Source organism: Paenibacillus sp. FSL K6-1558, assembly GCF_038002565.1.
In the GTDB taxonomy this organism is placed as follows: domain Bacteria; phylum Bacillota; class Bacilli; order Paenibacillales; family Paenibacillaceae; genus Paenibacillus; species Paenibacillus polysaccharolyticus.
This window is the reverse complement of sequence record NZ_JBBOCV010000001.1, coordinates 1,384,118-1,614,803: the sequence shown is the minus strand read 5'-3', so window position 1 is coordinate 1,614,803 and position 230,686 is coordinate 1,384,118. Positions and strand designations below refer to the sequence as shown.

Below are 230,686 nucleotides of genomic sequence, written 5' to 3'. Positions count from 1 at the left end.
GAGTCAGCAGCTTTTGTTGAACTTGATGCTATAGGTGGATTCGAATTAAAAGCATGTGTGGTACTGGAGGATTCAGATGATAGTCGATTTATGAAAAAAATCACAGAAGAACTTAGAACCCGTCTTCCTCTTTACATGGTGCCCGATCGAGTCTTCGTAGTGGAGGAGATTCCCTATACAATGAACGGGAAAGTGGATAAAAAATCCATAGTTGAAATCATTGAGGCTAATAGTCACGTGATAGACACTCCACTTGTGAAGGAGGATACTACTTTAACTGATCCTGTGGAGTCAGAAATATCTGATATGTGGGTCCAATTGCTCGGTATCCCTTCTATTAATGTAAAGGATGATTTTTTTGAATTAGGAGGACACTCTCTTAAAGCTATAATGTTTCTTTCCAGATTAAAAAAGAAGTTTGAAGTTGAGATTAGCTTGGAATCTTTCTTTGCGAATTCAACGGTTGAAAAATTGTCAGATCTGATAGGTAAACAAAAAAAATGGATGATTCCCGAACTAAAGCCTGCTGAAATTAGAGATTATTATCCTTTAACTTCAGCTCAAATGAGATTGTATTTTCTTCAACAACTAAACAACGGTACGGCTTATAACATAGTAGAAGGTTTTATTATTAAGGGTGTGTTGGATAAAGAGAGATTCAAGAATGCTATAAATTACATGATTGAGCGTCATGAGATATTAAGAACGAGCTTCGAATTGCTAGAGGAAGCAGGTGTGGTACAGGTTGTTCATGATCCGAATCAAGTTCAACCTATCCTTAAATGGCATAAATCAGACCAAGATACACTGGACTCATCTCATGTGTTTGATTTGTCAAAAGCTCCCCTATTCAGTTCTCAGGTCATAGAGACGGATCAGCACCAGTTTATGGTTAAATTTGAATTTCACCATATTATTTTTGATGGTATATCCATTCAACCTTTTATTCAGGATTTCGTTGATTTGTATAATGAAGTGAAAGTACTGAAACCATTAGAAATTCAATACAAGGATTATGCTTTGTGGCAGCAGGAATATATGCAGACAGAACCTTATGAGCAACAAGAAAAGTATTGGTTAGAGCGGTTATCCGGAGATTTACCGGTGCTGGCGTTACCAACTGATTTCTCGAGACCTCTTGTCAAAAGCTTTAATGGACAACTGCTTAGATTTGAGGCAAATCCAAAGCTGTCGTCTCGTTTTTTGAAACTGTGTCAAGACACAGGTATTACATTATACATGGGTTTAATTGGTTTATTTGGAATGACTCTTTATCGATATACTCAGCAAAATGACATACTGATTGGTACACCAGTTGCTGGAAGACAGCAAGAGGAATTAGAGGATCTTATTGGGATGTTCGTAAATACAATGGTTCTCCGTATGAAACCTGTAGGTACGACTTCTTTCCGTGATTTAGCCTTAGAAATCAAAAATGATGTTATTAAGATGTTAGAGTATCAGGATGTGCCATTTGAGCAACTGGTTGAAAAACTAAATATTGAGAGAGATACTTCGCGTAATCCTATTTTTGATGTCATGTTTGCTTTACAAAATTATGATGAAGCGAGAGTAGAAACTGAAGATCATGTAGAGATATTGCCCTATAATGTAAAATCGGAGAATTCCAAGTTTGATCTTACATTGTTCGCTTGGGAAGAGAACGAGCACATTTCATTTGCGCTGGAGTATAGCACAGAACTTTTTGAAATGCAGACTATGGATCGATTATCTAAGCATCTATTAAATTTAATGTCCGAGATTACAGCTTATCCAGACCGATCTATAGGGACGTTAAACATGCTCAATGAAGATGAATTAAAGCAAATAAAAACTGAATTTAATTCTAAATCTGATGAAATCGAGCCTAAACCCTTGCACTATTGGTTCGAACAACAAGTTGCTAAAACGCCAGAGGCAATTTCGGTAATACATGGAGAAAACAAGATTAGTTATTTAGAGTTAGATCGACGTGCTAATGCTTTGGCTCATGCACTAGATTCAAAAGGAAGCGTACGTGGCTCTATAGTCGGTGTAATGATGGATCGATCTCCAGAAATGATAATAGGAATTCTAGGGATTCTTAAATCAGGTGCTGCATATTTACCATTAGATCCTGAATATCCTGTTCATCGTTTGCAATATATGTTGGCTGATAGTAAAGTTTCGATTCTGATTGTTGATAATAAAACAGTTGATTTGGAGATCCCGGGCTTCAACGGAGAACGGTTAAACGTTCAATCAATTGACTATAATGAGCCACTTAATAAGTTTACATGTAATGTGGAGATAAATTCTTTGGCGTATATCATATATACCTCAGGGTCAACCGGTAACCCTAAAGGGGTAAAAATAACTCACTCTGCTATTTTTAATACAATACACTGGAGAATTAACTATTACTCCTTTGGACTTGGGGATAACACGCTTCAATTACCATCCTTATCATTTGATAGTTCAGTAGAAGATATTTTCTCTGCTCTATTAGCTGGTGGAACACTTACGTTAATCTCATCCAAAGAACGATTAGACACTAAAGCTTTAAGTAGGATAATAGAGGAACAGAAAATTACACATTTTTTAATAGTACCTAGTTTGTATGCTGCGATTCTGGCGACTAAACCTAATTTTGCGAGTCTTAAATCTGTCACTGTGGCGGGCGAAGAAATGCATGTTCAGCTTGCTCAAGATCATTTTAATTTGTTACCTAATGTAAGATTAATCAATGAATACGGTCCGTCAGAATGTAGTGTATGCACAACTGCTTACGAAGTTAAAGCTGATGATCGAGAAGTGTGTATAGGCAAACCAATAAATAATATGGAGGTTTATATCCTTGATAACAATGGATCTATTCTTCCAATTGGAGTTCCTGGAGAGTTATATATAGCGGGAAAGGGTTTGTCACAGGGTTATCTAAACAACGATGAGAATACTCGCCTACGATTTGTCGATGTTCCAAATATTACAAATAAAATATTCTATCGATCAGGTGACCTGGGGAGATGGCGTTCAGATGGAACGATCGAGTATTTAGGGCGGATAGACAACCAGGTGAAAATTAGGGGGCATCGCGTTGAACTTGAGGAGATTGAACGGTGTGTCTTGAATCTAAGGAATACAGTTCAAGCTTCGGTAGTCAAGAAGAGAGTAAATGACATGGATCGTCTTATGTTATATGTAGTTATAGAAGCAAATGAATCTATTAACGAACAACAATTAAGAAGCGAACTTGCTAAAGTACTTCCCGGATTCATGTTGCCTGACTACATTGTGTTCTTAAGTGAGCTCCCACTTACGTCTAACGGGAAGGTGGATAGATTAAAACTGACTTTGTTAGAAGATACTGAACGTGTTAATGATAGAACACTAGAAAAGGAAGAATTAAACGAAATTGAATGGGCACTGCTCGAAGAATGGAAAAAAGTTATAGGCCAAGTTCATATAAGCAAATATGATAACTTTTTTGAAGTTGGTGGTAATTCGCTACTCTTAATCCAACTCCATGCGAATTTAAATAAGAAATACTCAGGCAAATTGAGCATTACAGACTATTTCTCTTATCCAACAATTTCTGATTTGGCCCATTACCTGGAATCTGACAATAATGTAGAAGGTTATTCAGAGAGCAGACAGAGTAAAATGCGTTTTGGGGAATCTCATCTGGATACAACTCTGTCCGGTGGTGCAGTATTTAAACTTTCCTTGGATTATGACAGGTCTTCAGAATTTAAGAAAGTTGCTAAAAGTATGCGTTCCAAATCCCAGGATGTTGCTATTTCTATATTAATCTATACATTGAATCAGTACACAAAATTAGACAATATACTGATTGACTTAGCGGTTTCCGAAAAAACTTATATGAGTCTAGATGTTAACATGACTAACTTTGAGGATCTTGAACAACTTGTATTCCATATTACTGAGCAACAATCTCAATTAGAGGTATTTAACCATACTCCTTTACTTCCATATCTTGATGGTGAAATCAATATATTGTTTAATCGTCATTCAACGAGTTCATTAGCCAGCAAATATGACATTGTACTGCAGTATCAAGAATCTGAGAATGATGTTCTCATCCAGGTAATTGGTAGCCCCAGAATTAGAGAGCAAACGATAAAAGAGATAACAGAGTTGTATGTAACTATCTTGTTCGCTATGTGCGATCAGTTCACTGCTACATCGTTTTGAGGAGGATTATATATGTTGAATAATTTAAGTGATGATATAAAGAGAATTGTAATAACATCCACCTTTGAAACCGATCCGATTGTATCTTATATCAGTTGGTGGGCCGAAAGGATGCTTCCTTTCAAACTGGAAGTAACTCTTCATAAAGGACGGATGCTGAAAGATCTTTTGTTTCCAAGAAGTCAGTTCATGAATTCATTCGATTATCGTGTCGTTTTTAACCGTTTTGAGGATTGGATTCGTGACGATGATCACTTGTTGGAACCTCACAAATATGAAAAGTTAGAATTCGCTTTGAGCGAAATGTTAAATACTATTGAGACGGCCTCCAAAAGGGAGGCTCTCATGGTAGCCATTTTCCCTATTTCTACAGAAGCTGGACTAAGTAATACATTACTTAGCTATCTACAAGAGTTGAACCAACGCTGGAAGGAAGCGTTACAACAGATACCTACCGTGCACATCATAGATTTCGAGTCTGCACAGAATCTTTATGGTATTGAGAGAACGTTTGATTATGTTAAAGAAAATTTAGCACACATGCCTTTTTCTCAAGAATTTGATGCTGTTATGGGTGCTTATTTAGTAAGGCAAGTACATGCGCTCATTAATCAAACATTTAAAGTTATCGTTTTGGATTGTGACAATACCTTATGGGAAGGCATTTGTGGTGAGGATCAGGCCAGCGTGGTCATAGATAAGCCATTTAAAATCTTGCAACAGATCATGCAAGAAAAAATGGGAGAAGGTTTTCTTCTATCTATTGTTAGTAAAAATAACGAGAGCGATGTATGGAATGTATTTGAAACTTACAAAGACATGGTATTAAATAAAGAGGATTTTGTGAGTTGGAGAATTAATTGGAAAAGTAAAGCAGAAAATATTCGAGAGATAGCACAAGAACTTAATCTGGGATTGGACAGTTTCATTTTTTTGGATGATAGTCCTCATGAATGTTTGGAAGTGATGAATCAATTACCTGAGGTTCTAACGTTAAAGATTCCAAAGGATAAAAAACATATTCCATCATTTCTATCTCACATTTGGGCTTTGGATAAAGCCCTTATAACGGATGAAGATCGAAAGCGAACTTTCATGCAGAAAACTACTACGATCCGTAAAACATTGGAAGCTAAATCACCTGAAGAATATTTGAAAGAATTGCAACTCAGAGTTTTTATTGATAAAGCAACGGTTAACATGCTGCCGAGATTGTCACAATTAACTCAGCGTACTAACCAATTTAACTCCAGCATTATTCGAAGAACAGAAAATGAGCTGAATGAAATATTAAAAAGTGAGAATTATGTTTGCTGGGCCATTGAAGTTGTAGATCGTTTTGGCTCTTATGGCCTGACTGGCCTAATCATTAATCAAATTCTGAATAAAACTTTGGTAGTGGATACATTTTTGCTTAGTTGTCGTGTTCTTGGAAGAGGAGTTGAAGCCTCCGTATTCTCTACATTAAAGAGCTTTTGCGAGATGCAAGGATTGTCTGAAATTAAAGTTATAATCCACAACGGAGAAAAAAATACGGCTATAAAAGAGTTTTTAAGAGAAAATAAATGGATTGAAAATGATACTGAGGTAATGGATCAATCGCTATTCAGTATTTCAATTGCAAATATTCCAAGTGAAGTAGCGCATATCGACCTTTTCTATGGACAAGGTTTGACTGGCGAAGCCATAGAGACAACAGATTCAACAAGATCAAAGAAACAAATTCTTTTGGAGGACAACGGTGGATGGGAGACATTTGTTGAAAATGAGCAAAAATTAATTCATGTCGCGCATTTCACACCACTTCAACATAGTCGCCCGGAAGAGTTGAAGCTGTTGCCGCTCGGTTCTAACGTGACATTAACTTTGATTGATAAGGAATTGTCTAGTATTGAAAATTTAGTAAATGAAGGCATTAGAACTGTATGGGGGAAGCAGGTAACTTCATTAAATGAAGATACATTTGACTGGAGTACTGAACCAATTTGGCTCAAATATGCGTTTGTCTCAGAAATATTTGAGAAAGTCGATATGATTATACCAACTGAAGAGTTGGACCAGTTTACAACTCGTACAAGTATTGTTAATTACCTCGAAGAGTTGCTGAAGGGGATGGACAAAACTTATGTCTAGAACAATGGTACTCTTTCCCGGACAAGGAACACAGTATGTGGGTATGGGGAAAGCATTGTATGAAAACTATCCGATGATTAAGCGAACATTTGATGAAGCTGAAGACATTCTAAATTTCTCAGTTAAAAAGCTGTGCTTTGAAGGCACGTCAGAACATTTGAATCAAACGATTAATGCTCAGGTTGCCATTGTTGTATTGAGTGTCGCTGCTTATCGACAGTTTGCTAATATGCATGAAATAAAACCCGATTTGATGGCAGGACACAGTCTGGGGGAGTATTCCGCACTTGCTTGTGCGGGAGCAGCATCTTTTGAAGATATTTTAAAAACTGTATTTTACCGAGCGCAAATAATGGATGAAATCTCTAAATCCACAAATGGAGCTATGTTAGCTGTATCGTTTCAAGCAGAACATATCGATCTGATTGAAAGAGAATGCATAGAATCACGTTCAAAGGGGGGGCAAATATGGATTGGAGCATATAATGCCAGTGACCAGTTAGTATTGACGGGTGATAAAAGAGATGTGTTGTTGATGGGGGAAAAATTGGTGGGAATAGGCTGCAAAACAGCCCTGCTGCATGTATCTGGCGCATTTCATAGTCCTATTATGGCGGAAGCAGAAGAGAAACTCAAATCAAGGTTAACCTCAATAAAATGGGGTCTTCCCTTTCATAAAATCTTAGCTAATGTAACTGGAAAGGAGTACACAGATAGCAAACTCATTCCTGAATATCTTGCTTCACAAATAACAAAACCCGTCCTTTGGTCTAAATCAATTCAACATGCCTTACAAAGTGATGTAACTCAAATTATTAGCGTGCCACCAAAAAATATTTTTCATAGAATGATACCTCAAAGCGAAAAACACGTACAATTTTTTACTATATCCCGTGTGGAAGATTTCAACAATTATCAGCGTGTTAATCTAAAAGAACTGATCGCGAGATTATTATCCGTAATAGTTAGTACGCGAAACTACAATACTGACATCAATGAATACAATTTAAAGGTGATTCCTGCTTATAGAGAGTTAGAGGAAATGTATCACAATGAGGCGGGTACCGACAATTCAAATTCAGATTATGTTTTTTATGTTCTCGAGCTATTTCTAAATATTCTGAAATTCAAAAGTATACCTTTGGATAATCGAAGAGTAATCCTTCAATCTATTAATCAGGCTTTTAATCTAAATTATGAATGGGACAACTAAACATGTTATCTAGGAAAGGGAAAAAACGATGATGAAATTGAAGGATTTATCTTTAGGGTACAGTAGCAACAAGGCTTCTATCGTTCAGAATGTACAAAAAGTAGATAACAGGGATATTGCCATTATTGGAATGGCAGGTTATTTTCCAGGTAGTGAGACATTAGATGAGTTTTGGACAAACCTCTGCGATGGCAAAGATCTAATTGTGGAATTACCGGAAGATAGAAAAATGGATTTGGATCGTTATCTAGACTTTAAAAACGTCCCAAATCCCGGATATGTTAAAGCAGGATATGTGAAAAATGTCGATACATTCGATTTTCACTTCTTTGGATTATCTCCTGCCGAAGCAAAAGCAATGGATCCAAACCAAAGGCTCTTTTTAGAGGTTGCATGGAAGGCTATTGAAGATGCTGGATACGGGGGCACCAGATTAGTTGGTAGTGAAACTGGAGTATATGTCGGTTTTAGCGGAAACGCTGGTGGGCTGTATCAAAATTATGTTCAAGATATTAGCCCTGAGTTGGAAAATGTAGCAGGGGGGCTAAATGCTATTATAGGAAGCAGAATTTCCTATTTATTAGATTTGAAGGGTCCAAGTATGCTAATTGATTCTTCATGCTCCTCTTCGTTAGTAGCAATACATACAGCTTGTAAAGCTATTCGTAATGGGGATTGCGAGGCAGCCATATGTGGTGGAGTAAATCTCAATCTTTTGCCAACAGAGAGTGGAAACAAGATTGGAATTGAATCTAGTACATCTAAGGTTCGCGCTTTTGCAGAAGGGGCTGATGGAACAGTTAGTGGAGAAGGAGCCGCTGCAATTATGTTGAAATCACTTCATGCGGCTCAGAGTGAGGGAGACCATATTTACGCTATCATCAAAGGTAGTGCAATTAATCAGGATGGTAAATCTGCTGGTATTACTACGCCTAATGTTGCGGCTCAGGAAGAAGTATTGCTTAAAGCCTGGAAAGATGCCAGAATCGAACCGAGTACGATCTCTTATATAGAAGCACATGGAACGGGTACCAAAATAGGAGATCCTATTGAAGTAGAAGCTCTAACCAGAGCAATGAGGAAATTCACAGATCAAAAGCAATTCTGTGGTATCGGATCTTTAAAATCGAATATTGGGCATTTGGATGCAGCAGCAGGAATTGCTGGAGTGATCAAGAGTGTATTGTCACTAAAACACAAAGTAATCCCTCCATCTCTACATTTTGATTGTCCGAATAAACTCATTGATTTTATCAACTCGCCTTTCTATGTCAACCAAGCATTATCTCAATGGAGTGATAATGACGTTGTTAGACGATGTGGGGTGAGTGCGTTTGGTATGAGTGGAACTAATTGCCATCTGGTTTTAGAGGCGTACGATACTAAGACACTACAGACAGCCGATACGAGCCACTTAAACGAAAATTCAATTAATGTATTAGCTATTTCTGCACGAAACTCTGAGGTGCTTTACGTACTTCTCAAAACATATAAATCATTTTTGTCTTTAAATCCAGATGTTGACTTGAAAGGGATGTGCTATACAATTAATACAGGTAGGGGACATTATTCGGAGCGAATATTAGTCTTTTTTACCGATTATGAAGACCTCCTACGCAAATTAGATTTATGTCTTGTAGTTCCGTTTGATCGTTTTGTTCTACCTACTAAATTAGGTCTTTACGAACCTTTCAGAGACTTGTTTAACCAATATCTACAGGGAGAACAAGTTGATTTAAGAGATGTTTATAATGCTCCAGTAAATAAGATTTCACTTCCTTCGTATCCGTTTGAAAGAATTCGTTGTTGGTTGGAGATCGACAAGAATAAATGTGTTGATGAAACTTATTCTAATGGAACATCCATCAAAACAGTTCAGCAGACAGTGAATCAAGTCTGGAAGGAAGTGTTAGGTTACAACGAAATAAATGAAGATGCTAATTTCTATGAATTAGGAGGAGACTCCATTTATGCTCTGAAAATTGTTAATAAGCTACGTGATCATCTTCAGGTTGATCTTGAGATCAGTAAATTATTTGTTCATCCTACGATTTCAGAGTTTACAAACTATGTGGAAACAAAATCAGACCCAATGCGTCAGATAAAATCCTATGATCCGGTGGTAAAAAATAAGGGATTTATACCGCTTACATTTGCACAGAGAGGTATATTTTATGCTCTTCAAAGATCGAAATTAAATACAAGTTACAATATGCCTGGATCTCTAGATATATTTGGAGAGATTGACCTAGAAAGATTAGAAGATTCACTTCATACACTTGTTAAATTACATCAGCATTTGCAAGCGTCATTTCATTTTGTAAAACAAGAGCCCATGCAGAAAATAGAAGAATATGAGTTTGAAATTGAGCATCTTCATCTTGGAAATAATGATATTGAATCACTATATCGGGACTTTGTAAGACCTTTTGATATATCTACTGAAATTTTAATCAGAGTAGGTATAGTTCATTGTAGTAGTGACCATTATTGTGTCTTTTTTGATGTGCATCATCTTGTTTCAGATGGTGTATCTATGAATATTTTAATGGAAGATTTTGTCAGTCTCTATCTTGGAAAAAACCTTGAAGTTGTTAGTCACAGTTATCAAGATTATATATTCTGGCAACAAAGCAAGGAAGGCCTCCAAATTTTTGATGAACAGGAACGATTCTGGCTTGAGCATTTGAAGGGAAAACTTCCTGTTCTAGATATGCCAATGGATTATAGTCGTCCTGACATACGAGAAGGAACGGGAGATGAGGTCGGTATTGATCTAGACTCAGCTCTAACTAGTCAAGTAAGAGAGAAGGCAATGGCAGAAGGAGTAACCACATTCACTTTTCTGTTTGCGGTATATGCGCTGCTCTTGCATAAATTTTCAGGTCAAGAAGACATTATAATAGGTACCCCCACCTCAGGCAGATCACGATCAGAGTGGGAAAGGGTTGTGGGCATGTTTGTAAATACACTTGCATTGCGTGTGAAGCCGAAACAAGATCAAACATTTAAAGAGTTTTTACATTCTGTGCGTGAAATAATCCATAATGCTTTGAATTACCAGAGCTATCCTTTCGAACTGATCGCTCAAAAAGCAGAATATTCTCACGATATAAACAGAAATCCAGTGTTTGATACAATGTTCATTATGCAGAATAACAAATCAAACATTATGAATATTGATAACTTATCTTTCGTCAGTAAGCAGTTTTCTAATGATACAGCAAAATTTGATTTTAAGATGGAAGTCTATGAGTCTCCTGAGAAATTAGGGATTGTTTTAGATTACAGTACTGAACTGTACCGGGAATCAACGATCCAGTTATGGTTAAATAACTATCTTCACTTAATTAAAGAGATATGCTCAAATTCGAATGTAAGATTAAGAGACATCTTCTTAATTGAAAGCTCAAGAAACGATAAAGCTTTTCTTGATTTTAATGATGATTTAAATTGACTGGATACTTAAGTCAGAATATAAATTATTGACTTTTATATGTTAATGACGGTTTCTATCACGTTTTGAATTAAAAATAATTATTAATTCAGCTACCTATTTCGAAACCGTCATTAGCTTACGATGCAGAAGTCGATATTCTTCCGGTTGTACAATACATATAGTTAATTCATTTATTAACTGTGGAGGTAATATGTGCGGAATTTGCGGTGTGTTCAATCTAAAATTGAAAGATAATGTCGTTGCTGTTGCTACATTGGAAAAGATGATTCAATTACTCCACCATAGAGGACCAGACGATCGTTCCCAATATATAACGAAACGATTAGCGTTGGGTTTTACAAGACTTAGTTTACTTGATCTTGAGCATGGTCAGCAGCCTTTTTTTAACGAAGAAGGTACAGTTGTGGCTGTGTGTAATGGAGAGATTTACAACTATGAAAATTTAAAACAAACGCTGCTAACCCATGGACATGTAATTAATACAAATTGTGACATGGAAATTATACCTCATCTGTATGAACAATATGGGATGAACTTTATAAACTATTTGAATGGTCAATTCGCCATTGCGTTATACGATTCAAAACGTGAGGAAATGTTTCTTATACGTGACCAAACGGGAATATGTCCGTTATTCTATACAATTAAAAACGAAGACGTCATATTTGCATCGGAAATCAAGTCAATCTTGCAACACCCCTCAGTTAAAAAAAAGGTGAATCTTATTGCTCTAGATCAACTATTTACATTCCCTAGCATAGTTGCTCCAAACACCTTATTTGAAGATATTTTTAGTCTTGAGAACGGGCATTACTTGAAAATTTCTGGTGGTGTAGCGGAGAAAGTTCAGTACTGGGATCTTATATATCCAAAGCTAAATGAAGTGGGGAAATCAGTAAAACAAGAGCATGATTATTTAGAAGAATTAGAAGATGTTTTTTCAGAAGCTGTAAATATTAGGTTAAATGCTGATTCTCCGGTAGGCTTGTACGTGAGTGGAGGTTTAGACTCCTCTATGATCGCTCTTAAGGCGTCAGAGTTCTCTACAGACTCAAGGAAAACATTCTCTATTACTTTTCGAGACAAAAAATTAAATGAAGCCAAATATCAGAAACTGATCGCAAAAACGATAAACTCCAAACACTATGAATATGAATTTGATATAAACGACATCACAGAACAATTGCGAGATGTGGTGTGGCATTCGGAGACCGCTTTAAAAGAGAGTTACAATACGGCTTCTTATATGCTTTCTAAACTTGTAAATCGTGAAGGAATTAAAGCAATACTTACTGGTGAAGGTGCTGACGAGTTGTTTGCAGGGTATGTGGGTTACCGTTTTGATCAGTTTAATGCTCAAAAAGGTACTAAAGCGGTTGCAAAAGAAGAACTTGCCATTCGAGAAAACTTATGGGGGGATCCCAGTTTTTTTTATGAACAAAATTACAGTGAACTTCAATATTTAAAATTAAAACTCTATAGTGAAAAGATATCAGTTGATTTTTCGTTGATAAATTGTCTAAATCATCCTGTCATTTGTAAGAACAAGATCACAGATATTCATTTATTACATAAACGTTCGTACATTGATTTTAAATTAAGACTTCCTGAACATTTGCTAGCCGGTCATGGCGATCGAATGGCCTACGCGAATTCAGTTGAAGCTCGTTATCCGTTTTTAGATGCGAAGCTAATCGAATTCACTTCGAGAATACTACCACCAAATCTAAAACTGAAAGGTTTTAACGAGAAGTATGCATTAAAAAAAATTGCCGATCAATTCGTTCCTGAAGAAATAATTAAACGTCCCAAATTTGCTTTCGTAGCTCCTGGCAGTCCCGAATTGATTCAAGAGGGGAATGAATATTTACTAAGCCTTCTTTCTTATGAGAGGATAAAAAAACAAGGTTATTTTAACCCTGATTTTGTGCATGAATTATTGGCTCAATATAGTCAAAATGGTTTCAAACTAAATGTTCCCTATGAGAGAGATTTACTAATTATTATTATTACTTTTTGTGTGTTTTTAGATGTCTTTGATATGCCGGACTTATAAATTAAAAAACTGGGGGTATAAAGTGGTGGATGAGAGAACAATCCAGGCAAAAATATCAGAAAGTTTTAGCTTATATCAGAATCAATGTGCAATAGAGTACCAAACTCGGCATATTTCATATTCCGAGTTACAGTCAAAATCTAATCAGATTACCCATTGGCTGAGAAATGAAAATATAGAGACGGGAAGCTTTGTTGGTGTTTCTGTCCATGACCGTTTTATTCTAATCGCAGCGATGATTGGTATTTGGAATGCTGGTTGTGTTTTTGTGCCCCTAGATGCCGATTATCCGAATAAAAGATTAGAATCCATGATAGAAGCAGCGGAACTGAAAGTAATTATCGTGGAGCATATTGAATCGCGGTTTGCCATGATCCAGGAACGCGGCGTTAGGCTGCTTGAGGCAACAAATTCTAATCTAGAAATATTAGCTAACACTGAAATTTTACATTCTCTCGAATATGATGAGGATGATGCGGTGTATATATACTTTTCATCAGGAACTAGTGGACTGCCTAATGCAATAGTCGGTCGAAATAAAGGGTTGCTGCACTACACAGATTGGGAAATCAACGAATTTGATTTAATGGGTGGAAAGAAAGTTAGCCAACTGACTTCTCCAAGTCACGATCCCTTTCTAAGAGATATCCTGGTACCTCTACTATCAGGAGGAACCATTTGCATACCTGAATCCAAGTCTGTTCTCTTATACGCGGAAAAACTAATGACATGGATAGAAGAAAGTGAAGTTCAAGTAATTCACTGTACCCCAAGTTTATTCAAAAATATGAATATGTTTAAACAAGATCGAGAATATTTCAAATCTCTTGAATATATATTTCTAGCTGGAGAAGAGATTAGTCCTAAAAAATTAAAAAATTGGTATGAGACAATGGGTACTCACGTCCAACTAATTAATCTTTATGGACCTACCGAGACTACACTGGCCAAATTATTTTACAAAATAAAACCACAGGATGTACATCGTGCAAGAATGCCCATTGGCCTACCAATGTCCGGAGCACGTGCAGTTATTGTGAACGAAGAATTACAGGTTTGTACTGATGGTACTAAAGGAGAAATCATTATTCGTACTCCTTACCGCAGTCTAGGATATTTTAATAATGAAAATTTAAACCGAATAAGATTCATTCAAAATCCATTCTCTGAACTTGAAGGAGACTGGGTATATAGAACTGGAGATATGGGTAGATTGCTGCCAGATGGAAATATTGAATTTATGGGACGAAAAGACAGACAAGTCAAGATTCGAGGACATCGTGTTGAACTAAATGAAATTGAGCATACTATTATGGCTACGGGACTAGTAAAAGATGTAGCTGTGATCGCAAAGGACATGCCTTCAGGAGATCTAATGATAGTTGCCTATGTCATTCCCAATTTTAGATCACCAGATGAAACTTCGTATTCCTTTGAAAAATATAAAAAAAGTATTGAAAATATTTTGTTGGAGCCAATGATTCCCTCATATTTCTTTGAGCTTTTGGAATTTCCTCTCAATGAAAATGGAAAGATTGAATACTCCGCACTTCCTGCACCTGATTTGGTAGAATATGATCCACCGATTAGTCAATATGAGAAAGAGATTGCCCTAATTTGGGAGGAAATCCTTGAAATTGAATTAGTTGGACGTAATCATGCTTTTTTACAGCTTGGTGGGAACTCTATCAATATAATGAACATGATTGCTAAGATATATGAAAAATATGAGGTGGATTTGACGTTAGAAGTCATATTTGAAAACTCGCAACTCTCTGAAATTGCCCGCTACGTGGAGATAAAATACAATGAGATGAAATTAGAGATGGCGGAACAGGAGGAACTAGATGACAGTAAAAGTTATTCAGGGAATTAAACCATTTAACCATTTTTTTTATAAAAGCTGTTTTTATAATGCCTTGTTTCCCGTATTAGAATGGATGAATAGAAGCATATATCCACATATTACAAATGATATTATTTTATATAATCAAAACATCCAAACGCCTGGCATGTTAGAGATGGTATATCATAACTTCCGTGATCCTGAACAAATTTTCGTTGAAGAAAACTATAAAATCAATACATGCCACAGAAAAGACGACATAGTTAATGAGCTTATTCAGGCCATTAATCTTAACAATCCAGTTATCATTTGGCTAGACTGCTATTTTGAAAATATTCGCTCAGACATGTACCTCAATGAACATTGGGCTCATACGATATTAATCATCGGTTACAATGATGCTACTCAACAGTTTGCTATAATGGAGCATTTGAACAAAGACAGTCTAAACTATGAGTTGAAATGGATTTCGTTTGATAGTCTTAAACAGGCTTACAATGGCTTTTTCGATTTAAAGCATTCTGAAGAAAACCCTATTTCTTATTACGAATTTTTTTATCAATCTGAAGATGAAAATTACAGTTGGGTTGGAAGATTTGAGGATAATATAATTAATCACCAACATTTATATGAAAAAGGTATTATTCAATTAGAACAATATTCAAGATGGCTTAAGGATGTATGTCGGGATCCGGATCATCTGGTTCAATTTATAGAACCCATATTTTCAAGTCTAAATCAAATTGTTACAGCTAAACAGGTTGAATGTGCAAGATATTTTTATTTTGATCAAAACCAAGAACGATTACAACTGATAGGCAATTTATTAGAAGAGTGGAAAAGTATTCGTATTATTTGGGGGAAATACTATTTTTCTTCGGTTTATTCATATGATCGGATTTCTATTTCTATTGATGGAATAAATAGAATACTGGAAATGGAAAAAAAGTTGGTCTGCATTAATGAAAGGAAGCCAATTTTATGAGCAATCAATCCACGCCTGTGTTATTTTGTATTCCCTATGCCGGCGGAAATGCTTCGATATATTATAAATGGAGGAAAAGTTTAGAAGGGGTTGTACATATAATTCCATTGGAAATGAGAGGGCATGGTCGCCGCTTAAATGAGGCATTGTATGATAACTTTGATGATGGTGTTGAAGATTTGCTTCAGCAAATTCAAGATGCCAATATTGAGACGTCCTACAGCATTTTTGGACACAGCTTAGGTGGTATGTTAGCTTACGAAGTATCAAGAAGACTTGAGGGGAAAAAGGAGAATATTCCCCAACATGTTATTATCTCGGGGTGTTTACCTCCTAACTTGTTTGGTACCAGTAGACAAAAGAAAGTACAAGAAATAAATGATTCTAGTCTATCAGAGACCATTAGGAATTTAGGAGGCACACCGGAAATCATTTTACAAGATCAGGAATTGCTGCGTATCTTCTTACCTGTTATTAGAAATGATTTTCGATTAGTCGAAGAGTATGCTTTTCAGGAAACACCTTCAATGGGGCTGCCCTTGTCTATTTATGTTGGGGACGCAGACACACCCTGTGACCTAGATTCAATACGCGGGTGGTATGATTTTACAGAATCAACTCAAAAAAATATAAAAATATTTCATGGTGGTCATTTTTTTATTCATGAGGATGAAGAAAAAGTCATTCAACAAATATTAACCGAAATGAAAATTCAATAAGACAGGAGTACTATAAATATGACTAATGAAATTGAAAAGCAATTTATTGATATGTTGCATAAAGAACTACCTGGGATTGAAATAGAAATTTCAATGGAAACGAATTTAATTCAAGCTGGAGTTAACTCTATTAGCTTTATCAAACTTGTAATTCTAATAGAAAATGAATTTAATATTTCATTTGATGAAGAGAGATTAGACATTAGTTATTTTCCGACGATCAAAGATATTGTAGATTATATCGAATCCGAATTAAACAAAAATAATTCCTTAGAGAAAAAAAATGGATAAGACTGTCTCATATTCAGCTGCTAAAACTTTCTCGAGGCTAATTAAGCATTCTAAATCTTATCTTATATTATATATTTGTTTATTACTAATAATTGTGTGCTTAGCTTTTATAAACTTAGGTTATCTTGAATCGATTCGAAGAATAATTTCGGGTGCTACCTCAAAGTCTCTTCAAGCCGTGTATATTGGTGCTTTTTTAGCAATAGCTACTACTCTAGTTCAAATAGTTCTTGGTCTTTTACAGGACAGAGTTATGATTAAAGTGAAAAATGAATCTATAAGCGGAATGCAACGTGACGTTCTTAACGAGATTTACAGAAAGAAGCAAGAGTCCTTAGAGGACTATCATAGCAGTGATCTATTAGGTAGATTGCTTAGCTCTGTCACCAATGCACAAACAGGAGTCAACGAAAAGTTTCTTGTTTTATTTCAAAATCTACTACAGATACTTTTCAGCTTGGCATATTTCAGCTGGCTAAATTTCCCCTTAACCATCGGATTGATTAGCTTCACATTAGCTTACCCGATGATGACTTACCCTATATCGCGGTTTTTGCGTAATCATTATGACCGTCAAGGGGACGAAGTTGCAAAAAGAGATGTTATACTTCAAGAATCCGTACAAGGTGTTGAGGAAGTAAGAACATTCCAATTGCAAAAACATTTACGATTATTGCTATCGGACAGACTTCATCAGGTTCTACAGCGTACTTTTAAAATCTCTATATTAGAGAGAAGCATCGATTCACTGAATAGGTTTGCTACTTTTGGTGGAATGATTTTCACGCTAGGTTTCGGCGGTTATCAGGTGTTCAATGGAGACTTGGCTGTGGCGAGTTTGGCTACATTTGTTGTTACAAGTGGACAACTTATAAATCCACTGTTATCTATTTCTAGTTTATGGACTGATACGATTCAATCTCTAACACAAGCACAGAGAGTTTTTACAATCATAGATTTACCTGATGAGAAAAACAATGGATTAAAAGGGAGAGTTAGCTCTGATAATGTAAATGCTTACAACCTTACGTTTGAAAACCTAAAGTACAGTTACTCAAATGGAAACAAAGGTTTGAAAAATTTCAATTTAAAAATCAACTCAGGTCAAACGGTTGCGATCGTTGGTCCAAGTGGTTCAGGTAAGTCAACTTTAATGAAATTACTACTTCGATTCTATGACCCTGAGCAAGGTAAAATCCTATACGGTGATGTACCTATTAATGATATCGATATTCATGAATGGAGAAGCTGTATCGGTTATGTTTCTCAGGATGCGGTCATTTTCACTGGTTCCATTAGAGATAATATTTGTTTCGGATTAAATAATGCTTCATCAGAGGAAATAGAATTTGCGGCGAGATTGGCTCATTTACATGACAGGATTGTTGCTCTACCCGAAGGTTATAATACGGTTATTGGAGAGCGTGGTGTTAGTTTGTCTGGAGGAGAGATTCAGCGACTTTCTTTAGCTCGTGTCTATTTGAGAAGACCCGCAATTTTTTTGTTAGACGAACCAACTTCAGCTTTGGACATTGAAAATGAGAAAAAATTCAAAGAGTCGATAGATTACATTGCAAAAGAATGCACAACATTTATTGTTGCTCACAATCTAGAAACGATCAGACATGCAGACATTATTGTTTATCTCAAAGACGGTGTTATTGAAGAAATCGGCAGTCACGAAGAATTGATAAACAAGCAAGGCGAATATTACCGATTGTTACAAAACGAATACATGTAGGAAGGGGATTAGCATAACGTATGGATGAGATTATCAGTACAAAAAAAACATTATCTCTTTTATGGGGTTATTTGAAAAAATATTGGATGATTTTAGCTTTTCTCCCTTTCTTAATGCTAGTAGATGTTTCGTTTGAGATAGGTGTAGCTAAAATTCAGGGATTATTCATTGATACCGCGACCACAGGTACGAAAGAGGAACTTTTCTCCTTAATCAAACTAGTTATTTCTTTACTATTAGCAGGCATTCTATTTTTATCAATACATCGCCATATCATCGTTAAGTTACTCGGTTACGTTCATCGTGATCTGACGTTGAGGTTATTCGATGTACTTAACAATATGCCATATCAAAAAATAAAGATGTTTCACTCTGGAGAACTAGTTTCCAGAGTGAAGGAAGATGTTGAGCATAGTTCAAAAATTATAGAATCGTTAATTGAGTTCGCCACTGTCTTGTTACTTATCATCTTCTCTTTCATTTACTTAATTCGAATAGATGTGGTATTAGCATTGTTAGGTGCTTTTGGATCCCCTGTTCTTTTTATGATTGGTCGTATTTTCGATCGAAAGATACGCAATCAATCAAGCCTTGTACAGGAGAAAGAACTGAAACTACGTGAAACATCACAAGAATTTATTCAAGGCTTGGCGGTTGTTAAAATATATGGGGCCAAGAATCTTTATGTAGATCAATTTGAGAGACAGAGGGGTGAACTAAACCAATCACAAACTAAACTTGCCATGGTCAATTCTATGAGTCGAACTTTTACAGAAGGTAGCTTTCAATTAATCTATATTGTTGCCCTAATTTTCATTGCAATTGCTGCTTCAAGAGATTCATTAACTCCAGGTACAATTGTTACATTTAGTGTGCTTTTTGAGTTGGTTGTTTGGCCAGTTCTTGGAATGTCAAATCAGTATAGTCAGGTGCAAGAAGGGGTAGGGGCTTTCCGGCGAATCAACGAATTTCTAAAAACTAACCGTAATGCGGATAGCGAAACGATAATTTCTAAAGAACAAGGATTATTAGATAAAGATACAGTGCTTTCTTTGGAAAATGTATCGTTTCAGCCAGAAAGTAGTCATGAAGCAATTTTGAAAAATGTGAATTTTAAATTAAAAAAAGATGAGACAGTTATCGTTATAGGAGCAAGTGGTTCTGGCAAATCTTCACTCGCTAAGGTGTGTAGTGGTCTCTATGTACCTACATCTGGAAGAGTAGTCATTAGAGAAGAGACAGATTCTACTCAGAATGCTGTGTATGTAAGTCAATCAGCTTATCTTTTTTCGGGAAGCATACGTGAAAATATGGAGCTGAATTTACAAGGAATTACCGACCACGATATAAGTAAAGCTTCAACTTTAGCGGGGCTAGAAACATACATTGAACAGTTGCCTGAATCTTATAATACTCTTATTAGTGAACAAGGATCCAATTTTTCAGGTGGGCAAAAGCAGAGGTTAGCATTATCTAGAGCGTTTATACGTACTGAGAGTGATTTTATTATTATGGACGAACCTACATCTGCGTTAGACAAAGGAAACGAACAAAAAATAGTGGAATCCATGAAAAACTTCTTAAAAAATAAAGCTGCAATCCTCATTACCCATCGCCTGAGTCTTCTGCCTCTAGCAGATCGAATTATCGTTATGAACGAAGGCGGGATCGCTGAAGTAGGAACACATTCAGAGTTAATGAATAAAAAGGGGTTTTATTGGAAAATTAAAAATGCTGGAATTGAGGAAATTTAAGTGAAACGAATAGAATTAGCTATTAAGCCTTACAATGAGTTATGGATTAATTGTGTTTCCAATAATATGTTAAGCATCCTAAGTGCACACAACGAAGTGTGGACATATCTTCCTTGCTTCTCTCAGGCTTATTATGCAAAGAGATTGTTAATACCAGAAAAATCGGGTCAGGATGTAATTCAAGAGTACTTAAATGAAGGATGGCTCACATTACAGGTACTTTACAATCTACCAGAACTTGATCAATTTTTTCATGTGGAGCACTTATGGCCAAACTCAGAGGACGAGGCTGAAAATTTAATCAAACAAAAATTAAGCGAAGGTTGTTATGTATCACTAGAGTTGGATCGGTTTTACTTTTCTGGTGGTATTGAGTACAAGAAAAAAACTTTAATACATCCTACTCTAATCTATGGATACGATGAAGCCAAGCAGTCTTTTTTGTTATTGGAGGATTGTGTGCAACTGGGGCATCTAGAAGAATACAATCTTTCTTACACAGACTTTAATTTGGCTTTTCAAAATATGAACAATGGTACAAATGAAGAGAACGTTATTTTGCACATTTTAAAATTAAAGCCATTTGAAGAATCAAAAACATTATTCAAGGATCTGAAAAAGTTAACAGTAGATAACCTAAACGTATATTTATCAAATGTTCGTAAAGATTATGACGAAATATATTATGATGAATATGGCATTGGCGCCATCCAATGTTATGCAGAAAATGTTGATGAAATCGTATTTGCGGCGAAGGATAAAGAACATTTATATCATATATGCAAAATGCCATTTAATTTACAAAAAAGGAATTTTCTTTTGGTGGAATTATTATACGAATATAATGTCATTGATCAACAAGAAAAAGATATGTTACAAAAAAAGTATCAAGACCTTAGTAATAGTTGGCAGGCTTACAAAAATAAAGTATTGTATTACGTAGAATCCTCAAGGCCTGTCACTTATAATACTGATTTCAAGGAAAGATTAAATAAATTATATGCTACTGAGCGGGAAACAGCGGAGCTTTTCCTTGCCTGCTTGAAGAAATAGGAATGGTTTGTGAGACACAACTCCACCCAATTATTGAACTTGAAAGAAAAACAGGGTACTAACGTAATATCTAGAAATATTAAAAAAGGTTAAAGAAAGCAGCTCAACTTGAGCTGCTTTCTTTAACCTTGATCTGTATCTTCAAAGTTTGAAAAGTGGAAAGGGATCAATAGACCTATAAGATTTGTTTATTTTAGAGGTGCATATCACATCCAACAATTTCATTTGAACAACACATTTCATAAACACAACCCCCACATAATACATATCAGAAAGTGGATTCGGGCGTCTATTTATGAAGAGAGGTCACAATGGTGTATACTATCGATAGGCATATATTACCTTTCCCATCAACCAACACAACAATCTATGGACGGAGGACTCAAGTTTATGTTGAAACAGCTTAAGCCATATAAGGTATTACAGGAGCGTAGAATCGAAGAACTGAAATCCGATGCGTACCTGCTGGAACATCAAAAATCGGGTGCTCATATCATACTGTTGTCCAATAGTGATGATAACAAGGTGTTCAACATCGGTTTTCGCACACCTCCTGAAGATGATACAGGGGTAGCTCATATTCTGGAACACTCCGTGCTATGTGGCTCGAAAAAGTTCCCGGCTAAAGATTCTTTTGTGGAGCTGCTCAAAGGTTCACTCAATACATTCCTCAACGCGATGACGTATCCTGACAAAACCGTCTACCCCGTTGCGAGTCGCAACGATCATGACTTCCATAACTTGATGGATGTGTATCTGGATGCGGTATTAAATACGAATATTTATGAGAATGAAAAAATATTTTTGCAGGAAGGTTGGAATTACAACCTGACTTCACCAGAAGACGAACTGACATACAACGGCGTAGTGTATAACGAGATGAAGGGTGCCTTTTCTTCGCCAGAACGGTTGGTTCGACGAGAGGTGCTGAATTCTCTTTTCCCGGATACAACATACTCCTGTGAATCTGGGGGCTTCCCGGAGGCGATTCTGGATCTCACTTATGAAGGATTGCTTGATTTCCACAAACGGTACTATCATCCGTCCAACAGTTACATCTATCTATACGGGGATATGGATATGGAAGAAAAGCTGCAGTGGCTGGATGAAAATTACTTAGGCAACTATGATCGGATCGAGATTGACTCCGAGATTAAACTGCAATCTGCTTTCCCGAAACGGGTGGATACGGTGAAGTCCTACTCTGCGGGAAGTACGGAATCCGAAGTAGACAATAGCTTTTTGACCTATAATGCGGTGATTGGCACAAGTTTGGATAAGGAATTGAACATTGCGTTTCAGATTTTGTTATACGCACTGCTCAATGCACCGGGAGCTGTTCTGAAGCAAGCCTTGCTGGATAAAGGCATCGCGAAGGATGTCTACGGCTCTTATGATGATAGCTTGTATCAACCCGTGTTCACGGTGGGACTGAAGAAGAGCAACTTGTCCAGCAAGGACGAATTTCTCGGTACAATCAAGGAAGTGCTGGAGCGCGTTGTAAAAGAAGGCTTTGATCCGAAAGCATTGCTTGCCGGCATTAATTCTTATGAGTTCAACCACCGGGAAGCGGACTTTGGCCGGATGCCGAAAGGACTGATCTACGGACTCTCCTCCCTCCAAAGCTGGCTGTATGATAAGGAAGCGCCTTTCACGTATTTTGAAGCGAATGATGTATTTGCAGAACTTCGGTCCAAAATGAAAGACGGTTATTTTGAACAACTGATTGAGAAGTATTTATTACAAAACACACATACATCATTTGTTGCGCTCACACCGGACAAAGGCTTGAACGCACGCAAGGAAGAGGCACTGAAGGAGCGGTTGAAGTCGGTGCAGGCTGGACTTCGTCCAGAAGAGGTGCAGGATATGATTAAGCGCACCGAGGCGCTTGCCGAGTACCAGAACACCCCTTCCACCAAAGAACAGCAGCAAGTCATCCCGACGTTGTCTATTGAGGACATTGATACGAAGGCGTCTAAACTGTACCAAACGCTGAACAACGTGGATGGCACAACGATTTTGCATCATAACTTGTATACGAACGGTATTGGTTATCTGAGAATGTTGTTTGATATCAAGGAAGTACCGCGCCGCTTGTTGCCTTATGTGGGATTGCTCAAAAACGTCCTTGGTTACGTGGACACTCAAAACTACTTGTTTAACGAGTTATCGAATGAAATTCATATCCATTCTGGAGGCATCAACAGCGGGGTTGGTTCTTATGCGAATGCGCATCAGCTTCATGATTTCAAAGCAACCTATGAGTTCAATGCGAAAGTACTGTATGACAAACTGGGATTTGCTTTTGATATGATCAAGGAGATCGTGTTTACGTCCCGTTTTGACAACTCGAAGCGACTTTTCGAGATTATTTCTCAGGTCAAAGGTAATTTGCAACGCAGTCTGATCAACAGTGGTCATTCCGCAGGAGTTGCCAGATCGTCCTCGAAACATTCAGCCGTTGCTGATTTCCGGGAGGCGGTTAGCGGGATTGCTTATTATCAGTGGCTTGAGGATCTACAGGCGAACTTTGATGCGAAAAAAGAACAGCTGTCTTCCAGCCTGCAAGAGCTGATGGGTTACATTTTCAGACCGGAGAACCTGCTTGTCAGTTACACGGCAGACGATAAAGGATACGAAGGTCTGGAAGAGCAGGTGTCCGCACTGAAAGCCAAGCTGTTCACACATGATGTGGCGAAGGAAGCTTTTACCTTTACGCCTGCAACACATAACGAAGGTTTCCGTTCTCCTTCCGAGGTTCAATATGTCGTTCAAACCGGGAACTATGCTGAAAAGGGCTACGCCTATACGGGCTCATTACGTGTGTTACAGGGTATATTGTCACTGGACTATCTGTGGAACAATATCCGTGCCAAAGGTGGCGCTTACGGCTGTATGTCCGGGTTCAGACGGAATGGTGACAGTTTCCTGGCTTCCTACCGTGATCCGAATCTGGATAAAACCTACAAAGTATACGAGGAGATTCCGCAGTATTTGAACGATTTCCGTGCCGACGAACGGGAGATGACTCGTTATATCATTGGTGCGATCCAGGATCTGGATACGCCAAGAACGCCTTACAGTGAAGGGGCATTCTCGCTGGAATGTTATCTGTCCAATGTGACGGAAGCTGATCTGCAGCAGGAGCGCAATGAGGTGCTTGGTACGAAAGAGAGCGATATTATCGGGTTTGCCGGATTTGTCTCTGCCATTCTGGAGCAACAGCATCGGTGTGTTATTGGAAATGAGCACAAGATTGAAGAGCAGAAGCAACAGTTCGATGAAACGTTGGATCTGATCAAACATTAAGGAGCGGTAACCAGGGTTGCGGCTGTGAAAAGAAAGATTCAATCAATATCTTTAGAAAAAACATCTGTAGATAACAAGAAGAGACACTTGCAAGGGCTGGTAAGTGAAACAGCTTGGGCAAGTGTCTTTTTTATCTTATTCGGGTCCCTGTTTAAGTTACCGCAAGCATGTTGTAAATTTTAAGTGTGCGCAGATCCTCTTTGGAGATTTTCAGTTCATTGTATAGCTCGGGTGTTTCCGGCAACGGTGTTCGGGAGAAAAGCATTTTCAGTGCAATGGGCATAAACGGCCTGAATGAAACACCAGCCATAAGTCCCCATTTTTTCTCCGACTCCTGGAAGGATGCCAAAATATTAATATACAGATTCTCCAGTGGTGTAGCCTGATTTTTCAAAATGAGTGTAGTCAACGTATCATAATGCTCGGTGTGACCCCAGTACATATTTTCACATTCCTGATAATTGTCAAAATCCTTCACATTCATATACATCACCGTACGGTAACGATTGGCGTCCGATTGAGCCATCATGTCGATCACGCAGCGAATGAGACTGTTGTTCCTGCCGTCGTAGAAGTACGAATAGAAGCGGGTGGAGTTTTTGAAAAAGCTGGATTGGACCGTGTTCATCAGCGGAGACGCATGCCTCGGTTCTTGGTAGAGCAACTGCTCAACCTGAATGTTCAGCGCATCTGCAATCTGGTGTAGTGTGACGAGATCCAGCGTAATATCACCGCTCTCATATTTGGAAAGAGTACCTTTGCTCTTGAAAATCTGGTCTGCCAGTTGTTGTACGGTGAGCCCGCGCCATTTGCGGAAGTTTCGTATTTTTTTGCCCACTTCCTGGTTGATATTGTTCATTGGGGTGCTCCTTATCGAGTTGGATGATCAGAAGTGTTTCCTGAGAATAGACAAATAAGCTGAAAGTCTTTCTTAAACGCCAAAGCCTATCAGAAATATATCACTTTTTCAGTGAAAAGCCTATTCTAAAGAAACATCATAATTGATTTGTTTCTTCTAAGTAGATTCCCTTGCATTTGATGCAACTCCCGCGGCATGGAACAATAGGGTTAGAAGTGATGAACCGAAGAACGGATAGATCCAACATCCATAAATGATGAAACGAAAAGACAGAGGAGTTAACCCCATGACCAAGATGAGCAATACGAACAAGATAGACAATTCTTATAATTTTGATGAGATCATTGACCGCACCGGAACCAACGCCATGAATACGGATGGTTTCCGCCAATATATTTTCAACGCAACGAGTGAGATGGAATTTCCGTTTAAGGATGAGGAGTTCATCCGCATGTGGATTGCCGATATGGAGTTTGCCACACCTCCCGAGATTTTGGATGCCGTGAGAGAACGCCTGGATCGCCGCATTATGGGGTATTCGCAAGTTTTTGACCCGAGTTACTACGAAGCGGTAGCAAGCTGGATGAAACGATATTATGACTGGTCTTTCCCGAAGGAGCATCTGGAGACATCGAATGGCATTATTCCCGCGCTCTATGAACTGGTGGAGTATATCTGCCAGCCGGACGAAAAGGTATTGATCCTGACACCGTCCTATGGATTTTTCAAATCGGCAGCAGACCATAACCAGCTTGAGCTGGTGTGCTCGGACATGTTAAATGAAGAAGGGCATTATACAATTGACTTTGACGATTTTGAAGCGAAAGCCAGAGACGAGAAAGTTCGGGTATGCATTTTCTGTAATCCGCATAATCCATCTGGACGCATCTGGGGCACGGAGGAACTGAAGCGAGTAGGCGAAATCTGTTTGAATAATGAGCTATGGATCATATCAGATGAGATTCATTGTGATCTGCTTCGTACGGGAAAAACACATACCCCACTCGCCAAACTGTTCCCGGATACAGACCGAATTATAACTTGTATGTCTCCCAGCAAAACGTTCAACATGGCGGGTCTGATGTTCTCCAACGTTATCATTCCGAACAAGGCACTAAGGGAGATCTGGCAGGCACGTCATTATGGCTTCAAAAATCCGCTAAGCATTGCGGCAACTCAAGCAGCTTATGAACATGGCGATGAATGGCTGAGACAGTTAAAGCTTTACCTGGATGATAACTTTGCGTATGTTGATGACTTTTTAAAAACACATCTGCCGCTTGCCGTTTTTCACATTCCTGAGGCAACGTACCTTGCCTGGATTGATATTACGCCATATGCACCGAAGAATGTCAGCCTGCCTCTGTTCTTTGCGGAGCAAGCAGGCGTATTACTGGAGGATGGGGGAATGTTTGTGGCAAACGGCGAAGGTTGTATCCGGTTGAACCTGGCTTGCCCTCGCTCTGTCCTGAAGGAAGGTTTGGGTCGAATTAGTCGGGTGCTGGTGGACCAACGGACGGAACAAAAACAGGTGAAACAGGTGCCCGTACACGTATAACATCGGTAGGTTTTACGATGAACACGGGTATATACAGATCAATAGGAAAGGGGCGGAGCAGAACGTATTCTGTTTCGTCCCTTTTTGAGTGTTTCTTTTATTTATCTGAACGGTTTCCTTTCTCTTCGTCGTACACTTCTGGTCTGTCGACTACGGTTATGTTAAAATGATGGATAGTCTATGAGTCGCGGGACATGTGACTCTTGCAGGGAAGAGCCCTTCCAAACGGGCTACACGGATATGTATTCATCATGGGAAAGGAGCCTATATATTATGTTTGGAAATGATTGGGACGAGGTGTTGCAGCAGGAGACGGAAGCGGAGTATTTTGACAAGATTCGTTATGCACTTGCTGCTGAATATAAAACACAGACTGTCTACCCGCCCAAGGAAGATTTGTTCTCTGCCTTGAAGTTGACCCCGTATCATCGGGTGAAAGCCGTTATTATTGGTCAAGATCCTTATCACGGGGCAGGGCAGGCGCATGGATTAAGTTTCTCGGTCAGACCGGGGGTGCGCGTACCGCCTTCACTGAAAAATATATATAAGGAACTTCAGGCTGATCTGGGTGTGCCTGTTCCAAAGCATGGTTCACTTATTCACTGGGCAGAGCAGGGTGTATTGCTGCTAAATGCGGTTCTGACAGTTCGGGAGAGTCAGCCCAATTCTCATCAGGCCTTGGGTTGGCAAACGTTCACGGATGCCGTCATTCGTGAGCTTAATGAACGTAATGAGCCTATGGTGTACATGCTTTGGGGAAGTCATGCTCAGAAGAAGGGTGCTTTTATTAATAGAGACAAACATCTGGTGCTGGAATCAACACATCCGAGCCCTTTAGCTGCACATCGCGGCTTTCTTGGCAGTCGGCCTTTTTCCAAAGCCAATGAATTTCTCGTCTCCAAAGGTATTAAACCGATCGATTGGACAATACCTGAAAACTAGATATGTTGAACAAATCATTTACACAAGGAACGGAGAGGACAGAAAAAACCTGAAAAAGCGAAGCGTTCGCCTTTATCACCGGATTTTCCCCTTTGGAAAAGGGAATCAAAAAATCTGGGGATAACAGCGATTGGAAGGTTCTTCTGTCATTGGAGTGTCTGTGTAAATATCTTTGGTTCAACGGATATAGATAGATTGGAGGCGAGCACATTGCGACATTGGATTGGACGAAAAGTAGCAGTATACCGGGCAACAGGAATTCGCGAGCCTCTGAAGGGAACGCTGGTAGAGTGGGATGAAGAAACGGAATGTGTTCGAATTGGACCGAAACGGATTAAAGTATCGTTTGACAATATTGCAATGATCAAACCACTTCCTGACGAAAGCCTGCCTCTGAAGAAAGCACGTTCTGAAGTGCACAAGATCGGATATGTGATGAAAAAAGCAGTGCAGTTTGAAAATGCGATTTATTTCAAGTCACAGATTATGATTTGGCGGCGTGCCAAAATTGTAGCGTTATCCACTAGGATTGTAAGACATGACGAAGATCAGGTCGAGCTTGAAGACGGCCGTCTGCTTCGCAAGGACAAGCACATGTTTGTGGTACGTTCGCGGCGCGGCATACGGTAGTCTGGTTTAAATTTAATATGTATTTCATACTGCGATCATACAGCATTAATGTTTCGATCTTATAGTAGGTAGTAACAACCCCTTCTAAATTAATGTGTATGGATTTGGGAACCCGGCCGGCTGCAAACGGTCGGGTATTTTTTTCTCTTTTTTTAGCGGGAGGCGTATGAAAGCAACATGGAGAAGCAAAGAAATAAACGATTTCAAACTTCATATAACGTTTTGCATGAGTTCTGTTAACGTGCTGTAACATAGCAATGACACTTATACTGTATACTAAGGAGATAGATCTCAAAAAGGAGTGAAACCACTTGAAACGGATATGTGTTTTTGCAGGGTCTAACCCGGGAAATCATCCTGATTATATTAAGCACGCTTCCCTTTTGGGGGAACAGATTGCGGGCAGCGGATATGCCCTGGTCTATGGCGGGTCTTGTATGGGTTTGATGGGGGCAGTCGCGGATGCGGCTCTCGAGGCAGGCGGAGAAGTGATTGGGGTTATGCCTACGGGGTTATTCCGGGGTGAGGTGGTTCACGGCGGGCTTACTCAACTGATTGAAGTGGGTACGATGCATGAACGGAAGTCGACGATGGCACAGTTATCCGATGGATTTATCGCACTTCCGGGTGGGATGGGCACGTTTGAAGAATTGTTCGAGGTACTGTGCTGGGCACAGATCGGCATTCATCGCAAACCTGTTGGCCTTTTGAATGTCAACGGTTATTATGAACCACTTATGAAAATGGTGGAGCACAGTGTGCACGAAGGCTTCTCCAACACATCACATCTCAGTTTGTGGAGTCTTGAGTCTGATCCGGCTGAGCTGCTTGCTCGGATGGCTGCCTACATCCCTAAGGAATTGACTCAGAAATGGTCTGAACTCAGCGGAAAGTAAACACCCAATGAAATGGAGTTGTTAACCTGATGCTTCAAGAGAAAAACTTCCTCATTTGCCCAAGCAAATAACGCTTGCGGACATAGTCTATAGTGTACTTTGATGAAGAGGGGAGTGTCACTCATGAGCGATCTCAAAGGAGCAGGTTACGGCTACTGTGGAGGTTTCGGTGGTGGTGTATGGACATCAACAGGCGCAATCCTGGTGTTGTTTATCCTGCTGGTTATCATCTCCCGCACGTTCGTACTGTAATTCAGACCATTCTTATAACAGATGCATGCTGACTCATGGCATCATTCGAAGAAAATGGCCTTTCCAAAGAGACGCCGGCGGCTACCGGCGTTTCAGGGGAACGGTTTTTTTGCTTGCGCCTAAAAAAAGACCTCCATCCCATCGTAATGAGATAGAGCTATCTATTGAAACTATACGACGATTTCCGTAGTATCGCTGGGCAGAATGAGTGTTTTCCAGGCAATGTATAGTCCAATAGCTGAAGCGATCAGTGCAAGGATGGCCGCAACAAAGGCCAGTTTATCAAGTTTATTTTGTTTGGGTTCGATGACGCCGGACTGATTACTTGTTCTGTCAGGTAAAGAGAGTCCTCGAACAGAAGCTCGCGGAATCGTTTGTCGTGATCCGGGAGGTCTTGACGTGCTGATTTTCGATCCGGGTTCTGATCTATTCTTCGCTGAATGTTGTGATGAGCACTTTTGGGCAGAGCAAGATCTGGAAGAGATCGAGTGCTTCCTTGTTCGTGATTTCAACGGTTTCAAAGGGCAACCTCCTTACAGCGGAGTGCAGTTGTCTACGACTGATATTATATTATGTTGGTTTTTAGATTGAGTTCGCAAAAATGAGTGAATCCCCAGCCCTTTAAATGTTAGACCCGTGCTGAATGAACAAGCCAGTATACAATTATACGCTCTCTTAATACGTGTATGACAAATGGTGTATATAGTGAAAGTTCATAGAATCCACTTTGAACGCAGGAGGGTCTGAATTGAATAACATGGAAATTATTGCCCACCGAGGTGCATCTGCGGTATGCCCGGAAAACACGATGATTGCGTTTGAGCGAGCGCTAGAGCTGGGTGCAACGGGGATTGAGACGGATGTGCAGATGTCAGCCGATGGCCGGTTGGTGTTAATTCATGATGAAACTTTACAACGGACGGCGGGAATCGAGGGCTGGGTTAAAGATTTCACTTATGATACATTGCGCACTCTGGATGCAGGCTCCTGGTTTCATGCGGATTTTGCCGGAGAGCCTATTCCTTCACTGGAAATGTTGTTTAACCTGGTGCAAGGCAAGAGAATTCTGCTTAATGTAGAGTTGAAAAATGGCATCGTGCCATACAAGGGGATGGAAGAGAAGGTCATTCAGGTTATTCGGGAGTGGAACATGGAGCAACAGGTTGTTCTATCCAGCTTTAATCATGCCTCGCTTGTGAAGTGTAAGCGCATCGCGCCGGACATTCGTACTGCGCTTTTATACATGGAGAAGTTGTATCGTCCTTATGATTATGCGGCTAAACTGGAGGCCACGGGTCTTCATCCGTACAAGCTGGCTGTGGCTAAAGAGGAAGTAACTGCTGCTCTTGCGCAAGGTATAGTCACCTATCCGTTTACCGTGAATGATCCCGGCGATATGGAGTTGATGATGGATATGGGAGTACAAGGCATCATCACCGATCTTCCGGATGTACTTGCTTCATTGATGACCGCTCGGACTCGCTCAGCGAATATTGGAATCAAATAAAGGATATGTAAGGTTATCGTATGTAAAGTTATCGTATGAGTGCCACACAGGAGCAATGAAGCTCTGTGTGGCCTTTTTTATGCATATTCATGCGAAAATATTCATATCTGCAAGAAAGTTGTCCTTTTTGTCCATTGCCAGACTGGAAGGATTCCCTTACAATGTTCTATGGGAATGAGAATCAATATCAATAGAAGCGGTATTTTTGGAGAGGTGATTGTTATGTACATAAGATTAATAAGCGTCACTCATAACACAGGTGGACAAGTATGAACTTGAACAGTTCTTCCACGCAATCAAATGAGGAGTCACCTACAGCGAAAATCCATACACGTCCATGGGCAGCCACTCTCATTCTAACAGGCGGTATTCTGCTGCTTGCTCTGGGCATGGCGTTGTCTATTTCATTTGGTGCTGCTGATATTCAACTCGGCGTGGTCTGGCAGGCGGTATTTAACTTTAACCCTGACTTGACACCCCATCAGATCATATGGGAGATTCGGTTGCCTCGTATTCTTGGCGGAGCGATGGTGGGTGCTTGCTTTGCTGTTGCCGGAGCGATTATGCAAGGCATGACCCGGAATCCGCTCGCCGATTCGGGACTGCTTGGTCTGAACGCTGGCGCCGGCTTTGCACTGGCGATCTGTTTTGCCTTTTTCCCGGGCCTGCCGTACATGTACATTATTATGTACTCATTCCTGGGAGCAGGACTTGGTGTACTACTTGTGTATGGTTTCGGTGCAGCATCCAGATCAGGTCTGACGCCGCTGCGTCTCGTGCTGGCTGGAGCCGCGGTATCGGCTATGTTGTCTGCGCTGAGTGAGGGGATTGCGCTCTACTTCAGAATCGGACAAGATTTGGCGTTCTGGACCGCCGGAGGGGTAGCTGGAACGAAGTGGTCTCAGCTTGAAGTGATGTTTCCTTGGGTACTCGCTGCACTGATCGTGGGCATGATCATCTCTCGTTCAATTACGTTACTCAGTCTTGGCGAGGAGATTGCGGTTGGATTGGGACAGCGTACCGGTGTGATCAAGCTGGTCGGTCTGATTGTAGTACTAATCCTGGCGGGTACTGCAGTATCTGTCGTGGGTGCAGTCGGATTTGTCGGTCTGATCATCCCCCACCTTACCCGGAAGCTGGTTGGGGTCGATTATCGCTGGATTATTCCTTGTTCTGCCGTGATGGGCAGTCTGTTGCTTGTATTTTCGGATCTGGCAGCACGTATGATTAACCCGCCTTACGAAACGCCGATTGGCGCATTGGTAGCCCTCATCGGGGTGCCGTTCTTCCTGTATCTGGCGCGGAAAGAAAGGAGGACGCTGTAAGATGGGTTCCTCAACTATGGTTGGTGCAGAGCGCAAAAAGAAAACAAAAGGGATCGTTGTTCTTATTGTGCTTGGTCTTTTGATTATTACAGCTTTTATTATCAGTATGAATACCGGCTTTACCAAGCTTTCACCGCTGGAGGTTTTACGGACGTTGTTTGGCAGCGGTACACCGAAACAGGAGCTGATCCTGTTTGAATTCAGACTGCCTCGTATTGTGATTGCTGTTCTAATCGGGGCGGGTCTGGCGTTGTCGGGCTGTATCCTGCAAGGGGTATCGCGAAACGCACTCGCCGATCCTGGGATTCTAGGTATTAATGCTGGAGCGGGGCTTATGGTCATGCTGTTTGTTTCTTTTTTTCCAACGACGACAGCAGCTCCGATCTTTCTGCTTCCGATCCTTGCGCTGATTGGCGCAAGCTTTGCGGCATTTCTAATCTATATCCTTTCCTACAAAAAAGGGGAGGGCATTTTGCCAACCCGTATGTTGCTCACGGGAATCGGGATCGCAGCCGGTATCAGTTCAGCTATGATCGTGTTAACGTTGCGACTTAGTCCCGAGAAATATCAATTTGTGGCCACTTGGCTCGCAGGAAGCATTTGGGGCTCGAATTGGAAGTTTGTTTGGGCACTGTTGCCATTTATCCTGGTGCTCGTACCGCTGGTACTGGCGAAGGCACGTGTACTGAACGTATTGAATCTTGGGGATCAGACAGCAAGTGGTCTCGGTGCTCCTGTAGAGTGTGAACGTATGATTTTGCTTGCTGCAGCAGCTGTTTTGGCAGGAGCCTGTGTGTCTGTAAGCGGCGGTATCGGTTTTGTTGGCCTAATTGGGCCTCATCTGGCGCGTCGTCTCGTTGGGCCAAAACATCAGTTTTTGCTACCTGCATCTGCACTGGTTGGGTCATTGCTCGTTTTGGTCGCGGATACGCTGGGACGTGTCATTTTGCAACCTTCGGAGATTCCAGCCGGGATTCTCGTTGCAATTCTGGGTGCACCATACTTCCTGTATCTTTTAAGCAGGACGAAATAGAAGGTAATCATCATCATGTTGACGGAGGATTGCCGTAAGGGGGAACTAGGTTTATGCTTCGTCGTTTTTTTGCCTATTATAGGCCGTACAAAAAACTGTTCATTCTGGACTTCACCTGTGCAATTCTGGTTGCGTTGCTGGAGCTGGCTTTTCCGCTAGCTGTGAACCGGGTTGTAGATGATCTGCTGCCAGGTGGACGCTGGGATTGGATTCTATGGGCGTGTCTAGGACTGCTGGGCATTTACTTGCTGAACTCATTCCTGAATTACGTTGTAACCTATTGGGGACATAAGCTGGGGATCAATATCGAGACGGATATGCGTAAAAGTCTGTTCAATCACGTACAGAAGTTATCCTTCCGTTATTTTGATAATACGAAGACCGGACATCTGGTATCCCGCATGACGAATGATTTGATGGATATCGGAGAGATTGCCCACCATGGTCCGGAGGATGTATTTATTGCCGTGATGACATTGGTCGGTGCCTTCAGTATCATGATGAGCATTAACGGGAATCTGGCGATTCTGACGTTTATCATTGTGCCGCTGATTATCTATCTATCTTTGTATTTCGGGAACAAAATGTCCAAAGCCTTCACCCGAATGTTCGGTGATATTGCCGATTTCAATGCACGTGTAGAAAACAACATTACGGGTATTCGCGTGGTTCAGGCTTTTGCCAACGAAGAGTATGAAAAAGCACAATTCGCTGTAAACAACGGTCGTTTCCGTCAAACCAAGCTGGTTGCGTACAAAATTATGGCCTGGAACTCTTCGATCAGTTATGTACTGATGAAGCTGGTATCGTTGTTTGTACTCGTATGCGGAACGTGGTTTGTGATTAACGGCAGTATGACCTATGGTGAGTTTATTGCCTTTATCATGTTATCGAATGTGTTCCTGACACCCATTCAGAAGATCAATTCGGTTATTGAGACTTATCCTAAAGGCATTGCAGGTTTCAAACGGTATACGGACCTGCTTGATATGGAACCAGAGGTCAAAGACCATGCTAATGCCGTTGCGGTATCCCATTTGCGCGGAGATATCCGTTACGAGCAAGTAACTTTTGGTTATTCGGATCAAGAGCCTGTACTTCAAGGTATCGATCTAAGTGTTCGTGCCGGTGAAACGGTCGCTCTGGTTGGTCCGTCGGGTGCGGGGAAAACAACGCTTTGCAGTTTACTGCCACGATTCTATGATGTGCTGGAAGGGCGCATCACGATTGATGGTCAGGACATTCAGCACATGACACTGGATTCCTTGCGCAGTCAGATCGGGATCGTGCAGCAAGATGTGTTCCTCTTCGATGGGACGATTCGGGAAAATATTGCGTACGGCAAACTGGATGCATCAGAAGAGGAAATCTGGATGGCGGCTCGTCGGGCCCAGATGGAATCCTTGATTCTGTCCATGCCGGAAGGGCTGGATACACTGATTGGAGAACGCGGCGTGAAGCTGTCCGGTGGACAGAAGCAGCGTTTGTCTATCGCTCGTATGTTCCTGAAGAATCCACCGATTCTGATTCTGGATGAGGCAACGTCTGCGCTTGATACCGAGACGGAAGCCGCGATTCAGCAATCCCTCGCGGAGCTGTCCGAAGGGCGTACGACACTGGTTATTGCCCACAGGCTGGCGACGATCAAAAACGCAGACCGCATCGTGGTCGTGGCCGAACAAGGCATCACGGAACAGGGACGTCATGAGGAATTGCTTGCTTCGGGCGGCATCTACAGTCGCCTGCACTATGCGCAGTTTGGTGCATAGGCAGAGTCCGTTGCTACTGATCTAAAGTTTAAGCAAAAACGCTAAGAAGTTTCGATTGAAGTGGCGTGGAAGTTTAACTTAATCAGGTTGGTGTTTAGAGTAATGAACAACGTATCGGATCAGGACGGTATACAGGTATAAGAGTTATGTTTGTAACGAAATGTAGGATTTTAACAAGGTGAATATGTAAAATATTGGGAATACGTAGTACACGGGAGTATATAAGTTAACCATCGCCATGACTTGGAAGGAGTCAGGGCGGTGGTCTTTTTTTTAGAGGGGGAAAAGTACGATCACACACCACCGAAATGGGTAATGATAGGCAAAGCTATCGTTGGAGTGTAGGATAGGTTTAACAGGTACATGATTAGGGACTTTCAGGCATAGCATCTGGAGAAAATGGAGCATTGGGAGGCAATTGACATGTCAGATCTGACTAAAATACTACTTACCTGTCTCGGTTTTCTTTTAATTTTATCGTTGTTATTGCTGGGGATTCGTAAACTGATGGGAAATGACAAAGGTACCGCCCCTCGTATCTTGGCTGGCTGGTTTATGGGACTTTTTATCATCGGCGCCGTGCCACTTATGTTTGCATTGTATACCTACATCACCGATGAACGTTTGGATGCCAACATCGGGTTAGGGCTTGCTATGCTGTTTGCCTGGGTATATTGTGCGCTGTTGTTGTGTGGTGTGTTAGGCGTATGGGGAAGGTATTGGTGGCGTGGGAAAAGGAAGTGATGGATAGATTATTATTTCAAGGGTTATCCAACTTAAATGTGCAATGATTTATTGTTAGAAGATAACAAGATGATGCATATATCATATGGGACGATATCAAAATTAGTTTTTTACATCTGAGATGGATGTAATTGTAACTCGTCTAATAACCGATCCTTTACCAGAAATTATCTGTGTAAAGGATATTTTTATTTTGAAACCATTGTCTAAAATAACTCTATTTTATATATAACACATATCATATGAATAATTATTATATGCGTTGCATTAAAATATTGGATTGATAGAAAACCAATCATAATTGGACAATTATACATATATAAGATTTTATATATTAAATCAGGATTTTGTTCGACAAAAATAGACAATAAAATACAAAATAAGCCTATTTATTATTGTAGATGAATAAACGATAATGATAAAGCTATTTGAGAACTATTAAATGAAAAGGAGTAAAGGTGATCGGTGTGTGAAGCGAAGTTAATTCTTAGATAGAGAACTTAAAATAAAACATAAGGGTGAAAAATTAGAAAAATGAAAAGTAGAACATTAACAGTCTTATTAATTTTATTAAGCCTATTCTTTGGGATAATAATCCCTGAAAGAGTTGAGGCAAAAGAAGAAAACGAGAAAAAAGAAGTCGTAAATCAAATTAATCAAATTTATTTCGGGCAGATGAGCTATTATGTTCTAGGAAGAGACGGTTCATTGTGGTCAGGAGGATATAATAGCTTTGGTCGACTGGGATGGGCAGCGGGAAACAATACTGATAATAAAGGTGAGTTAAGGAGAGTACGTTCCGCTAAAAATATAATCGATTTTTCAGCAGATGCCTTTAAAATAAATGGACTAAATAACCAAGGTGAAATATGGGAATGGTTTAAATATGATCCAATAAAAGTGATTAAATATATTAAAAATGTCAGAACCCTTGTCTCAGGGAACCTTTTCGTTGTCGCACTTACTGAAGACGGAAAAGTTTGGACATGGGGGCAAAACACATACGGAGAATTAGGCTTAGGTGATACTTCTAATCGTCTTCAACCAACATTAGTTCCAGGTCTAGATAACGTAGTTGAGATAGCAAGTAATGCTTTATCAAAAACAGTATTAGCACTTAAAAGTGATGGAACCGTGTGGGGCTGGGGGTACACTAATGATTATCAGCTCGGTAAAAGTGGGGAGTATTCAACAATTCCTACACAAATTAATTTACCAGTAAGAGTAAAACACATTTATCAAAGTAGTAGTACTGCCAGACCATATAGTGCAGCAATTGATGAGAATAACTCTGTTTGGTGGTGGGGGAAAGATTATCCTTCTGAAGCTAAGTCTCCTATATATGGTGAACCAGTATTGGACGAAAATATAAGGGATGTAAAACAGCTTGCTTTAGGGGCAAAACATGTTGTTGCTTTAAAAAACGATGGTACGGTACTTGCATGGGGAACGAACTCTGCAGGACAACTTGGAAATGGAACAAAAATTGATAGTTTATCTCCTGTACCAGTTCCTGGATTAAAGGATATTCATAGGGTTAGTGCTGGGGATGATATGAGTGGGGCTGTGAGTAATTCTTCTGATGTTTATATTTGGGGAAGTTTTATTAGTATGGGTCCAATAACTAGCCCTAAACTCATAACTATTGACGATCAGCCTAGTGAAGTGTTACCAGTTGAAAAGCCTCTCAGTCTAAAGCTGAAGGTTATAAGTGTCAATTCAGTACAGTTATCGTGGGAACATGAACGTCAAAATGATTGGGATAGGTATGATATTTATCAGAACAATCAAATGATTCAAACGACAAAAGATAAGACTATAACCATAGGGAATCTAGACCCTAATAAAGAATACAATTTTTATGTCACAACAAAAGGCATATTAGGTCAAGAATCCGATGCAAGTAACACGGTAAAAAAGAGAGGGATTGGAAAATATACTTACGTCTATAATTCTTCAGGCCAGCTTACGAGCATTATCTATGAATCCGGCAAGAGAATAAGTTATGAATACGACAAAAATGGGAATTTGAAAAAAACAACGGTAGTCAATCCTTAGACGATTAGCACATTGTAGCTACTATTTATTGAACGGAGCGAAACTTAGTTGAAACATTCTAAAATGAAGAAGTTTATGAATATTATTCTTATCTTTTCAGTCGTGCTAGGCCTTTTTGGCAACTGGATACCGGCGACTACATACGCGGAGGAAGAACAGAGTCAGACTACGGATCTGGTTCAAGTGATGATCAGCGAATTCGGTACGACGGAAGGTTTTATTCAAGGTTACCTGGACCAGGGATATAACTTGAATCAAATCCTCTCAGCTTTTTTCAAAATGAGAGATAGTAAAATGGGATTTGAAGAAGCACTGAATACCCTTTATCCGAAAGAAATCAATGAATCTCAAAGCGTAACCAGTGATGTCTATGCAGAAGGTTCGCTTAACAACGAATTGTCAATTGTCAGTGTTGAGGCTGACCAGTCCAGTATCATGCAACGATATGATACGTTTGCTGTAACCGAAGAGGTTTATGGAGGCACCGATCCTACTCAAACGAAGACAGAGGATGAGGAGGCCGACAAAGAGAAATCTGAAGCGGTCGAACAGCCTGTAACAAATCCAGAGAGTAGTGCTCCTGAAACAAGCCAGCCTGCTGGGGAGGAACCTGCTCAAGAGAAGGACCAACAGTCAGAATCAACGACAGCCCCGGAATCCGTTACGGGAAATCAAGAGAATAACAATGCACCAGCAGATGAAGCGACACATAGTACAGCTTCAGATGTTATCCAGCCTTTGGCTGCGTCGACCAGTGTGCCTGATCCGGGTAAACATATTTCCGAGAAAGCACCGGTATTTAACAAGAATTCATTTAACGAGGCGCCCTATTCCGTAGGTGAAAATGGAGAAGCTATCTCCAATTTGAGTGGTTCCTTAATCCTGGAGCATGTGGATGCAACGCTGCCAGGACGGGGTGGTATGGGATTCTCCTTACAACGGCAGTATAACTCATCCGAAGCGCAGTTCTATGATAAGGAAGTAGGCTTTAACACATACGAGTATCCTGTCTACAAATATTTTGTGACGTATAGTGCTATTCGCAAAAAGAAAATCCCGAAATACCATGTGAAATATAGCGAAAACATGTGGTATCAGATGGACAACGATGGCGATGGTGTGATCGATCTCGAAACCGAAATTCAGGAGAGAAAAACGAAACTTCTAGGTACGTATGCTACTGAGGCGGAGGCCAAACAAGCGGCCAAGCAGCCCATCGTATACCCCGTACCCGCGGAGTCGCGTACAGAGCAAACAACCCGATATTCAACAAATGCCAGCAGTTTTGCTTCAAGTGTGAGTTACAACAATGGTGTTTTTAGCGGAACACTCAATAAACAGGGGAGCCCTTCTGTGGTTTCGGGAGAGTATAAACCTGCTCGAACGATTACGGCCCCTACTCAAACCTGCGTAAATTCCATTCCTGGTAAATATGATGCCAAAGGAAACTGGGTACAAACCGGGTCAGAGAGCCCATGTCCGCAAACCAAAACAGCTACGGTTCAAGGCCAGACCATTACGCTGACGCGGTCATCTGTAACCAATACGAAAGCTTGTCCATCACCGAATAAATCGGTGGCCAATTTTGTATGTACCAAGTCATGGGAAGCGAAATATGACGGTTCTGTATCCATACCATCGTCAGACACACGCAATTACTCCCAACTTTATTCGGGTACAGTTATCAAACCGGCGACCACGTCAGGCAGAAGGTTTGATTCTTGGGTGCTTCTGGGTGGCGGAGGAAAGCAACGTAAAGCCTACAATGTGAATGAGCTCCCGTGGGTAGAAACCGAGATTACGGAGGGTGCAGCAGAATCAACTACGCAGGCTACAGATGGTACAGACTACTGGTCCGATGCGAGCAGTATCAAGACCGAGATTAACAATCATGCCAATGTACAGTTCCAGAACGGAATCAATGATGGCTATAACTATTATATTGCTTCCCAGCCTAATGCCGAGATTCGGGCATATCAAGTGGGCAATAACACAGATGTCACCTACTATAACAAAACGATTCCCGCCGCTGCGGACAAACGAGCACCACTGGGTAAGGGGTGGTCATGGAAACTGCCTTACACCGAAACGGAGAATAACAAAACGTTTATGGTGCTGGCCGATGGCGGTCGCTACGAAATTGCAGGGAATACGCTAAAAGGGTACGACTGGGAAGGCATCACAATTAGTCCGGATACGACGGTTACTGTAAATGGAGAAACGTCTTCACTGGTGATGACTTCTGCAGATGGATTAATCAAGCAATATTTTTCCGCGAATGGACGTCTGCTCCAGATCTCTGACGGACAGAAAAATACGGTTCAATTTTTCTATGAAAATAATTCGGTGTATAACAGCAAACTGTTAACCCAAGTGAAGGATGCTATAGGTAATACGATTCGTATCAGTTATACATCGTCAGCTGTAACGATTGTGCAGGGGAACCGTACAGTCACATATAATAAACAGACAAAAAACGGTATGGAACTGCTTGATTCGGTCATTGATCCGCTAGGACGAAAAACGACGTATTCTTACAAACTGGCGGATGCCAAGTTTAACTTGCCTGGCTTTAGTCCGGAACGTGCGGCACTCAACCCGTATGCGCTTCTGACATCAGTTCAGCATAATACGGGTGCCAAAACGTTCTATGATTATGAAAACGGGCCGGTTAAGCGTTATCTTGGTGAAGAGTCCTTCAATGATGCCTACCGTGTCTTGTCTCGTAAAGATCAGATTACGTATGAAAATGGATCAACTGAGGATTTCAACCGTCAGACGTATAGCTATACGTCCGATCTGGGAGCTACATTCTCACAGGATACAACGTTTGCTGTCTCGGTGAGTAATGGGTTAACCAATACGCAATACAATTACCGTAAAGATTTTATTACCAATGACACACCAGCCCAGTTTTATCTGGATCGGACTCTGGTTAGTGCAGAGGGAAAAACCCAGACAACAACAAATACCTACGGTAAAACGGTCAAAGGACGTAGTTATGCTGCATCAACACCGACGGTAACAACGGTAACCGATAACCAGGCCAAGGATGTTTTAACGACCACCGTACAGGTGGATGATTACGGCAATATTACGTCGGTAACGGATGCAACGGGACGCACTACGACCAGTACGTATGATGACACTAGACACTGGTTAACGAGTGTCACCGACATGGTAGATGAGACTAACAAGAAATATACAGTTCTTTCAAGGGATAACCTCGGTAACATCAAGCAAATTGTGAATCGTAAAGACAGTGCCGGTGGTGAACTGTTGACACAGGCAGATTACACCTATGATGCCTATGGTAACCTGTTAAACCAGCGCATTTCGGACGGCAAACAAGAACGAAATGCTACACTTGAATATGATGGTCGATATCAAAATGCGTTTCCAACACGTCTGAGCATGATGGTGACCGATGTGGATGGTCAAACAACGCCGGTCAGCACATCGTCTGAATATGACATGACCACCGGTGACTTGATCTCTTCTACAGATGCAGAGCAGCGTACAACCAAGTATCGCATGGATGCGATGGGTCGTACCATTGAGGTAACGCAAACGGATGGAACAAAGCTCCGTGCGGATTACGATGATATCAACAATACGATCAAAGTGACGGACGAGTCGGGGCAGCAACGGATACAGAAATGGAGTTCACTGGGTCAGGCTATCGAGAATGGTTATTTCTCAGGGAACAACTACGTGGTGACTCAGCGTACCGGATATGATCCGTATGGACGAGCTGCCTGGACAGACGATGCCCTAGGCAACCGTACACGTAATACGTACGATAACTGGAACCGTGTGGTATTGACCACCAGAGCCGATGGCACATCGATATCCATGAAATACGATGATGTAGCTCGCACAGCAACAAGTACGGATGCCGAAGGTTACATGCAAATTGCTACTTATGATAAATGGGGCAAAGGCATCAAAACAGAAGAGAAAACGCAGCTGGATCAGGTTCTTCGAGTATTGGAGAAAAACAAATACGATAATATTAGCGGTCAAACGCTGGAGCAAACCGATGGTAATGGCAATGTGAATGCATTCAGTTATGATGTCATGGGCCAGCTCCGCCAAGTGACCAGTGCCAATGGAGAACAGACACAATATAGCTACGACTTGGCAGCTAATCTAACAAAGACAATTGATCCGGCAGGTAACGTGAAAGAAAATACGTATGATCAGCTGAATCGCCGCCTTCAGACGAAAGACAAGTCAGGTAATATCACGAAAAGCTACTATACACCTGGCGGTAACTTGACGAAATATGTGGATCGTAATGGAAATACATTCACATATGAGTATGATCTGCGTGGTAACTTGCTCCGTAAAGTGAGCTCGGACGAAACGATCAGCTATACTGTTGATGCCTTAGGGAAACGTACGAGCATGACAGATCGCACGGGTACGACAGGGTATCAATATGACCCGGCAACCGAGCAATTGACAAAAATGACCTATCCGGATGGACTTACTGCAGAGTTCACCTATGATCTGAACGGTAACCAGACCGAGATGAAAGGACCATTTGGCAACACGGTTTACTACACGTATGACGCGATGGACCGAATGACATCGGTAGGAACAGCGAAGAACGCGCCAGACGCGCAGTACACGCATTATCTGAATGGACTCTTTAAATCGTCCCAATCACTAAATGGTGTAAATGATCGCAAAACGTATAACGGTCTGGATCTGGTGGGGCTTGAGCAAGTGCGAGATCAAGCTACACTTGGTGTGTACAACTACAGTTATGATAACAACAAAAACATAACGAAGCGTGTACAGCAAGGCGTACAGGACGACTTTACGTATGACCAACTCGATCGGATGGTCACGTCAAGTGGCAATAACGAGCAGTACACCTATGATAAACAAGGCAACCGCCTGACCATGCAGTCCGATAAGGAAGTCAACGCTGTAAACAGCGAGTATCAGTACGATGACCGTAATCGTCTGACTCAAGTGACCACAGATACGGCAAAAGTGGGATACCAGTACAACGGTGATAACCTGCTTGTCGAGCGTACAGAGAATGGTGTCACTACGCGTTACTATTATGATGATGGTGCTCAGATTATTGCCGAAGCTGAAGTGCGCAACGGTACGCCAGAACTCAAAGCGAACTATATTCGCGGTGCCAAGCTGGAAGTGATTGTCTATGCAGATGGTAGCAAAGCGTATGTGCAGAGCAATGGGCACGGAGATATTACCGAGCTGCGGGATGTCAATGGCGTATTACTGAACAAGTATCAGTATGACGTGTGGGGTAATCTGGAGTCGAAAGAGGAGAAGGTCCATAATCCGTTCTTGTACTCTGGCGAATTATGGGATGATACGACGCATTTGCAATATTTACGAGCAAGATGGTACGATCCAAATACGGGCAGGTTTATTAATGAAGATACGTTTGATGGTGAGCTGGATGACCCGCTAAGTTTGAATCTGTATGCGTATGTGAAAAATAATCCGTTAAGATATGTTGATCCAAGTGGTCATATGGCAGAGCCTTCCTACGCTACAGAGCTGAGATACCTGCTGAAGGAAGCTAGAATCAATATTTCACTATTTAACCTGCATAAAAATACCATTCGGGATCGTTACGATTTCGATTCATACCTTAGCAGAAATCGATTTAATTACTTGTATGACATGGCATTGGGTAAAAGTTCTTATTCTAAATCTGCGGGTAATATTAGCTGGGCTACTGAACAGTTAGTAGATGAATTGATTAAAGGGAAAGCAGCGGAATATGCTGCGACACTTGCAATGGGCTTTGTTACAAGTAATGTTCCTAAAGGTAGTGGAAAAACTGCAGGTAAAACGAAAGCTCCTGCATCAGGTTGTAATTGCTTTGTTGCTGGGACTAAGGTTCAAACAGACGAAGGGGAGAAGAATATTGAAGACATTCAGGTCGGAGATAAGGTTCTTTCCAAGAATGAAGAGACTGGTGAGGTAGCTTATAAAGGGGTTACGGCTACTTTTAACCATGAAACGGATGAGATTTACAAAATCTATGTAGGCGACCAAGTGATTGAATCGACCTTCAATCATCCGTTCTATGTGAAAGGTAAAGGATGGACGTTTGTCAAAGATCTCAAGGTTGGAGAATTGCTTGTTCAGAGCGATGGGAATACACTCAAGATAGACAGCATCGAACTGGTCCAAAAGTACGTCACGGTTTACAATATGACGGTTTATGATTTCCATACGTACTTTGTTAGTGACCTTGCGATTTGGGTGCATAATACGAATTGTACTTGGGTACCGGGTTTTAAACCTTTAGGTAAAGGTTCAACTGGCAGAACTACTCCTGCGAGTGATACTGAGTTAAAAGCAATGCAAAAGGCCATGTCTGATCCTACGAAAGGTACAGTACTTAAAATGCCTTCGTTAATGCAGGATAGGAGATGGAATCATGCGGATGGTTGGGTTAAGATGAGTAGGAAAATTAATGGAGTAGAAATTCATTGGGTGTATAATGTTAAAACCAGGCAGTATGATGATTTCAAATTTAAGGATAGGTAATTCCTAGAGAGGTACTATATGAAAGTAAAATGTATATCAAATAAAAGTGATTCATTATCCACTAAGGCAGGTTACCCAATAAATTATCAATGTGAGTCATTAATTATTGGGGCAACATTTAATGTGTATTCGATCGGCCATTGGGATAATTACATGTATTACTTATTGAAAGTTGATCATCCGGACCCCGATTTAAATCTTGACCCGGTATGGTTTCCGTATGAATGGTTCGAAGTCATTGATCAAAAAATTCCAAATTCTTGGTACTTCAATTTTATAGGTGAACCAAATAGCGAACAAATTTCAACGATCCTTGGCTATAAAGAAATCGCGTTTAATTTCGACCATCATGTCGGATTAATGGAGAGAGAAAAGTACCACTTAGATTTATTTTACAAAATGAAAGCTGAAATTGATAACTAACGCTAAAACCTTGGGGATTAACACCCTCAAGGTGTTTCTCTCCCCGTTTAGTGCCAAGTAAATCGGCATGGCTAAGGGTTGCTAAGCTTATTCATTCGCGATGGCGTGATGACCGACCCGAACGGCCTTTACTACATGAGGGCGCGCTAGTACAGCCCGGAAATCCGCCGTTTAGTGAACTGTGATGTAGTAACGGGAACGATCAGCGCGGTGCAATCGCTGAACTGTTATGCATACGTAAACGGAAACCCTGTTTCGTACGTCGATCCTTGCGGCCTCAGCCGCGACGGCGATACGTCGTACATGGTGCAAGGCGGCAGCTTCTTGCTCGACATCATTACAATATGTTTGGGATTGACTTAATGTTTTCGAAATTAAGGTCATTAATTTCTGAGATGCAATTAGCAAATAAGTTTAGTAAGGTAGAGATTTCAACATTTGAATTTCTCTATGAATTGGAATTTCAAGATTTTGAAGAAGATGAAAAAATTTAAATGTACAGTATGGGCATTTGAGGCTACTAAAGCGGATGGAGTGATACAAAACTGCCGAGGGGGTTTTAGATTTAATGTTGCATTAAACTCTTTAATTGAATTTACTGATAACCTTGAGCAAGAGTTAAAACACATATTAAAGTAGAAAATTGGAAGAAGACCTTGAGGGGCAATACTTAAGGTCTTTCTTTTATTTCCATTCAGTGCCCAATGAATCTACTGAATTTTTACTATGTGCAAAAATTAATAAAAGTGGGGGTACAATGTTCGATCAAAATGTGATAATAGAGTGGGCTAACTCCCATAATGTAGAGTCTACAGCATTAAGTTATTGCCTAAAGTGTGTAAATAACTACTTGGCGGAGTCCCCAGAAGATATAAAACTGTATTTTGGAGAGTACTACTACCCTGAAAAATTAATGCTAAAACTGGAAAAAGCTTATTTAATGATAAACTGGAATGAACCTGAATATTCTCATATTATTGCCTTAGTCCCAATCGTCTACGATAGTAAGGAAATTGGTAGATATGAGTTGTTTTATAGGATGTCAGGAGAAATTTTTGATGATGTGCTTGTTATTGATGGGCAAGAACAGCTAGTTTATTGATTGACTTTGATCTTAAGGTGACATAAAGTGTACCTCTTAGAATAGACATTGGAATAAACTTTGGTTTATCCGATGAAATTCTAGGGGGCATATGTTTTACTAGAAGTTAAGAGTTAGACGTGAATCTTTACGCAAATTTAAAGGAGCTTATAAACTAGATGATCAATCGGTATTCTTTAGTTGATGATGAGAGTGGTTTGACCATTGGAAAATCCTTAGATCTGGTTGGGTTGACTGGCAACCTTATTGAAACCGTCGGTGATGAGAACTTTCATAAAATAATGTTAATTCATTTTCGATATAACGTTGAGTTTGTAGCGTATTGTAAGGAGAAAAAAATTAATATTAACAATATAGAGATTACTATTCTTGATTACGAAGAGAATTCAATAGGATCATATTATTTTGTACTTAGAGAACCTCTTTCATATAATCGATTTACAGAATTTAATGAAGTATTAACACAGTTTGAACTGGTTGGGGATTTGTCCCAAGTGGCAACAGAAGAGAGTATGCTCATTTGGAATATGCGAAGAAAACCTCTAGCTAAAACGAACGAATGGGTAGGACTATCTCTAGAACAACGAATCGGATGGCTAGAAGTCGCCCGATTATATCGAGGAACCCAGCTTCATTCTCAGGAGCGGCAGAATGGCATATATCACATGGATGCGACTAACATTGAGGACTCCTCTTCTTTTTATTGTGCCTTAGGTGAGGCTATTAACGGCCCAGGAGGATACTATGGATTTAACTTGGATAGTTTGTCCGACTGCTTTTGTGGTGGATTTGGAGCCATAGCACCATTCAGGATTGTTTTTCAAGATGTAGATCATGAAAGGTGTTCAAATGAGGGTTATTTTCAACAGTTAAAAGAAGTGCTAGCGGATGGAAGTGTAACGTTAGTCTTTAGTTGATCTTATAAGAATAAGAATCATGGGTAATCTGATCAATAATAGATAGTACATAAATAGAGAGGTTGTTAATGAATAATTACTATTTCTCATTCCCCATAGATAGAAGCTCGATTCAAAGAGCGATAGAGATTATCCGTGTATTTTATGGGCATGCTTCCCCAATCGGAATTGTTATATACCAGGACTCGTATGAAATTACACAGAAGTTAGGCCGAAAATATGACACTGTGCTTCAGACAAGAATGTTGCCTTTCAAAGAACTTACAACGCGGACGGGACAAGTGGATTGTTTCATCGTTCAAAATGCCCATGAGATTGAATTTTTTGTTCAACATGAAGGTTGTGCTGTTAACGTTATTGTGTTCGATCCTCTCCCAGATGGAGAGCGGGCAATAAAATATGGATTCCGGATATTTGAGAATGTTGAATACTACGAATTTTCTATTGCTGGATTGGAAGAAGCGCAGTTTCAAGAGCTGGCAATGGAATTGAATCGGATTCACGGAGTGGAACAGCTACATGAAGATTAGGAGAGCTTAGTTATGGAGACTTTAACGTGGCTTCAACACTGGTATGAGCAGAACTGTGATGGAGAATGGGAGCATATGTATGGTGTGAAAATTCAAACGATTGATAATCCAGGCTGGTATGTTGAAGTTGACATCGTCGAGACTGATCTTGAACATAAAAGATTTGATAAATTTGAAATTGAAAGACATGAACAAGATTGGTGCCAATGCTTCATCAAAGATGGACAATTTCGGGGTGCGGGTGGAGCGATGAATTTAGAAGAAATACTCTTGCATTTTCAAGAGTGGGCAGTTTCCTGAGGAGGATAAAGCATGCATATCAGAACGATGTTACCCAAAGATAAATTTGATGTCGAATCCGTAGAGAAACTTGCCAAACGGAGTAACGATGAACTGAGAGATATTTTACCCGAACTTATGGAGTGGTTGCAGGATGGGAATTGGCCGATTTCGAAGCCCGTGGAGGATTTGCTGTTAAGATTCGGAGACGAATTGATTCCTCATATTCAATATGTATTTCAAACAAGAGACTGTACTTGGGAGTATTTTATGCTGACTGGGCTAATCTCTCGATTACCTTTAGAATGTCTGCGTATGTTAAAACCTGATTTAGAAAGAATCATAGAATGTCCCACGGATAGCGAGATACTTGAGGAACTGGACGAAGTCATCATACCTATGCTGAACCAGTTATAGCCATGGAAATGGCACGTTTACCTGAAAATTGCGATTTGTTAAGGAGTTAACTACATATACTCAATTTATTTATTTAATTTCTAAAGGCCCTCAGACCTTAACTGCATTTAACAGTAGGGTGAGGGCTTTTCTTCACATAGGTTAACTACAGTTATAGGGGAATCAACCTGCTAAAAAAATAGCATACATTCTGCTAACAACCGTTTCCTTAATCCGCAATATTCCCCGCCATCTTCAGACGACGTGCAATTTCCTTGAAGTCCTCGTGTGAGATCCCTGGCGCAAACTCTTCTTCCACCGCCGGAGCTTCCGGAATTGGGAAGCCTTGAGGGATGCCCTGAATGACTTCCAGAGGTTGTCCATCTTCGGGATGTGTGCCTTTCCAGATCTGGTCGATGGCATTGAAGTCTTTGTCGCTGTAAGTGTACAGCTTGGTGTGAACGCCTTTTTCTTCGTATTTACGAGCCTCGTTAAAGGCTTTGTTATCCAGAGAAGGGATCGGGATCAGTTTGGTGACATTGACACCTGTCGCAATTTCAATCGCTTTAGCATACGCCACCACGTGCACACCGCCGCGTACGAGCAGGAAACCGACAACTTCGCGAGCTGCGGGATGATCGGTCATTTCGTATACTTTCATCTTGTGCGTACGGGCTCCACATTCGAGGAAGAAATTATGCAACAAATCCTCTACCAGATTGCCGCTGTTGAAGACATTGGCACCTGTCCACGGATTGCCCATCGAGTCAAATGGCATTGCGCCTTGTGCGCCTGCCAGAAAATGATACGAAAGCCTTGCATCTTTGACGGAACCGAGTGGTGTCTGATCAGGTTCTTTATATTCGGTTGATCCTCGGAGACAGTGGTTAATCCCATGGGATACCAGTTCAACATGTCCTAATTCTTCGGCCGTAATACTCATGACGAGGTCGTAGAATGGTTTTAGTTTTTCTTTGGAGCGAAAATTAAAGGATTGGTAGAGGTAGTTGTTCAGTGTGGACATTTCTCCAAATTTACCACCAAGCAATTCCTGTATAGCTGCTGCTGCATTGGGATCAGGCTTTTCGACGTTGGGAATTTCAATCAGTATCTCATCCAGACGTTTGAACATACAGATATAACCTCCTCGAATATGGGGTGAAAATGGACTCGGGCGGACGTTGGATTTAGCTTGGTCAGTCAAAGCCCATTACACAGGATATGGATGTTTTAAACAGATAAACTATGAAATGGGTCTAAAGGGGCATTCACAGATTGGTTACAATATTTGAATAAGGTGGTGAAAGGTACACCGTTTGGTATTTCCATTTTCACAATTATTATGTACAATCAGACAAGTTGTTCAGAGTGTTGCGCTGATCTTTGGTCATGGATTCGAAGTAGACAAGGAAGGAATACAGACATATGAGATTTAGATGGATACATATCGTAAGTTCGATAGTGAGTTTAATGATGTTAACTTACATAAACAGTGCACATGTGGCGGCAAGCGGTGTAGGGAATGATGTTAAGGTGGATGAACAGACAAGGCAAATACTTATGGAGAAGTATGGTTTAGAGCCTACAGAAGAGTCCCAGGCAGATCAGCATTTTCTTTCCAGGGATTGGGGGATGAGCTTCAGTAATACTTCCGAGGTAGATCCATTGGTTAAACTGATGCGGGTTGTTCCATTTTGGCTGTTGCCAGCGGTCTGGATTTTTCGAATCTGGGTGTAAAATGTAATCCGAACGGGCACGATATCAGCAAACACATTCTCCCAAGGAGTGAAATGCATGAGAGTGCTTATGATAACGATATTAACACTTGTTCTAGGTTTCGCAGGCATGCCAGCGACCATTTCGGCAGCAAGCAGCAATATTCCGGATTACGCGAAATGGGGCATCATCGCCGTGAAGGAAACCCAAACGAAGTACAATGTCGACATTCTGGATTACAAACATATCGGCCGTTCGTCGCTTAGCGCAAATCAGTCCAGAGAACAGTTCAAGCTGTGGGTTCGAGCCAAAGACGGCAAGCAATTTGCTGTTTATGTTAATGTGGATTTTAATCCGAATACGCAACAGTTAAAAACAGTGCAATTTTCTGAATCAGATCGTCACTAATATTCGATCTTCACCTGAAGAACCAGACTTCCGTCTTGCCCGGAGTACGTCTGGTTTTTTATTTTTTCGAAATTCCTTTTTTTTGTTATTGAATAAAGAACTTATGTTCGCATATAATAATGAATACAAACAAATGTTCTTATTGGAGGGATGATCATGCTAGGGAAGTATGTTGGCCAGATGGTGGAGCTTGTGTACATGGATCGTGCGGGACAGATTACGCAACGGCAGATTCGAATTAACAGCATGCGAGGCGGAGTAATTCGAGCATCTGATGGCATGGAAGGGGTACCCCGGACTTTTCTGGAGCAAAATATTCTGGCATGGCGCCCTGTAACGGATCGGAATCGGAAGGGAGAACTGAAGTATGCTGAACGACTTTGAACGTAAAATACTTCGTATTATTGTCAACTATGCAGGTCAGCAACGTCGAATTCCACGTATGGATGAACTGGAAACCAAGACAGGGCGCAACCCGGCGCACATTCGGGAGTCACTACAGGCGCTTGAAAAGAACGGATATATCTCCTGGCCTCAACCATCTACGCTGGAAAATATACAGATTTTGCAGGCCTGGGAGCAGGAACCCAAGCCCGTACGAAAAACACAGCCTGCCGGCAATGCAGTAAAATATTTTACGGATTACTGATTCGTTTGAGGGGCGAATAGTACGCCTAGGTGTAACAGACTTCAGCAGAAGTTACAGCAAAAACGCCAATCCGTAAGGATTGGCGTTGTATGGTGAATACATTTATCAGAAATTCGGAAGCTGGTCAAGGTTGTTGGTCGGGTCGCCGTCGGCATCGCCGCGAATATACATTTCTCCATCCTTGCCTTTGAATACATTCACACCAGAGATTGCCCCAGCCTTCACTTCGTTCAGAGCTTGCTGATAATCCAGAATACGGCCTGTCGATGTCTGGAAGGCGGTCAAGTCACCGTCACCATTCTTTTGTACTGCTGTGAACGTTTCGCGTGTTGTTTGATCCATCATGTCACACTCTCCTTCTATGACCAAATGGGAATAGGTTTACCCTGTTAGCCTGTCCGAATTGGAGAGAAGTATGCATTCTTTACAACATTCCACATTTCGAGAGAGGTGTGTAATGTATGTAGTGCCTGTGTTGTGAGTTGTTCTGCTGGACTACAGGCTTTTTCTCATACGGACATGTAGGATATCGGCATCGTAAAAAGGTTCTTCCGAAATCACTTCATAACCGAGTTTATCGTAAAATTTCTGCGCCTGGCACTGGGCATCCAGCAGCGAATAGGTTAATCCAAGCTCACGAGCAAGCTCCTCCATCGCTAACAGGAGCACACGTCCATACCCGAACGAACGGTAGGACTCCAGTACAGCGATGCGTTGCATTTTGGCCGTATCTTTGCTGTAATAGATGAGACGACCTGTGGCGACAGCCTGCCCATCGGTATGAAGCAATACATGATGCACGTCAGGACTGATAACATCGTATTCATCTATTTCGAGTTCTTCGGGCACTTGTTGCTCAATGACAAAAACCTGACGGCGAATCCCAAGAGCTTGCTTCAATTCTTCTTCTGTCGTGACATAACTAATTTCTGCTGCCAAATTCGATTCCTTCTTTCTGCTCCATGCGCACAAGTTCAGACTGCATTATACAAAAAAATGCTTTTCCTGTATAGTTAAGTTTGGTACATATTGGGACTTTGGAGGAGGAGGAGAGTCATGGGAATGGCGGCTATTATGACCATTACATTGCTTATGTCGGCGGGAATGATCGCTTTGTTATATTATGTGACCAAGAAGGCATACTCACGCAAATGGGATGAAGAAGAGTGAGTATGTACTTCTGATAAAGGCTCTAGATCTCATTCTGCTATTTAAGGCAAAAACTCACTGTTTCCCTGAGGGGAGTATACCTCTTGATTTACGGATTTGGAGTAGACGTCCATCCAGACAGGCAGCGATTCATTTTGTTGATTCGGTTGGTGCAATTGCTGAAATTGTACCGTATGCTCGTCCCGTTCCAGCCTGCAACCAGTCAAGGTACAGGCGAGAATGAGCAAAACGGCAACATGAGTAGCAGTGAGCTTCCAGTATTTATTCAGTTGTTTATTGTTATGGTGTGGATTAAGCGATTGGTCAGTATTTTTATTCATCATCACTATACATTCTCCTATTGCAGAATATTGTAAGCTTTCCATTATTGTGCTCCAATATGGATGATTTAAAACCAATTTAATGATTGACAATGAACACGTTTACTTGGTATGATACTGTTACTTCATTGAACGAAACCTAATATACATGATCTGTTAGCTCAGCTGGGAGAGCACTATCTTGACAGGGTAGGGGTCAGTGGTTCGAGCCCACTACAGATCATACTTAAGAAGCCTTGCTACGCAAGGCTTTTTTTCTTTTTTCTGAACCAATATGGATGGTTAAATCGGCTTTTGGGGGAGAATTCGGTGCGGGAATGGGGACATGCTATGCTTTTTTAAACAAAATTTAAACCAAACCTAAATTCAATGTAAGGTTGATCTCTTATTGTTGTAGAAAGCAAACAACATAGAACAGAGGAGAGAGAACATGCACGCTTCAAAAACCCAATCTACTAACAAAAACGTGATGAAAAAGGCCATATTAAGCACAATGGTACTGGCGCTCACAACATCCTCATTTATCCACACTACGTATGCCACCTCTTCGAAGGGGGAGAGCTTGGCTGCGAGTTCTGAGACAACGCAGAAAGCGTTCCAGATGCAACAAGCTTTTCGCATGCGCTCACAACAAGCCATGTCTCAAGATCAATCCCCGATTCAGTACCAGATCAAAGCACGTCTGGACGAAAAAGACATGACAATACAGGGTAGCCAGACGGTGACCTACCTGAATACGAGCAAAGATACCCTTCAAGAGTTGGTCATGCATACCTATGCAGATTCGAATCGATCCAAAGCAACACAAACAATTATGTATACAGACCAGAATGAGCAAATAGCCAAAGAACACCCGGAGAAGAAAGCGTCAGATTTTTTGGGCGGGATGGATATTGTGGAAGTGACGCAGCAAGGAGAGAAGCTTCTTTTTGATAAGAAAGATCAGGCATTACATGTACAATTGAAGGCACCTCTACAACCGGGTCAGTCAATTACTTTCCAAGTGGATTATCGGATCGACATTCCTTATGGTATGCAACGAATATCGTATTACAAGGATCAGGTCAACGGAGCACATTGGTTTCCTGTGATGTCTGTGTATGACGAGACTACACATCAATGGAATAAGACACCGTACAGCACTTCATTCGAGAGTGATTACTATACCTCATCCGATTTCGATGTTGAGTTCAATGTGCCTGAGTCATATCAGGTGGTCATGCCTGGTGATATCACTTCCAAAGTCAGTGCTGAACAGGGACGAAAAGTGGTTACAGCGCGCGCAGCGAACACCAGAGAATTTACTTTTTTTGCTGGCGCCAACTTCAAGGTAGAACGTGAGACGCGTAATGGTCTAACCGTGGAATATTTTTACTCGGGTGATGATCCTGCCAAGAAAGCTGCAGTGGATAAATATATCGATTATGCATTTAAAGTCATTGCGTTTTACAGTGAGAAATATGGTAAATACCCGTATCCCGAATTTCGTGTCATCGAGACTTATGTGGATGGCTTTGGCGTAGAATATTCAAGATTAATACAGATGCCGGAGCGTGCTGCGGGGTTATCGCCTGAAGATGATACCACGTTTGTACATGAGATTGCACATCAGTGGTTTCATGCTTTGATAGGGAACAACTCCGAAACGGAATCCTTTCTGGATGAAGGTTTTGCCGAATTCTCCACGGTGTATTTTTTAGAAAAGCAGGGCAATAAGCTGGGAGGTTTCAGATCCATTCAGCTAGATCCTTCACCTATTGATCTGCCAATCGCGTCAACGAATGAACAAGTAGGAGAAATGGCTGATTATGTATTTTACCAAAAGGGTCGTCAGGCCATTTATCAATTATACCGCTCTGTTGGTGAACAAAAATTTGATGCGTTCATGAAGGAGTATTTTAATCGCTTTGTCTATCAAAACGCTACAATCGATGGATTACTTGGTACTATTGAGGATGTTCTTGGTAAAGAACAGCGTCAGGACATGGAAAAAGCTTTAATGGAGCCAGGATTTGAGCTTAAGCAGGAATATCAAATGTCGGAGAAGGAACTTGCAGCATATATGCATGATGCCTATCAGCCGCAGTATGAAGCAGTAGTGAATAACATTCCAAATCTGCCTTACGAAGTAATGATTCGTTTAATGGAAAAGTCCTTTCGAGGGGAGCCATTAACCATTGTACTTGGAGATCAGGTGAGCAAAGAAGCAGCAAAACAACAGGAACAAGCGACCAGCAAGTTAACTCAGATTTTTGATGTATTTGGCATGAAGTACGATGTAGTTCGGGATCGAAAACAGTTGAAGCAGAAGCTGAAACGTGAGATTGGAAGCAGTAACCTCATTCTTGTTGGTGATGCAAAGTCGAATGGTATGGTTCAAGCTTTGAAAAACAACATTAATGTTCGGGCAAAGGGTATCGGTTTGGACTGGAAAGAGGCTATGAACGCATCTGGACACTCCGGAGCATATGTTATTAAACATCCATACAATCAAAATCGTCTTATGATTCATTACTATTGGAACGGCGACCATCTCAGTACCAAGGCATCAGCGTCCTTTATGGAGAAGATTCTGGAATCTCTAACGCTCTCTAATGACATTTACCAATCCTATGAGCTGGATGGCAACGGTAAATTGAAAGACAGCAAAAAAGTCGAATGAAGCATTTAGCCGCCATAAAGTAGAAGCAAAAAAAGAAATGTTTATAAAGAGTCGCCTAGAAGGTGGCTCTTTTTGCTTGTTCAGTTCCATTTAAGGTTTCTCTTTTAAACTTCTCTGTAGCAGGAATATAAAAGGAACTAAAGGTGGGAAATGGCATGATAAATAACAAATGGCGAAATGTTATGACAACTACAGTGATTGCTTCGTTGTTATTAGCGGCTTGTAGCAATGAGAGTGGAGCTCTGCAATCAACAACAACGACTACAACTACAGAGAACCAATCCACAGAAGATCAGACAAAAACGGTGGATTACGCACAAAACTTTAATAAAACGGAAGTGATGTCTTTTTCCATTGATGTAGATGAGGATGCCTGGCAGGAAATGCTGGACACGGCAACAGAGGAAAACTATATCAAGGCCAATGTAACGATCAATGGAACAACCATAGAAAATGTAGGTATACGAGCCAAAGGAAACTCCAGTTTGAGGCAAGTGGCACAGGACGATTCAACCGATCGGTATAGTTTCAAAATCAAGTTTGACAAATACGTCAAAGGTCAGACCTGGAATGGTCTTGATAAAATGGTCGTGAATAATATGATTTCCGACGCCAGTTATATGAAAGAGTATCTCAGCTATGACATCATGAGTTATATCGGAGTTGATGCACCGCTGTTTTCTTTTGCCAACATTAACGTAAACGGAAAGGCGTGGGGCTTATATTTGGCTGTTGAAGACATAGACAGCGGATATCTGGCACGTGCGAAGAATGGTGAAGGAGAGATCTACAAACCCAATAACGATGGCAATATGGGAGCGGGCGGAATGGGAAACCCGATGGGAATGGGGAACCCGCCAGCAGAAGGGGAAGCCTTCGGGATGGGAGACCGTCAGCCTCCTGAAGGCATGGAGCCACCAAGCGATCAAGGTGAAGGAACAGGCGATGCCAAATCTCAGACTGCCAACACTCGCGGAGAGGGTGGTCGGGGGTTCGGCAGAGGCGGTGGAATGAATGGTGGCACGAACGGCGTATCCTTAGTGTACACGGATGATAAAGTGTCCAGTTATTCTGGCATTTTTGATAATGCAAGGACCAAAACGACGGAAGAAGATGAACAACGTGTGATTGAAGCACTCAAAAACTTGAATGCGGGCACCGATCTTGAGAAATATGTAGATGTGGATGCTGTGCTCAAATATTTTGCAGCTCATAATGTGGTGGTTAACATGGATAGTTACACATCCAATATGGGGCATAACTATTATTTATATGAGAATAACGGCAAGATCAGTATGTTGCCTTGGGACTACAATATGGCTTTTGGTGGATTCCAGGCAGGTTCCGTATCCGATGTGGTCAATCTTGCCATTGATACACCGTTATCGGGCGTAACGATGGAAGAACGGCCGATTCTAAGCAAGTTACTGGAGGTTCCTGAGTACAAAGCGAAGTATCATGAATACTTGCAACAAATCGTGGACGGTTATTTTGCCAACGGAAAATTTGAGCAAACGGTAGAGACGTTAAACAATCTGATTACGGATTACGTAAAAAATGATGCGACTGCGTTCGTGACATATGACAAGTATAAAGAAGCTGTTGCTGAATTGACTAAATTAGGAACATTGCGTGCCGAGAGCATTCAAGGACAGCTTGATGGAACGATCCCTTCCACTACAGAAGGGCAAAAAGCGAGTGCGGATAAGCTGATCGATGCATCTTCCGTTGACCTAAACAAATTGGGAGATGGTCTCAAAGGAAACGGCATGAGGGGTGGATTCGGAGGCCCAGGGTTCAATCGTAATTCCGGAAATCAAAATCAACAGAGTGAAAAAACGGAGCAATCTGAAACATCAAAATCGGATACATCCCAATAAACTCAGATGTCATTCCGTTTTCCATTGCTAGGTATTTGAGATTACACGAATGTTTGTGCTTTGGTTTTGCCTTAAAACAATATAGAGAGCTACCTTACAAGGTCGCTCTTTTTTTATTTAAAAAAACTATTTACAAAGCAAATTAAATTGTGTACAATCAATTTGTAAACAAGTTAAAAGAAAACATGTTCAAAACATATAACAAAAACTTAAATCGGAAGAGGAGAATTTTAATATGAAAACTCTATATGAAACGACAGTTATTAATACAGGTGGACGCCAAGGGATCGTACAATCCCCGGATAACGTATTCATGATGGATGTAGCCACACCCCCTGAACTTGGAGGTCAAGTCACAACAGCGACTAACCCGGAGCAATTGTTTGCAGCAGGATACAGTGCATGTTTTAACTCTGCGTTGGAATTTCAATTGAAAAAGCACAATGTAACGATTGAACGCAGCACAGTATCTGCAACTGTTGCTTTGGTAGCGGACCCGGCAGATGGTGGTGTAAAGCTGGATGTGGAGCTTGAAGTAAAAATTCTCGGTCTGGATGAAGAAACGGCTCAAAAATTTGTGAAACTTGCTCATGAATATTGCCCTTATTCCAAAGCGATCAAAGGTAATGTTAATGTTAAAGTAGAGCAGGCGTAAGCAGACGGGTTTCGTAACGTTTCCTTTAGAATAAAATAAATGCAATAGACAAAAACCTCCGAAGACTCGGAGGTTTTTTGCCTTAGCAGCGTCATGAGGAGAAATCACAGCAACTCATCTCTGGTGGAGGAAGAAGTATTTGGTGGGAGATCAGCAATTGGCTGATTCTCGGTGGTATTTTGTTCGTTATCTTTTTAGTATTTAAATACGTTTTCTAAGGAAGGCACACAATTGGGCGTTTCCCCATATGATGCACTATTCATTCAGCATTATGGGAAATGGGGAATCCGTGATGGCAAAGGCAAAAGGAAAGAAAGCTCCCGCGTTAAAAAGTGACAAGATGCGTGTATCCATGAAGCTGGTCACATCCGATGTATGTGAACGCTGCAAGACACCTTGCTTGCGCGGGACGGAATATGCTGCACGAATGAGAGAAGGCGGGGCGGTTGGCAAAGGGGTTCCCTGTATCCTCACTCGCCACGTATCTTCATGATACTTCGTCTAATGACGTAGATATAATATGCGACGCCATAGGTTATCCTGAAAAAAGGATAGCCTTTTTTTGTGTTTACCAGAGCGTGGTAAATATTTTGGATAAAAAATGAAAAATGATGAAAAACAGCGCAACTTTGTGGAGCCGTTCGCAGTATAAATCTACAAACAAGCTAACAGCAAGGGAGGGTATATTGACGGGATGAAATGGAAAAGAGTGCTGCTGTGTGTCATGGTATTCTCCTTGCTGGGCGGGTCTTTATTATTTGCGGACTCTGTGAACGAGAAGATTCGTGTGCTCATTAACGGCAAGGAAGCGTCTGACGGTGGTTATTTGATTGATGGGACGACTTATGTACCTGTTAGAGAGGCTGGAGGCATTACTCGGTGGGACAATAGTAACAAGCGAGTAACGGTGATCAAGCCGAACGTACATATTTTTCTGTTCAAGGGAGACACTGTGTTTGGGAACGTCAATGTGGGCAAATTGAAATTTAATGTGTTCTCACAGGTGGATAGTCTCACAACCGATGTGGCTGCCGTGAAAGTTACCATAACGGACCCGAGCGGTCAGGTTAAGGATATTCAGGCACAAGATCTCGCTACGCAGAAGGACAATTTCTGGTTCCGAACGTATGATTTCACTTATGATTTTAGTCGTGCTGGCAAATATCAAGTCGGTTTTCATATTAAAGAAAATGCAAATAGCAACTATGTTCTGGTCGCCGAAAAAATCATTACAGCCTTGAATGATTAAAGGCGAATAGACGCTATGCTTCTAAATTGACCTAGCTCTGTGAACATGTTACGATATGCAAGGTTACACATTTTCTATTAATGAAGCGAGGTATTACAATGAGCGATCACAAACACGAGCATGGAGATAATTGCGGTTGCGGTCACGACCATGATCACGATCATGAACACGAAGAGATCCTTCTCACATTGACTGATGAGAACGGACAAGACGTGGAAATGGTTTTGGTAGAAACATTTGACGTGCAAGATCACGTTTATGCACTTCTGCTGGAACGCAACAATCCTGAAGCTGACGGCATCATCCTGCGTATGGAAGAAGAAGACGAGGAAATGGTGCTCTACAATATTGAAGATGAAGCAGAGTGGAACCGTGTTGAAGCGGCATACAACGAACTGGTTGCTTCCCAAGAATAGTCAATCTTTTGGAATATAACATGAAGGCTCCTTGAATTTCAGGGGGTCTTTTGTTGTTGCTTTGGATTGTGAGGCTGGTGCGGAGACGGAGAGTCACCAAAAATGAAAATCAAAAAGGACCAGGTGGTAGACCCAGTCCTTTTCTGTTCAAGCCGTCTCAGACCTGAATGCCATTCTAGAAAATGGCGTCAGCTTCCACGATGACTTTGACGTTCGTAACGCTACGGTCTTCGGGTCCTTTAACGGGCAGTCCAACCTCAACATGATCAATGATATAATCGATGTTTTCTTGCGTAATGACCTCGCCCGGAAGCAGGATCGGAATACCTGGCGGGTACACATAAATGAACTCCGAGATAATGCGTCCAGCGGATTCCTTGAAAGGAATGACCTCAGTATCTCCGTAAAAAGCATCACGCGGGGTCAGCATCAGCTGAGGGATGTCTGGAACTTTGACAACCAGTTCATGCGCCGGATTGACCTGATAATAAGTACGGGACAAATCCTGTAGCGCATTAAGCAAGATATTCACGCTGTCATCTGTATCACCTGGCGTGATAAGGCACAGAATATTGTACATGTCGCTAAGCTCTACTTCGATATTATAATGCTCACGCAGCCAGTTCTCGGTTTCGTAGCCTGTAATGCCGAGATGGCGCACATGAATCGTGACTTTTGTTGGGTCATAATTGAAAGTGGCTTCTGTGCCTAACAGCTCTTTTCCGAAACAGTATAAGCCATCAATGTCATTGATTGTACGCCTTGCAAACTCAGCAAGATCAATCGCCTTTTGCGCAATCTCATGACCATGGAGCGCCAGGTTGCGTCTGGAGGTGTCCAGCGATGCAAGCAATACGTATGACGTGGATGTGGATGTCAGCAGGCTGAGAATGGTCTGTACACGTTGTGGGTTGACATACCCGTTCTTGGTATTCAGATTCAGCACAGAGCTCTGTGTCATCGAACCACCAAGCTTGTGCACACTTGTAGCAGCCATATCGGCTCCAGCAGCCATTGCAGACAGTGGCAGATCCTCATGGAAATGAATGAGCACCCCGTGTGCTTCGTCCACCAGAACGGGTACTTGATAGCTGTGAGCCAGCTCTACGATGGACTTCAGGTCCGTACATACACCGTAATAGGTTGGATTAATGACTAACAGAGCTTTGGCATCCGGGTGACGCTCAAGCGCACGACGGATCGATTGAATGGTTACACCGTGATCGATACCAAGGTTAACATCCTGTGCAGGAGAAACAAATACAGGTTTGGCTCCTGAGAAAATAATGGCAGACAGGACAGATTTGTGTACGTTGCGGGGCACGATAATTTTGTCCCCAGGTCCGCATACCGATAGAATCATCGTCATAATCGCACTGCTTGTACCCTGTACACTAAAATAGGTATAATCGGCTCCAAAGGCATCTGCGGCAAGCATCTGTGCTTCCCGAATGACAGCTGTGGGTTGATGCAGGTCATCGAGTGGTGCGATATTGATTAAATCTATGGAGAAGGCGTTATCGCCTATAAATTCACGGAATTCGGTATCCGCTCCCAATCCTTTTTTATGTCCCGGAATATGAAACTGTACGGGATTGAGTGCCGCGTGATCTTTCAAAGCGGTAAACAGCGGCGTACGGTGGTGATTCATCAGTGCTGTCACAACCCTTCCTAAGTAAAATGGTAAACAAAGATGAGTATAGCAAAATAAGCACTGAATGCAAGCGGTATGAACGACAAATTTTTGAATTGGTGAGATTTGCTTGTCATGCCCCCGGTTACACTATGTGTAGAGGAACGGTAAATGAACCTTGAAAGGGGAAAAAGAATGCAAACCGACATCAAACCAGCCAAGATCTTAAGATCGCCTTTTTTTATCGCGATGTGGCTGACACTTTTTCTAGTGGAGATCATCAAGGGGGCACTGCTGGTCGCCGTTCTCCCCGTATATATGGATAATATTCTGGGGTTGTCTGCTGGCGTCATCGGCGTAGCATTTGCTCTTCAATATCTGGGGGATAATCTGTTCAGAGCCCCTTCAGGCTGGGCAGCAGAACGAATCGGTTTCCGCGCCACGATGGTAACGGCTCTGATCTGTACTTTGATTGCCGTGATCATGATTCTTTTTCTCAAAAGTGCAGTTGGACTATCTATGGCTTGTCTCATTCTCGGAATCGGCACGTCCCCCCTGTGGCCCTGCGCAATGACGGGAGTAACTGCAATGTCAGGCCCACAGAATAAAAATGGAACAGCGATGGGTGCGCTGGAAATGGCGGCTTTGGGAGGCACGGGGCTCGGGCCTGTTGGCATGAACTGGCTACTGGAGCGGACCGATCATGATTACCGTACAATCTTCCTCGTTCTGATGGGATGTGCGATTCTGGTCATTCTGGTCGCTATGATTCTTCCGGGCCGCGTTGTGGCTCAGGGGGAACAAGCAACAGGAGCAGGAGATGCTAGAGAAGACCGAATGTCTGCAAATCAGAAATATCCAGCCAAGCCGAATCTTCTTACTCCGTTTATTCGGTTACAACAGAGCGTAAAGCGTACATTACACCGGGTGCGTAGCACACTCAACGTTAATCCGCTGGTCTATCCTGCGCTATTTATGCAGTCGTTTGTGATTGGCCTGCTCAGCCCTGTCATTACGCTGTATACACGAACAGATCTGAATATCTCACCCAATCTGTATAGCCTGCTACTCATTGCAGGAGGAGGGATTACCGTCATCGCACTGCTTCCTGTTGGGAAAATGGTGGACAAGTTCGGCACGAAGCCGTTCCTGAATATCGGTTTTTTGATGGCGGCAGCAAGTCTGTTTGTTTTCTCGACAGTGACAGCCATTCCCGTTGTTTTTGGCATTGTCATGCTTGTTGGCGTAAGTTATGCGATGATCCTTCCGGCTTGGAATGCATTTGTTGCCACACTGATTCCGGAAGGGGAACGCGGAGCAATTTGGGGGTTCTTCCTTACTTTGCAAGGTTCGGGTATGGTTGTTGGTCCGATTGTGTCGGGGTTGTTGTGGGATCACATCAGTCATCCGGCTCCGTTTATCGCGAGCGCTCTTGTAATGGCCGGACTTTTCGTCGTTCACTTTGTCTTGGCACGCAAGCCTTACCGTACCGCACCAGCTGGATAGATGAAGCAGAGAAAAAAGGAGATCCATAACCTGATCAGGGTTGAGGATCTTCTTTTTTTGATGTGTTGTGATTCCCGAGAGTCGTCAATTAGTGCAAATGAAGTGAGTTATGTCGGCTGTACAACATAATGATCATGATTTTGTCACTTGTACGATTGGAGCATAAGAGATTCGAATCTCTTCTGTGCCCCTAGAAAGTCAGTTGTATTTTCTGCCCTTTCGCGTCCGTTATACGGTGAATTTCCGGGGGCTTGCCCCTGTGCACCTGCGGAAAGCTTCAATTCAGATTCGTATTCCGTGAAAAATAGTCAAATAACCAAGTACCCTTACATAAAATGAAGTATAAAATAGGGTAAGCCGATGTAACACAAGCGCTTGAAACATGAGGCCGGAGCAGATCCGGTACAGATGGAGGGAGTGCCGTGAACAAGAGTTATGAAGTTGAATATTGCAATCTGGAGCTGCGGTTCAACCGTCGGCATATCCAAAATCTAATCAAAGACCTAATTCGTGAGGGGTATTCACTATATTGGAGCGAGGACGAATCCTTCTTTATCCTGTCAGTCCGCACCGGACGTAAGCTGGTAAAGCTCCGTTTTCAACAAACACGCAGTGGGAACTATAAAATGACAGGAGATTATCTGATCAAGGATGCCAAGCTCGCAGAGTGGTTGGAGAAACTGATTGGCGATACACGCGGGCATGCTGTGGTGAAACGCTTCAAGGATCAGCAAATGACGGTGGAGAATATTCTGTTTGGTGAAGTCATTCGTCTGGTGGAAGTGTCGGGATTTAAGCAACGGGTTATTTTTCAAAAAGAACCTGCGCCTACGGCGGAAGAGATGGAAGAAATGTTCCTCTCGCGCGAAGGCGAAGAACGGCTGATGCTGCTGCGTATGGAGATCGATGATGAACTGGAGCGCCTGTATAATGCTGTACAGATCGATAATACAGAGAAGGCCAATGCCTGCCGTGAAGCACTGCAGCGATTGTCCGGGCATCTGCTGATGCTGGAAGGATGAGACAAAGCGTGTTTGAGCATCGTTTTTGTTGAAAGGGGCTGTTCCCAAAGGTCATTAACGGACTAGGGGCGGCCCCTTGATATGTAGAGGGAATGTTAGTTTTGGATTCTGAATCTCTGGACTTGTACTTTTCCGCTCGTCTACGGACGCTGAGGATCAATAATGGAATAGTCCGAACTGTCTACATGAGTATCAAATTCCACAATCCCTTGTTCCAGAATTAGATCTGCTTCATCTGGGGTGATCGGAATGACCCACAACAGAGGGACTGTCTCCTGACCAATATGAATAAGTTCGAGAGCTTCGTTTTCTCCCCGCAACTCGTCAATTAGTAAGGCAGTTGCATTCCATTCTGTGGGTGCTAGCGTACTTGATTTCATTACACGCGGGATATCCGAATCTGGAGCATTTTCGATATGATGCGTAATGATATCTGCCAAGTAGGTGTTGACACGTTCTACACCTACACCGCCTAAATCGGAAGGTAGCGCAAGCATCCACTCTGCGGAGACTTGTTCCCCCGAAGGTCGGATAGCTTGAGATAAACCTACAGTAACAAATCGGGAGATCTCTGATTGCGACGTTGCAGGGAAATAATAGATTTCCACATGGACGTTGCGCTCTGTTTTAGAAAGTACGATTCTGCTCTCAGGCATACCCCATTCATTCATATACGTTCCCAAAAGAAAAGTTCTACGGATATCCAGTGAAAACCGTTCTTCGTTTGAAAGCTGCTCATAGCTCATTCACAAGTTCCTCCACTCTGATGGTGATTCATTACTCTTACTATAATAACGTATTTTATGAAAATACGATGAACACCTTTGCTGATTACAGCGATTTCCCGCTATCCTGCTCGGGTGGAGGGTTCACTTTCATACATAAAACCGTTAAAATGGGTGTATTGTTGAGATTTTTTTTCAATAAAATTAATTGGAGTAAAGGATGGAGGACCAGATGACAAAACAACAAATCGGCGTAATCGGCCTGGCAGTCATGGGTAAAAATTTGGCCTTTAATATTGAAAGCAGAGGATTTTCAGTATCGGTATTCAACCGTTCCCCAGAGAAGACACATGACCTGCTGAAAGAAGCCGAGGGTAGAAACCTGACAGGTGCATTCTCCATTGAAGAATTCGTAGCCTCCCTGGAATCCCCGCGCAAAATTCTGATCATGGTACAAGCAGGTAAAGCTACAGATGCTACTATCGAGCAATTGCTTCCTCATTTGGATGAGGGCGACATCATCATCGACGGCGGAAATGCCTATTTCCCTGACACGGTTCGCCGCAGCAAAGAACTGGAAGACAAAGGCATTCGCTTTATCGGTACAGGCGTATCTGGCGGTGAAGAAGGTGCACTGAAAGGACCTTCCATTATGCCAGGCGGACAAGAAAGTGCTTATAAACTGGTGGAACCGATCCTGACGGCGATCTCGGCCAAAGTCGGTGACGACCCATGTTGTACATATATCGGACCTGACGGTGCGGGACACTACGTTAAAATGGTGCATAACGGTATCGAATACGGTGACATGCAGTTGATTGGTGAAGCATACCACTTGCTGAAATCCGTACTTAACGTTTCCGTAGAAGAACTGCACGAAATTTTCACAGAGTGGAACCAAGGCGAACTCGACAGCTACCTGATCGAGATCACTGCGGACATCTTTTCCAAATACGATCCGGAAACGGGCAATCCGATGGTTGATGTCATTTTGGATGCCGCTGGACAAAAAGGAACAGGCAAATGGACAAGCCAAAGCGCGCTGGATCTCGGCGTACCATTGTCCATGATTACGGAATCCGTATTCTCCCGTTTCTTGTCGGCGATGAAAGACGAGCGTATAGCTGCAAGTAAAATCCTGAGCGGACCTAAGGCCGAAGCGTTCTCCGGTGACAAAAAAGCGTTCATCGAGAACGTGCGCAAAGCGCTGTTCGCAAGTAAAATCGTATCCTACGCTCAAGGTTTCGCACAGATGCGAGCCGCATCCGACGAATATGGCTGGGATCTGAAATACGGCAACATCGCGATGATCTTCCGCGGCGGTTGCATTATCCGTTCACAGTTCCTGCAAAACATCAAGGAAGCATACGACAAAGACGCAGCCCTGAAAAACCTGCTGCTTGATCCATACTTCCAAAACATCGTGGATTCCTACCAGGATGCATGGCGTGAAGTGGTAGCCGTTGCGGTGAAACAAGGTATTCCGGTACCAGGCTTCTCCAGCGCGTTGTCTTACTACGACAGCTACCGTACAGAACGTTTGCCGGCAAACTTGCTGCAAGCACAACGTGACTACTTCGGCGCACACACATTCAAACGTGTCGACAAAGAAGGAAGCTTCCATCACAACTGGATGGAGTAGTATTCGAATCATAGCATGTAAAGAGGGACTTGGAGGATCGGTTTAAACCGACAACCACCAGGTTCCTCTTTTTTCATACGGTAAGAGAATCTTCTAAAAGTCTGTTGAGTAACATTAATGAATGAAGATCATTGGGAGAGGAGGGACAGTATGTACGGTCGTGGCTCGAAAGGAAGCTTGGTACAGGCATGGCCTTCCCCCGTTCGCAGGGCTGTGTTATGATAGGACAAAAGTGCTCACGAAATGCTTGAATTAAAGGAGTGTACACCTTGAGCAAGTCTAAAAATATTATTCTCATTGGCATGATGGGAACGGGCAAATCAACTGTTGCTGATATGCTTTCTCATGAGCTGGGATACCGGTTAATCGATGTGGATGCCGCGGTTGAACAGGAGGAAGGCTGTACCATTCCGGAATTGTTTTCGGGCAAGGGAGAAGCGTACTTTCGTGACGTAGAGAACCGGGTGTTGTGCACGGTCCTTAAAAACGAAGGACAGGTCATTGCAACTGGAGGCGGGGTCGTACTTCGTACGGACAACTGTGAATCGATGTCAGCGAATGGCTGGGTTGTTGCCCTAACCGCAGACCCTGAGGTCATTGTGGAACGTGTGAGCGGGTGTGATAACCGTCCACTACTTGCAGGTAATGCCGAGGAACGCATTCGCACGATAATGGAAGAACGCAAAGATGCATATCGTTTTGCGGATTACACGGTGGATACTACTGCGTTGTCTGCGGCCGAAGTGACTCATTTAATTTTAGCGCATTACCGCGTCTAAGCTTGTTATCATCGAAGTTGAACGAGAGAGGAAGATTGAAAAACGGGCCATGTGGGCCCGTTTTGGGAAAAGCAGAGTGTGTGCTCCATTGGAAATTAACACTTTGAAAGGTTCGCCAGCGATAACAATGGCCCTAACTTTTTAATCTTCTTGTTGCCACTCCAGCATACCGCCGACCATATTGGTACAGCCGTCGTATCCAAGCTGTTGCAGATATTCACAAGCTCGTTCACTGCGATAACCGCTACGGCAGATGATCACGATCTCACCGGACTTATCAATCTCCGACAATCGATCTGGAATCTGTCCCAGTGGAATATGTTTGGCACCGGCAATCATGCCTTGCGCGACCTCTTCGTCCTCGCGGACGTCTATCATCTGTAGCTTCTCCCCCGCTTGTAAACGGCGACGTAGCTCGGATGGTTGAATTTCTGCGATTTGTGTCATATTCAGGTCCTCTTTTCTATATGGACTTAACGCCTATAATGATACCCAAGGGAAGCAGGGGATGTCAATTTGGCCTTACAGAGACTCACTAAAACCATTTATGCAGCTTCACCACTACAATCAATAAAAGGAGAATATCATCCATGGACGTTATTGTTAACCCTACCCCTAATTTGAACGGGGAAATCGGAGCTTTGTCCTCCAAAAACTACACCACCCGTTACCTGCTGGCCGCTGCGCTGGCGGAAGGAACAAGCACGATTCATTTTCCGGCACATAGTGAGGACAGCGATGCGATGCGCAGATGTATTCGCGATCTGGGCGCTGTGCTGGAAGAAGACGACAGCAAAATCGTCATTCAAGGTTTCGGAAGCCACCCCCGTGATGTACGTGAATTAAACGTAGGCAATGCCGGGGCAGTACTTCGTTTCCTGATGGGGGTTACCGCACTATGCCCTGAGGTAACTTTTGTGAATACATACCCTGATTCACTGGGTAAACGGCCGCATGATGATTTGATTGATGCACTTGGTCAAATGGGGGTACAGGTAGAGCATCAGCAAGGGCGACTGCCGATTACAATTAAAGGCGGTCAGGCCAAAGGCGGACATATTCGCGTGTCTGGTTCTGTAAGCTCTCAGTATTTGAGCGCCTTGCTGTTTGTTACTCCGTTGCTTGCTGAAGACAGCACAATTGAGGTTCTGAATGATTTGAAATCCAAAGTGGTCATCGGTCAGACGCTGGAGGTTCTTGAACAAGCAGGGATCATCATCCACGCAAGCGATGATTACATGTCCTTCCGTGTACCTGGCGGACAGGCATACAAGCCAACAACGTATACTGTGCAAGGGGATTACCCTGGCTCGGCTGCCGTACTTGCTGCCGCAGCAGTTACACAGTCTGATGTGAAAATTCTCAGGCTGATGGAGCAGAGCAAGCAAGGGGAACGTGCCATCGTCGATGTGTTGCGTATGATGGAAGTGCCGCTCACTCATGAGAATGATGTGGTTCATGTTCAAGGAAATGGCCGATTGAAGGCGGTTGAATTCGACGGAGATGCGGCTACGGACGCCGTATTGGCTATGGTAGCGGCAGCAGTATTTGCGGAAGGGACGTCACGGTTTTATAATGTAGAGAACCTGCGTTACAAGGAATGTGACCGAATTACGGATTATTTAAATGAACTCCGCAAGGCTGGAGCGAACGTCGAAGAGCGTCAGGCTGAGATTATCGTACACGGGCGTCCGGAAGGTGTCGAGGGCGGCGTAGAGATTAATGCTCACTATGACCACCGTGTCATTATGGCGCTTACTGTCGTGGGTCTGCGAGCAAAGCAACCTATCCGTATTCGGGATGCACACCATGTAGCCAAGTCATATCCGCAATATTTTGATCATTTGCAGGCGCTTGGCGCCTCGGTTCAGTGGGTAAAAGAGTAAATTAACACGTTAAGCAGAAAAGGATGGTGCTTGAACATGGAATTTAACAACCCTACTCGAGAAGAAATTGGACACATTTTGCGCAATGCAGGCAACATCGCTGTTGTCGGCTTATCGGACAAATCAGATCGTACCTCGTATATGGTCGCGGAAGCGATGCAGAGCAGAGGATACCGCATTATCCCTGTTAATCCGCAAGCACAGGGAGAGATTCTTGGCGAGAAGGTGTATGCCACACTCGCAGATATCCCCGAGCCTGTAGATATTGTTAATGTTTTTCGGCGTGAGGAGTTCTGCGCGGAAGTCGCTCGTGAAGCTGCTGCGATCAAGGCCAATGTATTATGGCTTCAACTCGGCATTCATAACGATGAGGCTGTCCAGATTGCGGCAGAGAACGGCATGACTGTAGTCACCAATCGTTGTATCAAGGTAGAAGATTCCATCGTTCTGCGCGGCGCTGGCCGCGGCTAAGAGGCCATGCTGTCGTCATGAATTCGTTCTTGGCATCGCATATCCAATTCAGGATTGTAATGAACATCCCGCGTCTTTTCTAAGACACGGGATTTTTCCTGTTAAACATGATGCTTTTGCTTTGACAAAATGCTGTGTAAAGCTTACCATCTAGGATAGAAAGGAGAGGTCGCCATGAATTGGCTCGGATCCTTGCAGCAGCTCGGAAGAGCGGTTATGTTGCCTACAATGGTCCTGCCCGCTGCTGCCATTTTGCTCAGTGTGGGTAGTCTGCCCTGGAACGCCTGGGGAATGGGAGTTGTTGGTGAAGTGTCTACCGTGGCCGGACACGGTATTTTTTATTTTTTGCCGTATTTGTTCGCTGTCGGTGTGGCGCTGGGGCTCTCCAACCAGGCCGGTCAAGCTGGACTTGCAGCGTTGGCTGGTATCGTTATCTATGATCAGGTTACCCGAAATTTCGGGGATGGTACGGTGCAACCTGCATCATTAATTGGAATTATACTCGGTGCATTTGCCGGTGGAATGCATAATCGGTTCAAAAGTATCAAACTGCCCGAAATCTTGCAATTTTTCGGCGGATCAAGGTTTGTTTTGCTTATCGTCGGACTCTGTTCGGCTCTTTTTTCCTGCTTTATGTTATGGCTTGCTCCGGTTCTGCAACATGGTCTGAATTCCATTGCAACATGGGAATACAGTCTTGGCGGTTTCGGATTGTTCATCTATGGTGTGTTATACAGGGTGCTGGTTGCTTTTGGGCTTCATCATCTGCTGAATAACGTATTCTGGTTCCAGCTAGGAACCTATGAAACGCCGAGTGGCAATATTGTGCAAGGGGATTTGCCACGTTTCTTTGCTGGTGATCCGTCAGCTGGATTTTTTATGGCTGGACTTTTCCCGATTATGATGTTTGCTATCCCGGCGATTGCATTTGCCATTATTCAAGAGGCCAGGGAAGATTTAAAACCAAAAATCAGAAAAACGTTTCTGACTTCTGCATTGGTTTGTTTTTTAACAGGGGTGTCCGAGCAGATCGAGTTTGCTTTTCTTTTCGCGGCGCCGTATCTGTTTATCGTACATGCAGTGATGTCCGGGGTGGCCATGTGGCTAAGTTATTGGCTAGATATAAGGCATGGTTTCTCATACTCGGCTGGCGTTATTGATTACATACTCAATTTCCATCTGTCTGAGAATGCTTGGAAGCTCATTCCGATTGGCATACTATATGGGCTGGTCTATTATTTTCTGTTCCGCTGGGCGATTCGTACGTTCAAAATTCCGACACCAGGGCGAGAAGAAGGGTCTATGCTGGAAGATTGGGTTGGAAATATCCCTTATCAAGCTCCGTTGATTCTCGAAGCATTGGGCGGGAAAAGCAACATCGTGCAGGTGGAGGCATGTATTACACGCCTGCGTCTGACGGTTCACGATGATCGGTTGATCGATACGGGAGCAATGAAGAATCTGGGTTCTGCTGGACTGATCAAGCTCGGCGGTGGTAACGTGCAGGTTGTATTCGGCACCTATTCCGAATTGATTCGGGAAGAGATTGCGAAGTTGCTGGAACGGGATTTGCAGCAGGTACTGTTCGCAGCACCTGTGCAGGGGAAAATGCTTCCGATTGAGGAAGTGCCAGATCAGATTTTTGCAGCCAAGCTCGTTGGAGACGGTGTTGCTTTTGTACCGGAGCGAGGAGAACTGGTGTCGCCTGTCTTTGGAACGATCATGCATTTGTATCCGACGATGCATGCCCTAGGCATTTCTACACGAGAGGGACTGGAGGTTCTGCTTCATATCGGGATCGACACCTCACAGCTGAAAGGGCATTTTGAAGCGTTTGTACAAGAAGGGGATACCGTTGAGCCTGGACAACTGCTGATCAAGTTTGATCTAGCCGTATTACGTGAACAAGCTGCGTCACTCACGACTCCGATGGTCATTACGAATCCGGATCGTGTAAAATCGTGGAGTTTTGCTCCATTCAAGCAAGTGAAGAAAGGTCAGGCATCCGTCATGTCCGTGGTGCTCTATGACAGGAACGTTGGAGGGGTAGAATGAAGATACAAGGCATCAATGGAGCTGCAGGCATCGCCATCGGCAAAGCATTTGTCCTGCCCAGCTGGGAATGGGATCTACCCGACCAGAAGATGGATTCGGTGGATCTTGCCCAGGAATTCGAACGGCTGTACGAGGGGATACGGACATCGAAGGATGAGATCGAATATATCAAAAATGAATTTAAAGAAGTTGTAGGACCTGAGGAATCCAGCATCTTTGATGCGCATCTGGCGATTCTGGAAGATCCGGTTTTCATGAATGAAATACGTGGCATTATTGAGCGTCAGTATAAGGCGGCAGAGGTGGCGGTAAAAGAGGCGATAGACCACTTTGTCACCATGTTTGACCTTCTGGAAGATGAATATATGAAGGAGCGGGCGATCGATATCAAGGATGTCGGTAACCGCCTGCTTAAACATCTTCTGGGTGCACCTGAAATTACGTTACCTTCAGATACACAACCTTACATTCTCGTTGCTAAAGAGCTGTCACCGTCTCAATTGGCGCATTTAAATCCAAGCTATGTTTTGGGTATTGTTACGCTTATTGGAGGTAAAACGTCTCACTCGGCCATTATGGCACGTGCACTCGGGATTCCTCTCGTTTCCGGATTGGAAGCGAGTCTTGGCATGCCGGTCGAAACAGGGGACATGCTTGTCGTTGACGGTGATAATGGGTTGGTATTCACAGACCCGGATCGCAAAACCATTGAACGTTACACGATGCTTCGCAACAAGGAGATGCAGAAAAAAGAACAGTTGCAGGTGCTTGCCACCGTAGATGCGGTGACCAAGGATGGATCTGTGCTGAAGCTTGCTTCCAACATCAGCTCCGTGAAGGAGCTTGATCTGGCTTTGAAACACGGAGCCAAAGGTGTAGGTTTGTTCCGCACTGAATTCCTGTATATGGATCGTTCGACCTTCCCTGGAGAGCAGGAACAGTATGAGGTGTACCGGCTTGTTGCCGAGAAAACAGCTGGACAGGCGGTTGTGATTCGCACACTCGACATTGGGGGCGACAAAGAGCTCGATTATTTTGAATTACCAGAAGAAGATAATCCGTTTCTGGGCTATCGAGCCATTCGAATCAGTTTGGATCGTAAGGATCTGTTCAAAACGCAGCTGACGGCCATTCTACGCGCAAGCGCAGCGGGCAATGTGAAAATTATGTATCCCATGATCTCATCGGTTGAGGAGTTGCAACAAGCCAACGAAATCCTTCGGGAAGCGATGGCTGATCTGGATGAACGGGGCTTGGCCTACGATGCAAATATTCAGGTAGGCATCATGATTGAGGTCCCTGCTGCCGTGATGATTGCAGATCTTCTTGCGGAAGAAGCAGATTTCTTCAGTATCGGAACAAATGATCTGGTACAGTATGTGCTAGCAGTAGACCGAATGAATGAACAGATTGCTCATATGTATCATCCGTATCATCCGGCTGTGCTGCGTATGCTACGAGCGACCGTAGACGCAGCACATACGGCTGGGATTGACGTTAGTGTGTGTGGTGAGATGGCAGGGGACGAACGCTCCATTCCGCTATGGCTGGAACTCGGGATTCGTCATCTCAGCATGTCTCCGCAATCCTTGCTGCGCGTGAAGCATAGAGTTTTGAATACTACGGCTGCTGATGCGAAGGAGGAGGCACGCAAGTGTTTTACCCTCAGAACGAGCAGTGAAATTGAACAGCGTTTGCAGATATTTAATGATGCGAGCGGCAGTCCTGACGATCAGAGCGGATCAAACGCATCTTAAAGTAAACTGACTGCACGCATTAGCAGACGAGCAATACCTTTAAATTAATATATTCACTTTTGTACCACTTTTTCCAAAAGATATAAAAACCGCCATGCATAGGATTGCATAGCGGTTTTTTCTTTATTTTTCGTTTTACCTTGCTGTTATTTGGCTATTTTTGCAGCGAGTGCATCACAGAAAGCTTTTCCATAAGGAGGGAGATCCGGTGGACGACGAGCGGAGATGATATGCCCATCCACGACAACGGCTTCATCTTTCCATATCGCACCTGCATTCTCCATGTCGTCCCGAATGCCTGGCGTTGAGGTTACGGTGACTCCGTTCAAAATTTTGGCAGAGATGAGTACCCAGCCTGCATGGCAGATTTGCCCGATCGGCTTGTGGTCTGCATGCATCTCTTTTACAAGCTCCAGCACTTTGGGGTAGCGCCGTAGTTTATCTGGAGCCCATCCTCCCGGCACCAGTATTCCATCATAATCGGAACTGCTGAGCTCATCGAAACTGTATTCAGCGGTAGCAGGAACACCATATTTGCCGACGTATGTTTTTCCTTTTTGCTCGCCAGCCAGATGCACATCGGCACCTTCTTCACGGACGCGGTATACCGGGTACCACAGCTCCAGATCTTCAAATTCTTCATCAACCAGTGCGATGACTTTTTGACCTGATAATCTCATATATGAACTCTCCTTCGATAATGAATTTGGCAGATCGCGTCTTATATTGTACCAGATTTGCTAATTGGCTTCCTAATTTAAGTATGTTTAAGTACAAGTTCTCATCTGGATAGAACGATTTCAAACCAACCCGAGCCTTCATTCGACAACCTTCATCTGGTGACAGTGGTAATTTGTGCAACCTTTAGTTTACAGCAGGATTTAGGCGGAAATAGGTCGAATGGTACATACATAGAGAGTAAAGAACGAATGAGGTGATGGTTGTGCGCAAGTCGTGCAGATGTGGACATGTAATGGAATTGGAATTAAGAACGGTCGTATACGCCAAGAAGGTAGAAATTCGTAATGTACCTGTTTTTGCGTGTGCAGACTGTGTATCATACGAGGTGTTGCAGCCGGTGAAACTGGATTTGACAGAATGTATTAGCAAACTGGGTGAACAGCCCGTGAAGCAGGATGTCTTTTTTGGGGAACAGAATGAACTAGCTGACCTGCTTCACGAGCAGCTTCTGGCCTGGCCGGAGGCCACGGATCAAGAGATGGAATACCGAATGAAAGAGGCGGTAGAGGCACGAATCAATCTATTGCTCGATATTATGAGCTACGCACACAAAGCGGAAGACAAGGCGTGGATTGAGGATACGGAGCGCAGACTGGCACAGTTGTCGGGTTTTGTATGGCAGGCGCATTTCTCAAATGCCGTCTAGTTTTGACGTGTAGAATGTTTGTTTTCATGAAAATTGGATTTTTTGCTCACTTTTTGTTAAGATATCGAAGAGTGAAAACGCTCAACAAGGCGTTATTGCTGATTAAGGGGGATGTATAACGAATGGCTGACATGACTAAAATGACAAGTATTGAACAGCTAAACTCCGCTGTGCAGGCGACGGAGGATCAACCCTTGCTTCTGTTCAAGCATAGTACCCGCTGTCCAATCAGCGCACATGCTTATCAGGAGATGAATGATTATCTGCATAACTCTCCGAATGAAAGCGTGAAATATGGCATCATCTATGTGGTGGAAGATCGTCCGGTATCTAACGAAGCAGCTGAGAGACTGGGTGTTAAGCACGAATCTCCCCAAGTTATTCTGGTCAAAAAGGGAAATCCAGTATGGCATACTTCCCATTCAGAGATTACCAGTAAGATGCTTGCTAACACTTTAAGTGAGTCCTAGAGCCTATTTTAATTGATTAATGCAATAATTTGTCGTAATATAAATCTTAATGAAAATGGAATGAAAATTTACTGGTAATGGAGCGAAGTACTGTGACGGTAACCATTTATGATGTGGCACGTGAAGCTGGAGTGTCTATGGCAACGGTATCACGGGTAGTCAATAATAACCCTAATGTCAAACCGCAAACGCGGAAAAAAGTATACGAAGCAATTGAACGACTCGGATATCGTCCGAATGCGGTAGCACGTGGTCTGGCGAGCAAAAAGACAACGACAGTTGGAGTCGTTATTCCGGACATTTCGAACTCCACCTTTGCGGAGATTGCCCGCGGAATCGAAGATATTGCGAATATGTACCACTACAATATCATTCTGTGTAATGCGGACAAAAAGAAAGAAAAAGAAATTCGTGTTATCAACACCCTGCTGGAGAAACAAGTGGATGGACTGCTCTTCATGGGCGGTACGGTAACGGATGAACACATTCAAGCGTTCCAGTCTGCAGCAGTTCCAATCGTATTGTGCGCAACAAGTGATGAGAAGGGCACATTCCCTTCTGTTGATATTGATCATGAAGCAGCTGCGTTTGATGCTGTCAACACACTCATTCGCCACGGTCACAAAGAGATCGCGATGATCAGTGGAACGTTGCAGGATCCGGCTAACGGGTTTGCACGTTTCCAAGGGTACAAGAAGGCACTGGAAGCAGCGGGTATTGAATATCAAGAGGATCTGGTACGCATCGGTAACTATCGTTATGAATCCGGTGTGGAAGCGATGAAATACTTCCTTGGACTCAAGAAAAAACCGACTGCGATCTTTGCTGCAACAGATGAAATGGCGATTGGTGCAATTCACAGCATTCAAGACGATGGATTGAAAGTACCGGATGACTTCTCCATTATTAGTGTGGATAACATTCGTATGGCTTCCATGGTGCGTCCACAGTTAACAACTGTTGCACAGCCGATGTATGATCTGGGCGCGGTAGCGATGCGTTTGCTGACCAAACTGATGAAGAAAGAAAATGTGGAAAATCCAAGAGTGATTTTGCCGCATGAAACCATTCTTCGTCTGTCTGTAAGTCACGCGGGTTAATTGACTAGTTTATTAAGTAAGCGAAAGGGAGATTCAATTCTCTCTACATAGATATTGATTGTGCAGGAGCTCCGGAAACGGAGCTTTTGTGCTTAAAACGGCTTGGGTAATGACATGATCTCACATACAGAACGGGAACAGGGAGGATACAACAGTGCGTGAAACGATAGGAATTATGGGTGCTATGGATGAGGAAGTGGAACTTCTGCTTCAGGGTATGAAACAACTTGAAACGGTGAAGCAGACAGGGATTACGTATGTCGCCGGTGAGTGGCTTGGCAAGCAGATTGTGGTATGCAAGTCAGGCGTAGGGAAAGTAAATGCGGCGGTAACTACGCAGATTCTGATTGATCGTTTTCAGGTGAATCGAGTGATTTTTACAGGTGTAGCAGGAGCAGTTCATCCCGAATTGAACATTGGCGACATGGTTATTTCTTCAGTGTGTGTGCAGCACGACATGGACGTAACGCCACTAGGATTCGAACGTGGAGTGATACCGTACCAGGAGACATCGGCATTCCCGGCAGAGCCTGCGTTAATCTCGCTTGCTGAAGAAGCGTGCAAGGCGCAGGGCGCTCAATATCGGATTGGCAAGGTGTTGTCGGGTGATCAGTTTATTGCCAGCAAGGAAACCGTAAACATGCTCTATAGAGAGATGGACGGAGCTTGTGCAGAGATGGAAGGGGCTGCGGTGGCTCAAGTATGTCACATGAACCATGTACCCTTCGTTGTGCTACGCAGCATGTCTGACAAGGCAGACGGTTCTGCACATGTGAATTTTGCCGAGTTCACGGTGCAGTCTTCTCAGCGTTCCCATCGTATTGTTGAGCACATGCTTGAACATATGTGATTTGAGAAACGTGACTTACCCGCAATGAGACACGAATAAACCGAAATGAGACACCAATAAACCGCCTCACAGATGCATTTTCCGTTTACGTTGGAGAATGATCTGCAAGGCGGTTCTTTTATGTATTCAATTCGCGATTCGTACCTTTTATCTTTTTCTTTAATACATAAACCGATGACGAAAGCGGACACGGTCAAACTGTTCCTCCGAGGTCATGGGTACTTGACTGCCGATCCGAACCATAAGGCAATTCGCAGGATGGGAGCAGATTTCAGGATCATCTGTCGCGTACCAGGTCATATCAATGTTTTGCATAAGCCGCTCCATCATTTTGCGATAATCCCATACCGATAGTCCGCTGCCTTTCAAGTCCCAGTGCCAGTAATACTCTGTCGTGAAAATAATATAGTTCTCCATATACGTATCTTGCATCGCAGTAAGGAGCATTTCACGGCCTACACCAAGAGAGCGATACTCGTCTGCGACTTCGATGGCTCCAAGCTCGATTAGGTCTGTCATATTGCCCTCGGACCAGCGTTCACACTCATCTGCGTAGTGAAAAGTAACGTATCCGATGATGATATTATTCTCATGGGCAATTATAATTCGCCCTTCGGGTAAGGCGGCAATCTCGGCAATGGCTTCTTGTTGCTCTGTTGGGCGCCGAAAGGCATCCAGATCGGAGTGAAACGTCAATTCCATAATCTGTTCTGCGGGCACGGGCCCCTCAACCGTAATTCGGTGGTTGGACTTGAAAATGGAACGTATATGATGCTTCTTGATATGCTCCATGGTTCATACCCCTCTCTCCCCCTACTTATAGCAAAAAACCAAAAAAATGAAAAGCCGTAGACGATGTTTGATCCAATTTGCTATAATTGCGTTGACAAAAAATGTTCACAATTCAACACCGTTTGAGTGCATCGGTTGGGTCAGGCAAGTACATGACGAGAAGTTCTCTCTACTAATGTAAGCGCTAACTGGAAGTTCAGTCAACACAAAGGCAATACGAATGAACCCTGAAGGGAATCGAAATGTCGAGTTGAAGGAGGCTGGCAAGCATGAGTCAAGCACATAATGAGATGCTGCAAACGGTGGTGTCTGAATCGAATCTGGGTGATTATACGGAAGCAAGAAGCCGGTTCGATTGGGAAACGGTAGAAAGGCACTTTACGTGGCACGCCAGCGGCAAAGTGAATATGGCACATGAGGCGATTGATCGCCATGTCCTGGAAGGCAGAGGTGGGAAGACGGCCTTGCTCTACAGCGATGCTTCTCGTGAGGAAGCTTACACTTTCGCAGATCTGAGCGAGCAGTCGAGTCGTTTTGGTAATGTGTTGCGTAAATATGGCGTAGCTAAAGGAGATCGTGTTTTTATTTTCATGCCACGAAGTCCTGAGCTGTATTTCAGTTTGCTGGGAATTTTGAAAGTGGGCGCTGTAGCGGGTCCTTTATTCGAGGCCTTTATGGAAACGGCGGTGAAGGATCGGTTGGAGGACAGTGGTGCTGTTGCGCTCGTGACCACGCCTGAGCTTCTGGGACGGATCAAACGCTCCGAATTACCAGAGCTGAAACATATTTTTATTGTCGGCGGTGGCCCGCAGTCTGAGGAAGGTCTTATTGATTTTGATGCAGAGATGTCTGCGGCTTCAGATGATATGGAAGTAGAATGGCTGACGCGCGAGGATGGACTGTTGATTCATTACACCTCGGGTTCAACAGGGAAACCGAAGGGTGTGTACCATGTTCAGAATGCGATGATTCAGCATTATTATACGGGTAAAGTTGTACTTGACCTGCGAGAAGATGATATATATTGGTGCACTGCCGATCCAGGTTGGGTAACAGGCACGTCGTATGGCATTTTCGCCCCTTGGCTTAACGGGGTAACAAATGTGATTCGTGGGGGACGTTTTAGTCCGCAGGACTGGTATAGCACAATCGAGAAAAACAAAGTAAGTGTATGGTACAGTGCCCCTACGGCGTTCCGTATGCTTATGGGCGCAGGGGACGAGACGATTGCCCAACATGATTTAAGTAGCTTGCGTCATGTCATGTCGGTAGGGGAACCGCTGAATCCGGAGGTCGTACGTTGGGGCTGGAAAGCGTACGGTCAACGAATTCATGATACATGGTGGATGACCGAGACGGGAGCACAGTTAATCTGTAACTACCCGGGTATGCCGATTAAACCAGGTTCCATGGGACGTCCTTTACCGGGTGTTGAAGCAGCTATTATCGATGATCGTGGACAAGAGCTCCCTCCATACAGTATGGGGAATCTGGCGATCCGCACACCTTGGCCGTCGATGATGGCAAAAATCTGGAATAATCCAGCGAAGTATGAGGAGTACTTCAGACTGACAGGCTGGTATGTATCCGGGGATTCAGCGTACATGGACGAAGACGGATACTTCTGGTTCCAGGGACGCATCGACGATGTCATCAACTCTTCAGGTGAGCGCATTGGACCATTTGAAGTGGAAAGTAAACTGGTAGAGCACCCAGCGGTTGCTGAGGCTGGCGTGATCGGTAAACCGGATGTGACACGCGGAGAGATCATTAAAGCGTTTGTCGCGCTTCGTGAGGGGTATGAGGCGACGCCGGAACTGAAGGAAGAAATCTATCGGTTTGTAAAAGAGGGCCTGTCCGCTCACGCTGCACCGCGTGAGATCGAATTCAAAGAAAGACTGCCGAAGACTCGTTCAGGCAAGATTATGCGCCGTGTGTTGAAGGCATGGGAACTTGATCTGCCAACAGGTGACTTATCCACCATTGAGGACTGAGTATCATGTAGAGTCAAAAAGGACATGAACATAAAAAAAGCCGCATGTCAGTGTATTCACACTGGACATGCGGCTTTTTCATTCGTTTACGATATTGGTTTGTCAACGGGTTTGTCACCCGTATTAAGGCTGATAGTGTATCGCTTCCGAGGATGCGGACTCTCCTACACTGTTGCTGGCAGATACTTTGAACCAGCCCCCCGTTGATGAAGGTACACCATAAACCATACTGGTACCTGAAGTGGTGCCAATTTTGGTGAAGGGTTCTGAACCTGTCTCGCTATAGAAGACAGCGTAGCTCTGCACGCCGTCCGTTTCCGAGTTCGGTGCCCACTGAATACGAAGTCCTTGGGAGAGCGCTGATACGCTCACTTGGCCTGGTGTGCTTGGAGCCGCCGTTGGTGCATTGTTGTTACTGACTGTTTCTCCAGGGGTTACCACCGTACCAGGTACCTCAATAGGCTCTTTGACTTCTGTATCAGGCGCACCAGCGCCTGCACTGCTCACCGTCGCACTTGGAGCAGATTCCTTGCCAGCAACGTCTACGGCAGTAACATAGAATGCGAAGTTGCCACTAGCTGTTGCGTAAGCTGAGAATGATCTGGACTCGCCTGTCAGTACAACCTGGCCTTGATTCTGGAATCCGGCACCACCGACTGAACGATAGAGGCGATACCCAACAACATCACTTTCAGGTGTAGCATTGAATGTGATGGATGCCCGTTCTCCCGAGATGGAGATGCGGACATTGCCAGGTGCATCTGGAGCTTTGCCGTTATCCTTGCGTGGATCAACCTCAGTTGGCAGATCAGCACCGGCATCCTCAGGCAGATAATATGCAAGCGACTCATGACGACTCATCCGTTTAAATGCATTTTGCAATTCTTTGATGAGATCGGAGATCGGTTTCTTACGCTTGACAACCGTTTTTTCCTTCAACATATCCGCAGGTGTTTCATCACGTGGAATGTAATTTACACCGTTGTAGGTAATATATTTCGCTTTAGCGACAGCATCATCACGGTCCTTCGGAATAAATTTGCTATTGAAAATGTCAGTAACAAATTTATCGGTCAGGGATGTTGGTAGCTTGCCACTGTATGCTGAGACCGTTCTGGTTTCAATACCAGAAGGTTTTTTGAATGAATTAGTAACAAACAGATCCTTCTGTGTTTCGACGACTTCATTCATAATTTTGGCCCAAAGCTGCTGAGCACGTTTGCGTTGTGATTTGTTTTCGAGTGTATTAATCGGCTGTTTATAACCAACCCACACACCGAGCGTAACATCTGGTGTATATCCCTCAAACCAGACATCGGCGTAGTTCTGGGTTGAACCTGTTTTACCGACAATAGGCACACTTGATCTGTACTTGTAGTTTTCCCGTACTTTATCGGCTGTACCTTCTGTTATAACGGTACGTAACATGTCCGTCATAAGATAGGCCGTCTGTTCCGAAAATGCCTGTACAGGCTCGCTTTCGTGTTTGTATACAATATTGCCTTTGGAATCCACAATTTTGCTGATCATATAAGAATCGTTGTAGACCCCTTTGTTAGCAATTGCACCGTAGGCATTTGTTAGTTCTTCCACAGTTACACCATATTGAAGTCCGCCGAGAACACCGGTCTGGGCCTGGTAATCCTGCTTCTGGATCGTTGTAATGCCAAGCTTTTTCGCAAAAGTCCAGGCTTTATCGATGCCAACTTCCTCATTAAAAAGCTTCAGAGCCGGAATGTTCAATGAGTAGTTCAATGCTCTACGAGCGGTTACCAAACCTTGGTAACGGTTGTTCGCATTCTTGGCGATATGGTATCCGCTAGGGCCGTCTTTCAAGATAATTGGCGCATCGTCAATGACGGAGGCCGGTTGAATAAGACCTTCCTCCAGAGCTGGCAGATAAGCCGCAATAGGTTTCATCGTAGAACCGGGCTGACGAATCATTTGAGTCGCATAGTTCATCTGTTCATCCTGGAAGCTTCGGCCTTCAATCATACCGAGGATTGCTCCTGTTTTATGATTGATCAGCATCGCTGCAGTCTGCTCTTTTCCCTTAACAGGATCATCTGCTGAGAAGTTGCTGTTATCCTCGGCAATCGTACGCATCGTTTTGTAGATGTTCTTGTTAATTGTTGTATAGATGCGATATCCGCCTGTGCGAAGCTGTGACTGAGCCTCTTCCAGAAGGGCACTGTTTTCCTTTTGCGATGCCTCGGCGTCGGTACTTTTGCCTGTTGCCTTAGTTTTGTCGGCATTCAGCTGCTGCATGATAATCTGTGCTGCTTGACGTTCCGTTTCCATCATAAGGTATGGATAAGTGTTATAGGCTTTAATGGTTTTCGGAGCAAGCGAGCTTTTGATATCAAAGGCAAGTGCATTGTTGTATTCCGATTGCGTGATTTTGCCAAGTTCCAGCATGCGGCGCAGAACCAGTTTTTGACGATTGATGGCGCGATCAAATTTATCCTCTACAAAATCGCCTTTACCGTTAAAGGCGGAGTAGGAAGAGGGAGACTGAGGTAATCCAACCAAATAAGCGGCCTGAGCTATATTTATTTTTTCGAGATCATTGATATTAAACAATCCCTTGGCGGCTGCTTTGATTCCGTAAACGTTGTATCCACTGGAACCATTGCCGAAAGGCACCTTGTTCAGGTAAGCGGTCATAATCTCGTCTTTGGTCAGAAAACGTTCCAGTCGAAGGGAAAGCAAAATTTCCTTTACTTTACGATCTTCCGTACGGTCCAAATTCAGAAATACACGTCTAGCCAATTGCTGCGTAAGCGTACTGCCACCCGTTTGTACTGATTCTTTCAGCACTTTTTGTTTCACGGCACGCAGTGTTCCGCTCATGTCTACACCTTTATGTTCGTAAAAATGATTGTCTTCAATCGAGATCACGGCATCAATAACTTTTTTGGGGATCTGGTCAAAGGTGACCGGACGTCTGTCTTCTTCCGTGCGAAGTTGACCAATCGGACTGCCGTCAGAAAAGTAAGCAAAGCCTGTGATGGAGTTTTCGCTGACTTTTTGTTCAATCAGGGCCCTTGACCGGACAGGTTCGTCTTTGACGATCGAACTGACGTAACCCATTAAAGCACCGCCAACGAATAGTATGCCCATAAATCCAAGGACAACCATCCACATAACGAAGCTACCTAGTTTGCGTGCAAAGCTACGCTTGCGTACAGGCGGATCTTCAGGCTTTTTCTTAGTAACATCAACCATTCAGTGTCTTCCTCCTTTTAACAGCACTAATTATAGCATAAAAAGACCCGTTTGCATGCCTGAGAAATACAAGTAATGGTCGAAATTTGCCAATCTGGAATGGATTATGATATATAGCATGTGATATCGAACAGCATTTCATGAGTTGCAAAAGTAAGGAAAAAGGCTGGAACTGCATGTAAGCAGGCCAGCCTTGAAGTCTATATAGAAAAGAGTGTTTGAAGAAAAATATAGTATCTTATGCTCATTAGGTTCTGAAACGCTGGATAAGTTCCAACAGTTCTTGTGTGAGGTGTGCCAAAGAAGCGGATGCAGCAGTGATTTCCTCCATAGATGCAAGCTGTTTCTCCGAAGCTGAGGCAACCTGGCTTGCGTGCGCTGCTGTTTCAAGACCAATCGTTTTAAGTTGCTCAAGTGATGAATCGACCTGTCGGGACTCATCTGACATCTGTTTGGCAATGGTGGAGACTTGTGCAATTTGTTGATTCACGTCGGCGATCTGTGATGAGATGGATGAGAATAGCTCACCACTCTCGTTCATTACATCGGCAATGTGAGTCACCTCGGTGCTTCCTTTTTCCATATTTTCAACGATAGCCGAAATCTCTTGTTGAACGGATTGGATCAACGCGGCAATGTCAGCAGCCGATTGTCTGGATTGCTCGGCTAAATTGCGAATCTCTGCAGCTACAACGCCAAAGCCACGTCCGTGTTCCCCCGCTCGCGAAGCTTCAATAGAAGCGTTGAGGGCGAGAAGATTCGTTTGTCGGCTTACTTCGGTAATCATACCCGTTATATGACCAATCTCTTCCGAGCGCTTTTTAAATTGCTCCAGTGCAGTCATGGAGGATTGGACAGAAGTGTTTGCACTCTCCACCATATGGATAGCTGCCTGCATTTTGTCTGTTCCGTATGAAGTTCGTTCCGTCACTGATTTTGATGTACTACTTACTTCGGCAGCAGCCTCAGCTATTCTTCCGATGCCCGTGGATATTTCGTTCATCGAGCGGGAGGAATGAAGTAACTCCTGAACTTGCTTCTCCGCTTTGTTTGCAACTTCCATTCCGGTAAGTGCCATCTGTTCGGCGGCTTTGCTTGTATCCTCTGCCCCGGCGGTTAATTGTTGCGAAGTTGAACCGACCGATAAGGCATGTTCAGATATAACAGAGATCGTATGGCGTAATGTATTCATCATGTTATTCATGTGAATGGCCATGACTCCAAATTCATCCTTCGATTTAACAGGCAACTTTTGTGTCAGATCACCATGCGCGAGTTGTCCTGCGACAACATTTACACGGTTCAATTGCTTTACTATGGATATGATGGTGTACGCGACCACACTTGCCAGTAGAAGTACCGCCAATATAGCGATGAGTACAGACCATTTCAAGCTATCGTAAAAAGGCTGGAGTATCACGCTTTTGGGTAATGCAGATACTAGATGCCAGCTAGAATCGGAGCCTTGAAGCTTGGCAGGTTCGGCAATAAATAATTCTGGTTTGCCATTGTCAACCGCAGTGTAGAACCCTGTATCATTCGACTGGATCCGCTGAATAAGTGCTTGGGTACTGGAAGAGAGCTCGGCATTCTCTTTGGTCAGTTCCGGTCTTGAGCCGTGCGCAGCAATGTGCCCTTCACTTGTAATCAGCATGGCATAGCCTTGGTCTGGATTCAGAGATGCAATATTTTGCTGGAAACCTTCAATCGTAAAATCGGCCCCAACGATGCCAAGAAAGGTATTGTTCTCATCAAGTAAAGGCAGAACGATGGATACGAGCAAGGTCTCTTTACCAGCAACTTTGTACGTAGTGGGCTCGGACCAATAGATGGTTTTGGTCGCCTTCGGCTGTTGATAGTATTTACTGGTTTCACTGTTTCCCTCATAAGTAGTGAGCGGTTCAAAATGCAAGGAGCTTCCATCCCGGATAACGTAAGGGATAAAACGGCCTGTTTCATCATCGTATTTATCCTTATTCACATGTTCTGCATCTTTGCCGTCAAAGGCATTGGGCTCCCATCCGGTATAAAAACCAAAAACCTTTTCGTCCTTTTTCAAGTATTCTTCCAAAAGCCTTACGATATCTTGACGGCTCAGCGTCCCATTTTTTGAAGCGTCCAGCAGGGTTGTACTCAAACTGTCGAGCGTATTTTTTACCTGGTTGATGTAAGTCATGAATTCGCTAGTAGCTGCACTTGCTGAGTGTTCGGCTACAGCTTCACCATATTGTATGCTTTTGTCGTATATGGCTTTGGTGTTAAAGGCAATTAATGCGCCGATCGAGCAGAGGAGCACTAATCCGAGCAGTAATCCTAGCTTTACCGCAAGCTTGGTATTTCGAAAAAATGACATGTGTAGCCCCCTAAGTTATCTTTCTATTTTGTGCGTGTTTCGATAAACATATTATCGTTATGTAGAGGCTAGTAATGAAGAGGGTCTGGGGAAGGAGTGAAAAAAAACAACAAAAAAGCAACTGCCGAGGAAATCTCGAACAGTTGCTTTTTTGTTGTGATGCAACGATTAACGGTTGTAGAACTCGACGATTTGTTTTTCATCGATGTCTTGGGACAATTCAGCACGCTCAGGCAAGCGGATGAATTTACCTTCTACAGCTGCTTCGTTGTATTCAACGTATGCTGGAAGATGCGAACGGTTTTCCAAAGCTTCCTTAACGGAAGTCAGACCGCGGCTTCTTTCACGCAAGCCGATTACATCGCCAGTGCTTACTTGGTAAGAAGCGATATCGACTTTTTTGCCGTTTACAGTTACGTGACCGTGTGCTACCAATTGACGCGCTCCAGCGCGGGAGTTAGCAAAGCCAAGACGGTAAACGAGGTTGTCAAGGCGGCACTCAAGCAAGAACATGAAGTTCTCACCGGCAATACCTTGCATTTTTTGCGCTTTGGAGAACAATGTGCGGAATTGTTTTTCACCCAAACCGTACATGTGGCGCAATTTTTGTTTTTCTTGCAACTGCATACCGTAGTTGCTCATTTTTCTGCGTTGGTTAGCTCCGTGCTGACCTGGAGGGAAAGGGCGTTTCAATTCTTTGCCTGTTCCGCTCAGGGAAATGCCGAGGCGACGGCTTAATTTAAATTTAGGACCAGTGTAACGTGCCATGTTTAAAGTAGCTCCTTTTTAGTTAAAGTTCATATAGGGCTCTGTTTGCGCTCCAATTTGTTGATGCGGGCTTGGCCTCGCATAGAACGATCAGGAAAGTTCAGCCGCTGTCCTGAAAGCAACAAAAAGAATGAGGGTGACACAACCGGTAATGCCCAAATTTAAAGACCGTATTAGTAGTCTTCATCAACAATTTATTCTACATTCTGAGAGGAGTAAAGTCAAGCAATACATAAAGCCAGAAAAACGTCTAAATTTGTCGATAGGTCATTAGGCCTAAAATAATGGGACGATTTTCTGAAATATGAGTGCAAAAAAGCTTCAAACAGAGTAAAATAGATGGTATCTTAACTTTAAACAATCTTATGTATCAAGGTTTTCGCTAATATTTTGCAGATTTGCGATAATTGATGCAGATTAATGCATCCCCCAGGATGCAAAAACGGTGCAAAGGAGCGCCTGACATGTTGGAACATCTAAGAAGTTTACCTACCAGTCTGAAGTTGCGAAGCGCGGGCGATTCCACATCGTTTACAGTGCTTCCATCTCATGATGACCATGCGTTGTGGATGCAAAAAATGGATATCACACCTTTTGACTTCTCATATTTAAGCAGTTTGTTAGGACAAGCCTTCAAAGATTGGACAAGCCAGACAGATTCTGTGCCAGGTGGGCCAATTGCTGCATACAGTGTTTGGAATACGGAAGGAGAGTGCATAGGAGAGGACTCCGGTCAGATTACCGATTCGGATATCAATGTACGTTCGATGGTTTTGGAGTGTGCTGAAAAGGAACAGACGTTATCTAGACGCGGAATTAGTAAACATGGGGAGTATCTGCTGATTGCCGAGCCTCTGTTTTCAAGAATCAATAAAGATATATTTGCTGTGTTTGTTGCGCTGGTCTTTGAATCCCACCGATCCGAAACGTCAGAAGCTGTGGTTCGATCTGAGGCATTGCATTACCGCACCTGCTTTTACCGAAGATTTGAATACATATTTATGACGGACTTGTTGCACTCACATGAACAAACCGCTCGGGAGGAACACCGAAGATCCATTCTTTTTCAGATCGTACAGCGTATGCATGACAAAATGGATGTCGGGGCGATATTGGACGAAGTATTTGTCAGTATGGACTACCTCTATCCTTCCACACACATTATGCTCTATATGTCTCAGGACCAGAGAAGCTTTAATCCACGAATTAAACCACTCCTTATTCAGGAGCGTGGAGAAGATATCTGTGTTCGCTCATTTATGGAGGGCAGACTGATTGTCTCCCGGTCCGATGAGTTGGACAAACGAATCATTGAGGTGGGGTTGCCGCTCAAAGGCAAGCAGGGCATATACGGAGTATTTCATATCGAAATGAACGAGGAATTGATGGAAGACTCCGATTTGCAACTGATTGCGATGATGGCGGATACAGCAGGGACAGCGTTCGAAAATGCAAAACTTCATGAGCAATCCCATATGTTGATTCAGGAACTTCGTGTAATCAATGATCTGACGCAGCGTCTTAACAAAAGCTTGCAATTGATGGAAATCTATCAGTTTTCCCAGCAAGAATTTAAAAATATCTTTCAGGCCGACTATTGCTGCATTTTGCAATTGAATGACAGTACGAACAGGTTTGAGGTGATGGCGACCAATGTAAAAGAGATTCGGCAGAGAACGTATCCTATGGATTCTGGTATTGCCGGTTACATGTATCAGACTGAAGAGCCATTAATCATATCTGACTATACGCAGTTTGATAAGGTAACTTCCAGTTTCATGGAATTAACAGGCGCGATGTCTCTGATTGCAGCACCAATTCGCGTGGATGGACAGGTGAAGAGTGCTATTCTGCTTGCCCATGTGCGGGAACATTTTTTCTCCTATGAGAACTACAGGTTACTACAAATGTTATCGATTCATCTGGGCCTTGCTTTAACCAATGCCACCCTGCATGCTGAGGTGCGCCGGTTGGCCAATCTGGACATGTTGACCGGACTGTACGTAAGGCATTACCTGGATAATATTATTCACGAACGTCAGGTTCATGATTACTGCGGCTCATTGGTTGTCGTTGATATCGATCAGTTCAAACAGGTGAATGATACTTTTGGTCACCAGACAGGGGATCAAGTATTAAAACAAGTCAGTGACATTGTTACAAGTTCGGTTCGAGCCGAGGATATTTGCGCAAGGTGGGGCGGTGAAGAACTGGCTATCTACATGCCTCAGATCGGAATTCAACAAGCGCTTGTGTATGCGGAACGAATCCGTACCCGAGTTGAGGCCGAGACGAGGCCGTCTGTCACGGTGTCAAGTGGCATTGCTGAATGGAACTGGATGGATGAAAAAGTAAGTGTAGAGTCCCTGTTTTACCGTGCAGATATGGCGCTGTACAGTGCAAAGAACGGTGGCCGGAATCGAATTGTCATAGAGGAACAGGAAGGTATACGATAAGAGAGAAACATTCCGGTTGCGGAGTCGTTTCTCTCTTTTTTTTGTTTTTTATGGAACCGGTATGTGGATCAAAGTCCATCTGGTTCGTTTGGTCGCATAGTAAGGAAGTATAAGCACATATTGTGAGGGCAATCTATGGAGAAAATGACTGAAAGGTGGAATAGACATGTTGAACCGCCAGTCTACATTTTCTTTATCGCTAATCCTTTGCTTTGTGCTGGCCATTGTCCCGGGGTGTGGGATGCTCCAGCATGATCGGACGCCGGAAGAAATATTTTCTCTGGCATTATCCGGCATAGCGGGGAAAGAGACGTTGACGTTTGAAGGGCAGGCTGGATTGAGACGAGAAAACAGTGGAATGTTTGAAAATCAATTTAAATTTGAAGGTAAGCTGGAAGACCATGACCGGCTGACGTTGCAGACCCGATTGCCAGGTGCCGTGACTGCAGCGGATTCAGGAGTAAGTTTGAATGCGGTGAAAAATAATGGTCAACCGAGCGGATTCAGTGCCTCTTTTCAACGTAAAAAAGGACAATGGAATGCTTTAACAGCGCAGCATGAACCATTACGTGGCTCCTTATCCCGTTTTAACCCCATTGCGCAATTAGAAAAGATCGATAGTATGAAGAAAACGATTCAGTCCGAATATGGTTCGGGGCGCCAAACACGCATATTGCGGATTGAGCTTGCGCCAGAGGACGCCAAAACCTGGGCTACAGACCAACTGACAGATGAGATGAATTCCATTCGGGCAGAGTACATGCACAAAGCGAGTCAAGTGAAAGGTGCGAGTAAGCAGAAACTTGAGCAGGAATTGCAAAAGGTATGGCAGCAGGGTGAGGACACGATGCAGAAGTTGATTCAAAAGGCTGAGGTGCATACGGTCTATCATCTGACGGTTGATCGCAAAACCAGCTTACCAATGCGCCTTTCCTCTGAGAGTCAGGTGAAATACACGGATAACAGTAGCCGAAGCAATGTAGAAGCACTGGTAACCGATGTGAACTTTAAATCATATCAATAAATAAAACCTGTGACTGCCTGCTGACGGGATGTCTGGTGCGTGCTACAATAGTAACGTAATTTACCGTTGTTCAATTCATTGAATGGCAGATGACAGGAGGATTTATCGAATGAAGGACCCTAGAATTCAGAAGCTTGCAGCGAACCTCGTAGGTTATTCTGTTGATGTACAGCCTGGCGAAAATGTATTGGTTGAGATGATTGGATCAGAACGTGATTTGATCAATGCCATTATTGAAGAAGTGGGCAAAAAAGGCGGTAACGTTTTTGTACAGTTGACAGATCGAACCGTTCAGCGTGTGATGTTGCAAAATGCTACGGAAGAGATGATGAAAACGTGGGCAGAGATTGATTTGAACCGTATGAAACAAATGGATTGTTATATCGGTATTCGTGCGGGAGAGAACGTGAATGATCTGTCCGATGTGCCGGAAGAAAAAATGAAACTGTACAACTCCCTGTATTCCCATCCGGTACATAGCGAACAGCGTGTCAAACATACAAAATGGGTGGTGCTTCGTTACCCTAACGCAAGCATGGCGCAACTCGCGAACACCAGCACGGAAGCATTTGAAGATTTCTATTTTGACGTATGTAACCTGGATTATGCAAAAATGGACAAAGCCCAAGACTCACTTGCAAGCCTCATGAAACGTACAGATAAAGTGCGGATTACGGGGCCAGGCACGGATCTGAGCTTCTCCATCAAAGATATCGGTGCAGAGAAGTGTTCCGGACAAAAAAATATTCCGGATGGTGAAGTATACAGCGCACCCGTACGCAACTCCGTTAATGGAACAATTAGTTATAATACACCGACGCTGTATAACGGAATTACGTTTGAGAATATCAAGTTTACATTCAAAGACGGTAAAATCGTAGAAGCATCCAGCAATGATACGAAACGCCTGAATGAAATTCTGGACTCAGATGAAGGTGCGCGTCATATCGGTGAGTTTGCGATTGGTTTCAACCCGCACATTTTGCACCCGATGAAAGATATTTTGTTTGATGAAAAAATTGCAGGTAGCCTGCACTTTACGCCAGGTCAGGCATATGAAGAAACAGATAACGGAAACCGCTCGTCCATTCACTGGGATCTCGTATTGATTCAGCGTCCAGACTACGGCGGTGGCGAAATCTATTTCGATGATGTGCTGATTCGTAAAGATGGCATCTTTGCCATTCCTGAGCTGGAATGTTTGAATCCGGACCAGTTGAAATAGGAACTGTATTTTGCAGTTGCTAGGAAAGCGGATTCACGGTATCATGTAGTGGTAATTAATAGATGATACCAAAAGTGAAAAGACGGAGGGATTCCTATGTCGAGTAATAACGCGGCTGTAGTGGAAATTGCTCAAACAGCAGGCAAGTTTACTTCTTCAATCGTGCTTCATTCAGAGAACAAGTATATTGACGTAAAAAGTATTCTTGGGTTGTTTACAACGCTGATTAGCACGCACAGTTATGAACTGCACGTTCATGGCCCGGATGCAGATGAAGCGAAGGCAGCAATGTCTGAAGTATTTGCAAAGCATGGGCTGAATGTAAACATCGCATCTGAATAACATCATTAAGAACACCTCTGCCTTCGGGTAGGGGTGTTTTTAATCATAGCAGAACACAATGTCCGTTAGAGTGAATTAGACAAAGCGAGAAAAGGCTGTAACAGAGCTCACAACTCGTGCGGTTATTTTGGTCAGGTTCTTGTATTAGCTCTTCATTTCGTCTAATATTAGAGGTAGAACGTCTTTACGCGATTTTGGGACATAGGGGGGAAATGATGCATGACTTCATCTGATCTGCAGGACCAGCTGAACCTGAAAGCAATCAATCTTCTTCAAGAAGATGCAGATAAAATACAGAAGCTTATTGAAGTACAGATGGAGAATCTGGCTACCCGCTACTGCCCTCTCTATGAGGAAGTATTGGATACACAGATGTATGGGTTCTCCAAGGAAGTTGATTTTGCTGTCCGTGCAGGGCTCCTTCCGGAAGGTACAGGTAAGCAGATGGTTAGCGCGCTTGAGCGGAACTTGGCGATTTTATATGAAGCTTTGAACAAAAAGAATGAGCAATAGCCTGCAATTGCGCGGGTCAGAATAGAAGGCATGCACATTCCGTTGCATGCTTTTTTTGTATGTGTTGATGTATATGTCTAGTGTTGCAGTAGGCGTAAAAAGACAGCCGGGGAAGTAGTCCCTCGGCTGTCTCTTGATGTACGCAGGAGTGGTATAACGTTTATCAACAGTTCTGTTATACCAGGAAGAATGAGACACCTAGAATGACATACACAACAAGCAGAAGCAGACCTTCATACCAGTTGGTGGAGCCATCCTGTGTGATCGATTTGGCAATAAAAACAGACACACCGATGGCGACCAGTTCAATGGTGGTAAACACGATATCCATCGTACGACCCGTAAAATAGCTTACAAAGATCAGCACTGGAGCTACAAATAGTGCGATTTGCAAACTGCTGCCTACGGCAATTTCAACAGCGGCACCGATTTTATTTTTCATCGCAAGCATGATGGCCGCACTGTGTTCGGCTGCATTACCGATAATGGCCACGAGGAACGCACCAACGAACAGCTCACTTAGTCCAAACTCTGAAGTAAATACCTCAAGTGTGCCAACCAGCCATTCACTGACAAAGGCGACCATAACGGTAGCGATCACGAGATAGAGGATCGACTTTTTCTTCGACCATGCAGGAGCATGCTCATGAGGCAATTCTTCGTCCTGGTCATCCGTTACATCGGCAAGATAGCTTTTATGCGTGACCATAGAGAAGATAAGCCACGCAATATAAGCCAGGATAAGCAAGCCAGCCACAATGAGACTGAGTGTGTTCGTATCCCGCTGTGTGATAGAGTGGGTGTTCAGGAATACGGCCGGGACGAACAGGGCAATGATGGCAACGATCATCAGGGAGCCGTTGAGGCCCGCAAGCGAAACGTTGTAATTCTGTGTTTTATACTTTAGTCCGCCGGCAAAAATGCTGAGTCCCAGCACGAGTAGCAGGTTACCGATAATGGACCCGGTCAGACTGGCTTTGACCATGTCGAACAAGCCCTCTTTTACGAGGAAAATCGCAATAATGAGTTCGGCTGCATTGCCAAAGGTTGCATTTAGGAATCCTCCTAATCGTTGACCGGCATAGTGGGCTACACTTTCGGTCGCTTTACCTAAAAAACCGGCCACGAAAATAACCGAAATGGCAGATATCACGAACTGCAGAATCGAATCCCATTTCAAGAAGTGGGCGATGGCACTGAGCGCAAAAAATGCAATCAGCAAAAAGGATGAAATCCGGTTTCTCACAAAAAACACCTCGGTTATATACATATTTTGTTTTGAAATTCACGTTATGTAACTATGCGATTAATTTCATATTTCAATATAACCAAAGGGGGGCAGGTTGTAAACGCATCTTTTACAGTTAAATTTGCTTTTTAGGGTGGAAAGGATTTAAAATACGAGTAACGAAGTGAAGGAGGATGTGGCATGGCAGAACAACTTCAAATGGAGAGCGGAAACATCCGGATTGCCGATGACGTGGTTGCGAAAATTGCTGGAATGGCTGCAATGGAAACGCCTGGAATCGCCGCAATGTCTGGAGGTTTGTCAGAGGGCTGGGCGAAGCGTCTCAGTGGTAAAAACGTACAGAAAGGCGTAGGCGTGGAAGTCGGTCAGCTGGAAGCAGCCATTGATCTGCGTATCATCGTCCTGTATGAAACTCCGATTCATGAAGTTTCCCGTATGCTCCAGCAGAATGTAAGAGAAGCGGTAGAAACGATGACCGGACTACGTGTAGTCGAAGTGAATGTGAAGGTTGAAGGTGTCTCTTTCAAAGGCGACGACCTGTAAATCTTTAGACTCCACGTAAGGTATGAACAAATCTATGTTTTGTTCCTTATCTTTATACAAAAAAACACAAAAAAGACTTTGCATCCATCAGATGCAAAGTCTTTTTTCATTCCATTAGCGAACTCGGCGAATCGAATCCCGTGAACGAAGTGCCGGGGAGGTGCGTGTCTGCACCGTTACCGATTTCGTTTTTTGTTCCTTAATTGCTTCTAGGTTATTGGTCCGTGAAATACTTAGCACAATACCCATCGCCACCATCATGACAAAGAGTGAAGTCCCCCCATAACTGATAAACGGAAGTGTAACTCCCGTTACAGGTATCGTTTGAGTTACCCCGCCAATGTTGATGAAGGCCTGGATCGCAATAAGCCCCATGATACCTATACCCACCAGCGTTCCGAAAGGATCAGGACAACGTAGGGAGACGATAATGCCTCTCCAGATAAAGTACAGATAAATGAGCAGGAACAATGCACTCCCGATGAAACCGAGCTCTTCTCCGATGACGGAAAAAATAAAGTCATTATAGGCATTTGGCAAATAATGCAACTTCATGGTGCCTTGTCCAATACCCGAACCTGTAATACCGCCGTCCCCGATGGCAACCAGAGAACGGTAGAGGTTGAGACTTCCGCCATTGATATCAGACTCTGGATTAAGGAAGGCTTGAATACGTCCAATTTTGTAGTTTTGCTCTGCTGTCACTGTTGTTGTGCTGTCCAGCGCAGGAGTGTCCGGAGACATGGAGGAAAAGAGGGCACTGGCTCCAAAGGCAAGTGCACCACCAAGCGCAACTAATAAAATAGAACCCAGGATGTGCTTCATGTTAGCTCCACCAGCGTAAATGACAAGACCGCAGGTAGATACCAGAATGAAACAGGTACCAAAGTCAGGTTGCAACATAATCAATCCTGCAATAAATCCGACGATGAACAGGACAGGGAAATATCCGGTCTTGAAATCACGGAAACGTTCACCTTTTTTGGTGATGAGTGCTGACAAATATAAAATAATTGCAATTTTGGCGAACTCTGCAGGCTGCAAACTGAATCCAAACACGCGAATCCAGCTTCTTGCACCATTTAACACGGCACCGGATACCAAGACAACTAAGAGTAGTGCGGTGGTGAACAGGAAAAACGGTGCATAGAGCTTTTTGTACTTGTTAAAGCGGATATTCATGGCAAAAAACATGCCAACCAGACCGATCATCGCCCACATAAGTTGTTTTTTCGTGAAGTAAAGGGCATCGTTGTTAAAACTTTCGCTTGCGATTGCGATGCTGGAACTGGAGCTAAATACCATCACCAGTCCAAAGCCCACCAACAATAAAGTGAGGATTAGCAGTTGAAAATCCGGCGTGCCTCTCTTCGTTCTCGTCTGGGCCGTTTGTTGTTTCATAATCTGGCCCGCCTAAGCTTCGAGCAGTTCTTTGAGCTGCTGCAATTTTTGGGTGGCCAGCTTCACGACTGGCTGCGGAACGGAAGAGTCGTAATCAAGTCCATGCGGGAAAGTAGCTTTGCCCAGATAAACGGCTTCAACGGCCAGAACCGTATCGGGTTTCTCCAGTTTGCCTTCTACCGCGCGCGTATTAATGCGTACAAAGTATTCTGAGTTGGTTTGTTCATCTTCGATTTTGTAGTCATATGTAGCACGGTAATATTCCCATTGCCACCGGACGAATCCGACTTTCTCGGCGCTCTCATCCAGGTATGCCAAGTCGCTTTTCAAGCCATCCAAGCCTGTATTCTCAAAAATCATAAGCGTTTGATCCTCCTCATAAGCTTCCGAGTATAATTCTCGTGTGTTTCTCTAGTTCATGATAGTATGTTTCCCCTTCCCGTGCAAGCTTTCCGAAGGCCTTTCGTATCGGTTTTCGTTCAATTCTGCTACAATATACTGCAATAGGTTTGAAGAGGAAGGTTTGGGGCTATGAACAAGCCCTGCTGATGATCGAAAGGATGGGGTTACATGACAAATCAAATATGGTGGGAAGATCTGCAGATCCATATGGTGGAATGGCGGCGTCACCTTCATCGCAATCCTGAAGTTTCCTTTCATGAGGAGAAAACATCCTCTTTTGTGGCAGATATGCTGGAGAGCTTTGGCATTGAGGTGAAACGTCATATAGGTGGCCATGGGGTGATTGGAATACTTCGCGGGGACAGGTCAGGGCCTGTAGTCATGCTTCGCGCTGACATGGATGCATTGCCGATGCAGGACGAGAAGGATGTGGAATATGCTTCACAGCAACCTGGAGCGATGCATGCTTGCGGCCACGATGGTCATATTTCAATGCTTCTGGGAACCGCGCTTTATTTCAGTCGTCATAAGCAGGAAGTGCAGGGCGAGATTCGGTTTCTGTTCCAGCCAGCGGAAGAGTTGTTGCCGGGTGGTGCAGTTCAGGTCATTGCAGACGGAGCCCTGGAAGGGGTGGATGTTATCTATGGCATTCATCTATGGACACCGCTTCCCGTTGGCATTGTTGCAAGCACAGCAGGACCGATGATGGCTGCGGCAGATGACTTTTACATTGATATCAAAGGAAAAGGCGGTCACGGCGGCATGCCGCAAGCTACCGTTGATAGTGTCGTTGCGGGCTCTGCGCTTGTGATGCAGCTTCAGACTATCGTTAGCCGGTCCGTTGATCCGTTGCGCCCGGCAGTACTAACGATTGGCACGATGCAGGCGGGATCTGCGCAGAATGTGATTGCGGAGCAGTGCAAGCTCAGCGGCACGGTGCGAACGTTTGATGACGAGACACGGATGAATATGAAAGAGCGTGTGCTATCTATGGTGGCACAAACTGGGGCTGCTTATGGTGCGGAAACACAGGTGAAATACATCATGGGGTATCCGCCGGTGGTTAATGATGCGCAGGAGACTGAACGTTTCTTTAATGAAGCAACGGCGATATTTGGCCCAGACCGGGTGCAGAACTCTCCGATGCTGATGCCTGCAGAGGACTTTGCGTATTATTTGCAAAAGTTGCCGGGGTGCTTCATGTTTGTCGGTGCGGGTAATCCGGAGAAAAATGCAATGTACCCTCATCATCATCCGATGTTTGATTTTGACGAGGACGCCATGCAGACGGGCGTGAAACTGTTTGTGGCAATGGCGAAAGGCTACGCAACCGAATGCTGAGAACTATAGTTGGGCATCCTGAACATACCAAGGGTATGGACAGGGTGCTTTTTTTGTTGTGTATGAAATGAAGTTTTCGGTCGGAGTATACGAGTTAGATCTTTGTTCGAATGATATAGATTAGGAATGGATGTGGGAAAGATGGAGATGTTCAATCCGCAGGGAGCTTGCATTGTACAGCGTGATTTCACGGTATTGCTCGAAGTGGGGCATCCCGAGTTTGAAACAGCCAGAGCCGAGCTCAGTATGTACGCGGAACTCGTAAAGACACCTGCGACGTTTCATACCTACCGGATCACCCCGTTGTCGCTGTGGAATGCGGCAGCACTAGGCTGGAATTCTGAATGGGTGATCAAGAGTCTTGAGAACGTGTCACGCTGGAATGTACCTGCGGCACTCGCTCAGGATGTGTGCAGAATAATGGAGCAATACGGCAAATTAAAGTTACATGCCGAGCCGGACCATGCCAAAATGCGCCTGACTAGTGAAGACGAGCAATTGTTGGATGATTTGAGCGACATCAAATCGATATCTGCTTTCCGTATGGAACGAACGAGCGTGAACGAGCTTGTGTTATCGGGAGAAAAGCGTGGTTTATTGAAAAGGGAACTGACACGTCTTGGTTACCCTGTATTGGATTATGCCGGTTATCGGAAAGGGAGCGAACTTTCATTTGGCTGGCGGCCTAATATTACTGAATCAACGACTAGTATGTCTAGTAGATGCGGTGAGGGAAAAAGAGCTACATTTGCGCTAAGACCTTATCAACAGAAGGCAGTGGATGCTTTTCAAGACGGTGAAGGTATCGGGGGGAGCGGACTTCTCGTACTGCCCTGCGGAGCAGGCAAAACGATTATTGGCATGGCTGTGCTGGAACGGTTGCAATGTGAATGTCTTATTCTAACGTCCAATACAACGTCTGTCCGGCAGTGGATACAGGAAATTCAGGATAAAACAACGATAAATGCGGAACAGATCGGAGAGTATTCGGGGCAGAAAAAGCAGGTGAAACCGGTGACGGTGGCAACGTATCAAATTTTGACGCATCGAAAATCTAAAGCTGCCGATTTCACTCACATTCATCTTTTACAAGAGAGAAAGTGGGGGCTGATCATCTATGATGAAGTGCATTTGTTGCCTGCTCCGGTGTTTCGGGCTACTGCGGACATTCAGGCCACTCGTCGTCTGGGTTTGACCGCCACGCTTGTTCGTGAAGATGGATGTGAACAGGATGTATTCTCGTTGATCGGCCCCAAATTATATGATATGCCATGGAAAGAGCTGGAGCAGCAAGGTTGGATTGCAGAAGTGAAGTGTCAGGAAGTGAGGGTACCCTTGTCCCCTGAATTAAGATCAACTTATGTGCAGGCCGAGGGTAAGCATCAATTTCGTCTGGCAGCTGAAAATCCGGCAAAATTAAAGGTTGTAAAGCGTTTACTGGAACGACATCAAAATCTACCGACACTTGTCATTGGGCAGTACCTTGATCAGCTTGAGATGATTGCCCGGGAAATTGATGCACCTCTAATCTCTGGATCGATGTCACAACAGGAACGGATTCACTGGTTTTCTGCTTTTAGAAAGGGGGAAATTCGTACGATTGTTGTATCCAAGGTTGCCAATTTTGCGGTTGACTTGCCGGATGCTGCCGTAGCCCTCGAAATCTCTGGTAGCTTTGGTTCCAGGCAGGAAGAAGCCCAGCGGCTTGGACGGATTTTACGCCCCAAAGCAGGTGAGAACAAAGCTTATTTCTATGCACTGGTTTCCGAAAATAGCAAGGAACAGGAATTTGCGTTAAATCGCCAGATGTTTTTGGTAGAGCAGGGTTACGAATATGCGATTGTGCATGAGCAGGACAAGGTTCATTAACATGTTGCAGAAGGGAAGGGAAATGCTGATGTCTGATCTGGAATTTGAAGTGGAGAAATCGATGCAATCGAGAAAGTTGGCTGATCTGGCACAGTGGTCTGCACTTACGTCAGCGGAGCAACGGGTGCTTGGTGCTCTTTTTCACAAATATGCGGGTCAAACGTTCTCTTCTCTTCTGCCTTCGGAGGTTTGGGCTAAGGAAGGGTTAAGTGGAGCTGAAGCGAAGCTTGCTTTTGCCATGTTACGCCGTAAACAATGGATTAAATCCGTACATAAAAGCTGGGGAGAATGCTCTTTTCATATCCCTGAATGTCATCTGGCAACATTGACCTTGTCGTATACAAGTCGCGTGGACCGCATTGTTGAACCGATGGTCGGTTCTGTCAGGCGTGTCATTAAGGAAGGAAAACCGCATATCGCAGGGGAATTACTTCATCTTCTTGCTTGGATTGATAGAGAAGGTCTGCCTGTCACTGGAAAAGGTACAATACATAAGAGAACGGTACAAAAGTTAAGCACATTAACGATCATGTCTCCAGAGGATTTCGAACCGTTGGAGATTGCGTATGATCATAAGGCATTATACCCGGTGCATGTAGTTATTTTGCTGGATTTACTGCTCTGCTTAAACTTGGTGCAACAAACAGATCGGGGTTTCGAAATCAGGCAAGATAAATTGCAACAGTGGATCAAGTTATCCTGGTTCGAGATGCATGGTGAAGTGTTTAGAGTATGCATGGAGCGATATGGGACGTCCGGATCAGAAATGCAACATTCTCGCTATCAGCTCGCGGTACTTACGCCTGGAGTGAATCAATGGTTCCGTGTACTGTTCGGAGGAGGTAATTCAGGGTTTCAAGGCTGGTTGCAAGCTTTAGCTGGCTGGGGGTTTGGTGAAGTCGGTGAGAATGAGAATGGGGAGGCTGCATTTCGCTGGTTGATCGATCCAGCCGAATTCTTGAATAGGGGAGTAGACTGTGGTGCTTATCATGCAGATAGGCTACACAAGCAGGGGGAGATACACTACGGCAAATTTTATGTGCAGCCCGACTTTGAAGTTATGGTGCCGCCCGATGTGCCAGCTGAAGTCTGCTGGAGACTCGAACAATACTGTGAACGGATCACACGCGACCAGATGTCAATCTATCGTTTAACCAAGGCCCGGGTGGAAACCGCTGCTGCGAGTGGAGTGAAGTGGGAAGGCATCGCTGATTTTTTACAGAGACATGGACAAGGGGAGTTGCCCGGCCAAGTATTTGTTACGTTGAAGGACTGGGCAACAGTCGGAGAGAATGTTCAAGATAAGCAAGATATGCTGATATTTGCTACGAATCCGGATCACCCTGAACAGCGGAACTCCCTTTTCTTTTACAACGGTGAGACTCAAGGCTTATTGCAATTCCCATTGATGCCTGGTATGACGGTGGACTACGATGAGGATGGGTCTGACTATGATGCGATTGAAAAATCGGCATGGAACGAGAGGAAGGCTGATGTACCTGAGACTTGGCACAGGGAATGGAGAAAGTATCACCTGTCGACTGAGCGCCAAATTGCAATGCAAGCCATCGAATGGCAAGTGAAACTAGGAATTCAAAAGGGGAAGGATGCGTTTGTTCTTATTCCGCATCAGGTGAAAGAGCAAGAGCGATGGATACTGGAAGGATGGTGCATCCTTGATCCGCACGAAACTGCATCGCGTACGGAATGGCGAACATTTACCCCGGAAGACTGGGATGCAATGCGTCTTATTCTACCGGATGATGTCTAGTTTAGTGGAAAAACTCTTCTTAACCTTTCATGGATATGCTATGATGAAGAAGTCTACGTTAAGTAGAACTTTATATATAGATAGGATGAATAATTCATGAGCGTAGCGGAAATAAACACGGTCGATATGGCCCAAGTGTTAACGGGCGCATATGAACTGGGCGACATGATTAACCAATCTGCCGAAGTATCGGATTATTTATATTGGAAGCAGCAAGTCGAAACAAGTTCTGAGATTCAAGAGGGCATCCGCAGATTAAATGCCAAGAAAGAGCTTTTTGAAGAAACACAGCGTTTTGGCCATTTTCATCCTGACTTTCATGCAGCGAAGGATCAGGTGAAAGCGATCGAGAAGGAACTGGAATCTTTTGAAGCTGTAGCTCGTTTCAAACAGGCTGAGCAAGCTTTGGATGAGATGCTGTTTCAGATGTCCGAAACCATTGCTTTTGCTGTATCGAGCACGATTAAGGTGCCAAGCAACGATCCTAATCCTAAAGGCGGCTGTGGTAGCGGCGGCAAATGTGGATGCAGTTAAACCCGAAGACCGTTACATTATAGTTTTTTAGAATTTGAACAGACCGGGCCTTTCGAGGGCCGGTCTCCATTTATAGAAGGGCGGGGAACGATGGTGTTTGCGGAAAGAACAGGATTTATTATTTGGGTCAGTGATTTGAAAGCGGCCCGCAATCTCGAAAAATATGGTACCGTGCATTATATCTCCCGCCGTATGCATTATGTTGTCATGTATGTTAATGCAGAACGGGCTGACGATACGATGAAAAACGTAAAGCGGCTTTCCTATGTGCGCAAAATCGAGCGCTCCTATCGAAACGAGATTAAAACCGAGTATGCTAGCAAAACGGCGGACAAAACGAGTTTTTACGGAGTATAGCAGGAAACATAGGAGGGACCCACTGGGTCGCTCTTTTCTAAAATAAGCATAAATAGATTTTTGCGAAAAAAAGTTACACTTACGCCTTGTTGTTACGGGACTAATGTTGTAATATATTGGGTAATAAATAGATAGAAAGTCCTATCTGGTGGAGAGTGATTCCCATGCGTGATAAGGTGATGCAACGTTGGAGCACCTACGAGCCGTTTTTTGTGGCTCTCGGAGACAAGAAAGTGGCTGACATCGTCATTACCCATCATGCAAAGATGCGGTATGCAGACCGTATTGAGCCTGCACGTAGTGATGATGACCATATTGCGGCTTGGTTATGGGAGTGTCTGAAGCAGGACAGGGTAACGCCATATTACCGCAATGAGCAGGATGTTTATCTGATTGACGATGATCTGGTGGTGGTTGCTGAGTTTTCCGAGCTTGAAGGAGAATATGACATTACAGGCAATCCGCTACACAAAATGATTGTAGTGACGTTTTTGGGACGTATGTCGGAGACGATTGAACTAAGAGATCTGAAGTCATATTATTCTTGGCTGAGGCATTCCAGAAGAATGACGCTGGTCAAAAATAGCCGGAAGCATAGATGATGAAACAGATTTGAGATTGCAATCATAAAAATTTATGGATGAGAAGTGAAGAATCATTTGTACCAACGCATGCAGACAAGCTGCATGCTTTTTTTTGTTGCCAGACTGGAAATCGGATACAATATAGTAAGTGTAATAGAAGAGGGGCGAAGATATGAATTTTCATCAGTTGCACATTTTTTATACGGTAGCGGAAAAGGGGAGTTTTTCCGCAGCTGCGCAGGCGTTACATATGACACAACCGGCCGTGACGATGCAGATCCAATCGCTGGAGGATTATTTTGGGACAAAACTGCTGCATCGTTCCACCAAAAAAATAGAATTGTCGGAGGCAGGAAGGACGTTACTGCCTCACGCCAAGCGAAGTGTGGAACTTGTCCGTCAGACAGATGAAGCGATGTCTGCTTTTACGCAGAAATTGCAGGGAAGATTACAGCTTGGAGCAAGTCTGACCATTGGTGAATACGTGTTGCCACGTATGCTTGGGCCCTTTGCCAAGCAGTATCCCGATATCTCGATTGTGATGAAAGTGATGAATACCACCCAGATCATGGATGAGATTTTGAAGCACCAGTTGAATTTTGGATTAATCGAAGCACCGGTAAATCATCCGGATATGATCGTCGAACCTGTGATGCAGGACGAACTGAAACTGATTGTACCAGCAGGACATGATCTGGCAGGACGGGGAAAAGTAAACTTGGAAGAGGTAATGAACTACCCTTTTGTGCTACGTGAGGAAGGTTCAGGTACTCGCCAAGTGATGGAAGGTCAACTGCAAAAGAAAAAAATAGATCCGAGTGACATGAATGTGGTTATGGAGCTTGGGAGTACAGGTGCGGTCAAATCGGCTGTAGAGGCTGGCGTGGGCATTACGATGTTGTCTCCTTCGTCCGTGCAGCATGAGCTGGCACTGGGGCTTGTACATATTGTGGATATTCGCGGGCTTGAATTCAAACGGCAGTTTTATGCCATTCACCTTAAGTCATCTTTGTTGCCTTTGTCGGCTGTTGCCTTTCTAGGGTATTTGCGACAACAGGAGCTCGAGCAGGGAGAACGGGTTTAAGGATGAAAGGGCTGTAAAATTTCAATCAGAAAGGGATGGGAGCCAATGGATCAGCATCAAGGACGCTGTGATCTTCATACGCATAGTCAGGCTTCAGATGGGATGCAACCACCGGCTGATAATGTGAAGCTTGCAAAACAGAGAGGACTGGCTGCGGTAGCCTTAACGGATCATGATACGGTAGCAGGTGTAGCAGAAGCGAAGCAAGCGGGAAAAGAGTACGGTATCGATGTTATAGCTGGAGTCGAAATCAGCACACGGGCTGGTGGTAAAGATATTCATGTGCTCGGTTATTACGTGAATACGGAGGATGAGTTATTTCTGCAACGGTTGCGCGGATTGAGAGAAGCGCGGGAGGAACGGAATCATCTGATTATTGGCAAGCTCCAGCAACTAGGATTGGATATAAGCTGGCAGGAAGTACTGGATGGACTCGGACGACCGTTAGCGCCAGATGAGAGTATCGGTAGACCTCATATGGCTGATGTATTGGTGAAAAAGGGATACGCTACCGACATGCGAGATGCATTTGATCGATATCTTGCTGAAGGCAAGCCTGGCTTCGTATCTGTACCGCGAGTTACGCCTAAGGATGCCTGTGAGTGGATTAGAGCAGCAGGAGGTGCCGCGGTAATTGCGCATCCGGGTCTCTATAGCGATGATGACTTAGTACGCCGTATTATCACAGAATCCCTTCCGGATGGCATTGAAGTCTTTCATTCAGACCATGGCCCGGAAGAGGAACACAGATATGCTGAAATGGCCAGAGAATATGATCTTATTGTGACAGGTGGTTCAGATTACCATGGCGAACGACAAGGCGTTGTTTTTCATGGAGATCTGGGTAGCAAGACGGTACCTTTTGATGTGCTCGAAAGACTGCAGGCGGCTGCACACAGCAAGAGATAACCTCATTAGGATGTGTTTATCCTTGAATTGAATAGTTAACCCAATCGCCACGTTTAGCTCCAAGCCGATCGAATAATTGTTGTGCACGCTCGTTAGTCACGGCTGTAATCCATGACATATATGCACATCCATGTTCATGCGTATATTGCTGACAGCGTGAGAATAAATTGGCTTCGGTTTCTCCTTCTCTGAATGCTTCCGTGACAAAAAGGTCATTCATAATCGTTACACGTTCTGCTTTCATCGTACTGTACGTGAAAAACAATGTAGCGAATCCGATCAACTTTCCGTCCTCTTCTGCTACAAATTGAGCGCCGATCTGCTGCTCCAGCAGGTTGTTAATCAAAAGTTCGATTGCTTGGTCACCTGGCCACGGATTATTGTAGAAACCTACGACGTAGTCATGCATCAATGCTATCAGTGGTTTCAGATCATCCGAGCGAGTTTCTCTAATATGAATCGGCATAGAACACATCCTTCTTTTATGTATTCATTGAGTTAATACGGCGTTATTATACGTAATAGTGAATAAATATGCAATTAGAATTAAGAAATGGAGTGACACGTGTTACTCTTCTAAACATATACGATAACCAAAAAATCCCCTCGGCCTTAGCTGGCAGGGTTTTTTTGGTTATCGTTACATCTCATCCTATAAGATAAGTGGCAGCTTATCCATTTTTTATCGTGGATGGTAAGCTTTTAATTAATTCATCGTTTGGTGTTACAAACAGAGTTTTCTGATGGTCGTATATGACAAATCCGGGTTTTGCACCACTTGGTTTGCGAACGTGACGGATATACGTGTAATCCACAGGGACACTGCTTGATTCCTTCGCTTGGCTGAAATAAGCGGCGAGTTGAGCGGCTTCCTCCAGCGTAGCTTCACCAAAATCAGTACTGCGAATAACGACATGGGAACCCGGAATGTCCTTAGTGTGCAGCCAAGTATCATTAGCTGATGCCAGACGATTGGTCACATACTCGTTCTGTAGATTGTTTTTGCCGACCAGAATGTCAATTCCCTCTGATGAAGTGAACTGATGCACAGTTGGACGATCATTTTTCTTCTTTTTCTTGCCTTTTTTGTTCCGATCACGCAGATAACCTTGCTGTACAAGTTCGTCTCGAATTTCTTCGATATCGTTCATGGAGGCGATGGAGAGCTGCTGAAGCAGATTATCCAGATAGGCGATTTCATCCTTGGTTTTACCAAGTTGCTCGTGAATTACAGCCAGACTGTTTTTATATTTGTTATAACGTTTGAAGTAACGCTGAGCATTATCAGAAGGTGTGAGCAGTGGATCAAGCTGAATCGTAATGTTGCCCTGATCTTCATCGTAGAAGTTAATCAGCTCTACACTCTTATCACCCTTGTTGACCAAGTGCAGGGATGCGAATAACAACTCGCCCCATAGTCTGTACTTGTCCGCATCGTCGGCTTCAAGCAAGTCTTTGTTAAGATTATCGAGCTTTTTAATGTTTTTGCTACGCTCATTCTGCAGGAACCGGAGCAGATCGCTTACTCTTTGTTTAACGGTATCTCGCTCAGCCTTGTCCCCGTAGTAATCCTCCATACATTTGCTCATCGTATCGTACGTTTTTTCCTGATCCTGAATGCTCTCTAGTCGAATAGCGGAAAAGATCATTTTGCCTTTGGCGTTCAGCCCTGTTACAGGAGTGTACTGATGTTCTTTGACAGATTCGATGACTGATTCAAAAGCAGTCCAAAGAGCTCCTGCCTCCATACGGTCTGAATCGGAACCTGTTCGCGTTGCAATCTCACCTGCAATCAGCGGACTCATCCCGCTAAAAGCATTGACGAGCCAGCGTGAGGCGTCTGCTTTTGTTTCTATAGCCGTTTTAGTTGTGTCCGTTTGTGATCCAGCTTCATTTTCGTCTGCATCTACATTTGCTGCAGTAGCAATCTTCTGCTCAAACTCGTTTTGGGATACCTCTAACGGATTGCTTTTATGTTGCTCTGGCGGTGCAGTATAGGAAAAACCGGGCATAACCACACGATAACTACTGATGGATGGTGTGACATGGTGAATCCCGTCCAATATCGCATCCGTCGCAGGATCAAGCAAAATGATGTTACTGTGACGTCCCATCAGTTCAATGATGATACGTTTGGCCGAAACATCGCCAAGCTCGTCCCGCTGACGTACATCGATATGAATGATCCGTTCCATTCCAATCTGACGGATATTCTCAATGATAGCCCCTTCGCAGTGTTTCCGCATCAGCATGCAAAACATCGGTGCCTCTGTCGGATTCAAAAATGTTTTCTCTGTAAAATGTACACGCGGATATGTCGGGCTTGCCGACACAAGCAGTTTGCTGTTACCGCGCTGAGCGCGCAGGGTAAGCACCACATCATGGCCGTTAGGCTGATGAATTTTGCTAATACGTCCTCCGATACAGCCTTGCAGCTCATGTACGATGGCTCGGGTTACAATACCGTCAAGTGCCATATTGTCCACTTCCTCTCTATCTGGCATTCGAATGAATTCATACAGAATGCTTCATCTATAACGGCTCACAGGCAACCGCAGCATATGTAATAACATTTTTATACGATGGCTGACTGCATTTTTCCAAATAACGGAGTTGAGCAGTAATCTACGCAGACCTTTATTTTAGCTTATTCTGCCCATGAGGGAAAGGATTCAGCTTCCGGGTGCTATTCACGGACCTGTCCGAATACATATAGAGCAGGTAGTTTGTCCGGCATAGTGTACAGCCTGCCCTAGCAGCATGCCGGTGAAACATGTGAGCTTGCATTGCAGATGAAATAGGATTGGGAGGGAATTTTGGAGCATGGAACATACCAAGTGGCACCAACTAAACGACGAAGAGCTTCGTGAAACTCTCGGCGTGAGCCCGCAGGAAGGGTTGACGGACGAAGCGGCAGCAGAGAAACGGAAGATTGCTGGTTCAAATGAACTGAGTGAAGGACAGCGAATATCCCCGATCACCCTGTTGCTGAATCAGTTTAAGGACTTCATGGTGTTAGTTCTCATGGGAGCGACGCTTGTATCCGGTTTACTTGGAGAATATCTGGATGCAGTAACGATTGTGGCAATTATTGTACTAAATGCTATTTTGGGATTTGTACAGGAGTTCCGGGCAGAACGTTCTCTTCGGGCACTGAAGCAGTTGTCGGCTCCTGCCGCCAAAGTACTCAGGTCGGGACAGGAGGTACATCTTGCGGCCAAACAATTGGTACCGGGAGATGTTATCATGGTGGAAAGTGGTGACCGCATTCCTGCGGATGTGCGCTGGCTGGAAACCAACAGCCTCGATGTAGAGGAGTCGGCACTCACCGGAGAATCCGTGCCTGTCAGCAAACATTGCAGACCTATAGCTAGTGACGATGTTCCTTTAGGGGATCAAAAAAACATCGGTTTTATGGGTACTATGGTCACACGCGGTACAGCCAAGGGAGTTGTCATTCGGACGGGGATGGACACCGAGATGGGGAAAATCGCGGATTTGATTCAAAATACGGAGGAGCAGGAGACTCCGCTACAGCACAGACTCGAGCAGTTAGGCAAAATTCTGATCTTTGTTGCACTTGGATTAACGGTGATGGTCGTAGTCGCAGGTATCCTTCATGGACAACCCGCAGTAGGCATGTTCCTGGCAGGTGTCAGTCTCGCCGTGGCAGCCATACCGGAAGGATTGCCGGCTATCGTTACGATTGCGCTGGCGTTAGGTGTCCAGCGGATGATCAAACGTAAGGCCATCGTACGTAAGCTGCCATCTGTAGAAACGTTAGGTTGCGCGTCGGTGATCTGCTCGGATAAGACAGGTACACTGACACAGAACAAAATGACGGTAACGAACGTGTGGCTTGAAGGGCGCAGCATTAAGGTGACTGGAGACGGTTATGCACCAGAAGGTCATATGTTGGAAAATGATCGAATACTCGACCTGAAAAATGACCAGTCCTTACGAAGAATGCTACAGATCAGTGCACTTTGTAACAATGCCAGTATTGTCGAGACGATTGTAAACGATCCAGCCAGCAAGAAAAAGAGTAAAGAGTCCAAAAAAGAGAGCAAGAAAGGCCGGAAGAACGGCCAGCAGGAGGAAGAGCAAGTTAGTGCTAACCAAGTGCTCTGGGAGTTAAAAGGGGACCCGACAGAGGGTGCACTTGTAGCCATGGCTTCTAAAATGGGTCTTACTCCTGCAGGACTCAAGGAATTATACGATCGAGAGCAGGAATTCCCGTTCGACTCCGAGCGAAAACGGATGTCTGTTATGATCAAACATCAAGGTGGGCGTATGGTGTATACCAAAGGAGCGCCTGATGTACTGATTGAGCATTGCAGTTACATTTTGTGGGAAGGCAAGGTAGTTCCGTTCACCGGCACACTGCGCCAGAAAGTGATGGCTGCCAACGAAAGTATGGCGGGTAACGCTCTGCGAGTTCTTGGTATGGCCTATCGTGAAGTCAAGCCGAAGGAACATGTGGCTGACGAGCATGCAGCTGAAAGCCAGCTTGTATTTGTTGGGCTTGCTGGCATGATCGATCCACCTCGCCGTGAAGTTCGTGAGGCCATTGCGACATGCCGCAAAGCGGGCATCCGGACAGTGATGATCACGGGAGATCATGGAACAACAGCGGAAGCGATCGCTCATCAGCTGGGTATTCTCCCGCGCGGAGGAGCATCGTTAAGCGGGCAGCAACTGGCAGGCATGACGGATGAACAATTGGATAAAACGGTCAATGATATCTATGTGTTCTCCAGAGTTTCGCCTGAGCACAAATTGCGTATCGTCAAATCGTTGCAGCGCAAAGGACACGTTGTCGCGATGACTGGGGACGGCGTCAACGATGCACCTGCGATCAAGGCTGCGGATATCGGGATTGCCATGGGCATCACGGGAACGGATGTGACAAAGGAAGCTTCATCTCTCATTTTGAGTGATGATAATTTCTCCACCATTGTGGCGGCTATTGAAGAAGGGCGTAACATCTATGAGAACATTCGCAAGTTTATCCGTTATTTGCTGGCTTCGAATGTCGGCGAGATTTTAACGATGTTCTTTGCCATGATGATGGGCTTGCCGTTGCCACTCGTGCCAATCCAGATTCTATGGGTAAACCTGGTGACCGATGGTTTGCCAGCGATGGCGCTCGGGGTGGATCAGGCGGAAAAAGATTTGATGGAGCACAAACCTCGCGGCGCAAAGGAAAATATTTTTGCACGCAGGCTGGGCTGGAAAATCATTAGCCGCGGTGTATTGATCGGATTATGCACGCTCGGTGCCTTCTGGTTGACACTTCAGGCTGCACCGGATCATCCTGGTCAGCTGCTCAAGGCTCAGTCTGTAGCTTTTGCTACATTGGTGCTTGCCCAGTTGATTCATGTGTTTGACTGCCGTAGTTCACGTTCGATCTTCCACCGCAATCCGTTGCAGAATAAATATCTCGTTCTGGCAGTTATCTCATCGGTTGTGCTGATGCTGGTGGTAATGTATGTGGAGCCGTTGCAACCCATCTTCAAAACGGTACCTCTCGGTCTGCGCGAATGGGCTATCTGTATCGTAGCCGCAGGCATTCCAACATTCCTTATGGGGGCTGGCAGTGTCTGGGGTGGTCGCCGGAATCGTCGCCGCATGGGCGGTCCTGGACGCTTCGTACCGAAAAGTACAAAGTTTTCAGCATAAAATCAATAGCTTTTAATATCTCGTTTCGATATGCTATCCTCAAAATGATTCAAAGCGAAAGCTTTGATATTTTGCAGGATAGCTTTTTTTGTATGCTTTGTGCGCATGATATGAAGATTAGCTATAAATAAACTATAAAGCTTTGGCGGAAGACTGCCAAAAGGAGTGGGCAAGATATGGAATTTACGAAAATGCACGGACTAGGCAACGACTTTATCGTTGTATTTGGTGAAAAACAGCTTCCAGCAGATGCGGCTGAACTTGCGGTAAAATGGTGCAATCGGTTCTTCGGTATCGGAGCAGATGGTCTGGTTTATATACTGCCTTCGGAAAAGGCGGATTTTCAGATGCGCATCATGAACTCGGACGGTTCTGAAGCGGAGCAATGCGGCAACGCGATCCGTTGTGTGTCCAAGTATGTATATGACCATGGGCATGTTGATCGCGAGCAAATTACGATTGAAACGATTGGTGCAGGGGTTCAACCTGTAACTCTTAACATCCGGGATGGCAAGGTAGAGACCGTACGGGTAGACATGGGCGAGCCGATTCTGGATGGTCTTCAAGTACCTACCACAGTGGATGCGAATCCGGTGGTCAATCACAACATTGAAGCGAATGGACATGCATTCAAATTCACAGCGGTGTCTATGGGCAACCCTCACGCGGTCATCTATGTTGATGATGCAGTGAATTTTGATCTGACAACATGGGGGCCATTGCTTGAGGTTCACCCGATGTTCCCGAAAAAAATTAATGTTGAATTCGCAACGGTACGCGACCGCGGATTTGTAGACATGCGTGTATGGGAGCGTGGCGCTGGTCCGACACTGGCTTGCGGAACAGGCGCTTGTGCAACGCTGGTATCCTCTGTACTGAATGGTCATACAGATCGTACTGCTGTAATTAGCCTTAAAGGCGGGGATCTGAACATTGAGTGGAACGAGGCGGATAACCACGTCTATATGACGGGACCAGCCGAAGTTGTTTTCAAAGGATTTACTTCATAGTTTCTTGAAAAAAGTAGAAGGTTACACGGAAGAGGCCTGCAGGGCCTCTTTTTTTATCCAAATTAGACAAGATGTTACATGCTGTCCGGTCATCAAGGACGAATTCAGCACATATTTCGCAGGAATGTCCACTGGAGTCGGACATACAGTAAATACCTGTGTTTTTCTTCGTTTTTAAGCATTTTTTGTGTTACATTAGTATGAAAACGATCACAGTCAGGCGGGGGGAAACGGGATGAAGGCAGATTTACGTACAGCGATGAAGCAACGTGTTCTTGTTGGGGATGGGGCCATGGGGACATTTCTATATCAAATGGGATTTCCGGTAGGGATATCTTATGAAGAGTTGAACTTAATTTCACCTGAAGTTGTGGCTGATGTGCATCGTCGTTATCGTGATGCAGGCACGGATATATTCGAGACCAATACGTACTCGGCTAACTTTGACAAGTTGTCTAAATTTGGGCTAGAGTCCAAAGTGGAGGATGTGAACCGTGCGGGCGTACGCATCGCGAAAGAAGTGGCAGGGGCAGAGGGCTACGTTCTGGGTGCAGTAGGTTCGATTCGCGGCGGCAAACGGACAAATGTGTCTACTAGTGAATTGAAACGCTTCTATCAACAGCAGATTTTTGCGTTACTAGACGAAGGCGTAGATGGCATCTTGCTTGAAACGTTCTATGATATCGAAGAGATGGATATCGCTCTTTTGCAGGCCCGCAAGCTGAGCGACCTGCCTGTGATTGGACAATTCGCGGTAGAGGATGTAGGCCATACGCTGGACGGTTACACGATGCCTGAAGCATTTCGTATCATGCGCGAACAGGGGGCTGACGTCATCGGTTTCAATTGCAGGTCTGGTCCGAACGGGATCATGCGTGCGATGGAAACCGTTTCTGGACGTATCGGTGTTCCGATGTCCGTATATCCGAATGCGGGTGCGGCGGACTATGTGGATGGTCAGTTCCGTTACGGTGCAACACCAGAGTACTTTGGTCAGACTGCAATACAGTTTGCGGATCTTGGTGCACGTATTATCGGCGGTTGCTGCGGTACAACGCCGGATCACATCACTGCGATTAAAGAAGCGCTTGCGGATTACGTACCTCAGCCGATTGCTGAACCTGATCCTGCCGAGATTACGTCACGCATTGTACTTCATGAGAATGTGGATGAACGCGCAGGACGAGGGGGCCAGCCAACCATTGTTGATCTGGTCAAACAACGCCACACGGTCATTGTAGAGCTTGATCCCCCGCGTGATCTGGATATTGCCAAGTTTATGAAGGGTGCCGAAACACTGAAAGCGGCAGGAGCGGATGCCCTTACGCTTGCTGACAACTCCCTTGCTGTAACACGTATGAGTAATATGGCACTCGGACATCTGGTGCAGGATCGCACAGGACTTCGTGCACTTGTGCATATTGCCTGCCGTGACCGTAACTTGATCGGAACTCAATCCCATATGATGGGATTCGATGCACTCGGCATTAACCATGTGCTTGCCGTTACGGGCGACCCTGCAAGGTTTGGTGACTTGCCTGGTTCAAGCTCCGTGTACGATTTGACATCGTTTGAAATCATAAGAATGATTAAACAACTGAATGATGGTGTAGCCTTTTCGGGTAAACCGTTGAAACAGAAAGCCGGCTTTGTTATTGGAGCGGCCTTCAACCCGAACGTGAAACATCTGGACAAAGCGGTACAAAGGCTTGAGAAGAAAATTGCCTCCGGGGCAGACTATATTATGACTCAGCCGGTGTATGATCCGGAATTGATCGTGGCGATGCGTGAGGCAACCAAACATCTGGACATTCCTATTTTCATCGGTATTATGCCACTCGCAAGCGGCCGAAACGCAGAGTATCTGCACAATGAGGTTCCAGGTATCCAGCTTTCCGATGAAGTGCGTTCACGGATGGCAGGACTGGAAGGTGAAGAGGGGCGTGCCATGGGAGTGACGATTGCAAAAGAGCTACTGGATGTAGCTACAGAGCACTTCAAGGGCATCTATCTGATGACTCCGTTTATGTTCTATGGCATGACGGCAGAACTGACTCAATACGTCTGGGAGAAATCGGAGCATCAATGTCCTACTTGTTTCAACCCTAATAATCAATTACAATAGTAAAACGGATGTGATGCCGATGTCATTCAGTATGACCGGATACGGTCAATCCGCCTTTCATTTTGGCGGCTACAAGGTACAATTGGAGATCAAATCAGTCAATCATCGTTATTGCGAAGTGATGATGCGTCTGCCTAGAGAGTGGACGTATTATGAAGATGGTTTGAGAAAGATCGTACAGGGCCGCTTGAAGCGTGGGCGGATTGATGTTTATGTAATGAAAGAAAAAGAGGAAGACCAGGCTCTCCCCGCTGTTCTGAATGAGCAGGCGGTCAGGGCCTATCTGCAGGCTGCAGAGCGGCTTGAGTCTCAATTTGGAATGCAGGGCAAGCCAAGTATTGTGGATATGCTAGGTTTGCCGGATGTCATGGTTCAACCGGATGGGACAAGCCCCATCCAAGAGGAACAAAAAGACGAGTGGGAGCAGGTTCTGCAGGCTGGGTTGAACGAAGCTCTGTCCAGTTTGGAGCAGATGCGCGCTCGTGAAGGTCTTCATCTGGCCAATGATCTGGAACGGCGGATTACCCGTCTGGAGTCACTACACACCGAGATGCTTGCACTTGCACCCACTGTGGTGAGCGATTACCGCAACAAGTTGAGACAGCGTCTTACGGAGTTGCAGGAGGACGGCTCTTTCCCTTTTGATGAGCATAAATTGGGTATGGAAATCGCAGTCTTTGCTGATCGTTCCAACATTGAAGAGGAGCTTACGCGTTTACTCAGCCACTTTGGACAATGTAGAGAATTGTTGAAGAGCGAGGAATCGGTAGGCCGCAAGTTGGACTTCCTGATTCAGGAGATGAATCGCGAGGTTAATACGATTGGATCAAAAGCCAACCACTTGGCTCTGGTGAACCGTGTTGTCGAGATGAAAGCGGAGCTGGAGAAGATTCGTGAGCAAGCGGCGAACATCGAATGAACGGCTAAATTTCGGCAAAAGAGTCGCATGTATAGGGGGAAGAACCTGATTATGGCAATCAAACTCATTAACATTGGATTCGGTAACATCGTATCGGCGAACCGGATTATATCCATCGTGAGTCCGGAATCGGCGCCGATCAAGAGAATTATACAAGAGGCTAGAGATCGTCACATGCTGATTGATGCAACGTATGGAAGACGTACACGTGCCGTAATCATTACGGATAGTGATCATGTTATTCTGTCTGCAGTTCAGCCTGAAACGGTCGCCCATCGTCTTTCCTCGAAAGATGATGATAACGACGAATAAAATGGAGTGTAATATGTCTAAGGGATTACTGATAGTGTTGTCCGGCCCATCTGGGGTCGGGAAGGGTACAGTATGCAGTGCGTTGCGCCAGCGGGTGCCGAATCTGACTTATTCGGTTTCAGCAACCACTCGTCAGCCACGTTTGGGTGAAGAGCATGGAGTGAACTATTTTTTCCACTCTCATGATGAGTTTTTGAGAATGATTGCCGAGGATCAACTGCTGGAACATGCAGAGTATGTGGGCAATTATTACGGCACTCCGCGTAATTTTGTGGAGAAAACGATCAACGAAGGCCGAGATATTATTCTGGAGATTGAGGTTCAGGGTGCACTTAAAGTGAAGGAGAAATTCCCTGAAGGAATTTTTGTTTTCCTGCTTCCTCCTTCTTTGGATGAGTTGAAGGATCGTATTCAAGGACGGGGCACGGAAAGTCAAGCGACGATTGATCACCGGATGTCTGTAGCAGTCGATGAGATCAATCTGCTCGAGCACTATGACTATGCCGTGGTTAATGATGAGATTGATTCGGCTTGCAAACGAATAGAAAGTATCATTATCGCCGAACATTGTAAGATCAATAAATAATCCCTTTTGCCGCCGCGTACAGCGATATTCATGGGGCAGTTGTCATATCATGTTAAGGTTGAGGTTCATTCTGGACTGCTGCTTCTACGTGAGGACACGCAACATCAGGTTCTGTCCGGCGGCAACTTGTGATTATACTAAAGCAAAGAGGTGTTTTGTTAATATGCTGTATCCTTCAATTGATGAAATGATGAACAAAGTTGACAGCAAGTATTCCCTGGTTGTTGCTGCTTCCCGCCGTGCGAGACAGCTTCGTGAAGGCGAAAAAACAGAGCTGAGAAACGCAAAGTCCCATAAACAGGTTGGCGTTGCTTTGGAAGAGATTTATGGTGATCACCTTGTTGTGATTAAAGGGCAGGACGAAGAAGAAGAGTAAGCCCCAGGGCTGCTCTTCAACTGCATACGGCGATAGCCGAAATCATTTTGACAACCGAAAGGTTGTTATTTTTTTACGAATAAGCCTTGATCATATCGATGAACTAGTATTGAACTTGTATTGATGTCTTAACATTATCGGGGGATATTGAACATGTTGAACGGTAAAAAAATCGTGCTTGGCGTAACAGGGGGCATTGCAGCTTATAAAGCAGCAACATTATGCAGCAAACTGGTGCAAAAGGGAGCGGATGTTCACGTCATCATGACCGCTTCGGCGACACAGTTTATTACCGAATTAACGCTGCAAACGTTGACCCGAAACGCAGTATATACAGATACATTCGATGAACGTGAGCCAGCGGTGGTCTCTCATATTAATCTCGCAGACATGGCTGATTTGGTGCTGGTCGCTCCGGCAACAGCGAATGTCATTGCCAAGATGGCACATGGGATGGCTGACGATATGCTAACTACGACCCTGCTTGCTACTACTGCACCAGTGATGATTGCTCCTGCCATGAATGTGCACATGTATGATCATCCGGCGGTGCAACACAATATGAATCTGCTGGCTGAACGGGGCACATTAATGATTGAACCGGGTGAAGGACTTCTGGCTTGCGGATATGTAGGCAAGGGGCGCCTGGAAGAACCGGAGACTATTGTGGATGTGGTAGAGCGTTTTTTTGCTCAGCGTGATGCGGTATCGGTAAAACCTTCAGAACAGACCTGGTTTACAACTGTTGCACAAGGTGGTGCGCAGCCGGGAACTCAAGAGTCGTTGCACAGCGTGATGTTAGGGCAGGATTCGCTTTTGAAAGGTAAAAGGGTCGTGGTTACCGCTGGCGGTACGATCGAGCGCATTGATCCGGTGCGTTATATTACAAATGATTCATCCGGGAAAATGGGATTTGCCATCGCCGCTGCAGCGCGTGATCTTGGGGCTGATGTGAAGCTTGTTATGGGTAATACACAGGCACAGCCGCCAGAAAATGTAGAGATCATACCCGTACAGTCTGCCCAGGACATGTATGAGGCAGTATCCCGTGAGTGGGATGGTGCGGATATCGTCATTAAGGCAGCCGCTGTCGCGGATTATCGCCCGAAAGAAGTTTACATGGAAAAAATCAAGAAAAAAGGCGACACGTTGTCGCTCGAACTTGTGAAAAATATAGATATTTTGGAGACGCTGGGTAAACGGAAAAACCATCAGTATTTGATTGGTTTTGCTGCCGAGACCCAGTCGCTCGAGATGTATGCACGTGAGAAACTGGAACGGAAAAATTGTGATCTGATCGTAGCCAATGATGTCACCCGTTCGGGAGCAGGATTTGGAACAGACACCAACGCGGTGCATATTTATGACCGTGATGGGTTGGTAGAGGAGCTTGAGCTGATGTCCAAGGAAGAAGTGGCACATCGTTTGCTCCGAATTGCGGCGGAGCGCATTGCCGGGAGGAATTAGAAGATGGAGATTGCCAAGGTCATTGTCGATGTGCCTGTGAAGCAGACCGACCGGCCTTTTGATTATCTGGTGCCCGACTCCATGAAGGAATGGATTGAGGTGGGGAGCAGGGTAGGTGTGCCTTTTGGACATCGCACCGTGCAAGGGTTCGTCGTTGATCTAGTTCCCCGTACGGGAGAAGAATCATTTAAGCTAAAACCTATTCAGGAGTTACTGGATATCGTGCCGCCACTGTCGAAGGATCTGGTGGAACTGGCGGAATGGATGAGCGAGCGATATGCGAGCAATCGGATTTTGTCCTTGCAAGTGATGGTGCCAACAGCGTTGAAAGGAAAAGCGGAGCGCTACATTTCACTAGGAGATGCACTAGATGGACATGTTGGAGGTGAATCTTCTAACGAAGACGTTCTGTTTATGTGGGGAGAGGAATCGACAACCGAGAAGGTGCAGCAGGATATTATCCGTTTTGTCAAAAGCCGGGGGCAAGTTCCGCTGCAACAATTAAGCCGAAAATACCCCAACCATGCAGCCTTGATCAAAAAGCTGTTGCTCGGCGGTGTGCTTTTGGAAAGTCAGGCGATTAAGGATAAGCTGAATAAAAAAACGATGAAGTCCGTGAATCTGGCTGTGGATATCGCTGTCGCGGAAGAAGCGTTGTCTTCGTTCCCGTCAAAAGCACAACGGCAGAAGGAAATTCTTTCTTTTTTGCTGGAGATGAAGGATTTGCTGCCCATGCCTTTGAAGGAAGTATTGTCTACGCTTCAAGTTTCGGCAGCAACGATCAAAGGCCTTGAGGAAAAAGGCTTGGTTGTAACAGAGGACGTGGAAGTATTCCGCGATCCGTATCAGGGCAGACGTTTTAAACCGACAGAACCACTGAAATTGACAGACGAGCAACAAGACGTATACAGCAGTATCAACGGTCGGTTGCAGGAACAGCGTCATGGTGTATTTCTTTTGCATGGTGTTACCGGAAGCGGTAAAACGGAAGTATATCTGCAGACGATTCAACAGTGCATCAATCAGGACAGACAGGCCATCGTGCTGGTACCGGAGATTGCTCTTACTCCACAGATGGTGGAGCGCTTCAAAGGACGTTTTGGTGATCAGGTTGCGGTCATGCACAGTCGTCTTTCCGGCGGTGAACGTTATGATGAATGGCGTAAAATCAGGGAAGGTCAGGTGAAAGTTGCGATTGGTGCCCGCTCTGCGGTATTTGCTCCATTCAGCCGTCTGGGACTGATTATTATGGATGAAGAACATGAGACTTCCTATAAACAGGAAGAAACGCCGAAATACCATGCGCGTGATGTAGCTGTCAAAAGAGCACAACAACATCAGGCCGTGGTGGTTCTGGGTTCGGCTACGCCTTCGTTAGAAAGTTATTATGCTGCGCGTTCGCAAAGCAATGATGATTTTGCTCCTCTCTTGCTTGAAATGCCTACAAGGGCGCTTGGCAACAATCTGCCAGCTGTAAGAATCATCGATATGCGTGAAGAACTGAAGGATGGCAATCGTTCCATGTTCAGCAGAGCGTTACACAAAGGGTTGGAAGAGCGTTTGGAGCGCGGAGAACAGACGGTGCTGCTACTGAATCGGCGCGGATATTCAACCTTTGTGATGTGCCGAAGCTGTGGATATGTGGCGGGCTGTCCTGAATGTGACATCTCTTTGACATATCATCAGCGTTCCAACAATTTACGCTGTCACTATTGCGGGTATGCAGAAGCGGCGCCCGAAACGTGCCCGGATTGTGGAAGTGAGCATATTCGCTACTTTGGTACAGGAACGCAACGGGTTGAAGAGGAACTGGCCAAGCTGTTTCCAGGGATACGGGTAATCCGTATGGATGTGGATACAACAACGGAGAAAGGCGCGCATGAGAAGCTGTTAAAACAGTTTCGGGAGAAAAAAGCCGATGTGTTACTTGGAACCCAGATGGTTGCCAAGGGGCTCGATTTCCCTGATGTGACGCTCGTTGGAGTCATCACCGCGGATTCAGCTCTTAACTTGCCTGATTTCCGTGCTGCCGAGAAAACCTTCCAACTGCTGACACAAGTGGCAGGCCGAGCGGGTCGTCATCAATTACCGGGTGAAGTATTTGTACAGTCTTACACGCCAGAACACTACTCCATTGGACATGCAAGCCAGCATGACTATGTATCCTTTGTGAAGGAGGAATTGCTACATCGGAGAAATTTACAGTATCCGCCATACTGTCGTCTGATTCTGGTAACCTTCTCCCATGAACAACTTCCTGTACTGATTCGATTGGCTGAAAACTATACCCGATTGCTGAAAGAAAAGGCGAATGCTGCTGGATGGCTGGGCAGTCTGGACCGTTTCAGTAACGAAGCCTTTGATGTGCTTGGGCCTGTAGCTTCTCCAATTCCAAGGATCAAGAATAGATACCGATTCCAATGTATGATAAAATGGCGTGGGGATGTGGATGCCATCGGTCTGGCTCTGGCAACGGCCCGGCACATGGACGATGATGTTCAGGCCCAGAAGCTGCTCATTAGCCTTGATGTAGATCCGCAGATGTTAATGTAGACATTTTATAGCATTTTGATGCGAAAATGTGGATGTGAACAAGCGGTATAAACATAGATTAAATGAACAACGAAATAGAGATTATTGCCTAGAAACTATGATGAGAATTGGGAAGGTGCTTACAACATGTCGATTCGTATTATCGTTAAAGAACCAGATGAGGTGCTTCACAAAAGAGCCAAGGAAGTTACCAAAGTTACACCTAATGTGCAAAAGTTGCTTGATGATATGGCAGACACGATGTACGACGCAGAAGGGGTAGGTCTTGCAGCTCCGCAAGTCGGTATTTTGAAACGTTTGATTGTGATTGATGCAGGAGATGAGCAAGGGCTGATCAAAATGATTAACCCGGAGATCATTTCCAGTGAAGGAGAACAGTTCGGACCTGAAGGATGTCTGAGTATTCCTGGAATTAACGGTGATGTTCGTCGTTTTGAGACAGTGACCGTTAAAGGCCTCGATCGTGAAGGTAAAGAGTTGATTATTACAGGAAGCGGTTTGCTATCCCGTGCGTTTCAGCACGAAATTGACCATTTGGACGGTGTGCTCTTCACAGATATCGCTGAAAAAGTATATGAAATTACCCCAGAGCAAACTGGACCGCGTCGCAATTAAGGAGTGATCGATTTGAATATTGTCTTTATGGGAACACCTGAATTTGCCGTTCCTTCTCTGGATATGTTGATGGCGGAAGGATACCATGTGGTAGGCGTGGTAACACAGCCGGATAAACCGCAGGGAAGAAAAAAAGTGCTTACACCTACACCGGTTAAGGCCGCAGCTGAACGCCACGGTCTGCCGGTGTTTCAGCCTGTCAAACTTCGTGATCCGGAAGCGGTAGCCCGCCTTGCGGAATGGAAACCGGATTTGATCGTCACTGCCGCATTTGGACAGATTCTTCCCAAAGCGGTGTTGGATATGCCGGTTCGCGGCTGTGTGAACGTGCATGGATCTCTTCTGCCTAAATATCGCGGAGGAGCTCCGATACAACGTTCTATCATTAACGGAGAATCCGTCACAGGGGTCACGTTGATGTATATGGCAGAAGGTCTGGATACCGGGGATATGATCTCTCGTGTGGAAGTACCAATCACGGATGAAGATACATCCGGCACGATGTTTGTCAAATTAAGTGAGGCCGGCTCCAAGTTGCTCCAAGCGGAGATGCCACGTCTCATCGCAGGCGAAACGACAGCTGTTCCACAGAATGATGAGGAAGCTTCCTATGCTCGTAATCTGACACGGGAAGACGAGAAGATGGACTGGAATCGTACATCCCGTGAATTGTTCAATCAGATTCGTGGTCTTGTCCCTTTTTCGGGTGCATTCACGATGTGGGATGAACAGGTATTTAAAGTTTGGGCAGCGTGCAATCCAGATCAGGTGGCGAATGAAGCTTCATCTGTTTCCAGTGCTGGACAAGCCGAGCCTGGAACCGTGTTGCAATTGAACAAATCAGGCATAGAAATCAAGACAGGCAATGGTTCCTTGTGGCTGACAGAGGTACAACCTGCTGGCAAAAAAGTAATGCAAGCCGCTGACTTTGCTCGCGGTGGAACATTGAAACCTGGCATGGTGCTGCGATGAGTACTTCAAGATCAGGACATTCTTCAGGAAAAGAACGCAAAGGAGCAGGCAACGGAAACGCAGGAGGCCCCGCGAATCTTCGTCAGACTAGCAAAGGTACTTCTGCTAAGGGAAGCCAGACTCATGATCGTTCGCAGAAACCGAAGACATCTGCTCGTGCACTCGCTGTCAAGGTACTGAGTGCGGTGGAGCAGGACGGAGCATACAGTAATCTGGAACTGAACCGCCGCCTCAAAGAAGCAGATCTTAGTTCTGCTGATGCAGGACTCGCTACGGAACTGGTGTATGGAACGATTGCAAGACGAAACACGCTGGATTATTATCTGGAGCGTTTTGTTGCCAAAGGAACAGCAAAATTGCAGCCTTGGGTGCGTAGTTTGCTTCGGATTAGTGCGTATCAATTGATCTATCTGGATCGAATTCCGGAACATGCCGTCGTCAGCGAAGCAGTGAACCTGGCTAAGAAACTTGGTCATCAGGGAATCTCAGGTATGGTTAACGGTGTGCTGCGGAATATGATCCGAAACAAGGAGCAGTTGCATGTTCCCTCGCATCTGCCGGTAGCTGAACGGATCTCACTGGAGCATTCTCACCCGCTGTGGATGGTGGAGCGGTGGATTGCTCAATATGGGGAAGAGATAACTGAGGCCATCTGTCGTGCGAATAATGAACCTCCAGCAGTGAGTATACGTGTGAATACGACGATGACAACACGGGACAAGCTGATGGAGGAGATGGTAAGCTCTGGGGCTGTGGTTGAAGCTTCGCATCTTAGCCCAGATGGCATTCTGGTTCGAAGCGGCGGCAATATGGCTCTAACGTCCTGGTACCGGGATGGGCTTTTCTCGGTTCAGGACGAAAGTTCTATGCTGGTCGCTGAAGCCGTAGCGCCGGAAGAGGGACAAAAGGTGCTGGATTGTTGTGCAGCACCTGGCGGCAAGACAGCTCATATCGCAGAGAAAATGCGGGACCGTGGACGCATCATAGCTAACGATGTTCATGCACATAAACGCGAGCTTATTTTGGATCAGGCTGAACGTCTTGGATTAAGCTGCATTGATGCGGTAACCGGGGATGCGCTTGATCTAGACAAGCGATATGCCGAGTCTTCGTTTGACCGGATTTTGCTGGATGCACCTTGCTCAGGTCTAGGAGTCATTCGTCGCAAGCCGGATGTGAAGTGGACTAAATCCTCATCCGACATTGAAGACATCTCCAGTCTGCAACGAGAACTTCTGGATTGTGTTGCGCCATTGCTCAAACCGGGTGGCATTCTGGTATACAGCACTTGTACCATTGAATCGGCAGAGAACGAGGATATGGTAGCGGACTTTTTGGATCGTCATCCAGAGTATAAGGCTATCGAAACATCCGCATGGTCACAGCCAGGAAGCAGGGAATGGAAGGCTGTGAATGGTGGTGTGCAGATTTTGCCACAATACGCTCACAGTGACGGTTTCTACATCGCAAGGTTGACAAGAACGGTCAATTAAACGTTTAATAGAGCACTAAAGGAAGGCCGCCGAGGAAAACCCTCGGCGGATTTCTTTGTGAGAGGCCACTTGGTGATTACTAACTAGTTTATAAAACGATGTCAGGATGCGATGGTAACAGTGAGATGTTATAATGCATGAAGAACGGGTCTCCAGGGTATACATGGATGTAAAGTGCCGTTTGTGATAGAATAGGACGAATGCAGTAAAACGATGGAAAGCAAAAGAAGTGCAAATGAAAAGAAAAAAGGAATAGGTGTTGAAAACAAAATGAAACCTTTTATATACGATTTTTCCCTGGAGCAACTGCAGCAATGGGCTGTGGAGAACGGGGAACCAGCGTTTCGCGGCGGTCAGATCTTTGACTGGATTTATGTGAAACGTGTAAATGATTTTAGTGAAATGACAAATCTCTCCAAGACGCTACGCGAGAAGCTCGCAGAGCAGTTTGAATTCGTAACTCTTAAGGAAATTACGAAGTTCGAGTCCAAGGATGGCACGGTGAAATTCCTATTTGGTCTGCATGATGATCATGCGATTGAAACGGTTATTATGAAACATAACTACGGGAACAGCATCTGTGTAACAACGCAGGTTGGTTGCCGGATTGGTTGTACGTTCTGTGCATCCACGCTCGGGGGACTGAAACGTAACCTGACAGCCGGGGAGATCGTTGCTCAGGTTGTACAGGCTCAGAAAATTCTGGATGAGCGCGGTGAACGTGTCAGCAGCATCGTGATCATGGGTTCGGGTGAACCATTTGAAAACTATGAAGCAACGATGACGTTTTTACGGATTATGATTCACGAAAAAGGTCTGAATATTGGTCAGCGTCATATCACTGTCTCTACAAGTGGAATCGTGCCGAACATCTACAAGTTTGCAGATGAAGACACGCAAATCAATCTGGCTATTTCGATTCACGCACCAAATGATGCCTTGCGTTCGAAACTGATGCCGGTGAACCGTCGTTTCCCATTTGATGATGTGATGGAGTCTCTCCGTTATTATCTGGCCAAGACAGGCCGAAGAATTACGTTTGAGTACGCATTGATCGGCGGTGTGAACGACCAGCCGGAACATGCGGCAGAACTGGCAAGTGTGCTCAAAAACATGTTATGCCATGTTAACCTGATCCCGGTTAACCATGTGCCTGAGCGCAAATATGTTAGAACATCAAGAAGTGATATTTTTAACTTCCAGAGAATTCTCTCGGAACAGGGAGTTAATGTAACGATTCGCCGTGAACAGGGACATGATATTGCTGCCGCTTGCGGCCAGCTTCGTGCAAAGCATATGGAGTTGAGGTGAGAGCGTTTTGATCAAAACAGTTCATGTGAGCCATATCGGACGAGTACGTTCGGTGAATGAAGATTCAGCCTGGATTCGGAATCTGGATACAGGATATATTCTGGGAATCGTTGCAGACGGCATGGGTGGACATCTTGCTGGTGATACGGCAAGTCGCCTTGCAGTGGAGACGTTGGTACAGGATCTGGCAACACTTGAGCCAGGTTTGTCCCATGCTTCCCTGTCAGCTGCGCTTAGCGATGCGATTCTTCATGCGAATGAAGTCATATTCCGCACAGCATCCACGGACGATAAGTATCATAATATGGGGACGACAGTTGTCGCCGCTCTGTTAAATGATGCGGAAGGTGTGATTGGACATATCGGGGACAGCCGTGCATACAAAATTGCAGGTAAGGAAGTATTCCAGCTGACCGAAGACCACACACTGGTGAATGAATTGTACAAAAATGGTCAGATTAGCAAGGAGGACGTATCTCACCATCCACGTCGCAATGTGCTTACCCGTGCACTTGGCACAGATGCTGAAGTGAAGGTGGATATGGACGCTGTTCGATTGGAAGAGGGGGAAGTACTGCTTCTCTGCAGTGACGGACTCAGTAACCTGGTCAGCAATGAGCAGATTATTCAGGTTGCAGGCAATCTTGACCTTCCACTGGAAGATCGTGCAGATCGACTGCTACAGCTGGCATTGCTTGCTGGAGGAGACGATAATATCACTGTCGCTTTATTTGAGCCTCAGCAGCAAGACGCCCCACAAGTGGAAACGGGGTGTGAGTCATGATTGGGCATCAGCTAGGCGGACGCTATGAAGTCATTGAGCGTGTCGGTGGTGGCGGCATGGCTCTGGTTTACAAAGCCCAGGATTTGCTCTTAAACCGAAATGTGGCAATTAAAGTGCTCAGACAACAGTTTGTTCATGATGAAGAGTTTATTCGCCGTTTCCGGAGAGAGGCACAATCAGCTGCATCGCTCTCACATCCGAATGTCGTCAGCATCTATGATGTGGGTCAGGAAGATGACGTTCATTATATTGTTATGGAGTACGTTGAAGGCAAAAATCTAAATGAAATTATTAAGGAACGTGCGCCTTTGCAGGTCGACGAAGCGGTACACATTGCTTCTCAGATCGCGGATGCACTGGATCACGCCCATCATAATCAGATTATTCACCGGGACATTAAACCGCATAACATATTAATTGGCCGGAATGGCCGGGTAAAAGTAACAGATTTCGGGATCGCGCGTGCTGTTACCTCTACAACGATCACACAGACTGGCTCTGTCGTGGGCTCAGTACATTATTTCTCACCAGAGCATGCCAAGGGTATTGTGACTGGGGAGAAGTCGGACTTATATTCTCTTGGAATTGTACTTTATCAAATGCTTACGGGACAGCTTCCATTTCTCGGGGAAAGTCCGATTAGTGTAGCCTTGAAACATTTGCAGGAAGAGTTTGATGAACCACGCAAATTCAATCCGCTCATTCCGCAAAGTGTGGAAAATGTCATTCTGAAATCCATGCGTAAAAATCCGCAGGAGCGATATCAATCTGCGAAAGAAATGCAGCATGATCTGGAAACATGTCTCATGCCAGAGCGCCGCAATGAGTCCAAGGTTGATTTTCCGGAGGAGGATGACATTGATCAGACGCGCGTAATGCCAGCCATCAAACCGGAACCGCGTGGAATGAAGTCTACTGGAGCTGTGCCTGTGATGGAAACAGATCAGGAACAAAGCGCAGGTAAACCGAAGCAGAAAAACTGGAAAAAACCAACTCTCATCATATCCTTGACTGTTCTTCTTCTGGTCGCTATGGTTGGGGTGGTATGGTATGTCAAAGGTATGCTTGTTGTACCTGAGGTAACCGTACCTAATGTAGTTAACCAGACAGAAGAAAAAGCCCGCCAACTGCTGGAAGAACAGGGTTTGGTGGTGAGCAATGAAGTCATTCGACAGTACAAAGAAAATGTAGAACCAGGCATTGTTTTTGATCAGAGCAGGAATGAAGGCGATGTGGTCAAAAAGGGCACTGAGGTTCAGCTGAGTGTTGGTATGGAAAAAGAAATGGTGAAGATGATTGATGTTAAAGGTATTCCATATACAGAGGCCGTCAAAAATTTGACTGCACTCGGTCTTAAGGAAGACCAAATCAAACGTAAGGACGAGTTTTCCAATGAAGTTCCTTCAGGTGAAGTCATTTCTCAGACACCAGGTGTGAACGAAGAATTTGATCCTGAAGCTGTTGAGATTGAGTTAACCGTAAGCAAGGGCACTGAAACGGTCAAAATGCCTGATCTGAAAAATCATACGCGCAGTGAAGCAGAACAGATGCTGAAAGAGAAGGGACTTGTGCTTGGACAGGTACAGGAGGAATCCAGCTACACTGTAGAAAAGGGAAAAGTTACCCAGCAATGGCCTGTGGAAGCAGGAACCGATGTGAATCCTGGCGACAAGATCACGATTTTTATCAGCACAGGATATCCGGATCAGGCTCTGGAGTATTCTTTTAATATTAATGTATCACCAAAAGAAGCAGGGAAAAATAGTAAAATTCGCATCACCTATGAGGATGCACGCGGCAAAAATCAGGAGTGGGGCACACGCACGATCAATTCCGCTCAAGTCTTGACGATACCGCTTGTGCTCGCACCGAATGAAAATGGTGCTGTATCCGTTTATCGTGATGGTAAATTCCTGGATACGTATGTTGTGTCTTACAGTGAAGCGAAGAACGGTACAGTGAATGTACCTTCCATCGACCCTGAACAGAACACGCAAGCACCGCCAGCCAATACCCCTGATCCAGGGAATGGCGACAATGAAGGCAGCGTAGATAGTGGTCAGGAAAAAGAACCTGACTCCACCCCGGCTGATGGAGAAGGGGATAATCAGGAAGGCGACACTTCAGCAATGAAGACGGATAAAGGTCCAGGCAAGCATAAAGAGGATAAGAAAAAAGGAGTTATCAACGCATCAGGCCGTCCATAAGGACGGCTTATGCTGACATAAGGAAAGAATATTACTCATCTGAAGGAGGGCGACGGAGCTGTGCCAGAAGGTATCATCGTTAAAGCGTTAAGTGGTTACTACTATGTCATGCCAGTAGAAGACAACGGGGTTCCTTCGGTTGAAGGTTCCGCCGTTCAATGCAGAGCCAGGGGGATTTTTCGCAAAAGAGGCACTTCTCCGCTTGTTGGTGACCGTGTAAGCTACATGCTCACGGAGAATGGGGAAGGAACCGTCGATGAGATTCACAAGCGAGAGACCGAGTTAATTCGTCCGCCTGTAGCAAACGTCAGCTTGGCTGTTTTGCTATTTTCGGTCAAAGAGCCCGATATGAACCTGAATCTCCTAGATAAGTTCCTCGTGCATATTGAGCAAGCTGGACTTGATGCCCTTATCGTGCTGACGAAACAGGATTTGATTGATCCAGAAGCTGAGGATCGGAATATCGTGGCTGAAGTGAAGACAATGTACGAGCAGATAGGGTATGAGGTTATTTCGACCAGTTCAAGGACTGGAGAAGGCAGTGAGCTGCTTAGAGAACGCCTTGCGGGCAAGATCAGCGTGTTTTCCGGTCAGTCTGGTGTTGGCAAATCATCGATGCTGAACGCATTGATGCCAGGTCTTACCTTGGAAACGAGTGCAATCAGCATGCGTCTTGGGCGCGGTAAACATACGACCAGACATGTGGAACTCATTCCACTTGATAATGGCGGATTTGTTGCGGATACACCGGGATTCAGCCAGTTGGACTTTCTGGAGATTGGTGTGGAGGAATTATCCACATGTTTCCGAGAGTTTGCCCAGTTTGCTGATCAGTGTAAGTTCCGTGGTTGTACGCATACGCATGAACCAGGCTGTAAAGTGCTGACAGCCAAGGAGGAAGGGCTGGTCTCTGAAAGTCGATACCAGCATTATGTTCAGTTCCTGACAGAAATGAAAGATAAGAAGCGGAGGTATTAATATGATTAAAATTGCCCCATCAATATTATCGGCTGACTTCGCCAAATTAGGTGCAGAGGTTGCCGAAGCACAAGCAGCAGGCGGAGATTGGATTCATGTTGACGTTATGGACGGGCACTTCGTTCCTAATATTACACTCGGTCCTGCTATTGTTAAGGCCATTGCACCTCATACAACATTGCCGCTTGACGTTCATCTAATGATTGAGAATCCGGAACGGTACGTGGAAGAGTTCGCTAAAGCCGGCGCAGCGGTGATTACAGTTCATGCTGAGGCGTGCGTGCATCTGCACCGTGTCATTCATCTCATTAAAGAGCAGGGAATTATGGCAGGCGTTGCTCTTAATCCTGGTACTCCAGCAAGTGCAATTCAGGAAGTACTGGACGATGTAGATATGGTTCTTGTCATGACGGTGAATCCTGGTTTTGGCGGACAAGCATTTATTTCCGGTACGATGAACAAAATCAAGCAGATTCGTACATGGCTGAACGAAAGAGGACGTCATGACGTACATATCGAGGTAGACGGCGGTATTGCTGCAGATACAGCTCCACTCGTTGTGGAAGCTGGTGCTGATGTTCTGGTCGCTGGTAGTGCCGTATTCGGACGTGAAGACCGCGCTGCTGCCATTGCCGAGATTCGTAGCAGTTACGAGGGTTAATTCATGACTTTTAAAGAGACATTGCTGACAATGGCGGGAAGCATGATTACGGGCTTGGTGCTTGCACTGTTTTCAGTTCTCCAGGCTCCATTTAATGCGCTCACGTCATTAATTGGGGTTGCCGTAGTTATCATGTATTTCCGAAAGTTTGATCGGAAGGGACATCGGATTACTTTTGTCATTTTCAGCATACTGTATTATCTCATGAGTGTTTTTATGATCGCTGTTTATCAGTACATCCCTACTCAAACGTAAATGGGCTGATCTCAGGCTTGTCATTGTGGAATAGGGACAGCAGGTTCCGCATAAATATGGTTACATGAGCAGGTTTCTCATGTAGCCTTTTTTGTCGTGTTTGGGTGAAAAAGGCCTGAAGCATAGGATACGGCGGATGCATGAGCATGATGGGGAGGGTGAAGTATGAAATTTTACACATTCAAACTGCCGAAGTTTTTGGGAGGGTTTGTAAAGGCGATCCTGAATACGTTTCAAAAGAACTGATCTGATTAACAGCACAGTTAGTCGAATACCGCCGTTTTGGCTCCACGCTCATCTGGAGAACCAGATCTGTATGATGTGCCATGCGGCGGCCATTCCTGTGTGTTGGACATGTGCTTTTTGGAACACCAAAAAAGCACCTGCAAGGAACAAGGTGCTTTTTGCTTACCCGATTTATAGTAGCTTTGCGTGATTATACGCGAGTCACTTTACCGGCTTTCAGTGCACGGGTGCTTACGTATACACGTTTTGGTTTGCCGTTCACGAGAATACGAACCTTCTGAACGTTTACGCCCCAAGAACGACGGTTACGGTTGTTAGCGTGGGATACGTGGTTACCGGTGCCCGGTTTCTTACCTGTCACATAACATTTGCGAGACATAGATTACACCTCCTATCCTAAAATAACCAGTGCCTTTGGGAGAGACAAACGTCATTCCATAAGGACTTAATTGTTCTTACCTGATCCTAAAGGTCAGGCTTCAGTAGCTAATGGGTTGTTCAAGCCGGCATGGCCGGATCATTTCCATTACTTAACCTGCATAAAACAATACTTAAATATAATATCATAATCAAAAAAGCTTCGTCAACTGATCCAAAAACTTTATTTATTTCTCTTGTCTAATATAGTACAATGTTGAATAGTCCATAATACAGCCATGAATAGGCTGTTGCCGCGGGAAGCCGGAGAAAAAACCGTACGTAGAGGTTGGAGGTTTGCTTTTTTGGCAACGCTGTGAGATGCGGCATTCCATCATTGGCACCAGTCTCCATGCGGCATTCATGTCGGCTTCTGATACCGGTGCATATCCCTATGCCCGCATAACGGGTTGCAGAGAATGCAGGATATTGGTAGCCCGGCCGCCCAGACCGTTTATCCGGCTGACATGTTGTATTATATGCCTGTGCCGGACAAGGTATGGACGAAGAATAACGCAGCCGCGTTAGCGCATGAACAGACCAAATTGATTCTTGGTGCAAGTTGTTCGTGTATCAAGCTAGGAAGGGGAATTCTCACTTGAGTATACGTTCTTTAAATGGAACAGATTTCACCGCAATGGTTCTCGCCGGAGCGGAACAACTAGGGCAGCACGCAGAACACGTCAATTCCCTGAATGTTTTCCCTGTGCCGGATGGTGACACGGGAACAAATATGAATTTGACAATGACTGCTGGTGTTGCAGAGATCAAAAGAAAGAGCTCTGCTTCCATCGGAGAAGCTGCCGCAATACTGTCGAAGGGCTTGCTTATGGGCGCGCGCGGAAATTCAGGGGTTATTTTATCCCAATTGTTCCGTGGATTCAGCCGTTCAGCAGCTCCTTATGAAGAATTGAATACGATTCAATTTGCAGCCGCCCTGCAAAATGGTGTTGACGCAGCATACAAAGCTGTAGTTAAACCTGTGGAGGGAACCATTCTTACCGTAGCAAAAGAAGCGGCTAAACATGCCAGCTACTATGCAAGACGGACGAATGATATCACTGAATTAATGAATGAAGTTCTATTAAAAGCAAAAGAAGCGCTGGCGATGACTCCAGAGTTGCTGCCTGTTTTAAAGCAGGTCGGTGTGGTGGATTCGGGTGGTCAGGGTCTTGTATATATTTATGAAGGTTTTATGGACGTGCTATTGAAAACAGACGGTAGTTCACGTGCCTCACTGCAAAAAGAATCTGCTTCTTCAGCAGCAACACCGGTGAAAACGCCTGCAATCGAGCCAGTTGCAACGAAGACGGCACAAGTAATTACGCCCGAGATGCCTTTGTCAGCTCAGGCAAGATTGGAAACAGAAGATATTGAATTCCTGTACGACATGGAGTTTTTCATCAATCGTGAGCTTGGTGAGAATGCAGGAGCAACATTTGATGAAGAGTCGTTCCGTAAATCGTTGTCAATAAATGGAGATTCGATCATCATCATTGCAGACGATGAAGTGATTAAGGTGCATGTGCATTCCAAGACACCTGGTGATGTATTAAATCTGGCTTTGAAGTATGGAGAAATTACACAGATTCATATTCTCAATATGCGTGAACAGCACCGGGACCTGCTGAGCGCAGGCATGGATATTGCAGCTTCACCTGATCTCTTTGCTGACATTCCGCATGAGAAGACAAGCACATTGGAAGAAGCGGTGCTTCCGGCTGATGAAATGGCACCATATGGCTTTATTGCGGTTTCTTCCGGTGACGGCATTGCGGAAATTTTCAAAAGTCTGGGTGTAGATGTGGTGATGTCTGGTGGTCAGACGATGAACCCAAGCACAGAAGACTTTGTAAAAGCCGTTCGTTCGATTGCGGCGGATCAAATCTTTATTTTACCGAACAACTCCAACATCGTTCTTGCAGCTGAACAAGCTCGTGAATTGCTGGAGGATGAGCGCCGGATTACGGTTATTCCAAGCAAGACCATTCCACAAGGGATGGCAGCGGCATTTGCTTTCCAAGAGGATGAGTCTGCGGAAACGAACCGTGAACAGATGCTGGAGGCCATTAGCCGCGTGCAGTCCGGACAAGTGACACATGCCGTTCGGGATACACAATATGATGAACTGGATATCAAAGCCGGAAATTATATCGGGATCTATAACTCCAAAATTGTTGCGACAGATGAGAGCATGCTTCATGCTTGTGAAGGTCTGCTTGGGCAGATGATGGAGAGCGGAGATGAAGTGGTTACGGTTCTTGAGGGGGAAGAGGCTGACGCTGAGATTACTTCTTCTCTTGTTGCATGGCTGGAAGAGCAGTATCCTGACGCGGAAGTCGAGGTACATCAGGGAGGACAGCCCGTGTACTATTATCTGTTCTCTGTAGAGTCCTAATTGCGGTTGTTTCACAAGCCAATCACTATCGATTTTAGACGCTGGACGAATGACTTGTTAAACATGCATGATAGCACTTGATGTGAAGAGGAGGAGAGCCTGTGAGCCACAAGGTTGCGATTGTAACGGACAGTACGGCGGATATTCCTGAGGAACTGGTTCGTAAATACGGTATACATGTGGTTCCCTTGCGCGTGTTGTTTGGGGAAGAAAACTATGCGGATGGAGTGGAACTGACTTCGGAGCAGTTTTACGATAAGTTAAGGCAGAGCGCAGTCCTGCCTACGACTTCACAGCCTTCTCCTACCGATTTTATGGATGTGTACCAGCGTTTGCTGGACGAAAACCCGGACCGACCTATCGTATCTATACACTTGTCTTCGGGCATGAGTGGTACGTATCAATCGGCGATGCTCGGCAAGTCTCTACTGGAACGGGAAGCGGATCTAACAATCATTGATTCAAAATCGGCTTCCTACGGGTATGGTCTAATGGTTGTACATGCTGCCGAGCTTGCTGAACAAGGCAAGTCTGTTGCTGAGATTGCAGTTGCTGTGGAGGCAATGCAACAATCCCGTAAACTGTTTTTTCTGGTGGATACGCTGGAGTATCTGCAGAAAGGCGGACGGATTGGCAAAGCCTCAGCGATCTTGGGAACGCTGTTAAATATCAAACCGATCCTGTCTATCGATGAAGAAGGCGTAATCTACGCCGTAGAGAAAGTCAGAGGTCATAAAAAGGCTATGGCACGTATTATTGAACTGTTCCAGAGGGATCTGGCTGGAAAGCGAGTCAATCTGGCGGTAGGTCATACGGCCGACCCCGCGTCAGCAGAGGCTTGTGCGGAACAGTTACGAGGTCATTTTACATTGAATGAAGTGATCTATACGAATATCGGGGCCGTTATTGGCAGTCATGTGGGGCCCGGTGTTATTGCTATCTTTATGTGGCCTGTTCCGGAATGAGGGATTAGATATGAACTTGGAAGAAATATCAGTCAAGCAAATTAACGGCGTGAGTGCTCTCAAAGAGGGAGAGCTTCACGCCTTTGGCATCTCTAGTGTGAAAGACTTGCTGGAGTATTATCCGTTTCGTTATGAAGATTATCGTCTGCGTTCGCTTAGTGAGGTAAAAGACGGAGACAAAATTACGGTACAAGGTCAGGTTATGGGTGTTCCAGTGTTGCAACGTTATGGTAAAAAGTCCCGTCTGACTTGCAAGATTATGACGGAAGAGTGGATGATTACGGCAACGTGGTTTAACCGCCATTTTCTCAAGGACCAGCTTACACCCAACCGGGAAATTGTGCTTACAGGGAAATGGGAACAAAAGCGTATGCAGCTTAACGTATCTGATTCGGAATTCCCGGATAAAGGCGATGGACGTTCAGGCACACTGCAACCGGTATATTCCGTCACGGGCAAGGTCACGCAGCAATGGATGCGCAAGACGATTAACCAGGGGCTGACTCAGTACGGTGAGATGATTCCGGAGATTTTACCGCAGGCATTGATTAAAAAATATAATCTGATGCCACGCAAGCAGGCAATAGCCGGTATTCACCGTCCGCAAGATAATCAGGAAGGTCAGCGAGCCAGACAGCGCATGGTCTATGAGGAGTTATTTTTGTTCCAACTTAAAATGCAGGCGTTTCGTGCGTTAAATCGAAACCGAATGGATGGCATGGTACATACAACGGACAATACGACGATTCGAGAGTTTGTACGTAGTTTGCCGTTTGAGTTGACAGATGCGCAAAAGAAGGTGGAACTTGAAATATTGCATGATATGCGTTCACCCTATGCGATGAATCGGTTGCTGCAAGGCGATGTAGGTTCTGGTAAAACGGTGATCGCAGCCATTGCACTTTATACGACGGTGCGCTCCGGCTTTCAGGGGGCACTTATGGTGCCAACTGAGATTCTGGCGGAACAGCATATGCGATCCTTGCAGAAGCTGTTTGAGCCTTTTGGTGTGACGGTGGGTCTGTTAACGGGCAGTGTAAACGGACGCAAACGGAAAGATCTGATCGCCTCCTTGCAGATGGGAATGCTGGATATTGTGGTGGGCACACACGCCCTGATTCAGGAAGATGTCTTTTTCCGGGAGCTGGGCCTTGTGGTGACGGACGAGCAGCATCGCTTCGGGGTGAATCAGCGCAGCGTTTTGAGACGTAAAGGGTATAATCCGGATGTATTAACGATGACCGCAACACCTATTCCGCGGACGCTTGCGATTACGGCATTTGGCGATATTGAGGTGTCGACGATATCGGAGCGGCCGAAGGGGCGAATTCCGATCTCCACGTACTGGGTGAAGCACGACATGATGGAGCGAGTGCTCGGTTTTATTTCGAGAGAGGTAGATCAGGGACGTCAGGCTTATCTGATTTGCCCACTGATCGAGGAATCGGAAAAGCTGGATGTGCAAAATGCGATTGACCTGCATGTACAGATGCAGCAGAATTTCCCTAAATACAAAGTAGGGCTGCTCCACGGGCGCATGACAGCTGCGGAAAAAGAAGAAATGATGCGAGAGTTCTATAGCAATGACATTCAGCTTTTGGTATCTACCACGGTGGTAGAAGTCGGAGTCGATGTACCCAATGCCACACTGATGGTCATTATGGACGCAGACCGTTTTGGTTTGTCCCAGCTGCATCAGCTGCGGGGGCGTGTTGGACGTGGTGCCCATGCATCCTATTGTGTGCTTATTGCTGATCCGAAGACAGAGGTCGGGCAGGAACGCATGAAGGTCATGACCGAAACCGAGGATGGATTCGAGGTGTCACGGCGTGATTTGGATCTCCGGGGGCCAGGTGATTTCTTTGGCACCAAACAGAGTGGGCTACCTGAATTCCGACTGGCCGATATGGTAGCAGACTTCGCCGTACTGGAGCAGGCGCGGGATGATGTATCCGCACTGATTGCGGATGCTACGTTCTGGACTTCAGTTGACTATACACCTCTACGTGATTTTCTTCAGCAACAGCAGGTGTTCAAGGGTGATCTGATCGATTAAGCGCTGGATGTGTTTTAAGGCATGTTTTGTAAAAAGTGACAAGTGAACAAGCCCTCCCGACATATGAATAAGAAGTGAGTTCATTTTTTGGGAGGTGCTGTACGTTTTGGGTTACCAACAATATGGAATTAGTCCGCAGCTGGTGGAGCGGATCAAACTTAAGATGAAAAATCCTGCGGTTAAAGAGCGGATTAAAAAGCTGATCGATGGCGTAACGAAGGCCGATCTGCAGGATAAAGCGAAGGTGCGTCGGCTCATTAAATCATCGGCAGTCATTATGAATGAGAACTTCTCACCTGCACAGGAGGAGCAATTTGTTACTTTTGTGATCGCGCAGAAGATTGATCCGAACAATACGTTTCATTTGATTAAGCTGTGGGGTATGTTCAGGTAAAGTTGAATGTGATGTTATCCTGCAAAGAAAGATGAGTGTTTACACGTGGCACTACGAGGACAGAATACCCTTCTGATCGCTGTTATCCCCGGATTTTTTGTGAATTACCCTCTATAAAGGTATAATCCGGTGATAAAGGCGAACGCTCCGCTTCTTTAGGCTATTTCTGTCCTCTCCGTTAAACTGTAAACGAACGTTCTTTTGAAAGGCACATTACATTCAAGAGAGATTGGTAATGTAAAGAAGGGTGTTTCATCAGTCATATATGACTTGATGAAATGCCTTTTTGGATTTTTAGAGAGGATAATTTCTGTTTTCCTCACTTGGAAGGGAAGACCGCGGTATACGAGTAGTGTAGACATAATCTCACAGTATGAGATGCGAGATGTATGACGGTTATCGGGCTCTGTTATTTTTTTGATAGATGTGGAGGAAGTTAGATTGGAAATGTTTAAGATGCTGAGAGGGCACCAGGGAGCTTGGTTTTTCTAACGATCACCGGAGACGCTATTTAGGGTATATCACACCTTTTTATTTTCTAACGATCACAGGAGAGCTTATTTTAGGAATTTGATATGAAAATGGACATTTTTACTCTCTTTTCAGCGAAATCGGTTCAACCCCTTAATATTGGACACTAGCTAGCTTTTTCTCAGATTGACGCATCATAATGCAATGGATTTGGGCTCTATGGTTCCTTCGTTGACCAGGCGCAGGTAATCTGTCGGCGACCAGTCGTGTAGACTGCCGTGAATACGGTCTTTGTTGTAATAACGGATATAACGGTCTACCTCGGAAAAGGCTTCTTCGTAGCTTTCGAAACAATGTCGCTGGTAACACTCACGTTCCAGAACACTATGAAACGATTCAATAAAAGCATTTTTATTCGGTGTTCGAACGGGTGTCCGCTCATGCTCTAAACCTGCTTCTTCACAGAAGTTATAAAACGCTTTGCTTATAAACTGAGGGCCGTTATCGGTACGAATCACGAGCTTTGGCTCGGTCTTAGGGATACGTCGCGTTACCATAGCCTGCCGGAGCGTATGCAGGATGCTCTGCGTGTCGCAGGCTTTACCGCGATGGTGAGCGACGATTCGACGATCAAAAACATCAATAATACTTGCGAGGAAAAAGTGCCGGCGTTTCCCCGCAACATAACCGTACTTGATATCCATCTGCCACAATTGGTTAGGCCCATCTACCGTTCGGTTATTAGCTACTTTTCTCGGTACGGTATGGATTTGTTCGCGCTGAGGGAGAAGGATACTGAGAGACTTACAGAGCCGATATACTTTCTTTTTGTTAATTACCAGATTGTACTTTCGGCGTAACAACACGGTTAGTTTTCGGTAGCCAAACGCTGCATTTGGCCCTTGAATCAAACGACGAAGAAACCCGACAATCCGAGTGTCCGAAATACGATTCCCTTGCTGGTTGTAAGAGTATCCAGGGATTTTTCGTCCGCTACTTATGGGTTGCTGGCGTTCAGGGTGTTTCAAGTGATAATAATATGTTGAGCGAGGAACATCGCAGATCCGGAGCACCGTACGGACAGGATATCCTCGCTCAATCCAACCTATCGCGGTTTGTAGTCGGGATACTTTTTTTTAACGAGATCCTTAAGAATCTGGTTTTCTAATTCTTTTGCGCCAAGAAGTTTCAAAGCTTCATTGTATTTCTCCTGTAATTCTTGATAGTTGGCTACATCTTGCTGTATTTGTTGTGTTTCTTTTTGTTTTTTAGCCACCAGTTCCCCCACCTCATCTTCGTATTGACGAACCCAAGTCGTCAGCGTTTTAGGAGACATGCCGTACTTTCGTGCCACGACCTCTGTCCGGAGGCCAGAAAGCACCTCTACGACATACTCCTTTTTCGCCTCAACTGGGCATCTAAATCGTCTTTTCATGAACACTCTCCTCATTTCATTTAGTGTATCTGAGGTAGCTTTGAGTGTCCAATTGGATTAGGGGGCTTTAAAGTTACAATTCCAGGCAGCTCTGTATTGCTCAAATAAGCTCATGTGAGACCGTTAGCATTTGAGGTGGTGTGTTGAAGAGGAAAGAATGACTGTGGGGTATTGTAACGGGGGAGCTTGGTGATGTAGTAGGGTAAAGTTAATCACATCTGATCTTGCTTTTAGCTATTTCGCTGCGCTACCCAGACATAGTTGAACAATGTTATTCAGATGTTCGGTTGGCCTCTTTGGTCTTGTTGGATACGGGAGCACGGTCCGGGACCATAGTTGCATACCACATTGTGATTAAGGTGGCGATGAATACTCCATTATGGGGAAGCTCTGCGAATATGTAATCTTGTACGGCTAGCACCAGAATTGAAACACATAAAACGATCTGGAGTACTCGTCCTGTGGATCGTTCAGCATTGCCGGATCGCCCGGAGATCCATTTTAAAATATAGATTATAAGACTAAATAACAGAAGCGAACCAAGGAGTAAAATGGCAAGCATGTAAGAGCACCTTTCTGTGGAGAAGTTGTAGGTAGAAGTATCCTTATAAAGGCAAATATTAGTTTCCTGATTATACCACATCCCTTTTCTTTTTTTTTGATTTTCACAGGATATCCTTTGCTTTCCTCCAAAGGGGAGGGTAAACTGTTGCATACGAGTAGTGCGGATACAATATCGCAGTGTGGGATGCATGAGGGTGATCTGGCGTTGTTATTGTTATTTTTTTCAGATAGATGTGGAGGAAGATGGATTGGAAATGTTTACGATGCTGCTGGGGCTGTTTGAGCGGGCGGCGCTGCTGATTATATTTTTGTTTTTTCTGTCGCGGGTGCCGCGGTTCAGGCAGATTTTGCAGAAGGGCAAGTTAAGGTGGCAGGAGTATGCTGCGGTAACTATGTTATTCTGTGCGTTTGCCATCTTTGGTACATATACAGGCATCAACGTTGAAGGCTCACTTGTTAATGTGCGGATCATTGCGATTTTATCAGGTGGAATTTTGTTTGGAGCACCGGTGGGCATTATTACGGGACTCGTGTCCGGGATGCATCGTTACCTCATCGATATGGATGGCATAACCGCGATTCCGTGCCTGATCACAAGTATACTTGCGGGGTTGGTGTCTGGTTACATTCACAAATACACCCCAAAATCCAAACGCTGGATGATCGGTATTGGGGCAGGCATGATCATTGAAGCGCTCACGATGCTGCTGATTCTCCTATACTCGTATCCTGACCCGCTTGGAGCAGATATCGTTTCGAAGATTGCACTGCCGATGATTCTGGGTGAGGTGAACATTGGGCTGATCGTACTTCTGGTGCAGAGTGTGGAGGGGGAAAAGGAGTTAATTGCAGGCCGTCAGGCCAAGCTGGCATTGGAGATTGCGAATAAAACACTGCCTTATTTCCGCTCCATTGATGAGGATTCCCTGCGCAAAATATGTAAAATCATTCAGGAAGATATCCAGGCCGACGCGGTAGCGATCACCGATACACGGAATGTTTTGGCTTATGTTGGTTTTGGCGAGGAACGGTATCATATTGGCAATGAGATTATTAGTGAAATGACCAAGAAGACGATTTCCAGCGGGGAAATTACGATCAGTAACGATGTAACAGATGAGAAAACCCCGGATATCCACTCGTTGCTGATCATTCCCCTGAAAGAACGGGGCGATGTGACGGGCGCGCTTAAAATCTATTATCGTAAAGCCTACAAAATTACGTATCCACTGCAAACGATGGCTGTGGGACTTTCTCAGATTATCTCCACACAGATGGAGGTTTCGCGGGTAGAGGAGATTAAGGCTGCGGCGAACAAAGCGGAATTACGCGCATTACAGACAACGATTCATCCTCATTTTTTGTTCAATGCGCTGAACGCTATCGCTTCGTCCATACGCACCAAGCCGGATCGTGCGCGGGAACTTATTGTTAACCTCTCGGGTTACATGCGTTACAACTTGGAGCTGTCGGATGAGTTAATTGATATTCATAAAGAGCTGGAGCAAGTCCGTAATTATGTGGAGATTGAAAAAGCGCGTTTTGGCAGCAGACTCACGGTTATCTACGAGATTGATGAAGTGGCAGTGCATATTCCAAGCCTGGTCATTCAGCCTCTCGTAGAAAACGCGATTATACATGGGATTCTGAAGGTTAAAGGCCCTGGAACCGTGCGGATTCAGGTACAGGATCATTCTGATTTTGTGCGTATTAGCGTGAGTGATACCGGGGCAGGCATCAGTGGGGATATTATTGAAAAAGTCTACCATGATCGCATGCCGGGCAACCAAATCGGGCTATATAATGTGCATCGGCGTGTGAAGTTGATTTATGGACAAGGCCTAACGATTAGAAGGTTAGAGCAAGGGACCGAGATTTTATTTGATGTACCCAAAGGAGATGTCATATCAAGGTGATGATGAAGCGATGAAAGCGTTAGATGAAGGCATGTTGAATGGGGTAGACAAAAGAAGGATGAGAGCCTTAGTTGTGGAGGATGAAATTCCGGCAAGTGAAGAATTGAGTTATCTCATTCACGAACATAGCCAGATTGATGTTGTGGATTGTCTGGAAGATGGCCTGGATGTGCTTAAATTTTTGCAGGAGCAGGAAGTGGATGTACTATTTCTCGATATTAACATTCCTTCGCTGGACGGTATGATGCTGGCACATCATATTGGCAAGTTTGCACGTAAACCTTACATCGTATTTACGACAGCCTATAAGGAGCATGCGGCTGAGGCTTTTGAACTGGAAGCCTTTGATTATATTTTGAAGCCTTATGACGAGAAGCGGATCGCAGCCATGTTGCACAAGTTGGAGCTGACCTTCAAACGCGATCAGGAGCAAACGGAGAACATCGATAGCCTAATGCAGGGGGAGAACCGGGCATATCGGCGCGCAGAGGAACATTCGTCAGCAAATGATCATGGGGCTCAGCGAGGACATGACACAAGAGAAGATCAGGTTCGCTCTGGCGTACGGCAGGCACATCAAGGACTGGAGCAGCGACCGATATCTACTAATTCTCCATCACAGGCGGCGGATCATCTGACAGGAACACGGGTCAATTTGCTGCGCAATGACAATATCATTGTCACCGATTCGGCGGACATCTATTATGCGGAGGCTCAGGAGAAGGTCACTAAGGTGTATACCAAAAATGGAGAGTTCACGATGCCGGTCAGCATTTCCGATTTTCACAGTCGCTTGCCGCAGGATGCCTTCTTCCGTTGCCATCGTTCCTACCTCGTGAATCTTGTCCAAATTCGTGAGATCGTGCCTTGGTTTAACAATACGTATCTGCTTCGTTTGCGCGATCTGGAAGCCGAAGTGCCCGTCAGTCGTGGCAAAGTCAAAGAATTCAGGCAACTCATGCGCATATAACGGCATTTCATTCCGTATTTGATGCAACTCATGCTCAGAACGGCTCGATGAATCCCCTTTCATATATGATGGTCTTGTGAACGCATTCAAGTATGTTTGAATGGTACAGAGAATGTTCAACATGTCACAGACATCGGCAAAGGGGAGATTACGATGAAAGCAGCTATTTCATCCGCTTCATCAGCATTGAATTCAACCACGACATCATCTTTATCCATGAACCGCTGGCTTATTGTACTGGGTACAATTATTGTACAAATGGGACTCGGCACCATTTACACTTGGAGTTTATTTAATCAACCGCTGTCTGATCGTTTCGGATGGGACGTCAGCTCGGTCGCGATAACTTTTTCGATAACGAGTTTTGCTTTGGCATTTGCTACCTTGTTTGCGGGCCGATTGCAAGAGCGCTGGGGGCTTCGGCGTTTGATCCGTGTAGCCGGGGTGGTACTCGGGCTTGGACTTATTCTAAGTTCTCAGGTGAGCTCGTTAACGCTGCTGTATCTGCTGGCTGGGTTTGTGGTTGGTTTTGCGGACGGCACAGCATATATCACTTCTCTATCCAATCTGATCAAGTGGTTCCCTGAACGTAAAGGTCTGATCTCGGGTATTTCGGTAGGTGCTTTTGGTACCGGTAGTCTATTGTTCAAATATGTGAACTCCGCCCTGATTAGTGCGGTTGGCCCAGCGCAAGCCTTTATGTACTGGGGGATAATCGTTCTTGTACTGGTTGTTGCCGGATCATTCCTGATCCGTGAAGCGGTGGTTCGTGAACAGTCTCCGGTGAATGCCAAAGAGGGCGCGGTCAGTGAACCTTCAGAAGTCCATCATGAATATACAGTTAAAGAAATGCTTCGCACAAAAGAGGCGTATATGCTTTTCGGTATTTTCTTCACAGCATGTATGAGCGGTCTGTACCTGATCGGCATTGTCAAAGATATTGGCGTACAGCTCGCAGGTCTTAACGTGGCAACGGCAGCGAATGCGGTGGCCATGGTCGCTATTTTTAACACAGCGGGTCGTATAATTCTGGGAGCCTTGTCGGATAAAGTAGGACGGATGAAAGTCATCGCCGGAGCGTTGCTCGTAACAGCCGTGGCTGTTATGACGCTGAGTCTGGTGCCGCTGAACTTTGGAATCTTCTTCGCTTGTGTGGCAGCGATTGCCTTCTGCTTTGGGGGTAACATTACCGTGTTCCCAGCCATTGTGGCCGATTACTTCGGGTTGAAAAACCAGAGCAAAAACTACGGCGTCATTTATCAAGGGTTCGGATTCGGTGCTCTGGCCGGATCATTTATCAGCGCGTTGCTGGGTGGTTTCCATCTTACCTTTATCGTCATTGCGGTACTCTGTGCGGTATCACTGCTGATGGCACTGATCATCACACCTCCAGGTACAAGCCTGCGGGCACGTGATTCCCATAATAAACAGATGCAGTTCAACCCGTCATCGCGGGCAAGCTAAGTTGTAGTTATATCGTTGTACAGATCCATATATACGTATCACAACATCACAGAGACCTAGTGATTGGACACGGCATTGGGCTAAGAACGAATACCAAAAGTTAGATTAGATTAATGGCAAGCGGTCTCAGATGAGGCCGTTTTTACCTTTTTCAAAAGCTTCACAAATCCCAAAAGCCTTGTTGCCAAGTGCAAGAGCGACATAACCACGCTGACGTACATCCCAAGATGTGCATTGCTACCTTTGCTTCTGTTATACTTTAGGTGAATCAAAGCAAAACTGTACTCGATGACGCGCTATAAAATGATATATACGGTATGCGACACGATGACATTGAAATGATCTATCCTGAGGAGGCATATTCATGAACTTTGTAAAATACACAGAACCGGACTTTGAACATTATTATGCACTCGTTTCCAATGAGGACGTCATGAAGCAGATTACCGAGCGGGCGATCCCGGAGCCGGAAGCGAGAACACAGTTCGATTCCATGCTAGATTATAACCTTCGTTCTTTATGCGGGCACTATCGAGTGACCACGCAGGATGATGCGGGTGTGGCCTACGCCAAATTGATTCTGGATGAAGATAACCCAAGCCGGGCAGAGATGGGGTATATGATTCTACCGGAGCATTGGGGCAAAGGTCAGGGTACAGCTATCGCGTCCCGCCTGATTATTCAGGCTCAGGCTGCAGGCATTGAGGTTCTATATGCCGTTATTGATCCTTCCAATGCGGCATCCCGTCAGATTTTGCTTAGACAGAACTTTGAATCAACATGGGTGGGAGATTACGACGGTTTGCCTGGGGAGATTCTGGAGTTGAATCTGCGTCCTAACAGATAAAGACGTTAGATACACATGAAAGTATATGCTTAAACATGCTGTAGCCGCTTATAAAGCGGCTTTTTTCTGTGCAATCTATATTAGATAGAGAATGGCCCTAAATTACATGTAAAAGGAGAGCATATGATAAAGTCATTGGAATGGATTACGCATCCTCCGTTTAACCCTATTCATGATAAGCTTTATACTCCCTTTGAGTTGCTTAAGGGTTTTAATGTGGATGATGCACGGAGTCTATTAGTCACGCCAGATTTCCGGTGTTTAACATATTTTCATCAACAAGGAGGTACAACCGTCTCAGATCCTTATGCTGCGATGATGGAGGCTGTACATGATACATCCGTTGTACGTGAAATGAACGGATTTCTGGCAACGGAGTTACAGGCAGGCCGTCGTCCTGTTGCAATCATGGGAGGACATCGGGAGAAACGTGGAAGCGAAACCTATCGTAAAGTAGCACGAATTGCCCAGAAGCTATCAGAATCTGGCTTTATTGTCGTTAGCGGTGGTGGACCTGGTTGTATGGAAGCAACACATCTTGGTGCTCTTCACGCTGGACGGTCTGCAGACTGCCTTGAATCTGCAATAAATCGTTTGGCAGAGGAACCGTTCGCTGAATTCCCGCAAAACATGAGCGATATTATCGGTAAAGATGGACAGACCTTTAATGAAGAACTGTTAAGCAAACTCCATAAATGGATGCTTCCCGCATGGGAAATAGCAAATGGACTCAAGGATCAACTCAGCCCACTCAATTGCAGTTTGGCACTGCCGACCTGGCATTATGGCCACGAGCCTTTTACTCCGTTTGCTACCCACGTTGCGAAATACTTTCTCAATAGTATACGGGAAGATGTACTTCTTACACTCGCTTCATGCGGTATCATTTTTTCGGAGGGGCGGGGAGGCACAATCCAGGAAGTGTTCCAGGACGCTGCTCAAGTCTATTACCGTGAGAATGACGCGTATAATAAGGCTCCAATTACTTCAATGCTGTTTCTTGACAGCCAGTTCTGGACCAATTCAGAGACCCCTGATAAAAGGCTGCACATGCCAGTGATGGGTTTGCTTTACCAACTTTTTGTCGGTACGAAAAATATGACAGAAGAGGAATTCAAACGTTATATTCGCGTTGTCGATGATGCTGATGAAGCCGTAAACATCATTATTGAAAATGCACAATCCGCGAGTCAGGTCGTGCACAAACTTGCCAGAATTGGCATTAGCAATATTGATTCGGAGCTTATGGCTGAAAGAGCGGAAGATTTTGTTAACCAGCGAGGGAACAAGACTGAAATATGATTCATGGAATTAGGAAAAATGAAGGAACAGTCCCCATCGTAATCCATGAACGACCTGATTCAGAGAATAGAACAAAGTCCCCAAAAAAGCTGTTACTCTAGCAGCTTTTTTGTTTTCCCGGTAGAAATTCGTGTAACTTCACGTACCACAGGGTAATGCATAGGATAGAATAAGGAGTATAAGGTGTCTTGCCTGAGTACAGCGCTCCGTTGTATTGCAGGACTAGTATCTCGTGTAAGATACTTCTATAGATAAACGTGGAGGAGATGACATATGAGTGATTCAACGATGGAACGACTGAATGCTCTGTTGCCCGAGTGGCTGGAGACCAGCCGCCTGCATACGGGACAGGGGAAAGTAGCTTCCTATATTCCGGAACTGGTCAAAGCATCTCAGGACGATCTGGGAATACATATCATGGACGCGGAAGGTAACCATGTGTCTGCCGGCGATTGCGGAGTTCCTTTTACGATGCAAAGTATCTCCAAAGTGTTCACCCTCATTCTGGCCCTGATGGATCACGGGGAAGAGGCGGTCTTCTTTAATGTAGGAAAAGAACCAACGGGTGATGATTACGACTCCATGATCAAGCTGGAACTGGTTGAACCAGGTATTCCGTTTAATCCTCTCATTAATGCGGGTGCGATCACCGTATCCTCTCTTGTTGGTGGGGACTGTAAGGAAGAGAAGTCCCGCCGTATTCTCGAATTTTTCCGCAAGTTAGCGAATAATGAACGATTGGGTTATAACGAAGACGTTTTTCGCTCCGAATCGGAAAGTGGCCATCTGAACCGCTCTCTCGCCTATTTCCTCAAACATAACGGTGTGATCAAAGATGATGTGGAAGATGTGCTGGCTGTTTATTTCCGTCATTGTTCTATTGAAGTCACCTGTGCTGATCTAGCTCGCATGGCGCTTGTTCTCGCTCATGATGGAACCGATCCGATTACCGGCGAAGAACTCATTCCCCGTCGTTATGTGCAGATCGCCAAGACCTTTATGACTACCTGCGGGATGTACAATGCTTCTGGTGAATTTGCCATCGAGGTTGGTTTGCCCGCCAAAAGCGGTGTTTCTGGTGGAATACTGACGCTTGTTCCGGGACAATTCGGCATCGGTGTGGTTGGCCCGGCACTTAATCGCAAAGGCAACAGCCTCGCTGGCGTTCATCTGCTTGAGCGTCTGTCCAAGGAGTTCGACTGGAGTTTCTTCTAATATTAAAAAAGCAACGTAATAGCTACCCTTATATGCAGTGGATGAATCAGATTTCGAACATTGTGCTTCTTTTGAACGAGGCGGATGTACGGATATCGTTTGTCGGCTGCTTTTTTATTACCATAGAATATCGTAGGGATACGGTCCTGCACAACGTGAAGCTGCTACATCTATCAATGGGTTCCCACTATGTCTATATGTGAACAAATGCTCATTTTGCTACATCACTCACATGTTTATTCATCCATCCATTCACCTGCTGGGGTCACACCTGTAATGAGATTCATCTGAAGATCCCGATTCCCGTCATCGGTTAGCAGTCTGAGTGTACGGGCGGGGCGATCCAATCGGAGCACACGTCCGGTATAAGAAATGTCATCATGCTCGTGGAACAGCGTGATCGTAACGCGGTCGCCAAGTACCATGGAGTTGCTCAGCAAACGGGACATTTCATCTGCGGCCTGGGCATCCAGGGAGGGACGCGTGCGGGGGGCAAGCTGCTCCTGATGAAGAATATAGGCTTCCCGATGTTCGGGAAGCATCATGCGTGAGGATTCAAAAAGTCCGTTTTGTTGCAATTTTTTACTCATCTATAGTGACCTCCAATTTTATGAGAACGATCTTGCGCCTGAGCGGATGAGCACAGGGATGAGGCACGCATGATGGCGGTATCTCCGAACTTGCGCTTGATATCATCCGTGGCTCGCTCCAGTTCTCTCTTGCGTTCGCGGTCGTCAAACCAGGACAGTTGTACTTCTGAATCGGGTACAAGTCCGCTCAGCGACACATGGATGCGTCTTATGGGTAATCCGTCCCAATGGCGCAGAAACAGAGCTGCCGCCGCATCATATACTTCATCTGTGATGTTGGTCGGTTCATTCACCTTCATCTGACGGGAAAAACCGGTTGGCCGGTCGTAATCCTGTCCGCGACACCCGACCGAAACGACATGCCCCATGAGTGATTTGTCCCGGGAACGTCGGCTGACTAGTTCCGCGAGCTCCAGCAACACAACCTTAATCTCTTCCCAAGTCTCGTAATCCCGTGGTAGCGTCATCTGATGTCCGATCCCCTGCTGCTGGTGTGTGTATGTTCCGGGTTTTACCGGAGAATCATCTATACCACGGGCGATACGCCATAACACTTCACCATTTACACCCCACCGCTCCTTGAGCCGGGATAGCGGTGTATTCGCCAAATCACCAATCGTATGAACGCCCATTTTGTAGAGATGCTGTGCCATGCGTGAACCAACCATGAACATATCGCGTACAGGTTTTTCCCAGATCGTGGAGGGCATATCCTTCCTTGGCAGCGTATAGATGCCTCCTGGGACTTTTTTGGCATACAGGTCACAGGCCATTTTGCTGACGACTTTGGTATCGCTGATGCCGATGCGAATGTAAACGCCAGTTTCATCCATCACTTTGGACTGAATGCTGCGTGCAATTGTTTCGGGACTGCCGAACAGATCGAGGCTTCCCGTGACATCGAGAAATTGCTCGTCAATGCTGTAGGGTTCCACCAGATCGGTATAGGACTGAAGAATACGTGTAATATGAAGGGATACGCGGATGTATTCGGCCATTCTTGGGCGAATAACGACAACATCTGGACATTTGGCAAGCGCCTCTCCCAGTCGTTCTGCGGTTGTAATACCGTAGGACTTGGCGAGAGGACACGCCGCCAGAATGATACCTGAGCGCCTCGCCGGGTCACCAGCTACAACGAGGGGGCGATCCTTGTACTCGGGATGTGCAGACTTCTCCACACTGGCGTAAAATGACTGGCAGTCTGCCAGCATGATGACACGTCTGTCTTGGCGGGGCATGATGTTTCCTCTCCTTATCTGCAATTCTTGATGTTGCTCCTGTCGTCTGATCCTTGCAGAGAGCTGTTCATTTACAGTTTATTTACAGTATGGAACAAGTGTTCTTGTTTTATAAGCATAAAGGACAATTCAAAATGCGGCAACCGGAATTATTTTGCAAATTGGACACAATTATACGATCGACAGATCAGAGGTCTGAAATAGGAAATAAGATGTGTCTTTTTACATTTAATGTGAGATATCTGTGACCTACGGGTGATGACTGGTAGTTCATTTTGATTTTTGTAAAAGTGTCGTTCATGGACAGAGTCCTAGATAGGGGGACTGATGTCCTTTTTTCATTTTCAGTACTTTTCAGAAAACCTTGATAGGACGCGGATTTTCAGTGATGCGTTATCAGACTATAGTATCAATTTTGTAATCTTTATGGTTAATACTGTAAAAAACGCGAAACTTTAAAATGTTACTCGCGTTTAATGGGGTATATGTTTTTCGGGGGAAGAGTGCCTGTATCCGCGTTGCACATAACAATATTACGTGAAGATGTGCAGGATAAGCAGGGCATTCATCTGTGCTTTTCGGCAGATCACGAATGTAAAAAGACCGCAAACGGAATTGTTGCCTTGGAGTGCTGGCGGGTGGCTCAACGGGCTGAGTATGGGCAGAACGTTCCATATCATGTTTGCTTCCATCAGCCTAGTTACAATGCAGAGGCTTAGCGCTATAGTGAGAACTACACCGCTGACATCTCTACCAAGCGGACATCCGAAGCGGAATGATCGTATGTTTCCTGCATGGGTTTGTGCAGTGCATGAACCTGATCTATGGGGAAGCAGGATGCATACTAGAGAGGTGAGCAATCAGAAGTCATGAGCAGACAACGACGAAGACGCTGGTTACTGACAGCTTTGACAGGCGCATTGGTGGTGACTGGCGGAATACTTGCCGGATGGCATTACATGCAGCCAAAGCTTGTTACGTATACAGCGGAGAACGGCACGGAAATGAAATTCAAGACCGATGGAGACCGGTTCATGCAATACGGGCCGGATGGAACGTGGAAGGAAATGTTCGTTAAAGGGGTGAACCTGGGGGCGACTTCGCCGGGACATTACCCGGGAGAGTTCCCGCTCACCGAGGAGGATTACCTGCGCTGGTTCGAGCAGATTCAGGATTTGGGCGCGAATGTGATCAGGGTCTATACCGTCCACCAGCCGATTTTTTACTCCGCACTGGTCGATTATAATCGTGGCCGGGAGCAACCGTTATATTTTATACAGGGCATATGGTCACCTGAGGAGGAATTGATTGAGAAGCAGGATGCCTATGCCGATCATATTGAACAGAGGTTCAAGCAGGAAATAGAAAAGGCCGTATCTGCCGTGTACGGTGATGCAGACATTCCTGCCAAGAACGGAGAGTCCAGCGGCAAGTACAGAACCAATGCCGGAAAATACTTGATGGCTTGGCATGTAGGTACCGAGTGGGACCCGGGGATGGTGGACAACACCAATAAGGTGCATGCGGATGTGCCGCAGTACAAAGGGGTTCACTTTTCCGGTAGTGCAGAAGCATCACCGTTTGAAAATTGGTTAGCAGAGTTGCTGGACTACACGGCGGTTCAGGAGAAAAAGTATGGATGGGAACATCCGATGACGTTTACCAACTGGGTTACAACCGATGTGCTGGATCATCCAGGCGAGCCGCTCTATGAAGAGGATCTCGTCAGTGTGGATGCACGGCATATTAAGCCGGAAGCATGGGATGGAGGTTATTTTGCTGCCTACCACGTGTACCCGTATTACCCGGATCTGTTCCACATTGATAAGACACTGCAAACCATCAAGGATGAAAAGGGCGAGTACAACACGTACAAAAGCTATCTGCAAAAGCTAAAAGCCGAGTTTTCCGATATGCCTGTAATGATTACAGAGTATGGTGTGCCGTCCTCACTTGGTATTTCTCATCTGGGCATGGGTGGTCGAAATCAAGGCGGGCATAACGAGGTACAGCAGGGAGACATCGATGCTTCGCTTACGCAGGATATCTATGATGAAGGCTATGCAGGAGCGATTCTGTTCATGTGGCAGGATGAGTGGTTCAAAAAGACCTGGAACACGATGCCGCTGGAAATTCCGGCAGATCGCCGGGCGTACTGGCTAAACGTGTTAACCAACGAAAAGATGTTTGGTTTGCTGGCCATGGACCCAGGGAAACAGGAACAGCTGACCATTGATGGCAAGCTGGATGACTGGGATAAGCTGAAAGATGAAGAAGTTACGGTCTGGCAGGGACAGGTGAATGGTATTCAGGAGATGAAAGTGACCCATGATGAAGCTTATCTGTATGTGGGCTTGACGCTGGATCAGCCATTTGACCCGGAGAAAACTGTACTTCGCATTGGAACAGATACCCTTACCGGCGGCAGTCAACCAAGCAACATGTTGCCAGGCAAAACTCTAAGTGATGGACTGGAAACGGTCATTACACTAGGCAAGGATAACGAGTCCCAGGTACAGATTGCGAAGGACTATGATTTCAATCAGCGTCTGTATGGCAAGGACGGATATAACATGATCCCAGACGAGCAATTGAAGTCAGCTGATCCGTTCCATCCGTGGGAACTGGCTGTCAGTCTGAAGATGACCCCGCCAGATACACGTTCAGCGCATCCATTCATGGCGGAGAACGTGGGAACGTTAAAGAGAGGTACGACAGCTTCAGGACAGGCAGACAGCGATTCGTTAACAGCTTGGCAGTATAACGGCAATCAGGTGGAAATGCGAATTCCTTGGATGCTGCTTGGTTTCGGTGATCCGAGCTCCTTGCAGGCCATCGAATACGGACCACTGAAAAACGGTCGGGAGTTTTCTACAACTAGCGTTGAAGGTATCACGCTGGTTCCATGGCTGACGGATCGTTCCACGAAACAGGTATCCTGGCCTGGGGGCGAGCAATCAACGCTGGATTTGAAAACTTTACCCGTCTACAGCTGGAAACCTTGGGAGCAGGTCGAATATAGCGAAAGACTTAAGTTAAGCTATGAGAAAATGCGGCAGAGCTATGAAAAAATGCCTAGTTTTCAGATCGAATAAATCAGCATAGAACATCATAAGCGAGTATAAAAGGAGGACTTTTTCACATGTTCCAGAGTTTAGCTTTGGCCTATTGGTTTTTGATCGCCTGCATTGCACTTGTGATTGTAGGCGTCATCGTTCTGTTTGCCATGAAAATGTCCCACAACGGCAAACGACGCAAAACCGCTTTGTATGAAATGAAGCAACGAGACTACTTCACGTATCTGCAGACCGCATTGACGGAGAACAGCCCACTCAAGCTGCCGCCAGGCAAGCTTGCTCCACTAGAAAGACGGGTTATTCAGGACAAGCTGATTGAATGGATTGACCAGTTCAAGGGAGAGTATCGTGACAAGCTGATCGAACTGTGCCGCGAGGCCGGATTCGTCGAACACGATCTGAAAGAGCTGGGCCGTCTGCGTTACGGACGTCAGATTGATGCAGCATATCGTCTCGGAGGCATGCGCTGTCCCGAAGCAGTTCCAGGTTTAATGGAGCTTCTCAAGGATGAGAAGCCGGGTCCGATGGCTATCATGATTGGACGTTCGATTGCGAGATGTACAACCCGGCATGGCGAGTTGAAAGACATGCTTACACTGCTTTTAACGAAAGGAAAATCGATTCATCATCTGGCAGCGGACATCTTATTGGAAGCAAACCTGGATACGAGTCGTGTGTTGATCGAATTGCTTGAGGATCGCAACCCTGATTTTGTCAAAGTAGGACTTGTGGCGATGTGGGGACAAGCGGTGCCGGAAGTAATGCCTGCACTCCACAGACTCGTCGGAGCAGAGCATGAGGATGTTCGTGCCGAAGCAGTGAAGCTGTATCTCAGTGCAAGTCCAGCACTTAAGGATGAGACGATTCTGAAGCTGATCCAGGACACCGATCCGGAAGTTCGGGCGGAAGTGGTACAGGCACTTGGTTTGAAGCATGCATCAGGCAGCATCCCGTTGCTGCGCAAGGCACTTCGCGATGAAGACTGGAGAGTTCGCTATAACAGCGCGGAAAGTTTGAGTAAGCTGGGCGAACCGGGATTCGAAGCTTTGTGTCAGGCAGCAGTGCAAGGAACGGGTGCAGAGCGCGAGATTGCCATGCAGCAGATCGAGAGCACGATGCAGCATTCGGGAACCGACCACAAGGCGGTAGAGCAGATGATTGCACATAACAAAAAAAGACTGCTGTACGAACGTTATTTTGGCCCGGTGCGCGGCGAAAACCGTACAACCAAGAAACGCACAGGCGTTGCAACAGTAGGAGGGGATTACACTGCTTAGAGATTTATTGCTAATCTACGGTATGGTCGCCATCTATTATGTGGTGTTTGTTAATACGCTTTATTTTTCCATACTGGCCTTATCATTTCGTAACATCTGGACGATCTTCCGGAGGTCACATTACTCCAAGTACAACACGTTATCCGGCTCGGAACTGGTTCCTTCGGTATCCCTGCTGGTGCCAGCGTACAACGAGGAACTGACGATTATTGAAAATGTAAACTGCCTCATGACACTGAACTATCCAACGTATGAAGTCATTGTCATTAATGATGGTTCGAACGACTCCACTTTGAAGGTGTTGCTGGAAGAATACCGGCTGAAGCCGGTGCCGAATACGCAAATTCGCGGAAAAATCTCCTGTCAGAAGATTCGCGGCATCTATCATAACCCGGACTTCCCGGATCTGTATGTCATCGACAAGGAGAATGGCGGTAAGGCCGACTCCCTCAACGCAGGGATTAATTTGTCCCATTATCCGCTGATCTCTTCCATCGATGCCGATTCACTTCTGGAGAAAGATGCTTTGATCCGCATGGCACGCATGTATATGGAGAATCCGGAAGAGACTGTTGCGATTGGTGGGGATGTCCGGATTGCCAACGGCTGCAAAATCGAAAACGGTGCGGTTCAGGACGTATCCTTGCCGCGTAAGATTTGGCCGATGTTCCAATCTATTGAGTATTTGAAAGCTTTCCTCGGCGGACGAATTGGCTGGAGTCACATGAACGGTCTGATCATCGTCTCTGGCGCATTCGGCATGTTCCGTAAGGATGCTGTTATCGCCGTAGGTGGATACCGCGACGGTTATCCAGGTGAGGACATGAACATTATTATCAAGCTTCACCGCTATATGCTGGAAAATAAACTCAAATACCGCGTCGCTTTCTGTCCTGAAGCGGTGTGCTGGACACAAGCGCCGGATTCGTACCGCATTTTGTCTAGCCAACGCAAACGCTGGGGCCGCGGGAATCTGAAAAACATGCTGGAAAATCGCGGCATGCTGTTTAATCCGAAATATAAGGTTATGGGGTTAATCACCATGCCATATAACGTTATTTTCGAAGCACTGAATCCGTATTTCCGCATTACCGGACTGATCGCTCTGGCTGGATATGTGCTTCTGGACATGACCCAGTGGCCGATCCTCGTTTTGTTTGGCTTGCTGAACTTTGTGAGTGGATATCTGCTGAGTGTAGGGGCGTTGATTCTGGAGGAAATTGCGTTTAAACGGTATAACAAGCTGTCCGATCTGGTCAAAATGCTGGTCTACTCCGCCCTGAAATTTGTGGGATATCATCAACTCGGCGTGCTGTGGAGATTGCAGGGACACATTCAGTTTTTGCAAAACAACAATTCCTGGGGCACGATGACACGCCAAAGCTGGTCTGAGGAATCCAAGGACGCGAGCAAAGCGGCTTAAGTAATACAGTAACAATAGTATAGAAGGGTGGAAAAGAACATGCCAAATACGGCGACATTGCAGCGTGAGGCTGCCGTTAATGTGTACCGCAATGTAGAACAGGGATTGAAGGAAACGGGTGCCGAAGCTTGTGGTTTAATGTTCATTCACTGTGCAGGTCAGGTTCAGCCGGAGCAGCAGGTCAGGACACATCTGGAGCAGGCGGGATATACGTCGTTCCAGGTATGGCAGGATAGTCATACACAGGCAATTGCTGTGCTGCTTCCAGGGCTTACGCTCGATGAAGTTCATTATGAAGGACTTCGTATCAAGCATGAGTTGCAAGAGAGTGCTCCTGGTGCTGATCCGCAGATCACACTGGCCAGTTTCCCGCCGGAGGAGCGCCCTTCAAAGGCAACGATTCAGCATATGGCCGAATCTTCGAAGCTTGTGGATTCATCGGAAATTCATATCTATACGCTGGAACATACGGCGGATGCCCCCGAACGGATTCTGATCGTGGATAATGATCCGACGGTTCGAGAATTTTTGCAGCTGCGTTTGAAAATGCAGGGATATGAAACCTATGAAGCAGTGGATGGACTCGCTGCACTCGACCTGATCGAGAAAGTGACCCCTGACCTCGTGCTGACCGAGCTGAATCTGTATGGCATCGATGGGCTTCCATTCATTCACCATATCCAGAAGCTGGAGATGGAGCAACCGCCTAAAATCGTCGTATTGACCGAACAGCGGGTGGAGCAGACGATCAGCCAATGTTTCAGTAGCGGTGTAGACGATTATATGACCAAGCCTTTCTCTCCTGTGGAGCTGGACGCCCGGATCAGACGTTGCCTGCACTAGAAGATAAGTAGATTAGAGTCACAACGATTACAGTTACAACCACATCTATATGATTTGGACTAGTTTATTTACACATTAACGGAGAGGACAGAAAAAAACTGAAAAAGCGAAGCGGTCGCCTTTATCACCGGATTTTCCCTTTAACAAAAGGGAATCAAAAAATCTGGGGATAACAGCGATGGGAAGTTTATTCTGTCATCGGAGTGTCCGTGTAAATCTCCTTAGTTCAGATCATATAAACAATCAAATATATTGCGCGGAGGGAATATCATGGAGAATCAACAATTTCACACTTTACTGAACGCGATCGAAAATAAAGAAGCGGTACTGGGCGTTGTCGGCCTCGGTTACGTCGGCCTTCCCCTTGCGGTGGAGATGGTCAACCAAGGATTTACCGTCATTGGTATCGACCTGGATGCTTCCAAAGTCGACAGCATCTACAATGGAGATTCCTATATTCACGATATTTCGTCCGACGAATTGAAAAAAGTAATGCAAAGCGGCCGCTTTCAGCCAACAACAGACTACAGCATGTTGCGTGTCATTGACGCACTGAGTATTTGCGTACCGACACCGCTCAGCGAAAACCAGGACCCGGATACCTCTTATATCGAGACGGTTGTGGATCAGATTAAACTGCATATGAAACCAGGTATGCTGATCACACTGGAAAGTACGACGTATCCAGGTACAACGGAAGAGTTGATCCAGCAGGAGCTGGACAAAATCGGACATGAGGCGGGCAAAGACTATTTCCTGTGCTTCTCACCTGAGCGAGTGGACCCATCCAACGGTCGTTTCACCACATTTAATACACCGAAGGTCATCGGCGGTACAACGGAAGCTTGTCTGAAACTAGGCACTGCGCTGTACAGCAAATATGTAGAGACTGTAGTTCCGGTATCTTCACCTAAAGTAGCGGAAATGTCCAAATTGCTGGAAAACACATTTCGCAGTGTCAACATTGCCTTTGTCAATGAAATGGCGATGATGTGTGATCGCATGGGCATCGATATTTGGGAGGTTATTGACGCGGCTGCGACGAAACCGTTTGGCTTTATGCCATTCTATCCAGGTCCGGGTATTGGCGGACACTGCATCCCGCTCGACCCGATGTATCTGTCGTGGAAGGCCAAAGGATTCCGTTTTTATAGCAAATTTATTGAACTGGCGCAATCCACCAATGACAATATGCCGTACTATGTACTGAATAAAACGTCAACAATCCTGAATGAATACGCGAAGTCTGTTCGTAAATCGAACATTCTGCTGCTTGGCATGTCGTACAAACCGAACATTGCCGATCTGCGTGAATCACCGGGACTGGAAGTATACGAGCTGTTCAAGGAAAGCGGCGCAAACGTTAACTATTACGACCCGCATGCAGAATCATTCAAAGACAAACATGGCGAAAACGTGCACAGCCAAGCCTTTAACCTGGAGCAGTTCAAAACGTACGATTGCATCGTGCTGATCACCAACCACAGCGACTTGCCTTATTATGATATTGCGGAACTGGGTGTACCAATTCTGGATACACGTAATGCATTCCGCACGTACAATCACTCACATATTTACAAGATCGGTCACTCGGTACAACATCCTGTGTTTGCACCAAGTGAAGCGGTTCTCGTCTGAGGCGACCGATGAGAATACAGGGCAAGTTGGCAGGTAAGGCGAAATGGGCTATTGTGGCTGTGGTGTTCTGCCTGCTGCTCCTGTCCTGGCTGTTCAAATGGTTTTCGCATGAGGAACACAAGGCAACCTGGCTGTGGGATACGTCGATCATTATGAAGCAGACACCTGAGATTATCGCGTTCTCCAAGGAACAGGGCGTGGATACCATTTTCCTGCAAGTTCAGGATGAGGTGCCCGATGCGGCTTATCGCAAGTTCATTGCGGCTGCAACCAATGCCGAGATCGAAGTGCACGCGCTGAACGGTCATGCCGACTGGGCTTATCGCGAGAAGCGCGCAGAAGGACTTGCTTTTATTGAACGCGTGCGGGCATACAATTCTTCTTCTGCGAAGAATGAACGCTTTGAAGGCATTCAGCTCGATGTCGAGCCATACCAGTTAAAACGCTGGGAGAACGAGCAGAGCAGTGTCATTGCCGAGTGGCAGAACAATATGGAGGTCTGGACGGAAGCCGGAAAGGAAGCAGGACTATATATGAGTGCAGCGATTCCATTCTGGCTGGATGCCCGGCAGTCTGCTGGAGGCAAGGAGACGTTCAGTCGCTGGGTCATCTCCCGTTTCGATGCGGTAGCTATTATGGCTTATCGGGATAGCGGGCAGCAGATGTACGATCTGTCCAAGGAAGAGCTGGCTGAAGCGGATGATCTGGGCAAGAAAGTCTGGATTGGAGCAGAACTCGCGGATACACACGAGGGAGATCACTTGACCTTTTTCCGCAAGCCCATCAGCAATATGGACGAAGAGATGCAGAAGGTGTTTGAACTCGGTGCCTCGCATTCATCGTTTGCAGGTGTGGCTGTGCATCATTATGAGGCGTGGTATGCGAAGCAAAATGGCATTCCGCTGGCGCGAAAGACCGGGGAAACGAAGGAAGAATCACAACATCAGAAACAATAACACAACCTTTAACGTTTAGTTGATAATCCCTTCTGGGCAAAGCAGCAGGTATTCGTTCCTGCTGTGTGTAGCTCAGAAGGGATTTTTATATTATTTAGGGAATGAGAAAGTGTAGAAATGGAGGTTTCTCTATGTCGAAAAGAGTGAAAATCAGTTGGATTGCTACTTTAGCGTTAGTTGTGGTGATATCAGGTTGGGTGTACTTCAGTTTATTTGGTAATCCGATCAAAATGAATGATGCTGAAGAGAAAGTGAGGGCTTATTTAATTCAACAAAAGCGATATTCTTCTGAGGAAATGATAGATATAACGGGTAATTATTCCTTCACAAGCTCAGAGGCTCCTTATGGTGCTTCCGTAACATTCGCTGATCAGCCTAATGATAAGTATCATTACATCATTTTCAAGGACGGGCACATTGAGCAGTACAGTTATTCGGGCGATAATCCTATACATCTGGAGTCTCCGATTAGATAAAAGCGTCCCAACTGGTGCGCTTGTTCCCCGTTTTGGTAACATTCTACCTTTGTGAACCAGGTGTAGCGTAAGTTACTCTTTACTCACTTGTACCGTTTTCGTCTGAGAGTTATAAGAAACATTAATGTCGTAGACCGAAACGATATCTTTTAGCGGAAAATAAATGCGGTTTTGAATCAAAAGAACGGGATCACTTAATCGAAATGACTTATCATTGTGCTGGAACGTATCACTTCCAACCTTGAACTGTAATTCTGGGGTAGGAATTGCAAAGTCTTCATTGAGTACCTTAAACGTTTTGGTTTCGGATTGAAAGGATAACGCTTTGGAATTAATTTGGAACGGAAGGCAATTCACGAATCCGTCGAGATCAACGTAGGTGTGCCCTTTAACAATCAGACCTGTAAATGATTTTTCGCCCAACACATTGGATTTGATGTTTACCGTTGAGCCGGAAGCGGAGAGAGAAGCCGCATTTACGGATGAACTGAAGCCAGCCATAGCAAGAGTTAGCACAGTCACCACTAAAAACTTGGAAATACGCATGATAACCACTCCTTTGGTATATTCATTAGAATTAACGTAAGAACCGGTACATAAGTTACATATGTTGGGAGTAAGTTTTTAGGAAGTGAAAGATGAGATTTTTTCGTACTGAATAAGGCAAATCCCGATCACTCGCATAGTGAAGGGGCTTGCCTTATTCAGGTTATTTTTGCGCTTGAGAACAGGAAAGTGTTACGTTAGTGCGCCGGTTCTCTTAACCAACTAATCTAATCAATCTACTGTTCTGTTGTCGTTGTTCGGTAGCGGTTGGGAGGTAAGCCAACTTGCTTTTTAAAAGCTTTGGAGAACGAAAATAAATCCGGATAACCTACGGAATGAGCCACCTCCGTTAAACTCAGCGTGGTCTGCACAAGCAGGAGTTTGGCTTGCTTCATTTTGAGTTGCTGGATATATTGCACAGGGGACAAGCCGTAGGCTTTACGAAACTGTTTGGCAAAATGGGTTCGATCCACCCCTGCATGGGCAGACACACCCTCCACCGAAATGCCGCCTGCAAAATGAAGTTCAATGTACTCTTTACCTTTTTGAAGCCAGGGGGTGGCTACATCCGGTTGCAAGTCTTTGTTCGCCGGAGAGCGTGCAATGCGGTCGAAAAGGCTGAGAAACCGGATCAGTCGCCCCAAATCACTGGCACTGTCCTGCGGTTTACGAACGTCCTCCATAAATGAACGCATGTTGCTAGCTGTTTCGGGCGTGAGTACACCTGAACGGTACGGATTTTCAGGACTTAAGCCAATTCGGGAGAGCAGTTCAGCGGCATATGCTCCGTCAAAGGCAATAAATATTTTCTGCAAAGGATGGTCGGGATCTGTCCAGTACTCATGCGTCACATGTGGAAACAGACAGAAGGCATCTTTTGCTCGCAAGGGATACTGCTGTCCGTTCTGAATGAATGAGCCTTCGCCCTCCAGCACAAATAACAAATAATGATAAGGCGTAGTTCGAGGACCTATATGATAATTGCTTTTGGCAATGTTATGGCCAATGCGTAACGGCCATGCACCGCTGGCCTTCTCAAATTCAGACGGAGTGAAAAATAGAATATCCAAAAACTCGTGGTGGTCCTCCTTCATGCGCTCAAGCTCGGTCACCAGGAACACCTCTTTATTGTATAAGTATCGTCGATATCATCTAAAAGATTCATTTATAACCTATTATACAGGTGGGTTTTATATAAATTCAAGATCAGGTAAACCTGAATTTGAAAAATGACCACAAAATGACAAAAATAAATTGCCGCGAAATGACATTGATCACAGACAAATCAATTGATATGATGTCCATACCTATTAAACCAAGTTAATTAATCGGCATTTGTGATTATTATGGTTGCTAAATTGTTTTACAAAATGACACGACAACGGAGGGTGCAGAAAAGACCTGAAGAAGCGAAGCGTGCGCCTTTGTCACCGGATTTCCCCCATAAAAGGGAAATGAGAAGAAATCTGGGGACAAGAGTGCTCGAAAGGTTTTCTGTAACCGAAGTGTTTGAGTGGAACTTTATAAAGCAATTATCCATAGAAGGGACTGACGTGAATGAGCGAACAGGAAGAGATGAAATTTGGATGGTTTTTACCCACCGCTGGAGATGGGAAGTATGTAGGTGTAGAGCCGGAACGTGAAGCAAGTCTGGATTATCTGGTGCAGGTGGCACAGACGGCGGAAACGGCCGGATTCGAATTTGTACTCATTCCGACAGGGGGAGCCTGTCTGGACGCATGGGTGGTCGGCTCGGCGGTAATGAGTCACACCAAGACATTGCGTCCCCTTGTAGCGATTCGCCCGGGTCTGGTGACACCCGTACTCGCGGCTCGTATGGGTGCTGCACTGGATCAGCTCTCTGGCGGTCGCGCCATGATTAACGTAGTTACAGGCAGTTCGGTTCGAGATCTGGAAGAACTCGGTGATCCGCTGGCACATGCGCATGATGAACGGTATGTTCGCGCAAGCGAGTATATGGAAGTCATGAAGCGTTCGTGGACGCAGTCGACGGGACTGAATCTGACGGAATTCGCCGGAAGTGGCGCACAATCAGGTGCAGATGCATCCAGCGAACCAAATCCTGAATTCAACGGTCAATATTACAACTTCAAAGGCCCGGTAGGCATGCCGGAGACGGTACAGAAGCCATACCCTCCATTTTATCTTGGAGGAAGTTCTCCGATTGCCAAGCGAGTGGCCGTTGAACATGCAGATACCTTCCTGATGTGGGGCGAGCCGCATGACTGGATTCAGGAACAGATTGAAGAGATCGAAGTCATTCGAGAGCAGGTAAAAGAGGAGACGGGTCAAGATCGTCAGCTCCGTTACGGTATGCGTGCTCAGGTGCTCATTCGGGATACGGAAGAAGAGGCATGGGCAGCGGCATGGGATATTATCAGCAAAGTACCACCGGAAGCGATTGAAAAGGCCAAAGCCGCATTCGCCGAAACGGATGCCACCAATCAGCGCAGACAGAATGAGCTCCGGGAACTGTCCGAAAAACAGCAGTTTGTCGTTGGGCCGAACCTGTGGACTGGTTTGTCGGTGGTGCGTTCCGGTGGAGCCATCCTCATCGTGGGTACAGCGGAGCAGGTGGCAGAACGTTTGATGGAATACGGAGACTTGGGCGTGACGACATTTATTCTATCCGGTTATCCGCATCTGGAAGAAGCCGAAATCTTCGGCAAGACCGTGATGCCCATCATCCGCGAGAAATGGAAAACAAGACAGAAACAACATTCTATTACTGCTAACTTAGGAGGTCGTCTTTCATGAAAAAAACGAAAAAAATGATCCTGCCGCTTGTCAGTATGCTGGTGATGTCCATCCTGCTGTCCGCTTGCGGCGGTGGAAATAATGCGGCATCCGGAGAGAACGGCTCCTCAGGTTCAGGTAAAGTAACCATCAGCTTCATGCACTGGCGCGGCGAAGATTCTGAAGCATTTAACAAGACGATCGACGCGTTTGAAAAAGAAAACCCGAACATCCATGTGGAGATGCAGACGCTCCCATCGGATCAGTACCAATCCACTGTGCAATCCAAAATCAGCGACGGCTCCACAGGGGATGTGTTTGCATCTTTCCCTGGTGCTCAGTTCCAAGCGTTCAGCAAAGCCGGACTGTTTACGGATCTGACGGGATCATCCTTCCTGTCGGCTTACAATCCGAAACTGATTGAAGCTGGACAGCATGATGGCAAACAATATGCGATTCCGTACCAACTTGTATATAACGATCCAATCTATAACGTTAAACTGTTTGAAAAGTACGGCCTGACCCCACCGAAAGATTGGGAAGGGTTCCTGGCGCTGTGCCAAAAACTGAAAGACAATGGCATTATTCCGATTGCCTTTGCCGGAGCGGACATTGGTCCGGGTCAATTCATGAATACGATGGTGATGAACAATGCACCGAGTGACGACATTTTTACCAAAGTTGAAGCGGGCGAAGCCAAACTGACAGATGAGTTCTGGGTGAAAACGTTGACGCAAATCAAGGAACTGAACGATAAAGGATACTTCCAGCAGGATGCACTGGGTACGAAAGACCCGGCAGCAGGTGCACTATTTATTCAGGAAAAAGCAGCGATGCTTGCAAGTGGATCGTATCAACTTGCTCAGAACAAACAACAAAACCCGAATCTCGAGCAAAAGTTGCTCGCACCGATTACGGTAAGTGCCGACCAGGCGAAATATGAGGGAGTGCATACGACCACATTCATGCTTGCGGTAAACAGTAAATCGAAACACCCGGAAGAAGCGAAGAAATTCCTTGAATTCCTGAGCAAACCGGATGTAGCTGGGGCATACGCCAACCAGACAGGACAAAATGTAACGGTGAATGACGTGAAGTATGATACAGCAGAGCTTCAAGTTGCAGGAGAATGGGCGAACAAAAAGACCGTGTTCCAGCCACGGTTTACCATTCTGAATGGAGACAACCAGAAGGCGGTAACCAACTCCATTCAGGCCGTGTTAAGCGGTACTTCTCCAGAAGAAGCCGCACAGCAAGCACAAGCGATCATTGATCAGCATATCGGGAAATAAACGATGAAAAACCGTATTCAGCTATCCCTGTTTCTGTTACCCGGATTGCTGCTGTACGTTGGATTGTTCGTATTTCCTACATTGACGGGGCTGTTCTACTCCTTTACGGATTGGGACGGGGTATCCCCGTCGTATGCATTTGTAGGGCTGGATAATTACAAGGACAGTCTCAGCAGCATCGTATTTCGCAAAGCCTTCGGCAATAACGTGGAGTTTATGTTAACCGTTGTCATCGCACAAACTTTTATTTCACTCGTTCTAGCCCTGCTTCTGGTACGCAATACCAAGACAAAAGTGGTACTTCGGGCGCTGTATTTCCTGCCGGCGATTCTGTCGTCGGTATCGGTTGGTCTGATCTGGGCCTTCATGTATGACCCGTCCATTGGACTGATCAATTACGGATTAAACGAGGCGGGCATGAGCAGTATTGCTCGTAACTGGATCGGTGATCCGAAGATTGCGATCTTCTCTATCGCTGCGGTGCAGGTCTGGGCTCATGCAGGGCAGATGATGATTGTGTTCATCGCAGGTCTGCAAGGCATTCCGGCAGAACTGTATGAAGCGGCACGTATGGACGGCGGGAGCAAATGGCAGGTATTCCGCACCGTGACCTGGCCGCTGCTGGCTCCTTCGGCAACGATTGTGGTAGCCTATACGACCATCCAGTCGTTCAAGGCCTTTGATCTTATTTTCACGATGACGGATGGAGGCCCAAACTACGCCACTGAAATTTTGACCACATATATTTATCATACGGCTTTTGGCAGCTATTCGTTTGGTCTGGCTTCTGCCGGTTCGATGATCTTCCTGGTGTTGCTCGCGTTGCTGACGCTATTACAGTTCAAGGCGCTCCGTGCCGACCGGGTGAGCTATTAACGGATAAACGATGGCTTCTTTTCGTCAGCGTTATCGGCGAGATATGGCAAGTCAAAATGTATACAAGAGTATGTGAAAGAGCCATTGTAGAGAATCGAGAGCTGTGTTCGAAAAATACGAGCTAGTTGATGCTAATGTTGAATGCAGAGAGTAGTTATAAGTGTAGGTTAAGAAGATGAGGAAGGGGGGAATTTGTATGGTTTTAAAATGGTTCAATCGGCTGATCCTATTCGTGTACGCGCTACTGATTCTTGTACCATTGTACTTTGTATTTGTATCTTCGTTCAAAACAAGCAGTAATTTCTTCACCAGTCCATTCAGCTGGCCGGAGCCGTTTACGTGGGATAATGTGACGGGTTTGTTCTGTAATCAGCCGATGTGGCAATACTTCGGGAACAGTATGATTGTGACGCTCGGCACAGTTGCGATTGAACTGTTGCTAAGTAGCATGATTGCGTACGCCATTGTACGCTGGGGCGGCAACGTAGGCAAAATAGTGTTTGCACTCTTTGTTGCTGGCCTAATCGTACCGTCCCAGGTCAGCATGTTGCCGATCTATTCCCTCACACGTACGCTCGGATGGTCGGACAGTCTGACGGGCTTGATTATCGTGTCGGCGGCCATGCTGATGCCCGTTTCTGTGTTCATGCTGACGGGTTTTATGCGTATGTTGAATTCGGAAATTTTGGAAGCAGGTAGTATGGATGGCGCAAACGAGTGGAGACTCTTCACCCGAATTGCTCTGCCACTGGCAGCACCTTCACTGGCGGCAACGGCAACGTTCCTGCTGGTGATGGTCTGGAATGACTTGCTCATTCCAATGCTTATGCTTACCAGCAAGTCCAAGCTGACCTTGCCACTTGCCCTGATGCAATTCCGCGGGGAGTACGTGACGAATTATCCGATGATGCTGACTGGTGTTCTAGTGACAGCGATCCCGATGATTGTGCTGTTCTTGCTACTTCAGCGTTATTTCGTCGCAGGTCTGACCGCTGGTTCCCTTAAAGGTTGAGGGGCGAGAAGAAGACTGAGAGATCCTTTACAAAATCGAGTTCGTTTTATATTCGTTGTAAATTGGCGTCACGTCGTATTTTGCATTGATTTCTGGTTCATTCTGCATAATAATGGTTTAGTGTCAGGATGACTACATAGAGATCAAGGGAGCTATAATCTGATGAGTAAATTGGAAGTGTTGCGGAATCCCAAGCAGCGCAAGCTGCTGTTCAGTGCCGGCATGAGCTGGCTGTTTGATGCGATGGAGGTCGGCATGATCTCCTTTATCGTAGCTGCACTCGCGAAGGAGTGGAGTCTTAGTCCCGGACAAGTCGGGGTGCTGACAAGTATCAACTCTATCGGGATGGCACTGGGTGCCCTGCTTGCAGGTGCACTTGCAGACCGTTTTGGACGAAAAGCGATTCTGATGTGGACGTTGCTGATCTTTACGATTGCAAGCGGTCTATCAGCACTCGCTACTGGTTTTGCAGTCTTGTGTGCACTACGTCTCGTTGCAGGGATCGGTCTTGGCGGCGAGCTGCCCGTAGCATCTACGCTGGTATCGGAATCGATGCCTACAGCGGAACGTGGACGTGCCGTTGTATTATTGGAAAGTTTCTGGGCAGGGGGCTGGATTGTATCGGCGCTGATTGCCAACTTTGTCATTCCAGAGTACGGATGGAGAATTGCATTTGCTATTGGAGCTCTTCCGGCGTTCTACGCGCTGTATTTACGCCGTGCCATCCAAGATCCTCCGCGGTACAAGAATCACACGAAATTGCATAAAATCATGTTCCGCGAGAAGGTTGCCACGGTGTGGTCCGCACCGCATCGCCGCACCACATTAATGCTATGGATTTTGTGGTTTACCGTTATTTTCTCGTATTATGGCATGTTCTTGTGGTTGCCTTCGGTTGTGATGGCGAAAGGCTTTACGTTGGTCAAAAGTTTCCAGTATGTGTTGATCATGACGATCGCACAGTTGCCAGGTTACTTCACTGCTGCGTATTTCATTGAACGTTTTGGCCGCAAATTCGTACTTGTCGTGTACCTTACTTTGACTGCGTTCAGTGCGATTGCCTTTGGACTGGCTACAACCGAAGCGACCATTTTGGCCGCCGGAATCTGCTTATCGTTCTTCAACCTGGGAGCTTGGGGCGGACTGTACGCATACAGCCCTGAATTGTATCCGACTTCGGTTCGTTCCACAGGCGTTGGACTAGCTACATCGGTAGGCCGGATCGGGGGCGTACTTGCACCATTTATGGTAGGTATGCTTGTTCAGAAGGCAGTTCCAATCAGCCTGATTTTCACCATTTTCTTCGTGACAATTCTCATTGGAGCAGCTGCTGTGCTGTTCTGGGGTCGGGAAACGAAAGGGCAGGAACTCGCCGAGTAATGTTCAGAAAATTTTAGCGCAACTTTTGTGCGGGTCTGTTTGCCTACGAAAATGGTGGATGGACAAGCGGTACAAGGTTGATATAAGAAGAGGTGTGGCCCTGATACGACCATGGGCTCATGCCTCTTTTTGATCTGCACAGGACTCATTTTTTCATGCTCCATCGGTCCGATAGACGGGCAATTTTTGATATCCTATAATGACACTCGGGATGTCCATCCGAGAGGATTCAGGGGGAAGCGTATAACTGGATTCAGAAAAATGGAGGGTTAAGGAAATGACGAATAAGAAGAATACAATGAGCGAAATGCATATGACGAGTGAACAGAATAGCGTGTACGAAATGGTGCGAGTTGATGAAGAGGCAGGGATGAATATCATATATGGGTATTCTGATCCGAATGATCTGCGCACGAGTGCAGACGATATGGAACCTATTACCGTGAGTCGTAAAGTCACCCATCGCAGGGGGAGAAAGACGAACAAAAGAGCAGGCCGAGTCAGTATGCTTCTTGGCGCCTGTGCAATGACACTTGGACTTACCGTTGCCGCGCCTTCGGCTGGAGCACAGAAGCTGGAGCAGGGCATTCGCAGTGAACACGTGGTACAACTGCAAGAGCAATTAAGTGAGCTCGGATATTTTGACGCTGGAGTAACAGGTTATTACGGTTCGATCACTCAGAGTGCAGTTCGCGATTTCCAGCAAGCGCAGGGATTAAGTGCCGATGGTGTAGCAGGTCCGGTGACGCTGAACAGGCTGAACCAAAAGGTCAAAGCCGAAGGAGAAACACTGCGTCAACTAGCGAAGCTGATCCATGGGGAAGCACGCGGGGAATCTTTTGAAGGACAGGTCGCTGTAGGGGCAGTTGTCTTAAACCGGGTGCAATCGGGGGAGTTTCCGTCATCCATCTCCGAAGTCATTTTCCAAAAAGGTCAGTTCACAGCGGTAGACGATGGTCAATTTAATCTGAAGCCAACCGCAACCTCGTTCAAGGCTGCCCGTCAAGCTCTCAATGGTGCCGACCCAACGCATGGCGCGCTATTTTATTACAATCCGAAAATTGCCACGTCTGAGTGGAGTAAGAGCAGACCGACACTGCTGACCATTGGGCAGCATGATTTTACGAGATAAGTGTAAGTTGAGATATCTAATGTAACACTACTAAAAATAATAGTAATAATGAACCCCGGCTGTACGCTGCTGAATGCAGATGTGCTACCGGGGTTTATTTTATATTTAGGCTATGCAGGACATGCATATAAGTGGTACTGGAAATCCATGGAACCAAATATAAATTTACAAAGTATATATAATGAAGGGTATAATTAGTTGCTAATTATAAATTGTGCTTTGGGTTACATCCATAAGAAGGGAGGACAAATATGCCATTTATTGGGGGAATTATTATAATTTTTATCCTAGCATTTATTCTATGGTCATTAATGTTCCCGCTATTCAATAAAATAGGTAGTAGAATTCTGAAGAAATACAATAAATTCAAACAAGAGGAGAATGGTGATGAAAAATTCAAAGACGTTTAGGGTAGGAGCGATCGCGGTTGCCTTTGTTATTATCTTGGGAGTCGTACTGATGACTTTCTTTTTAACACGAATTCCGAATGGATATGTCGGGGTTGTCTATTCACCCAATGGAGGCGTAAAGGATAGTACATTGAGTCAAGGCTGGAAGCTCGTTGGAGCGTTTGATAAAGTGACCAAATATCCGATCCGGATTCAAACGGTTGAATACAGAGACATTCAGATTGCTACTTCTGATGGAAAGAACATCACCATCGATTTTGCTTATAACTACCAAGTCGAACCAAGTAAGGTATCTTCTATCTTTAATACATTTGGGCCAATTAGCATTCAAGAAATCGAGGATACATATCTCAAAACACGTTTCCGTGACGCAGCCCGTAAAGGTATCTCCAAGTTTACAGTCATTGATGTTTATGGCGAAAAGTCATCTGAAGCAGGCGTAGACGTGCAACAACGTTTCTCTGATGATGTTAAGGAGTTAGGCTTTATTGTATCTAACGTTACTGTAGGTGTTCCTCAACCTGATGCAAAGACTCAGGAAGCAATCGATAAGCGTGTCGAGGCTTCTCAAGAACTGGAACGTAAAACGACTGAGCTTGAGATCGCCAAGAAAGAAGCAGATCGCAAGCGCGTGGAAGCGCAAGGTAATGCAGACAAACTGTTGATCGAAGCAGAAGGTCAAGCCAAAGCCAATAAAGAGCTGCAACAATCCTTATCCAGTCAACTCGTTGAATATGAAACCATCAAGAAATGGGATGGAGCTCTTCCATATGTGAGTGGATCAAATACACCAATGATTCAATTGCCGACGACCAAAACAGAGCAAAATAGCAGCACGGGTAGCGTGTCTCCCTAATTAGCGGTATGAAATGCATACCTTACTTTTTCAACAATTGAAGATGTTAAATTCTAATGAACAAGCCGGTCCAATATGGGGCGGACTTGTTCATTTTTGAGTCTTTTCATAGGTATATAAGCCGTGTTCATCACACAGCTTATATTGTTATAATGTAAATGGTAGGTGAGTAAAATGAAGTACTTAAAAGGAGCAGTAATTTTTATAATATTAGCGGGCGTAGTTTCAATTATATGGTATGGTTCCTATGAAAATGATATGAAGAAACTAGAAGACGGCTTAAGAACGTATTTAACTGTTGAGAAAGGATTAAATGAAAACGATATTATAAGCATCACAGCTCGTCGTAGTAAAATGCCGAAGTACCCTGTTGTAGTGAAATTAAAAGATGATCCACAGGAGTATGTCTACACCTATAGAGGAGAGCAATGGGTGCAATTAACACCTGACCCACATTCGTGAAAAATTTTATTTTATGAATTCTGATAAACAAGTGAGTCCATTAGTGGAATAGCTTGTTTACTTGAGTTTTTCTTAAGAGGTCCTGTAAGAGTTAATATAGCCTCACGATTGGATTCATCTGCCTAATCCTGTACAATGAATAACGACATAACAACGGTAGATTAAGGATGGATTAGAACGATGAGGATTATTATATCACCAGCCAAGAAGATGAAGGTCGACACCGATCTGATGGCTAGCGCGCAAATGCCGCAATTTATTAATGAGTCTGAACAACTCCTGAGTCTGCTTCAGACGTTATCCTATGATGAGCTCAAAGCGCTCTGGAAGTGCAACGACGCTATCGCGGAACTGAACATGGAGCGGATTCGGAGCATGAATGTAAAAGAAAATCTTACACCAGCAATCTATTCGTATGAAGGCATTCAGTATCAATATATGGCGCCGGGTGTTTTTCAGCAGGAAGAGCTGGCGTATCTGGAGCAACATTTGCGCATATTATCCGGGTTGTACGGCATGTTGCGTCCTTTGGACGGGGTTACCCCCTATCGGTTGGAAATGCAGGGCAAGTTGCAAGGTCCGGGATTCAAATCCCTTTATCAGTTCTGGGGCAGCAAGCTGGCTGATCAGCTTCAATCCGAAAGCAACTGCATTCTGAATCTGGCTTCCAAAGAGTACAGCAAGAACATCACGCCTTTTTTGAAGGAGGAAACCCGGTTTGTCACTTGTGTATTCGGACAAATGGTTGGTGGGAAACTTGTGGAGAAGGCAACCCGCGCGAAAATGGCCAGAGGTGAGATGGTACGTTATATGGCAGAGCGGAAAATAACAGATGTGGAAGATATCAAAGGATTTGATCGGTTAGCGTTTGTTTTCTCGGAAGAGCTGTCGGATGAGAGTACTTATGTGTTTGTTTATTCGGAAGAAAAGTAGTAGTGAACCTAATTTAATATGTAAGAGAGTAATAAACTGTTTTATTCTATCCAAGAGTCGCCATTTGGCGGCTTTTTTTGTTTTATTTACACCCTTAAAAGGAAAATAGTCCCTAAAATCAAGGACTAAATAACTATTACCTAAATTAAGGAAAATGACGATACTTATAATTCGACCATCTTTATCTCTTTTAAGGGATGAATTGGAAGATGAATATAAAGGAGGAAAAGAAATTTCATGAATTTACGAAAAGGCTTTATTATTTTTCTAGTTTTCTGGCTTGCTATTGGAACCATGCTTCCAACCAGCGGTTATGCACTTTCAGATCCATCAGCTTCAATAATAACGTCCGAAATCACGGGTGATGATGTTAACCGTTCTACGGAGGATGCAGTGCTGTTAGGGCAGGCGGATGTAGAGGGTTGGGATCCAGATTTCTATGAAGAACCTGAGGATGTAAATGAAGGTGAAGAACATATGAAGGAATCAGACCCGTTTACGGTGACGGATGATACATACGGAGAGCACATGTTCACTACCCAAGCAGCGGCTTTGGCGAACGAAACACTAGTCATGAATCCGGGAGAATCATATACATTCACCAATACCGGGACCGTTGCCAGGAGTTTAAGTATCAATGCATCAACCTCAAGAGGCAGTGCATATGATTATGCCAATTATAGACCGGACGGAAGTATTTCAGGTGATAATTTAGATTTTACTGGAAGTATAACGGTAAATTCAGGCTACACGATCGTCATTACATCAAGCGGGAAAAATCCTTTCACCGTTACGGTTCGACCGGAGTTTTCCTATGGTGTGTCCACAAACCCTGCGATGCACCGAGTTACTTTATCCAAAGGAGAAAGTTACCGCTTCTTCAATGAAGGATCACAGTCAAGAGTTTTAAGTGCGGGTACTTCCACAACCCAGGATAAGAAGATAGACTACGCTGTTTACAAAGAAGATGGTAGTCTTGTAAGTTCAAATTTTCAAACTACAGGCAAGCCTTCAGTTGCTGGAGGAAATGAAGTTATTATTACAGGTGCAGGTTCACAGCCTGTTAGTGTTGGTTTTCCCTATGAAGTATACACGGGTGACTGGAGTGACGAGCCGGCGTATACACGAGTAACTTTGAATCAAGGAGAGAGTTATCAGTTTACGAATATTAGTTCCAAATCGGATGCGCTACAGAGTGATGGAACCTCTAAAGATAAACATGATTACGTTGTTTATCTTCCCGATGGTACAGAAAGTACGACCGGGACCAATTCAACCACCAAGCCGACGATCGCTGCGGGCAGAACAGCTGTGGTGACACTGGTAACCTCGACACCTGTGACTTACGGTGTGCCATACAGAACTTTTGATGTTCAGAGAGCTGGCGGAGATGCGATAACAAGAGTGACCGTATATCCTGGCGAATCTGTTATTTTCCGGAACAATGGATCATTAGCCAATCCAATCAAAAACAATGCGAGTAGCGCCAACGGAGCTGTGTTTGATTACACCTTGTATACTTCGGAAAATGTTGTGCATTCTGACGGCTTTAACAAAAATATTAATCCGATCATTCGATCCCAAGGTTACGCCGTTGTATCCGTTGTAGGACAAGTTCCGATTGAATTTAGTTACACGGATGATTTTTCCTTTGAATACAGCCTGGAACCTTCCCATCACCGTGTAACGTTGAACCAAGGGGAAAGCGTGACATTCTGGAACTATGGCAAAAGTCAGGAATATCTCGATAGTGATGCTTCATCAAGTAACAAATCTCGTTTATTTGATTATGTAACTTATTACCCCGATGGTACGGAGCGCAGCACCAAAAAATCAACCTCAACAGCTCCGGTTGTTTTTTATGGGAACAAAGCCGTAGTTACAGGTGTATCCGAACAGCCTGTAACGATGGGTGCCATCTATACCATTTTTGATGTGGAGGATCGGCCTAACGAAGCCTTGAGTAAGATTACTGTTGAACCGGGACAATCCGTGAAATTTCATAACGGCGGTTCACTTTGGAATCCAATCCGGAGTAATGCAAAGTCGGTGGCCTCACTCTATGACATTGTTGTATATAAATCAGACGGCAAAGCATATAGTGACAAATTCAATAACAATGGTAGTCTCGCTAATATTCCATCTGGCGGAGAAGCCATTGTTACCGTCGTAGGAAGCACACCTGTGTTATTTGAATACACAGATGATTTTTCTGTAGTAGATAGCCAGGAACCCGCTTATTTGCGTGCAACGTTAAACAAAGGAGAGAGTTATGCCTTTACAAATATAAGCTCCGATTCCAAGAGAATCAGGACGGATGCCTCTAGTAATCAACAGAAAGTCTTTGATTATATCATCTACAATTCAGATGGAACGGAATCATCCAAGAGAACAGCGGTTGCTTTTGATCCCCTTGTCGTGGGGAGTAAAAAAATTGTCGTTACGAATATTTCCGAGCAAGCGATAACGTATGGAGGGATTTATCGTATTTTCCGTGGACAAGACGACGAAGTCCCATCACCTGAAACGGAAATTACGGTAAAGCAGGGACAGAGCGCAGTCTTCACGAATCCGGGTTCAACGACGGCTCTAATCAATCGGGTAGGAACAAACAGTTCCATTGTTGATTTTGTAGTTTACGAAGGAACCGATAAATTCTTGCATCTAACGGCAGGTTCGGACTTGGATGCTTGGGACATACCTGCTGGCGGAACACTCGTGATGACTGCAATATCTTCTGAGCCAGTAACGATTCAATACAGTGCACCTGTGATAGCTAGTCCCAGTCAGGAGCCTGCACTCCTTAAACGAAATTTGGAGCCGAACACCACGGCGATATTCTCTAATACATCTTCTTTCTCACCCGTGCTCTTTACATCTCAAGTAGGAGGATTGGTCTACGATTACGTAATCCGTAATCAGAACCAAGTCGTTGTTAAGGAAGGGAAAAATGCAGTAGGACCGCAACATGTACCTGGAAGATCTGATATTCAGGTGCATAATGTGTCAGACCAAACGTTGAAATTCGTAGCCCCATACCGCAATTTTACAGTCAAACAAGTAGAAGTGGAGTTTCTGACGTTGTATGAGAACGCAGAGACTGAACTTCCTAAGGAGCAAAAAGGTAATATCTACTACCGTTTCAGTCCATATAGCTCTGATAAATATCGAATTGCAATCAAAGAATCAGGAGATTTTTCCATCGAACCTCGAATTGAGTTGTATGAAGACAAGGAGCTTAGCATACCTCTGGTGTCTTCCGTAGATCAGGAGCAGGTGTACGGCGAGCAATATACCGTGCTTGAATGGGATCTGCAGGGTGGCAAAACGTACTATCTCAAACTGAGTGAAAAGGATGGCAAACCGATAAAAGGAGCCATCAAAGCGGCCTGGATGAACATTCGCAACGATAACAGCTACGAATACGGTTATGCGAATCAGCTACTAAAAGTCGTGCTGTACACAGGAGATCAGATTGTATTTGAGTATGACCGTAACGGTAATTTAACGAAAAGAACAAAGAAAATTTTCCCATTTAATTAATGATTGTTAATACTAGGTTGAGGTGATGAAGTGTTTAAGAAAATAACATTGATATGGTTATGTGCGATATTAGTTTTTAGTGGGCTTGGCTCTTTTGCGTATGAAGGGCAGGCTGCGGCGGCATCGTCGTCAGAAGGAAGAGATTCTCTTCCTTCTGCTACCTATATTACAATTCATAGTTTACAAGAGCAGTTCGGCATTCAAGAGGAATGGATCAGAGCGAAACTGGATCAAGGTTACTCCTTGTATCAGTTGTATAAGGCGTTACAGACAGATCGCTCAGGCGGTGCGGCTGCCGAGAACTGGCTTCAAACCCAGGAAATCAGCGAACCGCTTACAATGGAGGGGCTACGCCCTTCCTCATCCACACCGTCGGATTCATCTCAGCTCAAATCATTTTCAATCCTTGTCGTTGACGATGAAGTTCCAGGTACAGGAACAACCGTGGATCAAACAGGGCTTGATCATGTCGATCTTCGGGATGAAGCATCCCGGTATATGACGTCTTATGGAGCTGAGTCCATCTCAACCGCTACAGGGGAGATGACGATTCAAAGTGCCGATCTGTCACTTCCGGGTTTGATTCCCTTCGAACTGACACGTATTTATGATACAGCTAGAGCGAATGGACAGCTTGGTGTGGAGTATGACGCAGCGACTCAAACGTATTCTAATGCGGTAACACCGCGTAAAGAAACAGCTGCGGGCCTTGGGCAGGGCTGGCGTTGGGATCTACCTTTTATGGAACAACGTGGTGAGAACCAGTACATTTATGTTCCAGGTGTGGGCTATTATCGTTTAAACGCAAATTTGGAACTAGTAGGTTATGTGTGGAATGACATTTCACTGAAAAGAGATGCGACTGTAACGGTGGATGGAGTAGCCAGCAGTTATCGTTTGTCCATCCGCAACGGGTACGAGTATTTGTTCACACAAACGGGAGAATTGTTGCAGATTACGGATGCCTACCGAAACACGGTGAATTTCAAATATACGAATTCAAACGGTAACCGTGTTATCTCTCGTATCGAAAATAGCGAAGGTCAAGCGCTGACATTTACGTATAGCGATCTGAAAATGACTATTCAGCTTGCTGGAACGGATCGGAAAGTGACCTATACACAGCGTGAGGACGGAGATATTCGTATTCTGAGAGAGTTTACGGATGCGCTGGATCGAACAACGACCTATACGTATTATTATCCGGAATCCAAATTCAACTTTTTACCGGAGCTTCAACAAAATCAGAGTGCACATGGTGTGATGCATACGGCGCTGCTGTCGCGTATTACAAGCCCATCCTCAGCGATAACAGATTATGCGTACATACCGGCTTTGAAACAGGTTGGAACGTCTTCCGTACATTTTGTATACAAAGTAAGAGAGCGCAAAAGTCATTTTAGTTCAACAGATGGCAAAGGTGATCTGGACAAAGTTAATTTCGAATACTCTGGAGAGGATCTGGAGTCATACGGTCAATCCGCTTCATGGACGACCAAAGTGAAATCAGGAAATACGGTGGATACATGGAAGTTCTCCAAATCATTCGGTGCAGCTGCACAGCCGGATTTAATCCGGGTGGACAAGCATGAATTAAGTGCAGATGATGTCGTCTATAACACAGAGTACAAGTACGATAGCCAAAATAATCGGAATCTGCCGACAGAACAATCCGAATGGACTAGCGAAAGTGGTCGTACAGGAGATAAACTGACTACTACGGTGACTTATGATACGAACGGAATGGTTACTTCCGAAAAGCAAAGTACGGGACAAGAAACGACTTATGCCTATGAAACCGGGGAGTCTCCGTACTTTTGGATCCAACCTATTCGTACAACGACTAAGATTAATGACAGGTTAGAAAGATACACGGAAACGACTTATAATGGACAAGGATCTGTATTACGAAGTGTAACCAAAAACGGATACGGAGGACAGATATTATCCGACTCCGAGATCAAACTCGACGCGAAAGGCAGAGTTGTCACGACAACGGATAAAGGCGGTTATCTGGCTAAAGACCGCGTGGTGACGCTGAGTTATGATGCGAATGCGGGACATCTAGTTCAATCGAAATCAACCATTGTCAATGATATTGCCGGGAAGGCAACTCCTTACGTTGATTCATATGAATATAATGGTGCTAGTGAACTGAAAAAAGTAACCGATGCTTCCGGTGAAGAAGAAACGTATCAGTATGACCAAGCCGGACGGGTTCTTCAAGTCACCCATGCGGATGGCACAAAATCAGTCACTACCTATGATGATGTGAGAAATATAATTACCAACACCGCCCCGGACGGTATGGTTACCAAAGAGCGGTATAATCCGTTAGGTCTTCTGGCAGAAGAACAGACGGCAGAGGCTACCTATAAGTATGCCTACGATCGTGAAGGAAATGTCACTGCGGTTGAAGATGCTGAAGGAAATGTAACCCGATTCGTCGTAGATGCGTTGGGCCGAACAACCAAGACTCAATACCCGGATACGACCACAGCTAACACAGCGTATAACGCTGTAGATCGAACGGTAACGTATGAAGATGCCGCTGGCAACAAAACCCGTGAAACAAGAGATGTACTGGGCCGCGTGACAGTGATGGAAGAATATCAGAACGGTGCATACGTTCCACTGCAACAGAAAGAGTATGATCTGGATAGTAATGTGACGACATCCATTGATGGTAACGGCGAACGGACAACGTATACGTATGATGCTATTGGTCAAATTGCAACGGCAACAACACCGAAGCAAGAGACAAGCCGGTATTTCTACAGCTATCAAGGTCAGACGACTCAGGTCGTATCAGCGAATGGTCAGACGGTTACCAAACAGTATGATGAACTGGGCAGGCTGATTAAACAGACTCCCCCTATTCAGGATGGCTCTGCAACCAGTTACTACTATGATAAACGAAGCAATCTGATCAAAAAGCAGGATCGACTTGGAAAAGTCACCGAATACACGTACAACAGTGACGACATGCTCACAAGCATGAAGGCACCAGATACGAGTGTATCGTATACGTATGATGCTGTTGGGCGCAGAACCTCCATGACCGACGACCATGGTAAAACGACGTACAGCTATCAGCAATCAGATGGAATGTTGGAAGGATTAACATTTCCAGACGGAACACAGTTGAGTTATGAAAATAATACACAGCAACGTCTGGGATACACGTTGACTGATGTAAAGGGACAAGCCCTGCGTGTTCACGGCGAGCTCGATGCGATGAATCGGGTCACTTCCATGGATATTACCTCGGGTACAGGAGGAGCCTCTGCTCTTGCTTCATCGGGAACAACACCGGTAGATCGTATGACGTTCAGTTACAAACCGAATAGCTTACTGGAAAAACTATCATTTGGTAAAGGGCTCAGTACGAGCTACCAATTTAACGGATATGACCTTTCAGGGGTTACGATCTCTCAAGGGACTTCCGCAGTTCAACAGTTTAGCTATGAGTACGACGGTAACAAAAACATGACGACCCGTACCCAAAACGGAAAAACGGATCAATACACTTATGATGAATTGAGCCGGATTCAGACTGAAACGGGCACGCAAAAAGAAACGTACACCTATGACCAGAACGGTAACCGATACAGTACCGGAAGCGGAAAAATATACGGTCTGAAGGATGCACAGTATACGTATGACAGTCAGAATCGTATGGTTAAAGCGACCGGAGAAGGTAAAACCGTAACCTATAGCTATAACGGTGATGGATTGTTGTACGAACGTACCGAAGGCGAGCAAACCATTCGGTATTACTATGACGAAGAAGCCAAACTGATGGCTGAGGCTGTAGTAACATCAGGAAAATCAGAGCTTACTTACGTTTATATCTATGACTTGTATGGGCAGCTATGGGCTCGTCAGGACAAAAAGACGGGCAAACTGGAGTACTACCAGTTGAACGGACATGGAGATGTCGTTGGTCTTGTGGACGATGCAGGCGAAGTTCTAAACAGTTACACATACGACATCTGGGGCGGACCGTTAACCAAAGAAGAAACGGTACCGAATGTACTTCGATACGCAGGAGAATACTGGGATGACACCGTAGGTCTGCAATACTTGAGAGCTCGCTGGTACGACCCAGGCATGGCCCGTTTCATCGGTGAAGATACGTATGAAGGTGAACTGAATGATCCGCTGAGTCTGAATCTGTATTCTTATGTGAATAACAATCCGTTGAAATATGTGGATCCGAGTGGGCATATGGCAGAGCCTTACTATGCAACAGAGCTCAGATATTTGCTTAAGGAAGCTAGAGGAAAAGCTAGTTCACAGTATAGCCTGTATAAAAGTACAATACGAGATCGTTATGACTTTAATTCTTTTCTATATAAAAATCGGTTTAATTACTTGTATGATATGGCATTGGGTAAGAGTTCCTATTCTAAGTCTGCAGGTAATGTCAGCTGGGCAACTGAACAGTTAGTAAGTGAGTTGATCAAAGGGAAATCAGCAGAATATCTTGCAATACTTGCCATGGGGAATGTTTCAGGTGCGGCTTCTAAGGGCATTGGGAAAACTGCAGGTAAAACGAAAGCCCCTGCATCAAAAGGTTGTAATTGCTTTGTTGCTGGGACTAAAGTTCAAACAGACGAAGGGGAGAAACCTATCGAGGATATTGAGGTAGGGGATAAGGTTCTTGCTAAGTCTGATGAGACTGGAGAAGTAGCATATAAAGAGGTCGTGGGACTGTTCCAAAAGCAGGCTGATCAAATCTTTAAGGTTCACATCGGTGATGAAATAATAGAAGCCACGGCAGAACATCCATTCTGGCTTGACGGTAAAGGATGGACTTTCGTTAAAGACCTGAAAGTTGGCGACTTGCTTGTTTCGAGCGATGGTACTAAACTGGCTATAGATAAGATTGAGAAAGAGCCACGTGAAGCAACGGTTTATAACTTTGAAGTTAGAGACTTTAATTCTTACTTTGTTTCTAACCTTGGGATATGGGTTCATAATTGCGAGGTTAACATATCTAAACCCGCGGCAAGAACTGCAAAGAAGTTATCACCAGAAGCTAAGAAAGGTTACGAAGCCGCAATAAAAGGTCTAGAGTCAGGAGATCTAAGGGGATTGAATGCCCACGCTCTCACAGGTAAAAGAAAGGGACAATGGGCGGTAGATATCAAGGGTTCTGGTAGTGGTCGTGGAGATGCTAGAGTAATCTACACGAAAGACTCCAATGGAAAAATTAATGTGGTTGAAGTGATAACATCGCACAATGATTACTAATAGGATGAGGTGGAGGCGATTCAATGAAGCTTAGACATGTTATGTTAGAGGTATATTGCGAAGGTAATAATTCTAGCCCTCCATTCTGTTGTAAGGATGGAATTGGGAATCCTGGGTATCATTGTATATCTGAGAATTGTCCTAACGTAAGTTATACTTATGCTCCTTATGAGTTGGCTTACACAGGAGAATTTGGAGTAGTCCCCGACTCAAAGGCTTGGATTGGATTTGGGGGAGACATGTATCCAACTTCCAATGATGAAAAAAAGGAAGCTGAGTCTAAAGAGTTATGGGAACGCATATGCAGGCAGAAAATTCAAGAAGCTTATGTGGATTACATGAAACAAAAGGTGAAATTTGATTAAATATTAAAATTAACACTGCAGATCTTGGGGGGCAATAATCCTCAAGGTCTTTCTTTATTAGCCTATACCCCAGTGCTGAATGAATCGTATGGCACGTCTCTAAAGAACTTTACCCTTACTAGCCCCGTATCAAAATTCCGTCAAAACTGTGTACGCACAGTTACATGCTTGAATGTTATGACCTATTCAGGAGGTTAGCCGGATAAATATCCTAAATAAAATGAGCGGTGAAAACGGATGAGTACAATCATAGTAACACCTGAGCAGTTACATCACTTATCAAGTCAGGTGGATCATGCGAGGCAGCAATTGGAGCATATCCAAGATAATCTCTCCATTCAGATCATGTTTCTTCAAGCCATGTGGATGGGTGTGACACAGGAGCGCTTTTATGATGATTTTGCTAGGTCGCGTCCAGTTCTGCAGAAAGCCCTGGAGAGTATGGTGTATACTTCGAAAGTGCTAAAGGATATCGTTCAGCGCAAAGATACTGTTGTTTTTATAGGATAGATCGGATATTAGTCATGTTAATGTTTGATGAATTTACACAGTACAGAATGAATCCATCATTCAATCAATAACATAAGACCGTATAAAGACTTCTTTAATGGGTTCGAACAGGAGGAAAATGTTAAATGGTGGCGATGAGATGATGAAACGTCTTGTGTTATCTAAAGAGAACATTGGTGGTAAAAAAACTATGGTTAGAAGAAGATGTTGTTGGGGTTTTAGGAGGTTTTTTTCCGAAAGCTCCAATATGGATTAATGTATCTTTTATAGAAATGGAAGGAGATACCGCGATTTTCAAGTTGGAAACCAGTTTGCGTTTTAGAAAACCGACTTTATTAAGGAATGCTGAAACAGGTCAAGCTCCTTTTAAAGCCATTGTATAAGGTATGTGAAGATTATTCTTTTATCTCTTTACGGAAATTTAAGTGGGAGTTACTTAATAAGTAATGAGTCAATCATTTAACGAATAACTGTAGGTTGATCATGATCAGATACCATCGTGATTGATCTGTTCTTTTGTTATTTTCGTTTCTCCCGGTTTATCAAAAGAATCGCAAATTTATGTATCTAAACCGATAGTCACGGTGGAGAGTGGCTTTACGAAGTTAAATCAGGAAGTTAGCCGGATGAAATTGCCATTAAACTTCTGCTAACATAGATATATTCTACATAAAATAAGCGGTGAAAACGGATGAGTACAATCAAAGTAACACCTGAGCAGTTACATCACGTATCCAGTCAGGTGGATCAGGCGAGGCAGCAATTGGAGCATATCCAAGATCATCTCTCCAGGCAGATGATGTTCCTTCAAGCCATGTGGATGGGTGTGACACAGGAGCGTTTTTATGATGATTTTGCAAGGTCACGACCTGTACTGCAAAAGGCATTGGAAAGCATGGTGTATACTTCGAAAGAGTTGAAGGATATTGCGACACGGTTTGAGAATGCAGATGCGGAGAAAGGCAGTCTGGGCGGTGTTATTGGTGCTGTTGGTGCGGCAGCAATGATGAAGAGCTCAGTAAGTGATGCGGGTTCGGAGGACAAAGGCTACCGGATGGCACAAGTCGATGTCCTTGGTAGGCTGATGTGGATGCCTGTAAACGAAAATGGTGTTCCCGATCAGGCATCTCTGCAAGCTTATGAGAAGGATCAGGGGCATTTGGATATCAACCGGATGCAAGCGGCAGGTCATGTGGAAGAGCCGGGGGAAGATATTAATGCGTTGCAGATTAAAGCTTTTGAAAATCGAATCCATCCCTTCACGGGCGAGCCTGTATCCGATAAGTATGCTCAGATAATGCTGACTTCTCTGAAATTCAGCCAGATCGTTATGGCTTTTCAGATGGTTCGCGGAAGTATGCCTGGTCGCAAAGGGCCGTTTCGCTTACCTGCTTCTGATCGGGCGGTGGCGAAGATTAAAAAGAATTTGGAAGCGGCTGAAGCGAGGAAAGGTAGTAATATTAAAGGGGCGGGTAAACCTGATTTTATAATAGACCCTGTTGAGATGAAAAGGTATATCACAGCGCCTGAAGATGGATTTCAAGCATTCCTTGAGCGGAAGTACATTGACATTAGGAAATCAGGGCTTGATGACATCGCAACTGTTGCTAAAAATACAGGATTAACAGAAGAACAGATATTAAAAATGAAAAGGCACTTATTCTTAGATACTAAACAGTTATCTGTTCGTGGTAAGCCCTACGAAGAATTATATTTTCAAGCTGATCCTGATATTTCATATGCATGGCAAAAGGCACAAAAGGGAGAACTTAATAATGCAGAAAAGGGTTGGTTTAGGGACCTAGCAAATCATGAGATTAAAGAAAAAGAATATATGGATGGTGGTATGCCATTAAGAGATAAATCAACATGGAATGCAAAAAAAGATACATTTGATGTTGTTCCAGAGAAAAATGCACATGATAAAGCAGATGTAACAGACCCCAATCCCCCACCTTTTCCTGGTTATGATGCTTCTAAGGATTTTAATAAACATTTTGATAAAGATATCGAATACTAATGAGGTGAACGAAATGTATCTTGAGAGTGCGAAATTAAAAATAAATAATATACATTGGGATAAGGTAGGAACAATTGTGACTGATGAAGATTCTAAATTAGGTTATGAGTTTTTAAGAAGATTAGCTGTTTTTTTTAAAGAGGAACAGCTAAAACCCCTACCACCAGCTTTTACGAATATAGCAAAATTGCTGGGTGACGTTGAGGATGAAATAGAGATTTCAATGTATTGTAGTCCAGAAGCAGTAAAGTTTTTAAACAAAAATTTGTATGTACAAAGAATATTTGAGTATTATTTACAGCTGGCTAAGTATGCAGACAAATCACCAATTGCCCATAAATACTTGAATATTTATGAACTTTTAATAAAAGTTTTTGAAAGAGGTGGCTCATTTTCTATTAAACCGCTTGCATTAGATATAACAAATGTTGCTCATTTCCCTTTGAATGAATGGTATACTAGGTTTTTGGAAAAAGAACCGATTGACATTAAAGACCTTTAATCTTGGAATAACGAAAAATTCAAATAATAGAAGCATATTTAAATTTACCACGTATAAGTTCCAAGGAATGATTTAAAACATTTCAACGCTCAGCAATATAGCGGCAAGTTGTGGGGAGTCTATAGCACACATATGGCTGATTAATCAACGCATTAATTAAGAAAATTTATCAACCGTCCTGATTGGTATAAGACGTATTCAGAGTTGTATTATCAATCATAGGTTAAAGACAGCCCTAAAGACCAACCTTTAGGGTTCCTTTGTTGTGAAGCTAACCGATGCTGTATCAGTTATTCAAGAAATTGTAGGAGTTCAACATGGTAGATTCAAAGATTAGGAAGGAGTACTTACTGTGTTAAAATAAAAAATATAAAGCATTTAGATGCAGGATTTTATACGGAATCTACTTATACCCCATCTGTACAAACATATAATATATTGACAGAACATATGTCAGATGATTGTATTCCAATTCAAATTGAATGTGGCGGAGGTATTTGGTTGTATAATGAAGGGGCTCTTGGTTGAACATGAAAGCAATGGATGAAGCGTGAATAGAAGTTGGAATATTGGACCTTACATAAGGAGTGAGAAAATGGAAGGGAAAGATATTATTAATATGTTTGCTTTGCATAAAAAGTGGGTTGAAGCAATTGGTGATGAAGGTGAGCAGTTAAAGTTAGATGAAGTTGATTTAAGAGTATTTGACTTATCCGATGTATTACTTGAACAATCCTATTTAATAGATTGCACTTTTGATGATCTCAAACTGGAAAATGTTGATTTTCATTCATCATTATTAGCCTCATCAACTTTTATCAATGCATCTTTAGATAAATGTGATTTTTATAAATCAGATCTCAGGTATACGGATTTTTCCAACTGTATCATTAAAAATAGTAGATTTAGTAAAGGTGATTGTTGGGAAGCAGCATTTAATAACGCATGTTTAGTTGATTGTAATCTGATTAATGTATCTTTCCATTTAACAGATTTTAGAAATGCAAGACTAGAAAATGTAGATATAAGTGTATCGACATTTAAAGATACGTTGTTAAACGAAGTAGTACTAAAGAGTATTAAAGGGATAGAAGAAGCTTTTTTTCAGAGTATAAATATTGGCACACCGGAAAAACCAGTGTTGTTAGAAAAAGAAGAAGCTAGGAAATGGTTTTTAGAAAAGTGTGAACCCTAATATTTTTTCACTACATCAGACAGGTTGATCTTAGTTGGGTACTACAATGATTGACCTGTTTGGGTTATCTTCGTTTTCTGCCTGCCAGGTTTGTAGATAACAAAGAAGGGGATGCTGCAATACAACATTACAGTGAGAACAATTTGCTAACTTCTCTGAGAATAAAATTGTCTGGCGTGTGAACCTAGAGGACTTGCAAAAAAAAAGTTGAGGAAGATTTTATAATGAAAATGAATGATTCAGTTTTCGGAGAGCTTGAACATGAATATGTGTGGACTAAGGACATGACTATTCAATTTTTTGAAAATGAAAACAAAATATCACTCATAATTGAAGGAGATGAGGACGGTATATTTGATGAAGAACAGTACCTGGCATATCAGGCATTAATGAAAAATTGGAATGATTTGCAGCAAAATTTCTTACAATCACTCTTAGAGTATTATCAACAAAGGCGATATGAACTGGGTTATGATATTGCTTTTAATGAGAACTATCCCTTAGTTGAAACAACCGACCAAATTCTAGAGATGATTGAGTTAGATGGAATTGTGGTTCCCTATGGAGATATAAGGGAAGGCCGAGATATAGGAGTACTATTTAATTGCTCATGGGACAAGGAAAATGGAGTGGGACTTCGTTTATTGGATGAAGAAGTGATTGAGGTAGGATACCAGGATATCGTAATTTAATTTTGCTCAAGCTTGCGAACAACTACAAAAGATCAGGTCGTCCGTGGAACATAATCAGGAGGAGTTACATATTTACTTCATTCGTTGCAACAAAATTTTACTTCGATAAAGCAGAACAAAAGTTATCCGTTTGTTTAATTAGAGAAAATGGATTTTTTCCAAATAGAACCACATTCGAATCTTGATGTTTATATAAACTTTGATTGGTTCCAGTTTGAGAGAGGAGGGGATTACAATCTCATGGGCACTTCAGCTGTTATTTTAACGCAAAAAGATAAATATTCTCCAGACCAGCTCTTGGCTGATACGATTGTTGCGGCTTTTCATTCGGACGCTGCTCTTTATTTCTATAACAACAAAACGTATACCAATGAAGGAGAATTTTTATATACAACGCTTAACATTAACCGTAAGTCATTTACAGGAGAAAATGAATCCTCATTTATTTTCCATATTCACAGCATAAGCAGCCAGAGTACTGAATTTTATTATCACGAAGATTTAGGTTTAGACACTAGTGAATCCCTATGTCAGGTCGGTCATATTGAAGACACCTATGGTAATCAAGAGTTAATACTTCATTTTATTTATGAATATCTGAAACTGAATCCTGATGATTATTTCTGGATAGCAGACAATGATTGGGTGTATAGCTGGGAGGACATACAAAAACTTAAAACCGTACCATATGATCCGGATTGGTGTTATCGGAATCCTAGAGACTGACTCCCGGATGGTAATATGTTATCCTATCACTCGCTTGAAATATAAGCGTCCATTGGTGAACAAGGAAGTGTGTTTTATCAGAATGGATCTAGAGGGCGAGATTGGGTCTAATGAGTAAAAGGATGATGGCTTTGACTTTACAAAAAAACAGTGGAAACACTGCATCAGTGGATTGACCAGAATTGGTCGACATTAGATCAGACAGAATTAAAAACAACGAGAGAGACCGTAGACTCTTTATAAAATAAATTGATATCTGAAATAGATCATACGGACAACTCGGATCATTTATTGGAAGCAATTAATTACGAACTTACCCATTTCTTTCTGCCGATTCCTTGTGTGATGAAGATGTATCAAAGATTGATTAGGTTGAATCCATACAACCGTTCCTACTATGAATGGTTCACAGATTACCTTTTACAATATGGTCCCGATTGGGAGGAAGAGGCGAGTGCTTTATTCGAACTTTACATGAAAGAAGATTTTCGAAATGCTTGTGAATTTACACAAAAGATTGAACAAGTTAAAGATTTTGAGAATAAGTAATCGATGTTCAGGTATCATACCAAATGGTGATAAAGGGTACGTAATAATTCAAAAGAAGATTCTTTCAACATAAAAGCCAGAAAGGTGTTTTCTTGAAAGAAGAAGCGGAGTTAGCCGTAGGTTGGATCAATACAAAATATATTGAGATCTCGAGGTTCTGATCGAATGAACTTTAGAAGTATAATGACAACGAAAGCTGAAATAGATCAATTAGTCGAATCTTATTTCTGGATTATTGATTTTCCAAGAGCTTTAACATACTTCGGAGATCGTGAAAGACATGGGTATGGTTCAGGTCCACTGGAAGTACAATTCTCATCCTATCATTCGCCAGAAGAAGAAGAGTACATTGGTGATCAGAAAGTATGTTTTATCGGAGAGCCTCCAGCATACGATGAAGATGTAATGGCAGTCATGGAGCATGATGAATTTTATAATTATTTGTTGATTTACAGTGAGAAGTACGTGGAGGAGCATCCAGAAGATAAACAGGAGATATTTAATTTATTAGATTTGGTTAAAAAACGATTGGGTTTACATTCTTAACTTACTGATTGTGAATCTAAAATCATTTGTAATCCAGAGCGGATATTCGTTTTATTTTATATGTCATAGTAATTGTAGTCTAAGTATCGGTGTGAATTTTGTAAGAGTCGAAAACAATCGAAACGTTACTATTAGCCCCGATAGGTGTTTTTAAAAATCTGAGAGCTCTTCCCACTTGAAATATCGTGAGGAATGAGCTTTATTTGCGTATAGAATGTAAATAAAGAAGGTGAGAGGTAGCAAGTAAGGGGCTCGATAAATATTGCGGGCTTTACTTACATGATTACATCTGTCTATCCGTTGGATTAAGAAGAATGGAGATATGAACATGATTAAATATAGATACACTATTGAATATAAAGAGGATTTCAACGATAGGCATAGATTTATCTTTAAAAAATGGTTATCTGATTACTAATTCTTTGGGATCGGATATATTTGGAGATTTCGCCACGATCCAGAAAGAGGTCGGAAACTTAATTGAACTACTGAAAGGGGAAATAACGTTATACGAAGGTGGAGGGAATGTCAATTTAATAAGATCAGACGAGTCTTTTACAACTTTTGAGGATATCTTTGCTGAAGAAGAGGAAGAGGACAGTACATGCAAAATTGAGACGTTAGAATATGTAAAGATCCTATTGTTATGGGCAAAAGAGAACTTTCAATATAAAAGCCAGCGAGATGTTATTTTGAAAGAAGAAGCAGAATTAGCAGTAGATTGGATCAATAAAAAATCTATTGAGGTTTGTGAGCTTGAGAGTCAACAAGTTAAGTAGGTAGAACTTATATCATGGAGTTGGTAGTGCTAACTTCTATATTACTGTTGAAAAATGCTGATTTTAAACATTTGCCATATAACTTGAACCGTAATAGTGGAAAATGTTTTAAATTCCTAATAATATACTTTATAGAGAATATTTATTATTATAAACAATCAAGTGCAAATAGTAGAATACGATGTAAGGAGGATGTATTGTTGAAAGGCATAAATGAAGTCAAAACTTCCGATTTAAGTATGAACTGGGCTTTTGACATAAAAACAAATAGGAAAATATCTGCAAGAGAAATTCATAATAATAAGCTATTAAAAGTGTCCAACCGATATGTATGTATAGGATGCAAAGAACTTTCGAAACATTTGATCTTGGATAATGAAAAAGATAAAAGACAAACAGTTCTCGAACATGTTTCTCATGATGAACACCCTTTTTTCAGAAAAGGAAAGCTTCAACAGCATTACAAACGTTGTCGTTTCCGAAGTCCGGATTCTAATGTTATTTCATTGGCAAGTATGAATGGCATAAATGTTGATGAACGAATGAAAGTGCTGAGAATTTTGACGAGCGCGAAACTGGTTAGAAAAATTGGAAATTTATCAGGAAATTCGAGACAAGCCTACAGCAAGTTCTTTACTTATCCTGCTCATCAGAAGTTTTACTATTTTCTTTCAACTCTTCTCAAAGAATATGAGATTAGTACATTTAAAAAGAATATTTCTGCGTTCACTGTTGAAACAGAGACCGAAGATAGAGTTAAATTTGCTGATATGTTTGGATTACAAGACGACATTGTTAAGCAAGTCGATAAGAATTTAAAAAAATCTACAATTAGCTTAGCCATAATTATCGGAACAGTGGGTAAAATTACAAACAAAGGTCACTTATTAATTGATTTCACAACCAGCAGAGACATAAATAACGGAAATACAAAACCGTTTCGGCTGTTTGTTCATCAAGATTACGTTAGTAAAGTGGGGAATATCTACTTATTAGAAAATCAAAAAATTGCTTGTTACGGATTTTCAGAGAAAAAGTCTTTATCATATGGAAGTGTATATCAAATGGAGTTATTTTCAATTGAGCATCAAATATTTTTCTTCGAAACGCCCCCTTCCCTAGATTGTATTGAAGCAATTAATAATCACAATGATCCTCTTGGGTATACTTTACAGGAATCTGAGAGCTTTATAACAAGACTCTGGGGTGCCGAGAGACTGAACGATCAGGAGATAAAAGAAATAATATCCTCATATTCACAAATTGGGCTTAATGATTACAAAACTGAGCTTGATAGGGACAGAGTCAAAGAAGAGAAGTATAGGGATTTCATTAAAGACAGGGAAAATCTTATTTTGGAGACTGAAAGTTTAAAACAGCAAAATAAACAGTTGCAATTGGAAATGCAAAATGTGGCTAAAAACCATAAGGCTTTATCAGCAAGGTTTTTTTCCAAACTTGGTTTTAACCACAAATCACTGAGAGCGATTGAGATTGATATGCAACAGATCCAAATGCGGGTTTATGAACTCGAGAAACTATTAAATAAAAAAGAAAAAGAAATTGAACAAAATAATGGTATAAAAAGACAATGGGAAGAATGGTATCAAGCTTTTCAAGAAAGAAGTCAAAAAGTTACTAGACTGCAACAATATGCAGAAAAAGAGATCGGATACAAACAAATGTTAGCTGATTGTCAGTCCACTATCTTTCGAATTCCGTTAAAAAATCCAAGATGGAACCTATTTCTCGGATTGCGTACGAACGTTATTAATGAAAATTTGTTTGCGGTAAAAGGTGTAATTCAACTATATAAGTATCAAAATCAAGCTTGGTTTCCGTCGGACCATAAATCACAGGATCAGATTATTGAATATCAAGTTAGTATAAGTCAATTAAATTTGTCACCTAGAAATGCTATAAAAGGATTTTATTCAAAACTTGGAAAAGCCATAATTGAAAGAATTGTTCTCATGGGTTGGCCTAAAGCAAATTGTCAGTGTGTTAAAGGTCACGGTTTGATGAAGTTGCAATTTAAAAGTGGACAGTATTGGTTTGAATGCTGGGATAAGAACTGTGGAGAGAAATATACATTAATATGGGGAAACTAACCCTAAAAACTTATTATTGATATCTATATTTACAAAGTCCTTGCTCCTTGGCAAGACACTGTGTTTGTTCAGGAGAGGACATATTATTTAATTGTCCTCTCGAGTTAATGAAACACTCACTTTGGTGTAGTCTAAAACTGAGATAAACTTATTAAATTATTAATTAGATGGGAATATATACATTCTTATTTAGAATAATTTTTATACAGATAGAGAGTTATTTCTTTTTCTTTTAGAGTAGTAGTCTAAGGGGCTCATGAAATCAAGAGTGGTTTCTAAATAATTTTTTGGCATAATACTATCAATGAAAGTGTTGAAAAACTGATAAAAAAGCCTATCTATTTCAAATAAAATATCAATCCATTCTTCAATATCAAAAATATTTCTCTGAATCATATTGAAATGGTTTCCATTAATTGTTCCAAACATCACTGGCCTCTGTTCACCTAAGCCAGGAGTATAGTATCCCCCCCTATGTTTCATGTAATTGTATTCAGATCTTATTTTACGAACGGTCTTATTAGAATAGAATTCGTGCAGTAGTTCCATTATTTTCTTTTTGTTTCCTAGTCTTAACTTTAAAATCAACACATCATAGGTACAGGCTTTACTATAGTCTGTGTATTTTTTTTCAGAGTCAATAAAACCGTAGTAATCATCTGGAGAGCAATAAAACCATGCAACCTGCCATGATAGATCGATGCAATAATTATAAGTAGCTAATGAACTCTGAAGAAATGTACTTTTAGTGTACTTAACTGATAGATCATCATTAGCTGTTAAGTCTCCCAAATTGCTAACCTCAGAACTATATAGTAATGTTCTAGCATTACAAAAAGTGTTATACGTTTCAAAAATCTTAAAGCCTGTTGTAATTACATTAGGATTAAATTTTGCGTAGTGACCTTCATGAGGGTTGTATTTCAACCAGCCATGAACATCATACTTCTCATAAAGTTCAAGTGTTTTCATTATTTCACCTCGATAATTGTATATTTTTTAGAGTCAAATTATAAATTTATGTTAGATTCCGATAATTTGGCCGGTTACAGTAGCAGTTCATATGAGAATGAATTCTGAGGTTAAGTTTGAGGATAAGGTTTTCTTACATCTGTCCGATTTAAAAGATAATCTGTGCTAGTTTGATGATAATCAGCCAGCTTTATTAATATAGCTGTGGGAATGTCCAATTCACCACGTTCATAGTTGCTATAAACACGTTGACTACAGCCAAGATAAGCGGCCATTTGTGTTTGGGATAAGTCTTTGTCTTCACGCAAATTGCGTATACGAGCATACATGATCATCACCTCACTAATATCATATCTTAGCGCGCTATCCGCTATTGATTTCTAGCGGAAAATCCGCTAAAATATAATGAGAATAGTTGGTAAAAAGACTAGGTGGGGATAACATGTCAAACCTGATCGAAGATTTGTTTCACGGGAACCTACGGTTGGACGAGTCGATTCATCCTGAACAGGCCGAGTATTACGAAATTAACAGCCAAATATCAGACATGATGCAAAACTACAAAACCAAGCTTCCAGATACAGAATACGATGCCTTGGAGCGACTGATCGATTTGATCGGACAATCCACATCTATGTACGTGGAAGCGGCCTTTGAGCAAGGTTTTCGTACAGGTGGCAGACTGATGATTGAGGTTTTAGCAAAACCGTGAGTATCTATCTTATGAGCCAGCAGACAATACACAGCAATTTAAAAATCCCCTTCTCCATTACCACCGACTAGGCTGGCATGGGGGAGGGGACTTTGCTTTATGAATTATTTTTTATTTCACCAATCTATCACTACCGCGCTCCGATATTCTTACCCGCTGGCGTTCCCGATCCAATCAGATCACTACCACCCGCAAGCTTCAGGAAATTACCCAATACAGGCGTACCGTCTGCGGCGCGGGTTACCGAAGGTGCGAGGGAGACAAAGTCGGCTGCGCTGGCGAGCAGGCCTTTGTCGTTGACGCTTTTTTGGTTTTTCCACCAGACGTTGGTGCTGCTGACATCGGTCCCGCTGGTTTTGTCACTGGCGCCGCCCTGGAAGGACAAGTTGTTGATGAAGATGTGGGTACCTTTGTCAAAGGCAAAGTTGCTTTGTCCGTTGTTCCAGGAGGTGTTGTTGTTCATCTGAATCGAACCGGGATTGCTGTTATAGGTGAAGCCATGCTTTTTGTTATTAAACGCAATATTGTTCTCGACAATATGGTTCACGGCAATTTTTTCGCCGCCCAGCTTGAAGCCGTTACCATCACTGTCAGAGGTGGAGGTTCCATCAGCGGTGGCGCCGTTACCGTATGCGATACTGTTGCGGATCGTCACTGCACCGATAGCGCCTGTGTCTGTTTTACTATAGAGATCCCAGCCATCGTCCACGTTATAGGCGGCAATGCAGCCGTCAAAGACGTTCCCTGGACCGACCGTCAGTTTGGCGGCAAAACCGTCTGCATCCTCGCCGTCATCTGGGTCATAGTTGTTGTGAGAGTAGGAACGAATGACTTCGTTATATGAAGGCCATTCACTCTTGGCAGCGGTAGAAGCATAACGTCCCATCTGAATGCCTGTATCCCGGTTATGGTGGGCTTCGATCTGCTCCAGGCGGTTGTAGCTGCCACCGATGAAGATGCCATTATCGCCCGCACCTTTGACTTCAAGTCCTTTTACGAACCAGTAATCTCCGAACATTTGCAATCCCCGATTCGTGGAAGCAAAGGCTTGAGCCGAGAAATCAAAGACGGGTTTTTCCGATCCGTAGGCGACCAGATTTTTGCGTTGTGAAGCGGTACCGCTGTTACCGCGTTCAATCGTAATCGTTTGTGAAAAGCTGTAGGTTCCGCCGCGCAGATAGATTGTTTTGCCTGGGGCGATCTGGGTCAGAGCATTAGCCAGTGACGTTGGACTATTGATCGTTCCCGGATTGCTGGCAGAGCCGTTAGGGGACACGTATAAATCACCTGCGGCCAGCGTGATATCGGAACTGTTTACCATGGACTCTGACGCTGAGGTATTAGGTAACCCTTCCTCCAACAGTTCTGCGGCGCCCACGGAACCACCGCTTAACAGTAATAGAGGGAACGCAGCACTGAGACAGATGTTGGTCATTTTGGATTTCAGGGAACGCTGGGATCGTGCAGATGCATGAGTAGATGTGGAAGGGAATAATTTCATGATGCAAGCCTCCTTGGTTAATTGGAATAAAATATCGAGCTGGCGGCGGGCGGCAACCGAGTATGGACTGAACAAAGCAGAACAGAGCGTGCCTTCAGTGAGAGCAGAATATGATACGTCACTTGCTTCGTCCTGCCCGGCCTACTGCCTAAAAGGTATCCACCCGGACACAGCTTCATGGTAAATGTTGTAAACGCCATCATCAATAATCATTTGATCAGGTCGCGTTTAAGGCAGGCGGGGCAGGGTTAACTGCTCCGAATCCTATCCTTTCCAAAAGAAAAATGTAATCCGATCATTGGCTGATCGCCTTTTTTTAACGAACCATCGTCTGAAATGAACGTGAATATGCCTGTTTTTCCCGAGCTGATCACACGAGACTTATCCCGAGTCTACCGATTTGAACTTCATTTTTCTCCAATATCAACAGATTTCTCCAAACAAAAAGCCCCATAAGCGGCTGCCAACACTGGCACCCAGACTCACGGGGCGATAATTCATCTAACTTTTTATGCAATAATACTCATCTAATTATGGACAATATTCATCTAACCCGTCTAACGCCAATTAATACCCATCCGTTTCCCGACTGCGCTTTTCGGCCTCTTCAACGCTCGAATCATACTTCGGTTGTACTGTTGTACTATCGTCTGTGGATACAGCAGCCAGTCCTTCTGCCACACGTCGCCCGTAATCCGCATCCGCTTGGGTAAAATAAGAAATCATGCGCTCCCGGATATCCGGTTTGCATTGGGCCAATGCGCCGACCATGTTGCTGATTAACTCATCCCGCTCCCAGTCCTCGAACGCCCGGTATGTATCCCCGGCTTGTCCAAAATCATTCGTACGCTCAATTTTCTCCCGCACCAGATGGCCTTCCACCAGCGGTTCATGCTCCTTGCCGCGCGGTTGAGCTTCCGTTAATCCCCCGAGCGAAGAAGGCTCGTAATTCACATGTGGATTTTGACCTGGTGCCCGGTCCACTTTGTACTGCATCTGCCCGCCGCTTTGATTGGTGGCTACCCGGTTCTTCGGCGCATTCACGGGCAGTTGCAGATAGTTTGCACCCACCCGGTGACGCTGGGTATCCGAATAGGAGAAGGTACGTCCTTGCAGCAGCTTGTCATCCGAGAAATCAAGCCCGTCCACCAGCACACCCGTCCCGAATGCGGCCTGCTCCACTTCATTAAAATAATCCTCGGGATTGCGATTCAACGTCATTTTACCTACGGACAGAAACGGAAACTGATCCTGCGGCCACAGCTTGGTCGGGTCCAGCGGGTCAAAGTCCAGCTCCGGATGTTCGCCATCCTCCATCACCTGAACGCACAGCTCCCATTCGGGAAAGTCACCCTGTTCAATGGCATGATACAGATCGAGTGTGGCGTGATTGAAATTCTGGCCTTGAATTTCACTAGCGTCCTTCTGCAGCAGGTTGCGAATGCCTTGTTTCAACGGTTCCCAGTGGTATTTGATGAGCACACCTTTGCCGTCCTGGTTCACCCATTTGTATGTATTTACGCCTGACCCCTGCATCTGCCGATAATTCGCCGGAATGCCCCACGGTGAGAAGAGAAAGGTCACCATATGTGTCGCTTCGGGACTGAGGGAGACAAAATCGAAAAACCGCTCCATATCCTGTGCGTTAGTCAGTGGGTCGGGTTTGAAGGCATGCACCATATCCGGGAATTTGAGCGGGTCGCGGATGAAAAAGATTTTCAGATTGTTGCCGACGAGATCCCAGTTGCCGTCTTCGGTATAGAATTTAACGGCAAATCCGCGCGGGTCCCGTAGCGTCTCCGGGGAATGCCCGCCATGGATGACGGTCGAGAAGCGTACGAACACGGGCGTTTGTTTGCCTTTTTCTTGAAACAGACGTGCTCTTGTATACTTCGATACGGGTTCATTGCCGGCCGTTCCATATGCTTCAAATACGCCATGAGCGCCAGCCCCACGGGCATGCACGACCCGTTCCGGGATACGCTCGCGGTCGAAGTGTGTAATTTTTTCGAGAAAGTGATAGTTCTCCAGTGTGGTCGGTCCGCGGTTGCCCACGGTTCGTACGTTCTGATTGTCGGTAATCGGATGGCCCTGCCGATCCGTCAACGTTTCGTTGGATGGGTCTGAGGAATGGCCGGATGGTGAAGAATGTTTATCCATGGAGCGGTATACCACCTTTCCTAAAGTTGGATTCATGTATATTTTTTCCTAGTGGTCAACATCTATACATAGCCCTATCCAAGCTTCTCCGTTAACCAAGTAAAAAAAGCTTGTCTCCTGATCCATCACATGCGATAATTAACTTTTGCCCTGCGGACTTTTTTGAACGGAAAAGGAAAGAGGACCGCGTCTAAGAATGGAGGCTGACCCAGGATTGTCTACACAACGTTACCCTTTTGCATATGATCCGGCTGAACCTTTTGTATCCCGTCTGGGAGAGTGGGTGGCCGATGTGTTTTATGATATTTTGCCAGAGTCCGGCTTCGAGGTACGGGACGAACAGATTTTTATGGCGTACCAGCTCGAACGGGCCTATGGAGATAAAAAGACGATTATGGCTGAGGCCGGCGTAGGAACAGGTAAAACACTCGTTTATCTGCTCTACGCGGTTTGTTATGCACGTTATTCGGGCAAACCGGCGGTGATCGCCTGTGCCGATGAGTCATTGATTGAACAGCTGGTGAAGCCGGGCGGAGATATTGCGAAGCTCGCTGAACATTTGGATTTGCAAGTGGATGCACGTCTGGGTAAGTCGCCAGATCAATACGTCTGTCTGAACAAGCTGAGTGCCGTCCGATTCGCCGATGAGGATGCGCCAGTGATTGAAGAGGTGTACGAGAGCCTGCCGGAATTCGTGAACACGCCGGGAACACTTCAGGCGTTTCATCCGTATGGTGACCGCAAACAGTACCCGCATCTGAACGACCGCCAGTGGAACAAGATTAACTGGGATCCGTTTCAGGATTGTTTCGTGTGTCCGAAAAGACAACGCTGCGGCCTGACGCTGTCGCGTGATCATTACCGTCGTTCCAAAGACATCATTATCTGTTCCCATGATTACTACATGGAGCATGTATGGACCTATGATGCGCGCAAGCGTGAGGGACAACTGCCATTGTTGCCTGACCACAGCTCGGTTGTATTTGATGAAGGGCATTTGCTGGAAGAAGCCGCATTGAACGCTCTAAGTTACAAGTTGAAACACCGCATCTTCGAGGAACTGGTCACGCGTCTACTCGAAGGGGAGATTCGTGAAACCCTTGCCGAGCGTGTAGATGAAGCAATTGAGAGCAGTGAGCGATTGTTCCGCCTGCTGGATACGTATACGGTGGCGATTCCCGGCTCGGAGCGGAAGGAAGTTCGGGTAGAAGCACCACTGTTGCAAGAGATCGAACGGTTGAACAGTGTGCTGGATGCAATTGGCGAAGAACTGGTATTTGAAAGTGGATTATTCTCGCTGGATGGGTATCAGATGCGCGTCGTGGAAGAACATCTCGATATGATTCAGACGGCATTGTCTCTGTTCCGCAAGGAAGATGGTTACATCTGTTGGGCGGAAGAGAGCGAGGAAGAGACCACGTTGTCGATCATGCCGCGTACCGTAAAAGAAATTCTAAACGAGCGTGTGTTCAACACGGGAATTCCGATTGTTTTTTCATCGGCTACGCTGTCCGTCGACAGCTCATTCCGTTATGTGGCAGACAGTCTGGGGATCGACGATTTTGTATCGTTCTCGGTTGCTTCTCCTTATGATTATGCAGATAAAATGCAGATGAAAATTGCTGAACAAGCCGTTCCAGGCCATGCAGAGAATGAAAACCGTTTGCGTGATGCAGTAGCTTTGCTTCAGGAGAGCGGCGGTCGTGCACTGATTCTGTTCCGTACAATGGAAGAACTACGGGCGTTCAAGCAGGACATCGTTCAAGTGCCTGAAGCAGAAGGCCTGAGCTTTATGTACGAGGGAGACAGAGAGATCAGTGATCTGATTGCAGCGTTCCAGCAGGATGAGGAAAGTGTGCTGTGCTCTGTCAATCTGTGGGAAGGTCTGGACGTTCCAGGACCATCGCTATCCAACGTGATGATCTGGTCGCTTCCGTATCCACCGCAAGACCCTGTCTTCAATGCAAAACGTAGCGCCTCGGCAGCGCCATATGAAGAGATCGATCTGCCGTATATGCTACTGCGTGTGAAGCAGGGTCTTGGACGTCTCATTCGCACAAGCAGTGATTCCGGTTCAGCCGCGATCCTGGATGAGTCGATCTATACCCAGAAGGAAGCCAAAGACCGCATTGCCGCTCTACTTCCCGAAGGTGTGGAATGGACAACCTTGGCACATTAATCGATGTAGATCACATATAGATTTCATACGAAAATAAAAATAAGCTCCTGTTCCCTTGGGATGATTCATCCTTTGGTGAGCAGGGGCCTATTTATTTTGACTATCTATTCGGTTATCAATTTGGTTATCGATTTTGTTATGCGCTATGCACATAGAGCTTGTTGTTTAGAGATTGTTGTGTAATGAATCGTTGCCTTCGGCCTTGTTAAAAAATACCCATGCTTAGATACCGTTCCCCGGTATCCGGTGCAATGCAGAGCACCCTGTGCCCCGGCCCCAGTTCCTTCGCGATGCGAAGGGCGGCCCACACCGAAGCGCCAGAGGAAGGGCCGAGCAGCAGCCCTTCCCGGGCAGCAAGCTGCCGCATCGTATCCAGTGCGTCCTCATCGGACACCTGGATGATGGCATCCCATACGTCGGTATTCAAGATGTCCGGGATGAAGCCCGGACTTGTACCGACGAGCTTGTGCGGTCCAGGCTCGCCGCCGGACAGCACCGGGGAACCTTGCGGCTCCACCGCATAGATGCGGAGGTCGGGAAGCTGCTTGCGCAGCTCTTCGCCCGTTCCGGTGATCGTGCCGCCGGTTCCGGCTGTTGCGATGAAGGCGTCTAGCCTGCCATCCATCTGCTCTATAATCTCGGGCGCTGTCGTGATCCGGTGAATATCCGGATTCGCCTGATTCTCGAACTGCTGCGGAATGAAGCTACCCGGCAGATCGGCGTGAAGCTCTTTCGCTTTGCGAATAGCTCCAGGCATCCGCTCCGCAGCGGGCGTAAGTACAACCTCTGCGCCATATGCCTTCAAAATGTTGATGCGTTCCTTGGACATGTTGTCCGGCATGATCAGAATCGCTTTGTATCCTTTGGCCGCAGCATTCATCGCAAGGCCAATTCCGGTATTGCCGCTCGTCGGTTCGATAATGGGTGCCCCAGGCTGCAACAATCCATCTCGTTCAGCCTGAGCGATCAGGTTGTAGGCGGCACGATCCTTGACGCTGCCGCTTGGATTGAAATACTCCAGCTTGACGAACACGTCAGCGGAGTCACTGCCTGTGAGCCTGCTGAGTCGAACCGCAGGGGTCTGGCCGATCAGTTCGGTCACATCTGCGGCTACGAGCGGATGTGGATTTGTATTATTTTTCATAAATGAAGGTGAATGCGAATTTGAACTTCTATCCATAAAGTACAGCTCCTTGATTGAAAAGACGTTTAAGCTATATCCGTTTCCCATATTGGAATGGTTGGATATGTCTCTCCATCTTAATGACAGAGCACGCAATGGTCAACCTGTTCAGCAGTCACTTGCCTGGAATATGGAGTCTCGGCAGAGCCTTGCATCTTTCATCTGCTGGCTTGGGAACCAATCGCGCCTCCATACCTCGGAAACCAATCATACTCAAGTTTGGGTCAGATCCATCTGAAGATGGCGACTTAGCTCTTTTTTGACCTCATTACGTGCAAATGTCCAGAGCATATAGAACCGCTGCATGTATCCCCTGCACAAATAAACGGTTTCGATGCCATTCTTTCCCCGCGTTTCCTCCAGAACTTTCACTCCACGGGTTCTCATCTGCTTGCGTAGTCCCAGCATCTCCTTAAGTACCTCATTCTGAATACGGGTCAGCGACAGAATATAGACCTCGGGCATTTTCAGAAGCAGCGTATCCAGTGTTCGAATATCCCGTTCCAGTACATCCAGCAAAAGGGTGCGTACGACCATACCTTTGATCAGACGGTGATCTTCATCGGAAGGGGTGGGGGCGGAAGTAGAAGAGGATGTCATGGCAATTCACTTCCTTAGCCTATAATTGGAATTTAATGTTTACAGAACACCTGTTCCTATATTATAATCAATATATGCAAAAGATAACCGTTATACAACCGAGAAATAATGGAAATGAGTTTGTTCTCCATTCTTAATCGTTTATATAGAAACCCAAGTTGTAGTAAGGCGAACGCATCATTCATCTCAATGAAGTCTAATTGCCAAGTAAGAGCACATGATTTGCGCTACAACATCTATGATATGTTAATTGAGAAGTTTGTGGTTTTCAAATGGGTGAATACTTGCTAAGAACGGACAAGCTGACTCCAAAATTTAGGTATAATTTATGGGTTTTGCAGGAAACCTAAGGTCAGAAGCAACATCAACTTGGTCAAACATATATTCAGAGCTAACGTTCCTTATATGCGAATATTGTAATTGGAAATAACAAAGAAAGAACACATTGAGGAATTTGCAAAAGAGCATCAAAAAAGCCCTGCCTTGGGGGGGCGGGGCCTTGAGTAAATGCTGCCGATACAGCGGCAGTCTAAATGTTAGATGTGTAATGGAATAAAATAGAAGCATCTTCAACAGTAAATAAACAACTAAAACTAAAGTCTGCAGCAGGTTGTTACCCAATTTTAAGCAAGATATTGAGGTTTCTCGTAATATGCTTCTTTTTCTAAAATGACTTTGTAAGGCCGCTCCTTGCCCTTCAGTGATGGGCCGATGGTAACGAGCGGTACAGCCGGTTTGTGGAAACGATCCTCTTCCTTGGGTTCCGGAACCGGTCGTGATGAATCAGGCGCAGAACTAAGGCGAACTTTCTTCTCGCTGCCCCAGCGCTTGCTTATTTTTTTCATTTCCGGTCTCATTCCGGTTCGCCTCCTAACAGATCGTTGATGGCGTTAAACAGTTGACGATTTTGCAAGTCAATGTGCTGAAACACCGCCTCATCCGCTTCAATATGACCTATAATGTGAACGGTAATTACATACCTCTTGGCTACAGGATAGCACAGCAGATACTCTTTCTCAAGGTAATCGTCGTACAGATTTACTTTGATTTTGTTTTCTTGATATGAATCGACAACAAGAATGCGTTTGGGATCGTCCGGCTGTTTGTCATCATTGGCGGACAAGTCGTATTTTCTGCCGGGTTCTCCAACATTACCACATAATTGCTCAATGTAACCATTACCATCTGTACGATAGATCGCAGTGCCGCGTACAGTGAATGGCGGATGTGAAACAAAGGCACTTCGCAGTGCGTCACTCATGCGTTCGAGCATCTGGGCATCTGCTTTGCGTGTACGCAGCAATTCCCTAAAGAAACGTAGCAGTTTGAATAATTGCAGTCTTGCCTGATCTTCGGAGCGCTTATGATTCTCGATGATACGCTCAGCTTCGGGATCACTCCAGCGTCCTTGTTCTTCAATGCTGTCTGCGATCTTGGAGCAGGCTACAGATACGGCGGGAGCCCATTTTCCGTCAGAACGAATCTCATATACCAGCGGATTCAATCCCAGCAGATCGGTGGGCATCCGCAATCCTTCGACTTTGGCAGCATCCTTGATGTCCGTAATATCTTCAGGAAGAATGAAAAAAATACGCTTTCGTCCCAGACGGCCCATAAATAGACCCATTTCAAGCATTGTATTATCCCGAACCGATGCGTAGTACTTCCCGCGAATTTTGGATATGTCATCCGGATGGAAGATAAAAATGGCAAAGTCCGTTGTGCGTACCTCAGCTTCCAGATCGTCCATGGTATAACTGCTTGGATTAAATACCCCCGAGTACCACGGGGTGACTTCGGCTGAAAAGCGCAAGTTTTCGTGTACAGCGGCTGCAATCGGCTTCGCTTCCAGCGAGCAGCCAATAAAGACTCTCGGCTTTAACGTTTTCATCACTCCGCCTCGCTTAAACGGTAATGGGATTCAATTGTTATATTATACCATAAAAAGCAGAGTAAGTCTGGAAACGTTTGAATTGTATTGGCGATACCGTTCGCTATAGTGTATGTGCATAAGGAAAAGGATTCCTTTGCTAACGACCAGAAAATAAAAAAAAGCCCGTAATTGTCACAGTTGGGTGACTGCACTGTTATATTTGAAAGCTTCGGTCATAGAATAAAGGAGCAGGTAGCACCATTCGTTAGCTTTGCTGATACGGGTGTGCCTGTATGACGGCTGGAGCAGCCCAGAGGCTGTTTTATGCGTGTTTTTGCTGGGTTGCTTGTTTAGACCCGGTCACATTGGTGTTATATAATAGAAGTACAAGCAAGTTAGCTTTGGTGTTTAAGCAGAATTGAATGATTACAGGTTTGGAGTCACGTTTGAACTTATATTCACACAGGAACGGAGAGTGCAGAACCCATCTGTAGAAGCGAAGCGCTCGCGTTTATCACAGGATTTTTCCTTTTAAAAAAAGGAATCAAAAAAATCCGGGGATAACAACGATCGAAAGAGGGTACTGCAATCGAAGTGGTTAGGTGTGAAACAAGGTGTTCAATGTTGTGCCTCTGTAATGTTTCAGTTCGTTTAACCAAGCACAGCTAACCACAAAACACAGAAAGGATCAGGATACCATGAGTCCCCGAAGGACAATCTCCCCAAGGACAATCTGGAAACGTTACGATCTCTCATACACATAGCGCCCCTTGTAGAGTAAACCAACCGGTTCAACAAAACGGCTGACTCTGCGAAAGAGGGGATTGGGATGAATATTCGAAGGACGTACACGATGATTTCTTCCAGGCTTACCTTTTGCAGGGTACGGTCGGTCTAAAAAACCAACTACAAACTGCGAGGGAACCTGTATGAAGAGAACATCGTTAACCGTACAACACGTTAAGACAGAAGCGATCAAGTTTGCAATTATGTTACTTGGTACATTTATTTTGGCATTTGCTTATTATCACATTAACTTTCAGAATCATTTATCGGAGGGCGGATTTGTCGGTCTGGCCCTGCTCGGAAAATATGCAACGGGTTTATCGCCGGCGATCGGCATGTTGCTACTCGACATTCCTGTCATGATCCTGGCCTGGTTCATCAAGGGCTGGAAATTCATGATCCAAGCACTGCTTGGTGTGGGTGCATTTTCCCTATTCTACGACGGCTTTGAGCGTTACTCCACACTGGTGATGAATTTTAACGGAAACCTGTGGATTCCTGCAGTACTGTCCGGTGTATTGACCGGGGTTGGTGCGGGAATTGTACTTCGCTTTGGTGGAGCGACAGGTGGAGACGATATTCTCGCTGTGCTCGTCAGCCGCTGGAAGGGATGGAAACTGGGAACGGTTTTCTTTGTCAGCGATGCGTTCGTTTTAGGATTGTCACTCTTCTTTCTTCCGGTAAAAGAAACTTTATATACAATTCTGGCTGTATGGATTGCCAGCAAAATGATTACGTATGTGGTCGGCATTCCGGCTCGCGGTACAGTGGTTACAACATCTGCTGTAAAATTACCGATTCCATCGGTTGCCGCCAAAGCGGTCAATGCAGCTACAACACGGACTTCCGTGGCACAAGGCGTAACGAATTGAGCAGGCATTTCAGAATAACCCATAGCTTATATGGCATAAAAAGTATTCGAGCTTTATCAAGCTTTGACTGGTTTGAAGCAAGCTCTGATTTAGAGAGGAATCCCTTTTGTCTGCAGACTCTGCAACAAGAGGGATTTTTTGTTATGCGTTAGGAATGCTTTTAAATAAATGTCCTTGGACATTAGTGTAATAGATGCACATTAGGATTTAAGAGAACGAGCAATTTGTCCATCCTGATTATGAATAATGGCTCGAATATGATGTTTGGTGCTCCATGCTTTAGCGGCATCAACAGCCTCCACTTTGGTAGCGTAGGTGGAATGGTAATCGGATGTGCCTTCTTGTTTAATGGCCCAGCCCGATTCGGTCGGTACAACATGAATGTTGTTATGGCTCTTGGATGAGGAGACAGGTTCGGAGTGGCGCCGATTCCGAGAAGAAGATTCTGAAGAAGAAGACTCGTCAGGTTTTTTTGATGATGTACGAGAAGACGAATCGGAGCCTGACGCCGTATGATCAGGGTGATTCTCATCCCACTCCTCCGCTTTGGCCGTTGCGATGGCAATTGCCCGTCCTTCTTCATAACCGTCATCAAGCAGAGCGTTGGCAATGTCGATGGCTTTATGCCGAATGCGTGGCTTCAGATTTTTCATGGATACCGGGTAGTCGCTTTTATTCCATGGCATACGTTATCCCTCCTTAAATAGTATGGGTTAGTAGTATATTACCCCCAGGCATATCAGATAAACGCCAAACGGTTTCTCATTCCTTTTCTATACTTCGGGGGAGATAAGGCGTATAATACGTTGGTGATAAAAATTGGATAAAATCAAACATTAGAACCAATATAAAGGAGAACGTACATATGTTCAGTCTAAGTCTCGCTCTTCCAATGATATTCACCATGCTGATCCATGCAACAGATAGCTTATCTTATGCACTTCGTCTTGGCGGTTTGCGTACGCGCCGGATTGCTCTTGCGATATCACTCGCAGGCATTTTGCTACTCGTGTCTCGTACGTCCAATATGGCACAAGGCCCCATGATCGGTAGTCTGGTGGACTCCGCCACCCATGGAGCCAACCCGCACTTTGCAGCACAACTGCATTGGTTGATGGGGGCAGCAACGTTAGGAACAGCATTAGCCATACTCTGTTTCCCGACAATGGTCAAACTCTCATCGCGAATGGTTGTACATTTTGAAGCGGCAGGTTCCATTCCTGGCATGGTCCGGCAACTTCTGAAGCGGAGTAAGCTTCGTAATGCAACGTATTACATCACTCCGCCATCTTGGGAAATGGCCAAACGTTTGGTACAACACGGCATGCCAAGACGGTTAATGTTGCTCAATGTAGCCGTAACTGCCATCTATACTACAGGTGTTTTGTCCAGTTTATACGCAGCGTATCTATACCCGGATCAGGCTGTGGCTGCATCTCAGTCGACAGGATTGATTAACGGTATGGCAACCATTTTGCTTACAATTCTGGTCGACCCGCGGATTTCACTCCTGAGTGACCGATCTTTGCGTGGTGAAATCCGGCTGAATCGCATGAATCAAATTTATGGCTGTATGCTGATCTCTCGTCTTTTTGGTACACTGGTGGCGCAGTTACTGTTGATTCCTCTGGCCTACTGGATTGGCTGGATCGTAAGTATGATGTGATCATTTTTTCACAGTGCTACGAATCAATGAGAAGGGATGCCTTACTTCTATCGATTGACAGAAATTAGGGTGCGTGCTACTATTAGACCGAATAGTCGGTTTTTTGTAGGGAGGGTATATTTATCGAAGTCAAACGGAGAAAAGACGTTGCTCAGATAAAAAAAGATATTGTACGTAATACCAAAGAGCTTTTTGCCCAGAAGGGGTATGGAGCCACTTCGATGGAAGACATATGTACGATTAACAATCGAAGCAAAGGTAGCATTTATTATCATTTCAAAAGCAAAGAAGAGCTATTTATGTACCTGATCAAGCTGAACAACGAAGACTGGATGGACGAATGGCTTGAGAAGGAACCTCAATATAAGACCGCTACAGAGAAGTTGTACGGACTCGCTGATCATTATGTCGATGACATGGCGAATCCGCTGAATCATGCGATTAATGAATTTGTCTCTGGTCAGGTGGTTAGCCAAGAGATGATGGATGAGATGCTTGCTCTGATTCGGATTCCGTATGCGACCTACGAGCGTATTTTATCGGAAGGTATTGAAGCTGGAGAGTTTAAAAAGGGTAACCCGCAAGACATGATGCATATTATTTACGGCCTGCTTAGTGGATTAAGTACACTTTATTTCGAAAAAGATGTGCAAGAAATCCGGCGCCTGTACCATATCGGGATCAGTAGTTTACTGACAGGCATCCAGCAACGTTAATGAGAACAAACTGATGAAATATCAGTTTTTCTTTTTAAATAATAATAAACCGGACAGTCGGTTTAAAAAGGGAGATGGAATATGAATACGTTATTCAGAAACAGAGCTTTTCTTATCATCACCGGATCAGATTTGTTGCAAAACCTTGCGATATGGATACGCAATATGGCAATCCTCTATTACATTATGGATCAGACGCAAGGAAACCCGGTGGCAATCTCCCTCATTACTGTTCTGGAATATGCTCCAATCTTTATATTTTCCATCATAGGCGGTGCGCTTGCAGATCGGTGGAATCCCAAACGAACGATGATTATCGGAGACATTCTAAGTGCTTTATCGATTGTTATCATCATGGGTATTCTTAGCTCTGGTTACTGGCAGGTTCTTTATGCAGCAACCCTCGTTTCCTCCATCGTCAGCCAGTTCTCTCAACCCTCATCTGTCAAAATAGTTAGACGGAATGTCAAAAAGGAGAATGTACAGTCAGCAATCGCCGTAACGCAAAGTGCAAACTCCCTTTTCCTCTTTTTGGGGCCAATCGTAGGTACTTTTATATATACTGCTATGGGCATTCAAACATCCATGACGGTGTTGCTCATCTTATTTGTCGCTTCTGCTATTTTGCTAACGTTTCTGCCCAAGGATCAAGCCAAGCGGGAAACCGGTAATTCTCTCTTCGCTGATATTAAAGAAGGATGGAATTATGTCACTCAGTCTCGTTCACTTCGCATGTTGGGTCTGGTTTTTGGCTGTGTTGGCCTATCCGCAGGCCTGATCAATCCACTAGCCATTTTCCTGGTTACGGAACGATTGGGATTGGAACAAACCGCACTACAGTTTCTGTCGGGAGCATCCGGGCTTGGTTTGCTCATTGGCGGGGGGATCGCTGCGGCTGTCAGCAACAAGTTGAATCAAACGAAAACATTAATGATCGGGCTGTTGTGTCTGGCTGTTACAATGTTAGGTGAGGTGCTATCCAGTTGGCTCTGGTTAACGATGGGTCTGACGTTCCTGAGCTCCATAAGTCTTGCTTTTATTAACATCATTATCTCTTCCTATATGGTCAGCCGGATTGATGAGCACGTCATTGGCAGGGTGAATGGAACCATTATGCCCTTATTTATGGGAACGATGCTGATTGGTTCCTCACTCGCGGGTGTGATCATGAATCAGACTTCTTTGATTTTCGTGTATGTGATATCGGTCATCATCATGCTCCTGAGCATAATTCCGGGTTTAAGAGTTCAGTTTAATGATCAGAATATTTTGAATAATGGTGAACTAAAAAGGTGATCGCACACTGTGGCTTGAAGGTTTCGAAGCCGATATGTTAATTCAAATAAAAAAAAAGAGCAAAGGGATCAACCCAATGCTCTTTTGGCTTAGTAAGAGGGTACTTTTGCTACATTTATTGCTTCTGCCCAGACTTATTCGAATAAAACGTGGTATTCGCCGTAGCCTTCTTTTTGCAGATCCTCTTTAGGTATAAAACGAAGTGCCGCGGAGTTGATGCAATAACGCAATCCGCCTGCTTCCGTAGGGCCATCCGGGAATACGTGCCCCAGGTGGGAATCCCCTTCACGGCTGCGAACTTCGGTACGGATCATGAAGTGGCTGAGATCTGTTTTTTCCTTCACGTTGTAGTCTCGGAGTGGACGAGTGAAGCTTGGCCAGCCGCAACCCGAATCGTATTTGTCGGTAGAACTGAACAGCGGCTCACCCGATACGATATCCACATAGATGCCGTCCCCGTGATGATCCCAGAATTCGTTGTGGAACGCGGGTTCTGTGGCATTGTTCTGTGTTACCTCATATTGAAGCGGAGTCAGACGCTCTTTCAATCCGCTTTTGTCCACACTACCCGACCAGTTGCGCTCAATGAAGTCCTGACGGCCTGAGCCTTTGCTGTACCGTTTGTAATGAGCAGGGTTTTTGCGGTGATAGTTCTGATGATGTTCTTCTGCTTCATAGAACGGTTTGGCAGGCAGGATTGGGGTGAAGATCGGTTTGTCGAAACGTCCGCTCTGTTCCAGTGCGGCTTTGGAAGCTTCAGCAATCTGGCGTTGCTCCTCACTGTGGTAAAAGATAGCCGTCTGATAAGATGATCCGCGGTCATGGAACTGTCCACCGGCATCTGTTGGATCAATCTGCTGCCAGAAGAGCTCAACCAGTTTCTCATATGGGAAAATGGATGGATCAAACGTGATCTGCACCGCCTCCACATGACCTGTTGTTTCCGAGCATACTTCCTCATACGTAGGATTTTCGGTATGTCCACCTGTATAGCCTGAAACGATCTTATGAATACCAGGCAGTTCTTCAAACGGGGATACCATACACCAGAAGCATCCGCCTGCAAATGTTGCTTTTTCCAATGACTGTTGTTCCATGCTATATTCACTCCATTTCTGATGAAAGAATCTGGCGCTTGTATTTTGCTCCAGCAATCATCGTTATATTTGAATTTCTAAATATGAATATTAGGCTTACTCTTCTATTATATCCCGAATGGTCAAGTCAACCAAGCGGGATCGCGCAAGTAGGCATGAATCAGACTGGAAAAATTGTATCAGTAGAGCCTCAAGCCTTTTTACGTGACCGATAGCGGAACAACATGAAAATCATAGCCATAACAATCATATATCCCGCCAGTACTCCCAAACTCAGCCAGATCGATGAACCGGCCTGTGCCCCTGCGTAGGCAAATACAAAGATTGCAGGCATTTTGCCAATCGCTGTCGCTGCCAAGAACACCCAGAAGGGAGTGTACGTAATGCCGGCATAGATGTTAACAGCCATCTGGGGAACCACGGGCAGTAAACGCATCGTCATCACGCCCATGAACGGATGTGCCTCCATCCAGGCTGTAAACCGATTCAATCCACGGATACGTTCAAGATAACCCCGAGCCTGTTCCCGAAAAATAGTTCTTGCACCAGCATAGACGAGGATTGCCGCAAGCGTTGTGCCGAGCCAGCATATCCATGCAGCCATGGTTATACCGTAGCTGTACCCAAAAGCAATAATAACAAATTTGTAGGGAATAACAGGTACAAGGGCAAACAGTGTTGCCAAAGAAAGTAACAGCGGAATGGACTGATGATCCTCGGCCCATGCCAGCAGTTCATATCTGTAAATAAACGTGACTCCGGCAAGTAAAACATAAACGAGGAGCCATAACCATTTTCGCAAAAGCCAAACGCTCCTTTCAATTCAGATCCTTGGAGACTCAGAGTCTCATCCGGTTCTGCTATCCTTTATAAGTTTACCACGACAGGCCATCTCGTGAACAATGTAGACAGCTATTACTTCGGATCACTGGCAAGTTAGAGGCGGAGAGGTTACACTATAGGACGGAGAAAGTCATAGGCCGGATTACAAATGAAGGCTGACGAATGAATATAGCTGAAGGTGGAATGCTCATCATGGAAACGATCAAGCGCACCCGAATTGCAATCATCGGACTCGGGGGAATCGCACGTAAAGTATATTTGCCACTGCTCACGGCCCATCCGCAAGTAGAGATTTTTGGCATTATGAACCGGTCACTTGAACCAGTAAAGGAGATTGGTCAGGCGCATCGCATTGAGCGGGGCACAACCGATCTGAAAGAGCTGCTGTCCTGGGATTTGGATGCGGTATTTGTACATACGGCAACAGAATCTCATTTCGAAATTGTGATGGCATGTCTGGAGAAGGGACTGGCCGTGTATGTAGACAAGCCATTGTCCTATACCTTGCGGGAGTCTGAAGAGATGACTGCATTCGCAGAAGCACAGGGCTTGCTACTTGCTGTTGGATTTAACCGCAGATTCGCACCGATGTATCTAAAGGCAAAAGAATGGATGCAGGGCGGAAAGGGGTACGAAACACTCACTTTGACCAAACATCGGACAGGTCTACAAGATCGCCCAGCCGCTGAGACCATCTATGATGATCTTATTCATATGCTCGATCTGATGTTATGGTACGCAGATAACGATGTACAGCTTGTACATCAGTGGCTTCGCCGAGATGATCAAGATCGGTTGCTACACGCTGCTGGAACAGCCAAGCAAGGTAAAACGGCACTCGCCCGGTTCGAAATGATTCGTGCCGCAGGCGCTGATCTAGAAAAGGTAGAAATGCACGGCGGAGGAAGATCGGTAGAAGTCGTGAATATGGATACAGCTTACTATGCAGAACAAGGGGAACTGGATACAAAAGAGACATTTGGAAGCTGGGATACCGTGCTGGCACGCAGAGGTTTTGCCGGTGCTGTAGATCATTTCCTTGCCTGTCTGGATACACCCGATGACTGCCAGATCAGTGCGAGTTATGTTATGGACAGTCATGAGCTGGCTGAGAAGCTGATCACCGGATAAGTAAATACAGTGTACAGTTGAATGAGGTAAAGTAAAGGAGTGCTAACAAAGCATGGATGAGTATCAAAAGGAACGCAACAAACAGATTGAGGAAGCCGTCATTGAGTCTTATAAGCAGGAAGAAGAAATGATGATCCTGGTCTTTGCTCAGTGGTGTGTAAATAACGAGCTGGACCCGGAAGAGATGTACCGACAAGCGTATCCCGAGCAACAGAGCAATGAGCGTTTGCAACAGGTACAGAAGCTGATTGTATCCAAGGAGGAAGCTGGAGATATTCCAGACGATACGGTTCTTGGTGTACTCTCCATGTTTGGCAACGAAGACCTCGCTATGGTTGTGTCCGAGGCCATCGCCGCGCGCAAATAAATTTATAAGACGTATACTACTGTATCACCAAAATGGTAACCAATTTGACGTTCAACAGCGTTTAACGACATCATTACATCTGTTCCCGGTGAATCAGGCGGAATTCTTTTGGTGACATGCCAAACCGGGAACGGAATACACGATGGAAATATGTATAATTGTTAAAACCGGATGATTCAGAGACTTGTTCGAGGGTCATCGGACTAAAAATAATCCGTTCTCTGGCCATATTAAGACGCACATCTAGCGTATATTGCATAATGCTTTTGCCAAACGTTTCTTTAAAAAGATGCACCCCTCGTGAGACGCTGATGCCCAGATGCGTTGCCACATCCTCCAGTTTGAATAGAGAAGAAGCATTTTCCTCGATATAATTTTTAATTTCATAAGCAACATAATTGGTTTTTGTATGGGTTGGATGCTCGGATAACAATCGATCCACTTCCAGACATAATATACGCATGTAATAACTCGAAATCTCGGGGTAAGGATTGGAAAGGCGACGTTGCTCCAGAATCAACTGTCTGAATAAAGTTAATAAGCTTTCGGACAATTCCACCTTGATTCGAGTCGGCCGTTTATGGTGCTTCCACCACTCATCCACCCAGGAACCGTTGAAGAAAATATGATAGTCCCCACTCTCCACAAGCCGTTCTCCCATAGGATTGTACTCATTGTCTATTCTCAGTTCATAAGGCTCATCCGGGTCAAAAAGAAGCAAGTCTCCTGCGTCAACCCTGGACATGGAGCCATCAATGCGAGCACGGCAGCGTCCATCTGTTTGAAGCCGCATCAAGTAATTTTTTACCCCGTCCAGTTGAACCATGCTATAGGGTTTACGGTGGAATGAAAAGCCAGCTGTAAGAACTTGGCAGGAAAAGTCTGTTGGCATAGGTATACTCCTTGTGTGAATTAGAAAATTATGACCAGATAGTTCATGTTTCAATCATATTATTCATTTTAATTGAAGCGCAAACAGAATACCATAGACTTAGAGTTGAGCAACATAAGCAAACTATGGTTTCAACAAGCATTTTAAGCAAATGAACATGGTTCTTACATGCGTAAGGAGATGAACATCATCGTGGAAAAAATGAAAGCAGGCATCATCGGCTGCGGTAATATCAGTGCGATTTACTTAGAAAATCTTAAAACAAATCCTTATATCGAGGTTGTTGCGGTCGCTGACCTGATCCGTGAGCGTGCTCAGGAACGGGCAGATGAATTTAATATCGCAAACGTTTACAATGTAGATGAGTTGTTACAAAATGACGAGATTGAGCTTGTGCTGAACCTGACGATTCCGGGCAGTCATGCGATGACTGATCTGGCTGCTCTGGAAGCAGGCAAGCATGTGTATGCCGAAAAACCGCTGGCCATTTCACTGGAAGATGGGCGCAAAGTAGTCGAGCTTGCCGAGGAAAAGGGACTGTACGTTGGCTCTGCGCCGGATACGTTTCTTGGATCAGGCATCCAAACTGCTCGCAAAGCCATTGAAGAAGGTTTGATTGGCAAGCCGATTGCGGCTACTTCCTTCTTTATGGGCGGGGGACCGGAGGCATGGCACCCTGATCCTGAGTTTTTTTACATGGCAGGGGGCGGGCCAATGTTTGACATGGGGCCATATTATTTGACGGCTCTCGTTACGCTCCTTGGCCCGATTCGCCGGATCAGCGCGTCCGCAGGTATTCAGATTGCTGATCGCAAGGTTGGTTCAGGTCCCAAAGAGGGAACTACGCTTCGTGTCGAAACACCAACCCACTTGGCTGGAACGATCGATTTTGCGGATGGAGCCATCGTAACGATGATTACAAGCTTTGATATCCGCGGAGCTTCTGATCTGCCACGTATCGAAATCTATGGTACCGCTGGCACGCTTAGTGTACCTGACCCTAACTTCTTTAATGGAGAAGTCAAGCTTCGCCGTTATGGTCAAGACACATGGGAGACGGTTCAGCCGGCCTTCGAAAGTGGCCACAACGAGAGGGGCATTGGACTAACCGAGATGGTGGAGTCCATTCGTGCCGGACGCGAGCATAAAGCAAGTGGTAAACTGGCATATCATGTGCTTGAGGCCATGCATGCATTTCAGCGTTCTTCTCTTGAAGGCAAGCACATTCATCTGGAGAGCACCTATGACAGCGTTGTAACAACCAATGCCAGTCCATCCGAAAATGAAACAGTTGAATCTCATTAATGGATAATGGAGCTTCGAGTTTGAAGATCCATGAGTGACAACGTTGAATTTTCGGGATAGAATCATGCTTGTTTTTCCACAATAACTAAACAAGCATGAGAACGGAGCAAAAATGCAACAGCGACAGGTTTGATAAACTATATCGTTTGAACATTTTATTTACACTGCAACGGAGAGGACGGAAAAAACCTGGAAAAGCGAAGCTGAAAGCTTTCTGAAAGAAAGCTGCATCGGAAGCATAAACTTCGCCTTTATCACCGGATTTTTCCCTATCAAAGGGAATCAAAAAAATCTGGGGATAACAGCGATTGGAAGGTCATTCTGTCATCGGAGTGCTCCGTGTAAAGATTTGGTTCAACATATATAGGAGAGCAAACACAGCAATCATACACTATCTAAATCAGGGAGGAATTGCACTTGAAACTCGGCGTATTTTTGGTATTATTCGGTGGACGTAAATTGGAGGATGCCCTTGATTATGTAGCTTCCAAGGGACTTAAAGCAGTAGAGATCGGAACAGGTGGACACCCGGGGAACGCTCATTGTAAGCCAGATGAATTGTTAAGCAATCCTACAGCACTTAAAAACTTCAAAAATGCGGTGGAATCACGCGGTCTGACGATCAGCGCTCTGAGTTGCCACGGCAACCCGTTGCATCCGCAAAAAGACATTGCAAAAGGCTTCCATGATGATTTCGTAAAATCGGTAGAGCTGGCTGAAAAGCTGGAAGTGCCTGTTGTGAATACATTCTCCGGTTGTCCGGGAGACCATGAGGATGCCAAGTATCCAAACTGGCCTGTGGCGCCGTGGCCTAATGATTTTCAAGAAATTTTGAAATGGCAATGGGAAAACAAAGTGATCCCTTACTGGACGGAGTGGGGTAAATTCGCTGCGGATCGTAACGTAAAAGTAGGTTTGGAGCTACACGGTGGATTCTCCGTGCACACACCTGCAACGTTGCTAAGACTGCGTGAAGCCGCAGGCGAAGTCATTGGTGCGAACCTTGACCCAAGCCATATGTGGTGGCAAGGCATTGATCCGGTTCAAGCGATTCACATTTTAGGTCGTGAAAATGCAATTCATCACTTCCATGCCAAAGATACTACAATTGATCCGGTGAACGTGAATAAACACGGGGTAACAGATATGCAGGATTACACGAACATGTTGGATCGTGCTTGGCAGTTCCGCTCCGTGGGTTATGGACATGATAACAAAACGTGGGCGGACATTATGAGTGCCCTGCGTCTGGTTGGATATGATTATGTGGTAAGTATTGAACATGAAGACGGTCTGATGTCGGTTGAAGAAGGATTCTCTAAAGCCGTGCAAAATCTCCAGCAAGTATTGATCGAGGAACCGCTGGGCGATATGTGGTGGGTTTAGAGCTATACTAGGGGGAAATTGAATATGATTAACGTCACCATTTGGAATGAGTTTGTCCATGAGAAAATACATGATGAAGTAAAAGAAGTATATCCGGACGGTCTGCACCGTGCACTTGCTGACGGACTTGGCGGCGAGGGATTTGCGATTCGTACAGCTACATTGGATCAGCCTGAACACGGTTTGAGTGATGAGGTACTGGATTCCACAGATGTGCTTATATGGTGGGGACATATGGCACATGATCGCGTTAGCGACGAGATTGTAAAGAAGGTAGTGCAACGTGTATTGAACGGTATGGGTATGATTGTGCTCCATTCGGGTCATTTCTCGAAGCCTTTCAAAGCGTTAATGGGCACAAGCTGTGATCTTAAGTGGCGTGTAGCAGATGAGCAGGAGATCGTATGGTGTGTCAATCCGTCTCACCCGATTGCAGAAGGCATCGACGCCAAGATCGTATTGGAAAAAGAAGAGATGTATGGTGAATTCTTCGATATTCCAGTACCGGATGAGCTGGTGTTCGTGAGCAACTTCCAGGGCGGAGAGGTATTCCGCAGCGGATGCACGTTCCGTCGCGGCGAAGGTAAAATCTTTTATTTCCGGCCCGGACATGAAACGTACCCCACGTATTACAATCCGGAAATCTTGAAAGTGATCAGCAACGCTATAAAATGGGCTTACCCTGCCCGCAGCTCGAAGCCGCAATACGGCAAGAGCGAACCCGTAAGACCAATTGGTGGCGTGCTGGTCTAAGCCGCAGAAGCTTTAGCTTTACTCATGGATATTCATCATTAAAATTGATTAGGTAATACGGTAATACCGGGAACCCTTCTCCAGGTCGTCTGACTGTGGTAGAAGGGTTCTTTTTGGGTAATATAAGGATATCAGTTGTTAAACGATATTTCCCATGGTTACCTGCCATAACGTGTTGTATACTGAAGGTATACTGTATCGACAGTATTGAGTTTTGTTTTTTTAATGTAAAGTTTTTTGCGGCAGACGTTTTCTTTAAAGCTCAAATGTGTTATTATGAAATATACTAACAAAACGTAAGTTGAGTGATCTCTAAAGAGGTGATAAAAGTGGAAGATCAAGATATGCGGATGTGTCCGCGCTTTGAGACGGCGTTTTCTTTTTTGGGCAAGCGCTGGAATGGGTTGATTATTCAAACGTTAATGAGTGGTTCAAAGCGATTCAAAGACATCTCCAATCTGATACCATCCATGAGCGACAAGATGTTGTCTGAACGGATGAAAGACCTGGAGAGCGAAGGTATTCTGGTGCGTCATGTGTACCCGGAAACGCCAGTGCGAATTGAGTATGAGTTGACCGAGAAGGGCAAGGCGTTACAGCCTGTAATGAGTCAAATTCAAGACTGGGCCGAGCACTGGGTGGAATAACCAGCTGATGCTGTGTGCAGAAAGTACAGAAACTCTTGATTTCCAGTGAAATCAAGAGTTTTTTGTCTTCTGTGACAGCTTACATGGGACTTTTTCGCTTATCCGTTGCACATGTTGTCATCAGATGTAGTATAATCTATAGAAAATGGCCGCAGACGGCCGGAGCGAAGGAGGCCACTTGTCATGAGAGAAGAAAGCTTATCCCGTGAAATACGCTACGGCAAACAAGATATTGCAGAACTTGAGAGCGCATCCATTCAGGTTCATCTGATTTATCAGAAAACGGCAGAACTGTTCAAACGCTCGGTTGATTCACCTTCGGGGAGTAATAATCCTGTCCACACAGACGTGGATTGGATGAACAGCGCTGGCTCAGGATCGTCTCCGGCGGTGCTGCAAAAATGGATCCAAGCGCCTAGTGGCTGGAAATGTATCGGCTGTGAACTGCGGTTACCAGATCGTGTGTCTCATGCAAAACAACAAACTTACAACGACCGGCTCTGTCTGAAGGCCGGAAACGGGAAATTGGTTCAGATCGAAATGCTCATTCAGGCCGTTGTCTGGTCACAATACGAAAAAATCCGTATGTTTGCACCTTGGCTTGGTGATGAGCCGTTCTACACTGCGGAAGAACTGGAAGTTATTGCACGATATATTGTTCCGACGTATTTCTCGGATCGCCCATTGCATGAGCAGGGCAAAGTGTTCAAAATTCATCAGCCCTACGGTCATATTCCGTTGTATCAGGAATACGTAGATGCTCCGTCCTGCTGCGTACAGGTAGACGGTGCATTACTTGAAGGTCGTTTGCTTACTGGTGTTTTTGTATCCGATACTCAGACGTTTGGCCTTAATCCCTATGTGAAGGACGGCGACGGAGGTCGTACCTACATGCAGGCTTTTGTTCAATAGTGGTCGGGTCAAACGTATGGCTAATGCAGTATAAGGAGGGTCTGCTTGCAGGCTCTCCCTTTTTTGATGGTAGGTGCTTAGACAGGGAAAGGACAAAAGTAACGGCTTTGACACTGTTTTTTATCAAAGAATGTGCCATAATAAAGGGTATGGACAACAGGGTGAATGATTTTACGCAGGGTGGTGTTACCTACATGATGAAGAAAATTCCCGGTTACATAGGTCTATGTATGCTTGTTCTCGTCATTTTGACGGGGTGTACCAGAGAGACACAGCCTTCCGAACAGCCGGTTGTCTCAGAGAAAGATTCAGCCAATACGATTACGGTTGCCATTGATGGCAGTACTTTTTTACCTGATGCGACGAAGTCCATCAAACGAGATTTCAGTGAAGGCTTGACGCTCAAAAAAGCTTTGCTGAACAGCGGGCTGGTTGATTTTACGGCAGACGGAAAACGGATCCAGTCTGTGGGTGAGGTTTCTCTTGATTCGTCTCTGAGTTGGGCAGTGAAGCTGAACGGTAAGGATATTGCTCCAGAAAAGTGGGATACCGAGCTTCATGCTAAGGATGAAGTCATTATATACGTCAAAGCTGCTGACAGCGGGGGAGAAGGTGTCGCATATCAGACAACCCTGCTTAAAGTGAGCGGTGGTAGCGTGGAACCAAATCTGAATCGGCAGTATGCCGGTATTTATGTGCAAGAATGCACTGTTCGTGACGTATTAAAATCCAGTGGGGTTGTGCGTCTGTCGGAGAATAACAAGTTTGTTGTTGCCGTTGAGAATGTTATGCCTCGGACGAATCAGCGCTGGGTAATCAAGGTCAATGATAAAGAGTTAATGGAGAATGGATTGGATATGAAATTAAATCCACGGGATGCGGTGAAGCTTGAACTTGTCAACGCATCCTGAGCACATACAAGTAAATACGAAAAGCCCAATGTTGATAATAATCAAATTTGGGCTTTTTACTATATGATGAACTCTTTAAACAGTCGTGACAGCAAGTGAAAGGCCCGCTACCTGAGGTCAAGCTATTCATTTAACATGACGTCAAATGCGGCAAATTTCATTCGGGCACAATTCGCAGTGGCAAATGCCCTGCAACATTTTCAGGTCTTTGATCACAATCATACCATTGTCATATTCAATGGCATCTTTTTTGCGAAGGTCACTGAGCATGCGGTTTACACTTTCACGGGTAGCGCCAATCATATTGGACAGATCCGTGTGGGTAATTTTTTTATGAATCATCACATGATCTCCGTGCGCCTCTCCATACGAATTGGATAGCCTGATCAAGGTAGAACAGAGTGCCCCAGGTTTACCGTACAACATCAAATCCCGGAACTTTGTTTGGGTTAAACGATGATGAATGCCCATCCACTTCATGAAATCAATCGCAAAGTCACAATGCTGACAGATCAACATTTCCAGGTCCTTGTGTTCCAGCACACCAATCTCGCTGTCCTCCAGTACTTCCGCCGAGAAGCTGTGTCTGGAGCCAAAAAACGGATCAGCCTGACCAATCATATCGCCTGTCTGGTACATGTACATGATCAGTTCCTTGCCCTCGTCGGTGGATTTCGTGATCTGTGCACGTCCCCGTTTCATATAATAAAGTTTGTCAGAGACGTCACCTTCCCAGTACAGATGTGTTCCTTCCGGGTAAGTTCGGTCTTTCATCGTTACAAGCAGATGATTAAAATTCACTTCCGAGAAACAGTTGGTGTTTCCGCGTTTTTCCAGTACGTTTGTTAGTTCTCCCATACGTTGATCTCCCCTTTATCTCCCCGGTCTGGCGAGTGCAGCTACATGTTGCCCCCGAGGTTCGCCGCAAACTGTGCCATCCTGATCTGGGCATCTCGGCCGTGTGGAGGTACGGTACAAATTGCGGTGGTTCAATTTTTAAGTTCAGTATATACCTAATCTTACCGTTTGAGGGGCATGGAAAGCATTTAAAAATGGCGAAATTTCAAACATTGTGATTAAATTCACTTTTCGAGGGGAAGGATGAGGCTGTTGGTCTACTATTTCTAATAGAAGGTGAATTCTCATCGGAAAGATGCCGTTAAAAACTTAACTAAAATTTGTCATACTTTGTGAAAAAAATCACATAATATATCTTTTCCCCATGGTACGATGTGCATGTAAAGAAGAGAGACAAACCAATACGAACCTTTAGGAGGATGAGGGAGATGGCTGTAAAAAATGAAGTCGCCCCAACAAAAGAACCGACAGCAGGTCAGTATATTCAAACGTTAATTGATAAAGCGAACAAAGCACATGCAGCATTCATGTCCATGGATCAGGAGCAAATAGACCGGATTGTGCAGGCAATGGCGCTTGCGGGACTGGATAAACATATGATGCTCGCCAAAATGGCCGTGGAAGAAACCGGACGTGGTGTATATGAAGATAAAATTATTAAAAATATATTCGCAACAGAGTATGTTTATAACAGCATTAAATATGAAAAAACAGTAGGCGTTATCGAAGACAATGAATATGACAGCTTCCAGAAAATTGCGGAGCCGGTTGGTATTATCATGGGGATCACACCGGTAACCAACCCGACATCAACAACGATGTTTAAAGCACTGATTGCCATCAAAACACGTAACCCGATCATCTTTGGTTTCCACCCTTCCGCACAGAACTGTAGCCGCGAGGCCGCGAAAATTTTGCTTGAAGCTGCTGTGAAAAACGGTGCTCCAGCCGACTGTATCCAATGGATTGATGATCCATCCATGGATCGTACGAACGCATTGATGAATCACAATGATGTGGCTCTCATCTTGGCGACAGGCGGATCAGCGATGGTACGGGCAGCGTACAGCTGTGGTAAACCGGCACTGGGCGTAGGACCAGGCAACGTGCCTTGCTTTATCGAGAAAAGTGCAGATATCAACCAGGCGGTAACGGATTTGATTCTGTCGAAGTCTTTTGACAATGGTATGATCTGTGCGTCCGAACAAGCGGTCATTATTGAAGAACCCATCTTCGATCAAGTGAAAAAGAAAATGATTACGAACGGCTGTTACTTTGTGAACAAAGAAGAGGCAGCCAAATTGACAGCAGGTGCAATCAACGCAGAGAAATGTGCGGTTAACCCGACCATCGTAGGTCAGTCCGCTGTGAACATTGCCAAAATGTGCGGTATTGAAGTACCGGCAGGTACTAAAATTCTGGTAGCCGAGATTGAAGGTGTAGGCACCAAATTCCCATTGTCCGCCGAGAAACTGAGTCCGGTGCTGGCGTGTTACAAAGTTAAATCTGCAAAAGATGGTATTGAGCGTGCGGCAGAAGTGGTTGCTTTTGGTGGTATGGGTCACTCCTCTGTCATTCATTCGAACAATGAAGAAGTGATCAATCAATTTGCGGATCGCCTGCAAACCGGACGGATTATCGTGAACTCCCCTTCAACACATGGCGCAATCGGAGATATCTATAATACCAACATGCCATCGTTGACACTGGGTTGTGGATCGTACGGACGTAACTCGACATCTTCCAACGTAACTGCTGTGAACCTAATCAATGTGAAAAGGGTGGCTCGCCGTACCGTGAATATGCAATGGTTCAAAGTGCCGAACAAAGTCTACTTCGAAAAAGGGGCAACTCAATACCTTGCCAAAATGCCGGACATTACTCGCGTAGCGATTATTACAGATGCCATGATGGTCAAACTCGGATATGTGGAAAAAGTAGAGCATTATCTGCGTCAACGTCAGACACCGGTAGCGATTGAAGTCTTCTCAGAAGTTGAGCCAGATCCATCAACAACAACAGTAGACCGCGGTACAGCCATGATGGAACGCTTCCAGCCAGACTGTATTATCGCACTCGGTGGCGGGTCACCGATGGATGCTGCCAAAGCGATGTGGTTGTTCTATGAATATCCGGATACAGAGTTCAACAACCTGAAACAAAAATTCATGGATATCCGTAAACGGATTTACAAATACCCAAGACTCGGATCGAAAGCGAAATTCGTAGCCATCCCGACAACATCGGGTACAGGTTCGGAAGTCACATCGTTTGCGGTAATTACGGATAAAGAGCATGGCAACACCAAATATCCGCTCGCTGACTATGAATTGACACCAGATGTGGCGATTGTTGACCCTGAGTTCGTATACAGTTTGCCAAAAACGGCAGTAGCCGACACCGGTATGGACGTATTGACACATGCGATTGAAGCGTACGTATCCGTTATGGCGAATGACTACACAGACGGTCTGGCAATCAAAGCCATCCAACTGGTGTTCCAATACCTGGAGCAATCGTCACTGCAAGGTGACAAACTGGCACGCGAGAAAATGCATAATGCTTCCACGATTGCCGGTATGGCTTTTGCCAACGCGTTCCTGGGCATTAACCACAGCTTGGCGCATAAATGGGGCGGTCAATATCACACCGCACACGGACGCACCAATGCCATCCTATTACCACACGTTATTCGTTACAATGCGAAAAAACCGACGAAATTTGCATCGTTCCCGAAATATTCGCACTTTGTGGCAGATGAGCGGTATGCCGAAATCGCACGTATTCTCGGATTACCAGCACGCACAACCGAAGAAGGCGTGAACAGCTTGATCAAAGCCATCCGTGATCTGAACAAAAAACTGGGCATCGAGGAATCGTTCCAGGAGATCGGCTTTGACGCGAAAGACTTCGAATCGCGTGTAGACTACTTGGCAGATCGCGCCTTCGAAGACCAATGTACAACAGCGAATCCAAAACTGCCGCTGGTCACTGAACTTGCCGATGTGTACCGCAACGCTTTCTATGGCAAATTTGAATAACAAGCAACATAAATTACAACTTAGTACTTCAAGTTAAGGCAAGTGATTCAGGGGTTCTCCACATTGGGGAGCCCCGATTGCCGTATAGAGTTGCATAGCCGAAGGAAAGAGCGGAGAGATAGGAAAGGAGGTGGGAAAAAGGAAAGTGAGCAAGGGAGAAAACGGATAGATCGTTGTAGGAGGTGAGGCAAAGAGGGCAGAGAAACGAGAAACGAAGCCCTTATTTATCGGACAGGTCTTGTACAAGGTCGAAGCGGACCGTCCGTTTTTCAGGAGCATTGTGGTCTCATGCATGAATGAGGTCACACGAGAACGTACCAGTAGAGTTGTAGCAAAGTGATACCCGCGTAAGCAGTAGAAAAAGGATGGGCAGAAAAACGGAGAAGCGAAGCGTCCGTTTTTCAGGAACCTCCTACAAGACCTTGGTTGCTCCGAGCATAGCGGAGCAATGGTTCCCCAAAATGCTAGGAACAAAGGGGAGGGGGCTGTTTGCACAGAAGAGGTTCACACGATAACGGAGCGGGCAGGACAGACGGAAGAAGCGAAGCGTTCGCATTTATCACCGGATTTTCACTTTGGAAAAGTGAATCGAAAAAATCCGGAGATAACAGCGATCTGAAGTTGTTCTGCCCGCGGAGTGGTCAAGTGGGAACAACCGTGGCGCAGTGCAATAAGACAACATCCAGAGTTTGTGATAAAAATCACAGATGGTGTGACTTGCTCGACGTATACTGAAAATATAAGAAAAACATTCATTCCGCGGTTCCGGTTCCCCAGTAGAGAGAACGTGTTCCGGATCATGTGAAACAATTCACATAAATCGCGGCTTTGGACACATGATGATACGTCTATTGCAACAATATAATGTGTCCAGAAATCCAAAAAAGCGGAGGGATTACGATGTCGGTGATCGAAAAAGATGTTAAACAACAAACAGGCTGGAGAAACTTTACCAAAGGAACATGGACCAAGACGGTTAATGTGAATGATTTTCTGGAACATAACCTTTCCCCATATTATGGCGATGAGGCGTTCCTTGCAGGTGCAACCCAGAATACCAAAGAATTGTGGGATATTGTATCCGACCTGACCAAAAAAGAACGGGATAACGGTGGGGTGCTTGACGTTGATGTGAATACGCCTGCAACAATTACTTCCCACCAACCGGGATATTTGGATCAAAGCAAAGAGCAGATTGTCGGAGTTCAAACAGACGCTCCGTTCAAACGTTCCATTCAGCCATTCGGCGGAATTCGCATGATGATTGATGCTTGTGAAGCATACGGGTTCGAAATGCCACAAGGTGTCATTGATATATTTACAAATATTCGTAAAACGCATAACCAAGGTGTATTCGATGCTTACACTTCCGAGATGCGTGCAGCACGTAAAGCGGGTATTATCACAGGTTTGCCGGATGCTTACGGTCGTGGCCGGATCATCGGTGACTATCGCCGGGTAGCTTTGTACGGAGTTGACTTCCTGATTCGTAACAAAAAAGGTGAGCTCAATGCACTTGAAGTTGATGTTATTGATGAAGATGTCATTCGTTTGCGCGAAGAGTTATCCGAACAGATTCGTGCACTGCAAGAACTGAAACAACTGGGCGAGATGCATGGCTTCGATATTTCATTACCAGCAACAACGGCTAAAGAAGCATTCCAATGGTTGTACTTCGGCTACCTTGCAGCGATCAAAGAACAGAACGGTGCTGCAATGTCCCTGGGACGTGTATCTTCATTCCTGGATATCTACATTGAACGTGATTTGCAAGAAGGTATCCTGACAGAAGAACAGGCTCAAGAACTGGTTGACCACTTTGTCATGAAACTGCGGATTGTTAAATTCCTGCGCACGCCGGATTACAACGAATTGTTCAGTGGTGACCCAACATGGGTAACAGAGTCTATCGGCGGGATGTCCGTCAACGGCGAAACACGTGTAACCAAAAACAGCTTCCGTTTCCTGCACACACTGCACAACCTGGGACCTGCTCCGGAGCCGAACTTGACTGTTCTGTGGTCCACGAAGTTACCTGAAGCTTTCAAAGATTATTGCAGTAAAGTATCGATCGAAACCAGCTCCATCCAGTATGAAAATGATGATCTGATGCGTCCAATCTATGGCGATGATTATGGTATCGCCTGCTGTGTATCTGCAATGAAGATCGGTAAACAAATGCAGTTCTTCGGCGCACGTGCCAACTTGGCGAAAGCATTACTGTATGCGATCAACGGTGGACGTGACGAAAAATCGGGAGCACAGGTTGGTCCGGAGTATCCTGCCATTACAAGTGAGGTACTGGATTATAATGAAGTGATGAAACGCTTCAAACCGATGATGGAGTGGCTCGCTAAACTGTACATGAACACTCTTAACGTCATCCACTATATGCATGATAAATACAGCTACGAGCGGATTGAAATGGCGCTCCATGACCGTGACATTCTACGTACGATGGCTTGTGGTATCGCGGGACTGTCGGTAGCAGCGGACTCACTCAGTGCCATCAAATATGCCAAAGTTAAACCGATTCGCAACGAACAAGGCATTGCCGTTGATTTTGAAATTGAAGGTGAATTCCCTTGTTACGGCAACAACGATGACAGTGTAGATAGCATTGCTGTAGAGCTGGTAGAAAGCTTCATGAGCATGATTCGCAAGCACAAAGCCTATCGTAACGCAATGCCAACGCAATCTGTACTGACCATCACTTCCAACGTGGTGTACGGTAAGAAAACAGGAACAACACCAGATGGACGTAAAGCAGGCGAACCGTTTGCACCAGGGGCGAACCCAATGCATGGACGGGATAAAAAAGGTGCACTGGCATCGCTCGGTTCTGTAGCGAAACTGCCTTATGAACACAGCCTTGATGGTATTTCCAACACCTTCTCTATTGTGCCAAAAGCACTGGGTAAAGAAGATGCTACACGCAAATCCAATCTGACTGCGATGATGGATGGATATTTTGGTCAAAATGCGCATCACTTGAACGTAAACGTATTTGATCGTCAGCAACTGATTGATGCAATGGATCACCCGGAACAATATCCGCAATTAACTGTACGGGTGTCGGGTTACGCAGTTAACTTTATTAAACTGACGCGTGAGCAACAACTGGATGTTATCAACCGTACGTTCCACGGTTCGATGTAAGTTACTTTTCCAGTAGTCCAGTCAAGTATTCTGATTCAACATAAAAATGAACGCATAGCGGATGCGAAAAGAAAGGAAGAGGCAACATGGTTAACGGACATATTCATTCACTCGAAACTTTCGGGACGGTTGACGGCCCAGGTATCCGCTTCGTGCTTTTTATGCAAGGATGCCTGCTCAAATGTCAGTATTGTCACAACCCTGACACGTGGGCACTGGATGGTGGAAAAGAGATGACATTAGAGGAGGTACTGGCTGAAATACAGCCGTACCTGTCCTACTATCGTAGCTCTGGCGGTGGACTTACTATATCTGGCGGAGAACCTACCCTGCAAGCTCACTTTGTCGCAGAAATATTCAAGGAAGTCAAACGTCGCTGGGGGCTTCATACGACACTGGATAGTAACGGGTTTAATGAACCGGATCGTATTCATGATCTGCTTGACCATACCGACCTTGTATTACTCGACCTGAAACATATCGATGACGAGAAACATATCAAACTGACAGGTAAATCCAATGAACGTACGTTGAAGACAGCAAGATGGTTATCCGATCATGGTCGAAAAATGTGGATCAGACATGTATATGTGCCTGGCATTCATGATCAGGAAGAGGATTTGTTAAATCTCGGGCGTTTCATTGGTACGCTAAATGGAGTAGAGAAGTTCGAAATTCTTCCTTATCATCAAATGGGAATTTACAAATGGGAAGCACTGGGTAAAGTTTATCCGCTGGATGGCGTACCTTCTCCAACCGAAGAAGAAGTTGAACGGGCATATCGCCTGATTGAGCAAGGTCGTGCAGAAACAGCCAGCGTCATTTGTTCAGGAAAGTAAGCGGTAAGCGAACATCTATTCACAAGCAACCTTTACGAATATTATTTCGTAGAGGTTGTTTTTTTATTTTTTACTCTCAACGGTTAAAACAAATGCTTCTGCACTGGAGCTAGGTAAATCTTTAGATCAACCCATACAGCTTGTTTATTTTAACAGATAACTATTTTCATAGTTTTTCACTTCTATTAAAAGTTTACAATTCTTATTCATTATTTTTAGCAACTTTTCCCGTTTCTGAGCGTCTAATCATATGACTTTTAGAGGGGATATTAATAAAATGGGAGCAGAAGGAGCCAAAGACAAAGAATGAATTTGAAGAAGAAGTTGTCCATACTCACCGCTTTTGCTGTTTTTCAGGCCTTTGCAGTTATTCCTGCGAATGCACAAGCAGCAGATTCAAGCGAAGTTACGCCAGTGAATACCGCAAAAGTGAAATCCGTTGAGGTTGTAAAGAAAGAACAGCCAATCGCTGAGTCTGAAGTAAAATCAGGAGCAACGACTGATCCTGCTAACAATCCATCAAACAACTCACAACCTGCCAACAATGAAAGCGCCATAGAACCCAATCAGGGAACAACAGATCCTTCTGGAACAGAAGCTACACCGGTAAATCCGGCAACAGGAGAAAACGGGGAACAAGGAACAGGTGAAGAAGCAAACACACCAAACACACCAACACCTGCTGAAGTAGAGCAACCAACGACTGGTGGAACAGCTGCGACTGTGCGATCTGCCGGAGACCTGACACTTTATATGAATAGCAACAAGATGGTTCAGGATGGGAAAACGTATCTGGCTGGACAGCCAATGGCTGTAAAAAATGGTGTCTCCTATGTAGCCATTCGTGCTCTGGTTGATCGGGTAGGTTACGACGTAAAATATGATAACCAAACCAAAGAAACGATCATTCTAAGCGGTACGGACGAACTTCGTTTCAAAACAAACAGCAAAGTGTATACCGTTAACGGAGAATCCAGAACGATGAAAGGCCCCGCTTATCAAGAAAAAAACACGTTTATGATTCCATTGACGTCCATTACACAAGCGCTGAACATCACATATACCGTTAATCAGCCTGCGAAGACGGTAGTATTGAAGCTTAACACTAAACCTGTAGCTAGCTTTACGGTACAAAAGGAAATTTTTGCAGGAGATCAAGTGATCTACACGACTAAAAACAGTTCGCCGAACGGCCTTCCGATTGTGGATGAGCAGTGGACTGGACGTCAAGATTCCTTTGATCAGCCAGGCGTTTATACGGTGACTTATACGGTTCAAGATTCCAGTGGCCAGTGGAGTAACCCTTATACGCTTACGATCAAAGTGGAGCGTCCGAATCTTCCCCCAGTAGCGATGTTTACTACAGACAAGGAAGAATACAAAATGGGTGAAAAAATTTCCTACACTGATCAAAGTACAGATGATGAGGATGCGATCGTCAAAAGAGACTGGAGCAACAATGCACTCGCATTTTTCCTTCCGGGACCGAAGACGATATCACTTACGGTTACAGATCAGCACGGTCTGAGCAACACATATACGAAAGAGATTATGATCACAAGCGAGACGCTTTATAATCAGTCTGATTTCAACAAATTGTTCGTACCAGTAGGGGACAAATTTACATTCAACGGCGGAGAAGTTCCTGGCATGGAAAAAGTTCCGTTTACGTACACGGATGAACCAAGCCTGCTTATTCGTAGTAACAGCCCTGAGACCGTTAACCAGGAAGGCATTGTCTACAAGGAATCTTCCTTTGGACAGACGCGTTTCATGATTCACCATGTCAATAATACGGGCAAAAGAGTAAAAATGTATGTGATTGCAACCAATAACAATCCATACACAGCAGTATTCGACCAGCAAAATATGGGCTTTGCAGGACCGACGCCATTTGCTACCGTTGCGGGTAAATTGTCCATCGATAAATGGTTCAAATCCATGCAAACGGGGGCAGATTCGAAGAGAGTATACATCCAGCCAGGAGAAAGCAAATTGATTCTGACGGAATTGAACAATATTTCGATGAAAGAAGGGCAGGTCATCTCCCTTTATTCCGACGCTTTCAGTGATTATACTCTTGACTACAACATTGTAATGATCGAAGAAAATAAAGATCCGATGGCCGTGTTGTCCTCATTGCCAGTTCTGGACCGTGACGGCGTTCATAACCGTGGGACTTATCCAAACGCAACACGAATCATTACGTACGATCAGGAAGTTGGCACGAAGCCTTCCCGTTTGCCACTCGGGGATAATGCAAGTGACCCGAATCTCGACGGCACAGACCCGATGGCCTTCACAAGCGCTTCTAACGCTGGTAACTTCGGTGTACTGTACAAAATCACCCTGAACAATGTTGCTCCGCGTACACTGATTTCGTTTAATCCTCGCGGAGGCAAGTATTATGGTTCAGCACTTGTGAACGGACAGCTGGTACAGCTGTCGAATAACAGCCAATCTCTAAGTGCGCCGAATGAACAAAATGTGCTGTATCGCACAGGTTCTTACGGTGAGAGTGTTACCATTGTTTTCTCTGCTGCCCCTGGTAGCAACTTGCCGGTAAACATTCTGTTTACCCCACTTCCAGCTGAGAAGTAATATTCTAGTGAATCAAACCGTACGGTTTGGAGTGAAAGCTTATATTTTATATACCCGTTCACCCCAAAAGTCACCTGTATGACCTATATTCTGAACCGTCAACCGAAGGACTCCATACTTATGGGGTCCTTTGTCTTTAGTTTAAGTTTTTAGTTTAAGCAAAACGCCTATACTTGCGTGTAGGGTTCCGTTGACTCTGTTCTTCATTTCATGCATTATTAGAGGTATACAAAAAGAGCAGAAGCAACGGTTTTTGCCAAAAGATTTTGTCGCATGATGAAAATGCAAAAGGTTTGTATGACAGGAGGTGCTGTAAATCATGCTGTCGACGGAAGAGATTATATCAACTATGTCCTCACAGGGACTTCGTATAACTGATCAGCGCAAAACACTAGCACGGTTATTTGCCGAGTCTCCGGGGTATCTTACACCCAAGGACGTCTACGAATATATGGGTAAGACTTACAGCGGATTAAGCTTTGACACGGTGTACCGAAACTTGCGTGTAATGCAGGAACTGGGTGTGCTGGAGCAAGTTGTCTTTGAAGATGGCGTGAAATTCAGAGCGAGTTGCAGCGAAGGCCACCATCATCATCATATGATCTGCCTGAAGTGTCAGAAGACCTACCCGATCGTTTTTTGTCCGATGCAACTTGCCGATGCTCCCGAGCAATTTCAGGTGGTGGATCACAAGTTTGAAGTGTTTGGATACTGCAAAGATTGTGCTGAACATGCTCCAGCGAAGAAGTCATCTACACATCAGCATGCACACAGCCACGGGAAGAATTGAAGATGAAACTTTCGCGTAGAATCGTGCAAGCTCCCATCCGGGTATACCGCAATTATATCTCTCCATTAAAACCGCCGACCTGCCGATTTTATCCGACGTGTTCGGCGTATGCGATGGAAGCAATTGAAATGCATGGTGCACTCAAAGGTTCCCTTCTAGCGGCGAAACGGATTGCCAAATGTCATCCGTTTCATCCGGGCGGTGTAGATTTGGTTCCGCCTAAGGTGGAGAAAAATGTAGTGATATCCGAACCGTAACGTGCAGAAGAGCCAGATTTTCATTTTTGCTGATCAAAGTGATATAAAAGCAGATAGCTGAAGCACAGAAACTTGGCTCTATTCGGCGGTATACTTGACAACAAGGTCAGCATTTCAGTATATTTTTTGTATATGATTTTCCAGTGAAGGGATAAGTACAGACACACCCCCAGTGCAGAGAGCCGGAGAAGCTGAGAACCGGTCTGGGAGGAGGATGGAAGATGGTCCCGGAGGAACCTCTTTCGAGCGTGCAATCAGCGACTTGTCGCTATTGTCGTAAGCCTGAGGCGTGATCCAGCGTTAATGGGCGGTCGAAGGACCGGAAGAGCCTGCGTTTTGCGAAAAATGCGGGGAAATTGGGTGGTAACACGTGAGAGATACTCTCGTCCCATACAGGGCGGGAGTTTTTTTGTGTTCATTTTCGGATCAGGAAGATGGTTCCATTCGAGCGATTGGTATGTATTCGTTAGAACAATTGAAGGAGGAGAAGTCATTCATGACGGATCAAAAAACATTTTATTTAACAACGCCGATTTATTATCCAAGCGACAAGCTACATATTGGGCATGCGTACACAACGGTAGCAGGTGATGCAATGTCTCGTTACAAACGCTTGCGTGGATACGAGGTGCGTTATCTGACAGGTACCGATGAACATGGCCAGAAGATTGAGCGCAAGGCTCAGGAGAAAGGATTGTCTCCACAGGCTTTTATCGATGAGATTGTCGTAGGCATCAAGGAACTGTGGAACAAGCTGGACATCTCCAATGATGACTTCATTCGCACAACCGAGGAGCGTCACAAAACCGTCGTACAAGATATCTTTGATCGTTTGCTCAAGCAAGGCGATATCTACAAGGGTGAGTACGAAGGCTGGTACAGCATCCCGGATGAAACTTATTACACTGAAACACAGCTGGTGGATGTTGAAAAAAATGAGAAAGGCGAGATTATCTCGGCTAAAAGTCCGGATAGCGGACACCCGGTTGAACTCGTCAAAGAAGAATCTTACTTCTTCCGTATGAGTAAATATGCAGATCGTTTGTTGAAATATTACGAAGAGAATCCTGGTTTTATCCAACCGGAATCCCGCAAAAACGAGATGATCAACAACTTTATCAAGCCGGGTCTTGAGGATTTGGCGGTATCCCGTACCACATTTGAGTGGGGTGTCAAAGTTAAAGGCGATCCGAAACACGTCGTTTACGTATGGATTGACGCGTTGTCCAACTACATTACAGCACTGGGCTACGGCTCTTCGGATGCTTCATTGTACGACAAGTTCTGGCCAGCGGATGTTCATCTGGTGGGTAAAGAAATTGTTCGTTTCCATACAATTTATTGGCCAATTATGCTCATGGCGCTGGATCTGCCATTACCGAAAAAGGTATTTGCACATGGCTGGCTGTTGATGAAAGATGGCAAAATGTCCAAATCCAAAGGAAACGTAGTGGACCCGGTAACCCTGATTGATCGTTACGGCCTGGATTCGCTTCGTTACTATTTGCTGCGTGAAGTACCGTTTGGTTCCGATGGTACATTTACACCGGAAAGCTTCGTAGAGCGTGTAAACTCCGATCTGGCGAACGATCTGGGCAACCTGCTGAACCGTACCGTAGCGATGGTCGACAAATACTTTGAAGGCAAAGCTCCTACGTTTGCTTCCAATGTAACGGAATTTGATGCTTCGCTGGAAGAAGCAGGACATGCAACGGTGGAAAAAGTAGAGCAAGCGATGGAAAATTTGCAGTTTTCTGTGGCGCTTACAGCGATCAGTCAATTTGTTAGCCGTAGTAACAAATATATCGACGAAACACAACCATGGGCTCTTGCTCGTGATGAAGCAAAACGGGATGAGCTGGCATCCGTAATGTCCCATCTGATTGAAAGCTTGCGTATTGCCTCCATTCTTCTACAGCCGTTCCTGACTCGTGCGCCGCGCAAAATATGGGAACAACTGGGCATCCAAGAAGGTGAACTGACAGCTTGGGATTCAGCGAAACAATGGGGCATCGTGCCTGCTGGTAACGCATTGCACAAAGGCGAGCCGATCTTCCCGCGTTTGGATGCGGAACAGGAAATTGCTTATATCTCTGAAGCGATGACAGGTGGACAAAAAGCAGCACAGTCCGATGCAAGCCAGGCAGAAGCAGGAGCCGCTACTCCAGCTTCAGCAGAACCGGTAACAGCACCTGAAGGCAAGGAAGAGATCGGCATTGATGATTTTGCCAAAGTTGAGCTACGTGTGGCACAAGTCATCGCTTGTGAGCCTGTTAAAAAGGCAGATAAATTGCTTAAGCTGCAACTGGATCTTGGTTATGAGCAACGTCAGGTTGTATCTGGTATCGCAAAGTTTTATTCGCCAGAAGAGATGGTTGGACGTAAAGTCATCTGTGTGACCAACCTCAAACCAGTAAAACTGCGTGGAGAGCTGTCCCAAGGCATGATCCTGGCAGCTTCTCATGGGGATCAGCTGACCCTGGCAACCGTACCGGACAGTATGCCAAATGGCGCGCAAGTGAAATAAAAAGTTTTTAAGTATAAGACAAGTAACTAGGGTGTTCAATCGTACAGAGATTGTCACAAGTTTGAACCAAGGGTGGTCCGAAGTGATTCGGACCGCTTTTTTATGCTGAAAAAAGAGCTGATAACTGAAGAACAAGCATATATTGTTATGAACTCCGTACTTCGGGAAAGAATGAATAGGACATGAGCCTTGACAATTAGGAGCAGGTTACCTATAATTCTTTCAGTAATATTTACGATTAAGTGATGCGGAGTGAATTATATATGACATTTATTCAAAAGAAGAGACAGGCACGATTAGATCGATCTAGCAAACTTGGCAAACGGAGTATAATGAAGCTACTTTGGAGTGGTCTGCTCATACTTAGTTTGCTTGTATTGTCTGCATGTGGGCAAAACAACGAGAATACAGCCAAAATTGTTGAAGGCAAAGTTAATGTGGTGACCACATTTTACCCGGTATATGCGTTTACTGCAGCGATTGGCGGAGAGGATGCCAATGTTATTAACTTGCTGCCTACGGGAGTAGAGCCGCACGATTGGACACCGAAGAGCCAGGATATTGTGAATACGTCCAAGGCACAGCTTTTCTTATACAATGGTGCGGGTCTGGAAGGATGGGTGCCGAACTTTTTGAAATCACTGAACAGTGATACAAAAGTGAAATCCGTGGCTGTCAGCGAAGGTGTCAAGTTGTTAACAGCAGAAGGAGACGATGGTCACGGACATGGTGAAGAGCATGAGGATGAACATGCTGATGACCATGCAGACGAGACTGGCAATGAGGAACAAGTAGCCGACCATCATATCGATCCTCATACATGGGTTAGCCCCAAATCCGCAATGATCATGGCGGAAAATATCAAGAACAGTTTAGTAGAAGTTGATCCTACACACAAAGCTGGTTACGAGCAACGTTATAAGGAGCTTCATACCAAACTTGAAGCACTGGATCAGCGTTTCACGAATGAATTAGCATCCGTAGCAAAGAAGGAAATTGTAGTGTCACACCAAGCGTTCGGTTATCTTGCACGTGATTATGGTTTGAAGCAACATGCCATCATGGGACTGTCCCCGGATGCAGAACCAACTGGACAGGATATTGTAAAACTGGCTAAACTGGTTAAAGATGAAGGTATCAAGTACATTTTCTTTGAAGAGCTTGTATCCGACAAATTAGCCAAAACACTTGCCAGCGAAGCAGGGGTAGAAACGATGGTGTTGAACCCGGTTGAGGGTCTGACGCAGGAACAGGTGAAGAACAAAGATGATTATTTCACCTTGATGGAGAAAAATTTGCAAAATCTGCTGATCGCATTAAAATAAGAAGAATGAAGGTAAACATCCAGAAGTCTTTGCTGTTCCATCGGCGAAGACTTTTGGAATGTTAAGCACGATATTTACGTATTTTTATTTATTATGAAGGGCGGCTTTGCCATGCAGCAAATCATGCCATTATGTCATGATCCGATTATCCAGATCGAGAATTTGTCTTTTTCCTACGGGGATCAGCGCGTGATTCAAGATCTCAATTTTATGGTTCAACAACGGGACTTTGTAGGTATTATCGGTTCAAACGGAGCAGGGAAAACAACGTTGCTTCGTATGCTGGTAGGACTACTTCCTCCTGCGCAGGGGGATATCAAGTTGTTTGGAGAGTCGATTCGTAAATTCAAGGATTGGAACCGGATCGGGTACGTGCCACAAAAAAATGCATTTAATCCGTTATTCCCGGCTACCGTTCGTGAGGTCGTCATGTCCGGGCTGTATAATAACAAAAACATGTTCCGCCGCATCTCTCGTCAAGGTCAGCAACAATGCATCGATGCAATGAAGGTTATGCGAATCGAGGATATTGCAAACAAACGTATTGGACAACTGTCCGGCGGTCAGCAGCAACGTGTTTTTTTGGCCCGTGCGTTAATTAATCACCCGGATCTATTGATTCTCGATGAACCTACCGTGGGGATTGATGCAGAGTCACAAGCCAGTTTTTTTGAACTGATTACCCATATGCATGAACATCATCGGATGACGTTTCTCATGGTGTCACATGATATGGATCGCATGGAGAGTTATCTTGGCGCGGAAGCGGCGCTCACGAATGGCAAGATTCATTTCCATGTGCGTCATTCGCATGAGATCGAGGATTGTGCAGAAACCAACCTGCAGCATACTACCGCGCAGGTACGCTAGCTATGTATGTGGGCCATTAGATGATAGGCCGAAGGAGTCGTGTTAGTTTTGGAAATATTATGGAGTGATTTTTTTCAGCGTGCACTTGCAGGTGGTTTGCTTATCGGTATCACTGCTCCGCTGATTGGACTTTTTCTTGTACTGCGCAGACTTTCGATGATCGGAGACACCTTGTCACACGTAACGATCGCAGGTGTGGCGCTTGGTTTTCTGATCGAGGTATACCCGATCGGCGTTGGTCTGATTTTTGCGGTACTCGCATCGTTTGCTATTGAAAAGTTGCGTAAAGCTTACAAAAGCTATGCTGAGTTGTCCATTGCGATCATTATGTCTGGAGGCGTAGCGCTGGCTTCGCTGTTTTTTACACTGGGAAAAGGGTACAATGCGGATGTGATGAGCTATTTGTTTGGTAGCATCTACACATTGGACGTGGCGGATCTGAAGCTGGTGGGTATCGTGACGCTAATCGTTGTTATTGTAGTGGGCTTCCTACATAAAGAGTTTTTCCTGCTCAGCTTTGAGGAGGACGCAGCTGCAGTGACCGGATTGCCAGTCAAAATGCTGAATATGTTAATTACAGTGATGACAGCATTGGTAATCAGTACGGCGATCAAGATCGTGGGTGCTCTGCTTGTATCCGCCTTGTTGACCATTCCTGTCGCCGTCAGCCTGCTCATGGCTCGAAGCTTCAAATCAGCCATTATTCTGTCGGTGGTCATCGGAGAGATTGCGGTTGTGATTGGACTAGTTACAGCGGGGATCTGGAACCTGGCACCTGGAGCAACGATTGTACTGCTGCTCATTGGTATGCTGATCCTAACGATGATTGCTAAAAAAGGGTTCCGAGCCTGATCTCTGACTACTACACTTATCGTTTGAAAACAAGTACTTAAGAGCAAGTGAGCCCCAGGAAGGGAGACATTGCTTCATGCCTGATGTTAATGTATGGCTGGCTTTTGTTGCTGGCCTCGCTTCTTTTATATCACCGTGTTGTCTTCCGCTATATCCTTCGTATCTCTCATACATCACGGGAATGACTGTACAAC

General features: G+C 44.7%; 193 protein-coding genes, 1 tRNA gene and 1 pseudogene (2 of these 195 cut by a window edge). 155 read left to right on the top strand and 40 right to left on the bottom strand.

The genetic code is table 11. The features are described from left to right. The 13 genes from MHI38_RS06885 to MHI38_RS06825 all read left to right on the top strand — a co-directional run. Window positions 1–4,194 carry the 3' portion of an amino acid adenylation domain-containing protein gene (locus tag MHI38_RS06885; RefSeq protein ID WP_154888197.1) on the top strand. Its footprint begins 5,163 nt before the window's first position, so 4,194 of the gene's 9,357 nt are visible here — the last part of the coding sequence; its start codon lies off the left edge, out of view; its stop codon occupies window positions 4,192–4,194. A gap of 12 nt (window positions 4,195–4,206) precedes the next feature. After that, window positions 4,207–6,327, top strand: a complete 2,121-nt coding sequence (locus tag MHI38_RS06880) for an HAD-IIIC family phosphatase (RefSeq protein ID WP_154888200.1) — start codon at window positions 4,207–4,209, stop codon at window positions 6,325–6,327. Then, window positions 6,320–7,540 (top strand): ACP S-malonyltransferase, encoded by a 1,221-nt coding sequence (locus MHI38_RS06875; protein WP_154888202.1) that lies wholly within the window; start codon window positions 6,320–6,322, stop codon window positions 7,538–7,540. The genes MHI38_RS06880 and MHI38_RS06875 overlap by 8 nt, the downstream gene beginning before the upstream one ends. Window positions 7,541–7,571: 31 nt before the next feature. Next, complete coding sequence (locus MHI38_RS06870) at window positions 7,572–10,997, top strand: condensation domain-containing protein (protein WP_341181065.1); 3,426 nt, start codon at window positions 7,572–7,574, stop codon at window positions 10,995–10,997. A gap of 193 nt (window positions 10,998–11,190) precedes the next feature. After that, window positions 11,191–13,056 carry an asparagine synthase (glutamine-hydrolyzing) gene (gene asnB / locus MHI38_RS06865; RefSeq protein WP_341181064.1) on the top strand — a complete coding sequence of 622 codons (1,866 nt, stop codon included), beginning with the start codon at window positions 11,191–11,193 and terminating at the stop codon, window positions 13,054–13,056. A gap of 25 nt (window positions 13,057–13,081) precedes the next feature. Beyond that, window positions 13,082–14,932: a non-ribosomal peptide synthetase gene (locus tag MHI38_RS06860; protein ID WP_154888208.1), complete on the top strand. Its 1,851-nt coding sequence runs from the start codon at window positions 13,082–13,084 to the stop codon at window positions 14,930–14,932. Next, window positions 14,904–15,887, top strand: coding sequence for a C39 family peptidase (locus MHI38_RS06855; RefSeq protein WP_253492781.1), 984 nt, complete (start codon window positions 14,904–14,906; stop codon window positions 15,885–15,887). Before MHI38_RS06860 ends, MHI38_RS06855 begins: the two co-directional genes overlap by 29 nt. Then, complete coding sequence (locus tag MHI38_RS06850; RefSeq protein ID WP_341181063.1) at window positions 15,884–16,606, top strand: thioesterase II family protein; 723 nt, start codon at window positions 15,884–15,886, stop codon at window positions 16,604–16,606. Before MHI38_RS06855 ends, MHI38_RS06850 begins: the two co-directional genes overlap by 4 nt. Before the next feature lie 18 nt (window positions 16,607–16,624). Further along, window positions 16,625–16,897, top strand: coding sequence for an acyl carrier protein (locus tag MHI38_RS06845; RefSeq protein ID WP_154888214.1), 273 nt, complete (start codon window positions 16,625–16,627; stop codon window positions 16,895–16,897). Beyond that, complete coding sequence (locus tag MHI38_RS06840; protein WP_341181062.1) at window positions 16,890–18,638, top strand: ABC transporter ATP-binding protein; 1,749 nt, start codon at window positions 16,890–16,892, stop codon at window positions 18,636–18,638. Before MHI38_RS06845 ends, MHI38_RS06840 begins: the two co-directional genes overlap by 8 nt. Before the next feature lie 20 nt (window positions 18,639–18,658). Further along, window positions 18,659–20,392, top strand: a complete 1,734-nt coding sequence (locus MHI38_RS06835; RefSeq protein WP_154888218.1) for an ATP-binding cassette domain-containing protein — start codon at window positions 18,659–18,661, stop codon at window positions 20,390–20,392. Beyond that, window positions 20,393–21,445 carry a hypothetical protein gene (locus tag MHI38_RS06830; RefSeq protein WP_253492791.1) on the top strand — a complete coding sequence of 351 codons (1,053 nt, stop codon included), beginning with the start codon at window positions 20,393–20,395 and terminating at the stop codon, window positions 21,443–21,445. It begins immediately after the preceding gene. Window positions 21,446–21,835: 390 nt separating this feature from the next. After that, a complete protein-coding gene (locus MHI38_RS06825; RefSeq protein ID WP_308722801.1) occupies window positions 21,836–24,757 on the top strand; it encodes an insulinase family protein in 2,922 nt (973 codons plus the stop codon). Between the two features lie 151 nt (window positions 24,758–24,908). Here the strand turns inward: MHI38_RS06825 and MHI38_RS06820 are convergent, their stop codons facing one another. Beyond that, window positions 24,909–25,616 carry a helix-turn-helix domain-containing protein gene (locus MHI38_RS06820; RefSeq protein ID WP_090923711.1) on the bottom strand — a complete coding sequence of 236 codons (708 nt, stop codon included), beginning with the start codon at window positions 25,614–25,616 and terminating at the stop codon, window positions 24,909–24,911. Window positions 25,617–25,902: 286 nt separating this feature from the next. Between MHI38_RS06820 and MHI38_RS06815 the strand changes: the two genes are divergently transcribed. The 5 genes from MHI38_RS06815 (at window position 25,903) to MHI38_RS06795 (ending at window position 29,894) form a co-directional block, all read left to right on the top strand. After that, entirely contained in the window at window positions 25,903–27,174 is a 1,272-nt protein-coding gene (locus tag MHI38_RS06815; RefSeq protein ID WP_341181061.1) for a MalY/PatB family protein, read from the top strand. Window positions 27,175–27,447: 273 nt separating this feature from the next. Then, window positions 27,448–28,116, top strand: coding sequence for a uracil-DNA glycosylase (gene ung, locus MHI38_RS06810; protein WP_090923710.1), 669 nt, complete (start codon window positions 27,448–27,450; stop codon window positions 28,114–28,116). Between the two features lie 210 nt (window positions 28,117–28,326). Beyond that, on the top strand, window positions 28,327–28,746 hold the full coding sequence (locus MHI38_RS06805) for a hypothetical protein (protein ID WP_154888225.1): 420 nt from the start codon (window positions 28,327–28,329) through the stop codon (window positions 28,744–28,746). A gap of 311 nt (window positions 28,747–29,057) precedes the next feature. Further along, window positions 29,058–29,642 carry an LOG family protein gene (locus tag MHI38_RS06800; protein ID WP_154888227.1) on the top strand — a complete coding sequence of 195 codons (585 nt, stop codon included), beginning with the start codon at window positions 29,058–29,060 and terminating at the stop codon, window positions 29,640–29,642. Window positions 29,643–29,765: 123 nt separating this feature from the next. Next, complete coding sequence (locus tag MHI38_RS06795; protein ID WP_260510917.1) at window positions 29,766–29,894, top strand: hypothetical protein; 129 nt, start codon at window positions 29,766–29,768, stop codon at window positions 29,892–29,894. A gap of 170 nt (window positions 29,895–30,064) precedes the next feature. On the opposite strand, the gene MHI38_RS06790 is transcribed toward MHI38_RS06795, so the two are convergent. After that, on the bottom strand, window positions 30,065–30,415 hold the full coding sequence (locus tag MHI38_RS06790; protein WP_154888229.1) for a hypothetical protein: 351 nt from the start codon (window positions 30,413–30,415) through the stop codon (window positions 30,065–30,067). Between the two features lie 227 nt (window positions 30,416–30,642). On the opposite strand from MHI38_RS06790, the gene MHI38_RS06785 reads away from it, so the two are divergent. The 14 genes from MHI38_RS06785 (at window position 30,643) to MHI38_RS06725 (ending at window position 48,547) form a co-directional block, all read left to right on the top strand. Continuing rightward, window positions 30,643–31,401, top strand: coding sequence for a glycerophosphodiester phosphodiesterase (locus MHI38_RS06785; protein ID WP_373323242.1), 759 nt, complete (start codon window positions 30,643–30,645; stop codon window positions 31,399–31,401). A 269-nt stretch (window positions 31,402–31,670) separates the two neighbouring features. Continuing rightward, a complete protein-coding gene (locus tag MHI38_RS06780) occupies window positions 31,671–32,726 on the top strand; it encodes a FecCD family ABC transporter permease (protein ID WP_090923705.1) in 1,056 nt (351 codons plus the stop codon). Window position 32,727: 1 nt separating this feature from the next. After that, window positions 32,728–33,759: a FecCD family ABC transporter permease gene (locus tag MHI38_RS06775; RefSeq protein WP_341181060.1), complete on the top strand. Its 1,032-nt coding sequence runs from the start codon at window positions 32,728–32,730 to the stop codon at window positions 33,757–33,759. Window positions 33,760–33,812: 53 nt separating this feature from the next. After that, entirely contained in the window at window positions 33,813–35,528 is a 1,716-nt protein-coding gene (locus MHI38_RS06770) for an ABC transporter transmembrane domain-containing protein (protein WP_154888233.1), read from the top strand. 423 nt (window positions 35,529–35,951) lie between these two features. Further along, complete coding sequence (locus MHI38_RS06765; RefSeq protein ID WP_261769241.1) at window positions 35,952–36,272, top strand: hypothetical protein; 321 nt, start codon at window positions 35,952–35,954, stop codon at window positions 36,270–36,272. A gap of 534 nt (window positions 36,273–36,806) precedes the next feature. Next, on the top strand, window positions 36,807–38,330 hold the full coding sequence (locus MHI38_RS06760; RefSeq protein ID WP_154888235.1) for an RCC1 domain-containing protein: 1,524 nt from the start codon (window positions 36,807–36,809) through the stop codon (window positions 38,328–38,330). Window positions 38,331–38,393: 63 nt separating this feature from the next. Continuing rightward, window positions 38,394–44,879 carry a polymorphic toxin-type HINT domain-containing protein gene (locus MHI38_RS06755; RefSeq protein WP_186809615.1) on the top strand — a complete coding sequence of 2,162 codons (6,486 nt, stop codon included), beginning with the start codon at window positions 38,394–38,396 and terminating at the stop codon, window positions 44,877–44,879. Window positions 44,880–44,897: 18 nt separating this feature from the next. Then, window positions 44,898–45,302 carry a hypothetical protein gene (locus MHI38_RS06750; protein WP_154888239.1) on the top strand — a complete coding sequence of 135 codons (405 nt, stop codon included), beginning with the start codon at window positions 44,898–44,900 and terminating at the stop codon, window positions 45,300–45,302. 162 nt (window positions 45,303–45,464) lie between these two features. Beyond that, the gene (locus MHI38_RS28720; protein WP_445667224.1) at window positions 45,465–45,665 is read left to right on the top strand and encodes a hypothetical protein; all 201 of its coding nucleotides are present in this window, start codon (window positions 45,465–45,467) and stop codon (window positions 45,663–45,665) included. Window positions 45,666–45,999: 334 nt separating this feature from the next. Next, window positions 46,000–46,404 carry a hypothetical protein gene (locus MHI38_RS06745; protein ID WP_154888243.1) on the top strand — a complete coding sequence of 135 codons (405 nt, stop codon included), beginning with the start codon at window positions 46,000–46,002 and terminating at the stop codon, window positions 46,402–46,404. A gap of 158 nt (window positions 46,405–46,562) precedes the next feature. Continuing rightward, window positions 46,563–47,321 carry a barstar family protein gene (locus tag MHI38_RS06740; RefSeq protein ID WP_154888245.1) on the top strand — a complete coding sequence of 253 codons (759 nt, stop codon included), beginning with the start codon at window positions 46,563–46,565 and terminating at the stop codon, window positions 47,319–47,321. Between the two features lie 68 nt (window positions 47,322–47,389). Beyond that, window positions 47,390–47,851 (top strand): hypothetical protein, encoded by a 462-nt coding sequence (locus MHI38_RS06735; protein WP_154888247.1) that lies wholly within the window; start codon window positions 47,390–47,392, stop codon window positions 47,849–47,851. A 12-nt stretch (window positions 47,852–47,863) separates the two neighbouring features. Further along, window positions 47,864–48,151: an Imm53 family immunity protein gene (locus MHI38_RS06730; protein WP_154888249.1), complete on the top strand. Its 288-nt coding sequence runs from the start codon at window positions 47,864–47,866 to the stop codon at window positions 48,149–48,151. Window positions 48,152–48,163: 12 nt separating this feature from the next. Further along, on the top strand, window positions 48,164–48,547 hold the full coding sequence (locus tag MHI38_RS06725) for a DUF5071 domain-containing protein (RefSeq protein WP_154888251.1): 384 nt from the start codon (window positions 48,164–48,166) through the stop codon (window positions 48,545–48,547). A 208-nt stretch (window positions 48,548–48,755) separates the two neighbouring features. On the opposite strand, the gene MHI38_RS06720 is transcribed toward MHI38_RS06725, so the two are convergent. Beyond that, window positions 48,756–49,658: a manganese catalase family protein gene (locus MHI38_RS06720; RefSeq protein WP_123062476.1), complete on the bottom strand. Its 903-nt coding sequence runs from the start codon at window positions 49,656–49,658 to the stop codon at window positions 48,756–48,758. A gap of 341 nt (window positions 49,659–49,999) precedes the next feature. Between MHI38_RS06720 and MHI38_RS06715 the strand changes: the two genes are divergently transcribed. The 4 genes from MHI38_RS06715 to MHI38_RS06700 all read left to right on the top strand — a co-directional run bounded on the left by MHI38_RS06715 (window position 50,000) and on the right by MHI38_RS06700 (window position 51,299). After that, window positions 50,000–50,263: a hypothetical protein gene (locus MHI38_RS06715; protein ID WP_186809618.1), complete on the top strand. Its 264-nt coding sequence runs from the start codon at window positions 50,000–50,002 to the stop codon at window positions 50,261–50,263. A 57-nt stretch (window positions 50,264–50,320) separates the two neighbouring features. Further along, window positions 50,321–50,650 carry a DUF3889 domain-containing protein gene (locus MHI38_RS06710; RefSeq protein WP_154888255.1) on the top strand — a complete coding sequence of 110 codons (330 nt, stop codon included), beginning with the start codon at window positions 50,321–50,323 and terminating at the stop codon, window positions 50,648–50,650. Between the two features lie 156 nt (window positions 50,651–50,806). Then, window positions 50,807–51,034 (top strand): hypothetical protein, encoded by a 228-nt coding sequence (locus MHI38_RS06705; protein WP_090923691.1) that lies wholly within the window; start codon window positions 50,807–50,809, stop codon window positions 51,032–51,034. Beyond that, entirely contained in the window at window positions 51,018–51,299 is a 282-nt protein-coding gene (locus MHI38_RS06700; protein WP_154888257.1) for a hypothetical protein, read from the top strand. Before MHI38_RS06705 ends, MHI38_RS06700 begins: the two co-directional genes overlap by 17 nt. A gap of 105 nt (window positions 51,300–51,404) precedes the next feature. Here MHI38_RS06700 and MHI38_RS06695 read toward each other — a convergent pair whose 3' ends face one another. The 3 genes from MHI38_RS06695 to MHI38_RS06685 all read right to left on the bottom strand — a co-directional run bounded on the left by MHI38_RS06695 (window position 51,405) and on the right by MHI38_RS06685 (window position 52,792). Then, window positions 51,405–51,641, bottom strand: a complete 237-nt coding sequence (locus MHI38_RS06695) for a DUF3892 domain-containing protein (protein ID WP_154888647.1) — start codon at window positions 51,639–51,641, stop codon at window positions 51,405–51,407. Window positions 51,642–51,794: 153 nt separating this feature from the next. Further along, window positions 51,795–52,238, bottom strand: a complete 444-nt coding sequence (locus tag MHI38_RS06690) for a GNAT family N-acetyltransferase (protein ID WP_154888259.1) — start codon at window positions 52,236–52,238, stop codon at window positions 51,795–51,797. A 272-nt stretch (window positions 52,239–52,510) separates the two neighbouring features. After that, complete coding sequence (locus MHI38_RS06685; protein ID WP_154888262.1) at window positions 52,511–52,792, bottom strand: hypothetical protein; 282 nt, start codon at window positions 52,790–52,792, stop codon at window positions 52,511–52,513. Window positions 52,793–52,939: 147 nt separating this feature from the next. On the opposite strand from MHI38_RS06685, the gene MHI38_RS06680 reads away from it, so the two are divergent. The 7 genes from MHI38_RS06680 (at window position 52,940) to MHI38_RS06650 (ending at window position 59,651) form a co-directional block, all read left to right on the top strand. After that, a tRNA-Val gene (locus tag MHI38_RS06680) sits at window positions 52,940–53,012 on the top strand. A 207-nt stretch (window positions 53,013–53,219) separates the two neighbouring features. Next, the gene (locus MHI38_RS06675; protein WP_341181059.1) at window positions 53,220–55,451 is read left to right on the top strand and encodes a M1 family metallopeptidase; all 2,232 of its coding nucleotides are present in this window, start codon (window positions 53,220–53,222) and stop codon (window positions 55,449–55,451) included. A 155-nt stretch (window positions 55,452–55,606) separates the two neighbouring features. Continuing rightward, on the top strand, window positions 55,607–57,331 hold the full coding sequence (locus tag MHI38_RS06670; protein WP_308722794.1) for a CotH kinase family protein: 1,725 nt from the start codon (window positions 55,607–55,609) through the stop codon (window positions 57,329–57,331). A gap of 235 nt (window positions 57,332–57,566) precedes the next feature. Further along, window positions 57,567–57,986, top strand: a complete 420-nt coding sequence (locus MHI38_RS06665; RefSeq protein ID WP_090923686.1) for an organic hydroperoxide resistance protein — start codon at window positions 57,567–57,569, stop codon at window positions 57,984–57,986. A gap of 292 nt (window positions 57,987–58,278) precedes the next feature. Continuing rightward, window positions 58,279–58,479 carry a hypothetical protein gene (locus MHI38_RS06660; RefSeq protein WP_090923786.1) on the top strand — a complete coding sequence of 67 codons (201 nt, stop codon included), beginning with the start codon at window positions 58,279–58,281 and terminating at the stop codon, window positions 58,477–58,479. Between the two features lie 201 nt (window positions 58,480–58,680). Next, entirely contained in the window at window positions 58,681–59,235 is a 555-nt protein-coding gene (locus MHI38_RS06655) for a copper amine oxidase (protein WP_090923685.1), read from the top strand. Window positions 59,236–59,333: 98 nt separating this feature from the next. Further along, window positions 59,334–59,651: a DUF1292 domain-containing protein gene (locus MHI38_RS06650; RefSeq protein ID WP_090923684.1), complete on the top strand. Its 318-nt coding sequence runs from the start codon at window positions 59,334–59,336 to the stop codon at window positions 59,649–59,651. A gap of 175 nt (window positions 59,652–59,826) precedes the next feature. On the opposite strand, the gene MHI38_RS06645 is transcribed toward MHI38_RS06650, so the two are convergent. Then, a complete protein-coding gene (locus MHI38_RS06645) occupies window positions 59,827–61,302 on the bottom strand; it encodes an aminotransferase class I/II-fold pyridoxal phosphate-dependent enzyme (protein ID WP_090923785.1) in 1,476 nt (491 codons plus the stop codon). A gap of 177 nt (window positions 61,303–61,479) precedes the next feature. Here MHI38_RS06645 and MHI38_RS06640 point away from each other — a divergent pair, with 177 nt between their 5' ends. Both MHI38_RS06640 and MHI38_RS06635 read left to right on the top strand, forming a co-directional pair. Beyond that, window positions 61,480–62,790 (top strand): MFS transporter, encoded by a 1,311-nt coding sequence (locus tag MHI38_RS06640; protein ID WP_341181058.1) that lies wholly within the window; start codon window positions 61,480–61,482, stop codon window positions 62,788–62,790. 422 nt (window positions 62,791–63,212) lie between these two features. Beyond that, on the top strand, window positions 63,213–63,812 hold the full coding sequence (locus MHI38_RS06635) for a hypothetical protein (protein ID WP_090923682.1): 600 nt from the start codon (window positions 63,213–63,215) through the stop codon (window positions 63,810–63,812). Between the two features lie 140 nt (window positions 63,813–63,952). On the opposite strand, the gene MHI38_RS06630 is transcribed toward MHI38_RS06635, so the two are convergent. After that, window positions 63,953–64,558: a suppressor of fused domain protein gene (locus tag MHI38_RS06630; protein ID WP_341181057.1), complete on the bottom strand. Its 606-nt coding sequence runs from the start codon at window positions 64,556–64,558 to the stop codon at window positions 63,953–63,955. 211 nt (window positions 64,559–64,769) lie between these two features. Between MHI38_RS06630 and gndA the strand changes: the two genes are divergently transcribed. Together gndA and MHI38_RS06620 are read left to right on the top strand one after the other, a co-directional pair. After that, window positions 64,770–66,179 (top strand): NADP-dependent phosphogluconate dehydrogenase, encoded by a 1,410-nt coding sequence (gene gndA, locus MHI38_RS06625; RefSeq protein ID WP_341181056.1) that lies wholly within the window; start codon window positions 64,770–64,772, stop codon window positions 66,177–66,179. Between the two features lie 269 nt (window positions 66,180–66,448). Next, window positions 66,449–66,958, top strand: coding sequence for a shikimate kinase (locus tag MHI38_RS06620; RefSeq protein ID WP_260510921.1), 510 nt, complete (start codon window positions 66,449–66,451; stop codon window positions 66,956–66,958). Window positions 66,959–67,099: 141 nt separating this feature from the next. Here MHI38_RS06620 and MHI38_RS06615 read toward each other — a convergent pair whose 3' ends face one another. Next, a complete protein-coding gene (locus tag MHI38_RS06615) occupies window positions 67,100–67,405 on the bottom strand; it encodes a rhodanese-like domain-containing protein (RefSeq protein ID WP_090923679.1) in 306 nt (101 codons plus the stop codon). 143 nt (window positions 67,406–67,548) lie between these two features. Here MHI38_RS06615 and aroA point away from each other — a divergent pair, with 143 nt between their 5' ends. The 4 genes from aroA to ptsP all read left to right on the top strand — a co-directional run bounded on the left by aroA (window position 67,549) and on the right by ptsP (window position 73,127). Then, window positions 67,549–68,844, top strand: coding sequence for a 3-phosphoshikimate 1-carboxyvinyltransferase (gene aroA, locus MHI38_RS06610; protein WP_154888272.1), 1,296 nt, complete (start codon window positions 67,549–67,551; stop codon window positions 68,842–68,844). Window positions 68,845–68,880: 36 nt separating this feature from the next. Continuing rightward, window positions 68,881–69,315: a CoA-binding protein gene (locus tag MHI38_RS06605; protein WP_154888274.1), complete on the top strand. Its 435-nt coding sequence runs from the start codon at window positions 68,881–68,883 to the stop codon at window positions 69,313–69,315. A 174-nt stretch (window positions 69,316–69,489) separates the two neighbouring features. Next, on the top strand, window positions 69,490–71,370 hold the full coding sequence (locus tag MHI38_RS06600) for a glucose PTS transporter subunit IIA (RefSeq protein WP_154888276.1): 1,881 nt from the start codon (window positions 69,490–69,492) through the stop codon (window positions 71,368–71,370). Then, window positions 71,367–73,127: a phosphoenolpyruvate--protein phosphotransferase gene (gene ptsP / locus MHI38_RS06595; RefSeq protein ID WP_090923675.1), complete on the top strand. Its 1,761-nt coding sequence runs from the start codon at window positions 71,367–71,369 to the stop codon at window positions 73,125–73,127. The genes MHI38_RS06600 and ptsP overlap by 4 nt, the downstream gene beginning before the upstream one ends. A gap of 146 nt (window positions 73,128–73,273) precedes the next feature. Here ptsP and MHI38_RS06590 read toward each other — a convergent pair whose 3' ends face one another. Further along, window positions 73,274–73,807 carry a DJ-1/PfpI/YhbO family deglycase/protease gene (locus MHI38_RS06590; RefSeq protein WP_154888278.1) on the bottom strand — a complete coding sequence of 178 codons (534 nt, stop codon included), beginning with the start codon at window positions 73,805–73,807 and terminating at the stop codon, window positions 73,274–73,276. A gap of 293 nt (window positions 73,808–74,100) precedes the next feature. Here MHI38_RS06590 and MHI38_RS06585 point away from each other — a divergent pair, with 293 nt between their 5' ends. The 4 genes from MHI38_RS06585 (at window position 74,101) to MHI38_RS06570 (ending at window position 76,934) form a co-directional block, all read left to right on the top strand. Beyond that, a complete protein-coding gene (locus tag MHI38_RS06585; protein WP_154888280.1) occupies window positions 74,101–74,514 on the top strand; it encodes a hypothetical protein in 414 nt (137 codons plus the stop codon). A 122-nt stretch (window positions 74,515–74,636) separates the two neighbouring features. After that, on the top strand, window positions 74,637–74,984 hold the full coding sequence (ytxJ, locus tag MHI38_RS06580) for a bacillithiol system redox-active protein YtxJ (RefSeq protein WP_090923672.1): 348 nt from the start codon (window positions 74,637–74,639) through the stop codon (window positions 74,982–74,984). 92 nt (window positions 74,985–75,076) lie between these two features. Then, window positions 75,077–76,084, top strand: coding sequence for a catabolite control protein A (gene ccpA / locus MHI38_RS06575; RefSeq protein ID WP_090923671.1), 1,008 nt, complete (start codon window positions 75,077–75,079; stop codon window positions 76,082–76,084). Window positions 76,085–76,259: 175 nt separating this feature from the next. Next, complete coding sequence (locus MHI38_RS06570; RefSeq protein WP_154888655.1) at window positions 76,260–76,934, top strand: 5'-methylthioadenosine/adenosylhomocysteine nucleosidase; 675 nt, start codon at window positions 76,260–76,262, stop codon at window positions 76,932–76,934. A 159-nt stretch (window positions 76,935–77,093) separates the two neighbouring features. On the opposite strand, the gene MHI38_RS06565 is transcribed toward MHI38_RS06570, so the two are convergent. After that, on the bottom strand, window positions 77,094–77,726 hold the full coding sequence (locus MHI38_RS06565; protein WP_308723169.1) for a GNAT family N-acetyltransferase: 633 nt from the start codon (window positions 77,724–77,726) through the stop codon (window positions 77,094–77,096). A gap of 269 nt (window positions 77,727–77,995) precedes the next feature. Between MHI38_RS06565 and acsA the strand changes: the two genes are divergently transcribed. Continuing rightward, window positions 77,996–79,720, top strand: coding sequence for an acetate--CoA ligase (gene acsA / locus MHI38_RS06560; protein WP_154888282.1), 1,725 nt, complete (start codon window positions 77,996–77,998; stop codon window positions 79,718–79,720). A gap of 123 nt (window positions 79,721–79,843) precedes the next feature. Here the strand turns inward: acsA and MHI38_RS06555 are convergent, their stop codons facing one another. The 3 genes from MHI38_RS06555 to rpsD form a co-directional block, all read right to left on the bottom strand. Then, entirely contained in the window at window positions 79,844–82,948 is a 3,105-nt protein-coding gene (locus tag MHI38_RS06555; RefSeq protein WP_308723168.1) for a transglycosylase domain-containing protein, read from the bottom strand. 247 nt (window positions 82,949–83,195) lie between these two features. Beyond that, entirely contained in the window at window positions 83,196–85,301 is a 2,106-nt protein-coding gene (locus MHI38_RS06550) for a methyl-accepting chemotaxis protein (RefSeq protein WP_308723167.1), read from the bottom strand. A 168-nt stretch (window positions 85,302–85,469) separates the two neighbouring features. Then, window positions 85,470–86,069 carry a 30S ribosomal protein S4 gene (gene rpsD, locus MHI38_RS06545; RefSeq protein ID WP_154888288.1) on the bottom strand — a complete coding sequence of 200 codons (600 nt, stop codon included), beginning with the start codon at window positions 86,067–86,069 and terminating at the stop codon, window positions 85,470–85,472. 464 nt (window positions 86,070–86,533) lie between these two features. Between rpsD and MHI38_RS06540 the strand changes: the two genes are divergently transcribed. The 5 genes from MHI38_RS06540 to MHI38_RS06520 all read left to right on the top strand — a co-directional run bounded on the left by MHI38_RS06540 (window position 86,534) and on the right by MHI38_RS06520 (window position 91,629). Continuing rightward, window positions 86,534–88,525: a sensor domain-containing diguanylate cyclase gene (locus tag MHI38_RS06540; protein ID WP_341181055.1), complete on the top strand. Its 1,992-nt coding sequence runs from the start codon at window positions 86,534–86,536 to the stop codon at window positions 88,523–88,525. 166 nt (window positions 88,526–88,691) lie between these two features. Then, window positions 88,692–89,549: a hypothetical protein gene (locus tag MHI38_RS06535; RefSeq protein WP_253492893.1), complete on the top strand. Its 858-nt coding sequence runs from the start codon at window positions 88,692–88,694 to the stop codon at window positions 89,547–89,549. A 109-nt stretch (window positions 89,550–89,658) separates the two neighbouring features. After that, the gene (locus MHI38_RS06530; protein ID WP_154957720.1) at window positions 89,659–90,774 is read left to right on the top strand and encodes an aminopeptidase; all 1,116 of its coding nucleotides are present in this window, start codon (window positions 89,659–89,661) and stop codon (window positions 90,772–90,774) included. A gap of 96 nt (window positions 90,775–90,870) precedes the next feature. Beyond that, window positions 90,871–91,116 carry an HPr family phosphocarrier protein gene (locus tag MHI38_RS06525; protein WP_090923662.1) on the top strand — a complete coding sequence of 82 codons (246 nt, stop codon included), beginning with the start codon at window positions 90,871–90,873 and terminating at the stop codon, window positions 91,114–91,116. A gap of 219 nt (window positions 91,117–91,335) precedes the next feature. After that, the gene (locus MHI38_RS06520; RefSeq protein ID WP_090923661.1) at window positions 91,336–91,629 is read left to right on the top strand and encodes a YlaN family protein; all 294 of its coding nucleotides are present in this window, start codon (window positions 91,336–91,338) and stop codon (window positions 91,627–91,629) included. Window positions 91,630–91,804: 175 nt separating this feature from the next. Here MHI38_RS06520 and cax read toward each other — a convergent pair whose 3' ends face one another. Beyond that, entirely contained in the window at window positions 91,805–92,899 is a 1,095-nt protein-coding gene (cax, locus tag MHI38_RS06515) for a calcium/proton exchanger (protein WP_260510923.1), read from the bottom strand. Window positions 92,900–93,058: 159 nt separating this feature from the next. Here cax and MHI38_RS06510 point away from each other — a divergent pair, with 159 nt between their 5' ends. Next, window positions 93,059–93,421, top strand: coding sequence for an Asp23/Gls24 family envelope stress response protein (locus MHI38_RS06510; protein ID WP_090923659.1), 363 nt, complete (start codon window positions 93,059–93,061; stop codon window positions 93,419–93,421). A gap of 114 nt (window positions 93,422–93,535) precedes the next feature. Here the strand turns inward: MHI38_RS06510 and ftsW are convergent, their stop codons facing one another. Together ftsW and MHI38_RS06500 are read right to left on the bottom strand one after the other, a co-directional pair. Then, window positions 93,536–94,822 (bottom strand): putative lipid II flippase FtsW, encoded by a 1,287-nt coding sequence (ftsW, locus tag MHI38_RS06505; RefSeq protein WP_090923658.1) that lies wholly within the window; start codon window positions 94,820–94,822, stop codon window positions 93,536–93,538. A gap of 12 nt (window positions 94,823–94,834) precedes the next feature. Further along, window positions 94,835–95,182 (bottom strand): YugN family protein, encoded by a 348-nt coding sequence (locus tag MHI38_RS06500; RefSeq protein WP_090923657.1) that lies wholly within the window; start codon window positions 95,180–95,182, stop codon window positions 94,835–94,837. Between the two features lie 210 nt (window positions 95,183–95,392). Here MHI38_RS06500 and MHI38_RS06495 point away from each other — a divergent pair, with 210 nt between their 5' ends. From MHI38_RS06495 to MHI38_RS06460, 8 genes are all read left to right on the top strand, one after another. After that, the gene (locus tag MHI38_RS06495) at window positions 95,393–96,565 is read left to right on the top strand and encodes a M20 metallopeptidase family protein (protein ID WP_154888294.1); all 1,173 of its coding nucleotides are present in this window, start codon (window positions 95,393–95,395) and stop codon (window positions 96,563–96,565) included. A 141-nt stretch (window positions 96,566–96,706) separates the two neighbouring features. Continuing rightward, the gene (locus MHI38_RS06490; RefSeq protein WP_445667203.1) at window positions 96,707–98,434 is read left to right on the top strand and encodes a DNA repair helicase XPB; all 1,728 of its coding nucleotides are present in this window, start codon (window positions 96,707–96,709) and stop codon (window positions 98,432–98,434) included. Between the two features lie 28 nt (window positions 98,435–98,462). Next, window positions 98,463–100,205, top strand: a complete 1,743-nt coding sequence (locus tag MHI38_RS06485) for a helicase-associated domain-containing protein (protein ID WP_341181054.1) — start codon at window positions 98,463–98,465, stop codon at window positions 100,203–100,205. A gap of 96 nt (window positions 100,206–100,301) precedes the next feature. Further along, window positions 100,302–100,739, top strand: a complete 438-nt coding sequence (locus tag MHI38_RS06480; RefSeq protein ID WP_090923654.1) for a YlbF family regulator — start codon at window positions 100,302–100,304, stop codon at window positions 100,737–100,739. A gap of 93 nt (window positions 100,740–100,832) precedes the next feature. Continuing rightward, a complete protein-coding gene (locus MHI38_RS06475) occupies window positions 100,833–101,096 on the top strand; it encodes a YlbG family protein (protein WP_090923781.1) in 264 nt (87 codons plus the stop codon). A gap of 164 nt (window positions 101,097–101,260) precedes the next feature. Continuing rightward, window positions 101,261–101,698, top strand: coding sequence for a hypothetical protein (locus MHI38_RS06470; RefSeq protein WP_090923653.1), 438 nt, complete (start codon window positions 101,261–101,263; stop codon window positions 101,696–101,698). A gap of 154 nt (window positions 101,699–101,852) precedes the next feature. Then, a complete protein-coding gene (locus MHI38_RS06465; protein WP_154888298.1) occupies window positions 101,853–102,764 on the top strand; it encodes a selenium metabolism-associated LysR family transcriptional regulator in 912 nt (303 codons plus the stop codon). 45 nt (window positions 102,765–102,809) lie between these two features. Beyond that, the gene (locus MHI38_RS06460) at window positions 102,810–103,673 is read left to right on the top strand and encodes a PHP domain-containing protein (RefSeq protein WP_154888301.1); all 864 of its coding nucleotides are present in this window, start codon (window positions 102,810–102,812) and stop codon (window positions 103,671–103,673) included. Window positions 103,674–103,689: 16 nt separating this feature from the next. Here MHI38_RS06460 and MHI38_RS06455 read toward each other — a convergent pair whose 3' ends face one another. Together MHI38_RS06455 and MHI38_RS06450 are read right to left on the bottom strand one after the other, a co-directional pair. Next, window positions 103,690–104,139, bottom strand: a complete 450-nt coding sequence (locus tag MHI38_RS06455; RefSeq protein WP_154888302.1) for a GNAT family N-acetyltransferase — start codon at window positions 104,137–104,139, stop codon at window positions 103,690–103,692. A 205-nt stretch (window positions 104,140–104,344) separates the two neighbouring features. Further along, window positions 104,345–106,150 carry an Rqc2 family fibronectin-binding protein gene (locus MHI38_RS06450; RefSeq protein WP_154888659.1) on the bottom strand — a complete coding sequence of 602 codons (1,806 nt, stop codon included), beginning with the start codon at window positions 106,148–106,150 and terminating at the stop codon, window positions 104,345–104,347. 346 nt (window positions 106,151–106,496) lie between these two features. On the opposite strand from MHI38_RS06450, the gene MHI38_RS06445 reads away from it, so the two are divergent. The 19 genes from MHI38_RS06445 (at window position 106,497) to spoVM (ending at window position 128,225) form a co-directional block, all read left to right on the top strand. After that, window positions 106,497–109,355: a calcium-translocating P-type ATPase, SERCA-type gene (locus MHI38_RS06445; protein WP_154888304.1), complete on the top strand. Its 2,859-nt coding sequence runs from the start codon at window positions 106,497–106,499 to the stop codon at window positions 109,353–109,355. Window positions 109,356–109,531: 176 nt separating this feature from the next. Next, window positions 109,532–110,365 (top strand): diaminopimelate epimerase, encoded by an 834-nt coding sequence (gene dapF / locus MHI38_RS06440; protein ID WP_154888306.1) that lies wholly within the window; start codon window positions 109,532–109,534, stop codon window positions 110,363–110,365. Between the two features lie 235 nt (window positions 110,366–110,600). Beyond that, complete coding sequence (locus MHI38_RS06435) at window positions 110,601–112,490, top strand: bifunctional homocysteine S-methyltransferase/methylenetetrahydrofolate reductase (protein WP_154888309.1); 1,890 nt, start codon at window positions 110,601–110,603, stop codon at window positions 112,488–112,490. A 19-nt stretch (window positions 112,491–112,509) separates the two neighbouring features. Next, window positions 112,510–113,409 carry a YicC/YloC family endoribonuclease gene (locus MHI38_RS06430; RefSeq protein ID WP_090923645.1) on the top strand — a complete coding sequence of 300 codons (900 nt, stop codon included), beginning with the start codon at window positions 112,510–112,512 and terminating at the stop codon, window positions 113,407–113,409. Between the two features lie 51 nt (window positions 113,410–113,460). Continuing rightward, complete coding sequence (gene remA / locus MHI38_RS06425; RefSeq protein ID WP_006209218.1) at window positions 113,461–113,721, top strand: extracellular matrix/biofilm regulator RemA; 261 nt, start codon at window positions 113,461–113,463, stop codon at window positions 113,719–113,721. A gap of 13 nt (window positions 113,722–113,734) precedes the next feature. Beyond that, entirely contained in the window at window positions 113,735–114,307 is a 573-nt protein-coding gene (gene gmk, locus MHI38_RS06420) for a guanylate kinase (RefSeq protein ID WP_154888312.1), read from the top strand. 163 nt (window positions 114,308–114,470) lie between these two features. After that, window positions 114,471–114,683: a DNA-directed RNA polymerase subunit omega gene (gene rpoZ / locus MHI38_RS06415; RefSeq protein WP_090923643.1), complete on the top strand. Its 213-nt coding sequence runs from the start codon at window positions 114,471–114,473 to the stop codon at window positions 114,681–114,683. 153 nt (window positions 114,684–114,836) lie between these two features. Continuing rightward, on the top strand, window positions 114,837–116,150 hold the full coding sequence (coaBC, locus tag MHI38_RS06410; RefSeq protein WP_154888314.1) for a bifunctional phosphopantothenoylcysteine decarboxylase/phosphopantothenate--cysteine ligase CoaBC: 1,314 nt from the start codon (window positions 114,837–114,839) through the stop codon (window positions 116,148–116,150). A 3-nt stretch (window positions 116,151–116,153) separates the two neighbouring features. Beyond that, window positions 116,154–118,703: a primosomal protein N' gene (gene priA, locus MHI38_RS06405; protein WP_154888316.1), complete on the top strand. Its 2,550-nt coding sequence runs from the start codon at window positions 116,154–116,156 to the stop codon at window positions 118,701–118,703. 126 nt (window positions 118,704–118,829) lie between these two features. Beyond that, complete coding sequence (def, locus tag MHI38_RS06400; RefSeq protein ID WP_090923640.1) at window positions 118,830–119,318, top strand: peptide deformylase; 489 nt, start codon at window positions 118,830–118,832, stop codon at window positions 119,316–119,318. A gap of 12 nt (window positions 119,319–119,330) precedes the next feature. Continuing rightward, a complete protein-coding gene (fmt, locus tag MHI38_RS06395; protein ID WP_154888319.1) occupies window positions 119,331–120,290 on the top strand; it encodes a methionyl-tRNA formyltransferase in 960 nt (319 codons plus the stop codon). Next, a complete protein-coding gene (gene rsmB, locus MHI38_RS06390; protein ID WP_154888321.1) occupies window positions 120,287–121,783 on the top strand; it encodes a 16S rRNA (cytosine(967)-C(5))-methyltransferase RsmB in 1,497 nt (498 codons plus the stop codon). The genes fmt and rsmB overlap by 4 nt, the downstream gene beginning before the upstream one ends. 270 nt (window positions 121,784–122,053) lie before the next feature. Continuing rightward, window positions 122,054–123,094: a 23S rRNA (adenine(2503)-C(2))-methyltransferase RlmN gene (gene rlmN / locus MHI38_RS06385; protein WP_090923780.1), complete on the top strand. Its 1,041-nt coding sequence runs from the start codon at window positions 122,054–122,056 to the stop codon at window positions 123,092–123,094. Window positions 123,095–123,101: 7 nt separating this feature from the next. Beyond that, the gene (locus tag MHI38_RS06380) at window positions 123,102–123,878 is read left to right on the top strand and encodes a Stp1/IreP family PP2C-type Ser/Thr phosphatase (RefSeq protein WP_154888323.1); all 777 of its coding nucleotides are present in this window, start codon (window positions 123,102–123,104) and stop codon (window positions 123,876–123,878) included. Then, window positions 123,875–126,085 carry a Stk1 family PASTA domain-containing Ser/Thr kinase gene (pknB, locus tag MHI38_RS06375; protein WP_154888325.1) on the top strand — a complete coding sequence of 737 codons (2,211 nt, stop codon included), beginning with the start codon at window positions 123,875–123,877 and terminating at the stop codon, window positions 126,083–126,085. The genes MHI38_RS06380 and pknB overlap by 4 nt, the downstream gene beginning before the upstream one ends. A 60-nt stretch (window positions 126,086–126,145) precedes the next feature. Continuing rightward, window positions 126,146–127,063, top strand: a complete 918-nt coding sequence (gene rsgA, locus MHI38_RS06370; protein ID WP_090923635.1) for a ribosome small subunit-dependent GTPase A — start codon at window positions 126,146–126,148, stop codon at window positions 127,061–127,063. 1 nt (window position 127,064) lies between these two features. After that, a complete protein-coding gene (rpe, locus tag MHI38_RS06365) occupies window positions 127,065–127,724 on the top strand; it encodes a ribulose-phosphate 3-epimerase (RefSeq protein WP_090923634.1) in 660 nt (219 codons plus the stop codon). 3 nt (window positions 127,725–127,727) lie between these two features. After that, complete coding sequence (locus MHI38_RS06360; protein ID WP_090923633.1) at window positions 127,728–127,979, top strand: hypothetical protein; 252 nt, start codon at window positions 127,728–127,730, stop codon at window positions 127,977–127,979. Between the two features lie 165 nt (window positions 127,980–128,144). Further along, on the top strand, window positions 128,145–128,225 hold the full coding sequence (gene spoVM, locus MHI38_RS06355) for a stage V sporulation protein SpoVM (RefSeq protein WP_019424875.1): 81 nt from the start codon (window positions 128,145–128,147) through the stop codon (window positions 128,223–128,225). Between the two features lie 190 nt (window positions 128,226–128,415). Here the strand turns inward: spoVM and rpmB are convergent, their stop codons facing one another. Then, the gene (gene rpmB, locus MHI38_RS06350) at window positions 128,416–128,604 is read right to left on the bottom strand and encodes a 50S ribosomal protein L28 (protein ID WP_024631107.1); all 189 of its coding nucleotides are present in this window, start codon (window positions 128,602–128,604) and stop codon (window positions 128,416–128,418) included. Between the two features lie 226 nt (window positions 128,605–128,830). After that, window positions 128,831–129,007, bottom strand: a complete 177-nt coding sequence (locus MHI38_RS06345; protein ID WP_186809620.1) for a hypothetical protein — start codon at window positions 129,005–129,007, stop codon at window positions 128,831–128,833. Between the two features lie 54 nt (window positions 129,008–129,061). Between MHI38_RS06345 and MHI38_RS06340 the strand changes: the two genes are divergently transcribed. From MHI38_RS06340 to MHI38_RS06320, 5 genes are all read left to right on the top strand, one after another. Further along, window positions 129,062–129,244 carry a hypothetical protein gene (locus MHI38_RS06340; protein WP_090923632.1) on the top strand — a complete coding sequence of 61 codons (183 nt, stop codon included), beginning with the start codon at window positions 129,062–129,064 and terminating at the stop codon, window positions 129,242–129,244. Then, entirely contained in the window at window positions 129,241–131,040 is a 1,800-nt protein-coding gene (locus MHI38_RS06335) for a DAK2 domain-containing protein (protein ID WP_154888329.1), read from the top strand. The genes MHI38_RS06340 and MHI38_RS06335 overlap by 4 nt, the downstream gene beginning before the upstream one ends. 101 nt (window positions 131,041–131,141) lie before the next feature. Continuing rightward, entirely contained in the window at window positions 131,142–132,005 is an 864-nt protein-coding gene (locus MHI38_RS06330) for a DegV family protein (RefSeq protein WP_154888331.1), read from the top strand. A gap of 10 nt (window positions 132,006–132,015) precedes the next feature. After that, window positions 132,016–134,061 (top strand): ATP-dependent DNA helicase RecG, encoded by a 2,046-nt coding sequence (gene recG / locus MHI38_RS06325; RefSeq protein WP_154888332.1) that lies wholly within the window; start codon window positions 132,016–132,018, stop codon window positions 134,059–134,061. A gap of 106 nt (window positions 134,062–134,167) precedes the next feature. Further along, entirely contained in the window at window positions 134,168–134,455 is a 288-nt protein-coding gene (locus MHI38_RS06320; RefSeq protein WP_145331903.1) for a stage VI sporulation protein F, read from the top strand. A gap of 665 nt (window positions 134,456–135,120) precedes the next feature. Here MHI38_RS06320 and MHI38_RS06315 read toward each other — a convergent pair. Together MHI38_RS06315 and MHI38_RS06310 are read right to left on the bottom strand one after the other, a co-directional pair. Continuing rightward, the gene (locus MHI38_RS06315) at window positions 135,121–136,026 is read right to left on the bottom strand and encodes an IS3 family transposase (protein ID WP_308723561.1); all 906 of its coding nucleotides are present in this window, start codon (window positions 136,024–136,026) and stop codon (window positions 135,121–135,123) included. A 5-nt stretch (window positions 136,027–136,031) separates the two neighbouring features. Further along, the gene (locus tag MHI38_RS06310) at window positions 136,032–136,361 is read right to left on the bottom strand and encodes a transposase (protein WP_308723560.1); all 330 of its coding nucleotides are present in this window, start codon (window positions 136,359–136,361) and stop codon (window positions 136,032–136,034) included. A gap of 827 nt (window positions 136,362–137,188) precedes the next feature. On the opposite strand from MHI38_RS06310, the gene MHI38_RS06305 reads away from it, so the two are divergent. From MHI38_RS06305 to glsA, 6 genes are all read left to right on the top strand, one after another. Beyond that, window positions 137,189–138,841: a sensor histidine kinase gene (locus MHI38_RS06305; RefSeq protein WP_341181908.1), complete on the top strand. Its 1,653-nt coding sequence runs from the start codon at window positions 137,189–137,191 to the stop codon at window positions 138,839–138,841. Window positions 138,842–138,899: 58 nt separating this feature from the next. After that, entirely contained in the window at window positions 138,900–139,811 is a 912-nt protein-coding gene (locus MHI38_RS06300) for a LytR/AlgR family response regulator transcription factor (protein WP_253500013.1), read from the top strand. Between the two features lie 153 nt (window positions 139,812–139,964). Then, on the top strand, window positions 139,965–141,275 hold the full coding sequence (locus MHI38_RS06295; RefSeq protein WP_373323287.1) for an L-lactate MFS transporter: 1,311 nt from the start codon (window positions 139,965–139,967) through the stop codon (window positions 141,273–141,275). Between the two features lie 364 nt (window positions 141,276–141,639). After that, on the top strand, window positions 141,640–142,122 hold the full coding sequence (locus MHI38_RS06290) for a GNAT family N-acetyltransferase (protein WP_090922690.1): 483 nt from the start codon (window positions 141,640–141,642) through the stop codon (window positions 142,120–142,122). Window positions 142,123–142,245: 123 nt separating this feature from the next. Continuing rightward, the gene (locus MHI38_RS06285; RefSeq protein ID WP_308723156.1) at window positions 142,246–143,424 is read left to right on the top strand and encodes an LOG family protein; all 1,179 of its coding nucleotides are present in this window, start codon (window positions 142,246–142,248) and stop codon (window positions 143,422–143,424) included. A gap of 273 nt (window positions 143,425–143,697) precedes the next feature. Then, window positions 143,698–144,639 carry a glutaminase A gene (glsA, locus tag MHI38_RS06280; protein ID WP_090922686.1) on the top strand — a complete coding sequence of 314 codons (942 nt, stop codon included), beginning with the start codon at window positions 143,698–143,700 and terminating at the stop codon, window positions 144,637–144,639. 236 nt (window positions 144,640–144,875) lie between these two features. On the opposite strand, the gene MHI38_RS06275 is transcribed toward glsA, so the two are convergent. Beyond that, window positions 144,876–145,229: a YolD-like family protein gene (locus MHI38_RS06275; protein ID WP_090922683.1), complete on the bottom strand. Its 354-nt coding sequence runs from the start codon at window positions 145,227–145,229 to the stop codon at window positions 144,876–144,878. Then, window positions 145,226–146,470 (bottom strand): DNA polymerase IV, encoded by a 1,245-nt coding sequence (locus MHI38_RS06270; protein WP_090922681.1) that lies wholly within the window; start codon window positions 146,468–146,470, stop codon window positions 145,226–145,228. The genes MHI38_RS06275 and MHI38_RS06270 overlap by 4 nt, the downstream gene beginning before the upstream one ends. A gap of 869 nt (window positions 146,471–147,339) precedes the next feature. On the opposite strand from MHI38_RS06270, the gene MHI38_RS06265 reads away from it, so the two are divergent. The 7 genes from MHI38_RS06265 to MHI38_RS06235 all read left to right on the top strand — a co-directional run bounded on the left by MHI38_RS06265 (window position 147,340) and on the right by MHI38_RS06235 (window position 156,160). Continuing rightward, window positions 147,340–149,565 (top strand): hypothetical protein, encoded by a 2,226-nt coding sequence (locus MHI38_RS06265; RefSeq protein WP_308723154.1) that lies wholly within the window; start codon window positions 147,340–147,342, stop codon window positions 149,563–149,565. 47 nt (window positions 149,566–149,612) lie between these two features. After that, on the top strand, window positions 149,613–150,824 hold the full coding sequence (locus MHI38_RS06260) for a HEAT repeat domain-containing protein (RefSeq protein WP_154888335.1): 1,212 nt from the start codon (window positions 149,613–149,615) through the stop codon (window positions 150,822–150,824). 22 nt (window positions 150,825–150,846) lie between these two features. Then, window positions 150,847–152,247: a glycosyltransferase family 2 protein gene (locus MHI38_RS06255; protein WP_186809635.1), complete on the top strand. Its 1,401-nt coding sequence runs from the start codon at window positions 150,847–150,849 to the stop codon at window positions 152,245–152,247. Between the two features lie 39 nt (window positions 152,248–152,286). Beyond that, window positions 152,287–153,090, top strand: coding sequence for a response regulator transcription factor (locus MHI38_RS06250; protein ID WP_308723153.1), 804 nt, complete (start codon window positions 152,287–152,289; stop codon window positions 153,088–153,090). 270 nt (window positions 153,091–153,360) lie between these two features. Next, the gene (locus tag MHI38_RS06245; RefSeq protein WP_336120316.1) at window positions 153,361–154,728 is read left to right on the top strand and encodes a nucleotide sugar dehydrogenase; all 1,368 of its coding nucleotides are present in this window, start codon (window positions 153,361–153,363) and stop codon (window positions 154,726–154,728) included. Between the two features lie 8 nt (window positions 154,729–154,736). Then, the gene (locus MHI38_RS06240) at window positions 154,737–155,684 is read left to right on the top strand and encodes a hypothetical protein (RefSeq protein WP_336120315.1); all 948 of its coding nucleotides are present in this window, start codon (window positions 154,737–154,739) and stop codon (window positions 155,682–155,684) included. A 131-nt stretch (window positions 155,685–155,815) separates the two neighbouring features. Further along, window positions 155,816–156,160, top strand: coding sequence for a DUF3139 domain-containing protein (locus MHI38_RS06235; protein ID WP_336120314.1), 345 nt, complete (start codon window positions 155,816–155,818; stop codon window positions 156,158–156,160). Window positions 156,161–156,232: 72 nt separating this feature from the next. On the opposite strand, the gene MHI38_RS06230 is transcribed toward MHI38_RS06235, so the two are convergent. Both MHI38_RS06230 and MHI38_RS06225 read right to left on the bottom strand, forming a co-directional pair. After that, the gene (locus tag MHI38_RS06230) at window positions 156,233–156,706 is read right to left on the bottom strand and encodes a stalk domain-containing protein (protein WP_336120313.1); all 474 of its coding nucleotides are present in this window, start codon (window positions 156,704–156,706) and stop codon (window positions 156,233–156,235) included. A gap of 236 nt (window positions 156,707–156,942) precedes the next feature. After that, a complete protein-coding gene (locus tag MHI38_RS06225) occupies window positions 156,943–157,818 on the bottom strand; it encodes a helix-turn-helix transcriptional regulator (protein ID WP_341181053.1) in 876 nt (291 codons plus the stop codon). Window positions 157,819–158,263: 445 nt separating this feature from the next. On the opposite strand from MHI38_RS06225, the gene MHI38_RS06220 reads away from it, so the two are divergent. From MHI38_RS06220 to MHI38_RS06115, 22 genes and pseudogenes are all read left to right on the top strand, one after another. Next, window positions 158,264–159,484 carry an LLM class flavin-dependent oxidoreductase gene (locus MHI38_RS06220; protein WP_308723149.1) on the top strand — a complete coding sequence of 407 codons (1,221 nt, stop codon included), beginning with the start codon at window positions 158,264–158,266 and terminating at the stop codon, window positions 159,482–159,484. After that, window positions 159,481–160,755: an ABC transporter substrate-binding protein gene (locus MHI38_RS06215; RefSeq protein ID WP_154888341.1), complete on the top strand. Its 1,275-nt coding sequence runs from the start codon at window positions 159,481–159,483 to the stop codon at window positions 160,753–160,755. The genes MHI38_RS06220 and MHI38_RS06215 overlap by 4 nt, the downstream gene beginning before the upstream one ends. A gap of 3 nt (window positions 160,756–160,758) precedes the next feature. Beyond that, entirely contained in the window at window positions 160,759–161,631 is an 873-nt protein-coding gene (locus MHI38_RS06210; RefSeq protein WP_186375464.1) for a carbohydrate ABC transporter permease, read from the top strand. A 196-nt stretch (window positions 161,632–161,827) separates the two neighbouring features. Beyond that, complete coding sequence (locus tag MHI38_RS06205; protein WP_154888342.1) at window positions 161,828–162,643, top strand: ABC transporter permease subunit; 816 nt, start codon at window positions 161,828–161,830, stop codon at window positions 162,641–162,643. Between the two features lie 162 nt (window positions 162,644–162,805). After that, a complete protein-coding gene (locus MHI38_RS06200; protein WP_154888344.1) occupies window positions 162,806–164,023 on the top strand; it encodes an MFS transporter in 1,218 nt (405 codons plus the stop codon). Between the two features lie 505 nt (window positions 164,024–164,528). Beyond that, window positions 164,529–165,155: a cell wall hydrolase gene (locus MHI38_RS06195; RefSeq protein ID WP_154888672.1), complete on the top strand. Its 627-nt coding sequence runs from the start codon at window positions 164,529–164,531 to the stop codon at window positions 165,153–165,155. Between the two features lie 387 nt (window positions 165,156–165,542). Then, window positions 165,543–166,421: a prohibitin family protein gene (locus MHI38_RS06190; RefSeq protein ID WP_154888346.1), complete on the top strand. Its 879-nt coding sequence runs from the start codon at window positions 165,543–165,545 to the stop codon at window positions 166,419–166,421. A 174-nt stretch (window positions 166,422–166,595) separates the two neighbouring features. After that, complete coding sequence (locus MHI38_RS06185; RefSeq protein ID WP_253493055.1) at window positions 166,596–166,883, top strand: DUF3139 domain-containing protein; 288 nt, start codon at window positions 166,596–166,598, stop codon at window positions 166,881–166,883. 180 nt (window positions 166,884–167,063) lie between these two features. After that, window positions 167,064–167,816 (top strand): peroxide stress protein YaaA, encoded by a 753-nt coding sequence (gene yaaA, locus MHI38_RS06180; RefSeq protein ID WP_341181052.1) that lies wholly within the window; start codon window positions 167,064–167,066, stop codon window positions 167,814–167,816. A 237-nt stretch (window positions 167,817–168,053) separates the two neighbouring features. Beyond that, on the top strand, window positions 168,054–171,359 hold the full coding sequence (locus tag MHI38_RS06175) for a hypothetical protein (protein ID WP_341181051.1): 3,306 nt from the start codon (window positions 168,054–168,056) through the stop codon (window positions 171,357–171,359). A gap of 30 nt (window positions 171,360–171,389) precedes the next feature. Next, entirely contained in the window at window positions 171,390–176,618 is a 5,229-nt protein-coding gene (locus MHI38_RS06170) for a polymorphic toxin-type HINT domain-containing protein (protein ID WP_341181050.1), read from the top strand. 23 nt (window positions 176,619–176,641) lie between these two features. After that, the gene (locus tag MHI38_RS06165) at window positions 176,642–176,983 is read left to right on the top strand and encodes a hypothetical protein (protein WP_154888357.1); all 342 of its coding nucleotides are present in this window, start codon (window positions 176,642–176,644) and stop codon (window positions 176,981–176,983) included. 237 nt (window positions 176,984–177,220) lie between these two features. Then, the gene (locus tag MHI38_RS06160; RefSeq protein ID WP_308723144.1) at window positions 177,221–177,493 is read left to right on the top strand and encodes a WXG100 family type VII secretion target; all 273 of its coding nucleotides are present in this window, start codon (window positions 177,221–177,223) and stop codon (window positions 177,491–177,493) included. Between the two features lie 115 nt (window positions 177,494–177,608). Continuing rightward, window positions 177,609–177,876 (top strand): annotated as a pseudogene (locus tag MHI38_RS06155) (hypothetical protein); the annotation flags it as partial. A gap of 308 nt (window positions 177,877–178,184) precedes the next feature. Beyond that, complete coding sequence (locus MHI38_RS06150) at window positions 178,185–179,513, top strand: WXG100 family type VII secretion target (RefSeq protein ID WP_341181049.1); 1,329 nt, start codon at window positions 178,185–178,187, stop codon at window positions 179,511–179,513. Window positions 179,514–179,526: 13 nt separating this feature from the next. Next, complete coding sequence (locus MHI38_RS06145; protein ID WP_308723142.1) at window positions 179,527–180,015, top strand: hypothetical protein; 489 nt, start codon at window positions 179,527–179,529, stop codon at window positions 180,013–180,015. 595 nt (window positions 180,016–180,610) lie between these two features. Further along, the gene (locus MHI38_RS06140; RefSeq protein ID WP_341181048.1) at window positions 180,611–181,210 is read left to right on the top strand and encodes a pentapeptide repeat-containing protein; all 600 of its coding nucleotides are present in this window, start codon (window positions 180,611–180,613) and stop codon (window positions 181,208–181,210) included. Window positions 181,211–181,434: 224 nt separating this feature from the next. Next, window positions 181,435–181,902 (top strand): DUF6985 domain-containing protein, encoded by a 468-nt coding sequence (locus MHI38_RS06135; RefSeq protein ID WP_341181047.1) that lies wholly within the window; start codon window positions 181,435–181,437, stop codon window positions 181,900–181,902. 240 nt (window positions 181,903–182,142) lie between these two features. Beyond that, a complete protein-coding gene (locus MHI38_RS06130; protein ID WP_341181046.1) occupies window positions 182,143–182,628 on the top strand; it encodes a hypothetical protein in 486 nt (161 codons plus the stop codon). A gap of 732 nt (window positions 182,629–183,360) precedes the next feature. Beyond that, window positions 183,361–183,723, top strand: a complete 363-nt coding sequence (cdiI, locus tag MHI38_RS06125; RefSeq protein WP_341181045.1) for a ribonuclease toxin immunity protein CdiI — start codon at window positions 183,361–183,363, stop codon at window positions 183,721–183,723. A gap of 350 nt (window positions 183,724–184,073) precedes the next feature. Next, on the top strand, window positions 184,074–184,502 hold the full coding sequence (locus tag MHI38_RS06120; protein WP_341181044.1) for a hypothetical protein: 429 nt from the start codon (window positions 184,074–184,076) through the stop codon (window positions 184,500–184,502). A 200-nt stretch (window positions 184,503–184,702) separates the two neighbouring features. Then, a complete protein-coding gene (locus MHI38_RS06115; RefSeq protein ID WP_341181043.1) occupies window positions 184,703–186,613 on the top strand; it encodes a hypothetical protein in 1,911 nt (636 codons plus the stop codon). A 201-nt stretch (window positions 186,614–186,814) separates the two neighbouring features. Here MHI38_RS06115 and MHI38_RS06110 read toward each other — a convergent pair whose 3' ends face one another. Together MHI38_RS06110 and MHI38_RS06105 are read right to left on the bottom strand one after the other, a co-directional pair. Then, window positions 186,815–187,585 (bottom strand): hypothetical protein, encoded by a 771-nt coding sequence (locus MHI38_RS06110; protein ID WP_341181042.1) that lies wholly within the window; start codon window positions 187,583–187,585, stop codon window positions 186,815–186,817. Between the two features lie 110 nt (window positions 187,586–187,695). After that, on the bottom strand, window positions 187,696–187,914 hold the full coding sequence (locus tag MHI38_RS06105; RefSeq protein WP_341181041.1) for a helix-turn-helix domain-containing protein: 219 nt from the start codon (window positions 187,912–187,914) through the stop codon (window positions 187,696–187,698). Between the two features lie 113 nt (window positions 187,915–188,027). Between MHI38_RS06105 and MHI38_RS06100 the strand changes: the two genes are divergently transcribed. Continuing rightward, window positions 188,028–188,297 carry a DUF6809 family protein gene (locus MHI38_RS06100; RefSeq protein WP_341181040.1) on the top strand — a complete coding sequence of 90 codons (270 nt, stop codon included), beginning with the start codon at window positions 188,028–188,030 and terminating at the stop codon, window positions 188,295–188,297. 130 nt (window positions 188,298–188,427) lie between these two features. Here the strand turns inward: MHI38_RS06100 and MHI38_RS06095 are convergent, their stop codons facing one another. Beyond that, window positions 188,428–189,618, bottom strand: a complete 1,191-nt coding sequence (locus MHI38_RS06095; RefSeq protein ID WP_341181907.1) for a right-handed parallel beta-helix repeat-containing protein — start codon at window positions 189,616–189,618, stop codon at window positions 188,428–188,430. 178 nt (window positions 189,619–189,796) lie between these two features. Here MHI38_RS06095 and MHI38_RS06090 point away from each other — a divergent pair, with 178 nt between their 5' ends. Next, entirely contained in the window at window positions 189,797–189,982 is a 186-nt protein-coding gene (locus MHI38_RS06090) for a hypothetical protein (RefSeq protein ID WP_341181039.1), read from the top strand. 383 nt (window positions 189,983–190,365) lie between these two features. Here the strand turns inward: MHI38_RS06090 and MHI38_RS06085 are convergent, their stop codons facing one another. Next, on the bottom strand, window positions 190,366–191,958 hold the full coding sequence (locus MHI38_RS06085; protein WP_341181906.1) for a catalase: 1,593 nt from the start codon (window positions 191,956–191,958) through the stop codon (window positions 190,366–190,368). A 196-nt stretch (window positions 191,959–192,154) separates the two neighbouring features. Here MHI38_RS06085 and MHI38_RS06080 point away from each other — a divergent pair, with 196 nt between their 5' ends. After that, window positions 192,155–194,137, top strand: a complete 1,983-nt coding sequence (locus tag MHI38_RS06080) for an ATP-dependent DNA helicase (protein ID WP_341181038.1) — start codon at window positions 192,155–192,157, stop codon at window positions 194,135–194,137. Between the two features lie 205 nt (window positions 194,138–194,342). Here the strand turns inward: MHI38_RS06080 and cysK are convergent, their stop codons facing one another. The 4 genes from cysK to MHI38_RS06060 all read right to left on the bottom strand — a co-directional run bounded on the left by cysK (window position 194,343) and on the right by MHI38_RS06060 (window position 197,811). Continuing rightward, on the bottom strand, window positions 194,343–195,281 hold the full coding sequence (gene cysK / locus MHI38_RS06075; RefSeq protein WP_341181037.1) for a cysteine synthase A: 939 nt from the start codon (window positions 195,279–195,281) through the stop codon (window positions 194,343–194,345). A 252-nt stretch (window positions 195,282–195,533) separates the two neighbouring features. Further along, the gene (locus MHI38_RS06070; protein ID WP_341181036.1) at window positions 195,534–195,920 is read right to left on the bottom strand and encodes a hypothetical protein; all 387 of its coding nucleotides are present in this window, start codon (window positions 195,918–195,920) and stop codon (window positions 195,534–195,536) included. 623 nt (window positions 195,921–196,543) lie between these two features. After that, entirely contained in the window at window positions 196,544–196,777 is a 234-nt protein-coding gene (locus MHI38_RS06065) for a hypothetical protein (protein WP_090922613.1), read from the bottom strand. Beyond that, window positions 196,774–197,811: a nucleotide-binding protein gene (locus tag MHI38_RS06060; protein ID WP_154888391.1), complete on the bottom strand. Its 1,038-nt coding sequence runs from the start codon at window positions 197,809–197,811 to the stop codon at window positions 196,774–196,776. Before MHI38_RS06060 ends, MHI38_RS06065 begins: the two co-directional genes overlap by 4 nt. A 911-nt stretch (window positions 197,812–198,722) precedes the next feature. On the opposite strand from MHI38_RS06060, the gene MHI38_RS06055 reads away from it, so the two are divergent. After that, window positions 198,723–199,451 (top strand): YitT family protein, encoded by a 729-nt coding sequence (locus MHI38_RS06055; RefSeq protein ID WP_154888393.1) that lies wholly within the window; start codon window positions 198,723–198,725, stop codon window positions 199,449–199,451. Between the two features lie 200 nt (window positions 199,452–199,651). Here the strand turns inward: MHI38_RS06055 and MHI38_RS06050 are convergent, their stop codons facing one another. Next, complete coding sequence (locus MHI38_RS06050; protein ID WP_154957678.1) at window positions 199,652–200,137, bottom strand: DUF2188 domain-containing protein; 486 nt, start codon at window positions 200,135–200,137, stop codon at window positions 199,652–199,654. A 179-nt stretch (window positions 200,138–200,316) separates the two neighbouring features. Here MHI38_RS06050 and MHI38_RS06045 point away from each other — a divergent pair, with 179 nt between their 5' ends. The 3 genes from MHI38_RS06045 (at window position 200,317) to MHI38_RS06035 (ending at window position 203,129) form a co-directional block, all read left to right on the top strand. Further along, on the top strand, window positions 200,317–201,117 hold the full coding sequence (locus tag MHI38_RS06045) for a lipid II flippase Amj family protein (protein WP_154983717.1): 801 nt from the start codon (window positions 200,317–200,319) through the stop codon (window positions 201,115–201,117). A gap of 122 nt (window positions 201,118–201,239) precedes the next feature. Beyond that, window positions 201,240–201,833, top strand: a complete 594-nt coding sequence (locus MHI38_RS06040) for a TetR/AcrR family transcriptional regulator (RefSeq protein WP_261769252.1) — start codon at window positions 201,240–201,242, stop codon at window positions 201,831–201,833. Between the two features lie 81 nt (window positions 201,834–201,914). Then, the gene (locus MHI38_RS06035) at window positions 201,915–203,129 is read left to right on the top strand and encodes an MFS transporter (RefSeq protein WP_308723132.1); all 1,215 of its coding nucleotides are present in this window, start codon (window positions 201,915–201,917) and stop codon (window positions 203,127–203,129) included. A gap of 134 nt (window positions 203,130–203,263) precedes the next feature. Here the strand turns inward: MHI38_RS06035 and msrA are convergent, their stop codons facing one another. Together msrA and MHI38_RS06025 are read right to left on the bottom strand one after the other, a co-directional pair. After that, entirely contained in the window at window positions 203,264–204,226 is a 963-nt protein-coding gene (msrA, locus tag MHI38_RS06030) for a peptide-methionine (S)-S-oxide reductase MsrA (RefSeq protein WP_154957676.1), read from the bottom strand. A 190-nt stretch (window positions 204,227–204,416) separates the two neighbouring features. Next, window positions 204,417–205,028: a TVP38/TMEM64 family protein gene (locus MHI38_RS06025; RefSeq protein ID WP_186811623.1), complete on the bottom strand. Its 612-nt coding sequence runs from the start codon at window positions 205,026–205,028 to the stop codon at window positions 204,417–204,419. A gap of 233 nt (window positions 205,029–205,261) precedes the next feature. Here MHI38_RS06025 and MHI38_RS06020 point away from each other — a divergent pair, with 233 nt between their 5' ends. Beyond that, window positions 205,262–206,200, top strand: a complete 939-nt coding sequence (locus MHI38_RS06020; RefSeq protein WP_308723131.1) for a Gfo/Idh/MocA family protein — start codon at window positions 205,262–205,264, stop codon at window positions 206,198–206,200. Window positions 206,201–206,252: 52 nt separating this feature from the next. Further along, window positions 206,253–206,567, top strand: coding sequence for a hypothetical protein (locus tag MHI38_RS06015; RefSeq protein ID WP_123062290.1), 315 nt, complete (start codon window positions 206,253–206,255; stop codon window positions 206,565–206,567). Between the two features lie 73 nt (window positions 206,568–206,640). Here the strand turns inward: MHI38_RS06015 and MHI38_RS06010 are convergent, their stop codons facing one another. Beyond that, the gene (locus tag MHI38_RS06010) at window positions 206,641–207,459 is read right to left on the bottom strand and encodes an AraC family transcriptional regulator (protein WP_090922593.1); all 819 of its coding nucleotides are present in this window, start codon (window positions 207,457–207,459) and stop codon (window positions 206,641–206,643) included. A gap of 192 nt (window positions 207,460–207,651) precedes the next feature. Here MHI38_RS06010 and MHI38_RS06005 point away from each other — a divergent pair, with 192 nt between their 5' ends. The 6 genes from MHI38_RS06005 (at window position 207,652) to MHI38_RS05980 (ending at window position 213,373) form a co-directional block, all read left to right on the top strand. Continuing rightward, window positions 207,652–208,764, top strand: a complete 1,113-nt coding sequence (locus tag MHI38_RS06005; RefSeq protein WP_154983775.1) for a Gfo/Idh/MocA family oxidoreductase — start codon at window positions 207,652–207,654, stop codon at window positions 208,762–208,764. A 417-nt stretch (window positions 208,765–209,181) separates the two neighbouring features. Then, window positions 209,182–210,150 carry a sugar phosphate isomerase/epimerase family protein gene (locus MHI38_RS06000; protein WP_090922589.1) on the top strand — a complete coding sequence of 323 codons (969 nt, stop codon included), beginning with the start codon at window positions 209,182–209,184 and terminating at the stop codon, window positions 210,148–210,150. A gap of 24 nt (window positions 210,151–210,174) precedes the next feature. After that, window positions 210,175–210,903, top strand: a complete 729-nt coding sequence (locus MHI38_RS05995) for a ThuA domain-containing protein (protein WP_154983712.1) — start codon at window positions 210,175–210,177, stop codon at window positions 210,901–210,903. A 344-nt stretch (window positions 210,904–211,247) separates the two neighbouring features. Further along, a complete protein-coding gene (locus MHI38_RS05990; protein ID WP_090922720.1) occupies window positions 211,248–211,550 on the top strand; it encodes a winged helix-turn-helix transcriptional regulator in 303 nt (100 codons plus the stop codon). Between the two features lie 183 nt (window positions 211,551–211,733). Beyond that, window positions 211,734–212,462, top strand: coding sequence for a hypothetical protein (locus tag MHI38_RS05985; protein ID WP_090922585.1), 729 nt, complete (start codon window positions 211,734–211,736; stop codon window positions 212,460–212,462). 194 nt (window positions 212,463–212,656) lie between these two features. Continuing rightward, a complete protein-coding gene (locus MHI38_RS05980; RefSeq protein ID WP_090922583.1) occupies window positions 212,657–213,373 on the top strand; it encodes a hypothetical protein in 717 nt (238 codons plus the stop codon). 141 nt (window positions 213,374–213,514) lie between these two features. Here MHI38_RS05980 and MHI38_RS05975 read toward each other — a convergent pair whose 3' ends face one another. Beyond that, window positions 213,515–214,231, bottom strand: coding sequence for a Crp/Fnr family transcriptional regulator (locus MHI38_RS05975; RefSeq protein WP_090922581.1), 717 nt, complete (start codon window positions 214,229–214,231; stop codon window positions 213,515–213,517). 428 nt (window positions 214,232–214,659) lie between these two features. On the opposite strand from MHI38_RS05975, the gene adhE reads away from it, so the two are divergent. From adhE to MHI38_RS05920, 11 genes are all read left to right on the top strand, one after another. Next, complete coding sequence (gene adhE, locus MHI38_RS05970) at window positions 214,660–217,272, top strand: bifunctional acetaldehyde-CoA/alcohol dehydrogenase (RefSeq protein WP_154888415.1); 2,613 nt, start codon at window positions 214,660–214,662, stop codon at window positions 217,270–217,272. Between the two features lie 900 nt (window positions 217,273–218,172). Next, window positions 218,173–220,431 carry a formate C-acetyltransferase gene (gene pflB, locus MHI38_RS05965; RefSeq protein ID WP_090922577.1) on the top strand — a complete coding sequence of 753 codons (2,259 nt, stop codon included), beginning with the start codon at window positions 218,173–218,175 and terminating at the stop codon, window positions 220,429–220,431. A gap of 86 nt (window positions 220,432–220,517) precedes the next feature. Beyond that, window positions 220,518–221,270 (top strand): pyruvate formate-lyase-activating protein, encoded by a 753-nt coding sequence (pflA, locus tag MHI38_RS05960; RefSeq protein ID WP_090922575.1) that lies wholly within the window; start codon window positions 220,518–220,520, stop codon window positions 221,268–221,270. A gap of 306 nt (window positions 221,271–221,576) precedes the next feature. Further along, window positions 221,577–223,871, top strand: a complete 2,295-nt coding sequence (locus tag MHI38_RS05955) for a stalk domain-containing protein (protein WP_341181035.1) — start codon at window positions 221,577–221,579, stop codon at window positions 223,869–223,871. A 319-nt stretch (window positions 223,872–224,190) separates the two neighbouring features. Beyond that, window positions 224,191–224,661, top strand: a complete 471-nt coding sequence (locus MHI38_RS05950; RefSeq protein WP_341181034.1) for a Fur family transcriptional regulator — start codon at window positions 224,191–224,193, stop codon at window positions 224,659–224,661. A gap of 2 nt (window positions 224,662–224,663) precedes the next feature. Further along, window positions 224,664–224,918 (top strand): membrane protein insertion efficiency factor YidD, encoded by a 255-nt coding sequence (gene yidD, locus MHI38_RS05945; RefSeq protein WP_341181033.1) that lies wholly within the window; start codon window positions 224,664–224,666, stop codon window positions 224,916–224,918. 457 nt (window positions 224,919–225,375) lie between these two features. Further along, window positions 225,376–227,445, top strand: a complete 2,070-nt coding sequence (gene metG / locus MHI38_RS05940) for a methionine--tRNA ligase (protein WP_090922717.1) — start codon at window positions 225,376–225,378, stop codon at window positions 227,443–227,445. Window positions 227,446–227,777: 332 nt separating this feature from the next. Continuing rightward, on the top strand, window positions 227,778–228,770 hold the full coding sequence (locus MHI38_RS05935) for a metal ABC transporter solute-binding protein, Zn/Mn family (RefSeq protein ID WP_341181905.1): 993 nt from the start codon (window positions 227,778–227,780) through the stop codon (window positions 228,768–228,770). A gap of 111 nt (window positions 228,771–228,881) precedes the next feature. Further along, a complete protein-coding gene (locus MHI38_RS05930) occupies window positions 228,882–229,640 on the top strand; it encodes a metal ABC transporter ATP-binding protein (protein WP_090922564.1) in 759 nt (252 codons plus the stop codon). 48 nt (window positions 229,641–229,688) lie between these two features. Beyond that, on the top strand, window positions 229,689–230,492 hold the full coding sequence (locus MHI38_RS05925; RefSeq protein ID WP_090922562.1) for a metal ABC transporter permease: 804 nt from the start codon (window positions 229,689–229,691) through the stop codon (window positions 230,490–230,492). 76 nt (window positions 230,493–230,568) lie between these two features. Further along, window positions 230,569–230,686: the beginning of a cytochrome c biogenesis CcdA family protein gene (locus tag MHI38_RS05920; RefSeq protein ID WP_090922559.1), read on the top strand. It continues 602 nt past the right edge of the window; the window shows 118 of its 720 coding nt (coding positions 1–118); the start codon lies at window positions 230,569–230,571; the stop codon falls past the right edge of the window.

Coding starts and splice junctions, on each gene's coding strand:
- MHI38_RS06445 (WP_154888304.1), top strand. CDS start 106,497: ATGGAACATACCAAGTGGCACCAACTAAACGACGAAGAGCTTCGTGAA.
- MHI38_RS06290 (WP_090922690.1), top strand. CDS start 141,640: ATGAACTTTGTAAAATACACAGAACCGGACTTTGAACATTATTATGCA.
- MHI38_RS06815 (WP_341181061.1), top strand. CDS start 25,903: ATGACCAAGATGAGCAATACGAACAAGATAGACAATTCTTATAATTTT.
- MHI38_RS05980 (WP_090922583.1), top strand. CDS start 212,657: ATGATGAAGAAAATTCCCGGTTACATAGGTCTATGTATGCTTGTTCTC.
- MHI38_RS06050 (WP_154957678.1), bottom strand. CDS start 200,137: ATGCCATGGAATAAAAGCGACTACCCGGTATCCATGAAAAATCTGAAG.
- aroA (WP_154888272.1), top strand. CDS start 67,549: ATGGACGTTATTGTTAACCCTACCCCTAATTTGAACGGGGAAATCGGA.
- MHI38_RS06855 (WP_253492781.1), top strand. CDS start 14,904: ATGACAGTAAAAGTTATTCAGGGAATTAAACCATTTAACCATTTTTTT.
- dapF (WP_154888306.1), top strand. CDS start 109,532: ATGGAATTTACGAAAATGCACGGACTAGGCAACGACTTTATCGTTGTA.
- MHI38_RS06200 (WP_154888344.1), top strand. CDS start 162,806: ATGAGTAAATTGGAAGTGTTGCGGAATCCCAAGCAGCGCAAGCTGCTG.
- ytxJ (WP_090923672.1), top strand. CDS start 74,637: ATGGCTGACATGACTAAAATGACAAGTATTGAACAGCTAAACTCCGCT.
- MHI38_RS06065 (WP_090922613.1), bottom strand. CDS start 196,777: ATGAGACCGGAAATGAAAAAAATAAGCAAGCGCTGGGGCAGCGAGAAG.
- MHI38_RS06045 (WP_154983717.1), top strand. CDS start 200,317: ATGTTCAGTCTAAGTCTCGCTCTTCCAATGATATTCACCATGCTGATC.
- MHI38_RS06520 (WP_090923661.1), top strand. CDS start 91,336: ATGACTTCATCTGATCTGCAGGACCAGCTGAACCTGAAAGCAATCAAT.
- MHI38_RS05930 (WP_090922564.1), top strand. CDS start 228,882: ATGCAGCAAATCATGCCATTATGTCATGATCCGATTATCCAGATCGAG.
- MHI38_RS06700 (WP_154888257.1), top strand. CDS start 51,018: ATGCTGAACGACTTTGAACGTAAAATACTTCGTATTATTGTCAACTAT.
- pflB (WP_090922577.1), top strand. CDS start 218,173: ATGTCGGTGATCGAAAAAGATGTTAAACAACAAACAGGCTGGAGAAAC.
- MHI38_RS06730 (WP_154888249.1), top strand. CDS start 47,864: ATGGAGACTTTAACGTGGCTTCAACACTGGTATGAGCAGAACTGTGAT.
- acsA (WP_154888282.1), top strand. CDS start 77,996: ATGAGTCAAGCACATAATGAGATGCTGCAAACGGTGGTGTCTGAATCG.
- MHI38_RS06470 (WP_090923653.1), top strand. CDS start 101,261: ATGCGTGATAAGGTGATGCAACGTTGGAGCACCTACGAGCCGTTTTTT.
- MHI38_RS06590 (WP_154888278.1), bottom strand. CDS start 73,807: ATGAGATTATCAGGTCAAAAAGTCATCGCACTGGTTGATGAAGAATTT.
- MHI38_RS05985 (WP_090922585.1), top strand. CDS start 211,734: ATGAGAGAAGAAAGCTTATCCCGTGAAATACGCTACGGCAAACAAGAT.
- MHI38_RS06500 (WP_090923657.1), bottom strand. CDS start 95,182: ATGATTTTTGAGAATACAGGCTTGGATGGCTTGAAAAGCGACTTGGCA.
- MHI38_RS06110 (WP_341181042.1), bottom strand. CDS start 187,585: ATGAAAACACTTGAACTTTATGAGAAGTATGATGTTCATGGCTGGTTG.
- MHI38_RS06240 (WP_336120315.1), top strand. CDS start 154,737: ATGAGAATACAGGGCAAGTTGGCAGGTAAGGCGAAATGGGCTATTGTG.
- MHI38_RS06055 (WP_154888393.1), top strand. CDS start 198,723: ATGAAGAGAACATCGTTAACCGTACAACACGTTAAGACAGAAGCGATC.
- MHI38_RS06565 (WP_308723169.1), bottom strand. CDS start 77,726: ATGGAGCATATCAAGAAGCATCATATACGTTCCATTTTCAAGTCCAAC.
- MHI38_RS06750 (WP_154888239.1), top strand. CDS start 44,898: ATGAAAGTAAAATGTATATCAAATAAAAGTGATTCATTATCCACTAAG.
- MHI38_RS06305 (WP_341181908.1), top strand. CDS start 137,189: ATGCTGCTGGGGCTGTTTGAGCGGGCGGCGCTGCTGATTATATTTTTG.
- MHI38_RS06600 (WP_154888276.1), top strand. CDS start 69,490: ATGAATTGGCTCGGATCCTTGCAGCAGCTCGGAAGAGCGGTTATGTTG.
- MHI38_RS06175 (WP_341181051.1), top strand. CDS start 168,054: ATGAATTTACGAAAAGGCTTTATTATTTTTCTAGTTTTCTGGCTTGCT.
- MHI38_RS06150 (WP_341181049.1), top strand. CDS start 178,185: ATGAGTACAATCAAAGTAACACCTGAGCAGTTACATCACGTATCCAGT.
- MHI38_RS06555 (WP_308723168.1), bottom strand. CDS start 82,948: ATGGTTGATGTTACTAAGAAAAAGCCTGAAGATCCGCCTGTACGCAAG.
- MHI38_RS06145 (WP_308723142.1), top strand. CDS start 179,527: ATGTATCTTGAGAGTGCGAAATTAAAAATAAATAATATACATTGGGAT.
- MHI38_RS06660 (WP_090923786.1), top strand. CDS start 58,279: ATGGCAAAGGCAAAAGGAAAGAAAGCTCCCGCGTTAAAAAGTGACAAG.
- MHI38_RS06085 (WP_341181906.1), bottom strand. CDS start 191,958: ATGGATAAACATTCTTCACCATCCGGCCATTCCTCAGACCCATCCAAC.
- MHI38_RS06265 (WP_308723154.1), top strand. CDS start 147,340: ATGAGCAGACAACGACGAAGACGCTGGTTACTGACAGCTTTGACAGGC.
- rpmB (WP_024631107.1), bottom strand. CDS start 128,604: ATGTCTCGCAAATGTTATGTGACAGGTAAGAAACCGGGCACCGGTAAC.
- MHI38_RS06655 (WP_090923685.1), top strand. CDS start 58,681: ATGAAATGGAAAAGAGTGCTGCTGTGTGTCATGGTATTCTCCTTGCTG.
- MHI38_RS06820 (WP_090923711.1), bottom strand. CDS start 25,616: ATGAACAATATCAACCAGGAAGTGGGCAAAAAAATACGAAACTTCCGC.
- MHI38_RS06300 (WP_253500013.1), top strand. CDS start 138,900: ATGAGAGCCTTAGTTGTGGAGGATGAAATTCCGGCAAGTGAAGAATTG.
- MHI38_RS06685 (WP_154888262.1), bottom strand. CDS start 52,792: ATGATGAATAAAAATACTGACCAATCGCTTAATCCACACCATAACAAT.
- MHI38_RS06630 (WP_341181057.1), bottom strand. CDS start 64,558: ATGAGCTATGAGCAGCTTTCAAACGAAGAACGGTTTTCACTGGATATC.
- metG (WP_090922717.1), top strand. CDS start 225,376: ATGTATTCGTTAGAACAATTGAAGGAGGAGAAGTCATTCATGACGGAT.
- MHI38_RS06020 (WP_308723131.1), top strand. CDS start 205,262: ATGGAAACGATCAAGCGCACCCGAATTGCAATCATCGGACTCGGGGGA.
- MHI38_RS06135 (WP_341181047.1), top strand. CDS start 181,435: ATGAAAATGAATGATTCAGTTTTCGGAGAGCTTGAACATGAATATGTG.
- MHI38_RS06510 (WP_090923659.1), top strand. CDS start 93,059: ATGGCAGAACAACTTCAAATGGAGAGCGGAAACATCCGGATTGCCGAT.
- recG (WP_154888332.1), top strand. CDS start 132,016: ATGAACTTGGAAGAAATATCAGTCAAGCAAATTAACGGCGTGAGTGCT.
- MHI38_RS06185 (WP_253493055.1), top strand. CDS start 166,596: ATGAAGTACTTAAAAGGAGCAGTAATTTTTATAATATTAGCGGGCGTA.
- MHI38_RS06465 (WP_154888298.1), top strand. CDS start 101,853: ATGAATTTTCATCAGTTGCACATTTTTTATACGGTAGCGGAAAAGGGG.
- MHI38_RS06190 (WP_154888346.1), top strand. CDS start 165,543: ATGAAAAATTCAAAGACGTTTAGGGTAGGAGCGATCGCGGTTGCCTTT.
- MHI38_RS06345 (WP_186809620.1), bottom strand. CDS start 129,007: ATGAATGCCGCATGGAGACTGGTGCCAATGATGGAATGCCGCATCTCA.
- MHI38_RS06220 (WP_308723149.1), top strand. CDS start 158,264: ATGAGCGAACAGGAAGAGATGAAATTTGGATGGTTTTTACCCACCGCT.
- MHI38_RS06095 (WP_341181907.1), bottom strand. CDS start 189,618: ATGGTAAACAGTTCCGATATCACGCTGGCCGCAGGTGATTTATACGTG.
- MHI38_RS06435 (WP_154888309.1), top strand. CDS start 110,601: ATGAAGGCAGATTTACGTACAGCGATGAAGCAACGTGTTCTTGTTGGG.
- MHI38_RS06090 (WP_341181039.1), top strand. CDS start 189,797: ATGATGCAAGCCTCCTTGGTTAATTGGAATAAAATATCGAGCTGGCGG.
- def (WP_090923640.1), top strand. CDS start 118,830: ATGTCGATTCGTATTATCGTTAAAGAACCAGATGAGGTGCTTCACAAA.
- coaBC (WP_154888314.1), top strand. CDS start 114,837: ATGTTGAACGGTAAAAAAATCGTGCTTGGCGTAACAGGGGGCATTGCA.
- MHI38_RS06615 (WP_090923679.1), bottom strand. CDS start 67,405: ATGACACAAATCGCAGAAATTCAACCATCCGAGCTACGTCGCCGTTTA.
- gndA (WP_341181056.1), top strand. CDS start 64,770: ATGACAAAACAACAAATCGGCGTAATCGGCCTGGCAGTCATGGGTAAA.
- ung (WP_090923710.1), top strand. CDS start 27,448: ATGTTTGGAAATGATTGGGACGAGGTGTTGCAGCAGGAGACGGAAGCG.
- MHI38_RS06755 (WP_186809615.1), top strand. CDS start 38,394: ATGAAGAAGTTTATGAATATTATTCTTATCTTTTCAGTCGTGCTAGGC.
- MHI38_RS06130 (WP_341181046.1), top strand. CDS start 182,143: ATGGGCACTTCAGCTGTTATTTTAACGCAAAAAGATAAATATTCTCCA.
- rpe (WP_090923634.1), top strand. CDS start 127,065: ATGATTAAAATTGCCCCATCAATATTATCGGCTGACTTCGCCAAATTA.
- MHI38_RS06525 (WP_090923662.1), top strand. CDS start 90,871: ATGTCGAGTAATAACGCGGCTGTAGTGGAAATTGCTCAAACAGCAGGC.
- cdiI (WP_341181045.1), top strand. CDS start 183,361: ATGACAACGAAAGCTGAAATAGATCAATTAGTCGAATCTTATTTCTGG.
- MHI38_RS06035 (WP_308723132.1), top strand. CDS start 201,915: ATGAATACGTTATTCAGAAACAGAGCTTTTCTTATCATCACCGGATCA.
- remA (WP_006209218.1), top strand. CDS start 113,461: ATGGCAATCAAACTCATTAACATTGGATTCGGTAACATCGTATCGGCG.
- asnB (WP_341181064.1), top strand. CDS start 11,191: ATGTGCGGAATTTGCGGTGTGTTCAATCTAAAATTGAAAGATAATGTC.
- MHI38_RS06670 (WP_308722794.1), top strand. CDS start 55,607: ATGATAAATAACAAATGGCGAAATGTTATGACAACTACAGTGATTGCT.
- MHI38_RS06740 (WP_154888245.1), top strand. CDS start 46,563: ATGATCAATCGGTATTCTTTAGTTGATGATGAGAGTGGTTTGACCATT.
- MHI38_RS06825 (WP_308722801.1), top strand. CDS start 21,836: ATGTTGAAACAGCTTAAGCCATATAAGGTATTACAGGAGCGTAGAATC.
- MHI38_RS06870 (WP_341181065.1), top strand. CDS start 7,572: ATGAAATTGAAGGATTTATCTTTAGGGTACAGTAGCAACAAGGCTTCT.
- MHI38_RS06430 (WP_090923645.1), top strand. CDS start 112,510: ATGTCATTCAGTATGACCGGATACGGTCAATCCGCCTTTCATTTTGGC.
- MHI38_RS06310 (WP_308723560.1), bottom strand. CDS start 136,361: ATGAAAAGACGATTTAGATGCCCAGTTGAGGCGAAAAAGGAGTATGTC.
- rsmB (WP_154888321.1), top strand. CDS start 120,287: ATGAGTACTTCAAGATCAGGACATTCTTCAGGAAAAGAACGCAAAGGA.
- MHI38_RS06675 (WP_341181059.1), top strand. CDS start 53,220: ATGCACGCTTCAAAAACCCAATCTACTAACAAAAACGTGATGAAAAAG.
- glsA (WP_090922686.1), top strand. CDS start 143,698: ATGAGTGATTCAACGATGGAACGACTGAATGCTCTGTTGCCCGAGTGG.
- MHI38_RS06605 (WP_154888274.1), top strand. CDS start 68,881: ATGGAATTTAACAACCCTACTCGAGAAGAAATTGGACACATTTTGCGC.
- MHI38_RS06260 (WP_154888335.1), top strand. CDS start 149,613: ATGTTCCAGAGTTTAGCTTTGGCCTATTGGTTTTTGATCGCCTGCATT.
- MHI38_RS05935 (WP_341181905.1), top strand. CDS start 227,778: ATGAAGCTACTTTGGAGTGGTCTGCTCATACTTAGTTTGCTTGTATTG.
- MHI38_RS06780 (WP_090923705.1), top strand. CDS start 31,671: ATGAACTTGAACAGTTCTTCCACGCAATCAAATGAGGAGTCACCTACA.
- MHI38_RS06760 (WP_154888235.1), top strand. CDS start 36,807: ATGAAAAGTAGAACATTAACAGTCTTATTAATTTTATTAAGCCTATTC.
- MHI38_RS06235 (WP_336120314.1), top strand. CDS start 155,816: ATGTCGAAAAGAGTGAAAATCAGTTGGATTGCTACTTTAGCGTTAGTT.
- MHI38_RS06480 (WP_090923654.1), top strand. CDS start 100,302: ATGAGCGTAGCGGAAATAAACACGGTCGATATGGCCCAAGTGTTAACG.
- MHI38_RS06850 (WP_341181063.1), top strand. CDS start 15,884: ATGAGCAATCAATCCACGCCTGTGTTATTTTGTATTCCCTATGCCGGC.
- MHI38_RS06735 (WP_154888247.1), top strand. CDS start 47,390: ATGAATAATTACTATTTCTCATTCCCCATAGATAGAAGCTCGATTCAA.
- yidD (WP_341181033.1), top strand. CDS start 224,664: ATGAAACTTTCGCGTAGAATCGTGCAAGCTCCCATCCGGGTATACCGC.
- msrA (WP_154957676.1), bottom strand. CDS start 204,226: ATGGAACAACAGTCATTGGAAAAAGCAACATTTGCAGGCGGATGCTTC.
- MHI38_RS06640 (WP_341181058.1), top strand. CDS start 61,480: ATGCAAACCGACATCAAACCAGCCAAGATCTTAAGATCGCCTTTTTTT.
- MHI38_RS06285 (WP_308723156.1), top strand. CDS start 142,246: ATGATAAAGTCATTGGAATGGATTACGCATCCTCCGTTTAACCCTATT.
- MHI38_RS06010 (WP_090922593.1), bottom strand. CDS start 207,459: ATGCCAACAGACTTTTCCTGCCAAGTTCTTACAGCTGGCTTTTCATTC.
- yaaA (WP_341181052.1), top strand. CDS start 167,064: ATGAGGATTATTATATCACCAGCCAAGAAGATGAAGGTCGACACCGAT.
- MHI38_RS06245 (WP_336120316.1), top strand. CDS start 153,361: ATGGAGAATCAACAATTTCACACTTTACTGAACGCGATCGAAAATAAA.
- MHI38_RS06275 (WP_090922683.1), bottom strand. CDS start 145,229: ATGAGTAAAAAATTGCAACAAAACGGACTTTTTGAATCCTCACGCATG.
- MHI38_RS06535 (WP_253492893.1), top strand. CDS start 88,692: ATGTTGAACCGCCAGTCTACATTTTCTTTATCGCTAATCCTTTGCTTT.
- MHI38_RS06360 (WP_090923633.1), top strand. CDS start 127,728: ATGACTTTTAAAGAGACATTGCTGACAATGGCGGGAAGCATGATTACG.
- MHI38_RS06770 (WP_154888233.1), top strand. CDS start 33,813: ATGCTTCGTCGTTTTTTTGCCTATTATAGGCCGTACAAAAAACTGTTC.
- MHI38_RS06250 (WP_308723153.1), top strand. CDS start 152,287: ATGCCAAATACGGCGACATTGCAGCGTGAGGCTGCCGTTAATGTGTAC.
- ftsW (WP_090923658.1), bottom strand. CDS start 94,822: ATGAAACAACAAACGGCCCAGACGAGAACGAAGAGAGGCACGCCGGAT.
- MHI38_RS06100 (WP_341181040.1), top strand. CDS start 188,028: ATGTCAAACCTGATCGAAGATTTGTTTCACGGGAACCTACGGTTGGAC.
- MHI38_RS06460 (WP_154888301.1), top strand. CDS start 102,810: ATGGATCAGCATCAAGGACGCTGTGATCTTCATACGCATAGTCAGGCT.
- MHI38_RS05975 (WP_090922581.1), bottom strand. CDS start 214,231: ATGGGAGAACTAACAAACGTACTGGAAAAACGCGGAAACACCAACTGT.
- rlmN (WP_090923780.1), top strand. CDS start 122,054: ATGAAACCTTTTATATACGATTTTTCCCTGGAGCAACTGCAGCAATGG.
- rpsD (WP_154888288.1), bottom strand. CDS start 86,069: ATGGCACGTTACACTGGTCCTAAATTTAAATTAAGCCGTCGCCTCGGC.
- MHI38_RS06665 (WP_090923686.1), top strand. CDS start 57,567: ATGAAAACTCTATATGAAACGACAGTTATTAATACAGGTGGACGCCAA.
- MHI38_RS06775 (WP_341181060.1), top strand. CDS start 32,728: ATGGGTTCCTCAACTATGGTTGGTGCAGAGCGCAAAAAGAAAACAAAA.
- MHI38_RS06295 (WP_373323287.1), top strand. CDS start 139,965: ATGAAAGCAGCTATTTCATCCGCTTCATCAGCATTGAATTCAACCACG.
- MHI38_RS06720 (WP_123062476.1), bottom strand. CDS start 49,658: ATGTTCAAACGTCTGGATGAGATACTGATTGAAATTCCCAACGTCGAA.
- pflA (WP_090922575.1), top strand. CDS start 220,518: ATGGTTAACGGACATATTCATTCACTCGAAACTTTCGGGACGGTTGAC.
- MHI38_RS06550 (WP_308723167.1), bottom strand. CDS start 85,301: ATGTCATTTTTTCGAAATACCAAGCTTGCGGTAAAGCTAGGATTACTG.
- MHI38_RS06450 (WP_154888659.1), bottom strand. CDS start 106,150: ATGGCACTTGACGGTATTGTAACCCGAGCCATCGTACATGAGCTGCAA.
- MHI38_RS06875 (WP_154888202.1), top strand. CDS start 6,320: ATGTCTAGAACAATGGTACTCTTTCCCGGACAAGGAACACAGTATGTG.
- MHI38_RS06340 (WP_090923632.1), top strand. CDS start 129,062: ATGCAGGATATTGGTAGCCCGGCCGCCCAGACCGTTTATCCGGCTGAC.
- spoVM (WP_019424875.1), top strand. CDS start 128,145: ATGAAATTTTACACATTCAAACTGCCGAAGTTTTTGGGAGGGTTTGTA.
- MHI38_RS06105 (WP_341181041.1), bottom strand. CDS start 187,914: ATGTATGCTCGTATACGCAATTTGCGTGAAGACAAAGACTTATCCCAA.
- MHI38_RS06060 (WP_154888391.1), bottom strand. CDS start 197,811: ATGAAAACGTTAAAGCCGAGAGTCTTTATTGGCTGCTCGCTGGAAGCG.
- MHI38_RS06840 (WP_341181062.1), top strand. CDS start 16,890: ATGGATAAGACTGTCTCATATTCAGCTGCTAAAACTTTCTCGAGGCTA.
- rpoZ (WP_090923643.1), top strand. CDS start 114,471: ATGCTGTATCCTTCAATTGATGAAATGATGAACAAAGTTGACAGCAAG.
- MHI38_RS06140 (WP_341181048.1), top strand. CDS start 180,611: ATGGAAGGGAAAGATATTATTAATATGTTTGCTTTGCATAAAAAGTGG.
- MHI38_RS06725 (WP_154888251.1), top strand. CDS start 48,164: ATGCATATCAGAACGATGTTACCCAAAGATAAATTTGATGTCGAATCC.
- MHI38_RS06715 (WP_186809618.1), top strand. CDS start 50,000: ATGTTAACTTACATAAACAGTGCACATGTGGCGGCAAGCGGTGTAGGG.
- MHI38_RS05995 (WP_154983712.1), top strand. CDS start 210,175: ATGATTAACGTCACCATTTGGAATGAGTTTGTCCATGAGAAAATACAT.
- cax (WP_260510923.1), bottom strand. CDS start 92,899: ATGTATATAACCGAGGTGTTTTTTGTGAGAAACCGGATTTCATCCTTT.
- MHI38_RS06650 (WP_090923684.1), top strand. CDS start 59,334: ATGAGCGATCACAAACACGAGCATGGAGATAATTGCGGTTGCGGTCAC.
- MHI38_RS06205 (WP_154888342.1), top strand. CDS start 161,828: ATGGTTTTAAAATGGTTCAATCGGCTGATCCTATTCGTGTACGCGCTA.
- MHI38_RS06015 (WP_123062290.1), top strand. CDS start 206,253: ATGGATGAGTATCAAAAGGAACGCAACAAACAGATTGAGGAAGCCGTC.
- MHI38_RS06585 (WP_154888280.1), top strand. CDS start 74,101: ATGGAATTGGAATTAAGAACGGTCGTATACGCCAAGAAGGTAGAAATT.
- MHI38_RS05955 (WP_341181035.1), top strand. CDS start 221,577: ATGAATTTGAAGAAGAAGTTGTCCATACTCACCGCTTTTGCTGTTTTT.
- MHI38_RS06765 (WP_261769241.1), top strand. CDS start 35,952: ATGTCAGATCTGACTAAAATACTACTTACCTGTCTCGGTTTTCTTTTA.
- MHI38_RS05950 (WP_341181034.1), top strand. CDS start 224,191: ATGCTGTCGACGGAAGAGATTATATCAACTATGTCCTCACAGGGACTT.
- MHI38_RS06880 (WP_154888200.1), top strand. CDS start 4,207: ATGTTGAATAATTTAAGTGATGATATAAAGAGAATTGTAATAACATCC.
- cysK (WP_341181037.1), bottom strand. CDS start 195,281: ATGAAAAATAATACAAATCCACATCCGCTCGTAGCCGCAGATGTGACC.
- MHI38_RS06490 (WP_445667203.1), top strand. CDS start 96,707: ATGGAGATGTTCAATCCGCAGGGAGCTTGCATTGTACAGCGTGATTTC.
- MHI38_RS06835 (WP_154888218.1), top strand. CDS start 18,659: ATGGATGAGATTATCAGTACAAAAAAAACATTATCTCTTTTATGGGGT.
- MHI38_RS06530 (WP_154957720.1), top strand. CDS start 89,659: ATGAAGGACCCTAGAATTCAGAAGCTTGCAGCGAACCTCGTAGGTTAT.
- MHI38_RS06495 (WP_154888294.1), top strand. CDS start 95,393: ATGACAAATCAAATATGGTGGGAAGATCTGCAGATCCATATGGTGGAA.
- MHI38_RS06455 (WP_154888302.1), bottom strand. CDS start 104,139: ATGCCGATTCATATTAGAGAAACTCGCTCGGATGATCTGAAACCACTG.
- MHI38_RS06255 (WP_186809635.1), top strand. CDS start 150,847: ATGGTCGCCATCTATTATGTGGTGTTTGTTAATACGCTTTATTTTTCC.
- MHI38_RS06540 (WP_341181055.1), top strand. CDS start 86,534: ATGTTGGAACATCTAAGAAGTTTACCTACCAGTCTGAAGTTGCGAAGC.
- MHI38_RS06215 (WP_154888341.1), top strand. CDS start 159,481: ATGAAAAAAACGAAAAAAATGATCCTGCCGCTTGTCAGTATGCTGGTG.
- adhE (WP_154888415.1), top strand. CDS start 214,660: ATGGCTGTAAAAAATGAAGTCGCCCCAACAAAAGAACCGACAGCAGGT.
- MHI38_RS06195 (WP_154888672.1), top strand. CDS start 164,529: ATGCTTCTTGGCGCCTGTGCAATGACACTTGGACTTACCGTTGCCGCG.
- MHI38_RS06080 (WP_341181038.1), top strand. CDS start 192,155: ATGGAGGCTGACCCAGGATTGTCTACACAACGTTACCCTTTTGCATAT.
- gmk (WP_154888312.1), top strand. CDS start 113,735: ATGTCTAAGGGATTACTGATAGTGTTGTCCGGCCCATCTGGGGTCGGG.
- MHI38_RS06695 (WP_154888647.1), bottom strand. CDS start 51,641: ATGGATCAAACAACACGCGAAACGTTCACAGCAGTACAAAAGAATGGT.
- MHI38_RS06485 (WP_341181054.1), top strand. CDS start 98,463: ATGTCTGATCTGGAATTTGAAGTGGAGAAATCGATGCAATCGAGAAAG.
- MHI38_RS06070 (WP_341181036.1), bottom strand. CDS start 195,920: ATGACATCCTCTTCTACTTCCGCCCCCACCCCTTCCGATGAAGATCAC.
- MHI38_RS06645 (WP_090923785.1), bottom strand. CDS start 61,302: ATGAATCACCACCGTACGCCGCTGTTTACCGCTTTGAAAGATCACGCG.
- MHI38_RS06845 (WP_154888214.1), top strand. CDS start 16,625: ATGACTAATGAAATTGAAAAGCAATTTATTGATATGTTGCATAAAGAA.
- MHI38_RS06710 (WP_154888255.1), top strand. CDS start 50,321: ATGAGAGTGCTTATGATAACGATATTAACACTTGTTCTAGGTTTCGCA.
- MHI38_RS05990 (WP_090922720.1), top strand. CDS start 211,248: ATGCGGATGTGTCCGCGCTTTGAGACGGCGTTTTCTTTTTTGGGCAAG.
- priA (WP_154888316.1), top strand. CDS start 116,154: ATGGAGATTGCCAAGGTCATTGTCGATGTGCCTGTGAAGCAGACCGAC.
- MHI38_RS06230 (WP_336120313.1), bottom strand. CDS start 156,706: ATGCGTATTTCCAAGTTTTTAGTGGTGACTGTGCTAACTCTTGCTATG.
- ptsP (WP_090923675.1), top strand. CDS start 71,367: ATGAAGATACAAGGCATCAATGGAGCTGCAGGCATCGCCATCGGCAAA.
- MHI38_RS06160 (WP_308723144.1), top strand. CDS start 177,221: ATGAGTACAATCATAGTAACACCTGAGCAGTTACATCACTTATCAAGT.
- MHI38_RS06210 (WP_186375464.1), top strand. CDS start 160,759: ATGAAAAACCGTATTCAGCTATCCCTGTTTCTGTTACCCGGATTGCTG.
- MHI38_RS06705 (WP_090923691.1), top strand. CDS start 50,807: ATGCTAGGGAAGTATGTTGGCCAGATGGTGGAGCTTGTGTACATGGAT.
- MHI38_RS06270 (WP_090922681.1), bottom strand. CDS start 146,470: ATGCCCCGCCAAGACAGACGTGTCATCATGCTGGCAGACTGCCAGTCA.
- MHI38_RS06165 (WP_154888357.1), top strand. CDS start 176,642: ATGAAGCTTAGACATGTTATGTTAGAGGTATATTGCGAAGGTAATAAT.
- pknB (WP_154888325.1), top strand. CDS start 123,875: ATGATTGGGCATCAGCTAGGCGGACGCTATGAAGTCATTGAGCGTGTC.
- MHI38_RS06570 (WP_154888655.1), top strand. CDS start 76,260: ATGGGTGCTATGGATGAGGAAGTGGAACTTCTGCTTCAGGGTATGAAA.
- MHI38_RS06795 (WP_260510917.1), top strand. CDS start 29,766: ATGAGCGATCTCAAAGGAGCAGGTTACGGCTACTGTGGAGGTTTCGGT.